Here is a 226,736-nt window from a genome sequence, read left to right as displayed (position 1 = left end):
CGCCGAAGCCCGGGTTGACGCTCATCAGCAGGATCACGTCCAGGCGGTCCATCACGTGGTCCAGGTGGTGCAGCGGCGTGGCGGGGTTGAACACCAGCCCGGCCTGGCAGCCGTTGTCGCGGATCAGCGCCAGCGAGCGGTCGATGTGGTCGCTGGCTTCCGGGTGGAACGTGATGATGTTGGCGCCGGCCTTGGCAAAGTCCGGGATGATGCGGTCCACCGGGCGCACCATCAGGTGCACGTCGATCGGGGCGGTCACGTGCGGGCGGATGGCCTCGCAGACCAGCGGGCCCACGGTCAGGTTGGGCACGTAGTGGTTGTCCATCACGTCGAAGTGGATCCAGTCGGCACCGGCCTCGGTGACGCGGCGCACTTCCTCGCCCAGGCGGGCGAAGTCGGCGGACAGGATGGACGGGGCGATGCGGTAGGTGGGCTGGCTCATGGCAGGGCTCTGGCGCGAAAGTGGGGCTCTGAAGGCGGCGGATGCGGGGTCGATCCGCGAGATTGGCGCGTATTTTACGCCGGTTGGCCCGCCCGGCGCCGACAACGCGCCCGCTTGCCGCTGCCCGGGGCTTGACGCACAATGCGACACACCCGGCCGCGCCCCCATGGGCGGGCGCCGGCCTGCCGACCATCCTCATCCGTCGAACAATGAGCGAGTACGCTTTTTCCGTGGCCGTGCGCACCCAGTACATGGCCGACCAGTCGGACCCCGACCGCGGGCGCTACGCGTTTGCCTACACCATCACCATCCACAACACCGGCGAGGTGGCCGCGCAGCTGATCTCGCGCCACTGGATCATCACGGACAGCGACAACGCCACGCAGGAAGTGGCGGGGCTGGGCGTGGTGGGCCACCAGCCGCTGCTCAAGCCAGGCGAGCACTTCGAGTATTCGAGCTGGGCGACGATCTCGACGCCGGTCGGGTCGATGAAGGGCGAGTACTTCTGCGTGGCCGAGGACGGGCACCGCTTCGAGGTGCCGATTCCGGAATTCGCGCTGGTGCTGCCGCGCATGCTCCATTGACGGCCCGGCCCGGCGCGGGCTGGCCGGGAACCTAGGCGTCCGGCGCCCGGTCGGTGTCCTGCGGGGCCTGGCCGGTGCGCGACGGGTGGTCTTCCGGGGCGCGCGTGGGCCGCGGATGCTTGCGCGCCGTGCCCATCGTCCAGACCACGATGAAGATCAGCAGCAACAGCGCCACGCCGGCCTCGGCGGCCAGCAGCAGGGTGGGGTGGTTTTCGAAGAACTGGCTCATCGCGATTTTGGGGGCGCCCGCGCCGGACGCGGCGGGCAGTCGACGGATCGGTTGAGATTGTAGGCATAGAACGAACGAGATGGCATATCAGTATTCCCTGCGTGCGCCTGGCGCGCGCCTGTCCGGCTGGCTGGGGCTGGCCGCCGCCACGCTGGGCGCGGCCCTGCTGGCTGGCTGCATGAGCGGCGGCCCGGTGCGGGTGCAGCCCGGCGGCACGGCCGGCACCACCCCGGCGCCTTCCACGTCGCCCGCGGCGGGCCGGCTGCAACCAGCCGCCTGGACCGAGATTGGCGGCTGGAGCCAGGACGACGTCCGCGCGGCCTGGCCGGCGCTGCAAGCCAGTTGCCAGGCGCTGAAGAAGAAGCCGGAGTGGAACCGCGTGTGCGCGGTGGGCCTGATGGTCGACGCCGGCGACCTCGTCGCCATGCGCACCTACTTTGAGACCCACTTCCAGCCGTACCGCGTGGTCAACACCGACGGCACCGACAGCGGCCTGATCACCGGCTACTACGAGCCGATCCTGCACGGTTCGCGCACGCGCCAGGGCCCGTACCAGGTGCCGCTGTACCGCCGTCCGCCGCAGTTGCGAGGCGCATTGCCGGCGCGCGGCGAGCTGCTGCAGATGCCGGCGATGCGCGGCAACGAGATCGTCTACGTGGACGACGCGGTGGAGGCAGCCTTCCTGCAGATCCAGGGCTCGGGCCGCATCCGGCTGCCCGACGGCACGATCATGCGCGTGGGCTTTGGCGGCACCAACGACCAGCCGTTCCGATCGTTCGGCAAATGGCTGCTCGACCGCGGCGAGATCACGCCGGCCCAGGCGACCATGCAGGGCATCAAGGCGTGGGCGCGCAACAACCCGGCGCGCGTGGAGGAAATGCTCAACGTGAATCCGCGCTTCGTGTTCTTCCGCGAACTGCCGCCCAACAACGACGGCCCGGTAGGCGCGCTGGGCGTGCCGCTGACCGCCGAACGCTCGATCGCCGTGGACCCCGCCACGATCCCGCTCGGCGTGCCCGTGTTCCTGTCGACCACGCGCCCGCTGTCCACCGAACCGATCCAGCGCCTGATGTTCGCCCAGGACACCGGCTCCGCCATCAAGGGCGGCGTGCGCGCCGACTTCTTCTGGGGCGCCGGCGACGCCGCCGGAGAGACGGCCGGCCGCATGAAGCAGGGCGGCCGCATGTGGGTGCTGATGCCGAGGAGTTGACGGCCGGCTGGTCTGTTTGTCTTGTCGGTTTGCTCCCCTCTCCCGCAGCGCGGGAGAGGGGCCGGGGGAGAGGGCCGGCGGTGCAATCCGCGCGGGTCGGCAAGCAGAGCCGCCATGCCCTCTCCCCCAACCCCTCTCCCACAGGTGGGAGAGGGGAGCGACGTCCGCGATCGCGCTACCCCCCCATACCCTCTCCCCCCGCAAGGTCTTTCCCCTTCCCGCGTCCTCCATTTGCGTTTCTCCAACGCGCCAGCGCCATTCCGTCACGCTGTGAGGTAACTGCCCGAACGAGTTCCGTGTGAACTCTGCGCGGCTTGACTGCCATCAATCCCCGGCCATCGCAATTTCACGATGATGGGCACATCCGACGTGCCAGAGCACGCCACCGCATTCCCCACTCTCGCTGAGCAGAGACATGAAGGCGACACCCAGGATGTTCCCCGCGCTGGCGGCCTTGCCGCTCCTCGTCTGGATGGCCCATGGCCACGCGGACACCGCCCCGCCGGCGCAGCCGGTGCCGGCGTTGAGCGCCGATGAATTCAACCATGCCCGACAGATCTACTTCGAGCGCTGCGCCGGTTGCCACGGCGTGCTGCGCAAGGGCGCCACGGGCAAGGCGCTGACGCCGGACATCACGCGGGCGCGCGGCACCGAATACCTGAAGACCTTCATCAAGTACGGCAGCCCGGCCGGCATGCCGAACTGGGGCACGTCGGGCGACCTGTCCGACGCCGAGGTGGACCTGATGGCCCGCTACGTCCAGCTGGAGCCGCCCACGCCGCCTGAATTCTCGCTGGCCGACATCGAGAAATCGCGCAAGGACATCGTGCCCGTGGCCAAGCGGCCCACGCGCAAGATGAATGGCTACAACCTCGACAACCTGTTCTCGGTGACGCTGCGCGATTCGGGCGAGGTGGCGCTGATCGACGGCGATTCCAAGCAGATCATCAACATCGTCAAGACCGGCTACGCGGTGCATATCTCGCGCATGTCGGCGTCCGGGCGCTACCTGTACGTGATCGGGCGCGACGCGCGGCTGAACCTGATCGACCTGTGGATGCCCAAGCCCGACAACGTGGCCGAGGTCAAGATCGGCCTGGAGGCGCGCTCGGTCGAGACGTCGAAGTACAAGGGCTACGAGGACCGTTACGCGGTGGCCGGCTCCTACTGGCCGCCGCAGTACGTGATCATGGAAGGCGACACGCTCAAGCCGCTCAAGGTGGTGTCCACGCGGGGCATGACCGTCGACAACGAGTACCACCCCGAGCCGCGCGTGGCGTCCATCGTGGCCAGCCACTTCCGGCCCGAGTTCGTCATCAATGCCAAGGAGACCGGCAAGATCCTGATGGTCGACTACTCGGACCTCAAGAACCTGAAGACCACGACCATCGACGCGGCCAAGTTCCTGCATGACGGCGGGTTCGATTCCACGGGCCGCTACTTCCTGGTGGCGGCCAATGCGTCGGACAAGATCGCCGTGGTCGACACCAAGGAAGACCGGCTGGCCGCGCTGGTGGACGTCGGCAAGACGCCGCATCCGGGCCGGGGCGCCAACTTCGTCCATCCGAAGTTCGGCCCGGTCTGGGCCACCAGCCACCTGGGCGACGAAACGGTCAGCCTGATCGGCACGGACCCGGTCCGGCACAAGGCCCACGCCTGGAAGGTGGTGCAGACGCTCAAGGGCCAGGGCGGCGGGTCGCTGTTCATCAAGACGCATCCGACGTCGCGCAACCTCTGGGTCGATACGCCGTTCCACCCCGATGCCAAGCTGAACCAGTCGGTGGCCGTGTTCGATACGCGCAAGCTGGACGCCGGCTTCGAGGTGCTGCCGATTGCCCAGTGGGCCAACCTCAAGGGCGACGGCGCCAAGCGCGTGGTGCAGGCCGAGTACAACAAGGCCGGCGACGAGGTCTGGTTCTCGGTCTGGGGCACCAAGGACCAGGAGTCCGCGCTGGTGGTGGTCGACGACCGGACGCGCAAGCTCAAGGCCGTCATCAAGGACCCGCGCCTGATCACCCCGACCGGCAAGTTCAACACCCATAACACCCAGCACGACGTCTATTGACGTCAGGGCGCGGCCGACGCTCCGGCGCCGGCCGCGCCGTCCCCCATCCCATCAGGAGAATCTCTATGCATCCCGCAACTGTGCTCGGCGCCATGGTCATGGCCGCCGTGCTGCCCGTCGCCGCCCACGCCAGCGCCGATCTGGCCAAGGCCAAGAACTGCATGGCGTGCCATGGCGTCGACAAGAAGCTGGTGGGCCCCGCGTTCAAGGACGTGGCCGCCAAGTACAAGGGCGACAAGGGCGCCGCCGCCAGGCTGTCGCAGAGCATCGTCAAGGGCAGCAGCGGCACCTGGGGCCCGATCCCGATGCCGCCCAACGCGATCAGCGAGGCCGATGCCAGCGCGCTGGCCAAGTGGGTGCTGGCCCTCTGATTGCCTGGCCCCTTGATCCCCTGACCCTCCCATCCCCACTGACCATGGCCCGGTATTTCGTGATGCCCCTGGCGCTGGCCGGCCTGCTCGCCACGGCGGGCGCGCCGGTGCAGGCCGCTGCGGCCGAGCCCCCGGCGGCGCGCCAGGCGCAGCTTGCCCGCTGGCTGCGCGACGACTGCGGCGCCTGCCACGGCATGACGCTGCAGGGCGGGCTTGGCTCGCCGCTGACGGCGCAGGCGCTGGCCGGCAAGCCGCGCGACGGGCTGGTGGCCACCGTGCTGCACGGCCGGCCAGGCACCGCAATGCCGCCATGGCAACCGTTCATGACGCAGGAAGAAGCGCAATGGCTGATCGATCGACTCCAGGCGGGCAAGCCGCCGCCCGTGACCCCCGCACCGTCTGGCAGCGCCTGGGCCGACTGACCCGGCGCGCGGCGGTGGCCGTGGGCGCGGCGTGGCTGGCCGCGGCCTGTACCGGGCTGCCGGAGGCGTCGGTGCGCGGCACCGGCGACCTTGGTGTCGTGATCGAGCGGGCCAGCGGCCGGGTGCAGATCGTGGAAACCACGGAGATGACGCGGCTCGGCGCCATCGACGGGCTGGGCGACCTGTCGCACGCGAGCGTGGTGTTCGCGCGCGACGGCCGCCATGCCTACGTGTTCGGGCGCGACGGCGGCCTGACGCGGCTGGACCTGCTGGCGCAGCGCATCACCCATCGCGTGAAGCAGGCCGGCAACAGCATCGGCGGCGCGGTGCTGCAGGACGGCAAGGTCGTGGCCGCGCAGAACTACGCGCCCGGCGGCATCAAGCTGTTCGATGCCGGGACGCTGGAGTTGCTGGCCGACATCCCGGCTATCGGGCGCGACGGCCGGCGCTCGAAGGTGGTCGGGCTGGCCGACCTGCCGGGCCAGCGGCTGGCCGCGAGCCTGTTCGAATCGGGCGAGATCTGGATCATCGACGCCACCAACCCGCGCCAGCCCGCGGTGACCCGGCTGCCGGCCGGCCGCGAGCCGTACGACGGACTGGTGACGCCCGACGGCCGCTGGTACCTGGCCGGCCTGTTCGGCGAGGACGGCCTGTCGCTGGTCGACCTGTGGCAGACGCCGCCCGCCGCGCGGCGCGTGCTGGCCGGCTACGGGCGCGGCCAGGCCCCGCTGCCGGTGTACAAGATGCCGCACCTGCGCGGCTGGGCGATGGCGCAGGGCCAGGCGTGGCTGCCGGCCATCGGCCGCCATGAACTGCTGGTGGCAGACCCCGCGCGCGACTGGCAGGAGCAGGCGCGCGTGGCCGTGGCCGGCCAGCCCGTGTTCGCGATGGCGCGGCCCGACGGGCGGCAGGTATGGGTCAACTTTGCGTTTCCGCGCAACGACACGGTGCAGGTCGTCGACACCGCCACGCGGCAGGTGGTCAGGACGATGACGCCGTGCCGGGGCGTGCTGCACATGGAATTCACGCCCAAGGGCGAGGCGCTGTGGCTGTCGTGCCGCGACGACAACCGCGTGGAGGTCTACGACACGGCCACGCTGCGGCGCATTGCCACGCTGCCGGCCGAGCAGCCCAGCGGCATCTTCTTCACGGCGCGCGCGCAGCGCTTCGGCATGTGACGGCCATGTTCGACGAGCAACGTTTCTACGACGGCATCCAGCGCGACTTTCCGATCGTGCCGCGCCCATACCAGCACGCCGGCGCGGCGCTGGACATGAACGAGCACGCGGTGCTGACCCGGCTGGCGCGCGATGTGGGCGCCGGGCGCGTGAGCCGCGTCGGCGCCGTGTTCGCCCCGAACGTGATCGGCGCCAGCACGCTGGCCGCGCTGTCCGTGCCGCTGGACGCGCTGGCCGACGCGGCCGCGCGCGTCAACGCCCATGTGGCGGTCAGCCACAACTACGCGCGCACCGGCCATCCGTACAACCTCTGGTTCGTGGCCGGCGCGCGCGACCGCGCCGCGCTGGACGCGGTGCTGGCCGGCATCGGCGAAGACCTGGGGCAGGCGCCGCTGGACCTGCCGATGGAGCGCGAGTACCACATCGACCTGGGCTTCCCGATGGCCGGCCCGTGCGCGACGCCGCGCGGCCGGCGCCAGCCGGCGCCCGCGCCCGTGGCGCTGGACGACGACGACTGGCGGCTGGTGGCCGCGCTGGAAGGCGGGCTGCCACTGACGCCGCAGCCGTTCCACGCGCTGGCGCGGCACAGCGGCGTGCCGCTGCATCGCGTGCTGGCGCGCATCGCGCAGTGGCAGGCCAGCGGGGTGATCCGCCGGTTCGGTGTGATCCTGCACCACCGGCGCTTTGGCTATCGCCACAACGCGATGTGCGTGTGGGACGTGCCCGACAACCGTGTCGATGCCATCGGCACGCGGCTGGCGCGCGTGGCGCCGGTGTCGCTGTGCTACCGCCGGGCGCGCCGGCTGCCGGCGTGGCCGTACAACCTGTTCGCGATGGTGCACGCGCGCAGCGAGGCGGAACTGCACGCGGCGCTGGACCACTTCGCGCGCCGCGCGGGCATGGCGGAGCTGCCGGGCCGGGTGCTGCGCAGCGGCACCTGCTTCAAGCAGTGCGGCACCCGCTATAGCTGGGAGGCGCCGCAGCCATGACCGCGCCCGACACCGCCCCGGCCGAGCTTGACCCGCTGGACCGGCGCATCGTCAACGCGCTGCAGCGCGGGCTGCCGCTGGTGCCACGGCCCTACGCCGAGGCCGCCGCCGCGCTGGGCATCGACGAAGCGACGCTGCTCGGCCGGCTGCAGGCGCTGCTGGCGCGCGGCGTGCTGACGCGCTTCGGGCCGCTGTTCCAGATCGAGCGGGCCGGCGGGCAGTTCGTGCTGTGCGCCTGCCACGCGCCGCCGGAACGCGAGGCGGCCGTCATCGCCGCGATCAATGCCTACCCCGAGGTGGCGCATCACTACGCGCGCACCCATCGGCTGAACCTGTGGTTCGTGCTGGCCGTGCCCGATGCCGCCGATGTGCCGGCGGTGCTCGCCCGCATCGCCGCCGACGCCGGCGTCGAGATCCTGCCGTTCCCGAAGCAACGCGAATTCTTCGTCAACCTCTTTCTGCCGGTGTAGCAGCCATGCCCGACGCCCCACCATCCCTCGACCCGATCGACCGGGCGCTGATCCAGGCCACGCAGGCCGGCCTGCCGCTGGTGCCGGCGCCGTGGCAGGCGCTGGGCGACGCGCTGGGCCTGGACGAAGCCGCCGTGCTGGCCCGGTTTGCAGCGCTGCGCGCGCGCGGCGTGCTGCGGCGCGTGGCGGCCGTGCCGAATCACTACGCGCTGGGCTACCGCGCCAACGGCATGACCGTGTGGGACGTGGACGACGCCCATGTGGCGGAACTGGGCGCGCGCATCGGCGCCTTGCCCGGCGTGAGCCACTGCTACCAGCGCCCGCGCCACCGGCCGGACTGGCCCTACAACCTGTTTGCGATGGTCCACGCGCGCACGCGCGACGAGGCGGCGCCGCAGATCGCCCGCATCCGCGCGCTGCTGGGCCCGGCCTGCCGCGCGCACGACGTGCTCTGGTCCACCCGCATCCTCAAGAAAACCGGCCTGCGCCTGCAGGCGCCAGGAGATTGATCCATGTTCAGAGTGTCCCGCTTCATGGAAGCGCTGCGCGATGGCGGACCCGTGCCGCCGCCACGCCGTGCCGCCGGCCCCGTCGTCATCTGGAACCTCGTGCGGCGCTGCAACCTCAACTGCAAGCACTGCTACTCGACGTCGGCCGATACCGACTTCAAGGGCGAGCTGTCGACGGCGGAGGCCATTGCCGTGCTCGACCAGCTCAAGGCGGCGCACGTGCCCGCGCTGATTCTGTCCGGCGGCGAGCCGCTGCTGCGGCCGGACCTGTACGAGCTTGCCGCGCACGCCAAGCGGCTGGGCTTCCACCTGTCGCTGTCGTCCAATGGCACGCTGCTCGACAACCGGCACGCGGCCCGGCTGCTGCTGGCCGGGTTTGACTACGTCGGCGTCAGCCTGGACGGCCTGCGCGCCACGCACGACCGCTTCCGGCGCTGTGCGGGCGCGTTCGACCAGGCGCTGGACGGGCTGCGCGTGGCGCGGCAGGCCGGGCTGCGCGTGGGCGTGCGGATGACGCTGACCGAGGCCAACGCCGACGAGCTGCCCGACGTGGTGGCGCTGACCGAGGCGGAAGGCATCGACAAGTTCTACCTGTCGCACTTCAACTACGCCGGCCGGGGCGGCAGCCACCGGGGCGACGACGCCCGCCATGCGCACACGCGCGTGGCGGTGGACTGGCTGTTCGACCATGTCTGGGAGCGCGCGAGGCGCTGCAGCGCCGGGGACTTCGTGACCGGCAACAACGATGCCGACGGCGTGAGCCTGCTGTACTGGATCGCGCGGCGGCAGCCCGAGCGGCTGGCCGACATGCGGCAGCGGCTGGTCAACTGGGGCGGCAACGCCACGGGCGTGGGCGTGGCCAATATCGACAACCTCGGCAATGTGCATCCGGACACGATGTGGTGGCACGTGTCGCTGGGCAACGTCCGGGAGCGGCCGTTCGCCGAGATCTGGGCCGACCGCAGCCACCCGCTGATGCGCGGGCTGAAGGCACGCCCCCGGCCGCTGGAGGGCCGCTGCGCCACGTGCGCCCATCGCGACATCTGCAATGGCAACACCCGCGTGCGCGCGCATGCGGTGAGCGGCAATCCGTGGGCCGAGGACCCGGGCTGCTACCTGTCCGATGCCGAGATCGCCGAGCCGATCGGCCGGGAGGCCATCGCATGAGACGGCGGCTGGCGGGGATGGTGGCGGCTTGGGTCGGCATTGTGGCGTCGATGCCGGCGTGGGCGGGCGGGCCGGCTGGGTCCGTTTCCGATGTGGCGACGGATTACGTCCAGCACTGCGCGGTGTGCCACGGTGCCGACCGGCTAGGCGGCATGGGGCCGGCGCTGCTGCCAGAGAGCCTGGAGCGGCTCAAGCCCGACGCGATGCGCGACCTGCTGCGCAACGGCCGCGCCGCGACGCAGATGCCCGGCTTTGCCGGCCAGTTGCCCGAGGCCACGCTGGACCGGCTGGCCGCGTGGCTGCGCACGGCGCCGGCGGTGGCGCCGCACTGGGAGGCGGCCGACATCCGCGCGTCGCGCGTGGTGCACCACGCGCCGGGCAGCCTGCCGGACCGGCCCGTGTACCAGGCCGATCCGTCCAACCTGTTCCTGGTCGTGGAATCGGGCAGCCATCACCTGAGCGTGCTCGATGGCGACGCGCTGGCGCCAATCCACCGCTTCCAGACCCGCTTCGCGCTGCACGGCGGGCCCAAGTTCAGCCGCGACGGCCGTTACGTCTTTGTGGCGAGCCGGGACGGGTGGGTCAGCAAGTACGACCTCTGGAACCTGGCGCTGGTGGCCGAGGTGCGGGTAGGGCTGAACACGCGCAACGTGGCCGTGAGCGACGACGGCCGCTGGGTGATGGCCGGCAACACGCTGCCGCGCACGCTGGTGCTGCTGCGCGCGGACGACCTGTCGCTGGCGCGCGTCTATCCGGTGGCCGGGGCGGACGGCCGGGCGTCGCGTGTGTCGGCGGTCTACGACGCGGCGCCGCGCCAGTCGTTCATCGCCGCGCTGCGCGACATCCCGGCGGTCTGGGAGATTCCGTACGCGACGCTGGAGCCGCGCGTGATCGCGCTGGACGACGTGCTCGACGACTTCTTCTTCGACCAGCCGTACCGCCATATCCTGGGCGCGTCGCGGGCCGGGGCGGGGCAGGTGATCGACCTCGACGCCGGGCGCAAGGTGGCCGACCTGGCGCTGACCGGCATGCCGCACCTGGGCAGCGGCATCACGTGGCGGCGTGGCGGGCGGGAGGTGATGGCGTCGCCCAATCTCAGGCAGGGTGCGCTGTCCGTGATCGACATGCAGACCTGGCAGACCGTGGCAACGATCCCGACCAACGGGCCGGGCTTCTTCCTGCGCAGCCACGAGGCCACGCCGTACGCCTGGACCGACGCGATGATGAGCCCGCGCCGCGACACGCTGCAGGTCATCGACAAGCAGACGCTGGCCGTGGTGGGCAGCGTCACGCCAAGCCCCGGGCGCACGGCCGCGCACGTGGAATTCACGCGCGACGGCCGCTACGCGCTGGTCAGCCTGATGGAGCCGGACGGCGCCATCGTGGTCTACGACGCGGCGACGCTGCGCGAGGTCAAGCGCCTGCCGATGGACCGGCCGGTCGGCAAGTACAACGTGTTCAACAAGACCACGCGGTCGTCGGGCACGAGCCATTGAATCGGACAACGACATGAAGCATTCGCGAAGCACTGGAAAGGTATGGCTGGTGGGCGTGGGTCCCGGAGACCCCGACCTCGTGACCGTCAAGGCCGCCCGGGCCCTGGCCCAGGCGCAGGTCTGGCTGATCGACGACCTGGTGCCCGAGGCGATGGCGTGCCACGCCAGCCCCGGCACGCAGATCATTCCGGTCGGCAAGCGCGGCGGGCGGTGCTCGGTCAGCCAGGCCAGCATCCACGCCCAGACGCTGGCCCACGCGCTGGCAGGCCGCTGCGTGGCCCGCGTGAAGGGCGGCGACCCGCTGATGTTCGGCCGGGGCGGCGAGGAAGCCGCGTTCCTGCGCGGGCACGGGCTGGAGGTGGAAGTGGTCAACGGCATCAGCAGCGGGCTGGCGGCGGCGCAGGCGCTGGGCATCGCGCTGACGCACCGGGCGCACTGCCACGGCGTGACCTTCGTCACCGCCCACACCCGCGGCGACGGCGAACCAGACTGGCACGCGCTGGCCGCCAGCGGCACGACGCTGGTCATCTACATGGGCATGCACCGCATCGCGGCAATCCAGGCGTCCTTGCTGGCGGCCGGCATGCGCGCCGACATGCCGGCCGGGGTGGTCATGCACGCAAGCTGCCCCGACCAGCGCTGCTGGACCGGCACCCTCGACACACTGACCGCCGCAGCCACCGCCGGTCTGGCCAGCCCATCGATCATCGTGGTGGGAGAGGTGGTGGGAAGGCAGGCCGGGGGCGCGTGGCTGGTCGAGGGTTCAGCAGACCAGGACGCCCGAGCCGACAGGACAAGCTGCGATGTAGTGGCCTGAATCGCTGTTTCCTGCTGGGTTTTGCTCCCCTCTCCCGCGAGCGGGAGAGGGGCTGGGGGTGAGGGCCGGCGGCTCAAATTGCGACGTGGATCGGCAAGCAGATCCTCCACGCCCTCTCCCCCGACCCCTCTCCCGCCTTGCGGGAGAGGGGAGAAAGCCTGCCGCAGCCACCGGCGTTACATCATCCCGCGATGTTTTTCGCTCCCCTCTCCCGCGAGCGGGAGAGGGGCTGGGGGTGAGGGCCGGCGGCTCAAAATTCGACGTGGATCGGCAAGCAGATCCTCCACGCCCTCTCCCCCGACCCCTCTCCCGCCTTGCGGGAGAGGGGAGAAAGCCTGCCGCAGCCGACGGCGTCATCAGCCTGCTCCATCCATCACTGCCCCACCAGCCGGCCCTCTGGCACTTCCCGTGCCCGGTTGCCGTCCAGCAGGCCCAACACCACCTGCAGTGCGAATGTCAGCGCGCCCACCAGGAACACCACGTCGCCAAAGGTGCGGACCCAGCGCAGCGTCTGCAGGATTGGCTGCTGGACGAACGCCTCGCTGCGGGCGTACCAGAGCCCTTCGCTGATGCTGGCCAGTGCCTGGATGATGCCCACCGGCAGCAGGCTGGTGCCGATCATCAGTGCCAGGCCGCCGTTCAGGCCCCAGAACGCGATCGACATCAGGCGCGGGCTCAGCCGGTAGGCTGGCCGCACGTAGCGCAGCACCAGCAGCGTGAAGCCGAGCGCCAGGAAGCCGTAGACGCCGAACAGTGCCGCGTGGGCGTGGACCGGCGTGGTGTTGAGCCCCTGCACGTAGTACAGCGAGATTGGCGGGTTGATCATGAAGCCGAACACGCCGGCGCCGAGCATGTTCCAGAACGCCACGGCCGTGAAGCACATCACCGGCCAGCGCAGGTTGTCCATCCACGGGGCACGAGTCTTGAGGCGCCAGTTTTCCCACGCTTCATGGCCCAGCACGATCAGCGGCATCACCTCCAGCGCCGAGAACGTGGCGCCGATGGCCATCACCGGGGTGGTGGTGCCGGCGAAGTACAGGTGGTGGAACGTGCCCGGAATGCCGCCGAGCATGAACAGCGACGCCGATGCCAGGCTGGCCGCCGTGGCCATCGGGCGCGACACCAGGCCCAGCGTGGAGAAGATGAAGGCCAGCGCGGTGGTGGCGAAGACCTCGAAGAAGCCCTCCACCCACAGGTGGACCACCCACCAGCGCCAGTACTCCATCACCGTCAGGCTGGTGCGCTCGCCGTAGAACAGGCCGGCGCCGTAGAACAGGCCGATGGCGACCACGGACGACGTCAGCAGCGCCAGCAGGTTCTTGTCGCCGCCGTCACGCGCCCGGAAGGCCGGGGCGATGCCGCGCAGCATCAGGACGAGCCAGATCACGATGCCGGCAAACTTGCCGATCTGCCACAGGCGTCCCAGGTCCACATACTCGTAGCCCTGGTGGCCCAGCCAGAAGTTCAGGTGGGCGGGCAGCTTCTGGGCGATGGCGAGGTAGTTGCCGGCGAACGAACCGACCACGACCACCACCAGCGCCCAGAACAGCACGTCGACGCCGAGCCGCTGGTACTTGGGGTCCTTGCCGCCGTTGATCAGCGGCGCCAGGAACAGCCCGGCCGCCAGGAATCCGGTGGCGATCCAGAACAGCGCGCTCTGGATGTGCCAGGTGCGCACCAGCGTGTACGGGAACCACTGCGACACGTCGATCCCGTAGAACTTCTGGCCTTCGACCGTGTAGTGGGCGGTAAAGCCGCCGATCAGCACCTGGAACGCGAACAGCGCCACCACCAGGAACACGTACTTGCCCAGCGCCCGTTGCGACGGCGTGAGCGCGAACGTCGACAGCGGGTCGCGCGCGGGCGGAGGCGGCAGCGGCGACTCCTGGCCGCGCAGGAACGCCCAGGCCCAGATCAGCAGCCCCACGCCGGCCAGCAGCACGACCACGCTGGCCACGGACCAGACCACGTTTTCGGCGGTGGGACGATTGTCGATCAGCGGCTCGTGCGGCCAGTTGTTGGTGTAGGTGGCGGTGTGGCCGGGGCGGTCGGTCGCGGCGGCCCAGGCGGTCCAGAAGAAGAAATGCGTGAGCTGCACGCGACGCTCGGCCGACGGCAGCGTGTTTTCCTTCATCGCAAAGCTCTCGCGGCTGCGGCGGAGCTCCGGGGCGTCGGCAAACAGCCGCTGGTAGTAGTCGGCCGTGATTTCCATGGCCTTGGCGCGGCGGGGCGACACGGTGAGCACGTTCTGGGCGTCCACCTGGTTGCCGCGATATTCGGCCTTCAGATGGGCGCGCAGCGCGGCCTGCTGGCCGGCGTCGAGCGCGGCGAAATCCTGGCCGTGGCGCTCGCGGGCGGCCAGGTCCAGCCAGGCGGTGAGCTCGCGGTGCAGCCAGTCGGCGGTCCAGTCGGGCGCCTGGTAGGCGCCGTGGCCCCAGATCGAGCCGAGCTGCATGCCGCCCACCGATTGCCAGGCGGTCTGGCCGTCGAGGATGTCATCGGCGGTGAACAGCGGGGTGCCGTCGGCGGCCACCACCTGTGCCGGGATCGGCGGCTGCTGCCGGTAGACCTCGGCACCGTAGTAGCCGAGCAGTGCGAACGTGACCGCCAGCACGGCGATCAGCGTGAACCATAGTTTCTTGTAGGGACCCATGATGAAAGCGCGGCAGGGCGCGTGATGAGGGTGTTGATGGTGTGGATGGGGTGCCGGGCGGCGCGGCTCAGTGGCCGCCTGCGGCCCCGCCGCGCACGGCGTTGTCGAACAGCACGTTGTTTTCCAGATGGATGTGTTCCATCAGGTCTTCGCGGAACGTGCGCAGGCCCAGGTAGAGCGCGCGCCAGGTGTTGCAGGCGGCGCGCGGCAGCGTGATGTCGCCGGTCAGTTCGGCCAGCCGCTCCAGCGCGACGCCGTGGTCGTCGTGCTCCATCCGCATGACCGTGATCGGCGCGCCGGCCATGGCGTTCATCCCGCGCGCGAGCATCGGGAACAGCACCTGTTCCTCCTTCTGCATATGGCTCAGCAGCTCCTGATGCATGACGCCCAGGTGATCGGCCAGGCCCACGGGGCAGTCGGGACGGTCGCCATGGACTTCCTCCACCCGGCGCGCCAGCCGGATCAACTCGGGCAACTGCTCGCGGTGGCGCTCGTGGAAGCGGGACAGGATGTGGGCGATCAGCGCGTCGGCGGGGGCGTCGCCCCAGTCCTGGCCGTCGGCCGGTGCCTCGGCCTGCAGCGCCTGGAGCCGCGCCTCGATGGCGGCGGCGTCCAGCCCCCTGGCGTGGGCGGCGTCGCGCAGCGTGTGGGCGCCGCCACAGCAGAAGTCGAGCTGGTAATCGTGGAAGATCTTTGTCGCACCGGGGATGCGGCGGGCCAGTTGGCCCAGGGACTGGTCTTGCATGCTCATGGTTTGCTCCTTCTCAATAGATGCAAGCGTTCCCTGTGCGATTCTCGTGCCCATCGCAAAACTTCAAAGATTCAACGATTTACGTTTCGGTCGGGTATTTGTGACCCCGGCCAGACGTGGTGAATCGAACCTGACGAGGGTGTTTTTAACCATGATCGGCGAGCTACTTCTGGCGGACCTGTGCGCGGACCTGCCGCAGGCCGTGCGGATGCAACGGCTGGTGGGCAGCCTGCGCGCGCATTTCCGCTGCGGCGCGGTGGCGCTGCTGCGGCTGGAGGAAGACCAGTTGCGGCCGGTGGCGGTGGACGGGCTGGTGCGCGACGCGCTGGGGCGCCGCTTTGCCGTGAGCCTGCATCCGCGGCTGGCGGCCATCCTGGCCCGGCGCGGCGTGACCTGCTTTCACCACGACAGCGCGCTGCCCGATCCGTACGACGGGCTGATCGATGCGCACGTGGGCGAGCCGCTGCCGGTGCACGACTGCATGGGCGTGAGCCTGGAGGCCGAGGGCCAGCCGTGGGGCGTGCTGACGCTCGACGCGCTGCAGGTGGGCACCTTTACCGATGCCGCGCAGGTGGACCTGCAGCGGCTGACGCCGCTGGTGGAGGCGGCCATCCGCCTGACGCGGCTGGAGGCCGAGATCCGGGCGCTGCGGCAGGGGCGCATCGACGCGCCGGCCGGCGAGGTGGGACGCGACGAGGGCGAGATCATCGGCCAGAGCCAGGCCATCGCCCATCTGCTGCACGAACTGCGCGTGGTGGCCGATTCGGAACTGCCGGTGCTGCTGCTGGGCGAGACCGGCGTGGGCAAGGAACTGTTTGCGCACCGGCTGCACCGGCTGTCGCGCCGGCGCAATCGGCCGCTGATCCACGTCAACTGCGCGGCGCTGCCCGAATCACTGGCCGAGAGCGAACTGTTCGGCCATGCGCGCGGTGCGTTCTCGGGCGCCACGGGCGAGCGGCCGGGGCGGTTCGAGGCTGCCGATGGCGGCACGCTGTTCCTGGATGAGGTGGGCGAACTGCCGCTGTCGATCCAGGCCAAGCTGCTGCGCACGCTGCAGAACGGCGAGATCCAGCGGCTGGGCAGCGACCGGCCGCGCCGCGTGGACGTGCGCGTGATCGCGGCGACCAACCGCCACCTGCGCGAGCACGTGCGCGACGGGGCGTTCCGGGCCGACCTCTATCACCGGCTGTCGGTCTATCCGATCCCGATCCCGCCGCTGCGCGAGCGCGACAACGACGTGCTGCTGCTGGCCGGCCACTTTCTGGAGCTGAATCGGGCCCGGCTGGGGCTGCGCAGCCTGCGGCTGTCCGCCGCCGCGCAGGACGCGCTGCGCCGCTATCCGTGGCCCGGCAACGTGCGCGAGCTGGAACACGTGATCAGCCGCGCGGCGCTCAAGCGCGTGAGCCGCGGGGCGGACCGCAACGACATCCTGACGCTCGATGCCGACCTGTTCGGCGACCTGTTCGATGTGTCGGACCTGTCGGACCCTGCCCAGCGCGGCGGCTGGGCGCCGTCCGGACCGGCCGAAGGGCCGCTGGCGCCCGTGGTGGTGCCGGAACTGACGCTGCGCCAGGCCGTGGATTCGTGCCAGCGCCGGTGCATCGAACAGGCGCTGCTGGCGCAGGACGGCAACTGGACGCAGGCCGCGCGGCAGCTTGGCGTGGATGCCAGCAACCTGCACAAGCTGGCGCGCCGGCTCGGGTTCAAGCGGGACGACCGACGGCGCGCGGCGGCCTTGCCGGCGCCAGCGCGCGCCGGGGGCCGGCGCTAGCGCGGGCGGTTGTCGACGATGCGGCGCGCCTTGCCCACCGAGCGCTCGACGCCGCCTTCGCCCAGGATCTCGATCCCGGCCGTCACGCCGATGTACGCCTTGATGTCGTGCGCCAGCTGCTCGCGCGCTTGGCCGGCCGCCGCCGGATCGGCACCGTGGGCGCATTCCACGCGCACGGTCAGCGTGTCCAGCGGGCCTTCCTTGCCCAGCACGCACTGGTAGTGCGGCGCCAGCCCGCTGTGCTTGAGGATCAGTTCTTCGATTTGGGACGGAAATACGTTGACGCCGCGCACGATCATCATGTCGTCGGTGCGGCCCGTGATCTTCTCCATGCGGCGGAACGCGGCGCGCGCGGTGCCGGGCAGCAGCCGCGTGAGGTCGCGCGTGCGGTAGCGCACCACCGGCATCGCTTCCTTGGTCAGCGACGTGAATACCAGTTCGCCGAATTCGCCGTCTGGCAGCACCTCGCCGGTGTCGGGGTCGATGATCTCGGGATAGAAATGGTCTTCCCAAATGGTCGGGCCGTCCTTGGTCTCGGCGCACTCGTTGGCCACGCCGGGGCCCATGACCTCGGACAGGCCGTAGATGTCGACGGCCGAGATGCCCATGCGCTTCTCGATGGCCAGCCGCATCTCGGGCGTCCACGGCTCGGCGCCGAAGATGCCGATGCGCAGTGACGTGGATGCCGGGTCGATGCCCTGGCGCTCCAGCTCGTCGGCAATCGCCAGCATGTAGCTGGGCGTCACCATGATGATCTCCGGCCTGAAGTCCTGGATGAGCTGCACCTGCCGCTCGGTCTGGCCGCCGCCGAACGGGATGGCGGTCAGCCCCGCCTTTTCCACGCCGTAGTGGGCGCCCAGCCCGCCCGTGAACAGGCCGTAGCCGTAGCTGATGTGGACCTTGTCGCCGCGGCGGGCGCCTGACGCCCGGATCGAGCGGGCCATGACCGTGGCCCAGGTGTCGATGTCCTGCAGCGTGTAGCCCACCACCGTGGGCTTGCCCGTGGTGCCCGACGAGGCGTGGATGCGGGCGATCCGGTCCTGCGGCACGGCGAACATGCCGAACGGGTAGTTGTCGCGCAGGTCCTGCTTGGTCGTGAACGGAAAGCGCGCCAGGTCGGCCAGCGACTGGACCTGGTCCGGATGCACGCCGGCCTGGTCGAACTTGCGCCGGTAGACGGGCGAATGGTCGTAGGCATGGCGCAGCGACCATTTCAGGCGCTCGAGCTGCAGGGTTTGCAGCGTCTGCCGGCTGGCGGTCTCGATCGGCTCCAGCAGCAGATCGGTCAGGGGCGTACTCATGCGTGTCTCCACGTTTCCGGGATGGTTGCGCTACGTTGGCGCGGGAACGGCGGGGTGCCGGGCGTCAGCCTTCGGCGGGCGGGATCACGTGCCCCTTGATCTGCGCCGACTTGCCGCGGAACATCGCCACCGGCTCGCCGGCGCGGTTGGTCACCTTGATGTCGTACACGCCGTGGCGGCCGGACAGGATCTGCTCCACGGCCTCGGCGGTCAGCACGTCGCCGCCCTGCACGGGCCGCAGGAATTCGATCGCGCAGCCCGACGCCACGGTGTTGATGTTGTGGCTGTTGCAGGCGAACGCGAAGGCCGAATCGGCCAGCGTGAACATCAGCCCGCCGTGGCAAATGGCGTGGCCGTTCAGGAATTCGGGCCGCACGGGCATCGACAGGCGCGCGTAGCCGGGCCGTACTTCCTCGATCACCATGCCCAGCCAGCGGCTACAAGCGTCGGATTCGTACATCGCGTGGGCGGTGGCCTGCGCCAGCGCCTGGGGATCTTGCGTCAAGCGGATCTCCTGGTTGCGGGGGACGGGATCAGGCGCCCTTGAAATGGGGCGCGCGCTTTTGCAGGAAGGCGTTCACGCCTTCCGAGTAATCGTGGGACTGGCCGAGATCGCGCTGCAGGTCGCGCTCCAGGTCTAGCTGGGCGTCGAACGTGTTGGTGGCGCTGGCGTGCATGGCGCGCTTGATGGCGGCCAGCGCGCGGGTGGGCTGGCCGGCCAGGTGCGTGGCGATCGCCATGGCCTGCTCGGGCAGCAGCGGGTCGTCCATCGCTTCCCAGATCAGGCCCCACTTCTCGGCCTCGTCGGCGCTGAGCTTGTCGCCGGTCATTGCCAGGCCAAGGGCCCGGGCCATGCCCAGGCGCTTGGGCAGCAGCCACGTGCCGCCGGAATCGGGCACGAGGCCGATCTTGACGAACGCCTGGATGAAGCTGGCGGAGCGGGCGGCCAGCACGATGTCGCACGCCAGCGCCAGGTTGGCGCCCGCGCCGGCGGCCGTGCCGTTGACGGCGGCAATCACGGGCAGCGGCAGCGCCTGGAGCCGGCGGACCAGCGGGTTAAACCAGGTATCGATCAGCTCGCCGAGGTCGGTGGCGTGGCCGGGCGTGAAATCGAGATCGGCAAGGTCCTGGCCCGCGCAGAAACCGCGGCCGGCGCCGGTCAGCAGCAGCGCGCGGGCCGCGCCGGCTTCGACGTGGTCCAGCGCCTGCACCAGCGCGCGGTGCATGTCGCGCGTGAAACTGTTGAGCTTGTCGGGGCGATTCAGCGTCACGACGGCCACGTCGCCCTGCCAGCGCAGCAGGATCGGGCCGGCTTCGAGCGTGGTGCGCACGGCGGCTTGCGCCGGGGTCGGGGGCATGGGGGTCTCCTGCGCCATGTTGGGTCTCCTGGTCCGGGGTGTGGATCGACTGCCACGCGGGGTGCTTCGCACATTGTAGATAGCGTGCGGCGCCCGTTAAATTAACCGACCAGTCGGTCGGCAAATAGTAGTGGGGAAGAGGGCGCGGCGCAAGAGGTGTCGGCCCGCCTTGACCGTGGCAGGGTGGCGGGCGAGTATCGACCCGCAGATCGGCCCGTCGCATCGCCGGGCCGATTCCATTCATCGCAAGGAGAAGACATGTCGTACGAGAACATCCTGGTGGAGACCCGCGGCCGGGTGGGGCTGGTGACGCTGAACCGGCCCAAGGCGCTCAACGCGCTCAACGACGCGCTGATGGACGAACTGGGCGCCGCGCTGACGGCGTTCGACCAGGACGACGGGATCGGCTGCATCGTCATCACCGGCAGCGAGCGGGCGTTCGCGGCGGGGGCCGATATCGGCATGATGGCCAGGTACTCTTATATGGATGTCTACAAGGGCGACTACATTACGCGCAACTGGGAGACCATCCGCCGCATCCGCAAGCCCGTGATTGCCGCGGTGGGCGGCTACGCGCTGGGCGGCGGCTGCGAACTGGCGATGATGTGCGACATCGTGATCGCGGCAGAAAGCGCAAAGTTCGGCCAGCCTGAGGTGAAGCTGGGCACCATGCCCGGCGCCGGCGGCACACAGCGGCTGCCGCGCGCGGTATCCAAGGCCAAGGCGATGGACCTGTGCCTGACCGCCCGGATGATGGACGCGGCCGAGGCCGAGCGGGCGGGACTGGTATCGCGCGTGGTGCCGGCGGACAAGCTGGTGGACGAAGCGGTCGCCGCGGCGGAGACCATCGCCGGCTATTCGCTGCCCGTGGTGATGATGATCAAGGAATCGGTCAACGCGGCCTATGAGACCACGCTGAACGAAGGCGTGCGATTCGAGCGTCGGCTGTTCCATTCCACCTTCGCCACCGAGGACCAGAAGGAGGGGATGGCTGCGTTTGTGGAGAAACGCGCACCCAACTTCACCCATCGGTAATAGTTGAGTCAGGGAATACCCGAGGATAGCGCGGGGGTATTATGCGGCCCGGCAAATGTTTGTCGGGCCGATTTTCCTTATCGATCAAGGGTTTGAATGAGGGCGCGAACATTCTCCGCCCCAGGTTCGTGACATACGTGTTGCAAAGCGCGCCGATCGGGCCTAATATTCGCCCCCTCGCAACACAAACCGCGCTGCAAACGCAGCAGCGACAAGGGTTGCGGGGTCGATGGGGGTTGGAGTTGGCGAGGTTTGCCAGCGCCGGCCGGCAGAAAAAAGTTCTGCGAAACCTGTTGACGAAACGTTGAATGCTCTGCATAATCTCGTTTCTCCGCTGCGACGAAATACGCAGCGACAGCGAACGGCGAAGCCGGCCCGCTGAAGTTCTTTAACAACCAAACAACCGATAAGTGTGGGCGCTTGATGGCGAACGCCGCCGGGGACTTCGGGTTCCTGGTGTTGCTTCAACAGTATCAAGTGCTCGCACAGTAAAACATGTTGGTTTGGCTCTTCGGGGTCAAGCCAGTCAGTTTTCTGAGAGTGAGCGACCGCTCGAAAGAGCGAGCCCTTCGGGGCACACAGAGATTGAACTGAAGAGTTTGATCCTGGCTCAGATTGAACGCTGGCGGCATGCCTTACACATGCAAGTCGAACGGCAGCGCGGACTTCGGTCTGGCGGCGAGTGGCGAACGGGTGAGTAATACATCGGAACGTACCCTGTTGTGGGGGATAACTAGTCGAAAGATTAGCTAATACCGCATACGACCTGAGGGTGAAAGCGGGGGACCGCAAGGCCTCGCGCAGCAGGAGCGGCCGATGTCTGATTAGCTAGTTGGTGGGGTAAAGGCTCACCAAGGCGACGATCAGTAGCTGGTCTGAGAGGACGATCAGCCACACTGGGACTGAGACACGGCCCAGACTCCTACGGGAGGCAGCAGTGGGGAATTTTGGACAATGGGGGCAACCCTGATCCAGCAATGCCGCGTGTGTGAAGAAGGCCTTCGGGTTGTAAAGCACTTTTGTCCGGAAAGAAAACGTTCTGGTTAATACCTGGGGCGGATGACGGTACCGGAAGAATAAGCACCGGCTAACTACGTGCCAGCAGCCGCGGTAATACGTAGGGTGCGAGCGTTAATCGGAATTACTGGGCGTAAAGCGTGCGCAGGCGGTTTTGTAAGACAGGCGTGAAATCCCCGGGCTTAACCTGGGAATTGCGCTTGTGACTGCAAGGCTAGAGTGCGTCAGAGGGGGGTAGAATTCCACGTGTAGCAGTGAAATGCGTAGAGATGTGGAGGAATACCGATGGCGAAGGCAGCCCCCTGGGACGTGACTGACGCTCATGCACGAAAGCGTGGGGAGCAAACAGGATTAGATACCCTGGTAGTCCACGCCCTAAACGATGTCAACTAGTTGTTGGGGATTCATTTTCTCAGTAACGTAGCTAACGCGTGAAGTTGACCGCCTGGGGAGTACGGTCGCAAGATTAAAACTCAAAGGAATTGACGGGGACCCGCACAAGCGGTGGATGATGTGGATTAATTCGATGCAACGCGAAAAACCTTACCTACCCTTGACATGCCACTAACGAAGCAGAGATGCATTAGGTGCCCGAAAGGGAAAGTGGACACAGGTGCTGCATGGCTGTCGTCAGCTCGTGTCGTGAGATGTTGGGTTAAGTCCCGCAACGAGCGCAACCCTTATCTTTAGTTGCTACGAAAGGGCACTCTAGAGAGACTGCCGGTGACAAACCGGAGGAAGGTGGGGATGACGTCAAGTCCTCATGGCCCTTATGGGTAGGGCTTCACACGTCATACAATGGTGCGTACAGAGGGTTGCCAACCCGCGAGGGGGAGCTAATCCCAGAAAACGCATCGTAGTCCGGATCGCAGTCTGCAACTCGACTGCGTGAAGCTGGAATCGCTAGTAATCGCGGATCAGCATGCCGCGGTGAATACGTTCCCGGGTCTTGTACACACCGCCCGTCACACCATGGGAGTGGGTTTTGCCAGAAGTAGTTAGCCTAACCGCAAGGAGGGCGATTACCACGGCAGGGTTCATGACTGGGGTGAAGTCGTAACAAGGTAGCCGTATCGGAAGGTGCGGCTGGATCACCTCCTTTCCAGAGGCTTGTGTTCACAAGTCAAGCGTCCACACTTATCGGTTTGTTTGAGTGTTACAGCCAAGGGTCTGTAGCTCAGGTGGTTAGAGCACCGTCTTGATAAGGCGGGGGTCGTAGGTTCAAGTCCTACCAGACCCACCAAGTTATCCGGGGGATTAGCTCAGCTGGGAGAGCACCTGCTTTGCAAGCAGGGGGTCGTCGGTTCGATCCCGTCATCCTCCACCACTTACCTTGGGGTAGTTGTCAAAGAGAAGCGCTCGGTTGCGAGTGTTTGTCTTTGGCTGTTGCCATCGAGCATGTTTGCTCGGCTGTTCTTTAACAATATGGGATGTAGTAAAGGTGTCGCGAGTGCGTTGATGAGGCGTGCTGCAGTACGCGATACCGGGTTGTGATTGTATCAACCAAAATGTATTTAAGTGATCGAAAGATGACTTGGAATACGGCACAAACGCGAGAACTCAGACCTGTAATGGATGTGGAGACACACTCGTTATAGGGTCAAGCGAACAAGTGCATGTGGTGGATGCCTTGGCGATCACAGGCGATGAAGGACGCGGTAGCCTGCGAAAAGCTTCGGGGAGCTGGCAAACGAGCTTTGATCCGGAGATGTCCGAATGGGGAAACCCGGCCCGTATGGGTCATCCCTTGCTGAATACATAGGCAAGGGAAGCGAACGCGGCGAACTGAAACATCTAAGTAGCTGCAGGAACAGAAATCAACCGAGATTCCCAAAGTAGTGGCGAACGAAATGGGAAGAGCCTTGTACTCTTTAGCAGCATTGTTAGCAGAACGGGATGGAAAGCCCGGCCATAGCAGGTGATAGCCCTGTATGCGAAAACAGCGTTGTGGAACTAGGTGTACGACAAGTAGGGCGGGACACGTGAAATCCTGTCTGAAGATGGGGGGACCATCCTCCAAGGCTAAATACTCGTGATCGACCGATAGTGAACCAGTACCGTGAGGGAAAGGCGAAAAGAACCCCGGGAGGGGAGTGAAATAGATCCTGAAACCGCATGCATACAAACAGTCGGAGCCTGGCAACGGGTGACGGCGTACCTTTTGTATAATGGGTCAGCGACTTACATTCAGTGGCAAGCTTAACCGATTAGGGAAGGCGTAGCGAAAGCGAGTCCGAACAGGGCGTTGAGTCGCTGGGTGTAGACCCGAAACCAGATGATCTATCCATGGCCAGGTTGAAGGTGCGGTAACACGTACTGGAGGACCGAACCCACTAACGTTGAAAAGTTAGGGGATGAGCTGTGGATAGGGGTGAAAGGCTAAACAAATCTGGAAATAGCTGGTTCTCTCCGAAAACTATTTAGGTAGTGCCTCGTGTCTCACCTTCGGGGGTAGAGCACTGTCATGGTTGGGGGGTCTATTGCTGATTACCCCGCCATAGCAAACTCCGAATACCGAAGAGTGCAATCACGGGAGACAGACATCGGGTGCTAACGTCCGGTGTCAAGAGGGAAACAACCCAGACCGCCAGCTAAGGTCCCCAAGATTGGCTAAGTGGGAAACGAAGTGGGAAGGCTAAAACAGTCAGGAGGTTGGCTTAGAAGCAGCCACCCTTTAAAGAAAGCGTAATAGCTCACTGATCGAGTCGTCCTGCGCGGAAGATGTAACGGGGCTAAGCCAGTCACCGAAGCTGCGGACGCGCGCAAGCGCGTGGTAGGAGAGCGTTCTGTAAGCCTGTGAAGGTGTCTTGTAAAGGATGCTGGAGGTATCAGAAGTGCGAATGCTGACATGAGTAGCGATAAAGGGGGTGAAAGGCCCCCTCGCCGTAAGCCCAAGGTTTCCTACGCAACGTTCATCGGCGTAGGGTGAGTCGGCCCCTAAGGCGAGGCAGAGATGCGTAGCTGATGGGAAGCAGGTTAATATTCCTGCACCGTCGTATGATGCGATGGGGGGACGGATCGCGGAAGGTTGTCCGGGTGTTGGAAGTCCCGGTCCCTGCATTGGAGAAGGCGCTTAGGCAAATCCGGGCGCGGAATTCAAGGATGCGGGGCGAGCGGCCTAGTGCTGCGAAGCAATTGGAAGTGGTTCCAAGAAAAGCCTCTAAGCTTCAGTCATACGAGACCGTACCGCAAACCGACACAGGTGGGCGAGATGAGTATTCTAAGGCGCTTGAGAGAACTCGGGAGAAGGAACTCGGCAAATTGGTACCGTAACTTCGGGATAAGGTACGCCCTGGTAGCTTGACTGGCCTGCGCCAGAAGGGTGAAGGGGTTGCAATAAAATGGTGGCTGCGACTGTTTAATAAAAACACAGCACTCTGCAAACACGAAAGTGGACGTATAGGGTGTGACGCCTGCCCGGTGCCGGAAGATTAAATGATGGGGTGCAAGCTCTTGATTGAAGTCCCGGTAAACGGCGGCCGTAACTATAACGGTCCTAAGGTAGCGAAATTCCTTGTCGGGTAAGTTCCGACCTGCACGAATGGCGTAACGATGGCCACACTGTCTCCTCCCGAGACTCAGCGAAGTTGAAGTGTTTGTGATGATGCAATCTCCCCGCGGCTAGACGGACAGACCCCATGAACCTTTACTGTAGCTTTGCATTGGACTTTGAACCGATCTGTGTAGGATAGGTGGGAGGCTTTGAAGCGTGGACGCTAGTTCACGTGGAGCCGTCCTTGAAATACCACCCTGGTTTGTTTGAGGTTCTAACCTTGGCCCGTGAATCCGGGTCGGGGACAGTGCATGGTAGGCAGTTTGACTGGGGCGGTCTCCTCCCAAAGTGTAACGGAGGAGTTCGAAGGTACGCTTGGTACGGTCGGACATCGTACCTAAAGTGCAATGGCAAAAGCGTGCTTAACTGCGAGACCGACAAGTCGAGCAGGTGCGAAAGCAGGACATAGTGATCCGGTGGTTCTGAATGGAAGGGCCATCGCTCAACGGATAAAAGGTACTCTGGGGATAACAGGCTGATACCGCCCAAGAGTTCATATCGACGGCGGTGTTTGGCACCTCGATGTCGGCTCATCTCATCCTGGGGCTGTAGCCGGTCCCAAGGGTATGGCTGTTCGCCATTTAAAGAGGTACGTGAGCTGGGTTTAAAACGTCGTGAGACAGTTTGGTCCCTATCTGCCGTGGGCGTTGGAATCTTGACGGGGGCTGCTCCTAGTACGAGAGGACCGGAGTGGACGTACCGCTGGTGTACCTGTTGTCTCGCCAGAGGCATCGCAGGGTAGCTATGTACGGAAGAGATAACCGCTGAAAGCATCTAAGCGGGAAACTCGCCTGAAGATGAGGATTCCCTGGAGGCTTGACCTCCTTGAAGGGTCGTTCGAGACCAGGACGTTGATAGGCTGGGTGTGGAAGCGCAGTAATGCGTTAAGCTAACCAGTACTAATTGCCCGTAAGGCTTGATCCTATAACCAGTGTGTTTTACCTGGTGTTCCGCTGTGCCACAGGCATACAGCACAACCCCATATCTTTACTACACCCAGATTCGCCCGCGCTGACCACACGTCAGCGCCGGCAACCCCTCATGCCTGGTGACCATAGCGAGTTGGAACCACCCCTTCCCATCCCGAACAGGACCGTGAAACGACTTTGCGCCGATGATAGTGCGGACTACCCGTGTGAAAGTAGGTCATCGCCAGGCTCTTATACCCAGAACCCCCAAGCCCAAAAGCTTGGGGGTTTTGCTTTGGCAGCGGCGGTTTTGCGATCCGTCATGTTGCCTGTTGTTTTCAGGGTACCGGAGCATTCCGGCGCCCCGAGGCATCTGATATGTTCTCGCTCAAGCGCTGAAAAATTCAGCACGAAGCAGTCTGCAAGACCAAAAGCCTCGGCGCCGAATAGCCAGGAACTTGGGATTTCGACGAACGGGTAAGTATCAGGGTCCGGGGGGTATCGTGGCCATGAAGTTTCGGCCAGCATTGGCTTGTTTGGTGAGCGTGGTCGCGCTTGCCGGTTGTGCATCCACGTCGGTCGTGTCGACCGATTCGTCCAAAATGGCTGCCGTTTCCGATGGAAACTGCGCGGCGTTCAAGGGGAAGGGCCTGTTGCAGGCCGCCGCATCCCCCATCCCGACTGATCCGCTCGAGCTGGCCAATCGCATCGCGAAGTCCGGCGCGGAGGCCGACGCCGGTGGCGATGGCGAAGCGGAAGCCGATCCGGCTTCGCTACCGCTGCTGTCGCACCTGCCGCTGTTCTCGGCAGGCTCGGGTCCGATGGTCCAGCCCTCCGGCTGGCACCCGTGGACCGTCAATCGCAACAAGCTGCCCACCCGCTATTCGCTGACCGAAGATGACCGGCGCCTGGTGCTTCATGCCCAGGCCGACGCTTCGGCATCCGGCCTCTATGTGCCGCTCGTCCAGCGCGATCCGGGCACGTTGCGATGGATGTGGAAGACCAGCGACGTCATCCGTGTCGCCGACAACGCCGTCAGCCATCGCGAAGACGCGCCGCTACGGATTTTCGTGGCGTTCGACGGAGATCGGACCACGTTGTCGCTGAAAGACCAGTTGATGTACGAGATGGCGCGCATCACGACGGGGCGGGAGATGCCCTATGCCACGCTGATGTACATCTGGGCCGGCAAGCGCCCGCCCGGTACTGTCCTGAACAATCCGCACACCGACCGCGTGCGCATGATCGTCGTCGATTCCGGCACGCGCCACACCAAGGAATGGCGTTGCCACGAGCGTGACCTGCGTGCCGACTACCGCAAGGCGTTTGGCGCCGATCCGGGCAAGGTGCTCGCGGTGGGGCTGATGACCGATACCGACAACACCAAGAGCCGCGCGGAAGCCTGGTACGGCGACATCGCCATCGACTGAGCGACGGGCGCCACGCAAGGGCGGCCAGCCGGCCGTCCCGTGATCAGGCTGGCGCCAGCCACTTCTCCACCAGCTTGACGAAGAACGTCGAGCCCACCGGCAGCAGTTCGTCGTTGAAGTCGTAGCTCGGGTTGTGCAGCATGCAGGGCCCCATGCCGTGGCCGGCCTCGCGGTGCCCGCCTTCGCCGTTGCCGATGAACAGGTAGCAGCCCGGCTTTTCCTGCAGCATGAACGAGAAATCCTCGGCGCCCATGGTCGGCTCGACGTTGCCGTCAACGTTCTCCGCGCCCACCAGCTCGCTTGCAATCTCCACCGCAAACGCCGCCTCGGCCGCGCTGTTGATGGTCGGCGGGTAGTTGCGGCGGAATTCGAAGTCGATGGTGCAATCGAACGCCTGCGCCACGGCCCGGGCAACCTCTTCCATGCGCCGCTCGATCAGGTCCAGCACCTCCACGGTGAACGTGCGCACGGTGCCGCCCAGCCAGGCTTCGTTCGGAACGATGTTCGTCGCGTCGCCGGCGTGGAACTGGGTGACCGAGATCACGGCCGTGTCGATCGGCCGCTTGTTGCGCGTGATGATGCCCTGCAGTGCCGACACGATCTGCGCGCCCGTGAACACCGGGTCGCAGCCATTGTGCGGCATCGCGGCGTGGGCGCCCTTGCCGCGCACGGTGATGCGGAATTCGTTGCTCGATGCCATCAGCGGGCCGGCCGTCGTGCCGAACGACCCCACCGGCATGCCGGGCCAGTTGTGCATGCCGAACACGGCGTCGCACGGAAACCGCTCGAACAGGCCGTCCTTGATCATCTCGCGCGCGCCGCCGCCGCCTTCCTCGGCCGGCTGGAAGATCAGGTGCACGGTGCCGTCGAAGTTGCGGTGCTCGGCCAGGTAACGCGCGGCGCCCAGCAGCATCGCGGTGTGGCCGTCGTGGCCGCACGCGTGCATCTTGCCGGCGTGCTGCGACCGATGGCCGAAGGTGTTGGCTTCCTGCAGCGGCAGCGCGTCCATGTCGGCGCGCAGGCCGATGGCCCGCTTGCTGCTGCCGTTGCGAATCACGCCGACCAGGCCGGTCGTGCCGAGTCCGCGATGGACCTCGATGCCCCACGATTCCAGGTTCTGCGCCACCACATCGGCGGTGCGCTGCTCCTCGAAACACAGTTCGGGATGCGCGTGGATGTCGCGTCGGATGGTGCGGATTTCGGCTTGCGCCTGCAGGATTTCGGGAATGAGCTTCATGATGCCGGTCCAGGCAAGTGGGGCGATTGGATACCCCGATCATACGACGGCTATCGCAGAAGCGCCAAAACAAGGCGTTCCGCGCACCCGGCCGCTCGCGCGCGTGCATTGCAGCATCGCGCGTGCACTGCCTGGCGGGTGGGTTTCCCCGCATGGCGGCGGGCCGGCACTGCTGGAACAGTTCATGCTTGAAGTGCCCGGCCGGTCGCGCGCCACGTTGCCCTGCACGGATGCCGCACCAAAATGCGGCCCGACGCAACGCTCCCGCGCGGCCGATCCTAAACGTCATTTCAAGTCCCACAGGGAGAATCGCGCGATGTCCCTTCGTCACGTCAAGAAGGCTGTCGGCAAGGCCGTCGGTATGGCCCTGCTGACCGGCGCCCTCGGCTTCGGCCTGGCCGCACAGGCCCAGGCGGCCGATCTGAAGATCGCCATGAGTTCGCCGCCGACCTCAATGGATCCGCATTTCTATAACCTCTTCTCGAACATCAACGTGTCCGAGCACGTGTTCGAATCGCTGATCAAGCTCGATCCGGACAGCAAGGTCGTGCCCGGCCTGGCCGAGTCCTGGAAGCTGGTGAACAACCTCACGTGGGAATTCAAGCTGCGCCGCGGCGTGAAGTGGCACGACGGCACCGAACTGACCACCGAGGACGTCGCCTGGTCGCTGGACCGCCCGGCCACCATTGTCAACAGCCCCGGCAAGTTCGACGTCTACACCAAGGCGATCATCAACAAGAAGATCATTGACAAGTACACGATCCAGCTCACCACCAACCAGCCGTACCCGTTGATGCTGAACGACCTGACGTCGGTGTTCATGGTCCAGAAGAAAGCCACGCAGGGCCTGTCCTCCGACGACTTCGCGCAGGGCAAGGGCATGATCGGCACCGGCCCGTTCAAGTTCGTCAGCTACGCGCGCGACGACCGGGTGGAACTGGTGCGCAACCCCGACTACTGGGGCGCCAAGCCGGCCTGGGACAAGGTGACGCTGCGCTTCATCCCGAACCCGGCCACGCGGCTGGCGGCGCTGCTGTCCGGCGACGTGCAGGCCATCGAGAACGTGCCGACGCCCGACCTGCCCAAGGTGCGCAACGACCCGAAGCTGTCGTTCTTCTCCAAGATCTCGCACCGCGTGATCTACCTGTACTTCGACGTCAAGCGCGACAAGTCGCCGTTCGTGACGACGAAGGAAGGCCAGCCGATGGACAAGAACCCGCTGAAGGACGCGCGCGTGCGCATCGCCATCAGCACGGCCATCAACCGCCAGGGCATCAAGGACCGGCTGATGGAAGGGCTGTCGGAGCCGACCAACAACCTCGTGCCACCCACGCTGTTCGGCCACAACCCGCAGCTCAAGACGCTCAAGTACGACCCGGAGGCGGCCAAGAAGATGCTGGCCGACGCGGGCTACCCCAACGGCTTCGGGCTGACGCTCCACACGCCGAACAACCGCTACGTCAACGATGAGAAGATTGCCCAGACCATCGCCCAGAACCTGACGCGGATCGGCATTAACACCAAGGTGGAAGGCATGCCGATGGCCACGTACTCGTCGAAGGCGATCAAGCGCGAGTGGTCGTTCGGCCTGGTCGGCTGGGGCGCCCAGACCGGCGAGGTCAGCTCGCCGCTGCGCGCGCTGGTGGCCTGCGAGGACGCCAAGAAGGGCTTCGGCACGACCAACTGGGGCGAGTACTGCAATCCGAAGATGGATGCGGTGCTGGAAAAGGCGCTGGCGACGGTGGACGACACCGAGCGCTCCAAGCTGCTGCAGGAGGCCACGGCCATCGTCGTGCTGGACGGCGGCATCATCCCGGTCCACCATCAGGTGACCACGTGGGCCACGCAGAAGGGCATCACGTACGTGCCGCGTACCGACGAGCGCACCTACGCGCACCTGTTCAAGCCGGCCCAGTAAGCAGGCGGGGCAGGGCGGGGCCGCCAGCCGGGTGCCGACGGCTCCGGTATGATCGCGGCCCCGGCGTCCACGCGGCGCCGGGGCGGTTTTCCCACGGTGTCCCCCGTGGGCCGCGAACCCGCTGGCGGTGCGTCACGCGCGTGCCAGCGAAAGGAAAAGCGTCTGGAACATGCTGGTCTTCATCATCCGGCGACTGATGCAGAGCGTGGTCGTGCTGCTGGTCATGTCGCTGCTCGTCTTTCTTGGCGTTTTTGCGATCGGGAACCCGATCGACATCCTGATCAGCCCGCAGGCCGACCAGGAGGACATCAAACGCACCATCGCCGCCCTCGGCCTGGACAAACCGCTATGGGAGCAGTACTGGATCTTCCTGCAGAACGCCCTGCACGGAAACCTGGGTATCTCGTTCGCCCATGGCACGCCGGCGCTGCGGCTTATTTTCGAACGCATGCCGGCCACGCTGGAGCTGGCGATCTGCGCCATCCTGCTGGCCATCGTGCTCGGCATCCCGCTGGGGCTGTGGGCCGGGCTGCGGCCCAACGGCGTGGCGGGCAAGACCATCATGACGGTGTCGATCCTGGGCTTCTCGCTGCCCACGTTCTGGGTCGGGCTGATGCTGATCATGGTCTTCGCGGTGCAGCTTGGCTGGCTGCCGTCGAACGGGCGCGGCGAGACGGTCCGCGTGCTCGGCGTGCCGCTGAGCTTCCTGACCGTGGACGGCATCCGCCACCTGATCCTGCCGGCCGTGACGCTGTCGCTGCTGAACATCGCCATGGTGATCCGGCTCACGCGCGCCGGCACCCAGGAGGCGATGCTGCAGGACTACGTGAAGTTCGCGCGCGCCAAGGGGCTGTCGAACACGCGCATCGTCGGCGTCCACGTTCTTAAGAATATTCTGATCCCGATCGTGACCGTGATCGCGCTCCAGTTCGGCTCGATCATCGCGTTCGCCATCGTCACGGAGTCGATCTTCGCCTGGCCCGGCATGGGCAAGCTGATCATCGACTCGATCCAGTTGCTGGACCGCCCCGTCATCGTCGCCTACCTGATGGTGATCGTGACGCTGTTCATCCTGATCAACCTGCTGGTGGACATTGTCTACAGCCTGCTTGATCCGCGCGTGCGCATCGCCGACAACAAGGGGTAAGCCATGAGCACTTCGACCCTCCCCGAGCCGGCACCGGCCCAGGCGCCCCGCGCCGTCAAGGAAGAGACCCCGCGGCGCCGCTTTGCGCGGCAGTTCTTTGCCAGCAAGCTGGCCGTGCTGGGGCTGGCCACGCTGGTGCTGATCGTGCTGATCGCGATCCTGGCGCCGTTCCTGGCCCCGCAGAACCCGTACGACCTGGCCACGCTGGACGTGCTCGACGCCCGGCTGGCCCCGGGCGAGCAGTCCGGCACCGGCATGACGTTCGTGATGGGGTCCGACGAGCAGGGCCGCGACATGCTGTCGGCCGTGATGTACGGTCTGCGCATCAGCGTCGGCGTGGGCGTGGTCAGCACCGTGATCGCGCTGCTGCTGGGCGCCACGCTCGGGCTGCTGGCCGGCTTCCTGGGGGGGGGCCGCACCGAGGCGTTCATCATGCGCGTGGCCGACCTGCAGCTCTCGTTCCCGCCGATCCTGCTGGCGCTGATCCTGCTGGCGTTCCTGCGGCCCGGCATCGGCAACATCGTGATCGCGCTGGTGGCCGTGCAGTGGGCGTACTACGCGCGCACCACGCGCAGCGCGGCGCTGGTGGAGCGGCGCAAGGAATACATTGAGGCCGCCACCTGCCTGGGCCTGCCGCCGCGCCGCATCATGTTCCGCCACCTGCTGCCGAACTGCCTGCCGCCGCTGATCGTGATCGCCGCGTTGCAGGTGGCGTCGGCCATCACGCTGGAGGCCACGCTGTCGTTCCTGGGGCTGGGCGTGCCCGTGACGGAGCCGTCGCTGGGCATGCTGATCGCCAACGGCCAGCAGTACATGCTGTCCGGCAAGTACTGGATCAGCTTCTTCCCCGGCATCGCGCTGGTCATCACGATCGTCGCGATGAACCTCGTGGCCGACCAGTTGCGCGACGTGCTGAACCCGCGCCTGCAGACCCAATAACCCGCCAGGAGCGCCAAGATGACACAGCCCACCCTGGTCGTGGAACACCTCAAGACGCAATTCTTCACGCGTGCCGGCGTGGCGCGGGCCGTCGACGACGTCTCGTTCTCGGTCGGCCGTGGCGAGATCATGGGCCTGGTCGGCGAATCGGGCTCGGGCAAGTCGATGACCGGCTATTCGATCATGGGACTGATCGATCCGCCGGGCAAGGTCGTGGACGGCCGCATCGCCCTGACCAGCCGCGACGGCGTGACGCGCGACCTGCGCGCGCTGACGCCGGCCCAGCAGCGCGACGTGCGCGGCAACCGCATCGCCATGATCTTCCAGGACCCGATGATGACGCTGAACCCCGTGCTGCGCATCGACACCCAGATGATCGAGGCGGTGCGCGCGCACGACAACGTCAGCAAGGCCGCCGCGCGCGAACGGGCCCGCAACGCGCTGGCCCGCGTGGGTATCCCGTCGCCGGACGAGCGGCTGCTGGCCTATCCGCACCAGTTCTCGGGCGGCATGCGGCAGCGCGTGGCCATCGCCATCGCGCTGCTGAACAAGCCCGACCTGATCATCGCCGACGAACCGACCACGGCGCTGGACGTCACCATCCAGGGCCAGATCCTCTACGAGATGCAGACGCTGTGCCGCGAATCGGGCACGGCCCTGATCTGGATCACGCACGACCTGTCCGTGGTGGCCGGCCTGGCCGACAAGGTCTGCGTGATGTACGCGGGCCGCATCGTCGAATCGGGCGATGTCCGCCAGGTGCTGGAGCGCCCGGCGCATCCCTATACGCACGGGCTGATCGGCTCGGCGCCGTCGCGCAACCCGCGCGGCACGCCGCTGCGGCAGATCCCGGGCATGACGCCGTCGCTGCTGAACCTGCCGGGCGGCTGCGCGTTTCGCAACCGCTGTCCCTACGCCACCGACGTCTGCAAGACCGATCCGCCGCTCGACGTCACGCCCGACGGCCGCCAGTTGCGCTGCTTCCACCCCGTGCACGCCCAGCAGGAGGCCGCATGAACACGCCCGTGATCGACAACCCGGCCGCCGCGCCGCTGTCCGCCGAAACGGCCACGCCGCCGGCGCCGCTGCTGGAATTGCGCGGCGTGTCCAAGCGCTTCGTCAAGACGCTGGACGTGGCGGCCAAGCTGGCCAACGTCTTCGGCGCGAAACAGAAGATGGAAGTGGTGCACGCCGTGGACAAGGTGGACCTGGCCATCCGCACCGGCGAGGTGGTGGGGCTGGTGGGCGAATCGGGCTGCGGCAAGTCCACGCTCGGCCGCATGGCCGTGGGCCTGCATACGCTGACCGAGGGCGAGCGGTTCTGGCGCGGCACCAACCTGGACCGCCTGCCGCCCGACAAGAAGCGCGAGAAGCAGCTTGGCATCCAGATGATCTTCCAGGACCCGTACGCGTCGCTGAACCCGCGCCTGCGCGTGCTGGACATCGTCGGCGAGGCGCCCGTGGTGCACGGCATGGTCGACAAGGGCGCCCAGCAGGCCTACGTCGAGGACATGCTGGTGCGCGTGGGCATGGACCCGACCGTGCTGCGGCGCTTTCCGCACCAGTTCTCGGGCGGCCAGCGGGCCCGCATCGGCATCGCGCGGGCGCTGGCGGTCAAGCCGGAATTCCTGGTCTGCGATGAATCGGTGGCCGCGCTGGACGTGTCGATCCAGGCCCAGGTGCTGAACCTGTTCATGCGCCTGCGCGAAGAACTGAACCTGACCTACCTGTTCATCAGCCACGACCTGGGCGTGGTCAAGCACATCAGCGACCGCGTGGTGATCATGTACCTGGGCCGCGTGGTGGAGTCCGCGCCCACCGACCAGGTGTTCGCGGCGCCCAACCATCCGTACACCCAGGCGCTGCTGGCCGAGGCGCCCAAGCTCGAAGTCGGCAAGAAAACCTACGTGGCGATCCGCGGCGAGATCCCGTCGCCGCTCCATCCACCCACGGGCTGCCACTTCCACCCGCGCTGCCCGCACGCGATGCCCCGCTGCACCACCGAACAGCCCGCGCTGAAGGAAATCGCCCCGCAGCGGTGGTCGGCTTGCCATCTGAATGACATGGGCTAGCGAGGGACAGATTGGTTTGCTCCCCTCTCCCACAACGTGGGAGAGGGGAGCAAACCAGCGGCGAAGCGCGAACCCAGCCCTACCGGATCACCACCCCCCGCGAGTTGATGATCGTCATTTCGACGAATTTCGAGCCCACGTGGTTGTCCGGGCCGAACTGGACGATGAAGCCGCCCAGGTCGACGTTGCGCATGCTTTCCAGCGCCATGACAAAGCGCTCGCGGGTCAGGTCCTTGCCGGCGCGGCGCAGGCCCTCGACGAACGCCTTGGCGGCGATGAAGCCTTCGATGCTGGCGTAGTCGAACGCGTTCTGCTTGCCGGCGGCCTGGAGCAGGCGCAGGTATTCGCGCACCACGGGCAGCGTGGCGTTGCCCGGGTGGGGCATCACCTGCGAGATGATCACGCCGCTGCCTTGCGGGCCCACCTCCTTGGCCAGCGCTTGCGTGCCGACGAACGACACGTTGTAGAACTGCCCGCTGTAGTTGCGGCGCAGCGCTTCCTTCACGAACGCGCCGGCCGTCCGGTAGGCGCTGATCAGCACCACGGCGTCGGGCTTGGCCTTCATGGCCTCCTGCATCGCGTCGCCAATCTCCACGGTGTTGCGGATCACGCTGGACTGCGCCACCAGCTTCACGCCGCTGTCGGCCGGCAGCGACTTGATCGCGTGCTCGATGCCGGCCAGCCCGGCCTTGCCGTAGCCATCATCGTTGTAGACGACGGCGATGCGCTTGAGCCCGGTGGTGCGGATCTGGCGCACGATGGCGGCCGTCTCCTCCTCGTAGCCGGCCCGCACGTGGAACACATAGCGGCTGTGCGGCTCGCGCAGCGTCTGGGCGCCCGTGAACGGCGCGAAGAACGGGATGCGTGCCTGGTTGACCAGCGGCAGCGCGGCCTGGCTGGTCGGCGTGCCCACGTAGCCGAATAGCGCAAAGACGTGGTCTTCCTCGATCAGCTTCTTCGTGTTCTTGATGGCCTCGTCGGGCTCGTAGGCGTCGTCCAGCACGCGGAGTTCGATCTTGCGGCCGAACACGCCGCCCTGGCTGTTCACGGCGTCGAAGTAAAGGCGGGCGCCGGCGTTCATCTGCTTGCCGAGCACCGCGGTGGGGCCGGACAGCGCGGCGGACTGGCCGAGCAGGATGGTGTCTGCGGTAACGCCGGACTCGCCGGCCGTGGTGTTCGCGGCAAAGGCGGCCCCGGTGGCGCCGCTGGCCGCGAGCGCGGCCGCCATCATCAGGCCGACCACGCGCCGGCGCTTGACCCCGTATGTGAAACCCATGTGAATCCCCGTCAAAAATCCGTCAAACGTTGTTGTTGCTTGTTGTTGCTACCCGCTGCTTTGTCGCAGCTTTCGGACCCCGCGCACCCCGTCCGGATCTTGTGCCGGTACGGGTGCCGGCCCGTGCCGGGCCGGACAGTGCGGGGCGGGCCCGGACTGCGCCGGCACATCATAATCGAATACAATCGGAGCCAAACAAATTCTCCCGGTCCGGAATGTTCGGCCGAGGCCACTGCGCCACAGTCGCCGTTGACAGGCGCGCCAGGCCATCCGCCCCACCATGCCCGCGCCGGGGCGCCCCCACCGTCTGACTGCCTGCCGAATTCCACCATGGCCACCCGCATCGTCCGTGCCGCCTGTCCCCATGATTGCCCCGATACCTGTGCGCTGCTCGTCACCGTCGAGGACGGCCGCGCCACCAAGGTTGCCGGCGACCCGGACCATCCCACCACCGGCGGCGTGCTCTGCACCAAGGTGTCGCGCTACACCGAGCGCACCTACCACCCTGACCGCGTGCTGACGCCGCTGCGCCGCGTGGGCCGCAAGGGCGAGGGCCGGTTCGAGCCGATCTCGTGGGACGTCGCGCTCGATGAGATTGCCACCCGCCTGACCGCCATCGCCGCCCGCAACCCGGAGGCCATCGTGCCGTACAGCTACGCGGGCACGATGGGGCTGGTGCAGGGCGAAAGCATGGCCGCGCGGTTCTTCCACAAGCTCGGCGCGTCGCTGCTTGATCGCACGATCTGTGCCAATGCCGGCGCCACGGCGCTGCGCTACACCTATGGCGCGAGCGTGGGGATGGACATCGAGCACGTGGTCGATGCGAAGCTGGTGATCATCTGGGGCGGCAACCCGATCGCGTCGAACCTGCATTTCTGGACGCGCGTGCAGGAGGCCAAGCGCCGCGGCGCCACGCTGGTGGCGATCGATCCGTACCGGTCGCTGACGGCCGAGAAATGCCATCGCCACATCGCGCCGATGCCCGGCACCGACGGCGCGCTGGCGCTGGCGATGATCCACGTGCTGATCCGCGACGGCCTGCTGGACCACGACTACATCGCCCGGCACACGGTGGGCTTCGACGCGTTGCGCGACCGGGCGATGGACTTTCCGCCGACCACGGCCGCCGGCATCTGCGGCGTGCCGGTGGAAGACATCGAGTGGCTGGCCGGCCTGTACGGCAGGATGGCCGTCACGGACCGCCAGCCGGTGGCCATCCGCCTGAACTACGGCATGCAGCGCGTGCGCGGCGGCGGCCAGGCCGTGCGCGCCGTGGCGTGCCTGCCGTCGCTGGTGGGCGCCTGGCGGCACGCGGCCGGCGGGCTGCAACTGTCGACGTCGGGCTTCTTCCCGGTGGACACCGCCGCGCTGCAGCGTCCGGACCTGCTGCCCGACTGGCCGCGCGTGCCGCGCACGGTCAACATGAGCACCATCGGCGACGCGCTGCTGGACGACGGCACGCAGGGCAACGGCCCGAAGATCGAGGCCGTGGTGGTCTACAACAGCAACCCGGTGGCCGTGGCGCCGGAATCGTCGAAGGTGGCCCAGGGGTTCGGGCGCGAAGACCTGTTCACCGTGGTGCTCGAACACTTCCGCACCGATACGGCCGACTACGCCGACATCGTGCTGCCGGCCACGACCCAGCTCGAACACGTGGACGTGCACAAGACCTACGGCCACGTCTACTTCATGGCCAACAACCAGGCCGTCGCCCCGCTGGGCCAGGCGCTGCCCAACACCGAGATCTTCCGCCGCCTGGCCGCGCGGATGGGCTTCACCGACCCGTGCTTTGCCGATAGCGACGAGACCATCGCCAGCCAGGCCATCCTGCGCGGCGACGCGCGCGCCGAGGGCATCAGCTGGGAGACGCTGAAGGACAAGGGCTGGCAGCGGCTCAACATCGGCGCCGCGCCGTTCGCCAACGGCGGCTTCCCGTCGGCGTCGGGCAAGTGCGAGTTCTATTCGGAAGCGATGGCCCGCGACGGGCTAGACCCCGTGCCGGCCTACGTGCCGCCGTACGAGACTCCGGCCTCGGCGCCGGAGCTGGCCGCCCGCTACCCGCTGTCGATGATCTCCCCGCCGGCGCGCAACTTCCTCAACAGCTCGTTCGTCAACGTGGACAGCCTGCGCGCCACCGAGGGCGAACCGCACCTGGACATCCACCCGGCGGACGCCGCCGCGCGCGGCATTGCCCATGGCGACATGGTGCGCGCCTACAACGACCGCGGCAGCATGCAGGCACGCGCCCGCGTGACCGACAAGGCCCGGCAGGGGCTGGTGGTGGGGCTGTCGATCTGGTGGAAGAAGCTGGCGCCGGACGGCAAGAACGCCAACGAGCTGACCAGCCAGCGCCTGACCGACCTGGGCCGCGCGCCGGTGTTCTATGACTGCCTCGTGGAAGTGGAGGCGGTGCGCACCGGGGCCCTGGCATCATGACGCGCTGGCCGGCCCTGCGGCGCCTGGCGGCGGTCCTTGCCGGACTGGCCGTGCTGGCGCTGGCGGCCGGCTGCGACACGGTCGGCTATTACTACCAGTCGATCGGCGGCCACCTGGGCGTGATGGCGTCGGCGCAGTCGCTGGACGACGCCATCGCCACCGCCAACGGCGCCAACGACGCCCGGCTGGCCCAGCGGCTGGAACTGGCCCGCCGCATCCGCGACTACGCCTCGCGTGAACTGAAGCTGCCGGACAACGGCAGCTACCGCCGCTACGCCAACCTGCACCGGCCCTACGTGGTCTGGAGCGTGTTCGCCACGCCCGAGCTGTCGATGGACCTGCGCAAGTGGTGCTTCCCCATCGTCGGCTGCATCACCTACCGCGGCTACTACAGCCAGGACGATGCCGAACAGTACGCGCAGGGCCTGCGCCGCAGCGGCTTCGAGACCTACGTGGCCGGCATCCCCGCCTACTCGACGCTCGGCTATTTCGACGACCCGCTGCTCAACACCTTCGTCTACCAGCCCGAGGGGGAACTGGCGCGGCTGGTCTTCCACGAACTGGCGCACCAGGTGGTCTACGTGCGCAACGACACGGCGTTCAACGAGTCGTTCGCCACGGCCGTCGAAGTGGCCGGCGTGGAGCGCTGGCTGGCCCAGGAGGGCTCGGCCGACGCGCGCGCCAGCTACCGGATCTACGACGGCCGCCGCCGCCAGTTCCGTACGATGCTGCTGGGCACCCGCGACAAGCTCGTCACGCTCTACAAGTCGCCGCTGGACGACGAGGCCAAGCGCCAAGGCAAGGCGCGGATCTTCGACGAACTGCGGCAGGAGTACGCGGCGCTGAAGACCGAATGGGGCGGCTACACCGGCTACGACCGCTGGTTCGACCAGCCGCTGACCAACGCCCACCTGGCCGCCGTGGCCACGTACCAGCAATGGGTGCCGGCGTTCACGGCGCTGCTGGCGCAGTCCGGCGACTGGACGCGCTTCTACGCCGCCGCGCGCCAGATCGGCGACCTGCCGCCCGCCCAGCGCGACGCCGCGCTGCGCCAGCTGGCCCCGCCGGCCACCGAGGTCACGCCGCTCACCGCGCGTGGCAGCGGCGGCGCCGGCGCCGATACGTCGAAACCCTGACACGGGAGTTTCCCGATGGTGACGCGCGGTACGCATGCGAAAATGGCGGCCATGTCTCACGCCCCCCGAAAAGCCGGCAGCCCGCCGCGCGCCGCCGAAGCTGCGTCCCTGAGCGACGATGGCCCCGCGCGTTCGCACATCGCCGAACGCCAGGAAGCGCGCCGCCGCCAGATCCTGGACACGGCCGCGCAGCTCTTCTACACCAAGGGCTACCCGGGCATGACGATGAACGACCTGTGCCGGGCGCTGGGCGTGACCAAGCCGGCGGTCTACTACTACTTCGCCGACAAGTACGAGATCTTCGACATCCTGTGCCGCGAATCGGCCCAGACCTGCCTGCCGGTGATCCGCGAGACCGCCAACCCGGCGCTGCCCGTGCGCGAGCGGCTGCACGCCTGCCTGCTGGAAATGGCACGCCGCTGCGTGCGCTGCCACGTGGCAGCCGCGCTGAGCTTTCGCGACAACCAGTACCTGAAGCCGGACACCGTGGACTGGCTCAACGCCATGGCGCGCGATTTCTACCGCGACCTGTACGGCCTGCTGGAGGAAGGGCGCGCCACCGGCGTGTTCGCGTTCGGCGACGCGCGCGTGACCGCGCATTCCATGGGCGGCGTGATCGGCTTCATGTACACCTGGCACGAGCCCGGCCGGATGGACGCCGAGGCGCTGGCCCAGGAACTGGCGCGCAACATGATGAAGCTGGTGCTGCCGCCGGCTTGACCGCGGCCAAGGTTGTGGCGATGGGCGCCGATTTTGTCAGGGTATTCCCTTGAAGCCGGCGCGGGGTGCCGCATAATCCACGATTTCGACGCTCCCGTTCGTGGAGGACTTCGTCTAACGGGTTGTCTTTACATGGGGCACGCGTTTAGCATTCCCCAAAAATCGAACGACCATTCAGAAATTCAGGAGACGGTATGGAAAAGCTGTGGCTGAAACACTATCCGGCAGGCGTACCGGCAGAGATCGACGCCAGTCAGTTCCGTTCGCTGGCCCAGTTGCTTGAGCACTCGTTCCGTACCTACGCCGACCGGCGCGCGTTCATCTGCATGGACCGCGCCATTACCTACGGCGAACTCGACCGCCTGTCGCGCCAGGTGGCGGCGTGGCTCCAATCGCGCGGCCTGCGTCCGGGCGCGCGCGTGGCCATCATGATGCCGAACGTGCTGCAGTACCCCGTGGTGCTGGCCGCCGTGCTGCGCGCCGGCTACGTGGTGGTCAACGTCAACCCGCTGTACACGCCGCGCGAGCTGGAGCACCAGCTCAAGGACAGCGGCGCCGAGGCGATCTTCATCCTGGAAAACTTTGCCGCCACGCTGCAGGCCGTGCTGGCGGCCACGCCGGTCAAGCATGTGGTGGTGGCCAGCATGGGCGACATGCTGGGCGGGCTGAAGGGCGCCATCGTCAATTTCGTGGTGCGTAACGTCAAGAAGATGGTGCCGGCGTGGGAGCTGCCCAACTGCGTGCGCTTCAACGACGTGCTGGCCGAATCGCGCGCCATGGAACTCAAGCCGGTGGATACCGGGCCGGACGACATCGCGTTCCTGCAATACACGGGCGGCACCACGGGCGTGTCCAAGGGCGCCACGCTGCTGCACCGGAACATCGTGGCCAACGTGCTGCAGTCCGAGGCGTGGATGCAGCCGGCGCTGGCCAAGGGCGCCCATATCGACCAGGTGGTGACGATCACGGCGCTGCCGCTGTACCACATCTTCGCGCTGACGGTCTGCTGCCTGCTGGGCATGCGTAGCGGCGGGCTGAGCATCCTGATCCCGAACCCGCGCGACATCCCGGGCTTCATCAAGGAACTGCAGAAGTACAAGTTCCACATGTTCCCGGCCGTGAACACGCTCTACAACGCGCTGCTGAACCACCCGGACTTCGGCAAGATCGACTGCTCGGGCCTGCGCGTGGCCAACGGCGGCGGCATGGCCGTGCAGGAAGCGGTGGCCAAGAACTGGCTGGCCAAGACCGGCTGCCCGATCATCGAGGGCTACGGCCTGTCGGAGACGTCGCCGTCGGCCACCTGCAACCCGACCGATACGGACACGTTCTCGGGCACGATCGGGCTGCCGCTGCCGTCCACCGAGGTGTCGATCCGCGACGACGACGGCAACGAACTGCCGCTGGGCCAGCCGGGCGAGATCTGCCTGCGCGGCCCGCAGGTGATGGCCGGCTACTGGAACCGCCCGGACGAGACCGCCAAGGTCATGACGCCGGACGGCTTCTTCAAGACCGGTGACATCGGCATCATGGACGAGCGCGGCTACACGAAGATCGTCGACCGCAAGAAGGACATGATCCTGGTCTCGGGCTTCAACGTGTATCCGAACGAGGTGGAAGGCGTAGTTGCCGAATGCCCGGGCGTGCTGGAAGTGGCCGCCGTGGGCGTGCCCGACCAGCACTCGGGCGAGGTGGTCAAGCTGTTCGTCGTGAAGAAGGACCCGGCGCTGTCCGAGGCCGACGTGATCGCGTACTGCAAGGACCGCCTGACCGGCTACAAGCGGCCGAAGTACGTGGAATTCCGCACCGAACTGCCGAAGACCAACGTCGGCAAGATCCTGCGCCGCGAACTGCGCGACAGCAGGAAGGCGGCCTGATCAGGGCTGCCTGACGCGCGCCTCTCTGCCGCACTGCGGCAGGGGCGCCGCCCCCTCCTCAACACTCGTTCGACGGCGCAAGCTGCGGCTGGGTGGTCCCGTCCGGATAGATCAGCCTGACGCACGCGCCCGGCTCCAGCCCCGGCGCGGCGGGGCCGTTGACTTCAGCCACCAGGCCGTCGGCCGTCCGGACCTTGTACTGGAACAGGTCCATCAGCAGCGGCGGCTGCGGCTTGCGGAAAAGCTGGGTCAGATCCACCGCGAAACCCACGCCCACCGCACCCCCGCCGCCACCGCCACCCCCCGCGGCCACGCCGCCCACGCTGCTGTAGCCACCGTAGCTGGACCCCTGCGGCACTTCCACGCGCGACACGAAGGTTTTCTCCGTCACCCGCCCCAGCTTGACCGTGGCGTTGATCGGCGTCACCTGTGGTGGCGTGGGCGTGCTGCTGCAGGCGGCCAGCAGGCAGGCGGCGGCCATGGCGGGACGAACGCGGGGAAGCATGGGTCGGGCGGGGCGGGCGGATTGGGTCATGGCGAGCTCAGGCTGGTTTTGAGGCGTCCCAGCAGTCGGAAGAGGGCGCGCCTGTCCGTTTCGGCAAGCCCGGCGAACAATTGTTCCACCCAGCCCTCGTGGGCGCTGGCCATGCGCGAGAAGGCCTCGCGGCCGGCCGGGGTCAGGCGGATCAGGTAGGCGCGGCGGTCGGTGGGCAGCGCCTCGCGCGTGACCAGGCCCTCTTGCTGGAGCTGGTCGGTGATGCCGGTGACGTTGCCGCCGGTCACCATCATGCGGCGCGACAGCTCACCCATCTTGAGACCCTCGGGATGGCGGTCGAGCTGGGACATCAGGTCAAAACGCGGCAGCGTCACCGCGAACTCCTGGCGCAGGCGCGAGCGGATGTCGCCCTCGATCAGCGTGGTGCAGGTCAGCAGGCGCAGCCAGAGCCGCAGCGCCTCGTGCTCCGATTCCCCGGCACTGGTTTCCAGGTCTACCGGGGCGCCCTCGGTGGCGGCGCTGCTGGCGGCGGAAGGATTGGGCATCGTGATCCGGGAAGCTCGAACATTTGATGCCTCAAGTATATGCGCTGCCGGGGCGGGCTGGCGCCCGGCCTAGTCGACCTTGGCGCCCGAGTCCTTGACCACCTTGGCCCACTTGGTGGTCTCGGCGCGGATCAGCGCGGCGAACTGCTCGGGCGTGTTGCCGCTGGGCTCGGCGCCCTGGGCCACCAGCCGCTCGCGCACGGCCGGCGTGCCGAGGCTCTTGGACACTTCCTGCTGGATGCGGTGGATGATCTCCGGCGGCGTGCCGGCCGGCGCCAGCAGGCCAAACCACGAACTGGCCTCGAAGCTGGGCAGGTTCGCGGCCTGGGCCACCGTGGGCACCCCCGGCAGCGCCGGCGACGGCTTGGCGCTGGTCACCGCCAGCGCCTTGAGCTTGCCGGACTTGATCAGCTGCATCGACGACGGCAGGTTGTCGAACATCACCTGCATCGTGCCGCCCGTCATGTCGGTCAGCGCCGGGCCACTGCCGCGGTACGGAAAATGGACCATGAACGTCTTGGTCTGGGTCTTGAACAGCTCGCCGGCCAGGTGGATCGACGTGCCGTTGCCGCTGGACGCCATGTTCAGCTTGCCCGGATTGGCGCGCGCGTAGGCGATCAGGTCGTTCACCGAGTTGATCTTGTTCTGCTGCGCGAACGCCGGGTTGACCACCAGCACGTTCGGCACGGCCGCCACCAGCGTGATCGGCGCGAAATCCTTGATCGGATCGAACGGCAGCTTGCCGTACAGCGACTGGTTGATGCCGTGCGTGCCGACCGTGCCCATCAGCAGCGTGTAGCCGTCCGGCGCCGCCTTGGCGACGATGTCCGAGCCGATGTTGCCGCCCGCGCCGGGTTTGTTGTCGACCACCACGTTCCAGCCGGGCAGCTTCGACAGCTCGGCCGATACGGCGCGCGCCATGATGTCGGTGGTGCCGCCGGCCGGGAACGGCACGACCAGCCGGATCGGCCGGGCGGGATAGGCGTCGCTGGCATGGACGGACGCCGCGGCCAGCGGCCCCAGAGCGATCGACAGGAACAGCGCGAGGGTGCGCCGGCGGGGTGCGTGCATGGCAAGGTCTCCAGGTATGGCGGCCGGGTGTTCCGGTCTGCAGGCCATTCTAGTTTGGCGGACGCCACTTCGCGGATGAGGTGAAACCCGTTGAGACATTCACCGCGCGCCATGAAAAAAAGGCGCCCGAAGGCGCCTTGGAAGATAAGGAACAATGTCGACGGCGCGAGGCGGTCAGAACTTGTGGCGGATACCGACGGCCACGCCGATCTGGCTGTTCTTGCCCTGCTGCAGGAAGTAGCCGTTGGCAAAGCTCACGGCCGAGGTGTCGAAGTTCAGGCCCGAGTTCTTCACGTAGCCGGCCGTCAGGTAGACGTCCGTGCGCTTCGAGAAGTTGTAGTCGGCCACGAAGCTGATCTGCCACGGGTTGGCCGGGTTGTTCGACGCCAGGCCCGAGGCCGCGCGCAGTTGGCTGATGTCGTCGTAGAAGTACGCCAGCGTCAGGCCCAGCGGCGGGGTGACCTGGTAGTTCAGGCCGGCCCAGTAGTAGTTGTCGCGCTGCAGTTCGGCACCGTCGGCGGCGGTCAGGCGGCCGTAGCGGGCGCCGATCATGCCCTTGAACGGGCCCACCGCGTAGCTGCCGGCCACGCCAATCTTGCGCGAGCGGCCTTGCTGGCCGATCACGACGGCCGGACGCCATTCGTCATAGGCCACGGTCAGGCCGAACGGACCGCTCATGTACAGCAGGCCGGCGCCGCCGCCCGCGTTGTTGTTGAAGTTGCCCGGCACTTCGCCGGCGCCCGCGCCTGCCAGCGGCACGGGGCCGATGGCGGCCACGCCGGTGCCGAAGCTCCAGTGCGCCTCGGCCGTCAGCGGGCCGGCCTTGGCCGTGTACTTGACCGTGTTGTCCGAACGGAAGTTGGTGCCAAGCTGCGCCACCACCGGTTCGTAGATCGTCGCGTAGCCGGTCGGCGAGAAGTTCGCGAACATGTCGAACATCGTCGTGTACTGGCGACCGAAGGTCAGGCGGCCCAGCGTGTTGCTCTGCAGGCCGACGTACGCCTGACGACCGAACAGGCGGCCGCCCTGCTGCGAGCGGCCGTCATCGAGGCCGAAACCGCTTTCCAGCACGAACAGCGCCGAATTGCCGCCGCCCAGGTCTTCGGTACCGCGCAGGCCCCAGCGCGAGCCGGACAGGCCGCCACCGGTCTGCAGGCCAACGCGGCTGCCGCCGCCCGGCAGCGATTGCGGGATGCCGCTGGCGTTCAGGCCGGCCGGCGTGGTGTTGACGCCCGGTGCCAGGTGGTTGTTGTATTCGATCGGCACGTCAACGACGCCGTACAGGGTCACGCTCGATTGCGCATTTGCAGCCGTGGCAAAAGCGCTCATCGCGGCAAGCGCGAGTAGCGATTTTTTCATGCTGGGTGATCTCCACTTAAGAATTATTAGTTGAAGCTATGCGGAAGGACCTCCTGTGAGCCCTCTTCATCCTTCCGTGCTTGACTTCCTGGGAAGCTGCCGACCACTCTAGCAAAAGCGCTCTTTTTTTGACCCTGTGGTAAACGTCTTGTCTGGTTTTCACAACTAAGGGTTATTGGGGACCCGGCCTTAGCGAAACCAAGCCGTGGCATGGCATGGCACAAACCTGCACAAAACGGCGCGGGTACAATGCGGGAAATCCCGGAACGGTGCCGAGACAACCCTCTACCCATCAGTGGGGCATCGCGCGTGCCGGCTCCGCAGACTCTCCATTGACACACGCATGGACACGCTGATCAGAGAATTCGACGTGGCGCTGCGCGCCATCGCCGGCGCCACGCGCGGCGGCCGGGACAACCCGGCGGACCGGCTCGCGCCCGACGCGGAGCAGATGAGCCCCGAGGAACGCCGGCACGTGGCCGGCCTCATGCGCATCAACCATGTCGGCGAGGTCTGCGCCCAGGCCCTGTACCAGGCGCAGAAGCTGGCCGCGCACAGCGCGCCGGTCCGCGCGCAGATGGACGCCGCCGCGCGCGAGGAAGAAGACCACCTGGCATGGTGCGCCGAGCGGCTGCGCGAACTGGGTTCGCGGCCGAGCCTGCTGAATCCGCTCTGGTACGCCGGCGCGTTCGCGATCGGCTTTGTTGCGGGCCGGGCCGGCGACCGCGTGAGCCTGGGCTTTGTCGCCGAGACCGAGCGCCAGGTCGAGCACCATCTGACCGGACACCTGGAACGCCTGCCCGCCGCCGATGGCCGCTCGCGCGCGATCCTCGAACAGATGCGCGACGACGAAGTCCGCCATGGCGATGCCGCGCGCGATGCCGGCGGCGTGCCGCTGCCCGGGCCGGTGCGCGCGCTGATGCGTGCCGCGTCCCGGGTGATGACCACCACGGCCTATCGCATCTGAGTACATTCGAGCCGGGCGGGCCGTCGCTGCCTGCCCCGCCTGTGGAAAACCGCCGCGAGCCCTTGGCCGGACGGGGCTGGCGGCAAAACGTTGTATCCTTCCCCACGGCGCGGAACGCAAATGTGTCCGCGCCGTCAGCAGTCCCTCCCGCGAGTCGTTCTCAGGTGGTTTCTCTGCTTTGCTCCCCAAGTGCTTCATTTCATTAAGGATTCACTGTTGCGGTGCGTGAAGTTGGCGCGCTAAGTCTTTGTTCTGATTAAAAAAACCCCCTTTTTTGCCCCATCTCGAGCCTTGACCGGCCAAAATGCTTCCTCTAAAGTGGGAAATAGTGTGAGGAAGTGTATTTTTGTGTGATAAACCGACCTCCGTCTGCGATCATTCGCGTCGGAACAATCGGTTGCGGTCAATGACGAATCGACCTGCCAAAGGCTGGAATAGCCGGCGGTTACCGGGGGAAAGAGCTTGTTTCAGGGAGCATCGGCGCTGTCGCTCGATGCCAAGGGCCGGATGTCCATTCCGGCCAGGCACCGCGAGGCGCTGCAATCGCAGGCCGAGGGCCGGGTGACGCTGACCAAGCACCCGGATGGCTGCCTGTTGCTCTTTCCCAGGCCCGAATGGGAGGTCTTTCGCGGCCGCATCGCGGCGCTGCCGATGGATGCGCATTGGTGGAAGCGCATCTTCCTGGGCAACGCCGCCGACGTGGAGATGGACGGCGCAGGCCGCGTGCTGATCGCACCGGAGCTGCGCAGTGCCGCCATGCTCGACAAGGAAGTGATGCTGCTCGGCATGGGCAGCCATTTCGAAGTCTGGGATGCCGCCACCTACGCCGCCAAGGAACAGGCGGCGATGGCGCAAGGCATGCCGGACGCATTGAAGAATTTCTCTTTCTGAAGAGGTCATGACCCCTACCGAAACGCCGGGGACCACCGCCCTGCGCCATCGCACCGTGTTGCTGGACGAGGCCGTCGACGCGCTCGTCTGGCGGCCCGACGGCGCCTACGTGGACGGCACCTTCGGAAGAGGCGGTCACAGCCGGGCCGTGCTGGCGCGGCTTGGGCCGGCCGGCAGCCTCGTCGCCTTCGACAAGGATCCGGCAGCAATCGCAGAAGCGGGCACCATCAAGGATGCCCGCTTCTCCATTGAGCACGCGAGCTTTGCGGACATGGGCACCCGGCTGGCCGGGCGACCCCGCGTGGCTGGCGTACTGCTCGACCTGGGAATCAGCTCGCCCCAGATCGACGAGGCGGCGAGGGGATTTTCCTTTCGTTTCGAGGGCCCGCTGGACATGCGCATGGACACCACGCGCGGCGTCACCGCCGCCGAGTGGCTCGCGCAGGCGGACGAGCAGGACATTGCCAGGGTGATACGAGACTATGGGGAAGAACGGTTTGCTGTACAGATTGCAAAGGCGATTGTTGCTCGCCGGCGCGAACCCGGCGATGGCGGACCAGTCGCCACTACTTCAGAGCTTGCCGCGCTCGTGGCGAAAACCGTCAAGACACGCGAGAAGGGTCAGGACCCTGCGACCCGCACCTTTCAAGCTCTACGGATTCACGTCAATCAAGAGCTTGAGGACCTCGAAAGAGGCCTGACGGCGGCGTACGAACTGCTGCAGGCCGGAGGCCGCCTCGTGGTGATCAGCTTTCACTCGCTGGAGGACCGCATCGTCAAGCGGTTCATGCAGGCGCATGCGCAACCGGGCCGCGACGCGGACCCGGCGCTGCGCCGCGCCCCGCTGCGCGCCGCCGACCTGCCCCAGCCGACCATGAAGCTGCTGGGCCGCTTCAAGCCCGGTGCCGAGGAAGTGGCCGCCAACCCGCGCGCCCGCTCCGCCGTGATGCGCGTGGCCGAAAAGCTCGGAGGCCAGCCGGCATGAACCGCCTGACCTTCTTCCTGCTGGCCGCGCTGATGCTGTGCGCGCTGTCGCTGGTCAGCGCCCAGCACCAGGCGCGCACGCTGTTCGTGGCGCTGGAGCGCGCGCAGGCCGAGGAGAAGCAGCTCGATATCGACTGGGCGCGGCTGCAGTACCAGCAAAGCTCGCTCAGCAAGAGCGCGCGGATTGCCGACGCGGCCCGCGCGCAGCTCAAGATGGCCCCGGCAATGGCCGGCCGCACCCAGTACCTGCAGGGCGTGGTGTTGCCCGATACCCCGCCGGATGCCCAGCAGCCGGCCGGAGGCGCCGCGAAATGAGCCTGGCCCGTCCGTCCCTGAACCGCGCCCGCACCGGCAACAAGCCGCGTGGCGACGCCGCGCGTCCGCGCACCGGCCAGTTTTCGGCCAGCCCGGTCCTGGGCCTGCGCCTGCCCATGTGGCGCTCCAAGTTCGTGGTGTTCCTGATGTTCGCCGCGTTCCTGGCGCTGGCCGGGCGCGCGATGTGGATCCAGGGCCCGGGCAACCAGTTCTACGAGGCCGAAGGCAAGAAGCGCTTCCAGCGCACGCTGGAACTGCCGGCCACGCGCGGCAAGATCCTGGACCGCAACGGCCTGGTGCTGGCCACCAGCCTGCCGGTCAAGGCCATCTGGGCCGTGCCCGAGGACGTGCCGAACGACCTGGAGCCGCAGCGCATGCGCCAGCTTGCCAAGCTGCTGGACATGTCCGAGAAGGAGTTGCGCACCAAGTTCAACGAGGACAAGAGCTTCGTCTACCTGAAGCGCCAGGTGCTGCCCGACGCCGCCGACAAGATCGCCGCGCTCAAGATCGACGGCGTGCACCAGACCCGCGAATACAAGCGCTTCTACCCGGAAGGGGAGGCGATGGCGCACATCGTCGGCTTCACCAACGTCGAGGACAAGGGCCAGGAAGGCGTGGAACTGGCGCGCGAGGGCGTGCTGGCCGGCAGCCCCGGCGCCCGGCAGGTCATCAAGGACCGCCTGGGCCGCGTGGTGGAAGACGTCGGCATTCTCAAGACGCCGCGCGACGGGCAGGACATGCAGCTGTCGATCGACGCCAAGATCCAGTACCTGGCCTACAACGAGGTCAAGGCCGTGGTCGAGCGCAACAAGGCCAAGGCCGCCAGCGCCGTGGTGCTGGACGCGCAGACCGGCGAGGTGCTGGCGCTGGCCAACTGGCCGACCTACAACCCGAATGACCGCAGCCGCCTGTCGGGCGAACAGCTGCGCAACCGCGTGCTGACCGACACCTTCGAGCCCGGCTCGATGATGAAGCCGATCACGGTGGGCCTGGCGCTGCAGCTGGGCCGCGTGACGCCGGCCACGACGATCCAGACGACCGGCAAGTTCACGTTCGAGGGCGCCACGATCTCGGACACCCACAACTACGGCGCGCTCACGGTGGGCGGCGTGATCCAGAAGTCGAGCAACATCGGCACGACCAAGATCGCGATGATGATGAAGCCGCAGGAAATGTGGGACATGTTCACCAGCGTGGGCCTGGGCCAGGCGCCGAAGATCGGCTTCCCGGGCGCCGTGGCTGGCCGCGTGCGGCCCTGGAAGAGCTGGCGCCCGATCGAGCAGGCCACGATGTCGTACGGCTACGGCCTGTCCGTGTCGCTGTTCCAGGTGGCGCACGCCTATACCATCTTCGCGCACGACGGCGAGCTGATCCCGGTGTCGATGTTCAAGACCAACGGCCCGGTCAGCGGCGAGCGCATCCTGTCGCCCCAGGTGGCGCGCGACGTGCGCGGCATGCTGGAAACCGTGACCGCCCCGGGCGGCACGGCGCCGGAAGCCCAGGTCATGGGCTATCGCGTGGGCGGCAAGACCGGTACCGCGTACAAGCACGTGGGCCGCGGCTACGACCGCAGCAAGTACCGCGCGTCGTTCATCGGCCTGGCGCCGATGTCCAACCCGCGCGTGATCGTGGCGGTCAGCGTGGACGAGCCGACCGCCGGCAGCCACTACGGCGGCGCGGTGGCCGGCCCGGTCTTCTCGGCGATCACCGGCGGCGCGCTGCGGTCGCTGAACGTGCAGCCCGATTCCCCGATCCGCCAGCTCATGGTCACCGACAAGGTGCAGGAAAGCGAACCGCCCTGGAGCGCCACGCCATGACGGCAACGCCGATGCTCCCGATCGAGGTGTCCACCCAGGCCAGCAACGCGCTGGCCTGGCTGCGTACGCACACCCCGGCCGGCGCGCGCCTGACCGGCGACACGCGCCGGCTGCGTCCGGGCGACGTGTTTTTCGCGTACGTGCTGGGCAACGCGCGGCTGTCGACCGACGGGCGTCCGCATATCGACAAGGCCATCGCCGCCGGCGCGTCGGCCGTGGTCTACGAGGCCGACGGCTTCGACTGGCCGCATGGCGACGCCGTGCCGCATCTGCCGGTGTCCCGGCTGCACTGGCTGGCTGGCCCGATCGCGGCCGGCTGGTACGGCATCGCCGGCCGCAACCTCGCCGTGACCGGCGTGACGGGCACCAACGGCAAGACGTCGTGCTCGCAGTGGCTGGCGCGGCTGCTGCAGGCCACCGGCACGCCGTGCGCGACCATCGGCACGCTGGGCACCGGCTTCCCGGACGCGCTGCAGCTCACCGGATTCACGACGCCCGACGCCGTCCAGCTCCAGGCCAGCCTGGCCGAGCTGCACGACGCCGGCGCGCGCGCCATCGCCATGGAGGTGTCGTCGCACGGGCTGGAGCAGGGCCGCGTGGCCGGCACCGGGTTTGCCGTGGCCGTGCTGACCAACCTGACGCAGGACCACCTGGACTACCACGGCTCGATGGCCGAGTACGAGGCGGCCAAGGCGCTGCTGTTCCAGTGGGACGGGCTGCGCGCGGCCGTGATCAACCGCGACGATGCGATGGGCACCCGGCTGCTGGCCGGCAACGCCGCCGCCGTCAGCGCGCCGCAGGTCATCGAATACGGCATCGACGGCAAGGCCGGCGCCACCACGGCCCGTGGCCAGTGGCTGCGGGCGACCGACGTGCGCGCCACGGCGTCGGGCACGGCGTTCCGCGTCGATGGCAGCTTCGGCAGCGCCGACGTGGCCACGCCGATGATCGGCACCTTCAACGTCAGCAACCTGCTGGCCGTGCTGGGTGCCGCGCTGGCCCACGGCGTGGCCTGGGATGCCGCGATTGCCGCGCTGCGCACGCTGGCGCCGGTCGACGGCCGGATGGAACTGTTCGGCGGCCACGACGCGCCGCTGGCCGTGGTCGACTACGCCCACACGCCCGACGCGCTGGCGCAGACGCTGGCCGCGCTGCGTCCGGTGGCCGACGCCCGCCAGGGCCGGCTCTGGTGCGTGTTCGGCTGCGGCGGCGACCGCGACGCCACCAAGCGCCCGCTGATGGGCGGCGTGGCCGAGCGGCTGGCCGACGAGGTGGTGCTGACCAGCGACAACCCGCGCAGCGAGGACCCGCTCGACATCCTCGAACAGATTGCCGATGGCATGCAGGACCGCAGCCGCGCGCGGCTGATCGAGGACCGCGCCGCCGCGATCCTGCAGGCGATCCGGCACGCCGCCCCGGCCGACGTGGTGCTCGTGGCCGGCAAGGGCCATGAAGCCACGCAGGAGATCCAGGGCCGCAAGCGGCCGTTCTCCGACCGCGAACATGTGCGCCTGACCCTGGGCACGCGGGGAGTATCGGCATGAATGGAACCCCGATGACGACTTTGCAGCAAGCCGCCGGCTGGATGGCCGGCGCGCGTATTTCAGGCGATGCCGCGCGTGCGTTCTCGCGCGTGCATACCGACAGCCGCACCGTGCAGCCCGGCGACCTGTTCGTGGCGCTCAAGGGCGAGCGCTTCGACGCGCACGACTTCCTGGCCGATGTGGTGGCGCGCGGCGCCGCCGCCGTGCTGGTGAGCCGCGAACCGGGCGTCGACGTGCCGGCGCTGGTGGTGCCCGACACGCGCATCGGCCTGGGCGAGCTGGCCGCCGGCTGGCGCCGCCAGTTCACGCCGCCCACGGTGGCCGTGACCGGCAGCAACGGCAAGACCACGGTCAAGGAGATGATCGCGGCCATCTTTGCGGCGGCCGTCGGCGAGGCCGACCGGCTGGCAACCGGCGGCAACCTGAACAACGACATCGGCCTGCCGCTGACCGTGCTGCGCCTGCGCGCGCACCACCGGCTGGCCGTGCTGGAACTGGGCATGAACCACCCGGGCGAGACGGTCTACCTGGCCGGCATCGCCCAGCCCACCGTGGCCGTGATCACCAACGCCCAGCGCGAGCACCAGGAGTTCATGGTCAGCGTGGAGGCGGTGGCGCACGAGCACGCCAGCGCCATCGCGGCCCTGCCGGCTGACGGCGTGGCCGTGTTTCCGGTGGATGCCGAGAGCGGCGGCGAGCACGCGGCGATCTGGCGCCAGGCGGCCGGCACGCGGCGCGTGCTGGCGTTCGGCACCGACGCGTCGGCCGACGTGCGGGCCAGCGTGTCGGTCCAGGCAGGCGTGCAAGTCATGCATGTGGTGGCGGAGGACATGGCGTTCGACCTGCGCCTGCCGCTGCTGGGCGCCCACAACGTGCGCAACGCGCTGGCCGCCACGGCCTGCGCGCTGGCCGCCGGCGTGGCGGTCGATGCCATCCAGCGCGGCATTGCCGGCTTCGCGGCCGTGAAGGGCCGGCTGCAGGTCAAGCACACGCCGGCCGGGACTGTGGTGATCGATGACACGTACAACGCGAATCCGGACTCGATGCGCGCCGCCATCGACGTGCTGGCCGGCTTTGCCGCGCCGCGCGTGCTGGTGATCGGCGACATGGGCGAGGTGGGCGACCAGGGCCCGGCATTCCATCGGGAAATCGGCGCCTATGCGCGCGAGCGCGGCATCGAGACGCTCTGGGCCACCGGCGAACTGGCCACGCACGCGGTGCAGGCGTACGGCGCCGCGGGCCGGCATTTCGCCACGGCGGATGCGCTAACGCAGGCGCTGCAGGCAGACGGGGAGGGCGTGGTGGCCGGTGCGGCCGCCGTGCTCGTGAAGGGATCGCGCTTCATGCGCATGGAACGGATGGTCGACGCGCTGGTCGCATCACCTTCCGCTCATTAAGAAAGAAAGACGATGTTATTGGCTCTGGCCCAGTGGCTGCAAAACGATTACAGCTTCCTGCGGGTCGTCAACTACCTGACCTTCCGCGCGGTGATGGCCAACCTCACCGCGCTGGTGATCGGCCTGGGCTTCGGGCCGTGGGTCATCCGCCGGCTGACCGAGCTGAAGATCGGCCAGGCCGTGCGCACCATCGGCCCGCAGACGCACCTGGTGAAGTCCGGCACGCCGACGATGGGCGGCGTGCTGGTGCTGATCTCGATCTGCGTGTCGACGCTGCTCTGGAGCGACTGGGGCAACCGCTTCATCTGGGTGGTGCTGCTGGTGACGATCGGCTACGGCGCCGTGGGCTGGGTGGATGACTACCGCAAGGTCGTGTATCGCGACCCGCGCGGCATGTCGAGCCGCGAGAAGTTCTTCTGGCAGACGCTGATCGGGCTGGTGGCCGCGGTCTACCTGGCGTTCTCGGTGTCCGAGGCCAGCAACGTGCGCGTCTGGAGCCTGTTCCTGGGCTGGATCGAAGGCGGCATGTTTGCCGACGTGCCGTACAAGATGAACCTGATCGTCCCGTTCTTCAAGGAGATCAGCTACCCGCTGGGCGTGACCGGCTTCATCGTGCTGACGTACCTGGTGATCGTCGGCTCCAGCAACGCGGTGAACCTGACCGACGGGCTGGACGGCCTGGTGATCATGCCCGTGGTGCTGGTGGGCGGCGCGCTGGGCGTGTTCGCGTACGTGATGGGCAATGCGGTCTACAGCAAGTACCTGCTGTTCCCGCACATCCCGGGCGCGGGCGAGCTGCTGATCTTCTGCTCGGCGATGGCCGGGGCGGGGCTGGCGTTCCTGTGGTTCAACGCCCACCCGGCGCGGGTGTTCATGGGCGACGTGGGCGCGCTGGCGCTGGGCGGCGCGCTGGGCACCATCGCCGTGATCGTGCGCCAGGAAATCGTGCTGTTCGTGATGGGCGGCATCTTCGTGGTGGAAACGCTGTCGGTGATGCTGCAGGTGACGTGGTTCAAGTTCACCAAGAAGCGGTTTGGCGAGGGCCGGCGGCTGTTCCGCATGGCGCCGCTGCACCACCATTTCGAGCTGGGCGGCTGGAAGGAAACCCAGGTCACCGTGCGGTTCTGGATCATCACCATGTTGCTGGTGCTGATCGGCTTGTCGACGCTGAAGCTGCGCTGAAGCGGCGCTGATGCGGCGGAAATCTCTCTCTACGGACTGAAAAGGCAGGAAATCGAAGTGTTCGGCGTGTTGCAGAAACCTCATGTGCTGGTACTTGGCCTCGGCGAATCGGGGCTGGCCATGGCACGCTGGTGCGGCCTGAACGGCTGCCGCGTGCGCGTGGCCGACACCCGCGAGGCGCCCGCCAACCTGGCCTTCCTGCAGGCCGAACTGCCGTCGGCCCAGTTCGTCGGCGGCCCGTTCGCGGATGCCCTGCTCGACGGCATCGGCCTGGTGGCGATCAGCCCGGGCCTGTCGCCGCTCGATCCCGCCACGCAGGCGCTGCTGGACGCCGCCCAGGCGCGCGGCATTCCGGTCTGGGGAGAGATCGAACTGTTCGCGCAGGCACTGGGCTACCTGGAAGCCACGTCCGGCTACGCGCCGAAGGTGCTGGCGATCACCGGCACCAACGGCAAGACCACCACCACCGCGCTGACCGGCCGCCTGATCGAGCGGGCGGGCAGGACCGTGGGCGTGGCCGGCAACATCAGCCCGTCGGCGCTGGACAAGCTCTCGGCATGCATTGCCAGCGCCACGCTGCCCGATGTCTGGGTGCTCGAACTGTCGAGCTTCCAGCTGGCCTACACATTCTCGTTGGCGCCGCACGCGGCGACTGTGCTGAACCTCACACAGGATCACCTGGACTGGCACGGCTCGATGGAGGCCTACGCGGCCGCCAAGGCGCGCATCTTCGGCCCGGCCGGCAAGGGCTGCGTGCAGGTGCTGAACCGCCAGGACCGCCTGACGATGGACATGGCCCGCCCGGGCACCGCGCTGGTCACCTTCGGCACGGACCTGCCCGAGACGGTGGGCAGCTACGGCGTGCTTCGCGACGGCGGCATGCCGTGGCTGATCCTGGCCGAGCCCGACCACGAGGCCGAAGCCGACCAGAAGCCGCGCCGCCGCAAGAAGGACGACACGCCCGAGGCCGCCCTGCCGGTGCGCCACAAGCGGCTGATGCCGGCCGATGCGCTGCACATCCGCGGCATGCACAACGCCACCAACGCCATGGCGGCGCTGGCGCTGTGCCGGGCGATCGACCTGCCGCTGAACGCGCTGCTGCACGGCCTGCGCGAGTATCGCGGCGAGCCGCACCGCGTGGAATGGGTGGCGACGATCGACGACGTCGAGTACTTCGACGACAGCAAGGGCACCAACGTCGGCGCCACGGTGGCGGCGCTGAACGGGCTGGACAAGCGCGTGGTGCTGATCGCCGGGGGCGAGGGCAAGGGCCAGGACTTCTCGCCGCTGGCCGCGCCCGTGGCCCAGTACGCGCGCGCCGTGGTGCTGATCGGCAAGGACGCCGGCGAGATCCGCGCGGCGCTGGCCGACACCGGCACGCAGATCGTTGACGCCGACTCGCTGGAAGCCGCCGTCGAGGCCGCCGCGCGGCTGGCCGAGGGCGGCGACGTGGTCCTGCTGTCGCCGGCGTGCGCCAGCCTGGACATGTTCCGCAACTACGTCCACCGCGCGCAGGTGTTCCGCGGCGCGGTGGAAGAACTGGCCCTGTCCCGGGGGATCATGCCATGAGCGACACGCAGGTCAAGCGCAGCGGATTCATCGGCGCCACCATCGGCAGCGCCTGGGGTGGCCTGCGCGACGCGGTGTCGGGCGTCAAGCCCACGCGCTCGCGGATGATGGAGTACGACCAGCCGCTGCTGTGGGTGGCGATCGTGCTGCTGACGTTCGGCCTGGTGATGGTCTACTCGGCGTCGATCGCGCTGCCGGACTCCCCGCGCTACGCCAACTACCGCGAGGCCCACTTCCTGGTGCGCCACGCGTTCGCGCTGTTCATCGGGCTGTCGATGGGGCTGGTGGCGTTCCAGATCCCGGTGAAGGTCTGGGACAAGTACGCACCCAAGCTGTTCATCGTCGCGCTGGTGCTGCTGGTGCTGGTGCTGGTGCCGTTCGTGGGCAAGGGCGTGAACGGCGCGCGGCGCTGGATTCCGCTGGGCATCATGAACTTCCAGCCGTCGGAGCTGATGAAGCTGGCCGTGGTGCTGTACGCGGCCAACTACACGGTGCGCAAGCAGGAATGGATGCAGACCGTCTCCAAGGGCTTCCTGCCGATGGGCGTGGCCGTGGTGGTGGTGGGCATGCTGCTGCTGCTGGAGCCGGACATGGGCGCGTTCCTGGTGATCGCGGCCGTGGCGATGGGCATCCTGTTCCTGGGCGGCATCAACGGCAAGCTGTTCGCGGGGCTGGTGGGCGTGGCGGTGGGGGCGTTCGGGCTGCTGATCACGGCGTCGCCGTGGCGCCGCGAGCGGATCTTCGCCTACCTGAACCCGTGGGAAGAAAGCAACGCGCTGGGCAAGGCGTACCAGCTCACGCACTCGCTGATCGCGTTCGGGCGCGGCGAATGGACCGGCGTGGGCCTGGGCGGCAGCATCGAGAAGCTGCACTACCTGCCCGAGGCGCATACCGACTTCATCCTGGCCGTGATCGGCGAGGAATTCGGCTTCGTCGGCGTGCTGGTCATGATCGTGCTGTTCTACTGGCTGGTGCGCCGCTGCTTCAACATCGGCCGCACGGCGCTGCAGCTCGACCGCACGTTCGCCGGGCTGGTGGCCAAGGGCATGGGCGTCTGGATCGGCTGGCAGACCTTCATCAACATGGGCGTGAACCTGGGCCTGCTGCCGACCAAGGGGCTGACGCTGCCGCTGGTGAGCTACGGCGGCTCGGGCATCCTGATGAACTGCGTGGCGCTGGCGATCGTGCTGCGGATCGACTACGAGAACCGGGTGCTGATGCGCGGAGGCAAGGTATGACCGACGCCCGCACCCTCCTCGTCATGGCGGGCGGCACCGGGGGCCACGTGTTCCCGGGGCTGGCCGTCGCGCACGCGCTGCGCGACGAGGGCTGGCGCGTGGTCTGGCTTGGCAACCGCACGGGCATGGAAGCCACGCTGGTGCCCAAGCACGACATTCCGATGGAATTCGTCCAGTTCGGCGGGCTGCGCGGCAAGGGCCTGCTGACCAAGTTCCTGCTGCCGCTGAACCTGCTGCGCGCCTTCTGGCAGAGCCTGGGCGCGCTGCGCCGGGTCAAGCCGGACGTGGTGCTGGGCATGGGCGGCTACATCACGTTCCCGGCCGGGATGATGGCGTCGCTGCTGGGCCGGCCGCTGGTGCTGCACGAGCAGAACTCCATCGCCGGCCTGACCAACAAGGTGCTGGCCAGGGTGGCGGACCGCGTGCTGTGCGCGTTCCCCGATGCGCTGCCGGACAGCGAGTGGACCGGCAACCCGGTGCGGGCCGAGCTGGCGTCGATTGCCGATCCGGCGTCGCGCTACGACGGCCGGACCGGGCCGCTGCGGATTCTCGTGGTGGGCGGCAGCCTGGGCGCCGCCGCGCTGAACGACGTCGTGCCGAAGGCGCTGGCGCTGCTGCCCGAGGCCAGCCGGCCGGTGGTGACGCACCAGGCCGGGGCAAAGCAGATCGACCAGCTTCGCGCGAACTACGCGGCAGCGGGCGTGGCCGGCGAGACCGTGCCATTCATCGACGACATGGCGGCGGCCTATGCCGACGCCGACCTGGTCATCTGCCGCGCGGGCGCGATGACGGTATCCGAGGTGGCGGCCGCCGGGGTGGCCGCGCTGTTCGTGCCGTTCCCGCACGCGGTGGACGACCATCAGACCACCAACGCCCAGTTCCTGTCGAAGCAGGGCGCGGCGTTGCTGGTGCAACAACATGCGTTGAACGCGGAGGGCCTGGCGCAGACGCTGGCCAGCCTGGACCGCGGGCAACTGAAGGACATGGCGCGCGCTGCGCGTCACCTGGCGAAGCCGGACGCCACGCGGCGCGTGGCCGAAATCTGCCGCCAGATGGCAAGGTAAATCGAATTCAATGAAGCATATCGTCAAGAACATCCACTTCGTAGGCATCGGCGGGGCCGGCATGAGCGGCATCGCCGAGGTCCTGCTGAACCTGGGCTACAAGGTCTCGGGCTCCGACATGGGCAGCAACGCCGCCACGCGGCGGCTGGCCTCGCTGGGCGCCCGCGTCTGCCACGGCCATGACGCGGCCAACGTGGACGGTGCCAATGCCGTGGTGGTGTCCACCGCGGTGACCAACGACAACCCCGAGGTGCTGGCCGCCCGCGCGCGCCGCATCCCCGTGGTGCCGCGCGCCGTGATGCTGGCCGAACTGATGCGGCTCAAGCAGGGCGTCGCCATTGCCGGCACGCACGGCAAGACCACCACGACCAGCCTGGTGGCGTCGGTGCTGGCCGAGGGCGGGCTGGACCCGACCTTCGTGATCGGCGGCCGGCTGAATTCGGCTGGCGCCAACGCCCGGCTGGGCACCGGCGACTTCATCGTGGCCGAGGCCGACGAGTCGGACGCGTCGTTCCTGAACCTGTTCCCGGTGATGGAGGTCATCACCAACATCGACGCCGACCACATGGACACCTACGGGCACGACTTCGCCCGGCTCAAGCAGGCGTTCGTGGAGTTCACCCAGCGCCTGCCGTTCTACGGCATTGCCGTGCTGTGCGTCGATGATCCGAACGTGCGCGAGATCATGCCGTTCGTCTCCAAGCCCGTGGTGCGCTACGGCTTTGCCGAGGACGCCCAGATCCGCGCGATCGATGCGCGTGCCGTGGACGGCCAGATGCATTTCACGGTGCTGCGCCAGTTGAACGGCCACGCCGAGCCGCCGCTGGACGTGGTGCTGAACCTGCCCGGCCTGCACAACGTGCAGAACGCGCTGGCCGCCATTGCCATCGCGACCGAGCTGGAAGTGCCGGACGCCGCCATCGTCAAAGCGCTGCGCGAATTCCACGGCGTGGGCCGCCGCTTCCAGCGCTACGGCGAGGTGGCCACGCCCGACGGCGCCGGCACCTTCACGCTGGTGGACGACTACGGCCACCACCCGGTGGAGATGGCCGCGACGCTGGCCGCCGCGCGCGGCGCGTTTCCGGACCGCCGGCTGGTGCTGGCGTTCCAGCCGCACCGCTTCACGCGGACGCGCGACTGTTTCGAGGATTTCGTGAAGGTGCTGGGCACCGTGGACGCGCTGCTGCTGGCCGAGGTCTACGCGGCCGGCGAGGCGCCGATCGTGGCCGCCGACGGCCGCGCGCTGACCCGCGCGCTGCGCGTGGCCAACAAGGTGGAACCCGTTTTCGTGGAGCAGATCGAGGACATGCCCCAGTCGATCATGAATGCCGTGCGGCCTGGCGATGTGGTCGTGACGATGGGTGCCGGCACGATCGGCGCCGTCCCGGGACAACTGGTGTCGCACCAGGCAGGAGGCCAGCAATGAGCTTCGTCGCCCATCCCAATATCGATCCGAAGTCGCTGGGCAAGGTTGGCGTGCTGCTGGGCGGCAAGTCGGCCGAGCGCGAGATCTCGCTGATGTCTGGCAACGGCGTGCTGGCGGCGCTGAAGGCGCGCGGCGTGGACGCGCACGGCTTCGACCCGGCGCTGCAGTCCGTGGCGGAGCTGGCCGCGGCAAGGTTCGACCGCGTGTTCATCGCGCTGCACGGCCGCTACGGCGAGGACGGCACGATGCAGGGCCTGCTGGAGCAGCTTGGCCTGCCCTACACGGGCAGCGGCGTGCTGGCATCGGCCATGGCCATGGACAAGCAGGCCACCAAGCGGCTCTGGATGACGCACGGGCTGGCCACGCCGCGCTTTGCCATGCTGCATGCGGATACCGATTTCGACGCCGTGGTGCGTGACCTGGGCCTGCCGCTGATCGTCAAGCCGGCGCGCGAGGGGTCGTCGATCGGCCTGACCAAGGTGACCGAGGCCGGCCAGATGCGCGACGCGTTCGCGCGCGCCGCCGGGCTGGACGCGGACGTGATTGCCGAGGAATTCATCGACGGCGACGAGCTGACCTGCCCCGTGGTGGGCGAGGGCGCCACGGCCGAGGCGCTGCCTGTCATCAAGATTGTGGCGCCCGAGTCGAACTACGACTATCAAAATAAGTACTTTACTGACGATACCCAATACCTGTGCCCCTCGACGCTGCCCGACGCGCTGGAGCGTGAAGTCCGCGCGCTGGCCGTGGAGGCGTTCCGCGTGCTGGGTTGCCGAGGCTGGGCCCGCGCCGACGTGATGCTGACGCGCGCCGGCAAGCCGTACCTGCTCGAAATGAACACCTCGCCCGGCATGACCGGCCATTCGCTCGTGCCAATGGCGGCGCGCGCGCAGGGCATCAGCTACGAGGATTTCGTGATGCAGGTGCTGGCCGCCGCGACGCTGGACCTGCATCCGAACGAGCACTGGAAACCCGAGTAATCCGACCAACCCGCCTCAACGCGACCCGAACCGGCTGACCGCCCGACCTACGACCATGTGGCACAACGCGCGCCTGCTCAACCTGATCGCCTCAGCGCTCTATGCGCTGGTGGCGCTCATGGCGCTTGGCGCCGGCCTGCTGTGGCTGGCGCAGCGGCCCGTTTTCGCCATCACGCACGTGGAGCTGACTTCCACGGACGGCAGCCAGCTGCGCCACGTGAACGCGCCGAGCGTGCGGGCCAACGCGCTGAACAAGCTGTCGGGCAATTTCTTCACGCTCGACCTGAACGCCGCGCGCCAGGCGTTCGAATCGGTGCCATGGGTGCGCCATGCCAGCGTGCGGCGCGAATGGCCGAACGGGCTGGCCGTGCAGGTGGAAGAGCACGAGGCGCTGGGCACCTGGGGCGGCACGGACAGCGGGCGGCTGATCAACACCTATGGCGAGGTGTTCGTCGCCAACACGGCCGAGGCCGAGGAAGACGCCCAGTTGCTGGCGCTGGACGGCCCGCCGGACAGCGAGGAAGACGTGGTCGCCAAGCTGGAAACGATGCGCGAGTGGTTCAGGCCGATCCAGGCCGAGCCGCTGGCGGTGGCGCTGTCCGGCCGCTATGCGTGGCGGGCACGGCTGTCGAACGGGATGGTGATCGAATTCGGCCGCGAGCAGAACGACGAGGACCGCGGTGCCATGGAGGCGCGGGTCAAGCGCTTCGTGGCGTCGTGGCCGCAGCTGACGCAGCAGTGGGGCAAGCAGATCGAATACGCCGACCTGCGCTACCCCAACGGTTTTGCGATCCGCACGGCGAACGTGCGTTTCCTGACCGAGGACCAGGCGAAGGCCGCGGCCAAGGCGGCGGCCAAGGAAGCAACGAAGGCGGCGGCAACGGGTGCCGCCCAGGCGGCTTCGGCCGGCCACTCCAACAACAATCCGACGCGACTCAAGAGTAAGAACGCGGAGAAAACTCGATGAGCAAGGAATACAAGGACCTTCTGGTCGGTCTCGACATCGGCACCTCGAAGGTGGCGGCCGTGGTGGCGGAACTGCGCCCCGACGGCAGCTACGAGGTCATCGGGATGGGCCAGTCAGAGTCCAAGGGTTTGAAGAAGGGGGTCGTGGTCAACATCGAGGCCACCGTGCAGTCCATCCAGCGCGCGCTGGAGGAGGCCGAGCTGATGGCCGACTGCAAGATCGCCGAGGTGTTCACGGGCATCGCCGGCAGCCATATCCGCAGCTTCAACTCCAGCGGCATGGTGGCGATCAAGGACAAGGAGGTCACGCAGACGGACGTGGCCCGCGTGATCGAGACGGCCAAGGCGGTCAACATCCCGACCGACCAGCAGATCCTGCACATCCTGACGCAGGAATTCATCATCGACGGCCAGGAAGACGTGCGCGAGCCCATCGGCATGAGCGGCATCCGGCTGGAGGTGAAGGTGCACATCGTGACCGGCGCGGTCAGCGCGGCGCAGAACATCGTCAAGTGCGTGCGCCGCTGCGGGCTGGAGGTGCACGACCTGATCCTGCAGCCGCTGGCGTCGAGCCTGGCCGTGCTGACCGAGGACGAGAAGGAACTGGGCGTGGTGCTGGTGGACATTGGCGGCGGCACCACCGACATCGCCATCTTCAGCGAAGGCGCGATCCGCCACACGGCCGTGATCCCCATCGCCGGCGACCAGATCACCAACGACATTGCCATGGCGCTGCGCACCCCGACGCCCGACGCCGAGGACATCAAGATGCAGTACGGCATTGCCAAGCAGGCGATTGCCGACCCGGAAGACATGATCGAGGTGCCCGGCGTGGGCGACCGCGGCACGCGCACGCTGAGCCGCCAGGCGCTGGCCGCCGTGATCGAGCCGCGCATCGAGGAGCTGTACTCGCTGGTGCACCAGGTGGTGCGCGAATCCGGCTACGAGGAGCTGCTGTCGTCGGGCGTGGTGATCACGGGCGGCACGGCGATGATGCCGGGCATGGTCGAGCTGGGCGAGGACATCTTCCTGAAGCCGGTGCGCGTGGGCGTGCCCGAGTATCGCGGCAACCTGCACGAGGTGGTGAAGAGCCCGCGCTATTCCACCGTGATGGGCCTGCTGCAGGAAGGCTGCGTGCAGCGGATGCGCGGCCGCAAGGTGGCGGTGCAGAGCGGACAGGTCAAGCAGGTGTGGACACGCATGAAGGAATGGTTTGTTGGCAACTTCTGAGCCGCAAGCGTGTCAGGAAATTCTTAAGTGCAACGTGCCTGTTGCAGTCAGCGGATCGGCGCGTGACACGTTGAGCAGGATCAGGCAGTTTTTCAGCAGTATTGGCGAGTAGTTCTTTGATGGTTTCTTGTTCAGGAACCAAGGGTTGCGGCGGGGAGGCCGCAGCGTTTGGGGACTGATTTTTCTCGGAGGCAGTGATGGACTTTGACATGATCGAAACGGAGATTCAGGACGGCACCATCATCAAGGTGGTGGGCGTGGGCGGCGCGGGCGGCAATGCCGTGCAGCACATGATCAGCCGTGGTGTGCAGGGCGTGGAATTCATCTGCATGAATACCGATGCCCAGGCGCTCAAGCGTTCCACGGCGTCGCGCGTCCTGCAGCTCGGCAACACCGGCCTGGGCGCCGGTGCCAAGCCCGAAGTGGGCCGCAACTGCGCCGAATCGGCGCGCGAGCAGATTGCCGACGCGCTGCGCGGCGCCCACATGGTCTTCATCACTGCCGGCATGGGCGGCGGTACCGGTACCGGTGCCGCGCCGATCGTGGCGCAGGTGGCCAAGGAAATGGGCATCCTGACCGTGGGCGTGGTCAGCAAGCCGTTCGACTTCGAAGGCGCACGCCGCGCCAAGGTGGCCGAACATGGCTCGGGCGAGCTGGAAGCGTCGGTGGACTCGCTGATCGTTGTGCTCAACGAGAAGCTGTTCGAGGTGATGGGCGACGACGCCGAGATGGACAAGTGCTTCCAGTGCGCCGACGACGTGCTGCACAACGCCGTGGCCGGCATCGCCGAGATCATCAATGTCGACGGTCTGGTGAACGTCGACTTCGAGGACGTGAAGACGGTGATGGGCGAGCAGGGCAAGGCCATGATGGGCACGGCGACCGTGTCCGGCGTGGACCGCGCCCGCCTGGCCGCCGAGCAGGCCGTGGCGAGCCCGCTGCTGGAAGGCGTGGACCTGTCCGGCGCGCGCGGCGTGCTGGTCAACATCACGGCCAGCCGCTCGCTGAAGCTGTCGGAAACCAAGGAAGTCATGAACACGATCCGCAGCTACGCCGCGGAAGACGCGACCGTGATCTTCGGTACGGTGTACGACGACTCGATGGGCGACGCGCTGCGCGTGACCGTGGTGGCGACGGGCCTGGGCCGTTCGGCCAAGAAGCAGCAGCCGATGACGCTGCTGAAGACCGGCACGGACAACATCCCGGTGCAGATGATGGCCGGCCTGACCGCCGCGCCGGCACATGCCTCGCCTGACTACAGCAACCTGGACACCCCGGCGGTGTGGCGCAGCTCGCGTGAGTCGGCATCGGCCCACGTCGCGGCGCTGCAGGAAAAGGGCGTGGACACGTACGACATCCCGGCCTTCCTGCGCAAGCAGGCAGACTGAGTTGGGCTCCGGCGGGGCGGCGGCTGCGGCCGTGCGCCTGGCAGGTTGTCCGAAGTCCGTCACGCATCGCCTGGGCGCTCCCTATCCGCCCGGCGATAGCCTGGACTGACGTCGCCCGTCAGCGCGCACGGCGAATAGCCGCCGCGCCATGCCGCATGTCGTCCGTCGCATCCCGTTGCCGGGCAGGCAGGCCATCGGCCGCCTCCCCGGACTGGTTTCCCGCCCTCCCGGCGGCGGGATGTCTCCGCCCGCGCGGCGCGTTCCCGTAACGCGCCGCGCGGCGTTTCGACCGTACAAGGTATGCCCGCTGCACACGCATGGCCGCACGGCCTGTCGCGACCCCATTCCGCGACGGCATTCGGTCTATGATGCAGGCAGGTTTCTCCCCCCTGAAGGACAATTCCCATGATCGCCGTTGGCCAGCGCGTCCCCGACGCCACGTTGTACGAGTTCTTCGAGACCGAGACCGGCGGCTGCGCGCTCGGTCCCAATGCGTTTCCGGTGGCCCAACTGGTCAAGGGCAAGAAGATCGTGGTGTTCGGGCTGCCCGGCGCGTTTACGCCGACCTGCTCGGCCAAGCATGTGCCCGGTTTCGTCCAGTTGAACGATGACCTGCGCGCCGCCGGCGTGGACGAAGTGTGGTGCCACTCGGTCAACGACGCATTCGTGATGGGCGCCTGGGGCCGCGAGCAGAATGCCGGCGGCAAGGTCCGCATGATGGCCGATGGCGCCGGCGAATGGGCGCGCGCGCTGGGCCTGGACCAGGACCTGAGCCAGCGCGGCCTTGGCGTGCGCGCCAAGCGCTACGCGATGGTGATCGACGACGGCGTGGTGACCCACCTGTCGGTCGAGGCGCCGGGCGAGTTCAAGGTCAGCAGCGCCGAAGCCGTGCTTCAGGCGTTGCGTGGCTGACACGAACCGTGTCAGGAAAAGTGATTTATTAGGCTTTTCATTAACATTGCATAACACCCGGACACAAAGTGGTGCAGCGCAATACACTGACTGGTGGTAGCATCGCGTTATTGGAAATTTTGCCTAATAGCTTTTAATAATAGTTGAGGCCGTCATGCTCAAACAGCGCACTATCAAATCCGTGGTGAAGACGGTCGGCATCGGTTTGCACTCGGGTCGCAAGGTGACGCTGTCGCTGAGGCCGGCCCCCGCCGATGCCGGCATCGTGTTCACGCGCGTCGACCTGCCCGAGCCGGTGGAGATTCCGGTGGCCGCCAGCGCCATTGGCGACACGCGGCTCGCCTCGGTCCTGCAGAAGAACGGCGCGCGCGTGTCGACGGTCGAGCATCTGATGTCGGCCTGCGCCGGCCTGGGCATCGACAACCTCTATGTGGACGTCGACGCCGAGGAAATCCCGATCATGGATGGCAGCGCGGCATCGTTCGTGTTCCTGCTGCAGTCGGCCGGGATCGAGGAACAGCCGGCCGCCAAGCGGTTCATCCGCGTCAAGAAAGCCGTGGAAGTGCGCGAGGGCGACAAACTGGCGCGGCTGGAGCCGTTCTTCGGCTTCAAGCTGGCGTTCACGATCGATTTCCGGCATCCGGCCGTCGACAAGACCGGCCAGACGTTCTCGATCGACTTTGCCGATACCAGCTACGTCCGCGAGATTGCCCGTGCCCGCACGTTCGGCTTTGCCCACGAGGTGGAGGCGCTGCGCGAGATGGGCCTGGCCCGCGGCGGCAGCCTGGACAACGCGATCGTGCTCGACGAGCACCGCATGCTGAACAACGAGGAACTGCGCTACGGCGACGAGTTCGTGCGCCACAAGATCCTCGACGCGATCGGTGACCTGTACGTGGTTGGCCATCCGCTGATTGGCGCGTACATCGCCAACAAGTCGGGCCACGGCCTGAACAACCAGCTCCTGCGCGCGCTGCTGGCCGACCAGGAAGCCTACGAGATCGTGACCTTCGACAAGGTCGAGGAAGCGCCGGTGGCCTTCCTGCCGCAGGCCCAGCCGGCCTTCGCCTGATCTGCCCCTGGCGCCTGCGCCAGATCAAAACCCCCGTTCGCAAGAGCGGGGGTTTTTGTTTGGGGCATGACTTACGCGGCCACGGGCACCGGCGGCTTGGGGCCGGCTACGGCCAGTACGATCCCCAGGGCGACGCCGAGCAGCGCGGCAAACAGGATCTGGGAGTCGGGCGGCAGCAGGAACGTCAGGGTGTGGGCCGGAATCCAGAACAGCGGGATGGTCTTCTTGATGACGAAGCCCCACTGGGTCTGCCAGTCGAGCGCCTTGAGGTGGTCCGCAACGGCGATCGGCCGGCACAGCGCCCGCAGGCCGCCCCGATGGCGGGCGATATGCATGTCGGTGACCTTGTGCGCGGTCATCATCACCGGCGAGAACGTCAGGTTCATCAGCGTGCTGATGACCAGCGCGCCGGCCAGTTTCAGCGCCGTGAACTCGCCGGCCATGGCCGCGACCACCCCGTCCAGGCCCAGGTACTCCGCAAAGTAGGGCGCGCCGACGGCGAAGACCTTGAACGCCATGCTGATGAACAGGCCAAGAATCCCCCAGACGACGATCCTGGGCACGATGCCGAAGTCCCGCGCCGGATAGTGGCCGGTCCGTATGCGCTGCCCGATGACCTCGCCCAGCGTGGCCAGGAAACCGAACTTGAAGAACGCCATCACCATGCCGTGCTCCGCATTGACGGTCTTGTAGGCCGCCAGCCAGTCGGGGAACACCGCGAACGGCACCAGCACCAGGCAGAGCAGCGCGGCCAGCGCAAGGTCCTGAGGTTTCATCGCCGGGCGCCGGTCACTTCAGGTAGCGCTCGGTGAGCGCGCACCAGTAGGCGGCGGCTGGCACCAGGCACTTGTCGTTGAAGTCGTAGCCGGGGTTGTGGACCATGCAGTAGCCGGGCTGGTCGCCGCTGCCGATGATCATGTAGCTGCCGTTGGGGTGGGCTTCCAGCATGAAGGCGAAGTCCTCGCTGCCGGGCAGTTGCGGGGCGTCGGTGTGCACCTTGTCGGCGCCGAACAGCTCGCGCGCCACCTGGGCCGCGAACTCGGTGGCCTCGCCGCCGTTGACCAGTACCGGGCTGCCGTTGACGTGCGTGACCTCGGCGGTGGCGCCGAAGCTCTGCGCCTGCAGTTGCGCAACTTCGCCAATCCGCTTGAGCAGCAGCGTCCGGACGTCGGGATGCAGCGAGCGGACACTGAGTTTCATCAGCGCCTTGCTGTTGATGATGTTGGGCGCCTCGCCCGACTGGATGCTGCCGATGGTGATTACCGCCGCCTCGAACGGCGAGACATTGCGCGAAACAATGCTCTGCAGCGCCGTGCCGATATGGCACGCAACCAGCGTGGCATCGATTGCCTTCTCGGGGATCGCGCCGTGGCCGCCGACGCCCTGGATTTCGATGTGCAGCGTGTCCGACGACGCCATGAACGCGCCCGGCCGGAAGTAGAACTCGCACTCCTTGAAGCCGGGCATGTTGTGCATGGCGAAGATCGCATCGCACGGGAACCGCTCGAACAGGCCGTCGTTGACCATGACCTTGCCGCCGTACAGCAATTCCTCGGCCGGCTGGAAGATCAGGTTCAGCGTGCCGTCGAAATTGCGCGTCCTGGCCAGGTACTCGGCGGCGCAGAGCAGGATGGCGGTGTGGCCGTCGTGGCCGCAGCCGTGGAATTTGCCGGGCACCGTGCTGCTCCATGCCTTGTGGCTGGCCTCCATGATCGGCAGCGCGTCCATGTCGGCGCGGATGCCCAGCCGCTTGCCGCCGCTGCCGACCTTCAGGGTGCCCACCACCCCGGTCTTGGCCAGGCCGCGGTGCACGTCGTAGCCCCAGCCTTCGAGCAGCCGGGCCACCAGGTCGCTGGTGCGGGTTTCCTCGAACCCGATTTCCGGGTGCTGGTGGATCTCGTGCCGGATCTGGACGAACTTGTCCTCGGTCTCGGCGATGGCATTCAGCATGCGTTGGTACATGGCGCTTCTCCTTTGATCGGTGCAAAGGGCCGTGAGCACGACCGAATCCATTCTATGGGCCGGGAAGACGCATCAAATTGCCCGGCGTCATGGTTTGGCCGACGACGGGCGAGAGGGAAGGATCAGCGGGGGGAGGCGGGTTCAGCGGTGGCGCGCCAGCAACGCGCGGACGGCGTCCTTGAGCGGCGAGTCGTCGAGGTCGCGCGCGAGCGCGTCCATGCTTTGCAGGCCGGCCGGCGGCAGATTCTGCGTGCGCGGCTTGCGCTCGACCGGCCCGGTGTCCCAGTCCGCGCGGCCCACCTCGGGCTGCACGCGCACCCGGATCGCCGTCACCTGCGAGCCGCGTTGCTGCAGCCGGGCGAGCAGGGTGGGCACCACCTGCCGGACCCGCGCGGCGGCCGCACCGTGGGCTGCCAGCAACAGCAGCGTCTGCTCGGCCTGCGGCCCGCGGTTGTCGGTCTTGACGCCGGCCACCGCGATGCCGCCGCGCAAGGCGGGCGGCAGCAGCGCAAAGACCTCCGCTTCCAGCGACGCCAGTTCCCGCGCCGTCCGCATCAGGGACGACACAGGCCCGGACTTGGCCAGCCAGTCGTTCAGCGGCTTGGCATTGGGCGTCTGGAGGGCGTGGTGGGTGAACATGCGCATGCGCGCATTCTATCGCGCAATCCCGGCCGGACACGGGCCGAAATGCGCGGCCGCCCGCCCGGCCGCGTGTGCGCGATGTGCCACTGAGAGGGCGCCGTGCCGGCCCGCCGGAACATTGCGGTGGCCGCGCCAGTCCCAACCTGCTGGACGGGTCGCCGACGCGTTCGCGCCCGGCTGTCGGTCCGTGCAGAATCTGCGCCTGCCACAGGCCCGGTCAGGACTTCGGCACATGATAAACTCGGCGTTTTGCGCCAATCTACCCATTGCCCGCGCGGATCTGGCCGGACGTACGCCGGACTGCGGGGCAGGTGAAAGCACTCGATGATCACGGGCCTTCTCAAGAAAGTCTTCGGCAGCCGCAACGAACGGCTGATCAAACAATATCGCCGCACGGTCGCGCAAATCAACGCGCTCGAGCCGAAGTACGAGGCGCTTTCGGACGACGAACTGCGCGGCATGACGGAGACGTTCCGCCAGCGCCATGCCGGCGGCGAGTCGCTCGATTCCCTGCTGCCCGAGGCGTTCGCGGTCTGCCGCGAGGCCAGCAAGCGCGTCATGAAGATGCGCCACTTCGACGTGCAGATGATCGGCGGCATGGTGCTGAACGACAACAAGATTGCCGAAATGCGCACCGGCGAGGGCAAGACCCTGACCGCCACGCTGGCCGTGTACCTGAATGCGCTGACGGGCAAGGGCGTGCACGTGGTGACCGTCAACGACTACCTGGCCCAGCGCGACGCCGAGTGGATGGGGCGCCTCTACAACTTCCTGGGCCTGTCGGTGGGCGTGAACCTGTCGCAGATGCCGCATGACCAGAAGCAGGTGGCCTACAACGCGGACATCACGTACGGCACCAACAACGAGTTCGGCTTCGACTACCTGCGCGACAACATGGTCTACGACCCGTCGCAGCGCGTGCAGCGCCCGCTGCACTACGCGATCGTCGACGAGGTGGACTCGATCCTGATCGACGAGGCGCGCACGCCGCTGATCATCTCGGGCCAGGCCGAGAACCAGACCGACCTCTACCAGCGCATGAACGGCATTCCGAAGCTGCTGGAGCGCCAGGTCGGCGAGGAAAAGGCCGACGGCACCGGCGTGGAGAAGCCCGGCGACTACTACGTGGACGAGAAGGGCCACCAGGTCTACCTGACCGAAGCCGGCCACGAGAAGGCCGAGCAGATCCTGGCCGCCCAGGGCCTGATCGGCGAGGGCGAGTCGCTCTACGCGCCGCAGAACATCACGCTGATGCACCACCTGTACGCCGCGCTGCGCGCGCACAGCCTGTTCCACCGCGACCAGCACTACGTGGTGCAGAACGACGAGGTGGTCATCGTCGACGAATTCACGGGCCGCCTGATGACGGGCCGCCGCTGGTCCGACGGCCTGCACCAGGCCGTGGAAGCCAAGGAAGGCGTGTCGATCCAGCAGGAAAACCAGACGCTGGCGACGATCACGTTCCAGAACTACTTCCGGATGTACGAGAAGCTGGCCGGCATGACCGGCACGGCCGATACCGAGGCGTACGAGTTCCAGGAAATCTACGGCCTCGAAGTGGTCGTCATCCCGACCAACCGCCAGGCCCAGCGCAAGGATTTCCAGGACCAGATCTACAAGACGTCCAAGGAACGCTACGACGCCGTGGTGCGCGACATCCGCGACTGCTACGAGCGCGGCCAGCCGGTGCTGGTGGGCACGACGTCGATCGAGACCTCCGAGTACCTGTCGGACCTGCTGAACAAGGAAAAGCTGCCGCACCAGGTGCTGAACGCCAAGCAGCACGAGCGCGAGGCCGAGATCGTGGCGCAGGCCGGGCGGCCCAAGATGATCACGATCGCGACCAACATGGCCGGCCGCGGTACCGACATCGTGCTGGGCGGCAACGTCGAGAAGCAGGCCGGCTTCATCGAGGCCGACGCGAGCCTGTCCGACGCCGAGAAGGCGTCGAAGATCGAACAGCTCAAGGGCGAATGGCAGTCGCTGCACGAGCAGGTCAAGGCGTCGGGCGGCCTGCACATCGTCGGCACCGAGCGCCATGAGTCGCGCCGGATCGACAACCAGCTGCGTGGCCGTGCCGGCCGCCAGGGCGACCCCGGTTCGTCGCGCTTCTACCTGTCGCTGGACGACCAGTTGCTGCGGATCTTCGCCGGCGACCGCGTCCGCGCGATCATGGAGCGGCTGAAGATGCCCGAGGGCGAGCCGATCGAGGCCGGCATCGTCACGCGCTCTATCGAATCGGCGCAGCGCAAGGTGGAAGGCCGCAACTTCGACATCCGCAAGCAACTGCTGCAGTACGACGACGTTGCCAACGACCAGCGCAAGGAAATCTACAAGCTGCGCAACGACGTGCTGGAAGCGCGGGACGTGGGCGACATGGTGGCCAACCTGCGCGAGAGCGTGCTGATCGAGCTGTTCCGCGACCATGTGCCGGCCGAGACGATGGAAGAGCAGTGGGACATCGCCGGACTGGAACAGCGCCTGCGCGAGGACTGGAACCTGGACGTGCCGCTGGCCAAGACCATCGAGGGCGCGCAGAGCATCGAGGACGACGAACTGCTGAACCTGGTGCTGGGCGCCGCGCGCGACAGGTACGACGCCAAGGTGGCCCAGGTGGGCCGCGAGTCGTTCGCCGGCTTCGAGCGCTCGGTCATGCTGCAGAGCATCGACACGCACTGGCGCGAGCACCTGGCCGCGCTGGACCACCTGCGCCAGGGCATCCACCTGCGCGGCTACGCCCAGAAGGACCCGAAGCAGGAATACAAGCGCGAGTCGTTCGAACTGTTCGCCCGCCTGCTGGACGTGATCAAGAGCGAGGTCACGCGCGTGGTGTTCAACGTGATGATCCAGTCGCCGGAGCAACTGGAGCAGGCGTCCGAGGAGATCGAGGAAGGCCTGTCGCACCTGGAGAACGTCCAGTACAAGCACGACGAATTCGCCGAAGGCCGCGAGCCGGTGGAACAGTCGCCGGTGCGCAGCGGTGCCTCGGCGGCGGCCATGGCGGCCATGGGTGGCGACGTCGCGCTGGCCGGCATGCCGAAGGTGGGCCGCAACGACCCCTGCCCGTGCGGATCGGGCAAGAAGTTCAAGCAGTGCCACGGCAAGCTGAGCTGAGCCCGCCGCACGCCCCGCAGTGATAGAGAGACATGCCCGCTTGAGTCCGTGCTCAAGCGGGCATGTTCGTCAGAAGCATCGAAGATTTTGAGGAAACGCACATGCCCGTGAACTTGCCCCTGCCGCTGGCAGAGAACCTGAAATCCGTCGCTGGTGTCGAGCTCGGCTGGGCCGAGGGCGGCATCCGCAAGGCCAATCGCAAGGACGTGCTGGTGGTGAAGCTGACCGAAGGCAGCACGGTCGCGGGCGTGTTCACGCGCAACCGCTTCTGCGCCGCGCCGGTGCAGGTGTGCCGCGAGCATCTGGCCGCGGGCGCCGGCATCCGCGCGCTGGTGGTCAATACGGGCAACGCCAACGCCGGTACCGGCGAGCCGGGCCTGGCCGCCGCGCGCGCCACGTGCAACGCCGTGGCCAGCCTGTTCGCGATTGGCGCGAACCAGGTGCTGCCGTTCTCGACCGGCGTGATCCTGGAACAACTGCCGCTGGACCGCCTGACCGCCGCGCTGACGCCGGCCATCGCCAACCTGCGCACCGACAACTGGCTGGCCGCCGCCGAGGCGATCATGACCACCGACACGCAGCCCAAGGCGGCGTCGCGCACGGTCCAGATCGACGGCAAGACCGTGACGATGTCCGGCATCAGCAAGGGCGCCGGCATGATCCGCCCGAACATGGCGACGATGCTGGGCTTCATCGCCATGGACGCAGCCGTGCCGCAGCCGGTGCTGCAGCAGCTGGTGACGCACGCGGCCGACCACTCGTTCAACAGCATCACCATTGACGGCGATACGTCGACCAATGACTCGTTCGTGCTGATCGCGTCCGGCCAGGCCGGCGTGACCGTGGACCGCACCGACGGCCCGGCTTTCCAGGCGCTGCGCGACGCCGTGACGTCGCTGGCCCAGGAACTGGCCCAGATGATCGTGCGCGACGGCGAGGGCGCCACCAAGCTGATGACGATCCGCGTGGAAGGCGGCAAGGACGTGGCCGAGTGCCGCCAGATCGCCTATGCCGTGGCCCATTCGCCGCTGGTCAAGACCGCGTTCTACGCGTCGGACCCCAACCTGGGCCGTATCCTGGCCGCCGTGGGCTATGCCGGCGTGGATGACCTGGATGTGGCCGGCGTGAACCTCTGGCTCGACGACGTGCTGGTGGCCCGCAACGGCGGCCGCAACCCCGAGTACCGCGAGGAAGACGGCCAGCGCGTGATGAAGCAGGCCGAGATCACGGTGCGCATCGCGCTGGGCCGCGGTCAGGCCGAGGCCACGGTGTGGACCTGCGACCTGTCCCGCGACTACGTGTCGATCAACGCCGACTACCGTTCCTAAGCCGACCCTTTTCGTTTTCGCCCTGGAAGAAGCGCCCCATGTCTGACCTCGCCGCCCGCCTCGATGGCTTCCTCGCCCGCCTTGAACAATGGCTGCCGCCCGAACTGACCGATGCGGACTGGCAGGAGGCGGTGGCGTTTCGCTGGCGCAAGCGGCAGAGCCTGTTCGGCAACATCGGCTACCTGCAGGCCATCCGCCAGCTGCCGCCGATCCATCTGGACGACCTCAAGAACATCGACCGCCAGAAAGACGCCATCGTGGCCAACACGCGCCAGTTCGTGAACCGCCTGCCGGCCAACAACGTGCTGCTGACCGGCGCGCGCGGCACCGGCAAGTCGTCGCTGATCAAGGCGTGCCTGAACGAGTACGTGCAGCACGGCCTGCGGCTGGTGGAGGTGGACAAGGACGACCTGGGCGACCTGGGCGACATCGTCGAGAAGCTGGCGTCGCGTCCCGAGCGTTTTGTGATCTTCTGCGACGACCTGTCGTTCGAGGAGGGCGAGTCGGGCTACAAGTCGCTGAAGTCGGCGCTGGACGGCTCGGTGGCCGCGCAGTCGGACAACGTGCTGATCTACGCCACGTCGAACCGCCGCCACCTGTTGCCCGAATACATGAAGGACAACGAGACCTACCAGCACACGGCCGATGGCGAGATCCATCCGGGCGAGGTTGTGGAGGAGAAAATCTCGCTGTCCGAGCGGTTCGGGCTCTGGCTGTCGTTCTATCCCCCGAAGCAGGACGAGTACCTGGCCATCGTCGGCCACTGGCTGTCGCACTTTGGCTGCACGCCGGCCGACATCGAGGCGGCCCGTGGCGACGCGCTGGTCTGGGCGCTGGAGCGCGGCTCGCGCTCGGGGCGCGTGGCGTGGCAGTTTGCGCGCGACTGGGGTGGCAAGCACGGCAAGCCGTTCGTGGCGGACAAGGCGTAAGCGGGCATGACGGGACACGCCGAAACCGTGACGACGCCCGACGGGCAGACGCGCAAGGTCACCGAGGTGGCCGTGGGCGTGATGATCCAGCCCGACGGCCGCTTCCTGCTGGCGCAGCGGCCGGCCGGCAAGCCGTACGAAGGCTACTGGGAATTCCCGGGCGGCAAGCTGGAACCCGGCGAGACCGTGGAGGCCGCGCTGGCGCGCGAGTTGCACGAGGAACTGGGGCTCGACATCGTGCGCAGCGAGCGCTGGCACACCCTGGAACACGATTATCCGCACGCCTATGTGCGGCTGTATTTCTGCAAGATCACCGACTGGCGCGGCGAGCCGGTTGGCCGGGAGGGGCAGGCGTTTGCCTGGCAGGCCGTGCCCGTGGACGTTGGGCCGTTACTGCCGGCCACCATCCCGGTGGTCGACTGGCTGGCGGAAGAGTCCCGCCACCGCTGACTACGCAGATAATTCATGCCCGGCCACAAGCCGGGCATTTTCGTTAACCATCCACAAGACGAATCAGGAGGCTTCATGCAACGTGTCGATCGTATCGATGACGCGGTCTCGCTGCCCGAACTGACACTGCGCGGCATCATCCTCGGTGCGCTGATCACCGTGGTGTTCACCGCGTCCAACATCTACCTGGGCCTGAAGGTGGGGCTGACGTTCTCGTCGGCCATCCCGGCCGCCGTGATATCGATGGCCGTGCTGCGGCTGTTTCCGCACGCCAACATCCTTGAAAACAACATGGTGCAGACGCAGGCTTCGGCCGCGGGCACGCTGTCTTCAATCATCTTCATCCTGCCCGGGCTGGTCATGCTGGGCCACTGGCAGGGCTTTCCGTTCTGGCAGACGCTGGCCATCTGCGCGGCCGGCGGCATGCTGGGCGTGATCTTCAGCATCCCGCTGCGCCTCGCCATGGTGGTGCAGAGCGACCTGCCGTATCCCGAAGGCGTGGCCGCCGCTGAAATCCTGCGCGTGGGCAGCGCCAGCCAGGCCGCGGGCGGCCGGCAGCAGGGCACCGGGCTGGCGGACCTGATGGCCGGCGGCGTGGCGGCGGGGCTGTTCAGCTTTGCGGCGGGCGGGTTGCGCGTGCTGGCCGAGGGCGCCAATGCGTGGCTGGCGGCGGGCGCGTCGGTCGTCCGGCTGTCGATGGGGTTCTCGCTGGCGCTGGTGGGTGCCGGCTACCTGGTCGGCATCGTCGGCGGGCCGGCGATGCTGCTGGGGCTGGTGCTGACGTGGGGCGTGGCGGTGCCGTGGCTGACGGCCATCACGCCGATGCCGGCCGGCGCCACGCTGCAGAGCTTTGGCACGTCGATCTGGAGCACGCAGGCGCGCTTTATCGGCGCCGGGACGATCGGCATCGCGGCGATCTGGACGCTCGGCACGCTGTTCAAGCCGATGGTGGAGGGCGTGCGCGCGTCGATGGGCGCGCTGCGCGGCGGCGCGGCGGCCAACGGCGGGCAGGTGCCGCGCACGCAGCGCGACATGCCGGCGGTGTGGATCGGCATCGTGACGCTGGTGCTGCTGGCGGTGCTGGCCGTCACGTTCGGCTACTTCCTTGCCCCCGCGCCGCTGGACCGCGCCGCGATGTGGAAGCTGGTGGCCTGCGCGGTGCTGTTCGCGTTCGTGTTCGGATTCCTGGTGGCGGCGGCCTGCGGCTACATGGCCGGCCTGGTCGGCTCGTCGGCCAGCCCGATCTCGGGCATCGGCATCATCGCGGTCATCCTGGTGTCGCTGCTGATCCTGGGCCTGGGCACGCTGGACGGGCTGCTGGACACGCCCGAGGGCGGCAAGTTCGCGATTGCGCTGGCCATCTTCACCACCTCGGCCGTGGTGGCCGTGGCGTCGATCTCGAACGACAACCTGCAGGACCTGAAGACCGGCTGGCTGGTGGGTGCCACGCCGTGGCGCCAGCAGGTGGCGCTGTTGATCGGCTGCGCCGTGGGGGCCGCCGTGATCCCGCCCGTGCTGGAGCTGCTGTACCACGCGTACGGCTTCGCGGGCGCGCTGCCGCGGGCGGACATGGACCCGAACGCCGCGCTGGCCGCGCCGCAGGCCACGCTGATGACGGCCATCGCCACCGGCATTTTCACGCATCAGCTCAACTGGACGATGATCCTGATCGGGGTGGGGCTGGGCGTGGTGCTGATCGCCATCGACGAAATGCTGCGGCGGCGCGGCGGCACGGCGCGGCTGCCCGTGCTGGCCGTGGGCATCGGCATCTACCTGCCGCCGACGATCAGTTCGGCGCTGGTGGTGGGCGCGGTGCTGGCCTGGGCGCTGAACCGCGCGCAGCGGCGCCGGGCAGAGGCGCGCGGCGACGATGTGCAGGCCGCGCTGGCGCACGCCGAGCGGCGCGGCACGCTGCTGGCGTCGGGGCTGATCGTCGGCGAGAGCCTGGTGGGCGTGGCGCTGGCGGCCATGATCGGGCTGTCCGGCAAGGAAGCCCCGCTGGCGCTGGTGGGCGAAGGGTTTGCCGTCACGGCGCAGTGGCTCGGGCTGGCGGCGTTCGTGCTGGTCTGCGCGGGGTTCTGGCGGCGGGTGATGGTGGCGCGCTGAGCGTCGCGCCGGCTGCCACGCAGGTGGCGGCCGGCCAGGGCGGCCCGGCGGTCAGTCGTCCGGATCCTCGGGCAGCTCGGGCGACGAATCGCCGGGCTTGCCGCCGATCACGTATTTTTCGGACGCCCATGCGCCCAGGTCGATCTGCTTGCAGCGATCGGAGCAGAACGGGCGGAACTTGTTTTCCGGCACCCAGGCAACATCCTTGCCGCAGGTGGGACATTTGACGACGGCTGGCATCGTGGTGAACTTCAGAAATTGCAGAGCTTGAGCAGGAACGGGATGTCCGCATCGACGGAGCGCGGCCGCATGTCGCCGTCCTGCTGGGTAAAGCGCACCCAGAGCATGTACTTGTTGGCGCTCATTTCCGGGATGAAGGCCAGCAGCGACTCGTCCAGGTAGACCTGCATCAACTGGTAGCTGCGGCCGGACAGCATCTGCTGATAGCTGCCGCCCGTGGCGATGACCTTGCCGCTCTGGCCCGACTCGCGCAGCAGGCGCAGCACGATGGTGGCGCCCATGCGCAGCGACGCCAGCGGGCGCGCCCACTTCAGGATATCGGCGCGGCGGTCCTCGGCGGGACGGTGTTGCCACGCGAAATAGGCGGGCAGGTCGAACTCGCAGGTGCCGCCCGGAATGATCGCGCGGCTGCGGATGCTGGTGAGCCACTCGTTGTCGGTCAGCAACTGGCCGGCCTTGCCCACGGTCTGGTTCAGCGCCGCGATGCCCTGTTCGATCTCGGAAATGACGCTGACCAGCGCGTCCTGGTCGATCTGCGGGTTGGCCCGCAGCGGCGCCAGAGCCTGGCGCTGGCGCTCCAGTTCCTTGATCAGGTCAGTCTTGAGGTCGGCGCGGCCGGCCACGTCGATGATCTCGAAGATCGTCGTGATGGCAACGTGGTGCTGCAGCGGATGTTCCTGCCCAAGGAAATAATCCAGCCGATCGAACAGGTCTTCCAGGCGCAGGAGCGTCCTGATGCGTTCGTTGAAAGGATATTCGTACAGGATCAAGTCGGTATCCGTGCTGCGCGCCGAATGGCGGTGGTTTCAGTCGAGGGCGCCCGCAGGCCAGCCGGTGCCGCCGCGCACGCTTGAGGGAGGTCCGAGGCGGCGCAAAGGCCGTCAGCCGTCACTTGGCGCGCCATCTCCGGCATGTTTCAGCGCATTCTATGCGAGTCGGCGCCCGAGGACAAATCGAATGTTCCCAAGGTGGCCCGTAACAAACGTGGCCGGGCTACGCGCTGGCCGACAGCGACCGGTACAGCGTGTCGAGCCGCGCCACCTGCGGTGCCAGGGCCTCGGGCGGGCCGTCGTTGTCGACCACGTCGTCGGCCACGGCCAACCGCGCCGCGCGCGTGGCCTGCCGGTTCATGATGGCCTGTACCTGTTCGCGCGTGAACCCGTTGCGGGCCATGACGCGCGCCACCTGCGTCTCTTCCTGGCAGTCCACCACCAGCACGCGGCCCACCCGCGCGCGCCACGTGCCCGATTCCACCAGCAGCGGCACCACGTAGATCAGGTACGGATGCTGGCCGGCCGCCCGGATCGCGGCGGCGCGCGACGCGGTGAGCTGGCGGATCAGCGGATGGGTGATGGCTTCGAGCCGGGCCTTGGCGGATGGGTCCGAGAACACCAGCGCGCGCATGGCGTCGCGGTCCATCGCGCCGTCGGCGCGCAGGCAGCGCGGGCCAAAGGCTTCCACCAGCGGCGCGATGGCCAGGCCGCCGGGCGCGGTGATCTCGTGGGCGAGCAGGTCGGTATCGATCAGCGCGGCGCCGCGGGCGGCAAACAGGTCCGCGACGCGCGTCTTGCCGGAGCCGATGCCGCCGGTCAGGCCGATTTCCAGCATGGAGCGAAATCCTTCGGTGGGGATGGCGCCAACGATACCAGCTTTGCGGGCGCCGGCTGGCCGCTACAGGCCGGCCAGCAGGTCCAGCGGCAGCAGGTCGCGCCCGAGGAACAGTACGACCAGCCCCGCGCCGGCAATGTACGGCCCGTACGGGAACGGCGTCTCCCGGCCCTTGCGCTGGACCAGCAGCATCAGCCCGCCAATCACGGCGCCGACGATGGACGACGTCAGGATCAGCGCCGGCAGCGCCTGCCAGCCAAACCACGCGCCCAGCGCCGCCATCAGCTTGAAGTCGCCGTGACCCATGCCGTCGTGGCCACGGACCAGCGCGTAGACGAGGTTGACCAGCCAGAGCACCAGGTAGCCGGCCGCCGCGCCGATCACGGCGTCCGCCAGCGGCGCGAAGTAGCCCTGCAGGTTCAGCAGCAGGCCCAGCCACAGCAGCGGCAGCGTGATCTGGTCCGGCAGCAGCATCGTGTCGGCATCGATCATGAACAGCGCCACCACGGCCCAGACCATGACGATGGCCGCCAGCGCCTGCACCGACGGCCCGAAGTGCCAGGCCGCCAGCGCGGTGAGGACGCCCGTCACCGCCTCCACCAGCGGATAGCGGACGCTGATCGGCGCCTTGCACGCCGAGCACTTGCCGCGCAGGAACAGCCAGCTCACGACCGGCACGTTCTCCCATGCCGCGATCTTGTGCCCGCAATGCGGGCAGGCCGAGCGCGGCACCATCAGGTTGTACCGGTCGGGGTGCGGCAGCGGCTCGCCGCGCACCTCCGCGATGTAGTTGGCTTCCTCGCGATCCATCATCCGGGGCAGGCGATGGATCACCACGTTGAGAAAACTCCCAACCAGCAGGCCGAGCAGGCCGGCCACCGCGATCAGGAAGACCGGCGGCCAGGCCGCCAGCGATGCCAGCGTGGCGACGCCACCCGGGCCAAATGCAGCTTGCATTGCGTTACACCTGTCGTTGCGCCGTCCTCAGACCACCTGGCCCAGCTTGAAGATCGGCAGGTACATGGCCACGACCATGCCACCGATCAGCACCCCGAGGATGACGATGATCAGCGGCTCGATCAGGCTGGAGATGGCCGCCACGGCGTCGTCCACCTCGCGCTCGTAGAACTCGGCCACCTTCAGCAGCATGTTGTCCAGCGCGCCCGATTCCTCGCCGATCTGCGTCATCTGCAGCACCATGTTGTCGAACACGTGCGTGGCCTGCATGGCGTTGGTCAGGCTGGTACCGATCCGCACGGCCTGCTCGATCTCGCGCGTGGCATCGTAGTAAATCCAGTTGCCAGCCGCGCCCGCCACCGATTCCATCGACTCCACCAGCGGCGTGCCGGCCGCGAACATCGTGGCCAGCGTGCGGGTCCAGCGGGCCACCACGGCCTTGCGGAACAGGCTGCCGAAGATCGGCATCTTGAGCAGCGCCTTGTCGTGCCAGCGCTGCACCTTTTCCGATGTCTTGCGCGCCCGGAAGTAGCCGATGATCGACAGGATCGGCCCCCCGACGATCAGGTACCAGTACTCGACGAAGAAGTCCGAGATGCCGATCACCACCTGGGTCGGGGCGGGCAGGGCGGCGCCAAAGCTGGAGAACACGCCCTTGAACGCCGGAATCACGAACAGCATCAGCACCACGGTCACCGCGAACGCCACGGTCAGCACGGCGATCGGGTAGATCATCGCGGACTTGATCTGGCTTTTCAGCGCGATGCTCTTTTCCATGTACAGCGACAGCCGCTCCAGCAGCGCATCGAGGATACCGCCCTGTTCGCCGGCGTCGATGAGGTTGCAGTAGAGCGTGTCGAAGTACCGGGGTTGCCGGCGGAACGCCTGCGCCATGCTGCTGCCGGACTCGATGTCGAAGCGGATGTCGTTCAGCAGCTGCGTGAAATTCGGGTTGGCATGGCCGCGCGCGATGATGTCGATCGACTGCAGCAGCGGAATGCCCGCCTTGAGCATCGTCGAGAGCTGGCGCGTGAAGTACGCGATGTCCTTCTCGGTGATCTTCTTGCCGCGCGCCGCCTTGCGCTTCTTCATCTTGACGACGGTCAGCCCCTGCTTGCGCAGGGTGGCGGTCACCTCGGCCTGGCTCTCGGCCCGCTGCTCGCCCTTGAAGCCCTTGCCCTTGCGGTCCTTGGCTTCCCATTCGAAGATGTACTGCGTGGGCGCCTTTCGCCCTGTCTTGGCCCGCGACGGCGCTGCCGTCCGGGCGCCCGCCGCTGGTGCGCGCGTCGCCATGATATGACCCCCGATGTCTTGCTATTGCTATTGTTTTGCGGCGCCGCACTGGGTGCGTGCGCCATGTGCGCGGCCTGCCCAACGCAAGGACTGCCCGGCCGCGCGCCCGGCTGTCCCGTTCCAACCCGTCAGTTGTTCGTGGTTGCCAGCACTTCCTCCAGCGACGTGATGCCCTGCTTGACCTTCTGCAGCCCGGCGTCGCGCAACGATAGCACGCCCTCTTTGCGCGCCTGCTCGGCGATCTGCAGCGCCGTGCCGTGCGCCAGGATGATCTGCTGCATCGCCTCGGAAATCGGCATGACCTGGTAAATGCCGCAGCGCCCCTTGTAGCCGCTGCCGTTGCAGCGCTCGCAGCCCACCGGGTGGTAGGGTTTCCAGGAGCCGTCGATATCGGCCTCGGTAAAGCCCGCGTCCAGCAGCACCTGCGGCGCCAGGTCGCCCTCGCGCTTGCACGAGCAGAGCCGGCGCGCCAGCCGCTGGGCGGTAATCATCAGCACCGACGACGCGATGTTGAACGGCGCCACGCCCATGTTCATCAGGCGGGTCAGCGTGGTCGGGGCGTCGTTGGTGTGCAGCGTGGACAGCACCAGGTGGCCGGTCTGCGCGGCCTTGATCGAGATGTCGGCGGTTTCCAGGTCCCGGATTTCGCCAACCATGATGATGTCCGGATCCTGCCGCAGGAACGACTTCAGCGCGGCGGCAAACGTCAGCCCGGCCTTGTCGTTGACGTTCACCTGGTTGATGCCGGGCAACTGGATTTCGGCCGGGTCCTCGGCCGTGGAGATATTGATGTCGCCCTGGTTCAGCATGTTCAGGAACGTGTAGAGCGACACGGTCTTGCCGCTGCCCGTGGGGCCCGTGACCAGCACCATCCCGTAGGGGCGCTTGATCACTTCCATCAGCAGTTCCTTCTGCCTGGGCTCGTAGCCAAGCTGGTCGATGTCGAGCTTGTCGGTCGACGAATCCAGAATCCGCATCACAATCTTCTCGCCGAACAGCGTCGGCAGCGTCGAGACGCGGAAGTCGATGGCCTTGTCGGTCGTCTCCTTGCCGTCCTTGTCCTTCGGCACGGCAATCAGCAGCTTCATCCGGCCGTCCTGCGGCACGCGCTTTTCCGAGATGTCCAGCCGCGACAGCACCTTGATGCGGGTGGCGATCTTGTCGCGGATGTCCAGCGGGGGGCGCGCCACTTCCTGTAGCACGCCGTCCACGCGGAAGCGGATGCGGTAGAAGAACTCGAACGGTTCGAAATGCAGGTCTGAGGCGCCGCGGTTGAATGCCTCGGTCAGCAGCTTCTGCAAGAACCGCACGACCGGCGCGTCGTCGATCTCGTTGCCCGGCCCCTTGCGGGCGGCGGCCGCGGCCGATGGATCGTATTCGATCATCTTCTGCGCGGTGGGTGTGACCGGCGAGATGTTCTTCATGGTGCCCAGCGCCTCGCCGGCCGCCCGCACGTGCTTCATCAGCTTGTCGTGCTCCACCACGACCGTTTCCACGGGCAGGTTCAGCTTCTGGCGGATGGCCTCGACGCCGGCCTGGTTGGCCGGGTCTGACATCGCCACGATCACCCGGTTCTCGCGCCGGCCCAGCGGCAGCAGCCGGTGGGCGTGGAATTCCCGGTTGCCGGCCAGCGCCGGTGGCACGCGGTTGAGGTTGTACTGGGACAGGTCCAGCAGCGGCAACTGGTACTTGTCTGCCGCGAAGATCGCCACGTCGTGCGCGGACATCGTGCCGCTGCCGATGATCTCGTCGATCAGCTGCGTTTTCTTCTCCCGTGCCGACTGCTCCAGCTGGGCGAGCAGCGCGGGCGCGATCCGCCGGCTCTGGGCAAGCGCAAGACCTAGTGTCATGGCGAAATACGGTGCAAGGGGCGCAGGCTGCCGAAGGCTGGTGGGAAAACGGCGGGCGGCGCGGTTGACTGCGGCGGGACGGCACAGGCCGGAGCTCCCGGATCGGGGCAGTTTGCCGCCGGGGTCACTTTTTGTAAAGCCAGCCCGCGCGCGCGTTGGCGTTTGCGCGACACGGCTGCAACCCTACTTGCGCGGGGGAGGGGAATGGCGTGGGAACGGGCGTGCGCGACGGCGGCCGGAAAGCAAAAAAGCCGCACGTGACTGTGCGGCTTTCTGCTGATACTGGCGATGTCCGGCGGTGCCGTGCATCGAAATCTGGTCGGGGTGAGAGGATTCGAACCTCCGGCCTCTACGTCCCGAACGTAGCGCTCTACCAGGCTAAGCTACACCCCGATTTCTGTTGCTTTCTTTGCCGTGCCGACGGTGCGTTGTCAGCAGCAAAGAACAAAATTTTAGCGGCGTTTCCTGAGGTTGGCAAGCGCCTTTCTCAAGAAAATCGACCGATCGCCGTCAGCTCTGGCGCTGGAGCGAGAACGCGCACAGTTCGATCAGCGTGTTCTTGAGCGGCGAATCGGGGAATTGCATCGCGGCGCGCTCGGCGGCCTCGGCCTCGTGGCGGGCGGCGGCGAACGTCACCTCCAGCGCGCCGCTGGCGTGGATGGCCGAGAACACGGCATCGAAGTGCTCGGTGCCGCCCTGCACGATGGCGTCGCGCGCCAGTTCGCGCTGCTCGGCCGTGCCGTGCTCCAGCAGGTGCAGCAGCGGCAGGGTGGGCTTGCCTTCGCGCAGGTCGTCGCCGGCGTTCTTGCCCATCTGCTCGGCGCTGGCCGTGTAGTCGAGCATGTCGTCGATGAGCTGGAACGCGGTGCCGATGCGCCGGCCGTACTCGGCGGCGGCTTCCTCCATCGCGGCGTCCGCGCCGGCCAGCACGGCGCCCAGCTGGGCCGATGCCTCGAACAGCTTGGCGGTCTTGTAGCGGATGACCTGCAGGTAGCGCTCGACGGTGACGTCCGGGTCGTGCATGTTCAGCAGCTGCAGCACCTCGCCCTCGGCAATCACGTTCGTGGCATTGGAGAGAATCTCCATGATGCGCATGCTGCCGGCGTCCACCATCATCTGGAAGGCGCGCGAGTACAGGAAGTCGCCCACCAGCACGCTGGCGGCGTTGCCGAACACGGCGTTGGCCGTCTGGCGGCCGCGGCGCAGTTCCGATTCGTCGACCACGTCGTCGTGCAGCAGCGTGGCGGTGTGGATGAATTCGACCACGGCGGCCAGCTCGTGGTGGCGGTGGCCCTCGTAGCCGAACGCGCGGGCCGACAGCAGCAGGATCACCGGGCGCAGGCGCTTGCCGCCCGCGCTGATGATGTATTCGCCGATCTGCTCGACCAGCGGGACTTCCGACGACAGGCGCCGGCGGATGACGGCGTCAACGGCGCGCATGTCGGCAGCGACCGGGGCAAGCAAGGCAGTGGCGGAAGACTGGGACAAGATGAGATCACCGTTTCGGGAGGGTAGGAGGAGCCCATTGCTAGACCCCTCCCCCCTAAGAACCGTACGTGCGAGTTTCCCCGCATACGGCTCAAGCCTCTACAAAATGTATGAGTTATTCAAACACCGGCTTCACTGCGACTCTTCCGTAGTGATGAACCTGGACATGGCAGTCGGGATGTACCAGTACACGATTGCTTAGAGCGTCGGACCCACCTACTACTCTGGGTTCGATGTGATGGTCATGCCACCCGGTCTCTTTGCTTATCGCGCTGTGACACACCGCGCACAAGCCTCGCTGGTCGACATACAGCTTGATCCACTGTTTCCGGTGAGACATGTTTTCCAACATGCGGTCCCGGCGTAGATTTTCGCCATACATTTCCTGCGCTGGATCGAAGGGGTTGAACTCCCCTCGAATCTTCTTGTGCCTTCTAATGGGCGTGCTGGCAAGCGAGTACAACTCCTGCCAACGCCGTTCCCCATCATCTTCCACAAACTCGGTCCCGAACACCCAGTTCCGATCGCCAAACGACGCGAAGTACTTCTTCCGCACCCATTCGGCATTCTTTCCTCGGTGCCGCCGTTTCGCCCACCAGAGCAGAGCGCGGAAGATACTGCGCTCCATTTTGTTGAACGACTCTTTCGCCACAACTGGACTGTGATACTGTGCCCAGCCTCTCAGCATCGGGTTCAGCAGGCGGATAAGATTCTCCTGCTTTGCCGTCTTATTGGCGCTGATGACCTCCTTCACCTTGCGGTAGAACGCTTGCGCGTTTTTCTTGCTCGGTTTGATGAGCAGCGTTCCCGAGTACTTCCGGAAATTCCACCCGAGGAAGTCGAAACCCTCGGCTATGCTGACGATCCGCGTTTTCTCCGTGGACAGCGAAAGCCCCCTTGTTGCTAGGAACTGTTCCACCCACGGCTTCACTTCGTTTTCTAGGACTTCCGGCGTGTAGCCGGTGATCACGAAGTCATCCGCATACCGTACGACATTCACTTTCAACTTCTTAGTATTGGTTACTCCCAGCTTTGCCCGTAGGGACTCGACCAGTTGTTGTTCCAACCCATTCAGTGCCACGTTAGCCAAGGTCGGGGAAATGATGCCCCCCTGTGGTGTTCCAGCGTCGGTCGCCTGAAACTGGCCTTGAAATACCACGCCAGCTTTCAACCACTTCCGCAGGATTGCTTTGTCCATAGGGACATTGCGTTCCAGCCAGTCGTGGCTGATATGGTCGAAACACCCTTTGATATCCGCTTCTAGGATCCATTGGGCCGAAGCCTTTCTGGATAAGTTGACGAATAGCTGGGACATGGCATCCGCCGTGGATCGATTGATCCGGAACCCATAGGAGTTCGGATCGCTCGTCCCTTCGGACACTGGTTCCAGCGCCAGCAGATACAACGCCTGCATGGCTCTGTCCAACATGGTCGGAATACCCAGAGGGCGTTCCTTCCCGTTGGCTTTGGGGATAAAGACCCGCCGTAATGGCATGGGCCGATACCCCCGGCGCTTCAACCGCCCAATGGCTTCCCATCGGGCTTCAGGCGATTTCCACTTTTCGCGGTCGACTCCTGCCGTCCGCGCACCTTGGTTCATCGCCACTCGCCTTACCGCCGATGCTTTGGCGGAAAACGAGCGGGTCAGGGATCGTTGCAGGGCTTTCACCCGGCGCCAATCCCCTTCCTGTGTTGCCTTCGCAATTCGAATCTGCATTGCCCGAACATTCCGATCAACGCGGCGCCAATTGATGTCGCCCCATCGTTGCGGGATGCCGGAGGGCGCAGATTCATCCTCTCGGATCAATGCTTCCATGCTGCTCTCCTATCTTGAGGACTTCCCCAAACAGCAGAGACAACATGCCCCCTTGGGGGCATGTCACCCCCCAAGGGAAGAAAATTAAACAAGCGAGTTCAGTCAGCCGCCTTGCGACGAAAGACCAGTTGGAAGTCTGCTCGCTTTCGCGTGGGATGATGTTTCAATCCCTATCCGGACCATTACAGCCTGGCGTTCGCTTTCTCCAACCTCCCATACCCGCACAGCCAACAGCGTTCCTTACGGTTCGCCTGCCTGAGTCAAACTGCACTCCGGCAGCCATACGGGCTTACCACGTTCCCTGCGCATTACACGACTGGGTTAGGGCCTGCCTCTCCGCCGGTGGTCATACTAGCGACGTGTCCCGAGTTTTGAGCGGGGCATCCGACCACGTACCTTTTGGTTAGTGCCTATCAGCAGCTTTGGCACCGCAATCCTTACGACGTTTATCAGCAGTTCACTGCGTTACCCATACCAGCCAGCCCGCACCTCGACCCCTTTGCTGCTTGGAGCCTTTACATCCCCGCCTCACGGCATGGACGCACCCTTACGGGGGCAGCGTTGTCAGAAGAGCTTCACACCCCACCGTTACCAGTGACGCATGTCTCCCTAGGCTACTGCTAGTCGCATAGCAGGTTCTCTATCGAGGCACCCTCGCGGGTGTATTCGACCGAACCATAACGCGCAGAGCTATACGCTCCGGGAAACCTCACTTCATTACTTCAGTGCCTCCGTGCTGGCAGGCGCTTGACAACAGACGGGCTCTTACGAGCGCATGGCCTGTGTCCCAAAGAACGTAGCGCCGACCCTATTGGGTCGGCTTAAATGCTATGTAGCGAACACGCAGCGAAACTGCCGCTGCATGTCCACCCGCACCCTCCGGGGAGAGCGCGTACTGCAAAGACACCTGCCCAAAGGCAAGCGTCCCCGCCTTTGGGCAATGGCTGGAAATCCATCCAGCAAATAGCAAGCTGCGATTTAGCCGATACGCTGGCCTTGCCGCAACACATGGACTCGCTCCAACCTTGCGGCTGGGCTTGTCAAAGCAAGAAATGGTTGAGATTGGACGGTTCAGGCCGAGGCTTTCCCCTTGTCTCAACGAAAGGTCGATGCTCCTTACGTTGGAGCTACCCGGACACGAGTGTGCGTGTCGCACCAAAACCGGTGGATTATATGCGATGCGCATGTACCATGGCCGAAGCCTGCATCGCGGTGGAAGGGAATGTCAGGAGGGCGCGCCGCGCCGTGCCGCACCTATAATGCCGCCGTGGACAAGCCCCAAGCCTCACGACGGCATGTCCGCCGCACCGCCTGGTGGGTGGCGTTTGCTGCCCTGGCCGGGTTCCTGCTGGCCGACCTGACCTGACGCCTCGCGCGCTCCACGAAGTGCGCCGCCCGCCGCAGCCATCGCCCGGCGGGCTATCTCGTTGTTTTCTTTGCGCTTTTCCGTAAACCGGTCTATAATCGCCGGTTACTTCGGTTGCGTTTCACGCGCAAACCGTCTGCGGCGCACGAAACGGCGCCGGCTCCGGGGCTCCCCGGGGCAGCATTCATCGTTTCAATCAACATCGAGAGGTTCGACAATGTACGCGGTCGTAAAAACCGGCGGCAAGCAATACAAGGTTGCTGCTGGCGAAAAACTGAAAGTAGAACAGATACCGGCTGACATTGGCGCAGAAATCACGCTGGACCAGGTGCTCGCAGTGGGCGCTGGCGACCAAATCAAGTTTGGTACGCCGCTGGTGAGCGGGGCTTCCGTCAAGGCTACCGTTATCGCCCAGGGTCGTCACGACAAGGTGAAGATCTTCAAGATGCGCCGTCGCAAGCACTACCAGAAGCGTCAGGGCCATCGTCAGAATTACACCGAACTGCGTATCGAAGCCATCGTGGCCTGAGCTCCGGCTCGGACACCCGTTTCATCGCACTAGGTCAACTGGAGTTAAGACATGGCACAGAAAAAAGGCGGCGGTTCCACGCGGAACGGCCGTGATTCGGAATCGAAGCGTCTGGGCGTGAAGGTGTACGGTGGCCAGGCCATCAACGCCGGCGGCATCATCGTCCGTCAACGCGGCACCCGCGTGCACGCTGGTGACAACGTCGGCGTGGGCAAGGATCACACCCTGTTCGCGCTGGTGGACGGCCACGTGCAGTTCGCCGTCAAGGGCCCTGCCAAGAAGCAGCAAGTCAGCGTCGTTCCGGCGGCCTGATACAGCCTTTGCAGCACGAAAGGCCCCGCAGCACATGCGGGGCTTTTTCTTTTGTGGCGCGATAGAATGGCGCCAGCCTCGCTGGCCGGCGTCCGCCGCCGCACCCACCTCGGATATCCAACATGAAGTTCATTGACGAAGCCCGTATCGAAGCGATCGCCGGCAATGGCGGCAACGGGAGCGCTTCGTTCCGGCGCGAGAAATTTGTGCCCTTCGGTGGCCCCGACGGCGGTGACGGCGGCCGTGGCGGCAGCGTGTTCGCGCAGGCCGACCGCAATATCAATACGCTGATCGACTACCGCTACGCCAAGAAGCACGTGGCCCGCAACGGCGAGAACGGCCGTGGCTCGGACTGCTACGGCGCCGCTGGAGAGGACGTCACGCTGCGCATGCCCGTGGGCACGCTGATTACCGACATGGACACCGGCGAGGTCATCGCCGACCTGACCGAGCATGGTCAGCGCGTGTGCCTGGCCGAGGGCGGCATGGGCGGCTGGGGCAACCTGCACTTCAAGTCGAGCACCAACCGGGCGCCGCGCCAGCAGGTCGACGGCAAGCCCGGCGAGCGCCGCATGCTCAAGCTGGAGCTCAAGGTGCTGGCCGACGTGGGCCTGCTCGGCATGCCGAACGCCGGCAAGTCGACGTTCATCACGCAGGTGTCGAATGCCCGCCCCAAGGTGGCGGACTACCCGTTCACGACGCTGCACCCGAACCTGGGCGTGGTGCGCGTGGACCACGAGCAGTCGTTCGTGGTGGCGGACATCCCCGGCCTGATCGAGGGTGCCGCCGAAGGCGCCGGCCTGGGTCACCAGTTCCTGCGCCACCTGCAGCGCACCGGCCTGCTGCTCCATATCGTCGACATCGCGCCGTTCGACGAGAACGTCGACCCGGTGGCGGAGGCCAAGGCCATCGTCGGCGAGCTGAAGAAGTACGACGAAACCCTGTTCGACAAGCCGCGCTGGCTGGTGCTGAACAAGGTGGACATGGTGCCCGACGAGGAGCGCGCGGCCCGCGTGAAGGACTTCATCAAGCGCTTCAAGTGGAAGGGGCCGGTGTTCCATATCTCGGCACTGACCGGCGAAGGCTGCCGCGAACTGATCTACGCGATCAAGGACCACCTGGCCGCGATCAAGGCCGAGGAAGCCGCCGCGCTGGCCGAACCGGACATCCGGCTCGACGACCGCCTGCACAACGTCGACCGGGGCGGCGAACAGGCGTAAGCTGCCCGGCTCCCCTACAACAACCACGGCTCGGAGACAGGAACCCCGCCATGCAATCGGTCATCGCGCAGGCTAAACGTATCGTCGTCAAAGTGGGCTCCAGCCTGGTCACCAACGACGGCAAAGGGCTGGACCACGACGCCATCGCGCGCTGGGCGGCCCAGATCGCCAAGCTGCGCGGCACGGGCAAGGAGGTGGTGCTGGTCAGCTCGGGCGCCATCGCCGAGGGCATGCAGCGGCTGGGCTGGGCGCGCCGGCCGAAGGAAATCCACGAACTCCAGGCCGCGGCGGCGGTGGGCCAGATGGGCCTGGCGCAGGTCTACGAGAGCCAGTTCGGCCGCTACGGCATCCGCACCGCGCAGGTGCTGCTGACCCACGCCGACCTGGCCGACCGCGAGCGCTACCTCAATGCGCGCTCCACGCTGCTGACGCTGCTGTCGCTGGGCGTGGTGCCGATCATCAACGAGAACGACACCGTGGTCACCGACGAAATCAAGTTCGGCGACAACGACACGCTGGGTGCCCTGGTCACGAACCTGATCGAAGGCGACGCGCTGGTGATCCTGACCGACCAGCGCGGCCTGTACACGGCGGATCCGCGCAAGGACCCAAACGCCGAGTTCGTGCACGAGGCGCTGGCCGGTACGCCCGAGCTGGAGGCGATGGCGGGCGGCGCGGGCACGTCCATCGGCCGAGGTGGCATGCTGACCAAGATCCTGGCGGCCAAGCGGGCGGCCAAGTCCGGCGCGCACACGACGATCGCGTCGGGCCGCGAGGCCGACGTGCTGGGCCGGCTGGCCGCCGGCGAGGCCATCGGCACCCAGTTGCTGGCGCCCACCGGGCGGCTCACGGCCCGCAAGCAATGGATGGCCGACCACCTGCAACTGCGCGGCCGCGTGGTGATCGATGCCGGCGCGGTGGAAAAGCTGACGGGCGGCGGCAAGTCGCTGCTGCCGATCGGCGTGACCGAGGTGCAGGGCGAATTCGCGCGCGGCGAGGTGGTGGCCTGCGTCGATACCGCCGGGCGCGAGGTCGCGCGCGGCATCACCAACTATTCGAGCGCGGAGGCGCGGCTCATCGCCCGCAAGCCGTCGTCGGAAATCGAATCGGTGCTGGGCCACCTGAACGAGCCCGAGCTGATTCACCGCGACAACCTCGTACTGGTCTGATACCAGCCCGCGCAAGAAAAAACGGCGAGTCCCGCAGGGGGCTCGCCGTTTTGCGTTGGGCGCCAGGATCGGATCAGCGGCTCGGCGCGTACGCCTTCAGGTCGCGGATGATCTGTTCCGGCTTGCCCGCCACGGTGCGGCCTTCGCAGAAGTAATCGGTCGCCAGCGTCGCCGCGTAGGCGTTGCGGGCGCGGTTCTGCATCCGGATCCACATGTCGCGCGACTCGCCCAGGTTCGGCACCCAGGCCGTGGCGCCCTTGGGCAGCGTGGCGTAGATGCGACGCTCGAAGGCGTCGCAGCGCAGGCCCTCATAGCTGACGTTGCGGCCGCCGCCGGCGCTGGTGATGACCACCGTGTAGCGCACCACGCGGTCGACGCCGACCGAGATCGACTTCGGATCCACGGCAAAGCGGAAGTCCGACGAATCGTTGACCGAGAACGGAATCAGGTCCTCGTCGCGCGGCAGGGCGGGCAGGGCCGCCTCGGCCTCCTTGAACGGCCGGTCCTCGAACGGGTTCAGGAAGCCGCTGTCGGCCGCCTTTTCCTCTTCCTCGGGCAAGCCCTTGGCCGTGGTCTTGCAGCCGGCAAGCGCCAGGCACGCCGCTGCCAGCAACAGGCCGGAGCACAGGCTCCGGCCGCTGAAACTAGTCATCCATGACTCCGGTTGGTGGTCGCCGGCGAATCCGGCGTAAGAGAAGATTCCTGCGCACTGGCCGCGCCGCCGCTGGCCACGGGCCCGGCCGAGGCGGTGGCCTCGATGGCCGGCATGCCCGCCGCCTGCCTGGCCGGCCGCGCGCCGTCGCCGTGCCGGGCGTGCCCGACGTGGTGGTGCCCGTAGGGGCTCAGTGGCACGCGGGCGCGGTTCAGGAAGCGCGACAGCTCGGTCAGCGCCAACTGGTAGACCTCGCGCTTGAACTCGATGACGGCGTCGAGCGGCACCCAGTATTCGCTCCAGCGCCAGGCGTCGAATTCGGGATGGTCCGATGCGCGCAGGTGGATGTCGCAGTCGCGGCAAACCATGCGCAGCAGGAACCAGATCTGCTTCTGGCCCTTGTAATGGCCGCGGATCTCGCGGCGGATGAACTTGTCCGGCACCTCATAACGCAGCCAGTCGCGCGTGCGACCGACAATCCTGACATGCTCCGGAAGCAGGCCGACTTCTTCTTGCAGCTCCCGATACATGGCCTGTTCCGGCGTCTCGCCGTACTTGATGCCACCTTGCGGAAACTGCCAGGAGTGTTCGCCGATTCGCTTGCCCCAGAAAACCTCGTTACGTGCGTTGATGAGGATGATGCCGACGTTCGGGCGAAAGCCTTCACGATCGAGCATGACTGCACCTCGAATCCTTTAGAATTACGTCGATTATAAGGGATGCGCGCGCAACGGCCTGACCCCGGGAATGCTGGTTTTCCCGAGCAGATGGGCAGTTTCAGGCGCGTCTCCCCGGAACCGGAAGCCCTTTGCCGCCGTCCGGCGGCGCGGCCGCCGACGGCCCGCCACGACCCGCATCACGAGAAACCAACGGATGAAAGCCTCGCATTTCTTCATTTCCACCCTCAAGGAAGCCCCCGCCGACGCGGAAATCGTGTCGCACAAACTGATGATGCGGGCCGGCATGATCCGCAAGCTGGGCGCCGGCATCTACAGCTACATGCCGGTGGGCCTGCGCGTGATCCGCAAGGTGGAGAACATCGTTCGCGAGGAAATGAACCGCGCCGGCGCCGTGGAACTGCTGATGCCGGTGGTCCAGCCGGCCGAGCTGTGGCAGGAAACCGGCCGCTGGGACAAGATGGGCCCGGAACTGCTGCGCCTGAAAGACCGCCACGAGCGCGACTTTGCCGTCCAGCCGACGTCCGAGGAAGTGGTCACGGACATCGCCCGGTCCGAAATCCGCAGCTACAAGCAGCTTCCGGTCAATTTCTACCAGATCCAGACCAAGTTCCGCGACGAGCGACGGCCCCGCTTCGGCATCATGCGCGGCCGCGAGTTCACGATGAAGGACGCCTACTCGTTCGACCGTGACGTGGACGGCCTGAAGGTGTCGTACCAGAGCATGTACGACGCCTACGTGCGCATCTTCCAGCGGTTCGGCCTGCAGTTCCGCGCCGTGGCGGCCGACAACGGCGCCATCGGCGGGTCCGGCTCGCACGAATTCCACGTGATCGCGGAGACTGGCGAGGACGCCATCGTCTACTGCCCGACGTCCGACTACGCCGCGAACATGGAAGCCGCCGAGGCCCTGCCGCTGGCCGCCGCGCGCCCGGCGCCGGCCGAGGACCTGACGAAGACGTCGACGCCCGGCAAGGCCAAGTGCGAGCACGTGGCCGAATTCCTAGGCATGCCGCTGGCCCGGACGGTCAAGTCGATCGTGCTGGCCACCGACGGCGACGCCGGCGTGCAGATCTGGCTGCTGCTGATCCGCGGCGACCACGAACTGAACGAGGTCAAGGCGTCGAAGGTGCCCGGCCTGGCCGAATTCCGATTCGCCACCGAGACCGAGATCGTCGACACGTTCGGCTCGCCCCCGGGCTACCTGGGCCCCATCGGCACGAAGAAGCCGGTCAAGGTGGTGGCGGACCGTACTGTCGCCAACATGGCCGATTTCTGCTGCGGCGCCAACGAGCGCGACTACCACTACACCGGCGTGAACTGGGGCCGCGACCTGCCCGAGCCGGTGGTGGCCGACCTGCGCAATGTCGTGGCCGGCGATGCCTCGCCGGACGGCAAGGGCACGCTGGAAATCTGCCGCGGCATCGAGGTGGGCCACGTGTTCATGCTCGGCACCCGCTATTCGGAGTCGATGAACGCCGTGTTCCTGGACGAAAACGGCAAGACCCAGCCGATGCAGATGGGCTGCTATGGCATCGGCGTCACGCGCATCCTGGGCGCCGCCATCGAGCAGAACTATGACGAGCGCGGCATCATCTGGCCGGCGGCGATTGCGCCGTTCGCCGTGGTGGTCTGCCCGGTCGGCTACGACCGCAACGAGGCCGTGAAGGCCGAGGCCGACCGCATCCATGCCGAACTGCTGGCCGCTGGCGTGGACGTGATCCTGGACGACCGTGGCGAGCGCCCGGGCGTGATGTTTGCCGACTGGGAACTGATTGGCGTGCCGCACCGCGTGGTGGTGGGCGACCGCGGCCTGAAGGAAGGCAAGGTCGAGTACCAGGGCCGCCGCGACGCCCAGGCCACCCCGGTGGCCGTGGCCGACGTGGTGGCGCACGTGCGCGGCCTGCTGGCAAGCTGACCGCCGCCCCGAGCCCACGCGCCATGCCCGCCCAGCTTCTCCCCATCCGCCGCCCCCTGGCTGCCCTGGCCGCCGGCCTGCTGTGTGCCGTGCTGGCCACGGCGGCGCATGCCGGCGCGCAGAAGGAAGAGGCGCTGGCCGATTCCGTGCGCGGCGCGCTGGCGGCGGCCATCGCCGACAACCGGCCGGTCCGGCCGGTGTTTGCGTCGGGCGCCGAGCGGCTCGGCTACCTGAAATGGCTGGGCGAGATGTCGCGCCGGCTTGAAGCGCGGTTGCCTGACCCGCAGACGCGCGTGGAACTGATCGAAACCGTCTATTACGAAGCCAAGCGCGCCGGGCTGGAACCGTCGCTGGTGCTGGGCCTGGTGCAGGTGGAAAGCGGCTTCCGCAAGTACGCGATCAGCTCGGCCGATGCGCGCGGGCTGATGCAGGTGATGCCGTTCTGGGTGCGCACCATCGGCGACGGCGACACGCGCAAGCTGTTCCACCTGCAGAGCAACCTGCGGTACGGCTGCACGATCCTGCGCCACTACCTCGATCGCGAGAACGGCGACCTGTACCTGGCGCTGGGCCGCTACAACGGCAGCCGGGGCCGGGCCGAGTACCCGAACGCGGTGCTGGGCGCCTGGAAGCGCTGGCAGTATTCCGAGGCCACGGTGACGATTGCGGGCGATCCGGACGGCGCCGTGCCGGCCGCCACCGCGCCGGCGCGCCGCACGCTGCCGCCGGAGTCTCCGGCGCGCAACCCGTTTTCGCCGCAGCGGCTGACCAATCCGTCATGACCCGAGAATCCCGCGCGGGCTATCGCGCGACGTCCCCCGAGCTGGAGCAATGGCTGGCGCGGCATATCGAACAGGGTTTCGATGCCGAGGCGCTGGTGCTGTCGATGCTGCGCTCGGGCTACGACGCCACGTTTGCCCGCGATACCGTCAACGCGGCCCTGGGCCATCGGGCCCCGGCGCGGCAGGCCCCGGCGCCCGCGCCGCCCGGACCGCGCGGCGTGCCCCAGCCGCCGGCGGCCGCCCCGGCCGAGACCCAGGCACCCACCGGCCGCAACGCGTTCCACCACGACGGCCGCGACGTGCCGATCCTGTTCGCGCTGGAAGCGCCGCGCATCCTGCTGCTGCAGAACCTGCTGGACGGCACCGAGTGCGACGCGCTGATCTCGCTGGCGCGCGACCGCCTGCACCGCTCGCCGGTGGTCAATCCCGATACCGGCGACGAGAACCTGATCGACGCCCGCACGAGCATGGGCGCAATGTTCCAGGTGGGCGAGCACGCGCTGATCCAGCGCATCGAGGCGCGCATCGCGGCTATCACGGGTTTGCCGGTCGACCACGGCGAAGGGCTGCAGATCCTGAACTACAAGCCTGGCGGCGAATACCAGCCGCATTTCGACTTCTTCAATCCGAACCGCGCCGGCGAGGCGCGCCAGCTCCGCGTGGGCGGCCAGCGCGTGGCAACGCTGGTGATCTACCTGAACAGCCCGCCCTCGGGCGGCGCCACGGCGTTCCCGAAGCTGGGCCTTGAAGTGGCGCCGGTCAAGGGCAACGCGGTGTTCTTCCGCTACAAGCAGGCCGATGGCACGCTGGACGAGCGCACCCTGCACGCCGGGCTGCCCGTGGAATCGGGCGAGAAGTGGATCGCCACCAAGTGGCTGCGCGAGCATCCCTACCGCAGCCAGGTCTGATCGAACCCTTGAATAGCCGGCCCCGTCACCCGGTGTCTCCCTCCGGACGGCGGGCCCGTATCGGCGCTTTTCCTCCCAACTGTACCGGTACTGTATCGTGACGTGTCCCTAGACTGAGTGCCTGTTCCAGTCTTCGGAGTTCGCCATGGCCCTGTCCGCCACGCCCCAACTTGCCGCCAGCACCAGCGTGCTGCTGGCGTACAGCGCCTTCCTGCTGGTGTCGTCGATCACGCCCGGCCCGAACAATACGATGCTGCTGGCGTCGGGTGTCAATTTCGGCCTGCGCCGTACCGTGCCGCACCTGCTCGGCATCTCGATCGGGATGGTGGTGATGATCACGGTGGTCGGCCTCGGCCTCGGCTCGGTCTTCACGGCCCTGCCGTGGACGTGGAACGTGCTGCGCGTGGCCGCCACGGCCTACCTGGTCTGGCTGGCGTGGAAGCTGGCCACGGCCGGCGGCCTGCAGGACCGCGAGGTGAGCCGGCCGATGACATTCCTGCGCGCGGCCGCGTTCCAGTGGGTCAATCCGAAGGCGTGGGTGATGGCGGTGGGGGCGTGCAGCGCCTATGTGCTGCATCCGAACATCTGGGTCAACGCGGCGCTGATGGCCGTGTTGTGCGGGATGGTGAACCTGCCGAGCATCACCACCTGGGCGGTGTTCGGCGCCGGCCTGCGCCGCTGGCTGGCCAATCCGCGCGTGCTGCGCGCGTTCAACGTGACGATGGCGCTGCTGCTGCTGGCATCGCTCTGGCCGATCCTGGGCGCGGCCCCGCACGGCGGCTGAGCCGGGCAGGGCAGTGGTGGCGGGCGCCCGGAGCCGGGCGCCGGCGCCGCGTCAGACCAGCGCGCGGATGGCGCCGAGATTGCGCCAGTAGCCCTTGACGTCCATGCCGCAGCCAAAGACGTAGCGGTCCGGCACCTGGAAGCCGCAGAAGTCCGGGTGCATCGGCTTGGCCTTGGTCAGCGTCTTTTCGCACAGCACGGCGGCGTGGAATTCCTTGGCGCCCATGTCCATGATGCGCTCGCGGATGGCCGCCATGGTCTCGCCTTCGTCCAGGATGTCGTCCAGCACCAGCACCACGCGGTCCTTGACCGATTCGCGCGGCGCCACGCGCCATTGCATCTCGCCGCCCACGGTCTTGTTGTTGTAGCGCGAGAGGTGGATGTAGTCGAATTCCAGCGGGAACTGCAGCTTGGGCAGCAGCATGCCCGTGAACACCACGGCGCCACCCATCACGGAAAGCACCAGCGGAAAGGCGTCGCCCATGCTCGCCGTGATGTCGCTGGCCATGCGGTCCAGCGAGTCCTGCACCTCCTGGGCGCTGACGATTTCCTCGGAGCTGGCCCAGAGTTCGCGGGCCTGTTCGGCGGTCATCATGATCGGTGTGTCCTGTTACGTGTCTTTTTTGCGGAAAGGGGCGGGAGCCGGCGGATCAGCGGTTGAAGAGGCCCTTCATGCCGCCCTTCATGCCGCCCATCTGGCGCATCATCTTCATCATGCCGCCGCCCTTCAGCTTCTTCATCATGCCCTGCATCTGGTCGAACTGGTTCAGCAGGCGGTTCACCTCCTGCACCGGCACGCCGGCGCCGGCCGCGATGCGGCGCTTGCGGCTGGCCTTGATCAGCTCCGGCTTGGCGCGCTCGGCGGGGGTCATGCTGTTGATGATGCCCTCCATGCGGCGCACCTGCTTTTCGGCCTGGTCCATGTTGGCGCCCTGCGCCTGCTGCGCGAACTGGGCCGGCAGCTTGTCGACCAGGCTGCCCAGGCCGCCCATCTTCTTCATCTGGCCGATCTGGGCCTTGAAGTCTTCCAGGTCGAAGCCGCCGGTCTTCTTGATCTTCTTGGCCAGCTTCTCGGCCGCTTCCATGTCCACGCCGCGCTGGGCTTCCTCCACCAGCGCGAGGATGTCGCCCATGCCCAGGATACGCTGGGCCATGCGGTCGGGATAGAACGGCTCCAGGCCGTCCAGCTTCTCGCCCACGCCCACGAACTTGATCGGGCGGCCCGTGATGTGGCGCACGGACAACGCGGCGCCGCCGCGCGCGTCGCCATCGAGCTTGGTCAGCACCACGCCGGTCAGCGGCAGGGCGTCGTTGAACGCCTTGGCGGTGTTGACGGCGTCCTGGCCCAGCATGGCGTCGACCACGAACAGCGTCTCGGCGGGCTTGATCTCGGCGTGCAGCGCGGCAATCTCCTGCATCATCGCCTCGTCGATACCCAGCCGGCCGGCCGTGTCGACGATCAGCACGTCGTGGTAATGCTTGCGCGCCCAGTCCAGCGCGGCCCGGGCGATGTCCACGGGCTTCTGGTCCGGCTGCGACGGGAAGAAGTCCGCGCCCACCTGCTCGGACACGGTCTTGAGCTGCGCGATGGCCGCGGGACGGTACACGTCGCACGACACGGTCAGCACCTTCTTCTTGCGGTTTTCCTTGAGCCACTTGGCCAGCTTGCCCGACGTGGTGGTCTTGCCCGCGCCCTGCAGGCCGGCCATCAGGATCACGGCGGGCGGCTGGACGTTCAGGTTCAGCTCATTGACCTTGGCGTCGGCCACGGCGTCGTCGCCGCCGATGATGGCGGTCAGCTCGCGCTGCACCACGCCCACCAGCGCCTGGCCCGGCGTCAGGCTCGTGACGACTTCCTCGCCAAGCGCCTTTTCCTTGACGCGTGCGACAAATTCGCGCACCACGGGCAGCGCCACGTCGGCTTCGAGCATGGCAAGGCGCACTTCGCGCAGCATCTCGGCGGTGTTGGCCTCGGTCAGTCGGGCCTCGCCGCGCATGGTCTTGACGACCCGCGCCAGGCGTTGTGTGAGGTTATCCAGCATGGCAGAAAAGGGAGAGGATTCGGCTTGGAATGCGGGGGCGCAGCCGGCATGTCGGGGGCGTTGTGGCGGGAATCCATCGCCAGAACCACCCGTGATGGCACTAAGGTAAACTGCGCAAATGGCCATTGTACTGTATGCCTTGACGGCAATTCTCTACTGCGGCCTGGCCTTCCACGGCTGGGCGACGCGCAACCCGCAACTGGCGGCCGCCGGCGGGGCAGCGGTCGGGCCGCAGGGGCGCGCCGCGGCAATGGCCGTGCTGGTGCCCGCGCCGGTGCCGGGCGACGCGGCCGCCGGGCAGCCGGCCTGGTGGCACGCGGCGGTGCTGGCCGCGCTGGTCAGCCACGGCGTGCTGCTGCACGAGACCATCTTCCCGTCTGACCACATGATGTTCGGCTTTGCCTTCGCGCTGTCGGCCATGCTGTGGCTGGGCGTGGGCATCTACTGGATCGAAAGCTTCTTCTTCTCTCTGGCCGGCCTGGGGCTGATCGTGTTCCCGGTGGCGATGCTGGCCAGCCTGATGCCGCTGGCGTTTCCGGGCGCGCAGATCCTGGGCTATGCCGCGCGGCCGCTGTTCAAGCTCCACTTCGTGATTGCCAACGTGGCCTACGGGCTGTTCACGCTGGCCGCGTTCCACGCCTTCCTGATGCTGCTGGCCGAGCGCCGGCTGCACGGCTTCAACCGGCCGGCCGCGGGCGAGCCGGCGTCCGGGCAGTGGCTGGGCCGCTGGCTGGACCTGCTGCCGCCGCTGCTGACGCTGGAAAAGCTGCTGTTCCGGCTGATCGCGGCCGGCTTTGTGCTGCTGACGCTGACCATCGCGTCGGGCTTCCTGTTCTCGGAGCAACTGTTCGCCCGCGCGTTCCGGGTGGACCACAAGACCGTGTTCGCCATCATCTCCTGGGTGATGTTCGGCGGCATCCTGGTCGGCCGGCGCTTCCGGGGCTGGCGCGGGCGGACGGCGCTGCGCTGGGTCATCGCGTCGTTCGCCATCCTGCTGCTGGCCTATGTCGGCAGCCGCTTCGTCATCGAGGTGGTGCTGCACCGGATCACCTGACCGGGCGCGCCGTCTTCTCTCGTACCGTTCCAATCCATGGCAAGAATCTTACTCCTGCTGGCTGTCGTGCTGGGCATCCTGTGGTGGCTGCGCGCGCGCGCCAGCGCGCAGAGAGGTGACGAGCAGGCCCAGGCGCAGGCGCGGCGCGAGGCCGCCCGGGCGGACGGCGCGGACGGGTCGTCCGAGCCGATGGTCCAGTGCGCGCAATGCGGCGTGCACCTGCCGGGCAGCGACGCCATTGCCTGGCACGGCCTGCACTACTGCCGCCGCAGCCATCTGCCCGATTCCGCCGGCGAGGGCGGCGCATGACGCGGCGGCCGTCGGCCTGGGCCAGGCTGAGCGGCTGGCACCTGCTTGCCGCGCTCTGGCGCCAGCCCGAGCCGCCCGACTTCCACTGGCGCCTGCTGCGCTACTTCTGCTGGACCCGCGCCGCCGTGGCGCTGCTGCTGCTGGGCTATGCCTGGCTGCCGCTGGAGCGCGGCAGCAGCGCCGTGTCGATGGTCGGCATCGCCACCAGCGCCCGCACCGCGGCGGCCATCCCCCGTGGTGGTGCCGTATCTCTGCATCGCGCTGGCCACGCTGCTCGGCACACTGTGGCGGCGCCACTTCCACCTGCGCGTGCGCGCCCAGGTCATCGTCGATCTGCTGCTGCTCGCCGCCATCTACCTGGTGCTCGGCGGCGCCGGCAGCCACGGCGAAGGGCTGGCGATGATCTTCCTGCTGCCCGCGCTGGAGGCCGGCGCGCTGACCAGCCTGCTGTTCGCGCTGTTCACGGCGGCCGTGTCGGCGATGCTGGTGATGTTCAACCCCTTCGCCCAGACGCTGCTGGCCCGCCAGGCCGACGCCAACTTGCTGGGATCGGGGCTGTTCGGGCTGGTCTTCATGATCGCCGCGCTGGTCATGTACACGCTGGCCAACCGCCAGATCGCCCAGGAGCAGCTGGCGCTGGCCCGCGAGCAGGAACTGCGGCTGCAGCAGCTTGTGAACCGGCTGATGGTCAACGACATGCAGGACGGCGTGATGCTGGTGCGCGCCAACGGTGCCGTGGTGGCGGCCAACCCGGCCGCGTTCGTGCTGCTGGGCGTGCAGCCGCACGAGCGGATCAAGCAGGGGCAGGTGCGCGCCGGCGAGCGCGAGAACGTGCTGTTCGACCTGCGCCGCATCCCGCGGCTGCAGCCGCTGATGGAAATGCTGCGCGACTGGATTCATCGCAAGGACGACGTGCCGCGCATCCTGCAGTTGCTGCCGCTGCCATCGCGCCCGTCGGCCAGCCGCGCGCCGATGCTGCACACGCGGCTGCGGCTGCGCTTTGTGCTGCCGGGGCTGGCCGGGCTGCGGGCCACGCTGGGCGGTGTGTCCACGCTGGGCGGCGACACGGCCGGCCTGCACGACATGTCGCCCGAGGGCGCGGCGCGGCTGCGGCTGGCCATCGCCCAGAACGAGGCCATGGCGTGGAGCCCCGAGGACGAGACGCTGCTGCGCAGCGAGATGCGCGACACGGTGCTGGTGCATATCGAAAGCTGGGAACGCATCGCCGAGCAGGTGCAGCAGGAAAAACTGGCCGCGATGGGCCGGCTGGTGGCCAGCGTGGCGCACCAGATCCGCAACCCGCTGGCCGCGATCAGCCAGGCCAACGAACTGCTGGCCGATTCGGGCGGCGGCGAGGGCAACATCGACGCGCGGCTGCTGCGGATCATCAGCGACAACGTGCGGCGGCTGGACCAGGTGGTGTCCGACGTGCTGCAGCTATCGCGCCGGCCCCGGACCGACCAGAGCGCCGTGGACCTGGCGCAGGCGCTGCCCGAGATCGTCGACCGCTGGCGGCTGGAAATGCGCGCGCGCGCCGGCACCCGCGCCGAGGTCAACGCCAATGCGATCCGCGTGACGGTGGACCTGCAGGGGCCGGTGATCTTCGACGTGGCGCAGTTGCAGCAGGTGCTGGGCAATCTGCTGGACAACGCCTGGCGCTACTGCAGCCGGCTGCCCGGCGCAATCCGCATGCTGGCCCACGCGCTGGACCAGCACCATGCGGAGCTGATCGTCTGGAACGACGGCGCCGAAGTGGCGCGCGACCAGCAGCGCAGCCTGTTCGAGCCGTTTTTCACCAGCAATCCGCAGGGCACGGGGCTGGGCCTGTTCATGGCGCGCGAGCTGTGCGGGGCCAATGACGCGCAGGTGCGCTACGGCGCCATCGTGCTGGACGCGCTGCTGGAGCACACCGGCACGCTGGCCGGCGGGGCGCGCGATACACTGCCGGCCAAGGCGTTCGTGCTGACGATGCGCCTGCAGGCGCCGGACGTGGTCGACGCGGCCATCGCCTCCCACCCCGTTACCGCTACCGCCACTGCCGCCCCCGCACGCACGCCGCCGCGCACCGCACAACAATAACCGGACACCCACACCGCCATGCCAGCCCGACCGCCCGCTCCCGATCCGATCCTCGTCATCGACGACGAGGCTGACCTGCGCGAGCTGCTGGACATCTCGCTGCGCCGCATGGGCCATGACGTGGTGATGGCCGGCTCGCTGGCCGAGGCGCGGCTGCGGCTGGCCGAGCGCCGCTACAGCCTGGTGCTGACCGACATGCGGCTGGGCGACGGGCTGGGCATCGACATCGTGCGGCAGCTGTCGGCGTCGCCCGAACGCACGCCGGTGGCGGTGATCACGGCCTATGGCAGCGCCGACAACGCCGTGGACGCGCTCAAGGCCGGCGCGTTCGACTACATCGCCAAGCCGGTGTCGCTGGACCAGCTGCGCACGCTGATCCTGAACGCGCTGGGGCGCCAGCAGCGCGCGCCGGTGGAGGGCGGGCAGGGCGCGGAGGCGTCGGAGCTGGCCGATCGCGCGGCGGGGCTGCTGCCGGGCGTGTCGGCGGCCATCAACGAGGTGCGGCGATCGCTGTCGCGGCTGGCGCGCAGCATGGCGCCGGTGGTGATCAGCGGCGAATCGGGCAGCGGCAAGGAGCGCGCGGCGCGTGCCATCCACGCCATCAGCGCGCGCTCGGCGCATCCGTTCGTCGCCGTGAACTGCGGCGCGATTCCCGAGACGCTGATGGAGGCCGAGTTCTTCGGCCACGTGAAGGGCGCCTTCACGGGCGCCGACGCCGAGCGCGGCGGCTTCTTCCAGGCCGCCCATGGCGGCACGCTGATGCTGGACGAGGTGGCCGACCTGCCGCTGGCGATGCAGGTCAAGCTGCTGCGCGCGCTGCAGGAACGCCGCGTGCGCAAGATCGGCGCCAGCAAGGAAGACAGCGTGGACGTGCGCGTGATGTGCGCCAGCCACAAGGACCTGGCCGCGATGGTGGCGGCTGGATCGTTCCGGCAGGATCTCTATTACCGGCTCAACGTGCTGGAACTGCGCATGCCGACGCTGCGCGAGCGCGTGGAGGACGTGCCGGTGCTGGCCCACGCCATCCTGGAACACCTGGCCACGCGCTACGGCGACGCGCATCCGAAGCGGCTGTCGCGCGCGGCGCTGGAGCGGCTGACCGCCTACCCGTTCCCCGGCAACGTGCGGGAACTGGAAAACCTGCTCGAACGCGCCTATGCGTTCGCCGAATCGGAAGAAATCGCCGTGGCCGACCTGGGGCCGCTGGACGCTGGCATGGAACGCGCGACGCTCTGGCAGGCCGGTGCGCCGGCGCCGATGCTGGCGCCCGCGCCGGCTCAGGCCGGCTATCACGCCTGGGGCGCCTCGGCCGGCTGGCCTGGGTCGACGGGCATGGCCGCGCCGGCCGCGCCGCCGCCCGAACTGGTGCCGGACCCGGCGCCGGGCGCCGCCGTGGCGCCCGACCCGCTGGCCACGGCGCTGGAAGACCTCGCGTTTCCGATCGACCTGCCCGCGCGGCTCGAAGCCGTGGAGCGCGAGCTGATCCTGCGCGCGTTGCGGCAGACCGGCTTCAACCGCACGGCCGCCGCGCCGCTGCTGGGGCTCAATTTCCGGCAGTTGCGCTACCGCATCCAGCAGCTCGGCATCCGCGACGAGCGCGAGGGCCGCGAGGGGCAGGCCGCCACCGACGACGGCGAGCCGCTGCCCGAAGGCGAGGGACGCGATGCCTGACACGGCCGGCGCGCCCGACGCCTTCCTGCCCGACGCCGACGGCTGGGTGCCGGCCGCGCGCCGCGTGCCGTCGCCGAACCACGACGCACGCCCGGACGGCGAGCCGGTGGACGTGGTGGTCATCCACAACATCAGCCTGCCGCCCGGCCAGTTCGGCACGGGCGACATCGAGGCGTTCTTCCAGAACCGGCTCGACGTGGCGCGGCATCCGTTCTTCGAGACGATCCGCGACGTGCGCGTGTCGGCGCACTTCCTGATCGCCCGCGATGGCGAACTGGTGCAGTTCGTGCCATGCCGGCTGCGGGCGTGGCATGCGGGTCAGTCCGACTACTGCGGCCGGCCGCGCTGCAACGACTTCTCGATCGGCATCGAGATCGAAGGCGCCGATGACCAGCCGTTCACGCTGGCCCAGTACGACACGGCCGCCGCGCTGGTGGCGGGGCTGCGGGTGGCCTATCCGATCCGGGGCGTGGCCGGGCACAGCGACATCGCGCCGGGGCGCAAGACCGATCCGGGGCCCCATTTCGACTGGGACCGTTTTGCCAGGCTGGCCGGACTGCCTGGCAGCCTGCTGCCCTACCGGCACCCCGGCGACGACCCCGACTAGGGATTTATCCCGGTGTTGCACAAACGCCGCACGCACCGTTTGCACCCGGAGTGATGCCGGAAGACCTTACGTGGCGCAGGGTGTCATCACGGTGAAAAATTGCGGTGCAGCGGCCCGCGCGCCGCATCATTCCGGCGCATTCGCCGCTACAATCGCGCCCCCGGCCGGACGCTGTCCGCCCGATTCCGGGGCGCCTATCGGTGATCCATTCCCAATAAAAATTATTTCCGGATTGTGTGCGCCGCCGAACGTGACGGCGCCAAGCCTTGAGGCAGCGCGCTTTGCGGGAATGTGGCGCCGCCGCACCCGCCGGCGTGGACGCCGCCACGCACTTGTCAAGACTGGTCATTCGCTTTCGTTTCACTATACTTAGGCCCAGTTTTGATCGGCACCACAATATCTAGTGGTGCTGCCGGGGAACCGGCCCGGAAGTGCAGCAGGCGCCGCCGCAGGATGCGACGTCTGGGCCAGGCAAGGCCACCGGGCCGGCGTAGTACCGAAAGTCCCTAGCAAAATGTCCGTACGAGCAGTTTGGTTCGCATTTGGCAGCACCGGAATCAAGTGTCTTAGACAGCGCATTTTGCTAGGGACTTTGTCGTCTCAGTCGAAGAACTACAGCACTCATTACAGGGTTAAAACCGGAGTTACCTCATGCAAACGGCCCAAAACGAACAACAAACCACTGGCGTAACCGGCGCCACCGGCATTGGTGGCGCGGCAGCCGGCTCGCAGCAGGGCGCAGCCGCCGCAGGCGTTTCGTATCAGGACTACAAGCTGATCCGCCGCAATGGCGCCGTGGTGTCGTTCGAGCCGAACAAGATCGCCGTGGCCATGACCAAGGCATTCCTGGCCGTGAACGGCGGACAGGGCGCGGCCTCGGCGCGCGTGCGCGAGATCGTGGAGCAACTGACCCAGGACGTGGTGCGCGCGCTGCTGCGCAGCCGCCCGAACGGCGGCACGTTCCATATCGAGGACGTGCAGGACCACGTGGAACTGGCGCTGATGCGCTCGGGCGAGCATGAGGTGGCCCGTGCCTACGTGCTGTACCGCGAGAAGCGCACCCAGGAGCGCGCGCAGGCCAACGCGCAGGCCGTGGCCCGCGTGCAGGAATCCGGCGTGTCGTTCAACGTGACCGACAACGGCGCCTCGCGCCCGCTGGACCTGGTGGCGCTGCACGCGCTGATCGACAACGCCTGCAGCGGCCTGGGCAGCGCCGTGAGCGCCGAGCCGATCCTGAAGGAAACGCTCAAGAACCTGTACGACGGCGTGCCGATGACGCAGGTCTACGATTCGGCCATCCTGGCCGCGCGGACCCTGATCGAGAAGGACCCGGCCTACAGCCAGGTGACCGCCCGCATCCTGCTGCACACGATCCGCAAGGAGATCCTGGGCGCCGAGGTGACGCAGGCCGAGATGTCGGCCAAGTACGCCGAGTACTTCCCGAAGTTCATCGCGCGCGGCATCGAGGCCGAGCTGCTGGACGAGAAGCTGGCCACCTATGACCTGGCCCGCCTGGGCGCCGCGCTGGACGCGTCGCGCGACTTCCAGTTCAACTACCTGGGCCTGCAGACGCTGTACGACCGCTACTTCCTGCACGTGGACGAGCAGCGCATCGAGATGCCGCAGGCGTTCTTCATGCGCGTGGCCATGGGCCTGGCGCTGGAGGAAAAGGACCGCGAGGCCCGCGCCATCGAGTTCTACCAGCTCCTGTCGTCGTTCGACTTCATGTCGTCCACGCCGACGCTGTTCAACTCGGGCACGCGCCGCTCGCAGCTCTCGTCGTGCTACCTGACCACGGTCTCGGACGACCTGGAAGGCATCTACGAGGCGCTCAAGGAAAACGCGCTGCTGTCGAAGTTTGCCGGCGGCCTGGGCAACGACTGGACCAACGTGCGCGCGCTGGGCTCCCACATCAAGGGCACCAACGGCAAAAGCCAGGGCGTGGTGCCGTTCCTGAAGGTGGTCAACGACACGGCCGTGGCCGTGAACCAGGGCGGCAAGCGCAAGGGCGCGGTCTGCGCGTACCTGGAGACGTGGCACCTGGACATCGAGGAATTCCTGGAGCTGCGCAAGAACACCGGCGACGACCGCCGCCGCACCCACGACATGAACACGGCCAACTGGATCCCGGACCTGTTCATGAAGCGCGTGATGGAAAACGGCGAATGGACGCTGTTCTCGCCGTCCACCTGCCCGGACCTGCATGACAAGGTGGGCAAGGCCTTCGAGCAGGCGTACCTGGGCTACGAGGCCAAGGCCGCCAGCGGCGAGCTGAAGCTGTTCAAGAAGGTGCCGGCCATGCAGCTCTGGCGCAAGATGCTGGGCATGCTGTTCGAGACCGGCCACCCGTGGATCACGTTCAAGGACCCGTGCAACATCCGCAGCCCGCAGCAGCACGTGGGCGTGGTGCACAGCTCGAACCTGTGCACGGAAATCACGCTGAACACGAACGACAGCGAAATCGCCGTGTGCAACCTGGGTTCCGTGAACCTGGTGGCGCACCTGAAGCAGCAGGCCGACGGCACGCACGTGCTGGACCACGCCAAGCTGCAGAAGACCATCCGCACGGCGATGCGCATGCTCGACAACGTGATCGACATCAACTACTACGCGGTGGACAAGGCGCGCAATTCGAACCTGCGCCACCGCCCGGTGGGCATGGGCATCATGGGCTTCCAGGACTGCCTGCACGTGCTGCGCACGCCGTACGCCAGCGACGCCGCCGTGAAGTTTGCCGACACGTCGATGGAAGCGGTCTGCTACTACGCCTACCAGGCGTCGACCGAACTGGCCGAGGAACGCGGCCGCTACAGCTCGTACGAGGGCTCGCTGTGGGATCGCGGCATCCTGCCGCAGGACTCGCTGAAGCTGCTGGCCGACGAGCGCGGCGGCTACCTGGACGTGGACCTGTCGTCGACGATGGACTGGGACAGCCTGCGCGCCCGCATCAAGCAGCACGGCATGCGCAACTCGAACTGCATCGCGATCGCCCCGACCGCCACGATCTCGAACATCATCGGCGTGTCCGCCTGCATCGAGCCGACGTTCCAGAACCTGTACGTGAAGTCGAACCTGTCGGGCGAGTTCACGGTGGTGAACGACTACCTGGTGCGCGACCTGAAGGCGCGCGGCCTGTGGGACGAGGTGATGGTTGCCGACCTGAAGTACTTTGACGGCTCGCTGGCCCGCATCGACCGCATCCCGCAAGACCTGCGCGACATCTACGCCACGGCGTTCGAGGTGGAGCCGACCTGGCTGGTGGAGGCCGCGAGCCGCCGCCAGAAGTGGATCGACCAGGCCCAGTCGCTGAACATCTACATGGCCGGCGCATCGGGCAAGAAGCTGGACGACACGTACAAGCTGGCCTGGCTGCGTGGGCTGAAGACGACGTACTACCTGCGCACGATGGCCGCCACGCACGTGGAGAAGTCCACGGTCACGCGCGGTTCGCTGAACGCGGTGTCGTCGGGCGCCACCGGCGGCTCGGCCATCGACGCGGCAGCCGCGTCGGCCCCGGCCATGCCGGAAGCCGAAGGCGCGGTCTGCACGATGCGCCCGGGCGACCCCGGCTTCGACGAGTGCGAGGCCTGCCAGTAACACATTGCATCCCCCCTCGGACTGCTCCCCGTTCCCGCCATGCGGGCGCGGGGCCGGGGGAGAGGGCCGGCGCATCGCTCGCCGACGCGCGGTGCCTGAGCCGCCCCTAATCGAATCTTGGAGAACACAACATGCTGAGCTGGGACGACGACGTTCAAGCCACCCCGCAGGCCCAGCCTGCCCTGCAACCCGCCATCCCGCCCGCGCCGGCCGCCACGGCTGACCAGATGGGCGTGCTGCCGCTGGCCGCCACGGCCCCGGCCGGCATCCTCGGCAACAACCCGAACGCCGCCGCCGCCCAGAGCACGCGCCGCGTGAACGCCGCCGACAAGCGCGTGATCAACGGCGCCACCGACGTGAACCAGCTGGTGCCGTTCAAGTACAAGTGGGCGTGGGAAAAGTACCTGGCCGGCTGCGCCAACCACTGGATGCCGCAGGAAATCAACATGTCGCGCGACATTGCCCTGTGGAAGGACCCGAACGGGCTGACCGAGGACGAGCGCCGCATCATCAAGCGCAACCTGGGTTTCTTCGTGACGGCCGACTCGCTGGCCGCCAACAACATCGTGCTGGGCACCTACCGCCAGATCACGGCGCCCGAATGCCGCCAGTACCTGCTGCGCCAGGCGTTCGAGGAAGCCATCCACACGCACGCCTACCAGTACATCGTTGAGTCGCTGGGCCTGAACGAGGCCGAGATCTTCAACGCGTACCACGAGGTGCAGTCGATCCGAGACAAGGACGAGTTCCTGATCCCGTTCATCGACACCCTGACCGACCCGTCGTTCAAGACCGGCACGCCCGAGAACGACCAGAAGCTGCTGAAGAGCCTGATCGTCTTCGCCTGCATCATGGAAGGGCTGTTCTTCTACGTCGGCTTCACGCAGATCCTGGCGATGGGCCGCCAGAACAAGATGACGGGCGCGGCCGAGCAGTACCAGTACATCCTGCGCGACGAGTCGCTGCACTGCAACTTCGGCATCGACCTGATCAACCAGATCAAGCTGGAAAACCCGCACCTGTGGACGGCCGAGTTCAAGGCCGAGATCACCGAGCTGTTCAAGAAGGCCGTGGACTTGGAATACCGCTACGCCGAGGACACCATGCCGCGCGGCGTGCTGGGCCTGAACGCGCCGATGTTCAAGAGCTACCTGCGGTTCATCTGCAACCGCCGCTGCCAGCAGATCGGCCTGGACCAGCTGTTCCCGAACGAGGAAAACCCGTTCCCGTGGATGAGCGAGATGATCGACCTGAAGAAGGAACGCAACTTCTTCGAAACGCGCGTGATCGAGTACCAGACCGGCGGCGCGCTGTCGTGGGACTGATCGGTCACCTGATCGAACCACGCGCTACGCGATGGAAGGGTCGGCTGCAGCGTAACAACGACAAGCATTGAACAGTCCAGGGCAGCCGGGACGGGTGTAACGGACATCGGGCGGGGAGCCCGGTGTCCGTTTTTCTTTTTGGGGCGGGAATGTGTGGAGGGGGGGTTAAACCGTGCGTCTGCACGGTTTTTTGTTGAAAAGTGGGTAACCGTCCCATAAACCGTGCAATCAAACGGTTTTTATGGTTTTATCGCGCGGAAGCCAATAAAACCATGCGATCAACTAGTTTTTTTCGGTTCCCGGTGCTATCTTGGTTGAAACTAGTCGATCGCACAGTCTGGCGCACCCCATCATGCAATACACCCTCCAGCAAGCCTCGGATATCGGCGGCGTGATTCGCGCCGCGCGCAAGACGGCCAACCTGCGCCAGGACGACGCCGCCGGCGCCGTGGGCGTCAGCGAATCGTTCATGGTCAAGGCCGAGCGGGGCGCGGAAACCGTCCAGTGGGGCAAGTTGTTCCAGATCCTGCAGGGCTTTGGCGTGCGGGTGACCGTCGACATCCCGGACACCGATCTCGACGCGCTTGCCGAACAAATGGCCCGCGCCGAACGCAGGGCCGACGCCCGCCGGCAGCGCGCCCGGACCCGCGACGGCGACCCGCAGGCGCCAGCGTCCTCGACGGGAGAGATCGAATGACCGGGCGCGAACTGCTGGCATCGATCGACGGCAGCGTCGTCGGCACCCTGCGCGAGGACGGCAATCTCTGGAGTTTCGAGTACGCGCCATGGTGGATGGCCGACGCGTCCGCGTTCATGCTGAGCCCCCACCTGCCGATGCAGGCCGGTCCGCAGGCCGACGGCGCCACCGAGCGCGCGGTCCAGTGGTATTTCGACAATCTGCTGCCGGAAGAGGGCGCCCGGGCATTGCTGGCCCGCGACGCCGGGCTGCGCGACATCCACGACGCCTTCGCGCTGCTGGAATACTACGGACGCGAATCGGCGGGATCGCTGACGCTGCGCCGGCCGGACGACGTCGCGCCGCCCGACCACACGCTGCGGCCGCTCACCGACGCCGAACTCGATACGCGCATCCGCAACCTGCCGACCGTCCCGCTGACGCACGATGCACCCAAGAAGATGTCCCTGGCAGGCGCGCAGCACAAGCTGGCCGTGGTCCTGCGGGACGGCCAGTTGTTCGAGCCCAGCGGGCAGGCCGTGTCGACCCACATTCTCAAGCCCGACCATCCTCAGACGGACAACTATCCGTATTCGGTGATCAACGAGTGGTTCATCATGCGGCTGGCGGGCCGGGTGGGACTGGATGTTCCCGAGGTCGAGCGTCGCTACGTGCCGGCGCCCGTGTACCTGATCCGCCGTTTCGACCGGGCCGTGTCCAATGGCGTGACGACGCGCCTGCACGCCATCGACGGCTGCCAGTTGCTGAACCTGTCGCCGGCCATGAAGTACTCGGCATGGTCGCTGGTGTCGCTGGCCCGGCTGGCCAACGCGTGCCGGGCGCCCGCCGCGGCGCGGCTGCGGATCTACCGCTGGCTGCTGTTCTGCATCCTGGTCGGCAATGGCGATTCGCACCTCAAGAACCTGAGCTTCCTGGTGGATCGCCAGGGCATCTCGCTGGCGCCGCACTACGACCTGTTGTCCGAGAGCGCCTACGAAACCCGCGCCTACAGCCCGCGCGAGCGCTGGCCGGACCTGGTCGAATTCACCAGCCCCATCGCGGGCGAGCGGCGCTATGCCGGGTTCACGCGCACGTTGCTGGTCGATGCCGGCCAGTCGCTGGGCCTGACGCGCCCCACGGCCACGCGCCAGGTGGACGACATGCTGCGGATGATCCCGGCGCACGCCGATGCGCTGCTGGCCGAGACCCTGGACGAGAACGACCGGCTAGGCGCCGCGCGGCCCGAACTCCGCGCCACGTTCGCGGGTGAAGCGCGGCTGCTGCGCACCATCCGCCATGTGGTGATCGACGAAACCGTGGCGCGCCTGCTGGCCTGAGCGCGCCACACCGGCCGGCTCAATCCGCCGTCGCTCCCGACCGCTTCACCACCGACGCCCACTTGCGGATCTCGCTGTCCACGAACTTGCCGGTATCCGCCGGCGTCATCGGCATCGGTTCCGAGCCGCGGTCGGTGATGAACTTGCGCAGCTCCGGCGATTGCAGTGCCTTCACCGTTTCCGCGTTGAGCTGGCTGACGATGGCGGGCGGCGTGCCGGCCGGGGCCATCATCACGGCCCAGCCCAAGGCCTCGAAGCCCGGTACCCCCTGCTCGCGCACGGTGGGCACCGACTGTAGCTGCGGCACCCGCTGCGCCGTGGTCACGGCCAGCGGCACGGCCTTGCCGGACTGGATCAGCGGCATGGCGGCCGTCACGGAATCCACCATCAGCGGCACCTGGTTACCCAGGAAATCGGCCTGCGCCGGGCCGCTGCCCTTGTAGGGGATATGGACGATGAAGGTGCCGGTCTGCGCCTTGAGCATCTCGGCCGACAGGTGCTGCGTGCCGCCGATGCCGGCGCTGGCGTAGCTGTACTTGCCCGGCGCCGCCTTGGCCTTGGCGATCAGGTCGCGCAGCGAGCCGAAGCCCGACTGCGGCGTGGCCAGGAACACCAGCGGCACCGAGAACACGCCCGAGACCGGCGCGAAATCCTGGCGCGGATCGTAGTTGACCTTCTTGTAGAGCGTCTGGTTGATCGCCATCGCACTGCCGGCCATGACCAGCGTGTAGCCGTCGGCGGGCGCCTTGGCGGCGACTTCCATGCCGATGTTGCCGCCGGCCCCGGCGCGGTTCTCGACGACGATCGACTGGCCTAGCTGTTTGCCGAGTTTTTCGGCCAGCGCGCGGGCAAAGATGTCGGTGGCCTGGCCCGGCGGGAAGGGCACGATCAGCTTGATCGGCCGCTCGGGCCAGGCTGCGTGGGCGGTGCCGACGGCGGCGAGCAGCAGCGTGGCCAGCGTCAGGCCGGCGTGGGGGCGCAAGAACTTCAAGGGGGTCTCCTCAACTGTTTGGCGAAATGGCGACGTCTTTGTGCGTGGCGTCGTTCCCCGCGATTCTACGCGCGCCATTTTCAGAATCGGCTCAAAGACGGTGGGACGCCGAGTCCCTACGATCGACTGCGGACATCAACGAAGGAGAGCATTCCGATGCGAGCGGTCGTACTGCAACAGATGGGCGAAGCCCCACGCTTCATGAGCTTCCGTGACCCCGAACCCCGTGCCGGCGAAGTGCTGGTGCGCGTGTGCGCCGCCGTGATCCGGCCGGCGGACCTGGCCATTGCGCGCGGCCTGCACGCGTGCATGCCGCTGGAACTGCCCTATGTCTGCGGCAGCGATGGCGTGGGCTACCTGGCGGACGGCCAGCGCGTCTACTTCCGCGCCGAGCGCAGCCCGTTCGGCGCAATGGCCGAGTTCGTGCCGGCGCACTGGACGGTGCCGGTGCCGGACGAGGTGGAGTCGGCCGCCGCGGCCGCGCTGGTCGGGCCGGCCGTGCAGGCGTGGCTGCCGCTGGCGGTGCGGGCCGATCTGGCGCCGGGCGAGACCGTGCTGATCCTGGGCGCGGCGGGGCTGGCGGCGCGCCTGGCCGTGCAGGCCGCACGGCTGCAGGGCGCGGCGCGCGTGATCGTGGTGGGCCACCGCATCGACCTGGCCCACGTGACCGGCGCCGATGCGATGGTCGACCTGGCGCAGCCGCCCGCCACCCTGCAGCAGGCGTTCGCGGGCTTCGCGCTGGAAGGCATCGACGTGGTCGTGGATTTCCTGTGGGGCGAGGTGCTTGAGCTGCTGCTGGCGGCGCTGGTGCAGGCGGGCGGCCCGCCGGCGTCGGCGCGCGACCACGGCACTCGGATCGTGACGGTTGCCGACCGTCGCATGGCGCCGAGCGTGCTGATGGCGCCGTCGGCCCTGCGGGATTCCCGCGCCGTGGTGATGGGCTGCGGCCCCGCCAGCTATCCGCTCCCGGAAGACCTGAGGCTGCTGGTGGAGGACGTGCTGGGCTGCATGCGCGAGGGCCACCTGTCGGTCGACGCCGAGCAGATGGCCATGCAGGAGGTGGCCGCGGCGTGGCGGCGCGTGGGCGAGACCGGCCAGCGCGTCGTGCTGACGCTGGAGTGAGCGCGGGCCGGGGTCGGGCGGGGCGGTGAGGCCGGGGTTGGGACCGGGGACGGCCGGGGTCAGGCGGCCTTGCGCGGCGCGTCGGTGATGGCCGACTCGGTCTTGCGCTCGCCGCCCAGGGCGTCGGTCAGGTCGGTCAGCAGGCCGGCCAGTTCACCGGCCATCAGCGCGAAGTCGGCGTCGAAGCGCTCGTCCTCGTCGTGCAGCGTGGCGTCGGCCTGTTCCTTGATCACGTCCAGCGGATTCACGCGCTTGACGGCCAGGGCGTCGGTCAGCACGAAGGACACGCGGTCGTTCCACGTCATCGCCAGGCGCGTGCAGCGCTTGCCGGCGGCGATGTGGCGGCGCAGGTCCTCCGGGTCGAGCGGATGGCGGACGTAGCGCACGGTGGCCTTGCTCTCGCTGCTCGACTGCAGCTCGATCTCCTGGTCGACCGTGAAGCCAGCCGGGGCGGTATCGGTGGCCAGCCATTCGGTCATGGCGGCCACCGGCGACAGGTTGACCTGCAGGCCGACCACTGGCAGCGGGTCCAGCGCCTTGAACAGCATGCCGCGTACCTCGTCCGCCTTGGCGGTGCCGGCCGCGTCGATGGCAAGCCAGCCGTTCACGGGATCGATCCAGACGCGCGTGTCGCGGCGGATGCTGAAGGCGCGGGGCAGCAGTTCCTCGGTGACCTGCTCCTTCAGTTCCTTGAGCTGCTTGCGGCCGGGCTTGAAGCCCTGCTGCTCCTCGATCTCGGCGGCACGGGCCTTGGTGACCTGGTTGACCACGGTGGCGGGCAGCAGCTTCTTCTCGGTGCGCAGCACCAGCAGCATCTGGCGGTTCACGCAGTGCACGAGCTGGCCGTTGTCGCGCGGCGATGCCCAGCCCTGGGTTTGCATCTCAAGGCTGGTGCCGGGGTAGAACGCATGCTTGGCCAGGCTGGCCTCGACGTCTTCGGCGGAAAGCGTCCACGGGGCGGAGAAACGATGAATCTGGAGATTCTTGAACCACATGAGAATTCGGCCTCGCGTACGGTTGGAATTGGCAAGGCACGCATTCTAACGGCTCGGGCGGCAGGTGGGCGGCCAAGAAAAAATGGCGTCGCGGATGCGGCATCGGAATGCCGCACCCGGGACGCCATGTGGCGGTGGCCGGCGCGGTGGCCGGCCCGGCCGTCAGATGTCGAGCTTCGAGATCTTCGTGCCTTCCAGGCTCAGGCCGGCCATCACGCCGGCGTTGGTCATGGCAAAGCCGATGATCGGCTGCTGGGCCGTGTTGGTATCGATCTGGCCATTCGCGCCGATCGTGGCCAGGGCCACCGTGGCGTCGGCGCCGACCTGCCAGCCGCTGCTGCGCACGAACTTGTCGTAGGCTTCCTGCGTCATGAACATCAGCACGAAGGCCTTGGACTGGGCGCCGATCTGCCAGCCGATGGAGCCGGAAATGGCACGGTAGTAGCCACGGTTGGCGCCGCCCGAACGCAGCACGCCGTCGCCATACTCGCCCCCGACGATAAAGCCGGCGGACAGCAGTTTCGGGAAAATCAGGATGCCCTTGGCTTTGGCGCCAAGGTCGCGCGCACCGCTGGCCGTCGCATACAGACGGTTCAGCGTATCGGTGGCGCCAGTATCGATCTCGCGACGCTTGGACGCGCTATCGCCAGAGTCCTTGGGACCGGTCACGCTGCAGCCCGTCAGCGACAGCGCGCCCAAAGAAAGACCAGTAAGGCCGACAAGCCCAGCACTGCCGGCGGACAGGAAGGTTCGACGTTTCATTATTTCCTCCAGGAGGGGGTCATGTGTTGCAACCGCCTCTACAGCATAGGCGGACAAGCCACATCCGCAAATGCGATTTTGTCTGACAAGGGGGGGAGGGGGCTCTGACATGACATAGTCATACTTTCTTGCAAAATCAGGGAACCGCGACAGGAACCCCGCTTGCCAAGCCCGGTCTTTGGTGCATGCCAACGCCAACCGCCCCCATGACGATCTCCACCCGCTCCAACATTTCTGGTATATCTTCCGCCGCCCCGACCCTCGCGCATGCTGCGTCGCAGCGTCCCCGTCAATGGTTGCGCCTCGGTGCCGCCGTAACGCCGCTGGCGGCCCTGTTGCTGGCGGCCTGCGGGTCGGCCCCGACCGTCGAGTCGCCCGAAGCCAAGCAGGAAGTGGCCCAGATGAATTCAGGTTGGCAGGCCGAGCGCGCCAAGTACATGGATTGCGTCCAGGACAAGGCCAGCGACGGCGCCAAGGGCAAGGGCACGTCCAAGGACGTGGCCGCCGGTGCCATCGACGCGTGCAAGGATCAACTGAAGGTCATGCACGACGCCTTCCAGTCGTACCTTTCCGCCCAGATGAGCAGCGCCCACGGCCAGAACAGCGCCCGCCAGGCGGCCGACCGCGTGACCACCGACACGCGCGAAAAGGCACGTACCTATCTGACGCGCTATGTCGAGGTCGAGCGCTACAAGGCCGGCCAGCGCTGACCCCTCGGATCCCGCTGATCCCCTGATCCATTACAGCATCGCCAGCGGCTGCGCGTGGCGCGGCGGCGGGAACAGCGCGTCCAGTTCGTCCAGTTGCTCGGGAGTCAGCGTGATTTCCAGCGCCCGGACGTTCTCGCGCAGCCGGTCCCGCTGGCTGGTCTTCGGGATGGCGATGATGTCGTCGGTCCGCAGCAGCCACGCCAGCGCGGCCTGGGCCGGCGTCATGCCGTGCCGCTCGGCAAAGCGCCGCAGGCCGGCGTTGCGTAACAGCCGGGCCTGCTCGATGGGCGAGTAGGCCATCACCGGCACGTTGCGTTCGCGCAACCATGGCAGCAGGTCGAACTCGATGCCGCGCCGGCTCAGGTTGTAGAGCAACTGGTTGACGGCCACGGCGTCGCCGCCGGGCACGTCGCAAAAGGCTTCCATATCGTCGAGGTCGAGGTTGCTGACGCCGAAATACCGGATCTTTCCGGCGGCCTGCAGCGCCTGGAACGCCTCGATCGTCTCCTCGAACGGTACGTCGCCGCGCCAGTGCAGCAGGTACAGGTCCAGCCGGTCGGTGCCCAGCCGGCGTAGGCTGCGCTCGCACGCGGCCACGGCGCCCTTGCGGCTGGCGTTGTGCGGATAGACCTTGCTGACCAGGAACGCCTCGTCGCGACGGCCGGCCAGCGCCTCGCCGATCAGCGATTCCGACAAGCCCTCGCCATACATCTCGGCCGTGTCCACCAGCCGCAGGCCCAGGTCCAGGCCCATCCGGAGCGTGGCGATCTCCTCGGCGCGCGTGCCGCGGTCGTCGCCCATGTTCCAGGTGCCCATGCCCAGCGCGGGAACGCGCTCGCCGCCGGGTAGCGTGACTTGCTTCATGCGATGCCTCCGGTATCGGGAAATCCGCCCTCCACACTAGTTAACATCGCTGCGCGGCACAAGCACGCCGCCCGCACGGCACTTTTGACCGGGGCGATGGAATGGCCGGCGCCCCGGCCGCCCGCTCAACGGTGCTGGTGCCGGTACTCCTGCGTCCGGCCGCCATAGCCGTAGGCCGCCGCGCGCGCGTCGATGACGTGGATATACGAGACCTCGTTCACGTCGCCAATCAGCTCGGATAGCGCCGCGAACGCCTGCCGCAGGTAGTCGGCTTTCTCGGCCTTGGTGTTCGTCTCGTCGGTCACGCTGATGTCGAGTTGGAACGCGTTGCGACCCGTCTCACGCGCCGACAGCGGCTGGCCGCCGATGAACCACTGCTCGCGCGGGATGAACGTCACGGTCGTGGCGATGACCGGCGCTTCCTTGCCCAGCACGCGCTGGGTCAGTTCGCCCACCGTGGCAACGGCGCGGCGCATCAGGTCGGTATCGGGCTGGCCGGAAATCTGCAGGGAAACGTGGGGCATGACGGGCTCCTTTCGGGTGGATGGATGCGCGTTGCCGCTGCGCCCGTTGGCGGGCTCTGGCGGCTGCGGTAACGCTAGCGTAGGCGTCTCCTTGCCATCGGAAAAGAGGGAATATACGATTACATGTATCGGATAATCCGAAACATCGGAAAGGCAGGCGGCGATCATGCGTGGATTCGAGACAGACCAGCTCCGGACGTTCGTGGCGGTGGCGGAAAGCGGCAGCCTGTCGGCGGCGGCGCCGCGCCTGTTCCTGTCGCAATCGTCGGTCAGCGAGCAGTTGCGCAAGCTGGAGGCGCGCGCCGGCGTGCCGCTGCTGACGCGCGGCAAGCGGGGCGCCGCGCTGACGCCGGCGGGGGCGCGGCTGCTGGACTACGCGCGGCGCATCCTGTCGCTGAACGAGCAGGCCATGGCCGAACTGCGCGGCCAGACGCTGGATGGTGAGCTGAGGCTGGCCGTGACCGACTACTTCCGCCCCGGCGAAATTGCCGGCATGCTGCGCCGGCTGCGCGACCGCTATCCCTATCTGAAACTGCACGTCACGGTCATGAAGAGCGCCGCCATCGAGGCGGCGGCCGACTTGGACACGTTCGACATCGGCCTGAGCATGCGGCTGATCGGCGCGCGCGGCCCGGAGGCGCGGCGCGAGGGCGCGGCGCGCGGCGGCACGGTGCTGCGGCGCGAGGCGCTGGCGTGGGTGGCGGCGCCCGAGATTGCGCAGGCGCCGCAGCCCACGCTGCCGCTGGTGCTGCTGCCCGACTCGTGCTCGCTGCACCAGTTCGTGGTGCAGTTGCTGATGCGCCGCCGGCGCGAGTTCGACATCGCCCATTCGGCGTCGGGGGTGGCCGGGCTGCATCTGGCGCTGGCGGCCGGGCTCGGTGTGTCGTGCCTGAACACGTCGGCCATCGGGCCCGGCGTGATGCCGGTGGACGCCGCCGACGCGAGCGGCTGGAAGCTGCCGGCGCTGCCGTCGGCCGAGTTCTATCTACTGGCCCCGCGGCGCGGGGAGGGCGAGTTCATCGAACAGGCCAGGCAGGCGCTGGCCGAGCAGTTCGGCTGAAGCGGCGACGCCCAACAAAAAGGCCCGCATGGAGCGGGCCGTCTGCCAGTGCCTGGGCAAGCCGGGTGCGGTGGCTTACTCGGACGTCATGTTGGCGTTCTTGGCGATGCGGCCCAGCCGTCCCCGCTCGGTCTTGATGAAGGTCACAAAGCTCTCGACCGAACCGCCGGCCGGCTCGATACCGTTCTGGATCAGCCGGTCGCGGATCTCGGGATTCAGCATCCCGGCCGTCAACTCGGCATTGAGCTTCTTGATGATCGCCGGGTCGGTGCCCTTGGGCGCGAAGATGCCGGCCCAATGGCCAATGCGCACCTCGGGCAGACCCTGCTCGGCCGTGGTCGGGATGCTCGGCGCCGCCGGCATCTTCTTGTCCCAGGTGGCGCCCAGCGCCTTGAGCTTGCCCGCCTTGATCTGGGGCAACACCACGATCGACGCCTCCGACGTTGCCGCCACCTGTCCGCCAATCACGGCGGTAATGCTTTCCGACCCGCTCTTGTAGGGCACCACGGTGAGCTGGGCACCCTTTTCCTTAAGCATTTCTTCGACGAAGTGCGGCGTGCTGCCGCTGCCGGCCGTGGCAAAGGGCACGCCACCCTGCTTCTTCGAGTACTCGACCAGTTCCTTGACGTTGTTCACCGGCAGCGACGGCGACGCCACGATCACCGACGGGCTGACCGCGATCAGGCCCACCGGCACGAGGTCGTCCGGCTGGTACGGCATCTTGGTGCGGATCAGGCTGTTGGTGACGGTGCCCACGGCGCCCACCAGGAACGTGTAGCCGTCGGGCTTGCTCTTGGCCACGTAGTCGGCGCCGACGATGCCGCCGGCACCGGGACGGTTCTCGATCACCACCGGCTGGCCGATGCGCTTGCTCACCGCCTCGGCGCCGGCCCGCGCCACGAGGTCGTTGGCGCCGCCGGCCGTGAACGGCACGACGAACTTGATCACGTGGTTGGGCCAGGCATCGGCGGCGTGGGCGGTGGTGGCCACCAGCGAGGCGGCGGCAAGCGCCAGGGCCAGGGTGCGGCGGCGCGGGGAAAAGCGCAGGGGGGAATGCATGATCGGTCTCCAGTCTTTGTCGTAGCCCATTCGGGGCTTTCGATCTTACCGATCGAACCTGTCAGTTGGCTGTAGGACGGCGTGGCTTGCGGCCGACCTGCCGGGGGACGGCGGGGGCGGGAAAGTCGGGACGGAGGCGCGGCCGGGTGGGCAGGGAAAGGAAGCGGGCAGCGGGGCGGCAGCGGCCCCGCTCCCGCGCGGCGTCACGGCTGGCGCACCCAGGTCTGGGTCCGGCCAATCAGGCTGATGCCGATGAAGCCGCGCACGTTGAGCTTCTTGCCGTCGTCGGCCATCGACATCTTGCACTTGTAGAGCTTGCCGGTCTCCGGGTCCAGGATCTCGCCACCGGTCCACTCGTTGTCGCCCGTCTTGCGCAGCCCGGTCAGCAGCGTCATGCCGATGATGGGCTGGTCCTTGCGCGCGTCGGTGCATTTGTCGCACACCTTGGGCGGACCTTCGGACGGCACCAGGCTCTTCACGAGCTTGCCGCTGTACACGCCGTCCTTCTCCGAGATCTCGATCACGCCGCGCGGCTTGCCGGTGGCGTCGTCGATCGTGTGCCAGGTGCCGGCCGGCGTCGACTGCGCCATGGCGAAGGTGCTGGCGGTGAACGCCGCGGCAAACAGCGCGGCGCGGGCGGTGGTGCGAAGCAGGGCGCGGGGGGCGGTCATGCGCATGAAAGTCTCCAGGTTCAGTGTTTCCGCGACGGCGGATTCGCCAGGTCGCGGCGCGGGTGGTGTCGGCTGTACGGCGGCGGACGCCTCTGCAGGTCTGACGTGCAAGCCGTACAAGGCGAGCAGGATATCCGCACGCGGCCCGGATGGTTGCACGGGCCGGTGCTGCACCGATGCCCACCGGTCGGCGTCTTTGCCGCGCGACGCCAATCTACTGGCGCCGCCCGGACACCGCAACGGCCAACATCCGTTTGCGTACGCACCAGAGCGTAGCGCAAGGGCGGCGCGCATCGCCCGCCAGCCGGCGCCTGGCGTGGATTTTGTCCTGCAGCAACACGCCCGCGCGGGGCCGACCCGAGGCATTCCTCTAGCCGGCTAAAACGGTGGCGTTGCGGTGGCGTCGCGGCGCCGCCGGAGGTGGTCGGCATGTCGGCGCGCGCGTCCGCCGATGCATTGGTGAGAACCCGAATGTCATCGCAAGACACGGTCGACGAAGCGTGCGATGCGCGTGGTGGGTCGACGGGCGATCCGGTGCGCGCGGCGCGTGCGTCGACACATCGTTGTGCATGCCATCGATGTCCAAACGCGGATGCAAACACGTGTCGCAGCGACCGACCGTTGCGTGCGCGCATCACTCTTTCGTCGTACTCGCGCAACTGTCGTGTCGATGCACGCGCGGTCAGTCGACGCGATGCGCGGTGGCATCGCGCGCGTGCCGATCGGTGGTCGATGCGGAAGCGCGTCGGACACGTTGGGGCGCCGATGGACGCGCGTGCCGCAGCCACGCGCAGCGACGCGGCAGCGCATCGCGCGCGTGATCGTACGCAGGCCGGAAAGCCACTGTTCATGCGGCTTTCGAGACAGCGCGCGGGTATGCGGATGGTGGTGGCGAGCGGGTGCGATGCGGTACCCGAGCGGTCGTCCGACGGTGCGTGCGCGACGTGCGCGCGCACCGCGCGAGACAGTGTGCGACGCCGTCGATCGCGGTCGAAACTCACGCGCTTCGGAACTTCGATCGACGCGTGAGAGTCGTCATCAGAGAAGGTGTCGATGGTGTCGTCATCGAAGCGCGCGCGTGAAGTAGATCGATTCGATCTTGCGCGCAAGTTTTTTTGCACTTTTTTCTTAACATCATCGAACAAACGAATTATGATTCGCCTTGACAAGAGTCTCACTTCATTGCATCGACGTGATTCGACGAAGCGGGCGTCGCAAGAAGGCAAGCAAGAAGCAACGATGACGCGACGCTTCGGCGCAGTGAATGCGGGTAGCCAGGGAGCACCAGAACTTTGACGCAGACCGGGCCGATCAGGCTTCTTACAACGCGTGCAGTCTCCTGTAGCCCAGTGACGGGATGGGCGAGCTACCCCCGTAGGATTGCCGTCTGCAGTGCGCGAGGCCAAGCCCGTGCTGCAGGCAAGCTGACCGATATCTCCTCTTATCCGGCAGCGCGTCGCCACGATGGACGGCGCGGGCCAATCGAATATTCCAGGGCACGGCATGCCCCGGAGATCCGCCTGGACGCTGGCGTTGCAGCCCGCGCGCGGATCTTGCGCTGCCGTGAAGACACCGTGCCGCGCCATGCGGGTCGCGGCCGGTGCCCTGTCACCGAATTCATTAGCGTGCGGTTGACGAAGTGTCGTGCGCCGATGAATCGCTCGCTCGGTTGGGGCCAGGCAGGAACGCGCCTCGGGCCGGTCGGGTCGTCCATTTAGGTCATTCGATATTTCACGTTAGTGAAGGAGTTATCCATGGCAACTGCTGCAAAGAAAAAGCCGGCGGCCAAGAAGGCTGCCAAGCCCGCCGCCAAGAAGGCCGCTGTGAAGAAGGTCGCCGCCAAGAAGGCAGCGCCGGCCGCCAAGAAGGCTGCAACCAAGAAGGTCGCAACCAAGAAGGTCGCCGCCAAGAAGCCGGCAGCCAAGAAGGCCGCTGTGAAGAAGGTTGCAGCCAAGAAGGTCGCCACCAAGAAGGTAGCCGCCAAGAAGGCAGCACCGGCCAAGAAGGCCGCGGTGAAGAAGGTTGCCGCCAAGAAGGTTGCAACCAAGAAGGTCGCCGCCAAGAAGGCAGCACCGGCCAAGAAGGCCGCAGTGAAGAAGGTTGCCGCCAAGAAGGCCGCACCGGCCAAGAAGGCTGCTGCCAAGAAGGCTGCGCCGGCCAAGAAGGCTGCTGCTGCGAAGAAGCCGGCCGCCAAGAAGGCCGCTGCCAAGAAGCCGGCTGCCAAGAAGGCTGCCAAGCCTGCCGCGGCCCCTGCCGTTGCTCCCGCTGCTGCTGCACCGGCCAAGACCACGCTGAACCCGGCCGCGGCCTGGCCGTTCCCGACGGGCAACCGTCCGTAATCGCCTCGCCTCGTGCGAGCGGTCACCACAGGGAATCGCCAGAGCACGCATCGCGTGCCACATTGACCGGATACGCGGTATCCGGTCAGCAAGACAGCAAGTCTTGCCAACCCGCCGATGGCCTCCGTGCCCGGCGGGTTTTTTCATGCCCGCGCGCTGGCGACTCCCCAAAAGCAAAACGCCGCGGCCCGAAGGCACGCGGCGTTGCAGCATGGCAGCCGTGTAATGTTGTCAGTGCGAGACGCGCGTCACGCCGCCCGACGACAGCAGCCGCACCCGGTCGCCGGGGCGGAACACCTCGTCGGCCTCCTGGGTGATGGCGCGCAGGTCGCCGTCTTCGAGCTGCACCGTGATCTCCAGGCCGCGCCGTTGGGTGATGCGGTTCTCGGCCGCGCTGCCGGCAATGCCGCCCAGCACCGCGCCAAGCAGGCCCGCCGCCACCGATCCGCCACCGCTGCCGATGGTGCTGCCCGCCGCCACGCCGCCCAGCGCGCCGCCGGCGATGGTACCGGCGCCCGTGGTACCGCCCTGGATCATGACCTCGCGCACGCCCTGCACCACGCCGTAGCGCACCGTCTGCTCGCGGTTGGCCTGGCCGGGCGCGTAGACGCTGCCGGAGTTCGAGTAATTGGCGCAGCCGCCGACCAGTGCTGCCGCGGCCAGTACCGCCGCGCCGCCGAATCGAAGTATCTGATGCATGGCAACTCCCGTCTGTTGGCCGCGCCGTTCGTCCTCACCCGGTGCGCGCGGTGCACCGTTCCATCTTACGCGTATTGGTAGCCGAATGCCGACGCGAACCGGCTGGCGATCTCGTCGTGCGAAATCCAGTGATTCTGGGGGCCCTGCTGGGCGATCTTGAGCGCGCCCATCAGCGACGCCAGCCGGCCCGTGGTTTCCCAGTCCATGCCCTGCTCGATGCCGTGCAGCAGGCCGCCCCGGAAGGCGTCGCCGCAGCCGGTGGGGTCCACCACGCGCTCGGCCTGCACGGCCGGGATGGCGTACTGCTGGCCGTCGGCGAAGATCGTGGCGCCGCGTTCGCCGTGCGTCACGATGAACGCGCGGACCTTGGCGGCCACCTCGGCACTGGTCCACGCGGTGCGCGACAGCATGACCTGCGCTTCGTAGCCATTGACCGTCACGTAACTGGCGAGTTCAACGAACCGGCGCAGGTCCTCGCCGTTGAACAGCGGCATGGCCTGGCCCAGGTCGAAGATGAACGGGATGCCGGCCTCGGCGAACTGCCGCGCATGGTGCAGCATGCCCTCGCGGCTGTCCGGTGCGACGATGCCCAGCGCCGGGCGCGTGCCGGCCGCCAGCACGTCCTGCACGGCATTGAGCTGCGACTGGCCCATGGCGCCCGGGTGGAAAGCCGTGATCTGGTTGTTGTCGAGGTCGGTCGTGATCATCGCCTGCGCGGTGAACGTGTCCGGCAGCGTACGGATATGCCCGGTGCCGATACCCAGATCGCGCAGATGCTGCAGGTACGGTCCGGCGTCCTGGCCCACCGTCGCCATCACCACCGGTTCGCCGCCCAGCATCTTCAGCGTGTAGGCGATGTTGCCGGCGCAGCCGCCGAACTCGCGCCGCATGCCGGGCACCAGGAACGAGACGTTCAGCATCTGGATCTGGTCCGGAAGGATGTGTTCACGGAACCGTCCGTCGAACGTCATGATGGTGTCGTAGGCGACGGAGCCGCAGATCAGGCTGGACATCTTTTCTCCAAGCGTTCCGGCCCAGGGATGACGGGCAGAAACAGATACGTTAAATAATTCCGCCCGTGCATGACGGGCGGAGGCGCTTCGCAAATCGTGTGCTACCGCACAGATTATTTCAGGGCGGCCAGCGCGGCGTCGTAATCAGGCTCCTGCTTGATCTCGGGCACGAGCTGGCTGTACTTGACGGCGTCGTTCTCGTCCACGACCACCACGGCACGTGCGCACACGCCGGCCAGCGGGCCCGACTTGATGTCCACGCCGTAGGCGTTCTTGAAATCGGCGCCGCGCATGGTCGACAGCGTCACCACGTTGGCCAGGCCCTCGGCCGTGCAGAAGCGGCCCATCGCGAACGGCAGGTCGGCCGAGATCGTCAGCACCACGGTGTTGTCGAGGCTGCTGGCGGCCTCGTTGAACTTGCGTGCCGACGCCTGGCACACGGGCGTGTCCAGGCTGGGCACGATGTTCAGGACCTTGCGCTTGCCGGCGAAGTCGGCCAGCGTCACGTCCTTGAGGTCCTTGCCGACCAGCGAGAAGGCCGGGGCCTTGTCGCCAGCCTGGGGAAACTTGCCGCCAACTTCGATGGCGTTGCCGCCGAGGGTCACGTTGCTCATGGTTGCTCCTGTCAGGAAGGTACGGCCCGCCGGTCCGGTGCATTGCCGGCCGGCGTGGCGGGGGGCGATGAATTCAGGGATAGAAGATCAGCACGCGGTAGTTCGCCGCGGCCTGCTGCGTCCGGAATCGTACCCGAACCGGCAGCTCGCTGCCCGCGCGCAGGCCCGAGGTGGCAAAGCCGCGCTGGGCCGGCTCCAGGTACTCGCCCGGCTGCAGCACGCGGCGCAGCAGCAACTGGTCCTGCAGGTCGGTCATCACGAGTTCGATGGCGGGCAGGGCCGTGGTGGCGCGGCCCTGGTTGCGCAGCGTGACGGCCAACTGGTAGACGTCGGCGCCTTCGTCCTGCTTCTGCAACTGCGAACTGTCGATGCGCAGCGCCTCCAGGTCGCGCCACGGCGGCACGGCGCAGCCGAACGGCGCGCAGGCCGCTTCGAGTACCGGCCGCAGCACCGGCACGCTGCCGGCAATCTGGCTGCGCGCCAAAAAGATGCCCTGGACCAGGATACCCAGCCCCAGCACCACGGCCGCCGCGCGGATCCACGTGCGCTGGCTGCCGGGCACCGTCACCTTGGGGCGCGGCGCGCGCGCCTGTTCGCGCTCGCGGGTGTGGCGCAGGAAATCGGGCGCGAAGACCGGGCCGGCGCTGGCTGCCGGTTCGTCCCGGCGCAGCCAGCGGCGCGTGGTGGTCTCGCGCGCCACGCTGCTGGGCGTGTCGTCGCGCGGCGTCACGCCGAGGTCGTGTTCGATGACGTCGCGAGCCTGCGCGGCCCAGGCTTCCGCCTCGGGGTCGGCCGGGTCCGCGCTGCGCAGGAAGCCGCTGGCGCTGGGCACCGGGTCGGCCGGCGTGGCGGGTTCGGGCGGCAGTTCCGCGACAGGATCGGGTGCAACGACGCCGGGTTCGGCCGCTTCCACCGGGGCCGGCACTTCGGGTTCCGGTGTGCCGTGGTCGGCGGGGTGGGAGGTCGGGCCTTCGGACGGCCGCAGTGGTGGCCAGCTTGCCTTGGCGCTATAGGCGCCGTACGGCGGCAGGCCCGAGGGGCGCGTCGATGCAAACGCTGCGGCGGGATCGAGCGACGAGTGCGGCGCCGGCGCGGCGGCTGTCGGCGCCGGCGCGGCGGCTGTCGGCGCCGGGCGGGGCGGGGCGTCGTCGAACGCGGCATGGTCGAGCGTCGGCCAAGGGACGGGCGGCTCGGTCAGCGGCGTTTCGGCGGGTTCGGGCGATGGGTCGGCTTCCGGGGCGGTTTGCGGTGCGGCCTCGTCCGGCAGCACGGCGTCGGTCTCGGCAGCCTCGTCGAAATGCGCGGCGGCCTCTTCAGGTACCGCATCGGCCACCGCGCCCGCCTCGGCGGGTTCGGGTTCAGGTGACCGTTCAGGCGCCACTTCCGGGGGCACTTCCGGCGCCACGCCGACCACTTCCTCGGCTTCCGCCTCGGACATCATCGTCGTCGGCGAATCCAGCGCCGGCACCTCGTAACCTGGATCGAAGCCGGGATCGAACGGCGCGTCGGCCTCGCGGGCGCGCGCCGCCGCCTGCGCCTGCTCGGCGTGGGCCAGCGCGGCGGCCATCGACACGGACGAGGAGGGCGGCGCGGCCGCCGGCGTACCGGCGGGGACGCTGCTGGCAGCCCCAGCGGCGCCGCTACCGCCCGGCGTGGGCACCTCGATCAGGTGCTCGCGCGCATCAAAGACGGTGTCGCACTGGCCGCAGCGGACCAGGCCCTTGCGCAGCCGCAACTGGTCCGCCACCAGCCGGAACGCGGTGCGGCAGGCCGGACAGCGCGTGACGAGCTTGGCAGCGGCCATGGTCGGGAATCAGGATTGGTTGGCGGATGCCGCGGCCGGGCGCGTGCCATGCAGGCACACCCAGCCTTCCTCGCTGCGCCAGACCGACATGGCGATCCACGGCGCGTAGGCCGCCGCCACCTCGTCGGCCTGCCGTTCGAGCACGCCGGACAGGATCAGCCGGCCGCCCGGACGCACGCGCGCGGTCAGCATCGCGGCCATCAGCTTGAGCGGGTTGGAAAGGATGTTGGCCACCACCAGGTCATGGGTGGCCTCGGACACCGCCTCGGGCAGCGCGAAGGTCGCCGCCACGCGGTTGCGCTCGGCGTTGTAGCGCGATGCCTCCACGGCGTTCGGATCGATGTCGATGCCGACCGTGTCGCCGGCGCCGAGCTTCTTGGCCACGATGGCCAGGATGCCCGAGCCGCAGCCGTAGTCCAGCACCGTCTCGCCGGCCCGCACGTTCTGTTCGAGCCACTGCATGCACAGCCGCGTGGTCGGATGGCTGCCCGTGCCGAAAGCCAGGCCCGGATCAAGCTCCAGGATCACGGCGTCGGGGTCGGGCGCATCGTGCCACGACGGCACCACCCAGATGCGCTCGCCCACGCGGATCGGCTCGAACTGCGACTGGGTCAGCCGCACCCAGTCCTGGTCGGCCACCGGGCGCAGCGTGTAGTCGGGCACCGGGTCGATGCCCAGCGTGTTGGCGGCGGCCGTCACCACCAGCGCGGGATCGGTCTCGTCGTCGAACAGCGCCACCACGCGCGACCGATTCCACGCCAGCCGCGTCGGCTCCAGCCCGGGCTCTCCGAACAGCGGCTGCTCGTCAGGCGTGTCGGCGTCGGCGTCTTCCACCGATACCGACAGCGCGCCGAGGTCGAACAGTGCATCGGACCAGGCTTCGGCCTGATCCTGCGCAATTTCGATCACACATTCCTGGAAAGCCACGGGGTTCCTTTGCTGCAAGCCGGCCGCTGGGCCCCGCCTCAGGCTTTCTCGCCGTGAGCGTTGGCCTTCTGGGCCAGGCGGTGTTCAAGATAATGGATGCTGGTGCCGCCTTCCACGAAGTTGGCGTCGAGCATCAGGTCGCGGTGCAGCGGCACGTTGGTCAGGATGCCGTCCACCACCATCTCCGACAGCGCGATGCGCATGCGGGCGATGGCCTGGCCGCGCGTGGCGCCGTACGTGATGATCTTGCCGATCATCGAGTCGTAGTTGGGCGGCACGAAGTAGCCATCATACGCGTGCGAGTCCACGCGGACACCGGGGCCGCCGGGCATGTGCCAGGCGGTGATGCGGCCCGGCGACGGCGTGAACTTGAACGGGTCCTCGGCGTTGATGCGGCACTCGATGGCGTGGCCGCGCAGTTCCACATCCTTCTGGCGGAAGCGCAGCTTCTCGCCAAAGGCGATGCGGATCTGCTCCTGCACGATGTCGATGCCGGTGATCATCTCGGTCACCGGATGCTCCACCTGCACGCGGGTGTTCATCTCGATGAAGTAGAACTCGTTGTTCTCGTACAGGAACTCGAACGTGCCGGCGCCCCGGTAGCCGATCTTCTTGCATGCATCGGCGCAGCGGTCGCCGATACGCTCGATCAGGCGGCGCGGAATGTGCGGCGCGGGCGCTTCCTCGATCACCTTCTGGTGGCGGCGCTGCATCGAGCAGTCGCGCTCGCCCAGCCAGATGGCCTGCTTGTGCTGGTCGGCCAGGATCTGGATTTCCACATGGCGCGGGTTCTCAAGGAACTTCTCCATGTAGACCTCGGGATTGCCGAAGGCACGGCCCGCTTCCTCGCGCGTCATGTTGACGGCGTTGATCAGCGCGGCCTCGGTGTGCACCACGCGCATGCCGCGGCCACCACCACCGCCGGCGGCCTTGATGATCACGGGATAGCCCACGCGGCGCGCGGTGGCCAGGATTTCCTTGGGGTCGTCGGGCAGTGCGCCGTCCGAGCCCGGCACGCACGGCACGCCGGACTTGATCATCGCCTGCTTGGCCGACACCTTGTCGCCCATCAGGCGGATGCTGTCGGACGTCGGGCCGATGAACACGAAGCCGGATTTCTCCACGCGCTCGGCAAAGTCGGCGTTCTCCGACAGGAAGCCGTAGCCCGGGTGGATGGCCTGGGCGTCGGTGACTTCGGCGGCCGAGATGATGGCCGGCATGTTCAGGTACGACAGCGGCGAGGGGGCCGGGCCGATGCAGACGGCTTCGTCGGCCAGCTTCACGTACTTGGCTTCCTTGTCGGCCTCCGAGTACACCACCACGGTCTTGATGCCCAGCTCGCGGCAGGCGCGCTGGATGCGAAGGGCGATCTCGCCGCGGTTCGCGATCAGAATTTTTTCAAACATGGTCTCTCTCTGCGAGAACAGGGGCGGGCCCGCGCACGCCGGAATGGCGCGCCGGGCCAACGCTTGGCGGCAGGGCCACGGGCCGCTGTGCCGCGTCAGCCGGCGGCTGGCTTCAGCCGATCACGAACAGCGGCTGGCCGTACTCCACGGCCTGGCCGTTTTCGACGAGGATTTCCTTGATCACGCCGGCCTTGTCGCACTCGATCTCGTTGAGCAGCTTCATGGCTTCGATGATGCAGACGGTCTGGCCTTCCTTGACGGTGTCGCCCACGTTCACGAACGGGGCGGCGCCCGGCGACGGGGCGCGGTAGAACGTGCCGACCATCGGCGACGTGACGATGTGGCCGGCCGGCAGTTGCGGGGCGGCGTCGGCGGGGGCGGCAGCCGGCGCGGCGGCGGCCGGTGCGGCGCCAGCCATGGGCAGGGCCTGGAGCTGGGGCATGGCAACCGGGGCGGCCACGACCTGCGGGGGTTGCTTGACGATGCGAACCTTGCCGTCGCCCTCGGTCACTTCGAGCTCCGAAATGCCGGATTCGGCCACCAGGTCGATCAGCGTCTTCAGCTTGCGCAGGTCCATCTTCTTATCCTCCAGAATCGGGTTGTCCGGTCACCTTCGGGTCAGGGAAGGGGACGGCGGCGGTCAGTCATTGATGTTGGCCCGCCTCGCCAGGCGCGACAGGCCGCGGTTGTCTCGGTTGCCTACCAGGAAGGGCTAGCTGCCCGGGGCGTCCTGCTCCTGCGCCAGCGCGTAGTCCAGGGCCAGCAGGTAACCCCGCCAGCCCAGCCCGCAGATCACCCCGATCGCCTGATCGGAGAAATACGAGTGATGGCGGAACGGCTCGCGGCGATGCACGTTGGACAGGTGCACCTCGACGAACGGAATCGCCACGCCGGCCAGGGCGTCCCGCAGGGCCACGCTGGTATGCGTGAACGCCGCGGGATTGATGATCACGAAGTCCACCCCCTCGGTACGGGCGGCCTGGACGCGATCCACGAGGGCGCCCTCGTGGTTGGACTGGAAGGTCTGCAGGTCGACCCCGGCCGCGGCGGCATGTTTGGCCAGCGCGGCGTCGATATCGGCCAGCGTGGTATGCCCATACACCTGCGGCTCGCGGGTCCCGAGCAAATTGAGGTTCGGACCATGCAGAACCAGCACTTTGCGATAGCGGGCGGCGCGGCTGACGGTGGGGGTAGACGACACGGCGACTCGACCAGTTCAACGAAATTGCGCGGAGATTACCGTAGCTTAGAGGGATTTGTCTAGCACGCGATACAAGGCCGAAGTCGCCTCCAAGGCATATGAGACGCGCCTCACGCAGTACAGATCACATTTTCCGAAAACCATCGGATCTGGCGGTCCTTCCATCGTCACTTCTGCGTCATTTGGGGGCAGAAGCGCGCAGTTACGGGAAATTTCCCTCGGAGCCGGCAACCCGGCCCGTCAGGCGCCCGGCAATTCCTTGCGCAGTTCGTCGGCGTGGACACGGCCCATCTTGCGGTACTTCACGTCGCCGTCAGGCGTGATGACCACCGTGTAGGGCAGCCCGCCCTGGGCATTGCCGAAACTCTTGGCCAGTTCGGTGCCGGCGAACCCGGCCACGGCCAGCGGATACTTCACGGGGACTTTCTTGAGGAATTCCTGGATGTTGCTGGCCGAATCGATTCCGATGCCGATGAATTCGACATTGCGCTGCGCGTACTCGCCGTGCAGCGCGGTCAGCTCCGGCATTTCCTCGACGCAGGGGCCGCACCACGGCGCCCAGAAGTTCACGACCAGCGTCTTGCCGCGATACCTGGACAGGTCCAGCTCCGCGCCGCTTGGGTCGGGCATCCTGGCTTGGAACAGCGATTCGACGGCTTGGTCCGATGCCGGCTTGGGCGCCATGGCAAAGTGGGCGGCCACGGCGCCGGCCACGGCGGCCAGCAGGGCGACGACGATCCAGAGGACCAGGGACGAGCGGCGGGCCGGCTTGGCGTCGGGGGTGGAAGCGGTCATGTTCGAGGCGGAAGAAGACAGTTCTATATAGATAGGGGTGGCGGCTGGTCGGGCGCGCCTGCCGCCTCGTCCATCAGCTCGCGGACGGCGTCGATGTCGGCCCGGGCCACACGGCCGCTGGCGTCGGCGCGCGCCGCGCCCCGTTCGTCGACGGCATCATACAGCGCGATGTGGACCCCCACCGGGGCGCCCAGCATCTCGCGCACCTCGCCGGCCAGCAGGCGCGCCTCGCGGCCGGCCGGCCACTGGCCGCGCCACAGGAAGCTGAGCGTCTCCACGTCGCCCCGGCCCGCGAAGTGCCGGCTCTCGCTGGTCTCGAAATCCACGCCGGCGTTGATCAGGTGCAGTGCCACGTCCTTGGGGCTGTCGCAGAAGCACTGGATATAGACGTCGGAATGCTCGGTGGCCGTGCCGTTGAGCACGGCGCCGACCAGATAGGGGCGGAAGCCGGCCAGATCGTCCATGGCCAGCACGGCCAGTTGCCGCAGCAGGGCCAGGATGCGCGGCTGGTGCTCGCCCTGGAACAGCGCCTGGTAGGCGCGCACTTCTTCCTCGATCAGTTCGTTGTCGGGCAGCCATTCGCCGGCCACGCGGACGTCGCCCAGCAACTGGCGGGCGGCCTTGCGCTTGGCGGTGGCGTAGTCGGCGCCGTCTTCGGCAATCATGCGCGCCGCGGCCTGGGCAATTTCCTCGCGCAGGCGGGCGGGGTCGGAGGGGGTACGTCGGGACATGGGTCGATGATACCCGCACGGCCGGGGCCCGGCATGCGGCACAGGCGCGCGGCGGGGCCGGGCGCCGCGCCGGGAGCGGGTCGGGAACCGGACGCATGCGGGTACAATCAGACCCTTCACTTCTGCGCCGCCGGCCCGTCCGCGCGGCCCAACGCATTCCCACGCATTCCCGAAGCTCCCATGCATATTCACATCCTTGGCATCTGCGGTACGTTCATGGGGGGCCTCGCGGTCCTGGCGCGGCAGGCGGGCCACCGGGTCACCGGCTGCGACGCCAACGTCTACCCGCCGATGAGCACCCAGCTGGAAGCCCAGGGCATCGACCTGATCGAGGGCTTCGACCCGCAGCAGCTATCGCTGAACCCCGACCTGTACGTGATCGGCAACGTGGTGTCGCGCGGCAATCCGCTGATGGAAGCCATCCTGGACCGCAACCTGCCGTACGTGTCCGGCCCGCAATGGCTGGGCGAGCACGTGCTGAACGGCAAGTGGACGCTGGCCGTGGCCGGCACGCATGGCAAGACCACCACCACGTCGATGCTGGCCTGGGTGCTGCAGGACGCCGGCTACAACCCCGGCTTCCTGGTCGGCGGCGTGCCGCAGAACTTTGGCATCTCGGCGCGGCTGACAGAATCGGACTTCTTTGTCATCGAGGCCGACGAATACGACACCGCGTTCTTCGACAAGCGCAGCAAGTTCGTGCACTACCGCCCGCGCACGGCCATTCTGAACAACCTTGAATACGATCACGCCGACATCTTCCCCGATCTGGCCGCGATCGAGACCCAATTCCATCATCTGGTGCGCACGGTGCCCGGCCAGGGCCGGCTCGTCGTGAACGGGCTGGAGCCCGCGCTGGCGCGCGTGCTGGAACGCGGTTGCTGGAGCGAGGTGGAGCAGTTCGGCATGGGCGACTGGCGCGAAGGCGACGCCCGCACCGAGGCGCCGGCCGGCAAGGACGCGTTCGACGTGTACTTCCAGGAGGCGCTGCAGGGCACCGTGGTCTGGGACCTGCAGGGCACGCACAACCGCATGAACGCGATTGCCGCCATCGCGGCCGCCCGCCACGTGGGCGTGCCGCCGGCGCAGGCCATCGAGTCGCTGGGCCGCTTTGCCAACGTCAAGCGCCGCATGGAAGTGCGCGGTGTGGCCAGCGGCGTCACGGTCTACGACGATTTCGCGCACCATCCGACGGCCATCCAGACCACGCTCGACGGCCTGCGCCGCCGCGTGGGCGACGCCCGCATCCTCGCCGTGCTGGAGCCGCGCTCAAACACGATGAAGCTGGGCGTGATGGCGGCCCAACTGCCGGCCAGCCTGGAAGCGGCCGATCTGGTGTTCGGCTACGGCGCACCGTCCGGCAAGGACGCGCTGGGCTGGAACCTGGGCGACGCGCTGGCGCCCATCGGCGACAAGGCCGCCGCGTTCCAGGACCTGGGCGAACTGGTGCAGGCCGTGACCGCCGCCGCCCGCCCCGGCGACCACGTGCTGGTGATGAGCAACGGCGGCTTCGGCGGCATCCACCAGAAGCTGCTGGACGCCATCGGCGCCAAGGGCTGACGGCCCGCCGGCCACTTTCACACAGGGAATCCCATGCTGCTGTACCTGCACGGCTTCCGTTCCTCGCCGCAGTCGATGAAGTCGCGGCTCGTGCAGGAACGGATGCGCGCCTGGGGGCTGGAGAAGTATTTCGCCTGCCCGGTGCTCAATGTGTCGCCGTCCCAGGCGATTGCCCAGGCCGAGGCGGTCATCCGGGGCGCCCGGGCCGGCGGCGAGACCGACATCGCCGTCGTCGGCTCGTCGCTGGGTGGCTTCTACGCGCGCTGGCTGGCCGAGCGCCACGGCTGCCGCGCCGTGCTGCTGAATCCGGCCATCCATCCCTGGACCGACCTTGAGAAATATCTTGGCGAGCAGCCGCTGTACCACGGCGGCGGCTCGGTCGAGGTCAAGCGCGAACATCTGGACGAACTGCTGGCGCTGCGCGTGGATACCATCACGCGCCCGGAGCGCTATTTCCTGCTGGCGACCACCGGCGACGAGGTGCTGGACTACCGCGAGATGGTCGCGGCGTGCCCCGGCGCCCAGATCCGCGTGATCGAGGGCAGCGACCACGGCATCAGCGAATTTGACGCCTACGTCGACGAAGTGCTTGCCTTCTGCGGCTATCGGCCCGACGGACGCCAGCCAGCCCGCCCGGCATGACGGCGGCGGTTCCCGGCCAGAATGGCCCGAGCGGCCTGCGTGCCGCGTGGCACGCCCACCTGCCGTACGACGCCGCCATCCCGCTGAACCAGCGCCGCTGGATTGCCGGGGAGGGCTCGCTGACGGCCCGGCTGATGTCGGCGTCCAGCCGGTTCCGCGTGACGCGGATCAACCAGTCGCCACAGCCGCCGTTTGCCGATGAATGGCGCGCGCTGGGCCTGATCCGGCCCGTGCCGGCCATCACCCGCGAAGTGCTGCTGATCTGCGACGACGTGCCCGCGGTCTTTGCGCACACGATTGTCGATCCGTACCGCGCGCGGCGCGACTGGCCGTTTCTGCGCGGGCTGGGCAACCGGCCGCTGGGCGGCGCGCTGTTCGTCGATCCGCGCGTGCGGCGCGAGCCGTTCCAGTTCGCGCGGCTGACCGTCCATCACCCGCTGCGCCAGGCGCTGCAGCGGGTGCTGCCGGCGTTTGCATCGGTGCCGATGCTGCCCGCGCGGCGCTCGGTGTTCCGGCGCGGCGGCGGCGCCATGCTTGTGACCGAGGTCTTCCTGCCAGACCTGCTCACGCGGGCTGCGCCGCCCAACATCGGCGCCGGTGGCACCCGGCTGCCCCGCCGGATCGACACCCACCACAAGGAAGCGAGACCCGCATGAAACTGGAAGGACGGGTCGCCATCGAGCGCGCGATCCGCGATGTCGCCGAGGCCGCCGGGCCCGGCGGCGGCATGTCGCTCTGATTCCCCGCCCCTGGGATGCCCGCCGGCGCCAACGCTGGGTGCGGTATCATCCCGGGTCGAATATCCGCCCGGACGGGCCGGCTCGACCGCGCGCTTGTGCGCGCACCGTGGCGGCGTGTCCCGGCCCTTTCCGAAAGTACCGATCCATGCAGTTGCTGTTCGAAGAAGGCGGCGAAATCCGCGCCGGCACCGTCCTTGCCCAACAGGGCGAGGCCTACCAGGTGGAATTGCCCGCGGGCAAGCGCACCAAGGTCAAGGCAAAGGACGTGCTGCTGCAGTTTGCCCAGCCGTCGGCCAGTGAAATGGTGCGGCAGACCGGCGAGCTGACCGCCGAGATCGACCTCGACTTCCTCTGGGAATGCGCGCCGGCCGAGGAATTCGGCTTTGCCGACCTGGCTGCCGAATACTACGGGGCCGATGCCGGCGCAGTGCAGCAGGCTGCACTTGCGATGGCGCTGCATGGCAATCCCGTCTATTTCCGCCGCAAGGGCCGCGGCCGCTACCTGCGCGCGCCCGAAGACCAGCTCAAGGCCGCCCTGGCCGCCGTGGAGCGCAAGAAGCAGCAGTTGCTGGTGCAGGCCGAGTACGAGGCCCAGCTCAAGGCGCACCAGTTGCCCGACGCGTTCCGCGGCAAGGTGCTGCAACTGCTGTTCAAGCCCGACAAGAACAGTCTCGAATTCAAGGCCATGGGTGCCGCGTGCACGGCGCTGGGCATGACGCCGATGCGCCTGATGGTGGCCGTGGGCGGCGTGGAAAGCCCGCGCGCGCTGCACGAGGCCAAGTTCCTGGCCGACTGCTTCCCGAAGGGCACCGGCTTCCCGGACGTGGCCGTGCCGGACCCGTCGGGCAGCCTGCCCGTGGCCGACGTGGAGGCGTTCTCGATCGACGACGTCACGACGACCGAGATCGACGATGCGCTGTCGGTGACGCGCCTGGCCGACGGCAAGCTGCGCGTGGGCATCCACATCGCCGCGCCGGGGCTGGGCTTCACGCGCGGCGAGTCGCTCGACGCCATTGCCCGCCAGCGCCTGTCCACGGTCTATTTCCCCGGCGACAAGATCACGATGCTGCCCGACAGCGTGGTGGAACGCTACACGCTGCAGGAAGGCCGCACCTGCCCGGCGCTGTCGCTGTACGTGACGGTGGACCCGGACACGCCGGACGGCCTGGCCATCGTCGGCAGCGAGACGCGCGCCGAACTGGTGCCGATTGCCGCCAACCTGCGCCACAACCTGCTGGAGGACGTGGTCACCGAGGCCGCGCTGGCCAGCGGCACCGGCGACTACCCGTTCCGCGAGCAGCTTGGCGAGCTGTTCCGGCTGGCCAACCACCTGCACGACGAGCGCCAGAAGGCGCGTCTGGCCAGCGGCCTGCGCCCGGAGGCGCACAACCGCGCGGACTTCAACTTCTATATCGATTCGGTGGACGGCGGCGGCGAGCGCGTGCGGATCGAGCAGCGCCGGCGCGGATCGCCGCTGGACAAGATCGTGGCCGAGCTGATGATCCTGGCCAACAGCACGTGGGGCAAGCTGCTGGCCGACCACGGCGTGCCGGGCATCTACCGCACCCAGAAGGCGTGGGGCATGCACCGCACGCGCATGCAGACCTATCCGGCGCCGCACGAGGGGCTGGGCGTGGCGCAGTATGCGTGGAGCACGTCGCCACTGCGCCGCTACGTTGACCTGGTCAACCAGTGGCAGATCCTGGCGGTGGCCCAGCATGGCGTGACCGCCAAGCTGGTGGCGCCGTTCAAGCCCAAGGACGCCGACCTGCTGGCCGCCGTGGCGGACTTCGAAGGCACCTACGCGGCCTATGCCGACCACCAGTCGACCATGGAGCGCTACTGGTGCCTGCGCTGGATCGCGCAGGAAAACCGCGGCAAGCTGATGGCCACGGTGCTCAAGGACGGCGCGGTGCGCTTTGCCGAGATCCCGCTGGTGACGCGGGTGCCGGAACTGGCGCAGGCCGTGCGCGGCACGCAGGTGCTGCTGGAGATTGCGTCGACCGACGAGATCTCGCTGGAAGTGTCGTGCCGCGTGCTGGAGATCTTTGCCGGCGAGGGCGAACTGCCGGAAGAGGAACTGGAAGGCGACACCGAGGACGAGATGGCGGAGGTTTCCGCCGAGGCAGCCGCCGAGGCGGCGGCCGAGGATGCCGCCGAAGCCGCAGCGGAAGGTGGCACGGAAGGTGGCACCGAAGGCGCCGCCGAGGCCCCGGCCGAAACGGCCCCGGACGATGCGTCGGCGCCACGCGACACCGGCGCCAACCCCCCCGCCTGAGTCCTTCGGTAAACCGGGCGGCTCCCGTACAATCGAAGTCCGTTCCGGCCATCCCCCTGCAGGGGGGGGATGGCCGGTTTGCCGAACGATTGCCCTCCCACGCCGACCGCCTGGTCCCTGACCCATCGTGAACGCCGTTCTTCCCGCTTTCCGCCCCTCGCATCCGCGCGACTGGTGGCGATCCAGCAGCACGCTGGCCAAGGCGCTGGCCGTGTCGGTCGCCATCCATGCGGCGCTGCTGATGGTGCGCATTGCCGCGCCGGAAGTGTTCGAGATCAAGCGGTCCGATCCCCAGCTCGACGTGGTGCTGGTCAACGCGAAATCGGCCGAAAAGCCGCGCAACCCGACCGTGCTGGCCCAGGCCAACCTGGACGGCGGCGGCGACCATGACGCCCAGCGCGCCACCACGCCGCTGCCGGCGCAGACCGAATCGAAGGACGGCGACCTCGTGCGCCTGACCCAGCGCCGCATCGAGCAGCTGGAAGAAGAGCAGCGCCGCCTGATGACGCAGGCCCGCGAGGCGGCGCCGGCCGTGCGCAGCCAGCCCATGAAGCCGGGCGAGCAGCGCCTGGACACCCCGCTGCGCGGCCAGGACGACCGCACGTCGACCGACGAGATGGCCAAGCTGGAGGCCGAGATCGGCCGCAATCTCGAACACTACGCCAAGCGCCCCAAGCGCATGCAGCTTACGGCCACCAGCGCGCAGGGCGTGGAGTACGCGCAGTATTACGACCGCCTGCGCCGCCGGATCGAGGCGCGCGGCACGAGCGATTTTCCGCAGAAGAACGGCAAGCCGCTCTATGGGCAACTGATCCTGGTGATCAACGTGAACCGCCAGGGCAAGCTCGGCTATAACCGCGACGGCTACAACATCGACGCGATCGACGTGGCCAAGAGCTCGGGCGACCCGGCGCTGGACCGCCAGGCCGTGGCGATTGTCCGCGCGGCGGCGCCGTTCGGGCCGTTCACGGCCGAGATGCAGTCGAAGCAGGACATCCTCGAAGTCATTTCCACTTTCAAGTTCACCCGCAGCGGGCTCGACGTCCGCCTGCAAGGACGCTGATGACCGCAGAACAGTCTTCCCCCGCCGACCGCTACGTCGTGGTCGGCAACCCCGTCTCGCACAGCCGCTCGCCGGCCATCCACGCCGCGTTTGCGCGCCAGACCGGCGAGGCCGTGCAGTACGACCGCCTGGAGGCGCCGCTGGACGGCTTTGCCGACACCGTGCGCCGCTTTCTGGCCGAGGGCGGCCACGGCTGCAACGTGACCACGCCGTTCAAGCTGGAAGCCTACGACCTGTCCGACCGCCTGACGCCGCGCGCCGAGGCCGCCGGCGCGGTCAACACGATGTGGATCGAGGACGGGCTGATCCATGGCGACAACACCGACGGCGTCGGGCTGGTGCGCGACATCCAGGACAACCTCGACGTGCTGCTGGAAGACAAGCGCATCCTGGTGCTGGGCGCCGGCGGCGCGGCGATGGGCGCGATGCTGCCGCTGATCGAATGTCGGCCGGCCCGCATCGTGGTGGCCAACCGCACGGCGCAGAAGGCCAGCGACATGGTCGAGGCGTTCGTCGAGGCGGCCGACCAGTACGGCGTGGAGCTGTGGGCCGGCGGGCTGGACGCGCTGGGCGCGCTGTCCGAGGAAGAAGGCTGCGACGTGGTCATCAATGCATCGGCCAGCAGCCTGCAGGGCGAGCTGCCGCCGGTGCCCGAGCACCTGCTGGGCGAAGGCGTGCTGGCCTACGACATGATGTACGGCGCCCGGCCGACCGTGTTCCTGGCCTACGCGGCCAGGTGCGGCGCGCGCACGGCCGATGGCCTGGGCATGCTCGTGGAGCAGGCCGCCGAGGCGTTCTACAACTGGCGCGGCGTGCGTCCGGGGACCACCCCGGTGCTGGCCGAGCTGCGCGCCGCGCTGCAGGCGGAAGCCGCGCGCTAACCGCCCGTCATCTGCCTTGGCTCGCCAGCGCACCGCCGCCGCACGCGCGCCCGCCAGAGCGTCGGGCGCGGCCAATCCGCTGCGCTGGATCGGCTATCTGGGCGAATGCCTGATCGTCGGCGTGCTGGCGCTGCAGGTGTACTTCTTCCTGCAGATCGCGGCCTGGCAGTACCTGGACCCGTCGTCCACGTCGTTCATGCGCGCCGAGCGCTGGCGGCTGTGCGGGCTGAATGTCTGGAGCTGCTCGGTGGACCGCAAGTGGGTGGGCTATGGCGAGATGTCGCGCAACATCAAGCGCGCGGTGATCGCCAGCGAGGACGCCGACTTCGTGAACCACCCGGGCTACGAGCTGGATGCCATGCTGGACGCCTGGGAGCGCAACAAGAAGCGCGGACACATCGTGCGCGGCGGGTCGACGATCACCCAGCAGCTTGCCAAGAACCTGTTCCTGTCCTCGGAGCAATACTACGTGCGCAAGGGCCAGGAGCTGGCCATCACGTGGATGCTCGAATTCTGGCTGGACAAGCAGCGCATCTTCGAGATCTACCTGAACTCGGTGGAGTGGGGCGAGGGCGTGTTCGGCGTGGAGGCCGCCGCGCAGCACTACTTCCACACGTCGGCGTCCCGGCTGACCGTCGGCCAGGCCGCCCGGCTGGCTGCCGCGCTGCCGGCGCCCAAGTGCTTCGACAAGAAGGAGTACTGCGCCAACGTCCGCGTGAACTTCCGCACCAAGGCATCGATCATCGCCCGTCGCATGGGCGCGGCAACGCTGCCGGATTGAGGGGAGCCAGGGCCAGCCTGCTAGCTCAGCCAGCCCTTCCGGCGGAAATACACCAGCGGAATCGCCGCCGATACCGCCATCAGCGCGATGGCCCACGGGTAGCCGATGGCCCAGTCCAGTTCCGGCATCAGCTTGAAGTTCATGCCGTAGATGCTGGCGATCAGCGTGGGCGGCATCAGCGCCACCGACACCACCGAGAACAGCTTGATGATCTTGTTCTGGTTGATGTTGATGAAACCGACCGTGGCGTCCATCAGGAAGTTGATCTTGTCGAACAGGAACGCGGTGTGGTTCTCGATCGAGTCGATGTCGCGCAGGATCTGGCGCGCCTCGTCCTGCTGCTCGGCCGACAGCAGCTGGCTGCGCATCAGGAACGACACGGCGCGGCGCGTATCCATGACGTTGCGGCGGATGCGGCCGTTCAGGTCTTCCTCGCGGGCAATGGTTTCCAGCACGTCGGCGGCGGCGGCATCGGTCACGTTCTCGGCCAGCACGCGGCGGCTGGCTTCCTCCAGGCGCTCGTAGATTTCCTCGATCGAATCGGCCGAGTACTCGGCGTCGGTCGCGTAGAGGTCCATCAGCACGTCCTTGGCGTTGCGCACGGACCCCGGACGCATCCGGGCGCGCAGCCGCACCAGGCGGAACACGGGCAGGTCTTCGTCGTGGATCGAGAACAGGACGTCGCGCGTGAGCACGAAGGCCACGCGCACGTTGCGCGACGCCTCGTCCTCGTCGAGCAGGAAGTCGGTGCGGATGTGGATATTCTCGTCCTCGCCCTCGAAGTAGCGCGCCGACGCCTCCAGGTCGCCCAGGTCCTCCAGCTCGGGCAGGACCACGTTGTAGGCTTCCTTGATCCACGCCAGCTCCTCGTCGTCGGGGCTGACCACGTCGATCCAGATGGGCTTGTGCTGCAGCAGCTCGTTGCGCTCGTCGACCTGCTCCTGGGCAAGCCGGCCTTTCTGCAGGACGAACAGGTTGATCATCCCTGGGATTCCTTGTGACTGATTGCGCGGGTCGGAGACGTGCGCAGGCAAGGCTTGGCCAGCAAGGCGACCATGAGGCGGCCGGCAAGCGTGATCGCGCTGCCGGCGGGCGCGGGACCGCGTCCGGGGGCAAGGCGATGACGTTTGCCTGTTGCCTGTATCTGGCTGGCAAGCCGGGGGAGGGAAGATCCGGTGCGCGACGCGGCGGTCAGCAAGACGCACCGCGCGGGAATCGGAAGGACACACTCACCCGCAGGTGTCTGCGGGCAAGCACGGCGACGAGCAGGGCGATGGCCCCGCGCGGATCGGCGTTACGCAGCCCGCAGTGACATGGCATCCGGCGATGACGCGGCACGGCCGCGGCAGCCCGAACACCCGATGCTACTGCCCACGTAGTTTCTCCGGGATTCTGATGGCCGCGAGTGTAATCCAACGGGAGGGGGCTTGTTAAGTGAAATCTCTGGTGTTGCTCAGAGGCGCCGGCGCAGCAGCGGCGCCAGCATGACCGACGACAGCGCCGCGAACATCAGCACGATGGCCGCGTAGTCCTGCCAGTGCGGCGTCTCGCCCAGCAGCCACATGCCCGAGAACACGCCCACCACCGGAATGAACATGATCGACAGGCTCGACACCACCGGCGGCAGGCTGCGCGCCAGCGCGAACCAGACCAGGTGGCAGTAGGCAAAGACCACCACGGCGTTGTAGCCGATGGCGGCCCATTCCACGGCCGTCGGCATGCGCCAGCCGGTCTCGAACAGCGCCGAGCCGATGGCCAGGAACGGCAGCGTGACGGCCAGCATCCAGAACGTCAGCGCGCCGATGGATACGTCGATGGGCGTGCGTTTCATCAACTGGGTGCCAAAGCCCCAGCCGGCCGCCGCCACCAGCATCAGCACGGTGCCGGCCGGGCTGCCGGTCAGCGCGGCGATCTCGCCGGACAGCAGCAGCACCGTGCCGGCCAGCGCGCAGCCGATGCCGATCCAGGCCGACAGCGCAATCCGCTCGCGGAAGATCACCAGCCCCCAGATCACGGCCCAGATCGGCATGGTGTAGCCCAGGATGGCCGCGCGGCCCGACGACAGCAGCTTGACCGCGCAGATCGCGAACAGGTGCCAGATGACCATGTTAGGGATGGCCAGCCGCACCACGGTGCCCCACGCCTGGCGCGGCACGCGCAGCGATTCGCCGCGCACCTTGAGCGCCAGCCCCAGCGCCACGAGCCCGCCGGCCATGCACAGCAGCCGGAACCCCATGGCCGGGAAATGCGCCACGCCAAGCTTCATGATCGGCCAGTTCAGGCCCCAGGCAAGGGTCAGGATGACGAGCAGGAGCACGCCGCGGCGGTCGAGTTGCATGGATCGGCGGAATGGCGACGTGGCGGTCGCTCTTTTTAAGCGGAAGCTCCAGACAATAGCATGCCAGCAGGTAGAATGCCGCCGACGCCACCATGGCGCGCCGCGCGACGCCCGTCGCGCCCTGCCGGCGGCCAACCGCCCGGCCGCCGCGCGCGTTATGCTGTGCATACTGTCGAACCCGGGCGGGACGCCAGCCCCGCCCGACTTCTCCGAGCCTCCCATGACCTTTACCGAGCTGCTGTCCAGCGCCTGGCAGCGAAACGATTCCCTGCTGTGCGTCGGGCTCGATCCGGACCCGGCCAAGCTGCCGCTGTCGATGACCGGCACGGGCGGGGCGATCTTCTCGTTCTGCCGTGAAATCGTCGACGCCACCGCCGACCTGGTCTGCGCCTTCAAGCCGCAGATTGCCTATTTCCATTCCCAGCGCGCCGAGGACCAGCTAGAACAGCTGATCGAATACATCCACGACGCCCACCCGGGGATCCCCGTGATCCTGGACGCCAAGCGCGGCGACATCGGCTCCACGGCCGAGCACTACGCGATCGAGGCGTTCGACCGCTACAAGGCCGACGCGGTGACCGTCAGCCCGTACATGGGTTTCGATTCGATGTCGCCGTACCTGGCGCATCCGGGCAAGGGCGTGATCGTGCTGTGCCGCACGTCGAACCCGGGCGGCTCGGACGTGCAGTTCCTGCAGGTCGACGGCAAGCCGCTGTACCAGGTGGTGGCCGAGGCCGCGCGCGAACGCTGGAATACGAACGGCCAGATGGGCCTGGTGGTGGGCGCCACGTTCCCGAACGAGATTGCCCGGGTGCGCCAGATCGTCGGCGACATGCCGCTGCTGATCCCGGGCATCGGCGCCCAGGGCGGCGACATCGAGGCAACGGTGAAGGCCGGCCGCACGGCCGACGGCACCGGCATGATGATCAACTCGTCGCGCGCCATCCTGTACGCCAGCCGCGACAAGAACTTCGCCGCCGCCGCCCGCAACGTGGCGCTGCAGACGCGCGAGACGATCAACCGGTTCCGGCACGGCTGAGCCCGGTTGGCGCTGGTGGGCTCCCCTCTCCCGCGTGCGGGAGAGGGGCTGGGGGAGAGGGCCGGCGGCTCAAATTGCGACTTGTCGGCAAGCAGATGCTCAACGCCCTCTCCCCCGACCCCTCTCCCGCCGTGCGGGAGAGGGGAGCCAACTGTCAGACCGTCAACCCCCGCCTTACGCCTCGTTCCGAATCAGCTCGATCAGTCCGCGCATCGCGTGCTCGGCCGCCTGGCGGCGGATCTGGGCGCGGTCGCCCTTGAAGCGCTGGGTTTCGGTGCGGGTGGTGATGCGGTTGCTCCAGCCAAAGCAGACCATGCCGACCGGCTTGTCAGGGGTGCCGCCGGTGGGGCCGGCCACGCCGGTGATCGACAGCGACACCTGGGCGCGGCTGTTCAGCAGGGCGCCCTCGGCCATGGCGTGGGCCACTTCCTCGCTGACCGCGCCGTGGTCGCGGATCAGCTTCGCGGGCACGCCGATCATGGTCGTCTTGGCCTCGTTCGAATAGGTCACGAAGCCGCGCTCGAACCAGCCCGACGACCCCGAGATATCGGTGATGGCCGCCGCCACGAGCCCGCCCGTGCAGGATTCCGCGGTGGCGAGCATGAGCGAGCGTTCCGCGAGGGCGGCTCCGGCCTGGATGGCTAGCTGGTCAAGCAGGCGGCTGACGGACATGGCGGCGATTCCCCGAATCCTGGTGCAGAAAGGGCGCGGCGCTCAGAACGAGCGCCACAGGGCGAACACGAGCAGCGTGTAGAACGCCGCGAAGATATCGTCGAACATCACGCCGAAGGCGCCCGTGAAGCCGGGGCCCTTGAGCGTGCGGTCGTAGTAGCGGATCGGCGCCGGCTTGGCGATGTCGAACAGCCGGAACCACAGGAAGGCCGCGAACTGGCCCCAGAACCCGGTGGGCGTGACGAAGACGAGCACCAGCCAGAACGCCACGATCTCGTCCCAGACCATGCTGCCGTGGTCGTAGACGCCCATGTCGCGCGCGGTGCGCAGGCAGGCCCAGATGCCGAGCACGAAGCCCCCGGCGATGATCCACAGCCACGTGGTCGGCTCGATCCACATCGAGATCACGACGAACGACAGCCAGCCGTAGAGCGTGCCGACCGTGCCGGGGCTGACCGGCGACAGGCCGGAGCCAAAGCCAAGCGCCAGCAGCCGGGCCGGATGGCCAAGCATGAAGCGCGCGGTGGGGCGCGTGATGCGGGACGTCTGGCCGGCCTCCAGCGTGACGGGCTCGGCAGGATGGGCGGGGTCGCGCGGCGCGGCCCCGGGGGGATAGGCGGACATCAAGAACCTGGCTCGACTTTTCTAGTGATATATGGCGCGCAAGCGCACGGCTCTCCCTGTTGCGCGCATGCCCGGCATCATGACACGGCTTGGCGGCGGTGTGTCACGGCGCGGTGAAATGATCGAACGACGCGCCCGCGTACGTGTACGGGTCGCCATGGCGGTCGACCAGCCGCAGCCCGGCCTCCGGAGTGATCGATCCGGCACGTGTAAGCGGCAGGCCCAGTTGCTGGCCGATGGCGGCGATGGCCTCGCGCTGACCCACCGGGGCGGTGAAGCACAGTTCGTAGTCGTCGCCGCCGGCCAGCACGCAGTCGCGCTGGCAGCCGATCGGCTGCGCGCCCAGGATGGCCGAGCGGGGCAGGGCGTCGACGTCGACGATGGCACCGACCGACGAGCGGGCGAGGATGTGGCCCAGGTCGCCGATCAGGCCGTCGGAAATGTCCAGCGCCGCGTGCGCCACGCCGCGCAGCGCCATGCCCAGCGCCACGCGCGGCGTCGGGGTGTCCATGCGCGGCCGCACCTCGGTGAAATCGGGCTCGGGCAGCAGCCATTCGCCGCGGCAGTCGCCCAGTGCCAGCCGGGCGTCGCCGAGCGTGCCCGAGATCCAGATGTCGTCGCCCGGCCGGGCGGCGTCGCGGCGCAGCGCCTGGCGTAGCGGTACGTCGCCGAACACGGTGATGGAGAGCGTCAGGGGGCCCTTGGTGGTGTCGCCGCCGATCAGCTCGCAGCCGTGGTCGTCGGCCAGGGCCAGCAGGCCGCCGGCAAAGGCTTCCAGCCAGGCGGGATCGGCCTCCGGCAGCGCCAGCGCCAGCGTGAACGCGCGCGGCTCGGCGCCCATCGCGGCCAGGTCCGACAGGTTCACGGCCAGCGCCTTGTGGCCCAGCGCGCGCGGCGGGACATCGGGAAAGAAATGGCGGCCGCTGACCAGCATGTCGGTGCTGATGGCCAGCTGGTGGCCCGGGCGCGGGTCGATCAGCGCGCAGTCATCGCCCACGCCGAGCGCCGCCTTGTGCACCGGGCGCGTGAAGAAGCGGCGAATCAGGTCGAATTCGGAAAGGGAGACGGCGCTGGGATCTGGCATGAAGGTGGGGGGCATACCGGCTGGTCAAGCCCAGCGGCATGCGGCATATTGTACCGAAACGCAAAGGTGCCCCGCGCAAAACGCCCATTGTGAAATAGTTTTTCACAATATAAAATGCGCCATTTCCAAGGCAGCAGCCTAAGCGCCTGTGAAAGCGGAGACAGCGGGTTCGTGGAGCCGGCCCGTGCTCATTCCCAGCGTTATTCATGCGGCTCCACTGATCGGAAGATGCGCAGATGACAAGCCCTCAGCAGTCCCCGTCCCAAGACGATCTGAAACAGCAGCAGCGTGAGGCGCTGCGCAAGGCCGCACTCGAATACCACGAGTTTCCGACCCCCGGCAAGATTTCCGTCACCCCCACCAAGCCGCTGTCGAACCAGCGCGACCTGGCCCTGGCCTACTCGCCGGGCGTGGCCGCCGCGTGCGAGGAAATCGTCGCCGACCAGGCCAATTCCTTCCGCTATACCGCCCGTGGCAACCTGGTGGCCGTGATCACCAACGGTACCGCCGTGCTGGGCCTGGGCGACATTGGCGCCGCGGCGTCGAAGCCGGTCATGGAAGGCAAGGGCGGGCTGTTCAAGAAGTTTGCCGGCATCGACGTCTTCGACATCGAGATCGACGAGAAGGACCCCGAGAAGCTGGTGGACATCATCGCGTCGCTGGAGCCCACGTTCGGCGGCATCAACCTTGAAGACATCAAGGCGCCGGAGTGCTTCTACGTGGAGCGCAAGCTGCGCGAGCGGATGAAGATTCCCGTCTTCCACGACGACCAGCACGGCACCGCCATCGTGGTGGGCGCGGCGGTCATCAACGGGCTGAAGGTCGTCGGCAAGGACATCTCCAAGGTGAAGCTGGTGGCCTCGGGCGCCGGCGCGGCCGCGCTGGCCTGCCTGGACCTGCTGGTCGACATGGGCCTGCCGATCGAGAACATCTGGGTGACGGACCTGGCCGGCGTGGTCTACGAGGGCCGCACCGAGCTGATGGACCCGGAAAAGGCGCGCTTCTCGCAGAAGACCGACAAGCGCAAGCTGGCCGAGGTCATGGACGGCGCCGACATCTTCCTGGGCCTGTCCGCCGCCGGCGTGCTGAAGCCGGAAATGGTGCAGAAGATGGCCGACAAGCCGCTGGTGCTGGCGCTGGCCAACCCGAACCCGGAAATCATGCCGGAACTGGCCAAGGAAGTGCGTCCGGACGCCGTGATCGCCACGGGCCGCACCGACTATCCGAACCAGGTCAACAACGTCCTCTGCTTCCCGTTCATCTTCCGTGGCGCGCTGGACTGCGGCGCGACGACGATCACGCGCGAGATGGAGATTGCCGCGGCCAACGCCGTGGCAGAGCTGGCCCGCCAGGAACAGAGCGACATCGTGGCCACGGCCTATGGCATCCAGGACCTGTCGTTCGGCCCCGAATACCTGATCCCGAAGCCGTTCGACCCGCGCCTGATCGTCAAGATCGCGCCGGCCGTGGCCGAGGCGGCGGCCAAGAGCGGCGTGGCCGCGCGGCCGATCGAGGACATGGACGCGTATCGCCTGCAACTGCAGCAGTTCGTCTACCACTCGGGCACGCTGATGAAGCCGATCTACGCGGCCGCGCGCAAGGTGGAGATGGAAAAGAAGCGCATCGTCTTTGCCGAGGGCGAAGAGGAACGCGTGCTGCGCGCCGTGCAGGTGATCGTCGACGAGAAGCTGGCCAACCCGATCCTGATCGGCCGTCCGGCCGTGCTGTCGCACCGGATCGAGCGCTTTGGCCTGCGCCTGCGCATGGGCGTGGACTTCACGGTCGTCAATCCCGAGCATGACGAGCGCTTCCGCGACTATTCGGACACGTACTACCGCATGATGGCCCGCGAGGGCGTCACCCAGCAGTACGCCAAGCTGGAAATGCGCCGCCGCACCACGCTGATCGGCGCGATGCTGGTCAAGAAGGGCGAGGCCGACGGCATGATCTGCGGCACGGTCAGCACCACGGCGGCCCACCTGCGCTATATCGACCAGGTGCTGGGCGGCACGAACAAGGTGTACGCCGCGATGAACGGTCTGGTGCTGCCGGGCCGCCAGATCTTCCTGGTGGACACGCACGTGAACGTCGACCCGACCGCCGAGGAACTGGCCGAGATCACGATCATGGCGGCCGAGGAACTGAAGCGCTTTGGCATCGAGCCGAAGGTGGGGCTGCTGTCGCATTCGAACTTCGGCACGTCCGAGGCACCGTCGGCCCGCAAGATGCGCGATACGCTGCAGATCCTGCGCGACCGCGCGCCGGACCTGGAAGTGGATGGCGAAATGCACGGCGACAGCGCGCTGGACGAGAAGCTGCGCGATTCGCTGGTGCCGGACGGCTCGCTCAAGGGCGAAGCCAACCTGCTGGTCTGCCCGAACATCGACGCGGCCAATATCTCGTACAACCTGCTCAAGGTGGCGGCCGGCAACAACGTGGCCATCGGCCCGATCCTGCTGGGCGTGAAGGCGCCGGTGCATATCCTGACGCCGTCGGCCACCGTGCGCCGTATCGTCAACATGACCGCGCTGGTCGTGGTGGACGCCGCCGCCAAGGGTTGATCGCCGTAAAAGCCCGCGGGCCGGCGCCGGCCCGCCGGGCCATCGTCCGCATGTGATGCAGAAGCCGGGTCCGCCCGGCTTTTTTCATGTCCGCGCCCGGCGCCCCTTGCGAGGTTAGTATGCGCACACATATCAATAACATATTGAAACAATTGAAGAAATTCCGCCTGCCACGGCGCGGGGATTGATTAATGATGGACTTGCGCGTAACCTTACGCCTTTGAATGCGGACGCTCGCCTGGGCGTGCCGGAGCCGTCGCAGGCCTTTCTGCGTGGCGCCGGAATGACCCGCCATCAACCTTCGCCAACGATTCATTCACCATCGTGGGTTCCCGGAATTCGCAAAGCCAGTCGCAGCGGCAGTCAAGTCGGCAGTCCCTGAGCCTGGTACGGAGCCTGGGCCACGTGTTGGCCGGCGCGGCGCTGACGATGGCGCTGTCCCTGGCGCCGCAGGGTGCGATGGCAAGGCAGTCGCCCGACCCGGCCGGGATGGTGGGAACCATCGCGGCCCCGCAGTTGCCCAACGAGGCGCAGCAGACGCTGGAGCTGATACAGGCCGGCGGGCCGTTCCCGTATGACAAGGATGGTTCGCGGTTCGGCAACTACGAACGCATCCTGCCGCAGCAGCCTCGTGGGTATTACCGCGAATACACCGTCAAGAACAGCAAGAGCCGGAATCGGGGAGCCAGGCGGATCGTGTGCGGTGGTGACCAACGCGCCGCCAACGACTGCTATTACACGGAAGACCACTACAACAGTTTCAAACGGATAACCAAATGATGACTGACATTTTCGGACTGGGCGACGCCCTTGCCGCCCGCGAGGAGCGCGGCGCCGGAGATGGCTGGCAAAGGGCTCACCATCACGCCCAGAACCTATATGACAACGTGCTGATGATGCCCCGCCAGGATCTGACGCACCGACTTCCGCCCGCCTGTGCGCCAGTCATGGTCACGTGGGCTGACGACGGCACCAACGAGGGAGCCATGAATCTGTTCAAGACGGTGCGTCCCAACATCGTCCAGTCGATCCGCGCGTTCCGGGTGCCCGAGCTGTCCCAGGCCGCCGCCGCGCTGAACCAGCATTTCCTGTACGCCAACTGCGCCGATTGCGCGAGCAAGGCGGAAATCCTGGAGCGGATTGCCACGGAATTCACGTTCCCGAAGCATTTCGGCAAGAATTTCGACGCCCTGTCCGACTGCCTGACCGACATGATCCACAAGTCGGGCCCGCAGCCCGGTTTCGTGATCGTGCTGGAAGGTCTGCCGATCGCGCAGAAGTTCGACAAGGAAGCGCGCGAGGTGCTGCTCGACGTGTTCCGTGACGCCGCCGAGTTCTGGAGCGAGCGCAAGGTGCAGTTCCGGGTGTTCTACTCGTTCGCCTGAGCGCCGCGCCGGCTCCGCGCTGGCATGATGAAAAAAAGCCCGCTGCTGCCAGCGGGCTTTTTGTTTGGGCGAACGCCGTGGCGCGGGCGTTCAGGCCGGCGGCGGGACCTGCCCGTTCGGCGTGAGCCGGTCGATCAGTTCCGGCAGGCCCTCGCTGAGGCTCGCGGCCACGTCGTCGGATGACATGCCGGTGGTTTCCGCCAGCGACTGCAGCGCGCCGGTGTCGCCCAGCGCCGACGACAGGTCGGCCGGGCTGACCGCCTCATTGGCGCCGGTGCCGATCCAGGAATCCACCTGATGGCCCAGCCCGGCCTGGCCCAGGATGTCGCGCAACGCGCCGATGCCGCCGGCCGCCGCGCCCATCGCCTGTGCCGATCCGCCGGCTTCGCCCTGACCGCCCAGCAGGCCGCCCAGCAGCGATCCGAGGTCGAGACCGCCCGGCGCCGGCGCGCTGCCGCCGCCCAGCATGCCACCGAGCATCCCGCCCAGGCCACCCAGACCCCCGAGTCCGCCCAGCCCGCCACCCGCCGCGCCCGCGTCGGCGGGGTCGGCCGGCGCCACGCTGCCGTCGGCGCCCTGGTGCTTGTTGCGCATGGCCAGCATCGCCAGCAGGCCAAGGGCCATGATCAGCTTCGGATTGACGCCGCCGGACTGGCCCGGCTGGCCGCCCCGCTGGCCCAGCACGCCACCCAGCACGCTATCGAGTAGTCCCATCTCAGACTCCTTATCAAAATCCGCCAAGGATGGCGTTCAGCGTTGCCAGGCATGCCAGCCCGGCGGTTTCCGTGCGCAGGATGCGCGGCCCCAGCGTCACGCCGATGAAACCGGCGCGGCGCGCGGCGTCTTCCTCGTCGGCGGACAAGCCGCCTTCGGGCCCGATCAGCAGCGTGACGCCCGTGGCACGCCATGCGTCACGGTGCGTCGCGGCCAGGTCCGCCAGCGACCCGGACGCGCGCGGCGACAGCAGCAGCCGGGCGCCCGGGGCCGGTGCGCTGGCCAGCCACGCTTCCAAGGTAGCGACCGGCGCCACGGCCGGCAAGCGATTGCGTCCGCATTGTTCGCACGCGGCCTGCACCAGCGCCTGCCAGTGCGCCTGGCGCTTGGCCGCGCGGTCGCCAGACAGCCGCACGACCGAGCGGCTGGCCTGCAGCGGCTGGATCGCCGTGACTCCCAGTTCCACGGCTTTCTCGATCAGCCAGTCCATCTTGTCGCCGCCGGCCAGCCCCTGGGCCAGCGTGACGGTGAATGGCGTTTCGGCCTCGGCGGCGTCATGGGCGCCCACGCGGGCCAGCGCGTGCCGCTTGCCGATCTCGGCCAGCGTGGCGGCGTGGCTGCCGCCCTGGCCGTTGAACAGCGTGATGGCGTCGCCGGTGGCCAGGCGCAGCACCTGCACGTGGCGGACGACGGGTTCGGGCAACGGCAGCACGGCATCGGCGACGAGCGCCGTATCGACAAAGAATCTCGGTGGCATCAAGCGTTGGGGGTGGCGTCGGGGGATGCGGCCAGCCGCGTGGCGAAGCCCCATCGGTATCCATCGGGGTCCTCGACCATGCAGTAGCGGTCGCCCCAGAACTGGTCGGCTGGCGGCGCGATGCTGGTGGCGCCGGCAGCGATGGCGCGCGCGTACAGCGCGTCCACGTCGTCGCAGTAGACGTAGAACGTCTGGGGCGCTTCCACGCCCATGGAGCGGGGCGTGCGGGCCGTGCTGCCCCAGGCGCCCTCGGGCGCGAACATGATGACGAGCTGGCCCCGGTAATGCATTTCGGCATGGGTGGGCACGCCGTTTTCGTCGACCACGTGGCCGGCTTCGAAGCCGAAGGCCCGCTGGTAGAAATCGATGGCGGCGCGTCCGCTGGCGACCGTGAGATAGGGCGTCAGCCAGGGCGTATTGGGCGGTCTGGACATGAGGGTCTCCCGGATGGCACAAGCGCCCGGCCGCACGGCGCGGCGGGGCGTCCGTGCATGTTACGCGGGACGGCCAGCGCTGTCGAAGATCGCCTGGAGGTGGCGCGGGTGATCGAACAGCGCCGGATGCAGCTCGGCGCGGTAAGCGCGCAGGGCGCCGTCGAGCTGCCACTGGCGCAGCCGGTCGGCAATGCGCGCGGGCGGATGGGTGGCGATGTCGAGCGCGTCGCTGGCCAGTGCGATGCCCCACAGCGCGCCATACGCGGGGATGAACGTGGTCAGCGGCGCCACGTGCCGGAACACCTGGCGCAGCCGGGCCAGCAGCAGGCGGCTGGCATCGGGCCGGTGCCACGGCGGTCCGAGATGCATCGAGATCGCCCCGCCCGGTGTCAGGCAGCGGCGCGCGGTCTGCATGCCGTGCGGGGAGAAGAGGGCGGCGGCGGGGCTGCCGTCGTCGGCCTCGGTCAGGTCGTAGACAATCAGGTCGAACTGGCGCCCGGCCCGCGCAAAGGCTTCCATCAGCCCCAGGCCGTCGCCGATGGCGATGTGCAGGCGCGCATCGCCGGGCTCGTCGAGCGCGCCCCGGTGGATGCCGGCCAGCCACGTGCGCGCCAACCGCACGACTTCGGCGTCCAGTTCGGCCACCACGACTTCCCGCATCGTGGGAATCCGTAGCAGTTCGAAGGCCGAGCCGCCGTCGCCGCCGCCCACGACCAGCGCGCTACGTGGCGAACCGTGCACTGCCGCCATCGGCACCGTCATCAGTTCGTGCTGGATGAAGGCGTCGGCTTCGGTGCTCATCACGCGGCCATCCAGCCGGAAAATCCGGCCAAAGCGCGCGTTCTCGCCAATTTCCACCTGCTGGTGGGGCGTGCGCGAGGCCGCCAGCACGGCGATCTCGCCCAGCGTGGTGCCCACGCCGGGCGCCAGCCATTCGGTCCACGTCTGAGACCCCCTTCGGGACGTGTCCGGACGCCCGGAAATGCCGCCTGCTTCTGCTAAAATTGCGGTTTTCCCGCCGTCAGGTTCCCGCATGTCTGCCCTCGCCCATCCCGCCACCAGTCCTTTCGCCAACCAACCCGTCAAGCTGATGGCCGATGCCATCCGCGTGCTCGCCATGGACGCCGTCCAGCAGGCCAACTCCGGCCACCCCGGCGCGCCGATGGGGATGGCGGACATCGCCGTGGCACTGTGGGGACGGCACCTGAAGCATAACCCGGTCAATCCGCAGTGGGCCGACCGCGACCGCTTCGTGCTGTCTAACGGCCACGGATCGATGCTGATTTATGCCCTGCTGCACCTGACCGGCTACGACCTGCCCGTGGAAGAGCTGCGCAACTTCCGCCAACTGCACAGCAAGACGGCGGGCCACCCCGAGTACGGCATTACGCCGGGCGTGGAAACCACGACCGGCCCGCTGGGCCAGGGCATCACCAACGCGGTGGGCATGGCGCTGGCGGAACGCCTGCTGGCCGAGGAATTCAACCGCCCGGGCTTCGACATCGTCAACCACCACACGTACGTGTTCATGGGCGACGGCTGCCTGATGGAAGGCATCAGCCACGAGGCCTGCTCGCTGGCCGGCACGCTCAAGCTGAACAAGCTGATCGCGTTCTGGGACGACAACGGCATCTCGATCGACGGCGACGTGGTGCACTGGTTTGCCGACGACACGCCCAAGCGCTTCGAGGCCTATGGCTGGAACGTGATCCGCGCCGTGGACGGCCATGACGTGGTGGCCGTGGACAACGCCATCGCCCAGGCCAAGGCCAGCGACAAGCCGACGCTGATCTGCTGCCGCACGATCATCGGCAAGGGCGCGCCGAACAAGGCCGGCGGCCACGACGTGCACGGCGCCCCGCTGGGCGGCGCCGAAGTGCTGGCCACGCGCGAGGCGCTGGGCTGGGCGCACGCCCCGTTCGAGCTGCCCGAGGACGTCTACGCGGCCTGGAACGCCAAGACCACCGGCGCGGCGCTGGAAAAGGCCTGGGACGCACTGTTCGACGGCTACGCCGAACTGCATCCGAACGAGGCCGGCGAATTCAAGCGCCGCATGCGAGGCGAACTGCCGGCCGCGTTCGACGCCGCCGTGGACGCCTTCATCGCCAAGTGCGAGGAAAAGGCCGAGACCATCGCCACGCGCAAGGCCAGCCAGAACACGATCGAGGCGTTCGCGCCGGTGCTGCCCGAATTCCTGGGCGGCTCGGCCGACCTGACCGGCTCGAACCTGACCAACTGGTCGGGCACGCAGCCGGTGCGCGTGGACGCCTGGGGCAACCACATCAACTACGGCGTGCGCGAGTTCGGCATGAGCGCCATCATGAACGGCATCGCGCTGCATGGCGGCTACGTGCCCTACGGCGCCACGTTCCTGACGTTCTCGGACTACAGCCGCAACGCGCTGCGCATGGCCGCGCTGATGAAGATCCGCTCGCTGTTCGTGTTCACGCACGATTCGATCGGCCTGGGCGAGGACGGCCCGACGCACCAGTCGATCGAGCATGTGGCCAGCCTGCGCCTGATCCCGAACATGGACGTCTGGCGTACCGCCGACACCACCGAGACCGCCGTGGCCTGGGCCCAGGCGATCCGCCGCGAGAACGGCCCGAGCTGCCTGATCTTCAGCCGCCAGAACCTGCCGTTCCAGCAGCGCGACGACGCGACGCGCGCCAACATCGCCCGCGGCGGCTACGTGCTGCGCGACGCCAGGAACCCGCGCACCAAGCGTCCGGACGCCGTGATTCTGGCCACGGGCTCGGAAGTGGGCCTGGCCGTGGGCGCGGCCGACGCGCTGGCCGCCGATGGCGTGTACGTGCGCGTGGTCTCGGTGCCGGCCACGACCGTGTTCGACAAGCAGGACGCCGCCTACAAGGCCAGCGTGCTGCCGGCCGGCGTGCCGCGCGTGGCCGTGGAAGCCGGCGTGACGGACTTCTGGTGGAAATACCAGGTGCAGGCCGTCGTCGGCATCGACACCTTCGGCGAGTCGGCCCCGGCCGGCGTGCTGTTCAAGCATTTCGGCTTCACCGTGGAAAACGTGGCGGACACCGTCCGCGCCACGCTGGCCCAGTAAATCTCGCCCGCGCGGTTGGCCGGTGCGATGCGCCGGCAACCGGCGCGCGCTACCGGCTTCATCGATTGCACTCTAGGAGATAGACATGACCATCAAGATCGGCATCAACGGCTTCGGCCGCATCGGACGCATGGTGTTCCGCGCCGCCGTGGCGAACTTCAAGGACGTGGAAGTCGTCGCCATCAACGACCTGCTCGAACCGGACTACCTGGCCTACATGCTCCAGTACGACTCGGTGCATGGCCGCTTCGACGGCGAAGTGTCGGTGGACGGCAACACGCTGGTCGTGAACGGCAAGAAGATCCGCCTGACCGCCGTCAAGGATCCGGCGGAGCTGAAGTGGGGCGAGGCTGGCGTGGACGTGGTGATCGAGTCGACCGGCATCTTCCTGACCAAGGAAGGCGCGCAGAAGCACATCGACGCGGGCGCCAAGAAGGTGATCATGTCGGCCCCGTCGAAGGACGACACCCCGATGTTCGTGTACGGCGTGAACCACGACTCGTACAAGGGCGAGGCGATCATCTCGAACGCCAGCTGCACCACGAACTGCCTGGCCCCGGTGGCCAAAGTGCTGAACGACAAGTGGGGCATCAAGCGCGGCCTGATGACGACCGTGCACGCCGCCACGGCGACGCAGAAGACCGTCGACGGCCCGTCGAACAAGGACTGGCGCGGTGGCCGCGGCATCCTGGAAAACATCATCCCGTCGTCGACCGGCGCCGCCAAGGCCGTGGGCGTGGTGATTCCGCAGTTGAACAAGAAGCTGACCGGCATGTCGTTCCGCGTGCCGACCTCGGACGTGTCGGTGGTCGACCTGACCGTCGAGCTGGAAAAGCCGGCCAAGTACGAGGAAATCTGCGCCGAGATGAAGGCCCAGAGCCAGGGCGCGCTGAAGGGCGTGCTGGGCTACACGGAAGACAAGGTCGTGGCCACGGACTTCCGCGGCGATGCGCGCACCTCGATTTTCGACGCCGAAGCCGGTATCGCGCTGGACGGCACGTTTATCAAGGTCGTGAGCTGGTACGACAACGAGTGGGGTTATTCGAACAAGTGCCTGGAAATGGCACGCGTCGTGGCCAAGTAATCGGTCGGATCGACCCCGCTTCACGGAAAACGCGCCTTCGGGCGCGTTTTTTTGTGGGCGCTGGCGGCTGGGAGCTATTAAAAAAGCCGAAAATTCTTAAGAATATGCGTCTGCGCAAGGCAGGAATCGGCCCACATCGATCAATATGGCGGGCCGTCGGCGCGTGATGCCGTGGTTTTTTGACATTATCTGTCCCGAAGTCGTCAAAAATCCGCTTATCTGCATTTGAAGTAGTGCGAGAAATGCTGAATTTGCTTTCCGCTGCCGATTTTTTCTCTTACACTCGGAAGAATCTGTTGAAATCTGATGTGCAGCCAGTGAAAGTGGTGGGCCGTCGACGCGTGAGACTTTCCAACCGGGCCTGATCATGGTGAACGTGGATACCAAGCTGCTGGTGATTTTCACCGAGCTGCTGAGCAAGCGAAACGCCACTTATGTGGCCGAGAAAATGCACATGACGGCGCCTGCCGTCTCGCACTCGCTTGGCCGCCTGCGCGAAATCTTCGACGACCCTCTTTTTATCCGTGTGCCGCACGGCCTGACGCCGACGCCCCGCGCGCTCGAACTCGGCCCGAAGATCCGCGACATGCTGGACCTCTGGTCGTCGATCAACGAGGGCGACGCCGACAATTTCGATCCGGCCGTCGCCACCGGCACGCTGAGCATCGGCTTTGCGGCCGAGCTGGGCGATACGGTCTTCAACCGCTTCGTGCTGCGTATCAAGCAACTGGCGCCCGACCTGCATATCCGGCTGGTGGAGTCGCATTCGTGGGAAAGTGACGTGGCGTCGATGCGCGCCAACGAACTCGACCTGGCATTTTCGCCATTTCCCACGCGCCACCCGGAAATCGTCGAGGAAATGGTCACGTCGCTGAACCTCTGGGTTTGCGCACGCAAGAACCATCCGGTCCTGAAGAACGATTGCACGCTGGAACAGTATCTCGACTGCAGCCATATCTTCATGGCGCACTCGGGCGGCACGGGCCGGCCGGCCACGGCGCTGATCCCGCTGGACTACGCGCTGCAGCAGCGCGGCCTCAAGCGCAATGCCACGCTGACCGTCCATTCCTGGCGCGCCCAGGCCGAACTGGCCGCCCAGACCGACATGATCTTCACCGTCAGCGCGCTGACCAAGGACATGGCGTGCGAGACCTACGGCCTCAAGGCGTTCCCGCTGCCGGCCGAGCTCAACACGACGCTGGGCCTGAACATGTTCTGGCACCGCAGCCGCAATACCCATCCGATGCTGGTCTGGGCCCGCAACCTGTTCCGCCAGGTCGTCGGCGAGTTCGTGGGGCTGCCGCCGGCTTCCACCGTGCGCAACCTGCGCGTGGTGACCGAAGCCGCGCCGGACGACCTGCCGCAGGAGTAACCCGCCGGCGGACGGCCTGGACCATGAAAAAACCGGCGCCGAGGCGCCGGTTTTTCTTTGTCTGCAGGGCTCGGCGTGGCATAGGGCCAGTGCCGGCGCGGCTTATCGTTTGGGTCGGTGGGGACAGTCGTTCTTGGTGCAGTTGCCGTACAGCGACAACGCATGTTCCTGCAAGGCGAAGCCGCGCTCGCGCGCGATGCTCTGCTGGCGCTGCTCGATGTCGCCGTCGAAGAATTCCTCGACGCGACCGCAGTCCAGGCACACCAGGTGGTCGTGGTGCTTGCCTTCGTTGAGTTCGAAGATGGCCTTGCCCGATTCGAAGTTGTTGCGGGACAGCAGGCCCGCCTGCTCGAACTGGGTCAGGACGCGATAGACCGTGGCGAGGCCGATATCCATATGCTCGTTGAGCAGGATCCGGTAGACGTCTTCCGCGCTGAGATGGCGCTGTTCGCTGGTCTGGAAGATTTCAAGAATCTTCAGGCGGGGGACGGTCGCCTTGAGGCCGATGTTTTTGAGGTCCGCCGGACTCGGCATGGGCGTGACTCCCTAGAGTACAATGTCTGGATAGTTGAATCATAAGGGTTTTGGCGACAAAAGTCGCCCCGGTGCCATGGCGCCCGGACGCCGCCCGCAGGGTGGCGTACCCGCGATGCGCCTGGCCGTGCCGGACGCCGCCGCTCTCGCGCGGTGCGCCGGTTCCGGCACAGAACCATTCCCGTCTGGAAGCGAGATACATGCGTTCATTCCGTTCGTCCGCCATGCGCCCGGCGCTGGTTTCATCCCTGCTGGCCGCCGCGCTGCTGGCCGGTGCCTGCTCGGCCTACGACAGCACGTCGCGCAAGGTGGCAGAAGCCATCACGCCTTATCGCATCAACATCGTCCAGGGCAACTTCGTCTCGCGCGAGGCGGCGGCGCAACTGCGCGAAGGCATGACGCGCGACCAGGTGCGCTTCCTGCTGGGCACGCCGCTGCTGCAGGACGTGTTCCACGGCAACCGCTGGGACTACTACTTCTCGTTCCGCCGGGGCGCCACGCCGGTGGTCCAGTCGCGCAAGTTCACGGTGTTCTTCGATGGCGACACGCTGACCAAGTGGCAGGGTGACGACCTGCCGTCGGAATACGAACTGATCGCCGAAATCGACGGCATGAAGGCCGCCCAGCGCAACCAGAAGATCGGTGTCGGGTCGTCGTCCTCTTCGTCCGCCCCGGCCGCATCCGCCGCCCAGGCGGCCCCGGCCGCACCGGCGACCCCGGCTGCCGATGCGGCGGTGGGCACGCCGCCGGCGTCCGAGCCGGCCGCGCAGGCCCCGGCCACCAGCGCCGCCCAGGACAAACCGGCCAGCTGACCGGCCACGGCCGCCGGCCCGTTCCGGTCGGCATCTCATCGCACCCCGCGCCCGGCAGATCCGCCGGGCGTCCGTCTCCCCGATACCCATCATGAAAATCGCCATCGCAGGGGCTTCCGGCCGCATGGGCCGCATGCTGATCGAAACCGTGCTGAACACCGACGGCGTGACGCTGGCCGGGGCGCTCGAACATGCCGCGTCGCCCGCGCTGGGCCAGGACGCCGGGCTGTTCCTGGGCCGCAACACCGGACTGCCGATCACGGCCGACATCGACGCCGTCATGGCCGCCGCCGACTGCCTGATCGACTTCACGCGCCCGGAAGGCACGCTCGTGCACCTGGAGGCGGCCCGCCGGCTGGGCAAGAAGATCGTCGTCGGCACCACGGGCTTCGACGCGGCGGGCAAGCAGGCGCTGGCCGACGCCGCCAAGTCCATCGGCGTGGTGTTCGCGTCGAACTTCAGCGTGGGCGTGAATGCCACGTTCAAGCTGCTCGACGTGGCCGCCCGGCTGCTGTCCACCGGCTACGACATCGAGGTCATCGAGGCGCACCATCGCCACAAGGTCGATGCCCCGTCCGGCACCGCGCTGACGATGGGTGAAGTGATTGCCAATGCACTCGGTCGCAACCTTGACGACTGCGCCGTCTATGCCCGCGAAGGCCACACGGGCCCGCGCGACGCCAACAGCATCGGCTTTGCCACGGTGCGCGGCGGCGACATCGTCGGCGATCACACCGTGATGTTCGCCGGCATCGGCGAGCGGATCGAGATCAGCCACAAGTCGTCGAGCCGCCAGTCGTATGCCGATGGTGCCGTGCGTGCCGCCCGCTTCCTCGCGGACAAGCCGGCCGGCATGTTCGACATGCAGGACGTGCTGGGCCTGAAGTAATCCGTCCGGCGCGCCGCCTCGGGGCGGCCAGGCGCCGGCTTTCCGCAGACTTGCAGCGCCCCGTGGCGGCCCGGATTCGGGGCCGGCCACGGTTATAATCGCTGCTTTCGCATTCCGATCCCCCCGGCCGCCCGGCGCGCCCGTTGCCGCGCGAGCCCGTTGTCCAGACCCGTCGTCCCGACCATGCAAGACAAATATCTTCCGTCCGCCGTAGAACAAGCCGCCCAGCAGCATTGGCAAGCCATCGATGCCTACCGGGTATCGGAGCACGCGGTCGGACCGGACGGCAAGGAAAAAGCCAAGTTCTACGCCTGCTCGATGCTGCCGTACCCGTCGGGCAAGCTGCACATGGGCCACGTGCGCAACTACACGATCAACGACGTGATGGCGCGCTACCTGCGCATGAACGGCCGCAACGTGCTGATGCCGATGGGCTGGGACGCGTTCGGCATGCCCGCCGAGAACGCCGCGCTGAACAACAAGGTGGCGCCGGCCGCCTGGACCTACGACAACATCGCTTACATGAAGAAGCAGATGCAGTCGATGGGCCTGGCGATCGACTGGTCGCGCGAGGTGGCCACGTGCAGCCCCGACTACTACCGCTGGAACCAGTGGCTGTTCCTGAAGATGCTGGAGCGCGGCATTGCCTACCGCAAGACCGGCACCGTGAACTGGGACCCGGTGGACCAGACCGTGCTGGCCAACGAGCAGGTGATCGACGGCCGCGGCTGGCGATCGGGCGCCGTGGTGGAAAAGCGCGAGATCCCGATGTACTACCTGCGCATCACCGACTACGCGCAGGAACTTCTGGGCGACCTGGACGGCCTGGGCTGGCCCGAGCGCGTCAAGATCATGCAGCAGAACTGGATCGGCCGCAGCGAGGGCGTGCGCTTTGCGTTCCCGCATGACATCCGCGACGCCGCCGGCCAGCCGATCCAGGACGGCAAGCTCCACGTGTTCACCACGCGCGCCGACACGATCATGGGCGTGACGTTCTGCGCCGTGGCCGCCGAGCACCCGCTGGCCACGCACGCCGCCGCCACCAACCCCGAACTGGCCGCCTTCATCGACGAATGCAAGCACGGCTCGGTCATGGAAGCCGACATGGCGACCATGGAGAAGAAGGGCATGCCCACCGGCCTTCAGGTCACGCACCCGCTGACCGGCGAGCAGGTGGACGTCTGGGTGGGCAACTACGTGCTGATGAGCTACGGCGACGGCGCGGTCATGGGCGTGCCGGCGCACGACGAGCGCGACTTCGCGTTTGCCAACAAGTACGGCCTGCCGATCCGCCAGGTCATCGACGTCAAGGGCCAGCCGTATTCGACCGACGCCTGGCAGGAGTGGTACGGCGACAAGGAGCAGGGCGTCTGCATCGACAGCGGCAAGTACGACGGCCTGGCCTACAAGGCGGCCGTGGACGCCATCGCCGCGGACCTGGCCGCCAAGGGCCTGGGCGAGAAGAAGGTGACCTGGCGCCTGCGCGACTGGGGCATCTCGCGCCAGCGCTACTGGGGCACGCCGATCCCGCTGATCCACTGCGACGCCTGCGGCGTGGTGCCGGTGCCCGAGCAGGACCTGCCCGTGGTGCTGCCCGAAGACCTGGTGCCGGACGGCACGGGCAACCCGCTGAACAAGGACGCACGCTTCCTGCAATGCACTTGCCCGTCGTGCGGCAAGCCGGCGCGCCGCGAGACCGACACGATGGACACGTTCATCGACTCGTGCTGGTACTACATGCGCTACACGTGCCCGGACGCCGCCACGATGGTCGATGCCCGCAACGACTACTGGATGCCGATGGACCAGTACATCGGCGGCATCGAGCACGCAATCCTGCACCTGCTGTACGCGCGCTTCTGGACCAAGGTCATGCGCGACCTGGGCCTGGTCAAGTTCGACGAGCCGTTCACCAACCTGCTGACGCAGGGCATGGTGCTCAACGAGACGTACTTCCGCGAGGACGCCAGCGGCAAGAAGACCTGGTACAACCCGGCCGAGGTCGACGTGCAGACCGACGAGCGCGGCCGCCCGTCCGGCGCCACGCTGCAGGCCGACGGCCAGCCAGTGGTGATCGGCGGGGTCGAGAAGATGTCGAAGTCCAAGAACAACGGCATCGACCCGCAGGCCCTGATCGACCAGTACGGCGCCGACACCGCGCGCCTGTTCGTGATGTTCGCCGCGCCGCCCGAGCAGCAGCTTGAATGGAGCGGATCGGGCGTGGAAGGCGCGTCGCGCTTCCTGCGCCGCGTGTGGAACTATGGCTACGCCAACGCCGCGGCAATCCGCGACGGCGCGGGCAGCCAGCCGGCCGCCGCCGATGCCGACCTGCGCCGCGAGTTGCATACGGTGCTCAAGCAGGCCAACTACGACTACGAGCGGATCCAGTACAACACCGTCGTGTCGGCCACGATGAAGATGCTGAATGCGCTGGAAGACGCCAAGGGCGCGTCGCCGGCCGCGCGCCGCGAGGGCTTCAGCATCCTGCTGCGCGTGCTGTACCCGGTGGTGCCGCACATCGCCCACGGCCTGTGGGCCGAGCTGGGCTACGCGGCCGAGGCCGGCGACATCCTCGACGCCGCCTGGCCGCAGGTGGACGAGACCGCGCTGGTGCGCAGCGAGATCGAACTGGTGCTGCAGGTCAACGGCAAGGTCCGGGGCAGCCTGACGGTGCCGGCCGACGCCGACCGCGCCGCCATCGAGGCCGCGGCCGCCGGCAGCGACATCGTGGCGAAGTTTGCCAACGGCGGCGCGCCCAAGAAGATCGTGGTCGTGCCGGGCCGGCTCGTCAACGTGGTGCTCTGAGACCCCTTAACCAGGAAGACATGGCAATGGATCGACCGGACATGGGACGCCGCGGATTTCTCGCCCTCGGTGCGGCGACGGTGGCGGCCGGCCTGCTGGCCGGTTGCGGCTTTCACATGCGCGGCAGCGCGGACTTCGCGTTCAAGAAGCTCTACATCGGGCTGCCGGCCAATTCGCTGATGGGCGCGGACCTGCGCCGCAACATCCGCAACGGCTCCGACACGCTGATCGTCGAGGACCAGGCGCAGGCCGACGCGCTGCTGGACGTGCTGCAGGACGCGCAGTACCGCTCGATCCTGTCGATCACGGCCCAGGGCGTGGTGCGCGAATACCGGCTGACGCAGCGCTTCACCTTCCGGCTGCGCGACGCGGCCGGCAAGGAACTGATTGCGCCGTCCACGCTGCTGCTGACGCGCGACCTGACCTACAACGAAGCCAACACGCTGGCCAAGACGTACGAAGAGCAGCAGCTCTACCGCGACATGCAGAAGGACATCGTGCAGCAACTGATGCGCCGGCTGGCCGCGGTCAAGACGATCTGAGGCGGCCAGGGCCGGGATGCAGCTCAAGCTCGACGGACTTGAAGGCCACCTGAAGCAGGCCCAGGCCAGGGGCCTGGCGCCGCTCTACGTGGTGCATGGCGACGAGCACCTGCTGGTGCTGGAGGCGGTGGACCGCCTGCGCCGCGCCGCGCGCGAGGCCGGCTACACCGAGCGCGAGGTGCTGGTGGCCGAACGCGGGTTCCACTGGAGCCAGCTCACCGAGGCCCAGCAGTCGATGTCGCTGTTCGGCGACCGCAAGATCGTGGAACTGCGCGTGCCGTCGGGCAAGCCCGGCAAGGACGGCGGCGAGGCGCTGCGGGCCGTGGCGGCCCAGCCGTCGCCCGACGTGGTGATGCTGGTGACGCTGCCGCGGCTGGACTTCGCCGCGTCCAAGTCGGCCTGGTTCCAGGCGCTGGAATCGGCCGGCATGTCGATCAAGGTCGACGCGGTGGACCGCACGCGGCTGCCGGCCTGGGTGGGCGACCGGCTGGCGCTGCAGCAGCAGCGGGTGGAGCCGGGCGAGGCCGGCCGGCGTGCGCTGCAGTTCATCGCCGACAAGGTGGAAGGCAACCTGCTGGCCGCGCACCAGGAAATCCAGAAACTCGGCCTGTTGTACCCGCCGGGCGTGCTGACCTTCGATGCAGTGCACGACGCGGTGCTGAACGTGGCCCGCTACGACGTCTTCAAGCTGTCCGAGGCCATGCTGGGCGGCGACGTGCCGCGCCTGACCCGGATGCTCGAAGGGCTGCGCGGCGAGGGCGAGGCCACGGTGCTGGTGCTGTGGGCGCTGACCGAGGAAATTCGCGTATTATCCAAGGTCCGGCAAGGGCTGGCGGCCGGCAAGCCGGCGGGCGTGCTGATGCGCGAGCTGCGCGTCTGGGGCCCGCGCGAACGGCTGGTGCCGCAGGCCGCGCAGCGGCTGTCGATGCCGCAACTGGAGGCCGCGCTGGCCATGGCCGCGCGGCTGGACCGGCAGGTCAAGGGCCTGTCGGACCTGCCAGGCGCGGGTGGCGCGGCGGGCAGCCTGCCGGCCGAACCATGGGACGGGCTGCTGCAACTGGCGCTGCGGATCGCGCGGCCAGCCTGACGCGCCGGCCACGCCAGCCAAACCGAACACAGCCGGCAGCCGCGCCGGCGCCTCGACATCGCGGCACCCACAGCAGACCGGGCACGGCCCGGACACCATCGTGACCGAGTTCGATCTCCACGCTTACATGTCCCGCGTCGGCCAGCAGGCCCGCGCGGCGTCGCGCGCCATGGCGCGGGCCTCCACGGCCGACAAGAACCGCGCGCTGCTGACGATTGCCGCCGCCATCCGCCGCGACGCCGGCAAGCTCAAGGCCATCAACGCGCGCGACGTGGAGCGCGCCCGCGCCAACGGCCAGGACGCCGCGTTCGTGGACCGCCTGACGCTGTCCGACAAGGCGATCGACACGATGGCCGCCGGGCTGGAGCAGATTGCCGCGCTGCCGGACCCGATCGGCGAGATCAGCAACATGAAGTTTCGCCCCACCGGCATCCAGGTGGGCCAGATGCGCGTGCCGCTGGGCGTGATCGGCATCATCTACGAGTCGCGCCCGAACGTGACGATCGACGCCGCGGCGCTGTGCCTGAAGTCGGGCAACGCCACGATCCTGCGCGGCGGGTCCGAAGCCATCGAATCGAACACGGCGCTGGCCGCGCTGGTGGCCGAGGGGCTGGCCAGCGCCGGGCTGCCGGCCGAGGCCGTGCAGGTCATCGAGACCACCGACCGCGCCGCCGTGGGCCGGCTGATCACGATGACCGAGTACGTGGACGTGATCGTGCCGCGCGGTGGCAAGAGCCTGATCGCGCGCCTGATCGAGGAAGGCCGCGTGCCGATGATCAAGCACCTGGACGGCATCTGCCACGTCTACGTCGACGACGATGCCGACGTGGAAAAGGCCGTGCGCGTCTGCGACAACGCCAAGACCCAGCGCTACGCGCCGTGCAACACGATGGAGACGCTGCTGGTGTCCCGCCGGATCGCCCCGGCCGTGCTGCCGCCGCTGTGCCGCATCTACCAGGACAAGGGCGTGGAACTGCGCGTCTGCGCCGATACCCGTGCCACGCTGGAAGCGGCCGGGTTCACGAACCTGGTGGACGCCACCGAGCAGGACTGGCACACCGAATACCTGGCGCCGGTGCTGGCCATCCGCACCGTGGACGGCCTGGACGCCGCCATCGCCCACATCAACACCTACGGCTCGGCCCACACCGACTCGATCATCACCGAGAACTACAGCACCGGCATGCGCTTCCTGCGCGAGGTGGATTCGGCCAGCGTGATGATCAACGCGTCCACGCGCTTTGCCGACGGCTTCGAGTACGGCCTGGGCGCCGAGATCGGCATTTCGAACGACAAGCTGCACGCCCGCGGCCCGGTGGGGCTGGAAGGGCTGACGTCGCTGAAGTACGTGGTCTTCGGCCACGGCGAAGTGCGCACCTGATCAACGGCGGGGAACGTAGATGCTCTGGGTCAAAGCCTTCCATATCCTGTTCGTCGTGTCGTGGTTCGCGGGGCTGTTCTACCTGCCGCGCATCTTCGTCAACCTGGCGATGGAGACCGAGCCGGCCGCCGTGCAGCGGCTGCTGCTGATGGCGCGCAAGCTGTTCCGCTTCATGACCATGCTGGCCGTGCCGGCCGTGGTGTTCGGGCTGTGGCTCTACCTGGGCTACGGCATCGGGCGCGGCACGGGGCAGGGCTGGATGCATGCCAAGCTGGCGCTGGTGCTGGTGCTGATCGGCTATCACCACGGCTGCGGCGTGCTGCTGCGCAAGTTCGAGCGTGGCGCCAATGCCCGGTCGCACACGTTCTACCGCTGGTTCAACGAGCTGCCGGTGCTGGTGTTGCTGGCCATCGTGATTCTGGTTGTCGTAAAGCCGTTCTAATCTGTCGGATCCCAACTGTTTTCGATGAGGTCGTGATGAGCAAGCAGGTCGAGTATTTCCTGGCGCCCCAGTCACCGTTCGTCTACCTGGGCCACGCCCGCTTCATGGAGATCGCCAACCGCCACCAGGCGCAGGTGCTGCTGAAGCCGGCAGACCTGGGCCGCGTGTTCTCGGTGTCCGGCGGGCTGCCGCTGGCCCAGCGTCCGCCGCAGCGCCAGGCGTACCGGCTGGTGGAACTGGAGCGCTGGAGCCGGTTCCTGGACATCCCGCTGAACCTGCATCCGACGTTCTTCCCGGTGTCCGGCGATGCCGCCGCGCGGCTGATCATCGCGGCACAGCTGGCCCATGGCACGGCGCGCGCGCTGGCGCTGACCGGCGCCATCACGCGCGCGGTCTGGGCCGAGCAGCGCAACATTGCCGACGCGGCCACGCTGGCGCAGATCGCCGACGAGAACGGGCTGGACGGCGCCGGCCTGCTGAAGGCCAGCGAGGCGCAGGCCGTGCAGGCGGCCTACGCCCAGAATACCCAGGATGCGATCTCGGCCAACGTGTTCGGCGCGCCGTGGTTCATCCATGACGGCCAGCCGTACTGGGGCCAGGACCGGCTCGATTTCCTGGACCGCGCGCTCGCGGCAGGCTGATCGGCACCCGGACCCACGCTTGACCCGTCCGCCGTCGCGGACGTTTTTGTTTTCAGGAATCCCTCGCCATGACCCAAGCCTTCTTTGCTCCCTGCCCGCGTGGCCTCGAATCGGCACTGGCCGAGGAGCTGCGCGAGATCGCGCAGTATCCGGCCGTGGCGGCCGCGGCACCGTTCGAGGTGCACCGCGAGTTGCCGGGCGGCGTGAGCTTCTCGGGCGGCATGTCGGCCGCCTATGCGGTCAACCTGCATTCGCGCATCGCCAGCCGCGTGCTGCTGCGCGTGGCGCAGCGCGGCTACCGGCACGAGGACGACATCTACACGCTGGCGCGGCAGCAGCGCTGGGAGCAGTGGTTCTCGCCCGACGAGAGCCTGCGGATCGATATCACGTCGCACAAGTCGCCGCTGCGCAGCCTGAATTTCACGGCGCTGCGGGTCAAGGACGGTGTCTGCGACGCGATGCGCGAGCGGCTGGGCGCGCGGCCCAGCGTCGACACGGTCAGCCCCGACGTCCGCATCTACGCGCACCTGAGCGAGACCGACTGCACGCTCTACCTGGACACCACCGGCGAGCCGCTGTTCAAGCGCGGCTGGCGCATGGAGAAGGGCGAGGCGCCGCTCAAGGAAAACCTGGCGGCGGGCATCCTGCGGCTGGCTGGCTGGACGCCGGGCAACACCAGCCGGCCGTTCTTCGACCCGATGTGCGGCAGCGGCACGTTCCTGGTGGAAGCGGCGCAGGTGGCGCTGGGCATCGCGCCGGGCGTAGGTCGCACGTTCGCGTTCGAATGGCTCAAGGGCGCCGACACGAAGGCCTGGCAGGCGCTGCGCGCCGACGCCCAGCGCGCCTGCGAATCGGCCGCGAGCCGTAGCGCCGCGTTGCAGATCGCCGGTTCGGACATCTCGACGGACATGCTGTCGATGGCCGATGCCAACTGGCAGCGCGCCGGGCTGCCCGGGGACGCGCAGCTCAAGCAGGTGGACGCACGCTTCGTGCAGCCACCGTTTGCCGAGGCCGGCCTGCTGATGATGAATCCGCCCTACGGCGAGCGGATCGCGGTGCGCGGCAGCCGCCGCGACGCGCCGATGGACGCTCCCCGCGACGAAGCCGAGGAGGCCGCCGCCAACCAGTTCGCCAGCGCGTTTGCCACGACGCTGAAGCAGCATTTTGCCGGCTGGCAGGCCTGGGTGTTCACGGGCGACCTGGGCTTTCCCAAGCGCCTGCGCCTCAAGGAATCGCGCCGCACGCCGCTGTTCAACGGCAATATCGAATGCCGGCTGTTCCGGTTCGACATGGTGCGCGGGGGCAATCGGGAGGCAGGCAGGAAGGAGTGAGGCCGGCGAGAGGCCCAAAGCTCCGAAGCTCCGAAGCTCCGAAGCTCCGAAGCTCCGAAGCTCCGAAGCTCAAGCCAGCTTGTTCCGCCCAGTCATGGCGTCGGCGTTGCGCGAGAATTCCGACAGGAAGCTCTGCAGGCTGACCACCGGCTCCTGCAGCATGTGGCGCGGCAGGTCGAACAGCGCGTAGAAGTATTCCTCGTTGCCCTCGCAGCGTTCGGCGGGCAGGCAGTACTGTTCCCAGTCGACGCAGGCCGGCGTGTACATGCCGTTGCCGGGCCAGAAGAACGGCACGATGCGGCCCTCGCGCAGCCCCTCGATCAGCGCGGCCGGGGCCTCGTAGGCTTCGGCCGATTCCACCTGGCTCATCAGCCCGGCGCGGGTCTCGATGACCATCAGCGTGGCGTGGCCCTGCGCGGTCAGCAGCAGCATACCCACCGGGTTGGGGAACAGGTAGAACTCGACAAAGCCGTAGCGCGCCGCCGTCTGGCGCACGCGGTCGGCCATGACCGGGTCCGACAGGAACGCGTACGAATGGCGGGTCAGCAGGTCGCGCAGCGTGCGCGAGATGGCCGCGAAGTACTGCTGCTGCAGCGCGTCGATCTCGTCGTTCAGGCGCGCCACCATGTTGGGGTCGTGCTTCTTCACGTAGCGGTCGATCAGCCCGTGGTTGAAGCCCTGCACGGCGATGTTCTCGTCGGCCGTGCCGGTCAGCAGGATGGTCTTGCACGGCAGGTCTTCCAGCGCCTGGCAGAACTCCAGGCCGTCCATCTGCGGCATCGAGTAATCCACCACGATCACGCCCGGCTGCAGAAAGCGGTGGACGTCATGGATCTGGCGGTGGATGCGGTCGACGTCCAGCTGCACCGTGCGGCGCTCGGACAGGAAGGTCAGGTCGTCGTGCGTCACGCGCACGGGCAGGAAGGCGGGGTGCCGCGTGGCATAGGCATCGCGAATCCACGCCAGCGCGTCGCGCGGATCGGTGAAACTGACCACCGCGCGCGATGCATCCATCTGGAAAGCCAGGCTGTCGATAAACGATTTGCTATCGTCCACCAGCACCGTCAGGACGGGGTGATGGAAAACCGACAGGTTCCGGTCATGCGCGGGGAAGGTCATGGTGCGATCGAATCTGGCCGCTGCCGCAGGGGAAAAAGAACGGGGCAAGCCAGTATAGCGCCTGAGCCTGCGCGCGCAACCCGACGGCCAAAAAGGACGCGGCCAGCGTTGGTTGCTGGCCGCAGTCGTTCGATTTCGTTGATGACAGGTCTGCGCGTTGCTTTATTCACGCGGCCAGAATGGCACCGTGACGGTCGCGAAGATTAACGGCAGATTAGTCGACGGCCTTGAACATGTCTTCCACCACCTTCTTGGCGTCGCCGAACACCATCATGGTCTTGTCCATGTAGAACAGCTCGTTGTCCAGGCCCGCGTAGCCGGCCGCCATCGAGCGCTTGTTCACGATGATGGTCTTGGCCTTGTACGCCTCCAGGATCGGCATGCCGGCGATGGGGGATTTCGGATCGGTCTTGGCGGCCGGGTTGACCACGTCGTTGGCGCCCAGCACCAGCACCACGTCGGCCTGCCCGAATTCGCTGTTGATGTCCTCCATCTCGAAGACCTGGTCGTACGGCACCTCGGCCTCGGCCAGCAGCACGTTCATGTGCCCCGGCATGCGGCCCGCCACGGGGTGGATCGCGTACTTCACGGTCACGCCGTGCTCGGTGAGCTTCTCCGTCAACTCCTTCAGCGCATGCTGCGCGCGGGCCACGGCCAGGCCGTAGCCGGGCACGATGATGACCGTCTCGGCGTTGCTCATCACGAACGCGGCGTCGTCGGCTGAGCCGGACTTCACGTTGCGCTGCGCCTGCTCTCCGGCGGCCGCGCCGGCCGAGGCGTCGGCGCCAAAGCCGCCCAGGATCACGTTGAAGAACGACCGGTTCATCGCCTTGCACATGATGTACGACAGGATGGCACCCGACGACCCCACGAGCGAGCCGGCGATGATCAGCATGGGATTGTTCAGCGAGAAGCCGATGCCCGCCGCCGCCCAGCCCGAGTACGAGTTCAGCATCGACACCACCACGGGCATGTCGGCGCCGCCGATCGGGATGATGATCAGCACGCCCAGCACGAACGCGATGGCCAGCATGATCAGGAACGGCAGCCACGCCTGCGACAGGAAGAAGATGATGCCGAAGCCGATCATGGCGATGGCCAGCAGCAGGTTCAGCCAGTGCTGGCCGGCAAACACCACCGGGGCGCCCTGGAACAGCCGGAACTTGTAGCGGCCGGACAGCTTGCCGAACGCGATGACCGAGCCGGAGAACGTGATGGCCCCGACAAAGCACCCGATGAACAGTTCGATGCGGTTGCCCACCGGAATCGCGTGCGACCCGGCCGGCGTGATGCCGAACGCCGCCGGCTCCGCCACGGCCGCCACGGCGATGAACACCGCCGCCAGGCCGATCAGCGAGTGCATGGCCGCCACCAGCTCGGGCATCTTGGTCATCTCGACCTTGCGCGCCACGTAGGCGCCAATGCCGCCGCCCACCACCAGCGCGCCGAAGATCAGCGCCAGCCCGGTGCCGACCGACGACTGCGCCGCGCCCACCGCCAGGAACTCGTTCTTGAGCTTGACGATCAGCACCAGCGTGGTCACCACGGCCACCGCCATGCCGATCATGCCGAACGCATTGCCCTTGCGGGCCGATGCCGGGTGCGACAGGCCCTTGAGCGCCTGGATGAAGCAGACCGACGCCACCAGGTACAGCAGCGTCACGAGGTTCATGCTGATGGCTTCCATCACGCACCCTCCCTGGCGGCTTCAGCGCCGGCCTTGGCGCGCGGCTCCTTCTTCTTGAACATCTCCAGCATGCGCTGGGTCACCAGGAAGCCCCCGAACACGTTCACCGCGGCCAGCGCCACGGCCAGCGTGCCCATCACGCGGCCCACGCCGCCTTCGGTCAGGCCGGCCGCCAGCATGGCGCCGACGATGATGATGGCCGAGATCGCATTGGTCACGGCCATCAGCGGGGTGTGCAGTGCGGGCGTGACCGTCCACACCACGTGGTACCCCACGTAGATTGCCAGCACGAAGATGATCAGGTTGATCACCGTGTGGTTCACCATCTCCATCGACTTCTCCTCCGTTGCTTTTGAATACTTGCGCTGCGGTGCGCCCGGCTGTCCAGGGAACTGCAAGTTTCAGCACTGCGGGATCGGGCACGCCGGGATGCGGCCGCCGTGGCGCGGCCGGCTCGGGCCGCGTCACGGACACTGTTGGGGCGGGATGTCAGGCGGCCTGCTGCCTGACGACCTGGCCGTCCTTGCACATCAGGCAGGCGGCGACGATGTCGTCTTCCAGGTTCAGCGTGTAGCGGCCGTCCTTGTCGACGATCAGCTTCAGGAAGTCCAGCACGTTGCGCGCGTAGAGTGCCGACGCATCGGCGGCCACCATGCTGGCCAGATTGGTGTGACCGATCAGCGTCACGCCATGGCGTTCCACCACCTCGTCGGCCACGGTCAGCGGGCAGTTGCCGCCCTGCGCGGCGGCCAGGTCGACCACGACCGAGCCGGGTTTCATCTGCTTGACGGTGTCCTCGGCCAGCAGCACGGGGGCCCGGCGGCCCGGGATCAGCGCGGTGGTGATGACGATGTCGGCCTGGATGGCGCGCTGGTGCACGAGTTCGGCCTGGCGGCGCATCCAGTCGGGCGGCATCGGGCGGGCGTAGCCCCCCACGCCCTGGGCAATCTCGCGCTCTTCGTCGGTCACGAACGGCACGTCCAGGAACTTGGCGCCCAGCGATTCGATCTGCTCCTTCACGGCCGGGCGCACGTCTGACGCCTCGATCACGGCGCCCAGCCGCTTGGCCGTGGCGATGGCCTGCAGCCCGGCCACGCCGGCGCCCAGGATCAGCACGCGCGCCGCCTTGACGGTGCCGGCGGCGGTCATCAGCATCGGCATGAAGCGCTGGTAATGGTGGGCGGCCACCAGCACGGCCTTGTAGCCGGCGATGTTGGCCTGCGACGACAGCACGTCCATGCTCTGCGCGCGCGTGGTGCGCGGCGCGGCTTCCAGCGCGAACGCGGTGATCGCGGCGCTGGCCATGCGGGCGTTGTTCTCGATATCGAACGGGTTGAGCATGCCCACCAGCACCGCGCCGGGCCTGAACTGGGCGCGTTCGGCGTCGTCGGGGGCGCGGACCTTGAGGACGAGTTCGGCACCCAGCGCGTCGGCCGGGCCGCCGATACGGGCGCCGGCCGCCTCGAATGCCGCATCGGGAATGCTGGCGCGTACCCCTGCGCCCGCCTGCACCGTAACCTGATGGCCCTGGGCGACATACTTCTTGACGGTCTCCGGGGTGGCGGCGACACGCGTCTCACCTGCCCGCGTCTCGAGCGGGATACCGATATGCATCGTCAATTTCTCCTGTCTGGCGTCGTTCGTAGTCGTGGTCGGGCCAACGTCCTCGCCCGTTGGTGCAATGCAAAAGACTGCACCAATTTTTGCGCAGCTTACCCGAAACTTACGTTCGATGGTGACCGGGCGGTCAGTGTTTTGTGCAGGGGGCGCGACTTATTTTTGCGGCTCATGAAATGGCGCTTTTGATGCACATCGAATTGACGCCGCCAGTCGTCTTTATCGGAAGGCTTCAGCGGGGCGGCCAATCTTGATGCCGATTTGACGGCCGGCTGCGTATCGTGGCGCCAACGTCTCATTCGAGGCGTCCTTTTTCACGATTCCCACTCATGATCGCAACCCGCCTGATGACCTCGGCGCCGGCCACGCTGGCCGCCGCCATCCTGCGTGCCGCACCGTTTTCCCAAGCCTTCGCCCAGCAGGCGCCCGCCGATGCGGCCGACGCCGCCGCGCCCGCGTCGCCGCACAGCTTCACCGCCAACGTGTCCGTGGTGTCCGACTACCGCTACCGGGGCATCAGCCAGACCAACCTGCGGCCGGCCGTGCAGGGCGGCTTCGATTACGCCCACGCCAGCGGCTTCTATCTGGGCAACTGGAATTCCAGCATCAGCTGGCTGGGCGATGCCGACGCATCGGTCTCGGCGCCGGTCGAGATGGACTTCTACGGCGGCTTCCGCAACGCGTTCCGGCTCGGCGGGCAGGACATCAGCTACGACGTCGGCGTGCTGGAGTACTACTACCCGGGCGGCTACACGGCCACGCGCCCGTACACGACCGAAATCTATGCCGGCGTGGGCTGGGGCCCGCTGTCGCTGAAGTACTCGCACGCGCTGACCAACCTGTTCGGGTTTGCCGACAGCCGCAACAGCTACTACGTCGACCTGACCGCCAACGTGCCGCTGAACGTCTGGGGCCTGACGCTGAACGCCCACGTCGGCTACCAGGGCGTGCGGCACTTTGGCGACGCGTCCTACACCGACTGGAAGATCGGCGTGACAAAGGACCTGGGCAACGGGTTCGCGCTGGCCGTGGCCTATCTCGACACCAATGCCAGCCGCACCGCGTACACCAACACGCGCGGACGCTACCTGGGCAAGGCCACCGCGTTTGCGTCGATCACCAAGACGTTCTGACCCGCGCCGGCCGGCCATTTTGATGCGTTGTTGATGCCCGCCGGCCCAAACGCTGCATCAAATTGACGCCGGTCTCCCTAGCATGAACCCATCTCCAACAGACGACCCGCCCCGCGCGGGTCCGCGCTTCATGCGACAGTCATCGAGTCTCGCCGTGGCGTTTGCCTCGGTCCCGCGGCGCCGCGCCGTGCCCCAGGAGGCATGGATCCGCCTGCGCCTGGCCGTGTCTTCCGCGCAGGTGTTCGCGCTGCGCCAGACGCTGCATCGGGCTATCGGGGGCATGGCGCGCATCTACGTGGTCGAGGTCGACCATCGCCATGGCGAGACCACGCTGCATGTGGAGGTGGAACGCGCCGAGCGCGACGCCGCCATGCACGCGATCATGCAGGCGCTGCCGGCGGCCCAGTTCGGCGTGGCGTCGATCCTCGGGGACGACCATGGCACGCACTGACGCCCGGCGCGGCGCCATCGCGGACGGGCTCTGGCTGCCGATGGTGACGCCGCTGCGCGACGACCAGATCGACCTCGACGCCGCGCAGCGGCTGGCGGCCCACTACGCCGCCGCCGGCGTGGACGGCCTGATCGTGCTCGGCACGACGGGCGAGGGCGGCCTGCTGACCGATGCCGAGCGCTTCATGCTGGCCGCCGCCGTGTGCGAGGCGGCCGGGGGCCGGCTGCCGGTGATGGCCGGCGTCGGCGGCGTGGCCACGCACGCGGTGTGCGAGCAGGTACGCCGCCTGGACCGCCTGCCGCTGGCCGGATTTCTGGTGCCGCCGCCGTACTACCTGCGCGTGTCCGACGAAGGCATCGCCTGGCACCTGCGCAGCGTGGCCGCGCGCACCGGCAAGCCGCTGATGCTCTACAACGTGCCGCGCCGCACCGGCTGCACGATCTCGCCCGATCTGGCGTGGCGGCTGGCCGCCCATCCCCAGATCGTCGCGATCAAGGAGTGCGAGCCGTCGGGCCTGCGCACGCTGGCGCTGCAGGACCGCATCGACGTGTTCTGTGGCGACGACGCGTCGATGCTCGACCACCTGCTGCGGGGTGGGCAGGGCATCGTGCCGGCGGCGGCCCATGTGCGGCCGGACCTGTTCGTGCGCCTGCTGCACGATGCGCGCGGCGGGCGCGAGGCGGCGGCCCGCGCGCTGTTCGAGCAGTTGTCGCCGCTGATTGCGCTGATGTTTGCAGAGCCCAATCCCGCGCCGGTCAAGGCCGCGCTGCAGCGGATCGGTCTGACCACGGCCGAGGTGCGCCGGCCGCTGATGCCGGCGTCGCAGGCCCTGGTCGCCCAGATCGACGCGGTACTGGCCCAGTTGCCGCCAATGGTCGACGCCGCGGCCGCCTGAGCCCGTCCGGCCATGCACGTTCCGACGGCAACCGGTAGAATGCCGGATTGCTTAAAAAATGTGCATCATGTCACGTGAATGGAATGCCAGCGTCACGGTTGCGGCCGTGATCGAACGGGGCGGCCGCTTCCTGCTGGTGGAAGAAGAAACGGCGGACGGCCTGCGCTTCAACCAGCCGGCCGGCCACCTGGAACCGGGCGAGAGCCTGGTGCGCGCCGTGATCCGCGAAACGCTCGAAGAGACGGCCCACACGTTCGAGCCGCGCGCGCTGATCGGCTGCTACATGAGCCGGGGCCGCTCGTCGCGCGACGGCGGCGACACCACCTACATCCGCTTTGCCTTCACTGGCGACCTGGGCGCGCTCGACGCCGGCCGGCAGCTCGATACCGGCATCGTCCGCACGGTCTGGATGACCGCCGAGGAAATCCGCGCGTGCGCCAGCCAGCACCGCTCGCCGCTGGTGATGGTCGTCGTCGACGACTACCTGGCCGGCAAGCGCTTTGCGCTCGATGTGCTGCATGCGCATCCCACGGCCATCGCCACCCCGGCCGCCACGGCCACGGGCGCGGCGCCGGAGGTGGCATCGTGAGCGGCAAGCGGGTAGTGGTGGGCATGTCGGGGGGCGTCGATTCGTCGGTCACGGCATGGCTGCTCAAGCAGCAGGGCTACGAGGTCATCGGCCTGTTCATGAAGAACTGGGAGGATGACGACGACAGCGAGTACTGCTCCACGCGGCAGGACTGGCTGGACGTGGCGTCCGTGGCCGACGTGATCGGCGTGGACGTGGAGGCCGTGAACTTTGCCGCCGAATACAAGGACCGCGTGTTCGCAGATTTCCTGCGCGAGTACTCGGCCGGCCGCACGCCGAACCCCGACGTGCTGTGCAACGCCGAGATCAAGTTCAAGGCGTTCCTGGACCACGCGATGTCGCTGGGCGCCGACCTGATCGCCACGGGCCACTACGCGCGCGTGCGCCAGGCCGCCAGCGGCAGGTTCGAGCTGCTGAAGGCGTTCGACCACACCAAGGACCAGAGCTACTTCCTGCACCGGCTGAACCAGGCGCAGTTGTCGCGCACCGTGTTCCCGCTGGGCGAAATGCCGAAGACCCGCGTGCGCGAGATTGCCGCCGAGATCGGCCTGCCGAACGCGCGCAAGAAGGATTCGACCGGCATCTGCTTCATCGGCGAACGGCCGTTCCGGGACTTCCTGAACCGCTACCTGCCGACCAGACCGGGCCCGATGCTGACCGACGAAGGCAAGGTCGTCGGCGAACACATCGGCCTGGCGTTCTACACGCTGGGCCAGCGCAAGGGCATCGGCCTGGGCGGCAGCCGGGATGGCAACGGCGATGCGTGGTACGTGGCGCGCAAGGACATGGCGGCCAACACGCTGTACGTGGTGCAGGGGCACGACCATCCGTGGCTGCTCCAGCCGGAGCTGGATGCCGCGGACCTGTCCTGGGTGGCCGGCGAGCCGCCCGCCGCCGGCGCGACGATGGCCGCCAAGACCCGCTATCGCCAGAGCGATGCGGCGTGCACGGTGGTGAAGGCGGAGGGCGATGCGCTGCGGCTGTCGTTCCCCGAGGCGCAATGGGCCGTGACGCCCGGGCAGTCGGCCGTGCTGTACGACGGCGAGATATGCCTGGGCGGGGGCATAATCCAGTAGCTGCGATGGAAAAAAGGGGCCAGACGGCCCCTTTTTTCATGGTGCGGCGGGGCGGTCAGCCCTGCGGCGGCGCGGTGTCGATGAACGACTGGCGCTTTTCGATCTTGTCCTGGAACGCGACAAGGTTCTCGTACTGGTCGCGCCAGGCGATGTCCGGGAAGCGGAAATCGAGGTAGGCCAGCGCGCAGCCCACGGCCACGTCGGCCAGCGTGTAGTGGATGCCGGTGCACCACGGCTTGTCGGCCAGGCCCTTCGACATGGCGGCCAGGGCGGCGTCGATCTTGCCGCGCTGGCGGGCCACCCAGCTTTCGCTGCGTTCGGACGGCTCGCGCTGCGTGACTTCCAGCCGCACCAGCAGCGCGGCGTCCAGCAGGCCGTCGGCCAGCGCTTCCCAGCAGCGCACTTCCAGGCGTTCACGGCCGCCCTGCGGGATCAGGCGGCTGACGGGCGACAGGGTATCGGCATATTCCGCGATCACGCGGGAATCGAAGACCGCGCCGCCGTCTTCCATGATCAGGCACGGGACCTTGCCGAGCGGATTGAACTGACCGATGGTGGTGTCGGGCGACCAGACGTTTTCCTCGATCATCTGGTAGTCGATCTTCTTCTCGGCCAGCACCACACGCACCTTGCGCGCGTACGGGCTGGTGTGGGACGCATACAGCTTCATGTTCTCCCCTTGAGCTTGTTATGAAGTGCATCGGCGCTCGTGGCACGGTGGCGCTGGCAGGCGCGTCGGCGTGCCCGATGGACTTCATAACAGGCTAACGGATGAGCGAGCGCGAGTATACATGCGGAGTGCCGGGATTGCGGCGCCAATGCGGGCTTGCGCACGCTGCCCAACGCCGGCGCGCCGCGAGCGCGCACGGGGCCGGGGGCGATGGTAAAATCCCGCGTTGCGCGTTCGGCGGCCGTCTTGCATCGGCTGCCTGTCGGCTTCTGCACGGCAGTGCCGGGCGGCGCATCCGCCGCTTTTCCGCGCCCCCGCACAAGCCCCCCCGAATCCTCTTTTCTCCGGTTGCCAGCATGTCCACGTCGTCCCTTTCGCCGCTCACCGCCCTGTCTCCCATCGATGGCCGTTATGCCGCCAAGGCCGACGCGCTGCGCGAGTGGCTGTCGGAAGCGGCCTTCATGCGCAACCGCGTCAAGGTCGAGGTCAACTGGCTGATCGCGCTGGCCCAGGCCGGCCTGCCCGACGTGCCGAAGTTCTCGGCCGATTCCGAAGCCCGCCTGCAGGCCCTGGTCGACAACTTCACCGAGGCCGATGCCGCCCGCATCAAGGAGATCGAGGCGGTCACGAACCACGACGTGAAGGCCGTGGAGTACTGGCTCAAGGAGCAGGTCAAGGGCAACGCCGAGCTGGAAGCGGCAAGCGAGTTCATCCACTTCGCCTGCACGTCGGAAGACATCAACAACACGTCGCACGGCATGATGCTCAAGGGCGCCCGCGACGGCGTGATCGTGCCGGCACTGCAGCGCGTGCACGGCCGCCTGGTGGAACTGGCCAAGCTCAACGCCACCCAGCCGATGCTGTCGCGCACCCACGGCCAGCCGGCCAGCCCGACCACGCTGGGCAAGGAAGTCGCCAATGTGGCGGCCCGTCTGGCCCGTGCCATCGAGCGCGTGCAGCGCGTGGAACTGCTGGGCAAGATGAACGGCGCGGTGGGCAACTACAACGCGCACCTGTCGGCCTACCCGTCGTTCGACTGGGAGTCGTTCTCGAAGCAGGTGATCGAGCAGCGCCTGGGCCTGACGTTCAACCCGTACACGATCCAGATCGAGCCGCATGACTACATGGCCGAACTGTTCGACGCCATCGCCCGTGCCAACACGATCCTGCTGGACCTGAACCGCGACGTCTGGGGCTACATCGCGCTGGGCTACTTCAAGCAGAAGACCAAGGCCGGCGAAATTGGCTCTTCGACGATGCCGCACAAGGTCAACCCGATCGACTTCGAGAACTCCGAGGGCAACGTGGGCCTGGCCAACGCCGTGCTGCGCCACCTGTCGGAAAAGCTGCCCGTCTCGCGCTGGCAGCGCGACCTGACCGATTCCACCGTGCTGCGCAACATGGGCGTGGCATTCGGCTACAGCCTGCTGGCCTATGAGGCCTGCCTGCGCGGCCTGGGCAAGCTGGAAACCAATCCGGAACGCCTGGACGAAGACCTGGACAACTGCTGGGAAGTGCTGGCCGAGCCGGTGCAGACCGTGATGCGCCGCTTCGGCGTGCCCAACCCGTACGAGCAGCTCAAGGAGCTGACGCGCGGCAAGGGTATCTCGCGCGAGGCGCTGCAGACGTTCGTCCAGGGCCTGGCGATTCCCGACGATGCCAAGCAGCTGCTGCTGGCGATGACGCCGGCCAGCTACATCGGCAAGGCCGTGGAACTGGCCAACCGCATCTGACGCCGTCTTGCCGCGCCACGGTTGCCGTGGCGGCCAGACAACAGGGCTGACCTTCGGGTCGGCCCTTTTCGTTTGCGCGGGCTGGCCTGGCATCGCGTGGGTTCCCGGGCGCAGGGTGCGACACGTCACCACATCAAATCATTTGAATAACTTCATGAACTTCGACCCTTCCCAGCCGCTGCCGCTCACTCAATAATGCGAGAATTGCTGGCGCGTGAGGGACCGGTCCGGGACGAGACCGCGCTGCGACGCCAGCAGACCGCATCAACAACAAGGATCGAAGGGATTCACCGAGATGGGCTACCAAGGAACCGGGCCGGGGGGCCAGGCGCAGTACACCGCCACCGCCATCGGGCTGCACTGGCTGATTGCATTCGGCATCTTCGCGGCGTTCGGCCTGGGCCTGTACATGACCAGCATCCCGGGGCTGACGCCGACCAAGCTCAAGCTGTTCTCGTGGCACAAGTGGCTGGGCGTGACGATCTTCGCCGTGGCCGTGCTGCGCGTGATCTGGCGCGCCACCCACGCCGCGCCGCCCGTGGCGCCTGGCACGCCGGCCTGGCAGGCCCGCGCCGCCGCCGCCGCGCACCATCTGCTCTATCTGCTGATCCTGATCGTGCCGATCACCGGCTACCTCTACAGCTCGGCCGCCGGCGTGCCGGTGGTGTACCTGGGCCTGTGGAAGCTGCCGGCGCTGATCGACGCCAGCGACACGCTCAAGCCCATCCTGAAGCAGGTGCATATCTGGCTGAACTACAGCATGGCGGCCATCGTCGTGGTGCACGCGGCCGCGGCCGTCAAGCACCAGATCGTGGACCGCGATGGCACGCTGGGCCGCATGATCCCGTTCCTGCGCTGAGCGGCAGCGCACCGTTTTCCTGCTTTCCGCCTGACCAACCGGCCGCGATGGCCAGCCACCACTGGAGTCTCAGATGAAACGCATGACCCGTCCCGGCACGATGATCGTGGCGGCCACCCTGGCAGCTACCGCGCTGGCCGCCAACCTTGCCTGGGCGCAGATCGACGCCGCCAAGAGCACGGTCACGGCCACCGCCAAGCAGATCGGCGTGCCGATGGAAGGCAAGTTCAGGAAGTTCGACGCCACGCTGGACTTCGATCCGGCCAAGCTGGCCACGTCGTCGGCCAAGGTCGAGATCGACGTGTCGTCGTTCGAGATCGGCGACGCCGAGACCACCAAGGAGGTCAAGGGCCGCGACTGGTTCGACGCCGCCAAGTATCCGAAGGCGGTGTTCCAGTCGACCAGCATCAAGGCCGGCGCGGCCGGCAAGTACGAAGTGGCCGGCAAGCTGACCATCAAGGGCAAGACCGTGGACGTGACCGTCCCGGCCACGTACCGCCAGGACGGCGCCGCCCAGGTGTTCGACGGCGTGCTGCCCATCAAGCGCACCACGTTCAACATCGGCGATGGCGAATGGAAGGATACTTCCGTCGTGGCCGACGACGTCCAGATCAAGTTCCACCTCGTGACCCCGGCGAAGAAGGGCTGAGGCGGGCACTGTCCCGCTCGACGCTCCTTGGCCGTTATTCCTGACCTTCCTCTCCAACTTTTTGACGGGAGACTCAACATGAAGATGCGCACCCTGATCGCCGCCGCCGCGGCTGCCTCCGCCACGTTCGCCGCCGGCGCCGCCATGGCGACCGCCACGACCTACAACATCGACCCGACCCACACGTACCCGAGCTTCGAGGCCGACCACATGGGCGGCCTGTCCAAGTGGCGCGGCAAGTTCGACAAGTCCAGCGGCGTGGTGACGCTGGACCGCGCTGGCAAGGCCGGCACGGTCGACATCAAGATCGACGCCGCGTCGATCGACTTCGGCAACGGCAAGCTCAACGAGCACGCCAAGGGCCCGGAAATGTTCGACGTGCAGGCGTTCCCGGATGCCACGTACAAGGGCAAGTTCTCGAAGTTCAAGGGCGACGTGCCGACCGAAGTGGACGGCGTGCTGACGCTGAAGGGCGTGTCGAAGCCGGTGAAGCTGGAGATCAAGGAATTCAAGTGCATGCAGCACCCGATGCTCAAGCGTGAAGCCTGCGGCGCCGACGCCGTGGCCCACTTCAACCGCGCCGACTTCGGCATCGACTACGGCGTGAAGTACGGCTTCAAGCAGGACGTGAGCCTGGCCATCCAGGTGGAAGCGGTCAAGGCCGATTGATCATGCCGCGACGCATCCGCCGCCGGCGGATGCCGTCATGGAGAAATGTTATTTCTCCAATACAAAGTAGAAAAATGAGCCAACTATCCTGTTGGCTCATTTTTTTTGCGCTTTGCATACCCCACTTCATGCAGCAGGTGCACTGTTGTGCGGTGAAGAATTGCCACAGTACAATGGGTCGCCGCAGTCCCACCCTCTGGGGCGGCGTCGCTCCGTCCCCGAAACACCCCTGGCGGCGCGCGCCCCGCAACTGGTCACGCGCATCGATATGAGCATTGGCTGCATTCCCTGACAGGTAGTTTCGCCGCAAGACCCTTGCCTTGAGCTGTACCCGGCCGACGCCTGCTGGCGCCGTGTCCCGCAGCGTTTCTCGGATTTCCCTGGCGCGATACCGTGTACTCCAAAACGCAAATCGATCCGGTAGTTAGCTTCCGCAACTCGCAGGGCGAGCAGGTGCGGGGCACGATCATCAATCTCCAGCGCAAGTCGCTGGTGATGGAAATCTACAATCCCTACTCGATTGTCCAGGTCAGCGAAGTATTGAGCGAGCTGAGCGTGCGGATGGGCGCGAAGAACGCCTACCTGGGCAAGGCCGTGGTCATGAGCCTGGTGAACACCGGCCTGACCGCGGTGGTGTCGCTGACACTGATCGACGAGTGGCGCGAACTGACAGACGTCAACGATGCACCGAAATCGGTCGCGCGTGAGGCCGAGCTGTTCGTCCAGGACTGGGACACCCGCTTCAACATCCGGCGCGACTACCAGATCGTGGTCAACGAGATGCGGGCGTTCCTGTCCGAAGTCTCGCGCTGGGTGGAACAGGTGGACCTGACCGAATCGCTGCCCAAGAAGGAAGGCCGGCTGCGCGAGGACGTGTTCTACGAACTGGCCACGCCGCTGATGGGCAAGGTGAAGACTTACCTCGACTGGCTGGAGGACGAGGCCAAGCGGGTGGACCAGGAACTGGCGCCCGTGCACCGTACCTACGCCCAGGCGGCGCTGCACCCGCTGCTGCTGCGCGCGCCGTTCGTCTACCGCACGTTCACCAAGCCGCTCGGCTACGCGGGCGACTACGAGATGGTGAACCAGATCCTGAGCGATCCGCAGCAGGGTCCCACCACCTACTTCCAGATCGTCAATACCGCCTTCCTGAAGGCGGCGGTGGCCACGGCCCACCGCAACCGGATCGACCTGCTGGTCGACTTCCTGACCCGGCAGGCCGAACGCGCGCGGGCCGAGGGGCGGCCGTTCCGGGTGCTCAACGTGGGCTGCGGCCCGGCGTTCGAGATCCAGCGCTTTGTCCGTGAATACCCGAATCCCGAGCTGCTGTCGTTCCAGCTGATCGACTTCAGCGAGGAAACGCTGGAATACACCCGCGCCTCCGTGGAGCGCTCGGCGGCGGGCGCCGGCCGCAAGGTGTCGGTGGAGATGGTGCACCAGTCCGTGCACGACCTGCTCAAGCGCCGCATTGCGATGGACGACCCGAGCCTGCGCGAATTCGACGCCGTCTACTGCGCCGGGCTGTTCGACTACCTGTCCGATAAGGTCTGCGCGCGGCTGCTGCAGTATTTTGCGTCGCGCTCGCGGCCGGGCGGCCAGTTGCTGGTCACCAACGTCCACTCCGACAACCCCGAGAAGTTCGGGATGGAACACCTGCTGGAGTGGTATCTGATCTACCGAGACGAGGCAGGGATGACCTCGGTCTTGCCGGAGAACTCGCATGCCCACCGACTTTATGTCGATGAAACCGGCGTCAATGTCTTCGCCGAAGCCACTGTCAGCTGACGTGGCCGACGTGGCGGACGCCGAAGAGGCGGCGCCGGCGGCCAGGCCCGTCAGCTCGAACCAGCTCTACGCCGGCTACCAGTCCGAACTGGCCGACTTCCGCCTGGCGTTCAGCCGGGGCGGGGCGTACACGGCCATCGCGCTGGTGATGCTGGGCGTGGGGCTCGACTACGGCCAGTATCCGCACCTGCAGGTGCCGTTCGCCATCGCCCGCGTGCTGGTGTCGCTGCTGATCGCCGGCGTGGTGGTGGCGCTGTACAGCCAGGCCGGCCGCCGCTTTGCGCCGTGGCTGACCATGACGTGGCTGCTGCTGCCGCAGATCATGATCGCCTGGATGATCTCGCGCACCGAAGGGGTGGAATCGCCGTACTACGTCGGCCTGAACCTGGCGATCTTCGCGTCGGGCATCGCGCTGCCGTTCGGGCTATGGCAGAACCTGGTGTTCGGCATCCTGTCGTACGTGCTCTACGCCGCGGCCTGCCTGCTGCACCCCGGCGGTATCGAGCCGATGGGCACGTTTATCGTCAACTCGCTGTTCCTGCTGTTCGCGGCGGCGGCCAGCGGCGTGTACACGTTCTTCAACGAACGGGCGCGCTTCATGCTGTTCCGGCTCAAGGCCGAGGTGGCGGACAAGAATACCGAGCTGGAAGTCATCAACCGCAAGCTCGTCGACATCAAGGGCCAGATGCTCCAGCAGGAAAAGATGGCGGCCATCGGTACGCTGGCGGCCGGCCTGCTGCACGAGGTGAACAACCCCGTGAACTTCTGCCTGATGGCCATCGAGGTGGCCATGGAGGAGCCGGCGGCCAAGTCCGAGCCGATGCTGGAAGAGTGCCTGGTCGATGCCAAGCAGGGCATGCAGCGCATCCAGCATATCGTGTCCGACCTGAAGACCTTTGCCTACCGCAAGCCCGGGGCCGAGGTGGAAGGCACGCCGTTCCTGTTCGAGAAGGCGCTGGATTCGTCGCAGCGCCTGACCGCGCACGAATTGCGCGGCGTCAAGATGACGCGCGAGATGCCCGACGACACGCTGGTGATGGGCGACGAAGCCGCCATTATCGGCGTGCTGATCAACCTGTTCTCGAACGCCGCATTGGCGATGCGCAAGGCCGGCACCAAGGAGCCGGCCATCCATACCACGGTGCGCTGGCAGGAAAAGCGCCTGCACGTGACGGTCAAGGACAACGGCCCGGGCATCGCGCCCGAGCACCTGGCACGCGTGTTCGAGCCGTTCTTCACGACGCGGGAAGTGGGGCAGGGGCTGGGCCTGGGGCTGTCGATCAGCTATGCGGTGATCGAGCGCCACGGCGGGGTGCTGTTCGCCGAAAGCGAGGTCGGCCAGTGGGCCGCCTTCAGTTTCGACCTCCCGCGGGCGGAGTAAGGCAGTGACGATGGACACCACGCAGACGCGGCCCACCATTCTCTACGTCGACGACGAGGAGATGGCCTGCAAGTATTTCGCGCGCGCGGTCGGTAGCGAGTACGAGGTGTTGTCGGCCACCGGCGCCGACGAGGCCGTCGGCATCCTGCGCGCGCACCACGCGCGCATCTCGGTGCTGGTGACCGATTTCCGCATGCCCGGCCGCGACGGCGGCGACCTGCTACGGCAGGTGGCGCAGGAATTCCCCCAGATCGTGCGCATCCTGGTCACGGCCTATGCCGACAAGGACATGCTGCTGGAGACCGTGAACACCGGCGAGGTGTTCCGGATCCTGGAAAAGCCCATCGGCGTGGCCGACGTGCGGGACATCCTGCGCCTGGCCGGCGAGCGCTACCGCGAACGCGCGGTGCGCCAGCAGCGGCTGATGGCCATCGACGAGACGCTGGCGTTCCTGGCGCATGAACTGAACACGCCGCTCGCGGCGATCGCCAATTTCGCGCTCGGCATCGAGTCGCGCGTGGGCGGCGAATACAGCGAGGCGCGGCAGGCCGAGATCGGGCGGGCAGCCAGTGCCATGCATGACAACGCCCAGTATTGCCTGGCGGTGCTGTCGTCGTTCCTGCAGTCGGTGCGCAGCAGCGCCGGCGGGGCGGTGCCGGCGCGCGGTGTCGGACAGGAGGTCAGCGCGGGGGCGCTCGTCGCATCCCTGCTGGATACCTATCCTTTTGCCGATAACCAGCGTAGCTGGGTGCACGTGGAGATGGAGGGCGACTTCCCCGTGCCCACGCTGCCGAACTGCGTGGCGCTGGTGCTGTCGTCGGTCATGAGCAATGCGCTGCGCGCTCTGGCCGATGTGAGTGCCCCCTCGCTACGTTTTGTGGTGGTGGCTGGCGACCGGCCCGAGATCCGCATCGCCGACAACGGGCCCGGCATCCCGCCCGAGGTCATGGGCCGGCTGCTGGTGGATCCGGTGACCACGCATGCGTCGGCGGGCGGCAGTGGCATGGGCATGATTTTCTGCAACCGGGTGATGCAGTCCTTCGGTGGCGGCATCCGGATTGCGTCGGCCTCGGGCGCCGGCACGACCGTTACCCTCGATTTCCCCAATTTCAAGAATCGTATGCACAGGAGTGATCGATGAGCGAACCGAATACTACGCAGGCACCCCCGGCGATTCTGTTCGTCGACGACGAAGCGACTGCGGTCAAGTATTTCCAGCGGGCCATCGGCCAGCTTGCGCCGGTGGTGACCGGCCAGTCCGTGGAGGAGGGCAAGACGCTGCTCGACGCCCACGCCGACAGCCTGGCCGTGCTGGTGTCCGACCAGCGCATGCCCGGCGAGTACGGCAACGAACTGCTGCGCTACGCGCGCGAGCGCTATCCGCATATCGTGCGGATCCTGACCACGGCCTATTCGGAACTGGACCAGACCGTCGAGGCCGTGAACCAGGGCCAGATCCATCGCTATATCAAGAAGCCGTGGGACATCACCGCGCTGCGCATGGAGCTGAAGCAGGCGCTGGAACTGTCCGGACTGCGCAAGGAACGTGACCAGCTGGTGCGCGAGAAGCTGATGGTGCTGCAGAAGCAGACCGTCGCCACGCGGGTCGGAATGATCCACGCGCTGTGCGCCAGCCTGATCGGCCCGGGCCGCTTCCAGCCGGTGGAAACCTACCTGTCCGGCACGTCGCTGGCCGGCGCCAGGAACGCCGAGCCGGACTGGCAGCGCCTGGACTACGCAGACCTGGTAGGCGCCGAAAGCAAACGCAGCGGATCGTTCGGCCACGCCGTCAGCAACAAGCTGGCCGCCCTGCGCACCGCTAACCGCGGCGCGGGCGACGTGGCCGCCGTGCTGGCGGAATCGCTGGGCGCCAGCGTGCGCCGCGACGGCGACGTGGTCACCTGGACCTCGCCCGCCACGCTCAACGAGTTCGTCTCCCGGCCGGTAGCCGAAGAGGTATCGCCCGAGCACGCCGGCTGGCTGGCCGCCTTGCTGTGGCTCGAAGAAGCAGGCGGCGCCCTGCAACTCGTACGCGAAGGCGACGCCATCTCGGCCCGCACCACCCCCCGCACCGAATCGTTCTCGGCCGACCGGCTGGCGGTGTGGATCGAGGAGTTGACGGAGGCGTAGGGCGGTCCGGCTGTTGTTGCAGCGTTGAAGTCCCGCGCTTGCTCACCTTGACCATCAGGTTCAGGAACTGATGCCAAGGGCGCGGCACCCAAAGAAAAAGGCACCCGCAGGTGCCTTTTTTCATGCCGCGCGACGGAGTCCGTCAGGCTTGTGCCCCGTAGTTCGGGTCGTTGCGGTCCGTCACGTCGGCCTTCTTTTCGCCCTTGACCAGGTCCTCGCGCTTCACGCCGAGCCACATGGCCAGCGCTGCGGCCACGAACACCGACGAGTAGATGCCGAACAGGATACCAACCGTCAGCGCCAGCGCGAAGTAGTGCAGCGTCGGGCCGCCGAAGAAGAACATCGACAGCACCATCATTTCGGTCGAGCCATGGGTGATGATCGTGCGCGACATCGTGCTGGTGATGGCGTGGTCGATCACCTCGCGCGTGCTCATCTTGCGGTACTTGCGGAAGGCCTCGCGGATCCGGTCGAAGATCACCACCGACTCGTTCACCGAGTAGCCCAGCACGGCCAGGATGGCCGCCAGCACCGACAGCGAGAACTCCCACTGGAAGAACGCGAAGAAGCCCAGGATGATCACCACGTCGTGCAGGTTGGCGATGATGCCGGCCACTGCAAATTTCCACTCGAAGCGGAACGACAGGTAGATCACGATGCCGGCCACCACGCACAGCAGCGCCAGCAGGCCGTCGGTGGCCAGCTCCTTGCCGACCTGCGGGCCGACGAACTCCACGCGCTGGAGCTTCACGTCGGGCGCGGCGGCGGTCAGCGCGCCCATCACCTGTTCGCTCTGCTGGGCCGACGTGACGGGCTTGCCGTCCGGACCCTTCTGCAGCGGCAGGCGGATCATCACGTCGCGCGAGGTGCCAAAGTTCTGCACCTGTACGTCGGTGTAGCCCAGCTTGCCCACCTGGCCCCGGATTTTCTCCAGGTCGGCGGCCTGCTGGTAGTTGACCTCCATCACCGTGCCGCCGGTGAATTCGATCGACAGGTGCAGGCCCTTTTGCCAGAGGAAGAAGACAGCGGCGGCAAACGTCAGGAAGGAGACCACGTTGAAGATCAACGCGTGCTTCATGAACGGAATGTCGCGCTTGATGCGGAAGAATTCCATGATGTTGTCCTGATGTGTCCTGGCTTACTTGGCCACCGGCGCGTCGGCGTCCGGCTTCCAGATCTGGCCGATGGCCAGGCTCTGGAGCTTCTTCTTGCGGCCGTACCAGAGGTTGACCAGGCCGCGGTTGAAGAACACCGCCGAGAACATCGACGTCAGAATGCCCAGGCAGTGCACCACGGCAAAGCCGCGCACCGGGCCCGAGCCGAAGGCCAGCAGCGCCAGGCCGGCGATCAGCGTGGTCACGTTGGAGTCCAGGATGGTGGCCCAGGCGCGGTCGAAGCCGATGGCGATGGCCATCTGCGGCGACGCGCCCGCGCGCAGTTCCTCGCGGATCCGCTCGTTGATCAGCACGTTGGCGTCGATGGCCATGCCCAGTACCAGCGCGATGGCCGCGATGCCGGGCAGCGTCAGCGTGGCCTGCAGCATCGACAGCACCGCAATCAGCAGCAGCAGGTTGATGCCCAGCGCGGCCACCGAGAACAGCCCGAACAGCATGTAGTACAGCACCATGAAGACGGCGATGGCGGCAAAACCGTAGGCCACCGAGTCAAAGCCCTTCCTGATGTTGTCGGCGCCCAGCGACGGGCCGATGGTCCGTTCCTCGATGATCTCCATCGGGGCGGCCAGCGAGCCGGCGCGCAGCAGCAGCGCCAGGTCGTTCGCGGCCTCGGTCGAGTACGAGCCGGTGATCTGGAAGCTGGAGCCGAGTTCGGACTGGATCGTCGCCACGGTCAGCACTTCGCCCTTGCCCTTTTCGAACAGGACGATGCCCATCGGCTTGCCGATGTTCTCGCGCGACACGTCGCGCAGCACGCGGCCGCCCTGGGCGTCGAGCTTGATGTTGACGGACGGACGCTGGTTTTGGTCGAAGCCGGCCGACGCGCTCTCGATGCGGTCGCCCGTGAAGATCACCTGCTTGCGCAGGATCACCGGCGCGCCATTGCCCTGGGTGAACAGTTCGTCGCCAAACGGCACCGGATCGCCCGGACGCGGGTTGCGCGGCGCGTCCGGATCGGCCAGGCGCGCTTCCAGCGTGGCGGTGCGGCCGATGATGTCCTTGGCCTTGGCGGTGTCCTGCACGCCCGGGAGCTGCACGACAATGCGGTCGGCGCCCTGCTGCTGGATCACCGGCTCGGCCACGCCCAGCTCGTTCACGCGGTTGTGCAGCGTGGTGATGTTCTGCTTGACCGCCGCGTCCTGCACGGCCTTGCGGGCCGCTTCGGTGAACACGCCCACGACGTTGTTGCCGTCGATCGAGAACGCCAGTTCGCGCAGGTTGTCGGCCAGGATGCCGCGCGCGCGGTTGGCGTCGTCGGCGTTGCTGAAGCGCACGGTCAGGCGGTCGCCGTCGCGGTCGATGCCGCCGTGGCGCACGTTCTTGTCGCGCAGCAGCGTGCGCGTGTCGCCGGACAGGCTGTCCAGCTTCTTGTCGACGGCGCCCTTCATGTCCACCTGGAGCAGGAAGTGCACGCCACCGCGCAGGTCCAGGCCCAGGTACATCGGCAGCGCGTGCAGCGACGTCAGCCACCGGGGCGAGCCCGACAGCAGGTTCAGCGCCACCACGTAGGTCGGGTCGTTGGCGTCGGGGTTCAGCGCGCGGGTCAGCGCGTCCTTGGCCTTCAATTGCTCGTCCGTGGTGCGGAAGCGGGCCTTGACCGAGCCCGACTGGCCGGCGACGTCAAAGAACACGCCGTCGGGCTGCAGCTGGTGCTGGGCCAGGATGTCCTCCACCTGCTTCTGCATGGAGAGGTCCACCTTGACCGTCGCCTTGGCGGACGATACCTGGACAGCAGGGGCCTCGCCGAAGAAATTCGGCAGGGTGTAGATGATGCCGATGGCCAGGGCCACCAGGATCACGATGTATTTCCAAAGCGGATAGCGATTCATCTTTGGCCAGTCATTGCGGTTGGCATGCCGACAAGCCGCGCAAAACGCGCGCCGGTTCGGCGGACCGGTTGGCAAACAGCCGCCTGGCAGCCCCGACACGGGTCCGGGAGGACCCGCCGGGCTGGTTCAGGCGGCTGCGCAGGGCAGGGTCGGCGTAGCGACGGGGCGCCACTCGACGTGTGCCGGATCAGGAGGAGGAGACCGTCCCGATCAGAGCGACTTCAGCGAGCCCTTGGGCAGTACGTTGGTCACGGCGTTCTTCTGCACGGTGATTTCCATGCCTTCGGCCACTTCCAGCGTCACGTAATTCTCGTTGACCTTCGTGACACGACCCAGGATGCCGCCGGCGGTGACGACTTCGTCGTTCTTGGCCAGCGCTTCCAGCATTGCCTTCGCTTCCTTCTGGCGCTTCATCTGCGGGCGGATCATGATGAACCACAGCACCGCGAACATCAGGATGATCGGCAGGAAGCTCATGAGGCCACCGGCCGCGCCGCCGGCACCGGCGGTCTGCGCAAAAGCGTTCGAAATCAGCACGTTACTTCTCCGTCACAAAGGTCAATCAGGGAATCGGGCATTCTATCACCCGGTTGTTGTCCCGCCTTGGCATTCTAGGGCGAATTACGGGTTTGTTCGGGTGCTTTGCAAGTACTTTGCAGACGAAGCAGAAGCGCCCCGCGCAACCCCGGCGCGGGCAGTGATTCGACAGGCTGCGGGCCAAAAGTTCGCGCTGCCTGTCTGATCCTTAAAACAATGTCATCTGGTGCCGCGCGCCCGGTCTTCGGCAAACCGGCGGCGGAACGCCTCGAAGCGATGTTCTTCGATGGCGGTGCGCATTTCGCGCATCAATTCCAGGTAGTAATAGAGGTTGTGGATGGTGTTCAACCGCGCGCCCAGGATTTCGCCCACCCGGTGCAGGTGGTGCAGGTAGGCGCGCGAGAAATTGCGGCAGGTGTAGCAGCCGCACTGCTCGTCCAGCGGGCGCGGATCGTTGCGGTGCGCGGCGTTGCGGATCTTCACGTCGCCAAAGCGGGTGAACAGCCAGCCGTTGCGCGCGTTGCGCGTGGGCATCACGCAGTCGAACATGTCCACGCCGTGCGCCACGCCGGCCACCAGGTCTTCCGGCGTGCCCACGCCCATCAGGTAGTGCGGCTTGTGGGCCGGCAGGCGCGGGCCCACGTGCTCCAGCACCCGCATCATGTCGGCCTTGGGTTCGCCGACCGACAGCCCGCCGATGGCGTAGCCATGGAAGTCCAGCTCCGACAGCCCGGCCAGCGACTCGTCGCGCAGGTCCTCGAACATGCCGCCCTGGACGATGCCGAACAGCGCGTTGGGATTGGCCAGCCGGTCGAATTCGTCGCGCGAGCGCTTGGCCCAGCGCAGGCTCATCCGCATGGACCGGGCCGCCTCGTCGTGCGTGGCGGGGCGGCCGTCGATCTCGTACGGCGTGCATTCGTCGAACTGCATGACGATGTCCGAGTTCAGCGTGCGCTGGATCTGCATCGAGATCTCGGGCGACAGGAACAGCTTGTCGCCATTCACCGGCGACGCGAACGTGACGCCTTCCTCGGTGATCTTGCGCAGTTCTCCGAGCGAAAACACCTGAAAGCCGCCCGAATCGGTCAGGATGGGCTTGTCCCAGCCGACGAACTTGTGCAGGCCCTGGTGCGTCTCGACCACGTCCAGGCCGGGGCGCAGCCACAGGTGGAACGTGTTGCCCAGGATGATCTGGGCGCCAATCTCGTTCAGCTCCAGCGGCGACATCGCCTTGACCGACCCGTAGGTGCCCACGGGCATGAAAATTGGCGTTTCCACGACGCCATGGTTCAGCGTGACGCGGCCGCGGCGCGCGTTGCCATCGGTGGTCAGCAGTTCGAAGTTCAGCATGATTCGGTTCTCGGATGCGGTCAGTCGCGGCGGGTCAGCAGCATGGCGTCGCCGTAGCTGAAGAAGCGGTAGCGCTGTGCCACGGCGTGGCGGTAGGCGGCGCGGATGGCTTCCACGCCGGCCAGCGCCGACACCAGCATCAGCAGCGTCGACTTCGGCAGGTGGAAGTTGGTGATCAGCGCGTCCACCGCGCGGAAGCGGTAGCCGGGGGTGATGAAGATGTCGGTGTCGCCGTGGCCCGCGTGCAGCGTGCCGTCCGGGGCCGCGGCCGATTCCAGCGCGCGCAGCGACGTGGTGCCCACGGCGATGACCCGGCCGCCGCGCGCGCGGGTTTCGCGCACGGCATCGGCCAGTTCGGGGGTGATCCTGTACCACTCCGAATGCATCTTGTGCTCGGCCAGGTTCTCGGTGCGCACCGGCTGGAACGTGCCGGCGCCCACGTGCAGCGTCAGGAACGCGCGGCGGATGCCGGCGGCGTCCAGCCGCGCGAACAGCGCGTCGTCGAAATGCAGGCCGGCCGTGGGCGCGGCCACGGCGCCGGGGTTGCGCGCGTAGACGGTCTGGTAGCGCGTCTCGTCGTAGGCGTCGGGGTCGTGCGTGATGTACGGCGGCAGCGGCAGCCGGCCGTAGCGCTCGATCAGGTCCAGCGCCGGCTCGGGAAAGTGCAGCGTGAAGAACTGGTCGACGCGCGGCCCCACCGTGACCGCGAAGGCGTCATCGGCCAGCAGGAGCTGGCTGCCTTCGGCGGGCGTCTTCGAGGCCCGCACCTGGGCCAGCACCGTGTGGGTGTCCACCACGCGCTCGACCAGCACCTCCACGCGGCCGCCGCTGGGCTTCTGGCCGAAAAAGCGCGCCTTGATCACGCGCGTGTCGTTGAAGACGAGCAGGTCTTCCGGGCGCAGGTAGTCCAGGATGTCGCTGAACGCGCGGTCCACCAGCCGCACGGCGTCGGCGGTATCGGCGGGCGCTGTCCGTTCCACCACCAGCAGGCGGCTGGCGCTGCGGTCGGGCAGGGCGGACTGCGCGATCAGTTCGGGCGGCAGCGGGAAATCGAAATCGGACAGGGTCAGCATGGGTTCAGCGGGCAAGGCAGCGCCGTACCGAAGGCAATAGGGGGCTGGGCGGCAGTCCTTGCGCGGTGCCGCCGCAGTGATCGGTACGGCATGGGTACAATCGGCGAATCCGACATTGTAAGGCTTGGGCGGCCGGCTTCGCCCGCGCCCCGCTTGTGACTTTCATATTTCCGCGCTGATGCCAGGCACCGCCACCGACCCCCTAGACGACCCCGCGCCCGCCGCCGCCAAGCCGGCCCGGCCCGCCGCAGGACAGGCCGGCAAGCCGGGCACCGGGGCGGCGGACAAGGCCAAGCCGTCATCCGCCATGGCCCGGCTGGCCAAGCTGGGCCTGCGGCGCCCGGTTGACCTGGTGCTGCACCTGCCGCTGCGTTACGAGGACGAAACCACGCTGGAGCCGATCCGCGACGCCATCCGCCGCGCCGGCATGGGCCTGGCCGCGCAGGTCGAGGGCGAGGTGGTGTCGAACGAGGTCACGTTCCGCCCGCGCCGCCAGCTTGTGGTGAAGATTGCCGACGACACCGGCGAGCTGACGCTGCGGTTTCTGAATTTCTATGGCAGCCAGACCAAGCAGATGGCCGAAGGCATGCGGCTGCGCGTGCGTGGCGAGGTGCGCGGCGGGTTCTTCGGCGCCGAGATGGTCCATCCGACCGTGCGCCCCGTGACCCCCGACGAGCCGCTGCCCGACCGCCTGACCCCGGTCTATCCCGCCACCGCCGGCATCTCGCAGGCGTACCTGCGCAAGGCCATCGGCGGGGCGATGTCGCGCACGCCGATGCCGGAGACGCTGCCCCAGGCGGTGCTGCGCGGCCCGCTGGCATCGCTGAAGCTGGCGCCGCTGCCCGATTGCCTGCGCCTGCTGCACAACCCGCCGCCGCAGGAAAGCGAGGCGGCGCTGGCCGACCGCTCGCATCCGGCCTGGGTGCGCATCAAGTTCGACGAACTGCTGGCGCAGCAGATCTCGCTGCGCCGCTCGCAGGCCGCGCGGCGCGAGAAGAATGCCCCATCGATGCTGCGCCGGGACGATGGCCTGCTGACGCGCTTCCTGGCGGCGCTGCCGTTCCGGCTCACCGGCGCGCAGGCGCGCGTGGTGGAGGAGATCGCGGCGGACATGGCGCGCCCCCATCCGATGCACCGGCTGCTGCAGGGCGACGTGGGCAGCGGCAAGACCATCGTCGCCGCGCTGGCCGCGTGCCAGGCCATCGACGCCGGCTACCAGGCCGCGTTGATGGCGCCCACGGAAATTTTGGCCGAGCAGCACTTCCGCAAGCTGTCGGCGTGGCTGGAGCCGCTGGGCGTGCCCGTGGCCTGGCTGGCCGGCAGCCTCAAGGCCAAGCTCCGGCGCGAGGCCGTGGCGCGCGCTGAATCGGGCGAGGCGCGGCTCGTGATCGGCACCCACGCGCTGATCCAGGACGGCGTGAAGTTTGCCAACCTGGGGCTGGCCGTGGTCGACGAGCAGCACCGCTTCGGCGTGGCCCAGCGGCTGGCGCTGCGCGGCAAGGCCGGCGAGCCCGGCGCGCCGGGGCCGGTCGACGAGAAGGTGCCGCACCAGTTGATGATGTCGGCCACGCCGATCCCGCGCACGCTGGCCATGACCTACTACGCGGACCTGGACGTGTCCGTGATCGACGAATTGCCGCCGGGCCGCACGCCAATCGTCACGCGGCTGGTCAACGATGCGCGGCGCGACGAGGTCATCGAGCGCGTCCACCACGCCGCGGCCGAGGGCCGCCAGGTCTACTGGGTCTGCCCGCTGATCGAGGAAAGCGAGGCGCTGCAGCTTCAGACCGCGCAGGAAACGTACGAAACGCTGATGGCCGCGCTGCCGGACCTGCGCGTGGGGCTGGTCCACGGCCGCCTGCCGCCGGCCGAGAAGGCGGCCGTGATGGACGACTTCAGCGCCAACCGGCTGCACGTGCTGGTGGCGACGACCGTGATCGAGGTGGGCGTGGACGTACCCAACGCCTCGCTGATGGTGATCGAGCATGCCGAGCGCTTCGGGCTGGCGCAGCTGCACCAGTTGCGCGGCCGGGTGGGGCGGGGCAGCGCCGAATCGGTCTGCCTGCTGATGTATCAGGCGCCGCTGTCACCCAACGCGCGTGAACGGCTGGCGACGATGCGCGAGACCACCGACGGGTTCGAGATCGCCCGGCGCGACCTGCAGATCCGCGGGCCGGGCGAATTCCTGGGTGCGCGGCAGTCTGGCGAGGCGATGCTGCGCTTTGCCGATCTGGAGACCGACGCGTGGCTGGTGGACTATGCGCAGGCGGCCGCCGAAATGATGCTGGCGCAGTTCCCGGAGGCCGTGGAGGCCCATCTGTCGCGCTGGCTGGGCGGACGCGAGCACTTCCTGAAGGCGTAGGTTGCGCCCGCTCCCTATCTGATCAGTCCGAAAAAGTGGCGCAAGACTGACATTGCTTCTGCGATCTGACAGACGGCGGATTCGAAGTTAAAATCTATCGCCTAACCAGATTTGATTAATCATGACGCTCACCGAACTCAAGTACATCGTTGCCGTAGCGCGCGAGCGCCATTTCGGCCGGGCGGCCGAGGCGTGCTTCGTATCGCAGCCGACGCTGTCGGTCGCCATCAAGAAGCTGGAAGACGAGCTGACCGTGCAGATTTTCGAGCGCGGCACCTCGGAGGTATCGGTGACCGCCATCGGCGAGCAGATCGTCGCCCAGGCCCAGCGCGTGCTGGAGCAGACCATGGCGATTCGTGAAATCGCCAAGCAGGGCAAGGACCCGCTGGCCGGCCCGCTGCGCGTGGGCGTGATCTACACGATCGGGCCGTACCTGCTGCCGGCGCTGGTCAAGCAGATGATCGACACCGTCCCGCAGATGCCGCTGATGCTGCAGGAAAACTATACGAACAAGCTGATCGAGCTGCTCAAGCAGGGCGAGATCGACTGCGCGATCATGGCCGAGCCGTTTCCCGATTCGGGCCTGACCGTCCGGCCGCTCTACGACGAGCCGTTCGTAGTAGCCGTGCCGCGCGGCCACAAGCTGGCCGAGCAGGCCATGGTCGATCCGGACGAACTCAAGCAGCAGACCATGCTGCTGCTGGGCAGCGGCCACTGCTTCCGCGACCACGTGCTCGGCGTCTGCCCGGAGCTGTCGCGGTTCTCGCAGGCCGCGGACGGCATCCAGAAGACCTTCGAGGGCTCGTCGCTCGAAACCATCCGCCACATGGTGGCCAGCGGCGTCGGTATTACCGTGCTGCCGCGCACGTCGGTGCCGGACCTGAAGCCGCGCAACGACATGCTGTCGTACGTGCCGTTTGCCGATCCGGTGCCCGATCGCCGCGTGGTGCTGGCTTGGCGCAAGAGCTTCACCCGGCTGCCCGCCATGGAGGCGCTGGCCAATGCCGTGGCCGCCTGCGACCTGCCGGGCGTGCGCAAGATCGGCGACGCGGAACCCGTCGAGGCCGTGGCCGCCTGATACGCGCCAGGCTTCGCACATGCGAGAACGGCAGGGGCGACCCTGCCGTTTTGCCGTCCGCGGCCCCTGCACCAAAACCCTGTTCACGACCCGGACATAGTCCCGGACTATCCCATAGTTAAAAAGTATCAAATAGTCACATTCATAGCCGATGACTACACTTCGTCCATCGGTTGCACGCATGCCAGGCGGACATGACGGCAGCCCCCATGGACTCAGGAGAATCATCATGGCAATGCTCGGGCTGTTCGTCAGCGAATTCCGGCAACTGCGCGCGCAGGCGGGCAAGGCAGGCGATACCGCGCGGCTGCGCCGCAAGGTGGTCCGCAAGGAAATCGGCATGGCCGTCGTGGCGCTGGGCGCGATGGTCATGTTCATGGACGCGGCCCGCGGGCTGTCCGTCCTTGTGACTTGAACCTGATACGATAATGGCCGCTGTTCGTCCGCCATGCGCGGGCGGTCGATCCTCGTGGCCTGACCAAGAATGGAGCTGAGAAAAATGGCAAAGAAGAATGAGATGAGCGTGAACATCGGTATTTCGGACAAGGACCGCAAGAAGATCGCGGAAGGCCTGAGCAAGCTGCTGGCCGACACCTACACCCTCTATCTCAAGACCCACAACTTCCACTGGAACGTGACGGGTCCCATGTTCAACACGCTGCATACGATGTTCGAGACCCAGTACACCGAACTGGCGCTGGCTGTGGACTCGATCGCCGAGCGGATTCGCGCGCTGGGCTACCCGGCACCGGGCACCTATCGCGAATTCGCCAAGCTGTCGTCGATCGCCGAGGAAGAGGGTGTGCCCGAGGCCACGGACATGATCCGCAAGCTCGTGGAAGGCCAGGAAGCCGTGGTGCGCACCGCGCGCTCGCTGTTCCCGGTCATCGACGCAGCCGGCGACGAGCCGTCGGCCGACCTGCTGACCCAGCGCATGCAGACGCACGAGAAGACCGCGTGGATGCTGCGCTCGCTGCTGGCCTGATCCCCGTCATGCCCGTCACCGGTTGAACCGGTACAACGCGCCTCGGACCCGTGCCGAGGCGCGTTTTTGCTTGGTATTTCCTGAAGTCCGCCTCCGCCATGTCCCATCCGTCCGCCGCTCCCCACCATCCAGGCCGCCTCGCGCTCTACGCGCGGCTGGTACGCATCGACAAGCCGATCGGCACGCTGCTGCTGCTGTGGCCCACGCTCTGGGCGCTGTGGATGGCAGCGGAAGGCCCGCCGACGTGGCAGATCTTCTGCATTTTCTTTGCCGGCACGTTCCTGATGCGCTCGGCCGGCTGCGCCATCAACGACTGGGCGGACCGCGACTTCGACCGCCACGTCAAGCGCACCCGCGAGCGGCCGCTGACCGCCGGGCTGATCGCCAGTTGGGAGGCGCTGGCCGTGGCGGCCGTGCTGGCACTGGTGGCGTTCGCGCTGATCCTGCCGCTGAACGGGCTGACCAAGTGGCTGGCCGTGGTGGCGGCGGTGCTGGCCGGCACGTATCCGTTCTTCAAGCGCTTCTTTGCGATCCCGCAGGCGTACCTGGGCATCGCGTTCGGGTTTGGCATCCCGATGGCGTTTGCCGCCATCCAGGCGCAGGTGCCGTTCGTGGCGTGGCTGATGCTGCTGGCCAACGTGTTCTGGGCCGTGGCGTACGACACCGCCTACGCGATGGTCGACCGCGACGACGACCTGCTGCTGGGCATGAAGACGTCGGCCATCACGTTCGGCCGTTTCGACGTGGCCGCGATCATGATCTGCTACGCGGCATTCCTGGGGCTGATGGCCTGGGCGGGCGCGCTGCTGGACCTGGGCTGGCCCTACTACGCCGGCCTGGCCGCGGCAGCCGCGATGGCCGGCTACCACTACACGCTGATCCGCAACCGCGACCGCATGCAATGCTTCGCCGCATTCCGCCACAACAACTGGCTCGGCGCGTGCGTGTTTGGGGGCACGCTGGCGGCGTATCTGGTGAAGTAGGGCAGGGTCGCGTTTGTTTGCTCCCCTATCCCGCAAGGCGGGAGAGGGGAAAAACCTGCGGGCTTCAGACTACGCCCCCAACCTTCAATCCTTCCCAAACTCCGCGCCCATTTCCTTGCCCCGCGCCGCGGCGGCATGCATGGCCTTGACGAAGGCTTCGGCGATGCCGCCGGCGTCCATGGCGGTCAGGGCGGCGTAGGTGGTGCCGCCCTTCGAGGTCACGCGCTCGCGCAGCAGTGACACCGGCTCGGGCGATTCGGCGGCCAGCGCGGCGGCGCCGCGGAATGTCTCGACGGCCAGCTTGCGGCCCTGCTCGGCCGACAGCCCCAGCTCCCTGGCCGCGCGCTCCATCGCTTCGACGAAATAGAACACGTAGGCCGGGCCGCTGCCGGAGATGGCCGTGACGGCGTCGATCTGGTCGTCGCCATCGACCCAGACGCACTGGCCCACGGCCTCGGCCACCGCCGTGGCGATGGCCCGGTCGCGCTCGGCCAGGCCCGGCGCGGCGGCCAGCCCGGTCATGCCCATGCCGGCCAGCGCCGGGGTGTTGGGCATGGCGCGCACCAGCCGGCTGCGGCCGAGCCAGCGGGCCATGTCCTGCAGCCGGATGCCGGCCGCCACGCTGATGACGAGGTTGTCGGCCAGCAGCGGCACCAGCGGCGCGATGGCGTCGCGGAAATGCTGCGGCTTGACGGCCAGCACGATCACGTCGCTGGCGCCAAAGGTGGCGTCGGGCGCCGCCATGGCCTGCACGCCGGTCTGGGCCAGGCGCTGGCGCACGTCGGCGGACGGGTCGACCACGCGGATCGCGCCGGCGGGCACGCCACGGGCCACCAGGCCGCCGATCAGGGCGGCGGCCATGTTGCCGCCGCCAAGGAAGCCGAAGGTAAGGGAATCGAGCATGAAGTTTCCTGGTAGGCCGGTGCGAAGCGTGTCGACCGGCGTGGTGCGTGGTGCGGTGTCGGGGGGCTGGCGGCGTGCTACTGCCGCGCGCCGAAGATGGCGGTGCCGATGCGCACCAGCGTGGCGCCTTCGGCAATGGCCGCGTCCATGTCGGCGGACATGCCCATCGACAGCGTGTCCACGTTTAGCCCGGATTGGCGCAGTTGGTCAAGCAGCCCGCGCAGCGCGGCAAACGGCTGGCGCTGGGCGGCGGGGTCCGACGCCGGCGCCGGGATGGCCATCAGCCCGCGCAGGCGCAGGTTCGGCAGTTGGGCGATAGCCTGCGCCAGTGCGGGCACCTCGGCCGGCGCCACGCCGCTCTTGGTGTCCTCGTCGCTGATATTGACCTGGATGCAGACCTGCAGCGGCGGCAGCCCGGCCGGCCGCTGGGCCGACAGCCGCTCGGCAATCCGCAGCCGGTCGATCGCATGTACCCAATCGAACTGCTCGGCCACCGGGCGCGTCTTGTTGCTCTGCAGGGGGCCGATGAAATGCCACTGGAGCTGGCCGCGCAGGTCGTCCAGCGCGGCAATCTTTTCCACCCCTTCCTGGACGTAATTCTCGCCAAATGCCCGCTGCCCGGCCGCCACCGCCTCGCGCACCCGGGCCGCCGAAACAGTCTTGGAAACCGCCAGCAGCATGACGTCGGAGGGCGCCCTGCCGGCTTGTTGTGCGGCCGCCGCGATGTCATGGTTCACGGCTTGCAAGTTGGCGGCGATTACAGACATAATCCAGCGGAATAATTCCAAGAAGTACAAACAGAAGTACAACAATAAACCGGTAAAGGCCCGGCAAACGGTGTACCGCCAGGGCCTGTTCAGGGTGGGGTCATTATAGATGGACATCGCACAGCTTCTGGCCTTCGCGGTCAAGAACAAGGCTTCCGATCTTCACCTCTCGGCAGACATGCCGCCGATGGTGCGTATTCACGGGGACATGCGCCGCATCAACGTCGCGGCCATGACGCACAAGGACGTCCACGCCATGGTGTACGACATCATGAGCGACGTGCAGCGCAAATCCTACGAAGAGCGGCTGGAGGTCGATTTCTCTTTCGAGATCGCCGGGCTGTCCCGCTTCCGGGTCAACGCCTACAACACCCAGCGCGGCGCCGCGGCCGTGTTCCGGACGATTCCCTCCAAGGTACTGACGCTCGACGACCTGCACGCGCCGGCCGTGTTTGCCGACCTGTGCATGAAGCCGCGCGGGCTGGTGCTGGTGACCGGGCCCACGGGCTCGGGCAAGTCGACCACGCTGGCGGCGATGGTGGACCACCGCAACGACAACGACATGGGCCACATCCTCACGGTGGAGGACCCGATCGAATTCGTCCACAACTCCAAGAAAAGCCTGATCAACCAGCGCGAGCTCGGGCCGCACACGCACTCGTTCGCCAACGCGCTGCGCTCGGCGCTGCGCGAGGATCCGGACGTGATCCTGGTGGGCGAACTGCGCGACCTGGAAACCATCCGCCTGGCGCTGACCGCCGCGGAAACGGGCCACCTTGTCTTTGCCACGCTGCACACCAGCTCGGCGGCCAAGACCATCGACCGGGTCGTGGACGTGTTTCCGCCCGAGGAAAAGGACATGGTCCGCACGATGCTGTCCGAATCGCTGGAAGCGGTCATCTCGCAGACGCTGCTCAAGACGCGCGACGGCAACGGCCGGACCGCCGCGCACGAGATCATGATCGCCACGCCGGCCATCAGGCACCTGATCCGCGAGAACAAGATCGCCCAGATGTACTCGATGATGCAGACGTCCAGCGGCCTGGGCATGCAGACGCTGGACCAGTGCCTGAGCGACCTGATCAAGCGCGGCATGATCAACTACAACGACGCGCGGGCGATTGCCAAGAATCCTGACGCCTTCATGGGATAAGGAGCCAGCATGCTAGACCGCGAAAGCGCATCGAAGTACATCAACGACCTGCTGGAGCTGATGGTGAACAACCGCGGCTCGGACCTGTTCATCACGTCGGAATTCCCGCCCGCGATCAAGGTGGACGGCAAGATCACGCCGGTGTCGCAGCAGCCGCTGAACCCGACGCAGGCCCTGGGGCTGGTGCGATCGATCATGAACGAGCGCCAGGTGAAGGAGTTCGACGACACGCGCGAGTGCAACTTCGCCATCACGGCGCCCAACGCCGGGCGGTTCCGCGTATCGGCGTTCATCCAGCAGGGCCGGGCCGGCATGGTGGTGCGGACGATCAACACGCGCATCCCGTCGGTGGAGGACCTGGACCTGCCGCCGTCGCTGCATGACATCGTCATGTCCAAGCGCGGCCTGGTGATCGTCACCGGCGCCACGGGGTCGGGCAAGTCGACGTCGCTGGCGGCGATGCTGGACCACCGCAACGCGCACTCGTACGGCCACATCATCACGATCGAGGACCCGATCGAGTACGTGCACGCGCACCAGAACTGCATCGTCACGCAGCGCGAGGTGGGCATCGACACTGAGTCATGGCACATCGCGCTCAAGAACACGCTGCGCCAGGCGCCCGACGTGATCCTGATCGGCGAAATCCGCGACCGCGAGACCATGGAGTACGCGATGCAGTACGCCGAGACGGGCCACCTGTGCCTGGCCACGCTGCACGCGAACAACGCCAACCAGGCCATCGACCGGATCGTCAACTTCTTCCCCGAGGAAAAGCGCCAGCAGTTGCTGATCGACCTGTCGCTGAACCTGAAGGCGATGATCTCGCAGCGGCTGCTGCCGCGCGCCGGCCGCAAGGGCCGCGTGCCGGCCGTGGAGATCATGATCGGCACGCCGCTGGTGGCCGACCTGATCTTCAAGGGCGAGATCCACGAGCTCAAGGAAGTCATCAAGAAATCGCGCGAGCAGGGCATGATCTCGTTCGACCAGGCGCTGTTCGAGCTGTACGAGGCCGACAAGATCACGTACGAGGACGCGCTCAAGAACGCCGACTCGCTGAACGACCTGCGCCTGATGATCAAGCTGCACAGCACGCGGCACCGCGACGCGGACCTGGGCGCCGGCACCGAGCACCTGAACGTGATCTGACGCGCCGGGAGCCGGGCGCGGTATCCTTGCGCCCATCCCCACCAGGAGACCGACGATGCAAAACGTCTACCAGTTCGAAGCCAGCTCGCTGGCGGGCCAGCCGGTGCCGCTGGCCGACTTCCGCGGCAAGGTGCTGCTGATCGTCAACACGGCGAGCGAGTGCGGGTTCACGCCGCAGTACGCGGGGCTGCAGGCGCTGCAGGACGCCTACCAGACGCGCGGTTTCGACGTGCTGGGCTTTCCGTGCAACCAGTTCGGCAAGCAGGAGCCTGGCGATGCCGAGCAGATCGGCGCGTTCTGCGAGTCGCGCTTCCACGTCACGTTCCCGATGTTCGCCAAGATCGACGTGAACGGCGCCGACGCCCACCCGCTCTACAAGTGGCTGACCTCCGAGAAGCCGGGCCTGCTGGGGACCCAGGCGATCAAGTGGAATTTCACCAAGTTCCTACTGCGCCGCGACGGCACGATCTTCAAGCGCTACGCGCCGACGACCAAGCCCGACGAAATCCGCGCCGACATCGAGACGCTGCTGAGCGACCCGGGCGCCTGAGCGCCTCAGCCCTGTATCGCCGCCACCGCCACGGTCAGCCGTGGCAATCGTTGCTGACCGCCCGCAGGAAGCCGTTGAGCGAGCGGTCGGACGTTTCCTGGAAGTGCTCGGCCAGCATGGTGAGCTGGCGGCAGCGGTCGAGCCGGAAGCTGCGGTAGTCCTCGCGCGCCGTGCACCACGCCGCCACGAGCCAGACATTGCCCCAGAAGAACAGTCCCAGCGGCTGCACCACGCGCACGGTGTCGCGCTGCTGCGCGTCGCGGTAATCGATCTGCAGCAGCCGCTGCGCGCCGATGGCCGTGTGGACGATGTCGAACGCGTCGCGCACGGCCGGCTGGTTCACGTACTCGGGCGCAAAGATCCGGCTCTGCTGGGCGGCCAGCCGGCGCTGCGGCGGCAGCGCGCCCATCAGCTTTTCCAGCGACGGCTCGGCCGCGGCGGCCAGCGCGCCGCCGCCCCACGCCTTGAGCAGGCGCAGGCCGGCCACCATCGCCTCTACCTCCAGCGACGTGAACATCAGCGGCGGCACGTCGTAGTCGGGCCGCAGCCGATAGCCGATGCCGGCCTCGCCCTCGACGGGCACGCCGGACAGCGACAGCGCCTGGATATCGCGATAGACCGTCCGCTCGGAAACGCCCAGCCGCTGGGCCAGCAGCGCCGCCGTGGTCAGGCGGCGGCCCCGCAGGACCTGCACGATCTGGAAGAGGCGGTCGGCGCGTCGGCTCATGGCGGATGGCGGGTCAGTAGGCGGCGGCGGTCTCGGCCGGCTGCGCTTGCGGCATCGTGGCCGGCTCGTGCAGGCCGATCCGGTTGCCTTCGCTGTCGGTGATGTGGGCGTAGCGGCCCATGTTGTCGGGTAGCTGCACCGGCCCGCGCACGGTCCGGCCGCCGGCGTAGGCCACGCGGGCCAGCATGTCGTCCAGCTGCGGCGCGTTCAGGTACGGCACCGGCCCGTAGAACGCGCTGGAGCGGTACTGGTCGCCGCGCACCAGCGCGCCGCCATCGACATGGGTGAACACCGCAAGCTCCTCGTCGCCAAGGGTCTCGCGGCGCAGCGGATGCTCGAACACCGCCTCGTAGAACTGGATCGCGCGCTGCATGTCGGTCACCGGAATTTCGAGCCAGTTGACCAGGGCATTGGATGGTTGGGCCATGGTGGCGCTCCTCATCGTCGTTGGGGAGACCGGATGATGCGCGGCGCCTCCTGACAGCGTGCTGTCAGGAGCCTGTCAGGGGCCTCAGCGCGGCATCCAGGCGGCCATCACGGGGACCAGGATGGCGGTCAGCACGCCGTTCAGGCCCATGCCCAGCGCCGAGAACGCGCCGGCCTCCTGGCTGACCTGGAACGCCCGCGCCGTGCCGATGCCGTGCGCCGCCACCCCGGTGGCAAAGCCGCGCACCGTGTAGTCGCGCACGCGCAGCAGATTCAGCAGCCCGGTGGCGCTGACCGCGCCGATGATGCCGGTGGCCATCACCAGCACGGCCGTCAGCGACGGCAGCCCGCCGATCTTTTCGGACACGCCCATCGCGATCGGGATCGTCACCGACTTCGGCGCCAGCGAGCGAACCACCTCCGGCGACGCGCCCAGCAGGTAGGCGATGCCGACCGCCGACACCACCGCCGCCACCGACCCCGCCAGCAGCCCCACCAGCAGCGGCAGCACGTTGCTGCGCAGCTTCGGTAGCTGGGTGTACAGCGGCACCGCCAGCGCCACGGTAGCCGGCCCGAGCAGGAAGTGGACGAACTGGGCGCCGTCGAAATAGGTCTTGTACGGCGTGCCCGTGACGGTCAGCACGGTGACGAGGATGGCCACCGAGATCATGACCGGATTGGCCAGCGGCGAGAACTTCGCCCGCTCGTAGATGCGGAACGCGAATACGTAGGCGATCAGCGTGGCCGTAAGCCCGATCAGCGGGCTGGCGGCCAGGTACACCCAGATCTCATTGAGACGCGGCGACATCATGGCTGCGCTCCCGCGTCGGCCGGGGCTTCCCGGGGCGGCTTGCGCATCAGCGCCCGCGTGACCAGCGCCGTGACGGCGATGGCGATCCACGTGGAGAGCACCAGTGCGATGACGATCGGCATCCACTCGCTGCCAATGCGGTTGGCATGGACCATGATGCCCACCCCGGCCGGCACGAACAGCAGCGACAGGTGCTTGAGCAGCTCGCTGGCCGACCCCTGGATCACGGGCAGCAGCCGGTTGTCGAAGACGAGCCAGCCAAACAGGAGCAGCATGCCGATCACCGGACCGGGCACGGGCAGGCGCAGCGCGTAGCTGATCACCTCGCCCACGGTCTGGAAGACCAGCAGGATCGCGAAAGTCTGAAGCATGGGGGCAGCTTGGGAACCGAAGTGCCGACATGGTACTCCCGTACAAGCCGCGTGCAAGGGTGTCGGCAGCCCCGGATTAGCTCCTCACTTCCGCCAGCGGCAGAGGGGTTTGGGATGAGGGCCGGCGTGCCGGGATGCCGCGGCGGCTGGTTGAACCGCCTTGCCCTCTCCCCCGGCCCCTCTCCCACAATGCGGGAGAGGGGAGACAACATCGGGACTACTTCACCCCACCGCCACGCCGGCCATCATCCGGTCCACCAGTTCCACCCAGTGCATCACCGGCGTTTCCGTGCCGCTCTGCAGGTGCGTGATGCAGCCGATGTTGGCCGTGACGATGGAATCGGGCGACGTGGCCTGGAGCTTGTCGAGCTTGTCGTCGCGCAGCCGGTATGACAGCTCCGGCTGCAGCACGGAGTACGTGCCCGCCGATCCGCAGCACAGGTGGCTGTCGGCGCAGAGCCGCACGTCCACGCCCAGGCGGGTCAGCAGCGCCTCCACCTTGCCGCGGATCTGCTGGCCGTGCTGGAGCGTGCAGGGCGGATGCCACGCCACGCGGCGGCCGTCGCGCGGCACGGCGCCGGCCAGCCGGTGCAGGTCGTCGGCAAAGTCGGGCAGCAGTTCGGACAGGTCGCGCGTCAGTGCCGACACCCGGGCCGCCTTCTCCGCGTAGCGCGGGTCGTTGCGCAGCAGGTGGCCGTAATCCTTGACCATCGCGCCGCAGCCGGACGCGGTCATGACGATGGCCTCCGCGCCGGCCTCGATATGCGGCCACCATGCGTCGATGTTGGCGCGCATGTTGTCCAGCCCGCCGGCATGATCGCTCGTGTGGAAGCGGATGGCGCCACAGCAGCCGGCCTGGGGCGCCACCACCAGTTGCACGCCCAGCTTGTCGAGCACCCGGGCCGTGGCGGCATTGATGTTGGGCGACATGGCGGGCTGCACACAACCGTCGAGCAACAACATCTTGCGCGGATGCTCGGTGCGCGGCCACGTGCCGGGCGGGGTGGGATGGGCCGGCACCTTGTTGCGCAGCGCCTGCGGCAGCAGCGGGCGCACCACCTGGCCGAGCTTCAGCGCCGGGCCAAACAGCGCCGGCCGCGTCAGCCCCTCGCGCAGCAGCCATCGGGCAATGCGCTGGCCCGCCGGGCGCTGCACGCCCTGTTCGGCCAGCCGGTTGTCAACGAGCTGCCGGCCGATGTCGACCAGCCGCCCGTACGTCACGCCCGACGGGCAGGTGGATTCGCAGTTGCGGCAGGTCAGGCAGCGGTCCAGGTGCACGCGCGTGCTTTCCGTCACCGGGTTGCCTTCCAGCACCTGTTTCATCAGGTAGATGCGCCCGCGCGGGCCGTCCAGCTCGTCGCCCAGCAACTGGTACGTGGGGCAGGTGGCCGTGCAGAAGCCGCAGTGCACGCATTTGCCGACGATGGACTTCGCCTCTTCGCCCTCGGGGGTATTGCGCAGGAATTCGGCCAGGGTGGTTTGCATGGTGGGGGATCGTGATGTTGGCGCGGGGCGCGATCAGAGGCCGGGGTAGAGGCGCTGCGGGTTGAAAATGCCCGCCGGGTCGAAGCTGGCCTTGAGCCGCTTGTGGATGGCGGCCAGCGGCGCGGCCAGCGGCGTGAAGACGCCCACGGCCTTGTCGCCGTTGCGGAACAGCGTGGCGTGGCCGCCGGCGGCCTGGGCGATGGCGCGCACGTGGTCGGCCGATGCCGCGCTGGCATCCGGCGCCAGCCACCAGCGCTGGCCGCCGCCCCATTCCACCAGCGTGCCGCCGGGCAGGTCCAGCGGCGGCGTCACCGTCGGCACGGCAATGCGCCACAGCGCGTGGCCGGCCTCGCGCGCCGGCGTGAAGAACGGGTGGGTCTGCTCGCGCAGCGCCGCCCAGAGCTGGGCGCCGTGGCTGGCATCCACCGTCTCGCCGCCCAGGCTCTCGCGCGCGGCGCGCACGGCCGCCGTGGCGCCGGACAGCCGCACGTGCAGCACCCCGTCATGCCACGCCGACGCCGCAATCGGTAGCGGCTTGCCGCCCCACTTGTTGAGCTGGTCGATGGCTTCCGCCTGCGCCATGCCAAAGCGCAGCGTGGCGTCGTCGAACGGCACCGGCAGCACCTTCAGCGACACCTCGGTGATCAGCCCCAGCGTGCCCAGCGACCCGGCCAGCAGCCGCGACACGTCGTAGCCGGCCACGTTCTTCATCACCTGCCCGCCGAAGTTCAGGATCTCGCCCTGGCCGTCCATCAACTGGGCGCCGAGCACGAAATCGCGCAGCGCCCCCACTGCCTGGCGGCGCGGCCCGGACAGCCCCGCCGCCACCGCGCCGCCCAGCGTGGCGCTGCTGCCCTGGCCCGGCGCGGCAAAGTGCGGCGGCTCGAAGGCCAGCATCTGCCGATGACCGGCCAGCGTGTCCTCGATCTCGGCCAGCGGCGTGCCGCAGCGCGCCGTGATCACCAGTTCGGCCGGATCGTAGTCGACGATGCCGCGGTAGGCACGCGTGTCCAGCACCGTGCCGGACAGGGCCTGGCCGTAGAAATCCTTGCTGCCGCCGCCGCGCAGGCGCAGCGGCGTGCGGCTGTCGCGGGCCTGGCGGATCGCATCGCGGAAGGCGTCGAGAGTGGCTTGCATGGGGACGTGGTTATCGTTGTCGGAATGGGGGGCGGGGCGTCACCGGTCGGGCGGCCGGGCGCCCGGTGCGTTGTCGATCGCGCCTTCGAGCTTCGAGTCGGACTGGTACTCGGGCAGCTCGGTGCCGCAGTGCTTGCAGAAGCGGGCGCCGGGCTCGTGTCCCTCGGTCAGGCAGTGCTCGCAACTGCGCGTGGTCAGTGGCCGCTTGATGATGCTGGCGGCCAGCTCGGCGCCGACGATGCCGGTCGGGAAGGCGATGATCCCGTAGCCCAGCAGGATCGTCAGCGACGTGATGAACTGGCCCACGGGCGTGCGCGGCACGATGTCGCCAAAGCCCGTGGTGGTCAGCGTCACGATGGCCCAGTACATGCTGAGCGGAATGCTCGTGAAGCCGTTCTCGGGGCCTTCCACCACGTACATCACGGTGCCCAGGATCACGGTGATGATGAACACGGTGCCCAGGAACACGAAGATCTTGCGGCGGCTGTTGGACAGCGCCCGGGCCAGGATCTCGGCTTCCTCGAAGTAGACGGTCAGCTTCAGGATCCGGAACACGCGCAGCAGCCGCAGCAGCCGCACGTCGATCAGGAACGCCAGCTCCGGCACGAAGAACGACGCCCAGGTGGGCATGATCGAGATGAAGTCGATGATGCCGTAGAAGCTCAGCGCGTAGCGCAGCGGGCGCCGTACCACGGCCAGCCGCATGCAGTACTCGGCCGTGAACAGCAGCGTGAACATCCATTCCAGCACCGTGAACAGCGTGCCAAAGCGCGCGTGGATGGACGGCGTGCTGTCCAGCATCACCACCAGCACGCTGGCGACGATGGCCACCAGCAGCACTTCGTCGAACAGGCGCCCCTGGCGCGTGTCGGCTTCGAAGATGATCGTGTACCAGCGCTGGCGCCAGCCGGATTCGGGCTGGCCCAGGCGTTGGCGGTTCAGGGCGTTGAGGTTGCGGTTCGGCATATCGGACGGTCGGATTTCGGAAAAGGCGGCGCGCCGATCCCGTTGCCACGCGCCGGTCAGAAGCGCGGCAGGTCCGGGTGCGGCAGCAGGCCGCGCCTGACGTGCATCTTGCCGTATTCGGCGCAGCGCGCGAGCGTGGGGATGGCCTTGTCCGGGTTGAGCAGCCGCGCGGGGTCGAAGGCCGCCTTCACGCCGAAGAACGCCTCGCATTCCTCGCGCGAGAACTGCACGCACATCGAGTTCAGCTTTTCCACCCCCACGCCGTGCTCGCCGGTCACGGTGCCGCCCAGCTCCACGCAGGTCTCAAGGATGTCGGAGCCGAACAGCTCGGCGCGGTGCCACTCGTCCACGTCGCCGCCATCGAACAGGATCAGGGGATGCATGTTGCCATCGCCGGCGTGGAACACGTTGATGCATCGCAAGCCGTACTTGTGCTCCATCTGCTCGATGCGCTTGAGCAGCGTGCCGATGTGCTTGCGCGGGATCGTGCCGTCCATGCAGTAGTAGTCGGGCGAGATCCGGCCCGCCGCCGGGAACGCGTTCTTGCGGCCGCTCCAGAAGCGCAGCCGCTCGGCCTCGTTCTGCGACACGGTGATCCGCGTGGCGCCCGACGCGCGCAGCACCTCGCTCATCCGGCCGATCTCCTCGGCCACTTCCTCTGGCGTGCCGTCGGACTCGCAGAGCAGGATGGCGGCTGCGTCCAGGTCGTAGCCGGCCTTGACGAATTCCTCCACGGCGGCCGTGGCGGGGCGGTCCATCATCTCCAGGCCGGCCGGGATGATGCCGGCCGCGATCACGTCGGCCACGGCGTTGCCGCCTTTTTCCACATCGTCGAAGCTGGCCATGATGACCTGCGCAAGCTGGGGCTTGGGCACCAGCCGCACGGTGACCTCGGTGACCACGGCCAGCATGCCCTCGGAGCCGATCACGGTGGCCAGCAGGTCCAGCCCGGGCGAATCCGGCGCCTCCGAGCCGAACACCACGACGTCGCCCTCCATCGTCACGGCGCGCACGCGCAGCACGTTGTGGACGGTCAGGCCGTACTTCAGGCAGTGGACGCCGCCCGAGTTCTCGGCCACGTTGCCGCCGATGGAGCAGGCGATCTGCGACGACGGATCGGGCGCGTAATAGAGATTGTGCGGCGCGGCGGCCTCGGAGATTGCCAGGTTGCGCACGCCGGGCTGGACCACGGCCGTGCGCGCGTACGGATCGACCGACACGATGCGCTTGAACTTGGCCAGCGACAGCACCAGCCCGCCGGCAATCGGCATGGCGCCGCCAGACAGGCTCGTGCCCGACCCGCGCGGCACCACGGGCACGCCCAGTTCGTGGCACAGCCGCAGCACGGCGCAGACCTGGTCCTCGGTGTCGGGCAGCACCACGGCGTCGGGCACCTGGCGGTAGGCGGCCAGGCCATCGCACTCGTAGGGAATGGTGTCCTCGGCCTTCCACAGCACGGCGGACGCGGGCAGGATGGCCGCAAGCCGGGCCAGCAGCGTGGCGCGGCGCGACTCGGCGGATACTTCCGCGACGGGGTGGGCGTCTTGCGGGGCGTTCATGGCAGCAACTCCTGTGACGGACAGGGCGCCGCGCACGGGATTGACACGCGAAGCGCCAGTGCACGGCCGGGACGGCAGACTATAGCGCAGGCCCCTCGCCAGGCGGGCCCCGGCGCACGTGAATTCGGCATGGCAACCCGATCAAAATGGTTCATGCTGGCCGCCGCGGGCCGGGGGACGATTCCAGCGTAGTGGCTCGGACGCTACCAGTCCAGCCCGAGCAGCCAGTCGATGAAGTAGCGCGCCTCGGGCATCAGCGGCGCCTGTTCGCGCTCCACGATGTAATAGCCGTGCGGCGACACCGACTCGATATCCAGCAGCTTGACCATCTGGCCCGCCGCCAGCCACTGCCGCGCCATGCGCTGCCGCACCAGCCCCACGCCCTGGTTCGAGACGATCGCTTCCAGCATCAGCCCGATGTCGTTGAACTGGGCGCCGGTCTGCGGCTCGGGCCAGTCCAGCCCGGCGGTCTCGAACCACGGCCGCCATGGCTCCAGCGGGCTGCGCAGCAGCGTCAGGTTGTGCAGGTCCTCGGGCTTGGTCACCGCGAAGCCGTTCACCCGTTCGTAGTATTCCCGCCCGCAGGCCGGAAACACCTGCTCCACCAGCAGCCGCGTGGTCTTCAGGTCCGGGTAGCGGCCCGTGCCGTAGCGGATCTCGATGTCGGTGTCCTCGGCCTTGACGTCCAGGAACGGCACCGCCAGGTGCAGCTCCAGGTCGATATGCGGGTACAGCGCGCTGAATTCGGGCAGGCGCGGCACCAGGTGCTGGCGGCCGAACGTGGGCGGGATGGCCACCCGCAGCCGCGTGCGCAGCTTGTTGTACTCGGGCCGGGCCAGTTCGTTGAGCGACTTCAGCGCGTCCTGCACGTTGCGCTGGTAGCGCGTGCCGGCGGCGGTCAGCCGCAGCGCGGCGTTGGAACGCACGAACAGGTCCTCGCCCCACAGCTCCTCAAGGTTCTTGATCCGGTGCGACACCGCGCTGGGCGTGACCGACAGCTCCTCGGCCGCGCGGGCAAAGCTGCCCAGCCGCGCCGCCGATTCGAACGCGATCAGCAGGTGCAGCGGCGGCACACGTTGGAAAACCGATGCCATGGCCGTGGCTCAGCGCGTGGCGCTGAAGATCTTGCCCGGGTTCAGGATGTGGTTCGGATCGAGCGCGTCCTTGATCGCCCGCATCAGGTCCAGCGCGTCCTCGCCATGCTCCTGCACGAGGAAGCCCATCTTGTGCAGCCCCACGCCGTGCTCGCCGGTGCAGGTGCCGCCCATCGACAGCGCCCGTTCGACGATGCGGCGGTTGATCGCCTCGGCCTCGGCCATTTCCTCGGGCCGGGCCGTGTCCACCAGGATCGCCACGTGGAAATTGCCGTCGCCGACGTGGCCGACGATGGGGCAGGGCAGCGACGACGCGTTCAGGTCGCGCTCGGTCTCGGTCACGCAGTCGGCCAGGCGCGAGATCGGCACGCAGACGTCGGTGGTTACCGCGCGGCAGCCCGGCTTGAGCTGCAGCATGGCGAAGTAGGCCGTGTGGCGCGCGTTCCAGAGCCGCGAGCGGTCTTCGGGGCGGGTGGCCCATTCGAAGCCCTGGCCGCCGTGCTCGGCGACGATTTCCTGCACGGTCTCGGCCTGCTCGCGCACGCCGGCCTCGGTGCCGTGGAATTCGAAGAACAGGTGCGGGGTTTCGGGCAGCGTCAGGTTGTCGTGCCGGTTGATCGCGCGGATGGCCAGCGCATCGACAAACTCCACGCGGGCCACCGGCACGCCCAGCTGGATGGTCTGGATGGTCGCGCGCACGGCGTCGCCCATGCTTGGGAACGCGCAGACGGCCGCCGAGATGGCCTCCGGCTGCGGATACAGGCGCACGGTGACCTCGGTGATGATGCCCAGCGTGCCCTCGCTGCCGATGAACAGGCGCGTCAGGTCGTAGCCGGCCGACGACTTGCGCGCCTGGGTGCCGGTGCGGATCACGCGGCCGTCGGCCGTCACCACGGTCAGCGCCAGCACGTTCTCGCGCATGGTGCCGTAGCGCACGGCGTTGGTGCCCGATGCCCGGGTGGCGCACATGCCGCCCAGCGACGCATCGGCGCCCGGATCGATCGGGAAGAACAGCCCGGTGTCCTTGATCTCCTGGTTGAGCTGCTTGCGCGTCACGCCGGGCTGGACCGTGACGGTCAGGTCCTCGGGGTGCACGGCCAGCACGCGGTTCATCTGGGACAGGTCCAGGCTGACGCCGCCGGCCACGGCCAGCAGGTGGCCTTCCAGCGACGACCCGGCGCCGTAGGGAATCAGCGGCACGCCGTGGGCGTTGCACAGCCGCGCCACGTCGGCCACTTCCTCGGTGGTCTGGGCAAAGACCACGGCGTCAGGCAGCGCGGGCGGAAACGGCGACTCGTCGCGGCCGTGATGGTCGCGCACGCCGGCCGAGGTGGAGAACCGCTCGGCAAAGCGGGCCGACAGGGCGTCGGCCAGCGCGGACGGGAACGGACGGCGCGCCAGGGCGGCGGCAGGTGTGGGGTGGTTCATGCGGGTCTCCGGGCGGGCCGTATGGCGCTGTATGCAGTCGAATGCCGCTATTCTACGACCGGCCTACGCCGCGCGCGCCCCCGGATCGGTGGGCTTTTGCCGTCACCGGGCCGATAAACGGCCAGCCCGGGCCGGAAGCAGGCCATAATTGCGCCGCTTGACCGGGCCGCTCGGCCCCGGACACACCCTCATTGACCAAGGAGACCGGCATGGGCAACCGCCTGTCCAAGATTGCCACGCGCACCGGCGACGCCGGCACCACCGGCCTGGGCGACGGCAGCCGCGTGGGCAAGAACAGCCTGCGCATCGCCGCCATCGGCGACGTCGACGAGCTGAATTCCCATCTCGGCCTGCTGCTGACCGAGCCGGGCCTGCCCGACGACGTGCGCGACGCGCTGCTCCATATCCAGCACGACCTGTTCGACCTGGGCGGCGAGCTGTCGATCCCCGGCTACACGCTGCTCCAGCCGCCCCAGGTGGCCCAGCTCGACGCCTGGCTGGACCACTACAACGCCAGCCTGCCGCGGCTGGCCGAATTCATCCTGCCCGGCGGCAGCCGCGCTGCCGCCCAGGCCCACGTCTGCCGCACCGTGGCGCGCCGCGCCGAGCGCTCGCTGGTGGAGCTGGGCGCCGCCGAAGCGCTCAACGAGGCGCCGCGCCAGTACCTGAACCGGCTCTCGGACCTGCTGTTCGTGCTGGCCCGCGTGCTGAACCGCGCCGGCGGCGGCAGCGACGTGCTCTGGCAGCGCACCCGGCATCCCGAAAAGTAATTTATACGTAACATTCATCCGAGGGCGGGCGCAGACGGCCAAAAACCGAGAAATTTACTCGGCATTGCCGATTTCGCCCTTGAAATGGCCCGGGACGGCCACATTTCGCCCTCAGTCGAGTATGCAAGCCCCTGATGAGAGACAGGGCGAATAAGGAGAGAACACTATGGGTAAGATCATCGGTATCGACCTCGGTACCACCAATAGCTGCGTGTCGGTGCTGGAAGGCAACACGCCGAAGGTCATCGAGAACTCGGAAGGCGCCCGCACGACGCCGTCGATCATCGCCTACATGGAAGACGGCGAGATCCTGGTGGGCGCGCCCGCCAAGCGCCAGGCCGTCACGAACCCGCGCAACACGCTGTACGCCGTGAAGCGCCTGATCGGCCGCAAGTTCGAGGAAAAGGAAGTCCAGAAGGACATCGGCCTGATGCCGTACGCCATCGTCAAGGCCGACAACGGCGACGCATGGGTGGGTGTGCGCGACCAGAAGCTGGCCCCGCCGCAGGTGTCCGCCGAAGTGCTGCGCAAGATGAAGAAGACCGCCGAGGACTACCTGGGCGAGCCGGTGACCGAGGCCGTGATCACGGTGCCGGCGTACTTCAACGATTCCCAGCGCCAGGCCACCAAGGACGCCGGCCGCATCGCCGGCCTGGACGTCAAGCGCATCATCAACGAGCCGACCGCGGCCGCGCTGGCGTTCGGCATGGACAAGAACGAGAAGGGCGACCGCAAGATCGCCGTCTATGACCTGGGCGGCGGCACGTTCGACATCTCGATCATCGAGATCGCCGACGTGGACGGCGAGAAGCAGTTCGAGGTGCTGTCGACCAACGGCGACACGTTCCTGGGCGGCGAGGACTTCGACCAGCGGATCATCGACTACATCATCGGCGAGTTCAAGAAGGAACAGGGCGTCGACCTGTCGAAGGACGTGCTGGCCCTGCAGCGCCTGAAGGAAGCCGCCGAGAAGGCCAAGATCGAGCTGTCGAGCTCGCAGCAGACCGAGATCAACCTGCCGTACATCACGGCCGACGCCTCGGGCCCGAAGCACCTGAACCTGAAGATCACGCGCGCCAAGCTCGAAGCGCTGGTGGAAGACCTGATCTCGCGCACGATCGACCCGTGCCGCACCGCGATCAAGGACGCCGGCGTCAAGGTCAGCGACATCGACGACGTGATCCTGGTGGGCGGCATGACCCGCATGCCCAAGGTGCAGGAGCAGGTGCGCGAGTTCTTCGGCAAGGAAGCCCGCAAGGACGTGAACCCGGACGAAGCCGTGGCCGTGGGTGCCGCCATCCAGGGCTCGGTGCTGTCGGGCGACCGTACCGACGTGCTGCTGCTGGACGTGACGCCGCTGTCGCTGGGCATCGAGACGCTGGGCGGCGTGATGACCAAGATGATCAGCAAGAACACGACCATCCCGACCAAGCATGCCCAGGTGTTCTCCACCGCCGACGACAACCAGCCGGCCGTGACGATCAAGGTGTTCCAGGGCGAGCGCGAGATGGCCAGCGGCAACAAGCTGCTGGGCGAGTTCAACCTGGAAGGCATTCCGCCGTCGCCGCGCGGCACGCCGCAGATCGAGGTCTCGTTCGACATCGACGCGAACGGCATCCTGCACGTGGGCGCCAAGGACAAGGCCACCGGCAAGGAAAACCGCATCACGATCAAGGCGAACTCGGGCCTGTCGGAAGACGAGATCCAGCGCATGGTCAAGGACGCCGAGGCCAACGCCGAGGAAGACAAGAAGGCCCGCGAGCTGGCTGACGCCCGCAACCAGGCCGACGCGCTGATCCACTCGACCCGCAAGGCCGTGACCGAGCATGGCGACAAGCTGGAGGCCGGCGAGAAGGAAAAGATCGAAACGGCGATCAAGGAACTGGAAGACGCCGCACGCGGCGGCGACAAGGCCGAGATCGACGCCAAGGTGGCGGCGCTGTCCGAAGCCAGCCAGAAGCTGGGCGAGAAGGTCTACGCCGAGATGCAGGCCAAGGCTGGCGAAGCCGGCGCCGCGGGCGCGGCCGGTGGCGCGGGCGCGCAGCAGCAGGCCCAGCCGCAGGACGACAACGTCGTGGATGCCGAATTCAAGGAAGTGAACGACAAGAAGTAAGCGGGACGGGGGCGGCGGCGCCAGGTGATGCCGGCGCCGTCGCCCGCCCCCCACGCCGGGCGACGGTGGTCTGACTTGCGGTGCAAACCACGGTCGGACACCGCGCTCGGCTTTTTTGCTTATCGCGCGGCGGGGTTTTCCAGACCCGCCGGGCCAATCAGGTATGAGCCACCATGGCAAAACGTGACTACTACGAAGTGCTCGGGGTAGGCAAGAACGCGAGCGACGACGAGATCAAGAAGGCTTATCGCAAGCTCGCGATGAAATTCCATCCGGACCGCAATCCGGACAACAAGGAAGCCGAGGAAAAATTCAAGGAGGTCAAGGAAGCCTACGAGATGCTTTCCGACCCCGAGAAGAAGGCGGCCTACGACCAGTATGGCCACGCCGGCGTGGACCCGAACATGGCCGGCGGATTCGGTGCCGGCGGGTTTGGCGGCGGTGGCTTTGCCGAGGCATTCGGCGACATCTTTGGCGACATCTTCGGCCAGGCGGCCGCCGGTGGCCGCCGGGGCAACGGCCCGCAGGCGTATCGCGGCGCCGACCTGCGCTACAGCATGGAAATCTCGCTGGAGCAGGCCGCGCACGGCCACGAGGCGCAGATCCGCGTGCCGCACTGGGACGACTGCGACCACTGCCACGGCAAGGGCGCCGAGCCGGGGTCGTCGGTGGAAACCTGCCCGACCTGCAACGGCATCGGCCAGGTGCGCGTGTCGCAGGGCTTCTTCACGATGCAGCAGACCTGCCCGAAGTGCCACGGCAGCGGCAAGTTCATCCCCAAGCCGTGCACCAAGTGCCACGGCCAAGGCAAGCTGAAGTCGCAGAAGACGCTGGAGGTCAAGATCCCGGCCGGGATCGACGAAGGCATGCGCATCCGCTCGTCGGGCAACGGCGAGCCGGGCATCAACGGCGGGCCGCCGGGCGACCTCTACGTCGAAGTGCACATCAAGCCGCACGAGGTGTTCGAGCGCGACGGCGACGACCTGCACTGCCAGATGCCGATCTCGTTCGCCACGGCGGCGCTGGGCGGCGAGCTGGAAGTGCCGACGCTGGGCGGCAAGGCCAGCTTCCCGGTGCCCGAGGGCACGCAGGCCGGCAAGACGTTCCGGCTGCGCGGCAAGGGCATCAAGGGCGTGCGCTCGGGCTATCCTGGCGACCTCTACGTCCATGTGCTCGTGGAGACGCCGGTCAAGCTGACCGACGCCCAGAAGGAACTGCTGCGCCAGTTCGACCGCTCGGTTCACGAAGGCGGCTCGCGCCACAGCCCGCAGGAGCAATCCTGGCTGGACAAGGTGAAGAGCTTCTTCAGCTGATCCGGCGGCGGCTGGAAACTGAAACCGGCTACGTGCGCAACGTGGCCGGTTTTTTTATGTATGGTTGGTGCAGGATGGCCCGCACGCCGCCGCACAACCCACCACGCCCGCGCCTTGTCCGACTTTTCCGATCCTTTCGTCCTTCTCGATGACGCCCACGCGCCCGGCGTGGCCGCGTCGCGCCTGTACACCGGCTTCGCGCGCCAGGACGTGCTGGCGGCCGGCACCGACCCCGCCACGCTGGACGCGCTGCTGGCGCAGGGCTGGCAGGCCGGCCTGCACGTCGCGCTGTTCGCGCCCTACGAGTACGGTGGCCATCTGGTCGACGCGCCGGTGCACGTCGACACGGCGCTGCCGTTCCACGATGGCGCGCTGCGGCTGATGTGGTTCCGGTCGCTGGCGCGGCTCGACGCCGGCGCGGTGGCGGCCTGGCTGGACGCGCGCCGCCAGCCCGGCCCGGCCGGCGTGCTCGGCGTGGCCGGCAACTTGTCGCGCCAGCAGTACGCCGACGCCATCGCGCGCATCCACGCCTATATCGCGGCCGGCGACACCTACCAGGTCAACTTCACGCAGCGGCTGCGCTTCCAGGCGTTCGGCGACCCGGTGGCGTTCTACGCGGCGCTGCGCGCGGCCCAGCCGGTGCCGTTCGGCGCGCTGGCCCGGCTGCCCGGCGATGGCTGGGTGCTGTCGCTGTCGCCGGAACTGTTCGTCGCGCACGATGGCGACGGGCATCTGGTGGCCCGGCCGATGAAGGGCACGGCCCCGCGCACCGGCTATGCCGACGCCGACGCCCGGTCGGCAAGGGTGCTGGCCGCCGATCCGAAGAACCGGGCCGAGAACGTGATGATCGTCGACCTGCTCCGCAACGACCTCGGGCGGCTGGCCGTGCCGGGCAGCGTCCAGGTGCCGGCGCGCTTCATCGTCGAACCGTTCGGCCGGGTGCTGCAGATGACGTCGACGGTCACCGCCACCGCGCGGCCGGCCACGTCGTTCGGGGCGACCATGCAGGCGCTGTTTCCGTGCGGGTCGATCACCGGCGCGCCGAAGCGGCGGACCATGCAGATCATCGCCGAACTGGAGCCGTCGCCGCGCGGGCTCTACACCGGCGCCATCGGCTGGCTCGACGCCCCGCGCGATGCGCAGACGCTGGGCGCGTTCGGGCTGTCCGTCGCCATCCGCACGCTGGTGCTGGGGCCGGTGGCCGACGACGGCCTGCGGCGCGGCGAAATGGGCGTGGGCGGCGGCATCGTCCACGACAGCGTGGCCGACGACGAATTCGCCGAGTGCGGCTGGAAGGCGCGCTTCCTGACGGCCCACGATCCGGGCTTCACGCTGTTCGAGACCATGCACGCGCGCGACGGGGTGGTCCGGCACCGCGAGCGGCACCTGGCCCGCATCGCGGGCTCGTGCCACGCGTTCGGCTTCGCCATCGACCTGCCCGCCGTGCGCGCGGCGCTGCAGGCCGAAGCCGGCCGGCTTGGCGATGGCGACTGGCGCCTGCGGATGGCAATCGACAAGCAGGGCGGGGTCACGTTCGCCAGCGGCGCGCTGGCCCCGCTGCCATCGGGCGAGGTGGTCGTCGAACTGGGGGACACGCCGCTGCCGGTGGCAGATCCGCTGCGGCGCCACAAGCACAGCGCACGCGCCACCTTCGACCAGGGCTGGCAGGCCGCCGAGCAGGCCGGCGCATTCGACCGCCTGTTCTTCAACACACGCGGCGAACTGCTGGAAGGCGGGCGCTCGTCGGTGTTCGTCAAGGTCGACGGGCAATGGCTGACCCCGCCGCTGTCGGCCGATATCCTGCCCGGCGTGATGCGGGCCGCGGTGATCGAGGAAGGAGATGCGGCAATTGACGGCCCGGTGAAAGAGGCGCCGGTGACACGGGACATTGTGTTGCGCGCCGAGTCGGTAGCCATCGGCAATGCACTGCGCGGCGTGATGCGGGCGAGGGTGCGACGCCAGCGGGATTGACGAGGCCGTAGTCCCGCGGGGTTTTCTCCCCTCTCCCGCGCGCGGGAGAGAGGTCGCGGGAGAGGGCCAGCGGCTCAACCTGCGAGACGCCCGTGGTCGTTCAAGCGCCGGCCCTCACCCCCAGCCCCTCTCCCGCAGGAGGGAGAGGGGAGCCAAACCAAGCTACGGCATTACGTTTGGGCCCGGCTTACTCCACGCGCGGGGGAGATGGGAGCAACGCCCCCGGCATTGCCCGTGCCGTAGCCCACGGTTTTCTCCCCTCTCCCGCGCGCGGGAGAGGGGTCGGGGGAGAGGGCCAGCGGGTCAAGCCGCGAGACGCCCGTCTGGTCGTTCAAGCGCCGGCCCTCACCCCCAGCCCCTCTCCCGCAGGCGGGAGAGGGGAGCCAAACCAAGCTACGGCATTACGTTTGCGCGCGGCTTGCTTCACGCGCGGGGGAGAGGGGAGCCAAACCAAGCGAGCCATCACGGCTGGCCGGAGCCGTCGCTCAAGCCGAAAACGTATGTTCTTCCGCCGGGAAGCTGCTGTCCTTCACGGCGGTCACGTAGGCCCGGACGGCGGCCTCGATCGAGGTCTGGCCTTCCATGAAGTTGCGGACGAACTTGGCCTTGCGGCCGGGGTAGATGTTCAGCATGTCCTGCAGCACCAGCACCTGGCCCGAGCAGTCCACGCCGGCGCCGATGCCGATGGTGGGCACCTTCAGCAGCGCGGTGACTTCGCCGGCCAGCTTGGCGGGGACGGCTTCCATCAGGATGACCTGCGCGCCGGCCGCTTCCAGGGCTTGCGCGTCGCGCTTCAGTTGCGCGGCGCCGGCCTCGGTCTTGCCCTGCACCTTGAAGCCGCCGAACGCGTGCACGGACTGCGGCGTCAGGCCGATGTGGGCGCAGACCGGGATGCTGCGCTCGACCAGGAACTTCACGACGGGCGCCAGCCATTCGCCGCCTTCGAGCTTGACCATCTGCGCGCCGGCGCGCATCAGCGTGGCGGCGCTCTCGAACGCCTTCTCGGGCGTGGGATAGGTGCCGAACGGCAGGTCCGTCACCAGCAGCGCGGTCTGGTTGCCGCGCGCCACGCATTCGGTGTGGTAGGCCATGTGCTCCAGCGTGACGGGCAGCGTGGTCTGCTGGCCCTGCATCACGTTGCCCAGCGAATCGCCGACCAGGATCATCTCCACGCCGCAGTAGTCGAGCAGCGCGGCGAAGCTGGAGTCGTAGGCGGTCAGCATGGCGATCTTGTCGCCCGCGTCGCGCATGGCCTGCAGCCGGGGGATCGTGACGGTCTTGCGGGAGGGATCGAGGAGGTAACTCATGGCGGTGCCCGTAGGAGTGGCGGCCGTGGAGCGCCGGATACGCCCCGGCGGCGGCCGTTGTCGTTATCGTGTCGTGCTGCCGGGGGCCTTAGGCGCGTCTTTGCAGCGGCGGGTGGAGCAGACTCAGGGCGCGGCGAGATTCAGGAAAGCCTTGCGGCCCCGCATGGTCTCGATGCGCGACAGTAGTGTACGGAAATCGCCGTCGTTGTCCACCGGATTGAAATGCGCGGTATCGACGATCAGCACCGGCGCGTCGTCGTAGCGGTGGAACAGCTCGCCATAGGCGTCGTGCAGGCGCTGCAGGTACGACTCGTCGATGGCGGTTTCGCCCGGCAGCCCGCGCCGCAGGATGCGCTCGCGCAGCAGCGATGGCGTGGCCTGCAGCAGGATCACCAGGTCCACGCGCTGCGCGGGCAGCGCCAGCCGGGCGGCCAGCGCGTCGTAGAGCGCGAGTTCGTCGGGCTCCAGCGTCAGCGCGGCGTAGAGCCGGTCGCGCGGCGCCACGAAGTTGGTAATCATCCGATGGCCGGCCAGCATCGCCGCCTGCCACTGCTGCAACTGCGTGGCACGCTGGTTCAGGCACGCCAGCTGCATCGGCAGCGCGTAGCGCGCCGGTTCACGGTAGAAGCGTTCCAGGAAGGGATTGTGGCGGGCGCCGTCGGGCAGTTCGCCGGCCCGCAGGTATTGCGCCAGCCGCTGCGCCAGCGCCGATTTGCCGGAGCCGACGGGGCCTTCGATGACGATGCGGCGCAGGTGGTCGAGCATGGCCGGGATGCTCCGTCGCGCTCAGGTCGGCGCGTTGCCTTCCTGCAAGCGGGTGCACTTGCATGAGGAAAGCTTCTCGATGCGCTGGCCCTGCACGCCGGGCAGGTAGCCGGCCGCGCGGCCGTGGCCGGGAATCTCCAGCGCCGGGTCCAGTTCCAGCAGCGGCACCAGCACGAACGCGCGCTCGGTGATGCGCGGGTGCGGCACGGTCAGCGTCTCGGTGTTGATGGCATCGGCGCCGAACAGCAGCAGGTCCAGGTCCAGCGTGCGTGGGGCGTTCTGGAACGGCCGCTCGCGGCCGAACTGGTCTTCGATGTGGTGGCAGATGCGCAGCAGCTGCGGCGCGGTAAACGACGTCTCGATCTTCACCACGGCGTTGAAGTAGTCGTCGCCCGTCGCGTCGACCGGCGCGGTGCGATAGAACGAAGACCGGGCCACGACCGTGATGCCGACCTGCTGGGCCAGGCACACGATCGCGTCCTTCAATGCCTGGCGCGCATCGCCAAGATTGGCGCCGATGCCGATGAAGGCGAGCGTCATGTTATTCCTCCGGCTGGGCGCGGCGGGGGTCCGGCTCGGACTGACCTCCATCGGTCCGGTCGGCGGCATCCGCCTCGCTGCGGGAAGACACTTTATCCGATTTCCGCGGACCGCGCCGGCGGCGCCGCTTGCGTGCCGGGGCGTCGCCCTCGGGGCCGCCGGCGAACTCCGTGCCGCCTTCGTCGCCGGCGTCCGCGCCACCTTCGGCACCTTCATGGGCGGCATCGCCGCCGCGTGCGCCGCCCTTGCCGGACTTGCCGCGCGCGGGCCGTACGGCGTCGATCAGCGTCTCGCGTTCCTCGGGATGGGCGTTCTGGAAGTCCGTCCACCACTGGCCCAGCTCGGCCGGCTGTTCGCCCGCCTGGCAGCGCAGTTGCAGGAAGTCGTAGCCCGCGCGGAAGCGCGGCGATTCCAGCAGCCGGTAAGGCATGCGGCCCACGCGCTTTTCAAAGCGCGGCTGCATGCCCCAGATGTCGCGCATATCGGTGACAAAGCGGCGCTGGATGGCCAACTGGCCGGTCTGCTTTTCCAGCACCATGTCCATGGCCGTGTTCAGCGCGGCGATCGGGTGCTCGCCGCCTTCGCGCAGCTTGGTCCAGCGCTGCAGCACGTGGTGCCACAGCAGCGACGCGAACAGGAAGCCCGGCGATACCGGCTTGCCGGCCTGCACGCGGCGGTCGGTGTTGTCGAGCGCAAGCTGCACGAAGCGCTGGCCCATCGGCTGCTCGATCGCCACGTCCAGCAGCGGCAGCAGGCCCTTGTGCAGGCCGGCCTTGCGCAGTTCCTGCAGCGACGCCCAGGCGTGGCCGGACATCAGCAGCTTCAGCATCTCGTCGAACAGCCGCGCGCTGGGCACGTTGTGGATCAGCGGCGCCAGCTCGCCGATCGGCAGGCGCGTGGCCTCGTCGATGCCAAAGCCGGTCTTGGCCGCAAAGCGCACCACGCGCAGCATGCGCACCGGGTCTTCGCGGTAGCGGGTGACGGGGTCGCCGATCATCCGCAGCGTCTTCGCGCGGATGTCTTCCATGCCGTGATGATAGTCATGCACGGTCTGGGCGGCCGGATCGTAGTACATCGCGTTGATCGTGAAGTCGCGGCGCTCGGCGTCCTCGGCCTGCGAGCCCCAGACGTTGTCGCGCAGCACGCGGCCGCTGGCGTCGATCGCATGCGTCTTGCTGTCCAGCTCCGCGCGCTTCAGGCGGCGGCCCTCGGGCAGCGTCTCGCTGGCCACGGCGTCGACCAGCGCGCGGAACGTGGAGACTTCGATGATTTCCTGCTCGCGGCCGCCGTAGAACGTCACGTGGACGATCTGGAACCGCCGGCCGATGATGCGCGAGCGGCGGAACAGGGCCTGCACCTGCTCCGGCGTGGCGTTGGTGGCCACGTCGAAGTCCTTCGGCTTGATGCCTAGCAGCAGGTCGCGCACGGCGCCGCCCACGATGAAGGCCTGGTAGCCGGCCTGCTGGAGCGTGGACGTCACCTTGACGGCGTTGCGCGAGATCAGGGACGGATCGATGCGGTGTTCGTCGACGCCGACGATGTTCGGCATGTGGGCGCGGCCGGTGCGGCGCTGTTTCGGCCCCGGCTTGCCGAGCAGCCGGGTGATGAGCTTCTTGATCACGTCAGAACAGGTCCATGATGCGCCAGCCGGCGGCGGCCGCGTGGTTGCGCAGGCGGTCGTCGGGGTTGGCGGCGATCGGCTCGCTGACTTTTTCGAGCAGCGGCAGGTCGTTGGCCGAATCGCTGTAGAACGTGGTGGTGCCAAAGTCGTCCCACTTCGCGCCCAGGCTCTTGAGCCAGCTTTCCACGCGGGTGATCTTGCCCTCGCGGAAGCTCGGCACGCCCATGACCTCGCCGGTGAAGGCGCTCTCGGGCTTGCCGTCGACGGTCTCCGGGTCGGTGGCGATCAGGTGCTTGATGCCGAATGCCTGCGCGATGGGGGCGGTGACGAAGCTGTTGGTGGCGGTGACCACGGCGCACAGGTCGCCGGCTTCCAGGTGCTTGTACACCAGCGCCTTGGCCTGCGGCGTGATGACGGGCTCGATGACCTCGTGCATGAAGCGCACGCGCCACTGGTCCAGGCGGTCGCGCGGGTTGGCCGCCAGCGGGGCCAGCGCGAAGCGCAGGAATTCCTGGATATTGAGCGTCCCAGCCTTGTATTGGCTGTAGAACTCGTCGTTCTTGCGACGATACGATTCCTCGTCGACGACGCCCATGCGGACCAGGAAGCGGCCCCATTCGTGGTCGCTATCGGTCGGGATCAGGGTGTGGTCGAGGTCAAACAGTGCCAGATTCATGGGGCGCGATTTTACATTAAGGTGCCGCGGGCGGTCGGCCTGGCCCGGGCGGGGGTGGGGCGGCGCGTGGCCGGCCCCGCGGATGGGGGGCGGGGCGGCTACTCCCGGAATTCGGCGAACATTTCGCGCAGCAGCGGCAGCGTCACGGCCCGCTTGCGCTCCAGCGCATACATGTCCAGCGCGTCCAGCAGGGCCATCAGGCTCGGCATGTCGCGGTAGTGGCGCGTGACCAGCCAGTGCGGGATTTCGGGCGATAGCTGCAACCCGCGTTCCCTGGCGGCCTGCACCAGCGCGGCCATCTTGTCCTCGTCGGACAGCGGCTGGAGCTGGTAGACAAGCCCCCAGCCCAGCCGTGTGCGCAGGTCTTCACGTACCGGCATCGCGCGTGGCGCCAGGCCGCCCGCCACGATCAGCGCGCACCGCACATGGGCGCGCACTTCGTTGTACAGCGAAAACACGGCGATCTGGCGCGCCTCATCCAGCAGCTCCACGTTGTCGACCGTGTAGACCTGGCAGGCCGGATCGAAGATGAAGTCGGCCAGCGCGTGGTGCGGGCTCAGGTAGCGGCAGTTCAGTCCCGCGTGGATGGCGCCGTCGCAGACCGCGTGCAGCAGGTGCGTGCGGCCCGAGCCCATGTCGCCCCACAGGTAGACCAGCCGGTCGTTGGCCTGCTCGCGTGCCACCTGGCCGGGCAGTTCCTTCAGCCGCTGCACGGGCTCGCGGTTGGCAGCCACGAAAAAATTCTCGAACGTCGAAGGGGGCGGGCTGCCCAGTTCGAGAGATAGCTGCTTGTGACTTTGACGCGGTGACATGACGAATCCGTAACTTGCGCGATGCGGGTGCGCTAGCAGGCCGATGCGCCCGCCTACTGGTCGCCGGGAGCCTGTATCCGTTAAAATCGCGATTTTACTGGAGTCGCGCCCGCGCCCCGCGTCCGATTGTCCCCAACGGTCCGGGAAGCGCGTCAAAAAGCGGCGGATTCCACACTTCACCCTCCTCAAAGACAAGCAGGTTCTCATGAGCGCATCCCCGACCGCCGGCCAGGCAGGCCTTTCCTACCGCGATGCCGGTGTTGACATCGATGCCGGCGACGCCCTGGTCGACCGCATCAAGCCGTTTGCCAAGCGCACCATGCGCGAAGGCGTGATGGCGGGCATCGGCGGTTTCGGCGCCCTGTTCGAGCTGTCGAAGAAGTTCCAGGAGCCGGTGCTGGTCTCCGGCACGGACGGCGTGGGCACCAAGCTCAAGCTGGCGTTCCAGTTGAACCGCCACGACACCGTGGGCCAGGACCTCGTGGCGATGAGCGTGAACGACATCCTGGTGCAGGGTGCCGAGCCGCTGTTCTTCCTCGACTACTTCGCCTGCGGCAAGCTGGACGTGGACACCGCCGCGACGGTCATCCAGGGCATCGCCCACGGCTGCGAACTGGCCGGCTGCGCGCTGATCGGCGGCGAGACCGCCGAGATGCCGTCGATGTACCCGGACGGCGAGTACGACCTGGCCGGTTTTGCGGTCGGCGCGGTGGAAAAGAAGAAGATCATCGACGGCACGACGATCCGCCCGGGCGACGTGGTGCTGGGCCTGGCCTCGTCGGGTGCGCACTCGAACGGTTACTCGCTGGTGCGCAAGATCATCGAGGTGGCCAAGCCGGACCTGAATGCCGATTTCCACGGCCAGCGCCTGCAGGACGCCATCATGGCGCCCACGCGCATCTACGTGAAGCCGCTGCTGTCGCTGATCGAGACGCTGCCGGTCAAGGGCATGGCCCACATTACCGGCGGCGGCCTGACCGAGAACGTGCCGCGCGTGCTGGCCGACAACCTGACAGCCGTGATCCAGAAGGACGCCTGGACGCTGCCGCCGCTGTTCCAGTGGCTGCAGGCCCAGGGCAACGTGGCCGACGCCGAAATGCACCGCGTGTTCAACTGCGGCATCGGCATGGTGGTGATCGTCGCCAAGGAAGACGCCGAACGCGCCATCCGCCACCTGCAGGCCGCCGGCGAAGCCGTGTGGCAGATCGGTGAGATCCAGGAACGCGCCGAAGGCCAGGCCCAGACGGTGGTGGTGTAACGCCCCACCGGTGTAGTGCTCCCCTCGCCGCATGGCGGGAGAGGGGAGAAACCTCCCTCCCCGGCGTTCCTACGCCGCCCCCAGCTCCCGCAACGCTTCCCCCGTTACCCGGCAGATCCGCCAGTCCGGCATCACGTCGGCGCCCATGGCGCGGTAGAAGTCGATCGACGGCTGGTTCCAGTCCAGCACCGACCATTCGAAGCGGCCGCAGTCGCGCGCCACGGCCAGTGCCGCCAGATGCTTGAGCAGCGCCTTGCCGAGCCCGTGGCCGCGCCAGGCCGGTTCCACGAACAGGTCTTCCAGGTAGAGCCCCGGCTTGGCCAGAAAGGTCGAGAAATTGTGGAAGAACAGCGCAAAGCCCACGGCGCGCGGGGCGCCATCCTGGTCGACTTCCACGAGTACCGCTTCCGCATGGGGCCGGGCGCCAAACAGCGCGGCTTCGATCTTCTGCGGCGTGGCTTCCACCAGATGGGTCAGCTTTTCGTATTCGGCCAGGTCGGAGATCAGGCGGAACAGCGTGGCGCTGTCGGCAGGCATGGCGGGGCGGATCGAGAACGGGGTCATGGCGGGGCGTGCCGAGCGTCGGCGCTTGAAAAAGTGAACGCCGATTATCGTCCAGCTCTGGCGCGATCACCAGCCCGCGGCGCGGGCCACCTGGGCGACGTAGTCGGGCGCCAGCGCATCGACGGACACGCGCTCGGGCGTGCTGCGCAGCCACGTCAACTGGCGTTTGCAAAGCTGGCGCGTGGCGGCGATGCCGCGCTCGCGCATGGTGGCGAAGTCGCAGTCGCCATCCAGATACTCCCAGACCTGCCGATACCCGACGCACCGCATCGACGGCAGCCCCAGGTGCAGGTCGCCGCGCGCGCGCAGGGCCTTGACCTCGTCCAGCAGGCCGCCTTCGAGCATGGCGTCGAAGCGGGCGGCGATGCGCGCGTGCAGCACGGCGCGGTCCGATGGCTCCAGCGCGATCACCCGGTAGCGCGCGTCGGCGGCGCCGGCGAACGTGCGGGCATCGGCCTGGCGGGCCAGCAGCGCCGACATCGGCTGGCCGCTCAGGCGGAAGATTTCGAGCGCGCGCTGGATGCGCTGCGCATCGTTCGGCGCCAGGCGGGCGGCGGTCACCGGGTCCACCTCGGCCAGCATCGCATGCAGCGCCGGCCAGCCGCGCGCGGCCGCCAGCGCGTCCAGTTCGGCGCGCAGGGCCGGGTCGGCCTGCGGCAGGTCGTTCAGCCCCTGCGTCAGCGCCTTGTAGTAGAGCATCGTGCCGCCCACGATCAGCGGCGTGCGCCCGCGCGCGCGAATATCGTCCACCAGCCGCTCGGCATCGGTCACGAACTGCGCGGCCGAGTAGCTGTCGAGCGGGTCGATGATGTCGATCAGGTGGTGCGGCACGCTGGCCAGTTCGTCGGGCGTCGGCTTGGCCGTGCCGATATCCATGCCGCGATAGACCAGCGCCGAATCGAGGCTGATGATCTCCACGGGCCGGCGCGCGGCCAGGGCCAGCGCCGCCGCGGTCTTGCCCGAGGCGGTGGGACCCAGCAGGCAGACGACGGGCGGGTGAGTGGAAGACTGCGCGGACATCTTGCAGGCAGGTTACTGGCCGCGCAGGAACAGGCGGTCGAGTTCGGTCACGGTCAACTGGACCCAGGTGGGACGGCCGTGGTTGCACTGGTCGGCGCGCTCGGTCTGCTCCATCTGGCGCAGCAGCGCGTTCATTTCCTCG

Annotated in this window: 203 protein-coding genes, 3 tRNA genes, 3 rRNA genes and 1 pseudogene (2 of these 210 running past the window's edge); 123 read left to right on the top strand and 87 right to left on the bottom strand. The window is 67.7% G+C overall.

Going from position 1 to position 226,736, the window contains the following annotated elements; translation table 11 throughout:
* Positions 1-442, bottom strand: the 5' portion of a protein-coding gene (gene rpe, locus EPAKOI_RS14420; RefSeq protein WP_124683156.1) for a ribulose-phosphate 3-epimerase. It extends 260 nt beyond the left edge of the window; only the first 442 of its 702 coding nucleotides appear in the window; it begins with the start codon at positions 440-442; its stop codon lies beyond the left edge, outside the window.
* A gap of 209 nt (positions 443-651) precedes the next feature.
* Here rpe and apaG point away from each other — a divergent pair, with 209 nt between their 5' ends.
* Positions 652-1,026: a Co2+/Mg2+ efflux protein ApaG gene (gene apaG / locus EPAKOI_RS14415; RefSeq protein ID WP_124683157.1), complete on the top strand. Its 375-nt coding sequence runs from the start codon at positions 652-654 to the stop codon at positions 1,024-1,026.
* A 31-nt stretch (positions 1,027-1,057) separates the two neighbouring features.
* On the opposite strand, the gene EPAKOI_RS14410 is transcribed toward apaG, so the two are convergent.
* A complete protein-coding gene (locus EPAKOI_RS14410; RefSeq protein ID WP_124683158.1) occupies positions 1,058-1,255 on the bottom strand; it encodes a hypothetical protein in 198 nt (65 codons plus the stop codon).
* Between the two features lie 79 nt (positions 1,256-1,334).
* Between EPAKOI_RS14410 and EPAKOI_RS14405 the strand changes: the two genes are divergently transcribed.
* From EPAKOI_RS14405 to cobA, 11 genes are all read left to right on the top strand, one after another.
* Positions 1,335-2,465 (top strand): murein transglycosylase A, encoded by a 1,131-nt coding sequence (locus tag EPAKOI_RS14405; protein ID WP_423192477.1) that lies wholly within the window; start codon positions 1,335-1,337, stop codon positions 2,463-2,465.
* A 433-nt stretch (positions 2,466-2,898) separates the two neighbouring features.
* Positions 2,899-4,530, top strand: a complete 1,632-nt coding sequence (locus EPAKOI_RS14400; protein WP_423193524.1) for a cytochrome D1 domain-containing protein — start codon at positions 2,899-2,901, stop codon at positions 4,528-4,530.
* A gap of 65 nt (positions 4,531-4,595) precedes the next feature.
* Complete coding sequence (locus tag EPAKOI_RS14395; protein WP_423192476.1) at positions 4,596-4,901, top strand: c-type cytochrome; 306 nt, start codon at positions 4,596-4,598, stop codon at positions 4,899-4,901.
* 44 nt (positions 4,902-4,945) lie between these two features.
* Positions 4,946-5,323 (top strand): c-type cytochrome, encoded by a 378-nt coding sequence (locus tag EPAKOI_RS14390; RefSeq protein ID WP_124683162.1) that lies wholly within the window; start codon positions 4,946-4,948, stop codon positions 5,321-5,323.
* Positions 5,320-6,501, top strand: coding sequence for a cytochrome D1 domain-containing protein (locus EPAKOI_RS14385; protein WP_423193523.1), 1,182 nt, complete (start codon positions 5,320-5,322; stop codon positions 6,499-6,501). The genes EPAKOI_RS14390 and EPAKOI_RS14385 overlap by 4 nt, the downstream gene beginning before the upstream one ends.
* A 5-nt stretch (positions 6,502-6,506) precedes the next feature.
* Positions 6,507-7,490 (top strand): Lrp/AsnC family transcriptional regulator, encoded by a 984-nt coding sequence (locus tag EPAKOI_RS14380; RefSeq protein WP_423192475.1) that lies wholly within the window; start codon positions 6,507-6,509, stop codon positions 7,488-7,490.
* Entirely contained in the window at positions 7,487-7,960 is a 474-nt protein-coding gene (locus EPAKOI_RS14375) for an Lrp/AsnC family transcriptional regulator (RefSeq protein ID WP_313840046.1), read from the top strand. Before EPAKOI_RS14380 ends, EPAKOI_RS14375 begins: the two co-directional genes overlap by 4 nt.
* Before the next feature lie 5 nt (positions 7,961-7,965).
* Entirely contained in the window at positions 7,966-8,469 is a 504-nt protein-coding gene (locus EPAKOI_RS14370) for an AsnC family transcriptional regulator (protein WP_313840045.1), read from the top strand.
* 3 nt (positions 8,470-8,472) lie between these two features.
* Positions 8,473-9,636 carry a heme d1 biosynthesis radical SAM protein NirJ gene (nirJ, locus tag EPAKOI_RS14365; protein ID WP_423192474.1) on the top strand — a complete coding sequence of 388 codons (1,164 nt, stop codon included), beginning with the start codon at positions 8,473-8,475 and terminating at the stop codon, positions 9,634-9,636.
* Positions 9,637-9,686: 50 nt separating this feature from the next.
* Positions 9,687-11,132 carry a cytochrome D1 domain-containing protein gene (locus EPAKOI_RS14360; RefSeq protein ID WP_423193522.1) on the top strand — a complete coding sequence of 482 codons (1,446 nt, stop codon included), beginning with the start codon at positions 9,687-9,689 and terminating at the stop codon, positions 11,130-11,132.
* 13 nt (positions 11,133-11,145) lie between these two features.
* Positions 11,146-11,949 (top strand): uroporphyrinogen-III C-methyltransferase, encoded by an 804-nt coding sequence (gene cobA, locus EPAKOI_RS14355; RefSeq protein WP_423192473.1) that lies wholly within the window; start codon positions 11,146-11,148, stop codon positions 11,947-11,949.
* 373 nt (positions 11,950-12,322) lie between these two features.
* Here the strand turns inward: cobA and EPAKOI_RS14350 are convergent, their stop codons facing one another.
* Positions 12,323-14,602 carry a nitric-oxide reductase large subunit gene (locus tag EPAKOI_RS14350; protein ID WP_423192472.1) on the bottom strand — a complete coding sequence of 760 codons (2,280 nt, stop codon included), beginning with the start codon at positions 14,600-14,602 and terminating at the stop codon, positions 12,323-12,325.
* A gap of 67 nt (positions 14,603-14,669) precedes the next feature.
* Entirely contained in the window at positions 14,670-15,353 is a 684-nt protein-coding gene (gene ytfE / locus EPAKOI_RS14345; protein WP_423192471.1) for an iron-sulfur cluster repair protein YtfE, read from the bottom strand.
* Positions 15,354-15,504: 151 nt separating this feature from the next.
* Here ytfE and norR point away from each other — a divergent pair, with 151 nt between their 5' ends.
* Positions 15,505-17,124, top strand: coding sequence for a nitric oxide reductase transcriptional regulator NorR (gene norR, locus EPAKOI_RS14340; RefSeq protein ID WP_423192470.1), 1,620 nt, complete (start codon positions 15,505-15,507; stop codon positions 17,122-17,124).
* On the opposite strand, the gene paaK is transcribed toward norR, so the two are convergent.
* From paaK to paaG, 3 genes are all read right to left on the bottom strand, one after another.
* Positions 17,121-18,425 (bottom strand): phenylacetate--CoA ligase PaaK, encoded by a 1,305-nt coding sequence (paaK, locus tag EPAKOI_RS14335; protein WP_423192469.1) that lies wholly within the window; start codon positions 18,423-18,425, stop codon positions 17,121-17,123. The genes norR and paaK overlap by 4 nt on opposite strands.
* A gap of 64 nt (positions 18,426-18,489) precedes the next feature.
* Positions 18,490-18,930: a hydroxyphenylacetyl-CoA thioesterase PaaI gene (paaI, locus tag EPAKOI_RS14330; protein WP_423192468.1), complete on the bottom strand. Its 441-nt coding sequence runs from the start codon at positions 18,928-18,930 to the stop codon at positions 18,490-18,492.
* A 28-nt stretch (positions 18,931-18,958) separates the two neighbouring features.
* The gene (gene paaG, locus EPAKOI_RS14325) at positions 18,959-19,801 is read right to left on the bottom strand and encodes a 2-(1,2-epoxy-1,2-dihydrophenyl)acetyl-CoA isomerase PaaG (RefSeq protein WP_313840038.1); all 843 of its coding nucleotides are present in this window, start codon (positions 19,799-19,801) and stop codon (positions 18,959-18,961) included.
* A 240-nt stretch (positions 19,802-20,041) separates the two neighbouring features.
* On the opposite strand from paaG, the gene EPAKOI_RS14320 reads away from it, so the two are divergent.
* The 7 genes from EPAKOI_RS14320 to EPAKOI_RS14290 all read left to right on the top strand — a co-directional run bounded on the left by EPAKOI_RS14320 (position 20,042) and on the right by EPAKOI_RS14290 (position 27,726).
* Positions 20,042-20,818: an enoyl-CoA hydratase gene (locus EPAKOI_RS14320; protein WP_124683175.1), complete on the top strand. Its 777-nt coding sequence runs from the start codon at positions 20,042-20,044 to the stop codon at positions 20,816-20,818.
* Positions 20,819-21,405: 587 nt separating this feature from the next.
* Positions 21,406-22,937: ribosomal RNA gene (locus tag EPAKOI_RS14315) — 16S ribosomal RNA — on the top strand.
* Positions 22,938-23,001: 64 nt separating this feature from the next.
* Positions 23,002-23,078 (top strand) — tRNA-Ile (locus tag EPAKOI_RS14310).
* Positions 23,079-23,086: 8 nt separating this feature from the next.
* Positions 23,087-23,162 (top strand) — tRNA-Ala (locus EPAKOI_RS14305).
* 271 nt (positions 23,163-23,433) lie between these two features.
* Positions 23,434-26,312 (top strand): 23S ribosomal RNA (locus EPAKOI_RS14300).
* A 120-nt stretch (positions 26,313-26,432) separates the two neighbouring features.
* Positions 26,433-26,546, top strand: a 5S ribosomal RNA gene (gene rrf / locus EPAKOI_RS14295).
* Together the 16S, 23S and 5S rRNA genes with 2 tRNA genes alongside form the textbook arrangement of a ribosomal RNA operon.
* A gap of 253 nt (positions 26,547-26,799) precedes the next feature.
* Positions 26,800-27,726: a DUF3047 domain-containing protein gene (locus EPAKOI_RS14290; RefSeq protein WP_423192467.1), complete on the top strand. Its 927-nt coding sequence runs from the start codon at positions 26,800-26,802 to the stop codon at positions 27,724-27,726.
* 43 nt (positions 27,727-27,769) lie between these two features.
* Here the strand turns inward: EPAKOI_RS14290 and EPAKOI_RS14285 are convergent, their stop codons facing one another.
* A complete protein-coding gene (locus EPAKOI_RS14285; protein WP_423192466.1) occupies positions 27,770-28,963 on the bottom strand; it encodes a M20 aminoacylase family protein in 1,194 nt (397 codons plus the stop codon).
* 316 nt (positions 28,964-29,279) lie between these two features.
* Between EPAKOI_RS14285 and EPAKOI_RS14280 the strand changes: the two genes are divergently transcribed.
* The 5 genes from EPAKOI_RS14280 to EPAKOI_RS14260 all read left to right on the top strand — a co-directional run bounded on the left by EPAKOI_RS14280 (position 29,280) and on the right by EPAKOI_RS14260 (position 35,039).
* Positions 29,280-30,881, top strand: a complete 1,602-nt coding sequence (locus tag EPAKOI_RS14280; RefSeq protein ID WP_124683177.1) for an ABC transporter substrate-binding protein — start codon at positions 29,280-29,282, stop codon at positions 30,879-30,881.
* Positions 30,882-31,050: 169 nt separating this feature from the next.
* Positions 31,051-32,028, top strand: a complete 978-nt coding sequence (locus tag EPAKOI_RS14275) for an ABC transporter permease (protein WP_313835369.1) — start codon at positions 31,051-31,053, stop codon at positions 32,026-32,028.
* Positions 32,029-32,031: 3 nt separating this feature from the next.
* Positions 32,032-32,967: an ABC transporter permease gene (locus tag EPAKOI_RS14270; RefSeq protein WP_423192465.1), complete on the top strand. Its 936-nt coding sequence runs from the start codon at positions 32,032-32,034 to the stop codon at positions 32,965-32,967.
* A gap of 18 nt (positions 32,968-32,985) precedes the next feature.
* Complete coding sequence (locus EPAKOI_RS14265) at positions 32,986-33,984, top strand: ABC transporter ATP-binding protein (RefSeq protein WP_423192464.1); 999 nt, start codon at positions 32,986-32,988, stop codon at positions 33,982-33,984.
* Complete coding sequence (locus tag EPAKOI_RS14260) at positions 33,981-35,039, top strand: ABC transporter ATP-binding protein (RefSeq protein WP_423192463.1); 1,059 nt, start codon at positions 33,981-33,983, stop codon at positions 35,037-35,039. Before EPAKOI_RS14265 ends, EPAKOI_RS14260 begins: the two co-directional genes overlap by 4 nt.
* Before the next feature lie 79 nt (positions 35,040-35,118).
* On the opposite strand, the gene EPAKOI_RS14255 is transcribed toward EPAKOI_RS14260, so the two are convergent.
* Positions 35,119-36,315, bottom strand: a complete 1,197-nt coding sequence (locus tag EPAKOI_RS14255) for an ABC transporter substrate-binding protein (protein ID WP_124683182.1) — start codon at positions 36,313-36,315, stop codon at positions 35,119-35,121.
* 330 nt (positions 36,316-36,645) lie between these two features.
* On the opposite strand from EPAKOI_RS14255, the gene EPAKOI_RS14250 reads away from it, so the two are divergent.
* The 4 genes from EPAKOI_RS14250 to EPAKOI_RS14235 all read left to right on the top strand — a co-directional run bounded on the left by EPAKOI_RS14250 (position 36,646) and on the right by EPAKOI_RS14235 (position 42,484).
* Positions 36,646-38,751, top strand: coding sequence for a molybdopterin-containing oxidoreductase family protein (locus EPAKOI_RS14250; RefSeq protein WP_423192462.1), 2,106 nt, complete (start codon positions 36,646-36,648; stop codon positions 38,749-38,751).
* Positions 38,748-39,887 (top strand): aminopeptidase, encoded by a 1,140-nt coding sequence (locus EPAKOI_RS14245; RefSeq protein WP_423192461.1) that lies wholly within the window; start codon positions 38,748-38,750, stop codon positions 39,885-39,887. The genes EPAKOI_RS14250 and EPAKOI_RS14245 overlap by 4 nt, the downstream gene beginning before the upstream one ends.
* A gap of 51 nt (positions 39,888-39,938) precedes the next feature.
* Positions 39,939-40,607, top strand: coding sequence for a TetR/AcrR family transcriptional regulator (locus tag EPAKOI_RS14240; RefSeq protein WP_216643972.1), 669 nt, complete (start codon positions 39,939-39,941; stop codon positions 40,605-40,607).
* 194 nt (positions 40,608-40,801) lie between these two features.
* The gene (locus EPAKOI_RS14235) at positions 40,802-42,484 is read left to right on the top strand and encodes a long-chain fatty acid--CoA ligase (RefSeq protein ID WP_124683186.1); all 1,683 of its coding nucleotides are present in this window, start codon (positions 40,802-40,804) and stop codon (positions 42,482-42,484) included.
* Between the two features lie 58 nt (positions 42,485-42,542).
* Here the strand turns inward: EPAKOI_RS14235 and EPAKOI_RS14230 are convergent, their stop codons facing one another.
* The 4 genes from EPAKOI_RS14230 to EPAKOI_RS14215 all read right to left on the bottom strand — a co-directional run bounded on the left by EPAKOI_RS14230 (position 42,543) and on the right by EPAKOI_RS14215 (position 45,955).
* Positions 42,543-42,989, bottom strand: a complete 447-nt coding sequence (locus EPAKOI_RS14230) for a hypothetical protein (protein ID WP_423192460.1) — start codon at positions 42,987-42,989, stop codon at positions 42,543-42,545.
* 26 nt (positions 42,990-43,015) lie between these two features.
* Entirely contained in the window at positions 43,016-43,525 is a 510-nt protein-coding gene (locus EPAKOI_RS14225; protein WP_124683188.1) for a MarR family winged helix-turn-helix transcriptional regulator, read from the bottom strand.
* Positions 43,526-43,594: 69 nt separating this feature from the next.
* A complete protein-coding gene (locus EPAKOI_RS14220) occupies positions 43,595-44,596 on the bottom strand; it encodes a Bug family tripartite tricarboxylate transporter substrate binding protein (RefSeq protein ID WP_124683189.1) in 1,002 nt (333 codons plus the stop codon).
* Between the two features lie 174 nt (positions 44,597-44,770).
* A complete protein-coding gene (locus tag EPAKOI_RS14215) occupies positions 44,771-45,955 on the bottom strand; it encodes a porin (RefSeq protein ID WP_124683190.1) in 1,185 nt (394 codons plus the stop codon).
* A gap of 343 nt (positions 45,956-46,298) precedes the next feature.
* Here EPAKOI_RS14215 and coq7 point away from each other — a divergent pair, with 343 nt between their 5' ends.
* The 18 genes from coq7 to lpxC all read left to right on the top strand — a co-directional run bounded on the left by coq7 (position 46,299) and on the right by lpxC (position 66,897).
* Positions 46,299-46,922 carry a 2-polyprenyl-3-methyl-6-methoxy-1,4-benzoquinone monooxygenase gene (gene coq7, locus EPAKOI_RS14210; protein ID WP_313835362.1) on the top strand — a complete coding sequence of 208 codons (624 nt, stop codon included), beginning with the start codon at positions 46,299-46,301 and terminating at the stop codon, positions 46,920-46,922.
* A 462-nt stretch (positions 46,923-47,384) separates the two neighbouring features.
* A complete protein-coding gene (gene mraZ, locus EPAKOI_RS14205; RefSeq protein WP_124683192.1) occupies positions 47,385-47,813 on the top strand; it encodes a division/cell wall cluster transcriptional repressor MraZ in 429 nt (142 codons plus the stop codon).
* 7 nt (positions 47,814-47,820) lie between these two features.
* On the top strand, positions 47,821-48,798 hold the full coding sequence (rsmH, locus tag EPAKOI_RS14200) for a 16S rRNA (cytosine(1402)-N(4))-methyltransferase RsmH (protein ID WP_124683193.1): 978 nt from the start codon (positions 47,821-47,823) through the stop codon (positions 48,796-48,798).
* Positions 48,795-49,112: a cell division protein FtsL gene (gene ftsL, locus EPAKOI_RS14195; RefSeq protein WP_124683194.1), complete on the top strand. Its 318-nt coding sequence runs from the start codon at positions 48,795-48,797 to the stop codon at positions 49,110-49,112. Before rsmH ends, ftsL begins: the two co-directional genes overlap by 4 nt.
* Positions 49,109-50,929 (top strand): peptidoglycan D,D-transpeptidase FtsI family protein, encoded by a 1,821-nt coding sequence (locus tag EPAKOI_RS14190; RefSeq protein WP_423192459.1) that lies wholly within the window; start codon positions 49,109-49,111, stop codon positions 50,927-50,929. The genes ftsL and EPAKOI_RS14190 overlap by 4 nt, the downstream gene beginning before the upstream one ends.
* Positions 50,926-52,473: a UDP-N-acetylmuramoyl-L-alanyl-D-glutamate--2,6-diaminopimelate ligase gene (locus tag EPAKOI_RS14185; protein ID WP_423192458.1), complete on the top strand. Its 1,548-nt coding sequence runs from the start codon at positions 50,926-50,928 to the stop codon at positions 52,471-52,473. Before EPAKOI_RS14190 ends, EPAKOI_RS14185 begins: the two co-directional genes overlap by 4 nt.
* Positions 52,470-53,870: a UDP-N-acetylmuramoyl-tripeptide--D-alanyl-D-alanine ligase gene (locus EPAKOI_RS14180; protein WP_423192457.1), complete on the top strand. Its 1,401-nt coding sequence runs from the start codon at positions 52,470-52,472 to the stop codon at positions 53,868-53,870. The genes EPAKOI_RS14185 and EPAKOI_RS14180 overlap by 4 nt, the downstream gene beginning before the upstream one ends.
* 12 nt (positions 53,871-53,882) lie before the next feature.
* The gene (mraY, locus tag EPAKOI_RS14175; protein WP_124683198.1) at positions 53,883-55,052 is read left to right on the top strand and encodes a phospho-N-acetylmuramoyl-pentapeptide-transferase; all 1,170 of its coding nucleotides are present in this window, start codon (positions 53,883-53,885) and stop codon (positions 55,050-55,052) included.
* Positions 55,053-55,109: 57 nt separating this feature from the next.
* A complete protein-coding gene (gene murD / locus EPAKOI_RS14170) occupies positions 55,110-56,621 on the top strand; it encodes a UDP-N-acetylmuramoyl-L-alanine--D-glutamate ligase (protein ID WP_423192456.1) in 1,512 nt (503 codons plus the stop codon).
* A complete protein-coding gene (gene ftsW / locus EPAKOI_RS14165; RefSeq protein ID WP_124683200.1) occupies positions 56,618-57,859 on the top strand; it encodes a putative lipid II flippase FtsW in 1,242 nt (413 codons plus the stop codon). The genes murD and ftsW overlap by 4 nt, the downstream gene beginning before the upstream one ends.
* Complete coding sequence (gene murG / locus EPAKOI_RS14160) at positions 57,856-58,923, top strand: undecaprenyldiphospho-muramoylpentapeptide beta-N-acetylglucosaminyltransferase (protein ID WP_423192455.1); 1,068 nt, start codon at positions 57,856-57,858, stop codon at positions 58,921-58,923. The genes ftsW and murG overlap by 4 nt, the downstream gene beginning before the upstream one ends.
* Positions 58,924-58,933: 10 nt before the next feature.
* The gene (gene murC / locus EPAKOI_RS14155; protein WP_423192454.1) at positions 58,934-60,349 is read left to right on the top strand and encodes a UDP-N-acetylmuramate--L-alanine ligase; all 1,416 of its coding nucleotides are present in this window, start codon (positions 58,934-58,936) and stop codon (positions 60,347-60,349) included.
* Positions 60,346-61,329, top strand: coding sequence for a D-alanine--D-alanine ligase (locus EPAKOI_RS14150; protein WP_313835358.1), 984 nt, complete (start codon positions 60,346-60,348; stop codon positions 61,327-61,329). Before murC ends, EPAKOI_RS14150 begins: the two co-directional genes overlap by 4 nt.
* A 55-nt stretch (positions 61,330-61,384) precedes the next feature.
* The gene (locus EPAKOI_RS14145) at positions 61,385-62,296 is read left to right on the top strand and encodes a cell division protein FtsQ/DivIB (protein WP_124683204.1); all 912 of its coding nucleotides are present in this window, start codon (positions 61,385-61,387) and stop codon (positions 62,294-62,296) included.
* Positions 62,293-63,525 (top strand): cell division protein FtsA, encoded by a 1,233-nt coding sequence (gene ftsA / locus EPAKOI_RS14140; protein WP_061955279.1) that lies wholly within the window; start codon positions 62,293-62,295, stop codon positions 63,523-63,525. Before EPAKOI_RS14145 ends, ftsA begins: the two co-directional genes overlap by 4 nt.
* Positions 63,526-63,722: 197 nt before the next feature.
* On the top strand, positions 63,723-64,913 hold the full coding sequence (gene ftsZ / locus EPAKOI_RS14135; RefSeq protein WP_124683205.1) for a cell division protein FtsZ: 1,191 nt from the start codon (positions 63,723-63,725) through the stop codon (positions 64,911-64,913).
* A gap of 405 nt (positions 64,914-65,318) precedes the next feature.
* A complete protein-coding gene (locus EPAKOI_RS14130) occupies positions 65,319-65,825 on the top strand; it encodes a peroxiredoxin (protein WP_423192453.1) in 507 nt (168 codons plus the stop codon).
* 154 nt (positions 65,826-65,979) lie between these two features.
* Entirely contained in the window at positions 65,980-66,897 is a 918-nt protein-coding gene (gene lpxC / locus EPAKOI_RS14125) for a UDP-3-O-acyl-N-acetylglucosamine deacetylase (RefSeq protein WP_313835356.1), read from the top strand.
* A 71-nt stretch (positions 66,898-66,968) separates the two neighbouring features.
* Here lpxC and EPAKOI_RS14120 read toward each other — a convergent pair whose 3' ends face one another.
* The 3 genes from EPAKOI_RS14120 to EPAKOI_RS14110 form a co-directional block, all read right to left on the bottom strand.
* Positions 66,969-67,673, bottom strand: a complete 705-nt coding sequence (locus tag EPAKOI_RS14120) for a hypothetical protein (protein ID WP_423192452.1) — start codon at positions 67,671-67,673, stop codon at positions 66,969-66,971.
* A gap of 13 nt (positions 67,674-67,686) precedes the next feature.
* Positions 67,687-68,859 (bottom strand): M20 aminoacylase family protein, encoded by a 1,173-nt coding sequence (locus tag EPAKOI_RS14115; RefSeq protein ID WP_124683209.1) that lies wholly within the window; start codon positions 68,857-68,859, stop codon positions 67,687-67,689.
* A 141-nt stretch (positions 68,860-69,000) separates the two neighbouring features.
* Entirely contained in the window at positions 69,001-69,504 is a 504-nt protein-coding gene (locus tag EPAKOI_RS14110) for a DciA family protein (protein ID WP_124683210.1), read from the bottom strand.
* A gap of 321 nt (positions 69,505-69,825) precedes the next feature.
* On the opposite strand from EPAKOI_RS14110, the gene secA reads away from it, so the two are divergent.
* The 5 genes from secA to EPAKOI_RS14085 all read left to right on the top strand — a co-directional run bounded on the left by secA (position 69,826) and on the right by EPAKOI_RS14085 (position 77,428).
* The gene (gene secA / locus EPAKOI_RS14105) at positions 69,826-72,615 is read left to right on the top strand and encodes a preprotein translocase subunit SecA (RefSeq protein ID WP_423192451.1); all 2,790 of its coding nucleotides are present in this window, start codon (positions 69,826-69,828) and stop codon (positions 72,613-72,615) included.
* A gap of 101 nt (positions 72,616-72,716) precedes the next feature.
* Positions 72,717-73,943 (top strand): bifunctional glutamate N-acetyltransferase/amino-acid acetyltransferase ArgJ, encoded by a 1,227-nt coding sequence (gene argJ, locus EPAKOI_RS14100; RefSeq protein ID WP_423192450.1) that lies wholly within the window; start codon positions 72,717-72,719, stop codon positions 73,941-73,943.
* Between the two features lie 38 nt (positions 73,944-73,981).
* Positions 73,982-74,872: an ATP-binding protein gene (locus EPAKOI_RS14095; protein ID WP_124683213.1), complete on the top strand. Its 891-nt coding sequence runs from the start codon at positions 73,982-73,984 to the stop codon at positions 74,870-74,872.
* Between the two features lie 6 nt (positions 74,873-74,878).
* The gene (locus tag EPAKOI_RS14090; protein WP_124683214.1) at positions 74,879-75,322 is read left to right on the top strand and encodes an NUDIX domain-containing protein; all 444 of its coding nucleotides are present in this window, start codon (positions 74,879-74,881) and stop codon (positions 75,320-75,322) included.
* A gap of 75 nt (positions 75,323-75,397) precedes the next feature.
* Positions 75,398-77,428: an OPT family oligopeptide transporter gene (locus EPAKOI_RS14085; protein WP_423192449.1), complete on the top strand. Its 2,031-nt coding sequence runs from the start codon at positions 75,398-75,400 to the stop codon at positions 77,426-77,428.
* Positions 77,429-77,479: 51 nt separating this feature from the next.
* Here EPAKOI_RS14085 and EPAKOI_RS14080 read toward each other — a convergent pair whose 3' ends face one another.
* From EPAKOI_RS14080 to ltrA, 9 genes are all read right to left on the bottom strand, one after another.
* Positions 77,480-77,668: a DNA gyrase inhibitor YacG gene (locus tag EPAKOI_RS14080; protein ID WP_313835350.1), complete on the bottom strand. Its 189-nt coding sequence runs from the start codon at positions 77,666-77,668 to the stop codon at positions 77,480-77,482.
* An 11-nt stretch (positions 77,669-77,679) separates the two neighbouring features.
* The gene (gene zapD, locus EPAKOI_RS14075; protein WP_124683217.1) at positions 77,680-78,438 is read right to left on the bottom strand and encodes a cell division protein ZapD; all 759 of its coding nucleotides are present in this window, start codon (positions 78,436-78,438) and stop codon (positions 77,680-77,682) included.
* Between the two features lie 223 nt (positions 78,439-78,661).
* Positions 78,662-79,276 carry a dephospho-CoA kinase gene (coaE, locus tag EPAKOI_RS14070; RefSeq protein ID WP_423192448.1) on the bottom strand — a complete coding sequence of 205 codons (615 nt, stop codon included), beginning with the start codon at positions 79,274-79,276 and terminating at the stop codon, positions 78,662-78,664.
* A gap of 63 nt (positions 79,277-79,339) precedes the next feature.
* Positions 79,340-80,233: a prepilin peptidase gene (locus tag EPAKOI_RS14065; RefSeq protein WP_124683219.1), complete on the bottom strand. Its 894-nt coding sequence runs from the start codon at positions 80,231-80,233 to the stop codon at positions 79,340-79,342.
* Positions 80,234-80,260: 27 nt separating this feature from the next.
* Positions 80,261-81,526 (bottom strand): type II secretion system F family protein, encoded by a 1,266-nt coding sequence (locus EPAKOI_RS14060; protein ID WP_124683220.1) that lies wholly within the window; start codon positions 81,524-81,526, stop codon positions 80,261-80,263.
* 128 nt (positions 81,527-81,654) lie between these two features.
* A complete protein-coding gene (gene pilB, locus EPAKOI_RS14055) occupies positions 81,655-83,376 on the bottom strand; it encodes a type IV-A pilus assembly ATPase PilB (protein ID WP_124683221.1) in 1,722 nt (573 codons plus the stop codon).
* Between the two features lie 316 nt (positions 83,377-83,692).
* Positions 83,693-83,769: transfer RNA gene (locus tag EPAKOI_RS14050), tRNA-Pro, on the bottom strand.
* Positions 83,770-83,886: 117 nt separating this feature from the next.
* Positions 83,887-84,816 (bottom strand): octaprenyl diphosphate synthase, encoded by a 930-nt coding sequence (ispB, locus tag EPAKOI_RS14045; protein ID WP_153947425.1) that lies wholly within the window; start codon positions 84,814-84,816, stop codon positions 83,887-83,889.
* 163 nt (positions 84,817-84,979) lie between these two features.
* The gene (gene ltrA, locus EPAKOI_RS14040; RefSeq protein WP_423192447.1) at positions 84,980-86,680 is read right to left on the bottom strand and encodes a group II intron reverse transcriptase/maturase; all 1,701 of its coding nucleotides are present in this window, start codon (positions 86,678-86,680) and stop codon (positions 84,980-84,982) included.
* 1,222 nt (positions 86,681-87,902) lie between these two features.
* Between ltrA and EPAKOI_RS14035 the strand changes: the two genes are divergently transcribed.
* From EPAKOI_RS14035 to proB, 5 genes are all read left to right on the top strand, one after another.
* A complete protein-coding gene (locus tag EPAKOI_RS14035; RefSeq protein WP_423192446.1) occupies positions 87,903-88,046 on the top strand; it encodes a hypothetical protein in 144 nt (47 codons plus the stop codon).
* Positions 88,047-88,263: 217 nt separating this feature from the next.
* Positions 88,264-88,575 carry a 50S ribosomal protein L21 gene (gene rplU / locus EPAKOI_RS14030; RefSeq protein ID WP_008647259.1) on the top strand — a complete coding sequence of 104 codons (312 nt, stop codon included), beginning with the start codon at positions 88,264-88,266 and terminating at the stop codon, positions 88,573-88,575.
* A 51-nt stretch (positions 88,576-88,626) separates the two neighbouring features.
* A complete protein-coding gene (gene rpmA / locus EPAKOI_RS14025) occupies positions 88,627-88,887 on the top strand; it encodes a 50S ribosomal protein L27 (RefSeq protein WP_124683223.1) in 261 nt (86 codons plus the stop codon).
* Positions 88,888-89,009: 122 nt separating this feature from the next.
* Positions 89,010-90,107, top strand: coding sequence for a GTPase ObgE (gene obgE / locus EPAKOI_RS14020; protein WP_124683224.1), 1,098 nt, complete (start codon positions 89,010-89,012; stop codon positions 90,105-90,107).
* Between the two features lie 50 nt (positions 90,108-90,157).
* The gene (gene proB, locus EPAKOI_RS14015) at positions 90,158-91,276 is read left to right on the top strand and encodes a glutamate 5-kinase (protein ID WP_124683225.1); all 1,119 of its coding nucleotides are present in this window, start codon (positions 90,158-90,160) and stop codon (positions 91,274-91,276) included.
* 73 nt (positions 91,277-91,349) lie between these two features.
* Here the strand turns inward: proB and EPAKOI_RS14010 are convergent, their stop codons facing one another.
* The gene (locus EPAKOI_RS14010; protein ID WP_124683226.1) at positions 91,350-91,928 is read right to left on the bottom strand and encodes a CNP1-like family protein; all 579 of its coding nucleotides are present in this window, start codon (positions 91,926-91,928) and stop codon (positions 91,350-91,352) included.
* On the bottom strand, positions 91,925-92,605 hold the full coding sequence (locus tag EPAKOI_RS14005; protein WP_253699996.1) for an RNA pyrophosphohydrolase: 681 nt from the start codon (positions 92,603-92,605) through the stop codon (positions 91,925-91,927). The genes EPAKOI_RS14010 and EPAKOI_RS14005 overlap by 4 nt, the downstream gene beginning before the upstream one ends.
* 196 nt (positions 92,606-92,801) lie before the next feature.
* On the opposite strand from EPAKOI_RS14005, the gene EPAKOI_RS14000 reads away from it, so the two are divergent.
* The 4 genes from EPAKOI_RS14000 (at position 92,802) to EPAKOI_RS13985 (ending at position 96,997) form a co-directional block, all read left to right on the top strand.
* Entirely contained in the window at positions 92,802-94,523 is a 1,722-nt protein-coding gene (locus EPAKOI_RS14000; protein ID WP_124683227.1) for a proline--tRNA ligase, read from the top strand.
* A 23-nt stretch (positions 94,524-94,546) separates the two neighbouring features.
* Positions 94,547-95,305, top strand: coding sequence for a lytic transglycosylase domain-containing protein (locus EPAKOI_RS13995; RefSeq protein WP_124683228.1), 759 nt, complete (start codon positions 94,547-94,549; stop codon positions 95,303-95,305).
* Entirely contained in the window at positions 95,302-96,213 is a 912-nt protein-coding gene (locus EPAKOI_RS13990) for a 2OG-Fe(II) oxygenase (RefSeq protein WP_423192445.1), read from the top strand. The genes EPAKOI_RS13995 and EPAKOI_RS13990 overlap by 4 nt, the downstream gene beginning before the upstream one ends.
* 145 nt (positions 96,214-96,358) lie before the next feature.
* Positions 96,359-96,997: a LysE family translocator gene (locus EPAKOI_RS13985; RefSeq protein ID WP_124683230.1), complete on the top strand. Its 639-nt coding sequence runs from the start codon at positions 96,359-96,361 to the stop codon at positions 96,995-96,997.
* A 51-nt stretch (positions 96,998-97,048) separates the two neighbouring features.
* Here EPAKOI_RS13985 and EPAKOI_RS13980 read toward each other — a convergent pair whose 3' ends face one another.
* Complete coding sequence (locus EPAKOI_RS13980; RefSeq protein WP_124683231.1) at positions 97,049-97,591, bottom strand: hypoxanthine-guanine phosphoribosyltransferase; 543 nt, start codon at positions 97,589-97,591, stop codon at positions 97,049-97,051.
* A gap of 55 nt (positions 97,592-97,646) precedes the next feature.
* Positions 97,647-99,038 carry a signal recognition particle protein gene (gene ffh, locus EPAKOI_RS13975; RefSeq protein WP_124683232.1) on the bottom strand — a complete coding sequence of 464 codons (1,392 nt, stop codon included), beginning with the start codon at positions 99,036-99,038 and terminating at the stop codon, positions 97,647-97,649.
* A 118-nt stretch (positions 99,039-99,156) separates the two neighbouring features.
* On the opposite strand from ffh, the gene EPAKOI_RS13970 reads away from it, so the two are divergent.
* The 9 genes and pseudogenes from EPAKOI_RS13970 to EPAKOI_RS13930 all read left to right on the top strand — a co-directional run bounded on the left by EPAKOI_RS13970 (position 99,157) and on the right by EPAKOI_RS13930 (position 111,693).
* On the top strand, positions 99,157-100,092 hold the full coding sequence (locus EPAKOI_RS13970; RefSeq protein WP_423192444.1) for a cytochrome C assembly family protein: 936 nt from the start codon (positions 99,157-99,159) through the stop codon (positions 100,090-100,092).
* A 36-nt stretch (positions 100,093-100,128) separates the two neighbouring features.
* Entirely contained in the window at positions 100,129-100,401 is a 273-nt protein-coding gene (locus EPAKOI_RS13965; protein WP_423192443.1) for a PP0621 family protein, read from the top strand.
* A pseudogene (locus EPAKOI_RS13960) lies at positions 100,398-102,480 on the top strand (histidine kinase dimerization/phospho-acceptor domain-containing protein). The gene EPAKOI_RS13965 and the pseudogene EPAKOI_RS13960 overlap by 4 nt, the downstream one beginning before the upstream one ends.
* Positions 102,481-102,498: 18 nt before the next feature.
* Positions 102,499-104,151: a sigma-54-dependent transcriptional regulator gene (locus EPAKOI_RS13955; protein WP_423192442.1), complete on the top strand. Its 1,653-nt coding sequence runs from the start codon at positions 102,499-102,501 to the stop codon at positions 104,149-104,151.
* Complete coding sequence (ampD, locus tag EPAKOI_RS13950) at positions 104,144-104,758, top strand: 1,6-anhydro-N-acetylmuramyl-L-alanine amidase AmpD (RefSeq protein ID WP_423192441.1); 615 nt, start codon at positions 104,144-104,146, stop codon at positions 104,756-104,758. Before EPAKOI_RS13955 ends, ampD begins: the two co-directional genes overlap by 8 nt.
* 651 nt (positions 104,759-105,409) lie before the next feature.
* Positions 105,410-108,355, top strand: a complete 2,946-nt coding sequence (locus EPAKOI_RS13945) for a ribonucleoside-diphosphate reductase subunit alpha (protein ID WP_124683238.1) — start codon at positions 105,410-105,412, stop codon at positions 108,353-108,355.
* 131 nt (positions 108,356-108,486) lie between these two features.
* Positions 108,487-109,680, top strand: coding sequence for a ribonucleotide-diphosphate reductase subunit beta (locus tag EPAKOI_RS13940; RefSeq protein WP_423192440.1), 1,194 nt, complete (start codon positions 108,487-108,489; stop codon positions 109,678-109,680).
* Positions 109,681-110,032: 352 nt separating this feature from the next.
* Positions 110,033-110,377 carry a helix-turn-helix domain-containing protein gene (locus EPAKOI_RS13935; RefSeq protein WP_423192439.1) on the top strand — a complete coding sequence of 115 codons (345 nt, stop codon included), beginning with the start codon at positions 110,033-110,035 and terminating at the stop codon, positions 110,375-110,377.
* Positions 110,374-111,693: a HipA domain-containing protein gene (locus tag EPAKOI_RS13930; protein WP_423192438.1), complete on the top strand. Its 1,320-nt coding sequence runs from the start codon at positions 110,374-110,376 to the stop codon at positions 111,691-111,693. The genes EPAKOI_RS13935 and EPAKOI_RS13930 overlap by 4 nt, the downstream gene beginning before the upstream one ends.
* 19 nt (positions 111,694-111,712) lie before the next feature.
* Here the strand turns inward: EPAKOI_RS13930 and EPAKOI_RS13925 are convergent, their stop codons facing one another.
* Positions 111,713-112,684: a tripartite tricarboxylate transporter substrate binding protein gene (locus EPAKOI_RS13925; protein WP_423192437.1), complete on the bottom strand. Its 972-nt coding sequence runs from the start codon at positions 112,682-112,684 to the stop codon at positions 111,713-111,715.
* Positions 112,685-112,840: 156 nt separating this feature from the next.
* On the opposite strand from EPAKOI_RS13925, the gene EPAKOI_RS13920 reads away from it, so the two are divergent.
* On the top strand, positions 112,841-113,806 hold the full coding sequence (locus EPAKOI_RS13920) for a zinc-binding alcohol dehydrogenase family protein (RefSeq protein ID WP_423192436.1): 966 nt from the start codon (positions 112,841-112,843) through the stop codon (positions 113,804-113,806).
* Between the two features lie 59 nt (positions 113,807-113,865).
* Here EPAKOI_RS13920 and EPAKOI_RS13915 read toward each other — a convergent pair whose 3' ends face one another.
* Both EPAKOI_RS13915 and EPAKOI_RS13910 read right to left on the bottom strand, forming a co-directional pair.
* Positions 113,866-114,801, bottom strand: coding sequence for a recombination-associated protein RdgC (locus EPAKOI_RS13915; protein WP_124683243.1), 936 nt, complete (start codon positions 114,799-114,801; stop codon positions 113,866-113,868).
* A 162-nt stretch (positions 114,802-114,963) separates the two neighbouring features.
* On the bottom strand, positions 114,964-115,563 hold the full coding sequence (locus tag EPAKOI_RS13910; RefSeq protein ID WP_124683244.1) for a BPSL1445 family SYLF domain-containing lipoprotein: 600 nt from the start codon (positions 115,561-115,563) through the stop codon (positions 114,964-114,966).
* Between the two features lie 296 nt (positions 115,564-115,859).
* Between EPAKOI_RS13910 and EPAKOI_RS13905 the strand changes: the two genes are divergently transcribed.
* Positions 115,860-116,273: a hypothetical protein gene (locus EPAKOI_RS13905; protein WP_313835334.1), complete on the top strand. Its 414-nt coding sequence runs from the start codon at positions 115,860-115,862 to the stop codon at positions 116,271-116,273.
* 30 nt (positions 116,274-116,303) lie between these two features.
* Here the strand turns inward: EPAKOI_RS13905 and EPAKOI_RS13900 are convergent, their stop codons facing one another.
* Complete coding sequence (locus EPAKOI_RS13900; protein ID WP_124683245.1) at positions 116,304-117,137, bottom strand: aldo/keto reductase; 834 nt, start codon at positions 117,135-117,137, stop codon at positions 116,304-116,306.
* 125 nt (positions 117,138-117,262) lie between these two features.
* The gene (locus EPAKOI_RS13895) at positions 117,263-117,661 is read right to left on the bottom strand and encodes a tautomerase family protein (protein ID WP_124683246.1); all 399 of its coding nucleotides are present in this window, start codon (positions 117,659-117,661) and stop codon (positions 117,263-117,265) included.
* 166 nt (positions 117,662-117,827) lie between these two features.
* Between EPAKOI_RS13895 and EPAKOI_RS13890 the strand changes: the two genes are divergently transcribed.
* A complete protein-coding gene (locus EPAKOI_RS13890; protein WP_423192435.1) occupies positions 117,828-118,721 on the top strand; it encodes a LysR family transcriptional regulator in 894 nt (297 codons plus the stop codon).
* A 75-nt stretch (positions 118,722-118,796) separates the two neighbouring features.
* Here EPAKOI_RS13890 and EPAKOI_RS13885 read toward each other — a convergent pair whose 3' ends face one another.
* On the bottom strand, positions 118,797-119,768 hold the full coding sequence (locus EPAKOI_RS13885) for a Bug family tripartite tricarboxylate transporter substrate binding protein (protein ID WP_423193521.1): 972 nt from the start codon (positions 119,766-119,768) through the stop codon (positions 118,797-118,799).
* 215 nt (positions 119,769-119,983) lie between these two features.
* On the bottom strand, positions 119,984-120,457 hold the full coding sequence (locus tag EPAKOI_RS13880) for a DUF2147 domain-containing protein (protein ID WP_423192434.1): 474 nt from the start codon (positions 120,455-120,457) through the stop codon (positions 119,984-119,986).
* Between the two features lie 1,748 nt (positions 120,458-122,205).
* Here EPAKOI_RS13880 and EPAKOI_RS13875 point away from each other — a divergent pair.
* Entirely contained in the window at positions 122,206-122,790 is a 585-nt protein-coding gene (locus tag EPAKOI_RS13875) for a histone H1-like DNA-binding protein (RefSeq protein ID WP_423192433.1), read from the top strand.
* A 231-nt stretch (positions 122,791-123,021) separates the two neighbouring features.
* Here the strand turns inward: EPAKOI_RS13875 and EPAKOI_RS13870 are convergent, their stop codons facing one another.
* The 10 genes from EPAKOI_RS13870 to EPAKOI_RS13825 all read right to left on the bottom strand — a co-directional run bounded on the left by EPAKOI_RS13870 (position 123,022) and on the right by EPAKOI_RS13825 (position 131,980).
* Entirely contained in the window at positions 123,022-123,489 is a 468-nt protein-coding gene (locus tag EPAKOI_RS13870) for a hypothetical protein (protein ID WP_124683250.1), read from the bottom strand.
* Positions 123,490-123,554: 65 nt separating this feature from the next.
* Positions 123,555-124,502 carry a carbohydrate kinase family protein gene (locus EPAKOI_RS13865; RefSeq protein ID WP_423192432.1) on the bottom strand — a complete coding sequence of 316 codons (948 nt, stop codon included), beginning with the start codon at positions 124,500-124,502 and terminating at the stop codon, positions 123,555-123,557.
* A gap of 113 nt (positions 124,503-124,615) precedes the next feature.
* Entirely contained in the window at positions 124,616-125,116 is a 501-nt protein-coding gene (gene tpx / locus EPAKOI_RS13860) for a thiol peroxidase (protein ID WP_124683252.1), read from the bottom strand.
* A gap of 73 nt (positions 125,117-125,189) precedes the next feature.
* The gene (locus EPAKOI_RS13855) at positions 125,190-126,920 is read right to left on the bottom strand and encodes a DUF3426 domain-containing protein (RefSeq protein ID WP_423192431.1); all 1,731 of its coding nucleotides are present in this window, start codon (positions 126,918-126,920) and stop codon (positions 125,190-125,192) included.
* A 9-nt stretch (positions 126,921-126,929) separates the two neighbouring features.
* The gene (gene prmA / locus EPAKOI_RS13850) at positions 126,930-127,847 is read right to left on the bottom strand and encodes a 50S ribosomal protein L11 methyltransferase (RefSeq protein ID WP_423192430.1); all 918 of its coding nucleotides are present in this window, start codon (positions 127,845-127,847) and stop codon (positions 126,930-126,932) included.
* Positions 127,848-127,885: 38 nt separating this feature from the next.
* Complete coding sequence (gene accC / locus EPAKOI_RS13845; protein WP_423192429.1) at positions 127,886-129,253, bottom strand: acetyl-CoA carboxylase biotin carboxylase subunit; 1,368 nt, start codon at positions 129,251-129,253, stop codon at positions 127,886-127,888.
* Positions 129,254-129,365: 112 nt separating this feature from the next.
* Positions 129,366-129,830 carry an acetyl-CoA carboxylase biotin carboxyl carrier protein gene (gene accB, locus EPAKOI_RS13840; RefSeq protein WP_313835330.1) on the bottom strand — a complete coding sequence of 155 codons (465 nt, stop codon included), beginning with the start codon at positions 129,828-129,830 and terminating at the stop codon, positions 129,366-129,368.
* Positions 129,831-129,965: 135 nt separating this feature from the next.
* On the bottom strand, positions 129,966-130,454 hold the full coding sequence (gene aroQ, locus EPAKOI_RS13835; RefSeq protein WP_124683257.1) for a type II 3-dehydroquinate dehydratase: 489 nt from the start codon (positions 130,452-130,454) through the stop codon (positions 129,966-129,968).
* A 240-nt stretch (positions 130,455-130,694) separates the two neighbouring features.
* The gene (locus tag EPAKOI_RS13830) at positions 130,695-131,249 is read right to left on the bottom strand and encodes a TlpA family protein disulfide reductase (RefSeq protein ID WP_423192428.1); all 555 of its coding nucleotides are present in this window, start codon (positions 131,247-131,249) and stop codon (positions 130,695-130,697) included.
* A 23-nt stretch (positions 131,250-131,272) separates the two neighbouring features.
* Positions 131,273-131,980 carry a UDP-N-acetylmuramate--alanine ligase gene (locus tag EPAKOI_RS13825; protein ID WP_423192427.1) on the bottom strand — a complete coding sequence of 236 codons (708 nt, stop codon included), beginning with the start codon at positions 131,978-131,980 and terminating at the stop codon, positions 131,273-131,275.
* Between the two features lie 180 nt (positions 131,981-132,160).
* On the opposite strand from EPAKOI_RS13825, the gene mpl reads away from it, so the two are divergent.
* The 7 genes from mpl (at position 132,161) to mtgA (ending at position 139,925) form a co-directional block, all read left to right on the top strand.
* Entirely contained in the window at positions 132,161-133,540 is a 1,380-nt protein-coding gene (gene mpl / locus EPAKOI_RS13820; RefSeq protein ID WP_124683260.1) for a UDP-N-acetylmuramate:L-alanyl-gamma-D-glutamyl-meso-diaminopimelate ligase, read from the top strand.
* 33 nt (positions 133,541-133,573) lie between these two features.
* A complete protein-coding gene (locus tag EPAKOI_RS13815; RefSeq protein WP_423192426.1) occupies positions 133,574-134,182 on the top strand; it encodes a YqiA/YcfP family alpha/beta fold hydrolase in 609 nt (202 codons plus the stop codon).
* A complete protein-coding gene (locus EPAKOI_RS13810) occupies positions 134,179-134,838 on the top strand; it encodes a chorismate--pyruvate lyase family protein (protein WP_423192425.1) in 660 nt (219 codons plus the stop codon). Before EPAKOI_RS13815 ends, EPAKOI_RS13810 begins: the two co-directional genes overlap by 4 nt.
* Before the next feature lie 229 nt (positions 134,839-135,067).
* Positions 135,068-137,200, top strand: coding sequence for a ribonuclease catalytic domain-containing protein (locus tag EPAKOI_RS13805; RefSeq protein WP_423192424.1), 2,133 nt, complete (start codon positions 135,068-135,070; stop codon positions 137,198-137,200).
* A gap of 127 nt (positions 137,201-137,327) precedes the next feature.
* Positions 137,328-138,263: an energy transducer TonB family protein gene (locus tag EPAKOI_RS13800; protein ID WP_124683264.1), complete on the top strand. Its 936-nt coding sequence runs from the start codon at positions 137,328-137,330 to the stop codon at positions 138,261-138,263.
* Positions 138,263-139,144 (top strand): shikimate dehydrogenase, encoded by an 882-nt coding sequence (gene aroE, locus EPAKOI_RS13795; RefSeq protein ID WP_423192423.1) that lies wholly within the window; start codon positions 138,263-138,265, stop codon positions 139,142-139,144. The genes EPAKOI_RS13800 and aroE overlap by 1 nt, the downstream gene beginning before the upstream one ends.
* A gap of 79 nt (positions 139,145-139,223) precedes the next feature.
* On the top strand, positions 139,224-139,925 hold the full coding sequence (gene mtgA, locus EPAKOI_RS13790; RefSeq protein ID WP_124685034.1) for a monofunctional biosynthetic peptidoglycan transglycosylase: 702 nt from the start codon (positions 139,224-139,226) through the stop codon (positions 139,923-139,925).
* 20 nt (positions 139,926-139,945) lie between these two features.
* Here mtgA and corA read toward each other — a convergent pair whose 3' ends face one another.
* Both corA and EPAKOI_RS13780 read right to left on the bottom strand, forming a co-directional pair.
* Positions 139,946-140,908, bottom strand: coding sequence for a magnesium/cobalt transporter CorA (gene corA, locus EPAKOI_RS13785; RefSeq protein ID WP_124683266.1), 963 nt, complete (start codon positions 140,906-140,908; stop codon positions 139,946-139,948).
* 470 nt (positions 140,909-141,378) lie between these two features.
* Positions 141,379-142,263, bottom strand: a complete 885-nt coding sequence (locus EPAKOI_RS13780; protein WP_313835325.1) for a DMT family transporter — start codon at positions 142,261-142,263, stop codon at positions 141,379-141,381.
* Between the two features lie 220 nt (positions 142,264-142,483).
* On the opposite strand from EPAKOI_RS13780, the gene pyrF reads away from it, so the two are divergent.
* Entirely contained in the window at positions 142,484-143,302 is an 819-nt protein-coding gene (gene pyrF, locus EPAKOI_RS13775; RefSeq protein ID WP_124683268.1) for an orotidine-5'-phosphate decarboxylase, read from the top strand.
* A 174-nt stretch (positions 143,303-143,476) separates the two neighbouring features.
* Here pyrF and EPAKOI_RS13770 read toward each other — a convergent pair whose 3' ends face one another.
* The 3 genes from EPAKOI_RS13770 to thiL form a co-directional block, all read right to left on the bottom strand.
* Entirely contained in the window at positions 143,477-143,974 is a 498-nt protein-coding gene (locus EPAKOI_RS13770) for a CinA family protein (protein WP_124683269.1), read from the bottom strand.
* Between the two features lie 42 nt (positions 143,975-144,016).
* Positions 144,017-144,598, bottom strand: coding sequence for a phosphatidylglycerophosphatase A family protein (locus EPAKOI_RS13765; protein ID WP_124683270.1), 582 nt, complete (start codon positions 144,596-144,598; stop codon positions 144,017-144,019).
* Between the two features lie 103 nt (positions 144,599-144,701).
* Positions 144,702-145,682, bottom strand: coding sequence for a thiamine-phosphate kinase (gene thiL / locus EPAKOI_RS13760; RefSeq protein ID WP_423192422.1), 981 nt, complete (start codon positions 145,680-145,682; stop codon positions 144,702-144,704).
* Positions 145,683-145,918: 236 nt separating this feature from the next.
* Between thiL and EPAKOI_RS13755 the strand changes: the two genes are divergently transcribed.
* The 3 genes from EPAKOI_RS13755 (at position 145,919) to EPAKOI_RS13745 (ending at position 149,628) form a co-directional block, all read left to right on the top strand.
* Positions 145,919-148,243: an NADP-dependent malic enzyme gene (locus EPAKOI_RS13755; protein WP_124683271.1), complete on the top strand. Its 2,325-nt coding sequence runs from the start codon at positions 145,919-145,921 to the stop codon at positions 148,241-148,243.
* 429 nt (positions 148,244-148,672) lie between these two features.
* Positions 148,673-149,023, top strand: a complete 351-nt coding sequence (locus tag EPAKOI_RS13750) for a ribonuclease domain-containing protein (protein WP_423192421.1) — start codon at positions 148,673-148,675, stop codon at positions 149,021-149,023.
* Positions 149,020-149,628 (top strand): barstar family protein, encoded by a 609-nt coding sequence (locus EPAKOI_RS13745; protein ID WP_313835324.1) that lies wholly within the window; start codon positions 149,020-149,022, stop codon positions 149,626-149,628. The genes EPAKOI_RS13750 and EPAKOI_RS13745 overlap by 4 nt, the downstream gene beginning before the upstream one ends.
* Before the next feature lie 90 nt (positions 149,629-149,718).
* On the opposite strand, the gene EPAKOI_RS13740 is transcribed toward EPAKOI_RS13745, so the two are convergent.
* Genes EPAKOI_RS13740 through EPAKOI_RS13725 form a run of 4 tightly spaced genes read right to left on the bottom strand, consistent with a single transcriptional unit; the run spans position 149,719 to position 152,451 of the window.
* The gene (locus EPAKOI_RS13740; RefSeq protein ID WP_423192420.1) at positions 149,719-150,342 is read right to left on the bottom strand and encodes a YidB family protein; all 624 of its coding nucleotides are present in this window, start codon (positions 150,340-150,342) and stop codon (positions 149,719-149,721) included.
* A 13-nt stretch (positions 150,343-150,355) separates the two neighbouring features.
* A complete protein-coding gene (locus EPAKOI_RS13735; RefSeq protein WP_423192419.1) occupies positions 150,356-151,099 on the bottom strand; it encodes a 16S rRNA (uracil(1498)-N(3))-methyltransferase in 744 nt (247 codons plus the stop codon).
* Positions 151,099-151,533 (bottom strand): VOC family protein, encoded by a 435-nt coding sequence (locus tag EPAKOI_RS13730; RefSeq protein ID WP_124683276.1) that lies wholly within the window; start codon positions 151,531-151,533, stop codon positions 151,099-151,101. The genes EPAKOI_RS13735 and EPAKOI_RS13730 overlap by 1 nt, the downstream gene beginning before the upstream one ends.
* A gap of 60 nt (positions 151,534-151,593) precedes the next feature.
* Entirely contained in the window at positions 151,594-152,451 is an 858-nt protein-coding gene (locus tag EPAKOI_RS13725) for a spermidine synthase (protein ID WP_313835320.1), read from the bottom strand.
* A gap of 64 nt (positions 152,452-152,515) precedes the next feature.
* On the opposite strand from EPAKOI_RS13725, the gene tkt reads away from it, so the two are divergent.
* The 3 genes from tkt (at position 152,516) to EPAKOI_RS13710 (ending at position 157,059) form a co-directional block, all read left to right on the top strand.
* Positions 152,516-154,603, top strand: coding sequence for a transketolase (tkt, locus tag EPAKOI_RS13720; RefSeq protein ID WP_423192418.1), 2,088 nt, complete (start codon positions 152,516-152,518; stop codon positions 154,601-154,603).
* Positions 154,604-154,688: 85 nt separating this feature from the next.
* The gene (gene gap / locus EPAKOI_RS13715; RefSeq protein ID WP_124683279.1) at positions 154,689-155,687 is read left to right on the top strand and encodes a type I glyceraldehyde-3-phosphate dehydrogenase; all 999 of its coding nucleotides are present in this window, start codon (positions 154,689-154,691) and stop codon (positions 155,685-155,687) included.
* A 367-nt stretch (positions 155,688-156,054) separates the two neighbouring features.
* Positions 156,055-157,059 (top strand): LysR family transcriptional regulator, encoded by a 1,005-nt coding sequence (locus tag EPAKOI_RS13710; protein WP_313835318.1) that lies wholly within the window; start codon positions 156,055-156,057, stop codon positions 157,057-157,059.
* A 102-nt stretch (positions 157,060-157,161) separates the two neighbouring features.
* Here EPAKOI_RS13710 and fur read toward each other — a convergent pair whose 3' ends face one another.
* Positions 157,162-157,593 (bottom strand): ferric iron uptake transcriptional regulator, encoded by a 432-nt coding sequence (gene fur, locus EPAKOI_RS13705; RefSeq protein ID WP_066732268.1) that lies wholly within the window; start codon positions 157,591-157,593, stop codon positions 157,162-157,164.
* 200 nt (positions 157,594-157,793) lie between these two features.
* Between fur and EPAKOI_RS13700 the strand changes: the two genes are divergently transcribed.
* From EPAKOI_RS13700 to EPAKOI_RS13660, 9 genes are all read left to right on the top strand, one after another.
* A complete protein-coding gene (locus EPAKOI_RS13700; protein ID WP_423192417.1) occupies positions 157,794-158,405 on the top strand; it encodes an outer membrane protein assembly factor BamE in 612 nt (203 codons plus the stop codon).
* Between the two features lie 91 nt (positions 158,406-158,496).
* Positions 158,497-159,294, top strand: a complete 798-nt coding sequence (gene dapB, locus EPAKOI_RS13695; RefSeq protein ID WP_313835317.1) for a 4-hydroxy-tetrahydrodipicolinate reductase — start codon at positions 158,497-158,499, stop codon at positions 159,292-159,294.
* Between the two features lie 183 nt (positions 159,295-159,477).
* Positions 159,478-162,099 (top strand): leucine--tRNA ligase, encoded by a 2,622-nt coding sequence (leuS, locus tag EPAKOI_RS13690; RefSeq protein ID WP_423192416.1) that lies wholly within the window; start codon positions 159,478-159,480, stop codon positions 162,097-162,099.
* A 26-nt stretch (positions 162,100-162,125) separates the two neighbouring features.
* Positions 162,126-162,641 carry an LPS assembly lipoprotein LptE gene (gene lptE / locus EPAKOI_RS13685; RefSeq protein WP_124685036.1) on the top strand — a complete coding sequence of 172 codons (516 nt, stop codon included), beginning with the start codon at positions 162,126-162,128 and terminating at the stop codon, positions 162,639-162,641.
* Between the two features lie 16 nt (positions 162,642-162,657).
* A complete protein-coding gene (gene holA, locus EPAKOI_RS13680) occupies positions 162,658-163,728 on the top strand; it encodes a DNA polymerase III subunit delta (protein ID WP_423192415.1) in 1,071 nt (356 codons plus the stop codon).
* 127 nt (positions 163,729-163,855) lie between these two features.
* Positions 163,856-165,109, top strand: a complete 1,254-nt coding sequence (locus EPAKOI_RS13675; RefSeq protein WP_423193520.1) for a glutamate-5-semialdehyde dehydrogenase — start codon at positions 163,856-163,858, stop codon at positions 165,107-165,109.
* Positions 165,110-165,128: 19 nt separating this feature from the next.
* The gene (locus EPAKOI_RS13670) at positions 165,129-165,551 is read left to right on the top strand and encodes a CopD family protein (RefSeq protein WP_313835313.1); all 423 of its coding nucleotides are present in this window, start codon (positions 165,129-165,131) and stop codon (positions 165,549-165,551) included.
* A gap of 35 nt (positions 165,552-165,586) precedes the next feature.
* Positions 165,587-166,192, top strand: a complete 606-nt coding sequence (locus EPAKOI_RS13665) for a 2-hydroxychromene-2-carboxylate isomerase (RefSeq protein ID WP_124683287.1) — start codon at positions 165,587-165,589, stop codon at positions 166,190-166,192.
* 68 nt (positions 166,193-166,260) lie between these two features.
* Positions 166,261-167,523 (top strand): THUMP domain-containing class I SAM-dependent RNA methyltransferase, encoded by a 1,263-nt coding sequence (locus EPAKOI_RS13660; RefSeq protein WP_423192414.1) that lies wholly within the window; start codon positions 166,261-166,263, stop codon positions 167,521-167,523.
* Positions 167,524-167,592: 69 nt separating this feature from the next.
* On the opposite strand, the gene EPAKOI_RS13655 is transcribed toward EPAKOI_RS13660, so the two are convergent.
* The 4 genes from EPAKOI_RS13655 to EPAKOI_RS13640 all read right to left on the bottom strand — a co-directional run bounded on the left by EPAKOI_RS13655 (position 167,593) and on the right by EPAKOI_RS13640 (position 171,943).
* Positions 167,593-168,642 carry a response regulator gene (locus EPAKOI_RS13655; RefSeq protein WP_124683289.1) on the bottom strand — a complete coding sequence of 350 codons (1,050 nt, stop codon included), beginning with the start codon at positions 168,640-168,642 and terminating at the stop codon, positions 167,593-167,595.
* A 214-nt stretch (positions 168,643-168,856) separates the two neighbouring features.
* Positions 168,857-170,329: an NAD(P)(+) transhydrogenase (Re/Si-specific) subunit beta gene (locus tag EPAKOI_RS13650; protein ID WP_409558969.1), complete on the bottom strand. Its 1,473-nt coding sequence runs from the start codon at positions 170,327-170,329 to the stop codon at positions 168,857-168,859.
* Entirely contained in the window at positions 170,329-170,661 is a 333-nt protein-coding gene (locus tag EPAKOI_RS13645; RefSeq protein ID WP_124683291.1) for an NAD(P) transhydrogenase subunit alpha, read from the bottom strand. Before EPAKOI_RS13645 ends, EPAKOI_RS13650 begins: the two co-directional genes overlap by 1 nt.
* Before the next feature lie 157 nt (positions 170,662-170,818).
* A complete protein-coding gene (locus EPAKOI_RS13640) occupies positions 170,819-171,943 on the bottom strand; it encodes a Re/Si-specific NAD(P)(+) transhydrogenase subunit alpha (protein ID WP_124683292.1) in 1,125 nt (374 codons plus the stop codon).
* A 332-nt stretch (positions 171,944-172,275) separates the two neighbouring features.
* Between EPAKOI_RS13640 and EPAKOI_RS13635 the strand changes: the two genes are divergently transcribed.
* The 5 genes from EPAKOI_RS13635 to mnmA all read left to right on the top strand — a co-directional run bounded on the left by EPAKOI_RS13635 (position 172,276) and on the right by mnmA (position 176,090).
* Positions 172,276-173,079 (top strand): TorF family putative porin, encoded by an 804-nt coding sequence (locus EPAKOI_RS13635; RefSeq protein ID WP_423192413.1) that lies wholly within the window; start codon positions 172,276-172,278, stop codon positions 173,077-173,079.
* A 187-nt stretch (positions 173,080-173,266) separates the two neighbouring features.
* On the top strand, positions 173,267-173,530 hold the full coding sequence (locus EPAKOI_RS13630; protein WP_253699999.1) for a hypothetical protein: 264 nt from the start codon (positions 173,267-173,269) through the stop codon (positions 173,528-173,530).
* Complete coding sequence (gene dapA / locus EPAKOI_RS13625; protein WP_423192412.1) at positions 173,517-174,425, top strand: 4-hydroxy-tetrahydrodipicolinate synthase; 909 nt, start codon at positions 173,517-173,519, stop codon at positions 174,423-174,425. The genes EPAKOI_RS13630 and dapA overlap by 14 nt, the downstream gene beginning before the upstream one ends.
* 58 nt (positions 174,426-174,483) lie before the next feature.
* Positions 174,484-175,014, top strand: coding sequence for an NUDIX hydrolase (locus EPAKOI_RS13620; protein ID WP_124683296.1), 531 nt, complete (start codon positions 174,484-174,486; stop codon positions 175,012-175,014).
* Positions 175,011-176,090, top strand: a complete 1,080-nt coding sequence (gene mnmA / locus EPAKOI_RS13615) for a tRNA 2-thiouridine(34) synthase MnmA (protein ID WP_423192411.1) — start codon at positions 175,011-175,013, stop codon at positions 176,088-176,090. The genes EPAKOI_RS13620 and mnmA overlap by 4 nt, the downstream gene beginning before the upstream one ends.
* A gap of 55 nt (positions 176,091-176,145) precedes the next feature.
* Here mnmA and EPAKOI_RS13610 read toward each other — a convergent pair whose 3' ends face one another.
* Complete coding sequence (locus EPAKOI_RS13610) at positions 176,146-176,760, bottom strand: glutathione S-transferase C-terminal domain-containing protein (protein ID WP_124683298.1); 615 nt, start codon at positions 176,758-176,760, stop codon at positions 176,146-176,148.
* Positions 176,761-177,116: 356 nt separating this feature from the next.
* On the opposite strand from EPAKOI_RS13610, the gene purB reads away from it, so the two are divergent.
* The 8 genes from purB to EPAKOI_RS13570 all read left to right on the top strand — a co-directional run bounded on the left by purB (position 177,117) and on the right by EPAKOI_RS13570 (position 185,966).
* Positions 177,117-178,493: an adenylosuccinate lyase gene (gene purB / locus EPAKOI_RS13605; protein ID WP_423192410.1), complete on the top strand. Its 1,377-nt coding sequence runs from the start codon at positions 177,117-177,119 to the stop codon at positions 178,491-178,493.
* Positions 178,494-178,788: 295 nt separating this feature from the next.
* Positions 178,789-179,352, top strand: coding sequence for a cytochrome b (locus tag EPAKOI_RS13600; RefSeq protein ID WP_124683300.1), 564 nt, complete (start codon positions 178,789-178,791; stop codon positions 179,350-179,352).
* A gap of 73 nt (positions 179,353-179,425) precedes the next feature.
* Complete coding sequence (locus tag EPAKOI_RS13595; protein WP_313835304.1) at positions 179,426-180,001, top strand: YceI family protein; 576 nt, start codon at positions 179,426-179,428, stop codon at positions 179,999-180,001.
* 78 nt (positions 180,002-180,079) lie between these two features.
* The gene (locus EPAKOI_RS13590) at positions 180,080-180,670 is read left to right on the top strand and encodes a YceI family protein (RefSeq protein ID WP_124683302.1); all 591 of its coding nucleotides are present in this window, start codon (positions 180,080-180,082) and stop codon (positions 180,668-180,670) included.
* Between the two features lie 393 nt (positions 180,671-181,063).
* Positions 181,064-182,455 carry a class I SAM-dependent methyltransferase gene (locus tag EPAKOI_RS13585; RefSeq protein ID WP_124683303.1) on the top strand — a complete coding sequence of 464 codons (1,392 nt, stop codon included), beginning with the start codon at positions 181,064-181,066 and terminating at the stop codon, positions 182,453-182,455.
* Positions 182,427-183,836 (top strand): sensor histidine kinase, encoded by a 1,410-nt coding sequence (locus EPAKOI_RS13580; RefSeq protein WP_253700000.1) that lies wholly within the window; start codon positions 182,427-182,429, stop codon positions 183,834-183,836. The genes EPAKOI_RS13585 and EPAKOI_RS13580 overlap by 29 nt, the downstream gene beginning before the upstream one ends.
* A 10-nt stretch (positions 183,837-183,846) precedes the next feature.
* Positions 183,847-184,977, top strand: a complete 1,131-nt coding sequence (locus tag EPAKOI_RS13575; protein ID WP_313835394.1) for a hybrid sensor histidine kinase/response regulator — start codon at positions 183,847-183,849, stop codon at positions 184,975-184,977.
* Positions 184,974-185,966: a response regulator gene (locus EPAKOI_RS13570; RefSeq protein ID WP_423192409.1), complete on the top strand. Its 993-nt coding sequence runs from the start codon at positions 184,974-184,976 to the stop codon at positions 185,964-185,966. Before EPAKOI_RS13575 ends, EPAKOI_RS13570 begins: the two co-directional genes overlap by 4 nt.
* A 142-nt stretch (positions 185,967-186,108) precedes the next feature.
* On the opposite strand, the gene secF is transcribed toward EPAKOI_RS13570, so the two are convergent.
* From secF to queA, 5 genes are all read right to left on the bottom strand, one after another.
* Entirely contained in the window at positions 186,109-187,080 is a 972-nt protein-coding gene (secF, locus tag EPAKOI_RS13565) for a protein translocase subunit SecF (RefSeq protein ID WP_313835302.1), read from the bottom strand.
* Between the two features lie 24 nt (positions 187,081-187,104).
* Entirely contained in the window at positions 187,105-188,970 is a 1,866-nt protein-coding gene (secD, locus tag EPAKOI_RS13560; protein WP_124683307.1) for a protein translocase subunit SecD, read from the bottom strand.
* A 210-nt stretch (positions 188,971-189,180) separates the two neighbouring features.
* Entirely contained in the window at positions 189,181-189,507 is a 327-nt protein-coding gene (gene yajC, locus EPAKOI_RS13555; protein WP_124683308.1) for a preprotein translocase subunit YajC, read from the bottom strand.
* Between the two features lie 219 nt (positions 189,508-189,726).
* Positions 189,727-190,857 carry a tRNA guanosine(34) transglycosylase Tgt gene (gene tgt, locus EPAKOI_RS13550; protein WP_313835301.1) on the bottom strand — a complete coding sequence of 377 codons (1,131 nt, stop codon included), beginning with the start codon at positions 190,855-190,857 and terminating at the stop codon, positions 189,727-189,729.
* Positions 190,858-190,877: 20 nt separating this feature from the next.
* Positions 190,878-191,930, bottom strand: coding sequence for a tRNA preQ1(34) S-adenosylmethionine ribosyltransferase-isomerase QueA (queA, locus tag EPAKOI_RS13545; protein ID WP_124683310.1), 1,053 nt, complete (start codon positions 191,928-191,930; stop codon positions 190,878-190,880).
* A gap of 178 nt (positions 191,931-192,108) precedes the next feature.
* On the opposite strand from queA, the gene recG reads away from it, so the two are divergent.
* The 5 genes from recG to ubiA all read left to right on the top strand — a co-directional run bounded on the left by recG (position 192,109) and on the right by ubiA (position 197,338).
* On the top strand, positions 192,109-194,292 hold the full coding sequence (recG, locus tag EPAKOI_RS13540) for an ATP-dependent DNA helicase RecG (RefSeq protein ID WP_423192408.1): 2,184 nt from the start codon (positions 192,109-192,111) through the stop codon (positions 194,290-194,292).
* Between the two features lie 121 nt (positions 194,293-194,413).
* A complete protein-coding gene (locus EPAKOI_RS13535; protein WP_313835298.1) occupies positions 194,414-195,370 on the top strand; it encodes a LysR substrate-binding domain-containing protein in 957 nt (318 codons plus the stop codon).
* 229 nt (positions 195,371-195,599) lie between these two features.
* The gene (locus EPAKOI_RS13530; protein ID WP_124683313.1) at positions 195,600-195,785 is read left to right on the top strand and encodes a hypothetical protein; all 186 of its coding nucleotides are present in this window, start codon (positions 195,600-195,602) and stop codon (positions 195,783-195,785) included.
* Between the two features lie 84 nt (positions 195,786-195,869).
* A complete protein-coding gene (locus tag EPAKOI_RS13525; RefSeq protein WP_124683314.1) occupies positions 195,870-196,355 on the top strand; it encodes a Dps family protein in 486 nt (161 codons plus the stop codon).
* A 98-nt stretch (positions 196,356-196,453) separates the two neighbouring features.
* On the top strand, positions 196,454-197,338 hold the full coding sequence (ubiA, locus tag EPAKOI_RS13520; protein ID WP_124683315.1) for a 4-hydroxybenzoate octaprenyltransferase: 885 nt from the start codon (positions 196,454-196,456) through the stop codon (positions 197,336-197,338).
* Positions 197,339-197,422: 84 nt separating this feature from the next.
* Here ubiA and proC read toward each other — a convergent pair whose 3' ends face one another.
* Both proC and EPAKOI_RS13510 read right to left on the bottom strand, forming a co-directional pair.
* Positions 197,423-198,241, bottom strand: coding sequence for a pyrroline-5-carboxylate reductase (gene proC / locus EPAKOI_RS13515; protein WP_423192407.1), 819 nt, complete (start codon positions 198,239-198,241; stop codon positions 197,423-197,425).
* 77 nt (positions 198,242-198,318) lie between these two features.
* Entirely contained in the window at positions 198,319-199,008 is a 690-nt protein-coding gene (locus EPAKOI_RS13510; RefSeq protein WP_124683317.1) for a YggS family pyridoxal phosphate-dependent enzyme, read from the bottom strand.
* A 109-nt stretch (positions 199,009-199,117) separates the two neighbouring features.
* Between EPAKOI_RS13510 and EPAKOI_RS13505 the strand changes: the two genes are divergently transcribed.
* Genes EPAKOI_RS13505 through EPAKOI_RS13495 form a run of 3 tightly spaced genes read left to right on the top strand, consistent with a single transcriptional unit; the run spans position 199,118 to position 201,860 of the window.
* Positions 199,118-200,161: a type IV pilus twitching motility protein PilT gene (locus EPAKOI_RS13505; protein ID WP_124683318.1), complete on the top strand. Its 1,044-nt coding sequence runs from the start codon at positions 199,118-199,120 to the stop codon at positions 200,159-200,161.
* Between the two features lie 9 nt (positions 200,162-200,170).
* Positions 200,171-201,310, top strand: coding sequence for a PilT/PilU family type 4a pilus ATPase (locus EPAKOI_RS13500; protein WP_124683319.1), 1,140 nt, complete (start codon positions 200,171-200,173; stop codon positions 201,308-201,310).
* A 55-nt stretch (positions 201,311-201,365) separates the two neighbouring features.
* Positions 201,366-201,860, top strand: coding sequence for a glutathione peroxidase (locus tag EPAKOI_RS13495; RefSeq protein ID WP_124683320.1), 495 nt, complete (start codon positions 201,366-201,368; stop codon positions 201,858-201,860).
* A gap of 34 nt (positions 201,861-201,894) precedes the next feature.
* Here the strand turns inward: EPAKOI_RS13495 and EPAKOI_RS13490 are convergent, their stop codons facing one another.
* The 10 genes from EPAKOI_RS13490 to EPAKOI_RS13445 all read right to left on the bottom strand — a co-directional run bounded on the left by EPAKOI_RS13490 (position 201,895) and on the right by EPAKOI_RS13445 (position 211,864).
* A complete protein-coding gene (locus EPAKOI_RS13490; RefSeq protein ID WP_313835294.1) occupies positions 201,895-202,587 on the bottom strand; it encodes a YafY family protein in 693 nt (230 codons plus the stop codon).
* A gap of 13 nt (positions 202,588-202,600) precedes the next feature.
* Entirely contained in the window at positions 202,601-203,014 is a 414-nt protein-coding gene (locus tag EPAKOI_RS13485) for a VOC family protein (RefSeq protein ID WP_124683322.1), read from the bottom strand.
* An 84-nt stretch (positions 203,015-203,098) separates the two neighbouring features.
* Complete coding sequence (locus tag EPAKOI_RS13480) at positions 203,099-203,824, bottom strand: LrgB family protein (protein WP_124683323.1); 726 nt, start codon at positions 203,822-203,824, stop codon at positions 203,099-203,101.
* Positions 203,821-204,195: a CidA/LrgA family protein gene (locus EPAKOI_RS13475; protein WP_124683324.1), complete on the bottom strand. Its 375-nt coding sequence runs from the start codon at positions 204,193-204,195 to the stop codon at positions 203,821-203,823. The genes EPAKOI_RS13480 and EPAKOI_RS13475 overlap by 4 nt, the downstream gene beginning before the upstream one ends.
* A 222-nt stretch (positions 204,196-204,417) precedes the next feature.
* Positions 204,418-205,680 (bottom strand): glycolate oxidase subunit GlcF, encoded by a 1,263-nt coding sequence (gene glcF / locus EPAKOI_RS13470; RefSeq protein WP_423192406.1) that lies wholly within the window; start codon positions 205,678-205,680, stop codon positions 204,418-204,420.
* Between the two features lie 33 nt (positions 205,681-205,713).
* Positions 205,714-206,817, bottom strand: a complete 1,104-nt coding sequence (gene glcE, locus EPAKOI_RS13465; protein ID WP_313835292.1) for a glycolate oxidase subunit GlcE — start codon at positions 206,815-206,817, stop codon at positions 205,714-205,716.
* 39 nt (positions 206,818-206,856) lie between these two features.
* Positions 206,857-207,783, bottom strand: coding sequence for an ion transporter (locus EPAKOI_RS13460; RefSeq protein ID WP_423192405.1), 927 nt, complete (start codon positions 207,781-207,783; stop codon positions 206,857-206,859).
* A 56-nt stretch (positions 207,784-207,839) separates the two neighbouring features.
* Positions 207,840-209,342, bottom strand: a complete 1,503-nt coding sequence (locus EPAKOI_RS13455) for an FAD-linked oxidase C-terminal domain-containing protein (protein ID WP_313835291.1) — start codon at positions 209,340-209,342, stop codon at positions 207,840-207,842.
* Between the two features lie 203 nt (positions 209,343-209,545).
* Positions 209,546-210,436: a LysR substrate-binding domain-containing protein gene (locus tag EPAKOI_RS13450; protein ID WP_124683329.1), complete on the bottom strand. Its 891-nt coding sequence runs from the start codon at positions 210,434-210,436 to the stop codon at positions 209,546-209,548.
* 9 nt (positions 210,437-210,445) lie between these two features.
* The gene (locus tag EPAKOI_RS13445; protein WP_423192404.1) at positions 210,446-211,864 is read right to left on the bottom strand and encodes an FAD-binding oxidoreductase; all 1,419 of its coding nucleotides are present in this window, start codon (positions 211,862-211,864) and stop codon (positions 210,446-210,448) included.
* Positions 211,865-212,073: 209 nt separating this feature from the next.
* Here EPAKOI_RS13445 and EPAKOI_RS13440 point away from each other — a divergent pair, with 209 nt between their 5' ends.
* The 4 genes from EPAKOI_RS13440 to EPAKOI_RS13425 all read left to right on the top strand — a co-directional run bounded on the left by EPAKOI_RS13440 (position 212,074) and on the right by EPAKOI_RS13425 (position 218,031).
* Positions 212,074-212,634 (top strand): cob(I)yrinic acid a,c-diamide adenosyltransferase, encoded by a 561-nt coding sequence (locus tag EPAKOI_RS13440; RefSeq protein ID WP_124685038.1) that lies wholly within the window; start codon positions 212,074-212,076, stop codon positions 212,632-212,634.
* Positions 212,635-212,800: 166 nt separating this feature from the next.
* A complete protein-coding gene (dnaK, locus tag EPAKOI_RS13435) occupies positions 212,801-214,747 on the top strand; it encodes a molecular chaperone DnaK (protein ID WP_124683331.1) in 1,947 nt (648 codons plus the stop codon).
* Between the two features lie 173 nt (positions 214,748-214,920).
* Positions 214,921-216,060 carry a molecular chaperone DnaJ gene (gene dnaJ, locus EPAKOI_RS13430; RefSeq protein WP_124683332.1) on the top strand — a complete coding sequence of 380 codons (1,140 nt, stop codon included), beginning with the start codon at positions 214,921-214,923 and terminating at the stop codon, positions 216,058-216,060.
* Positions 216,061-216,120: 60 nt separating this feature from the next.
* Complete coding sequence (locus EPAKOI_RS13425) at positions 216,121-218,031, top strand: chorismate-binding protein (RefSeq protein WP_423192403.1); 1,911 nt, start codon at positions 216,121-216,123, stop codon at positions 218,029-218,031.
* A 485-nt stretch (positions 218,032-218,516) separates the two neighbouring features.
* On the opposite strand, the gene panB is transcribed toward EPAKOI_RS13425, so the two are convergent.
* The 6 genes from panB to hda form a co-directional block, all read right to left on the bottom strand.
* Positions 218,517-219,338: a 3-methyl-2-oxobutanoate hydroxymethyltransferase gene (gene panB / locus EPAKOI_RS13420; protein WP_423192402.1), complete on the bottom strand. Its 822-nt coding sequence runs from the start codon at positions 219,336-219,338 to the stop codon at positions 218,517-218,519.
* Positions 219,339-219,461: 123 nt separating this feature from the next.
* Positions 219,462-220,103: a deoxynucleoside kinase gene (locus EPAKOI_RS13415; RefSeq protein WP_124683335.1), complete on the bottom strand. Its 642-nt coding sequence runs from the start codon at positions 220,101-220,103 to the stop codon at positions 219,462-219,464.
* 21 nt (positions 220,104-220,124) lie between these two features.
* The gene (gene folK / locus EPAKOI_RS13410; protein ID WP_124683336.1) at positions 220,125-220,643 is read right to left on the bottom strand and encodes a 2-amino-4-hydroxy-6-hydroxymethyldihydropteridine diphosphokinase; all 519 of its coding nucleotides are present in this window, start codon (positions 220,641-220,643) and stop codon (positions 220,125-220,127) included.
* Position 220,644: 1 nt separating this feature from the next.
* A complete protein-coding gene (gene pcnB, locus EPAKOI_RS13405) occupies positions 220,645-222,264 on the bottom strand; it encodes a polynucleotide adenylyltransferase PcnB (RefSeq protein ID WP_423192401.1) in 1,620 nt (539 codons plus the stop codon).
* Position 222,265: 1 nt separating this feature from the next.
* Complete coding sequence (locus EPAKOI_RS13400) at positions 222,266-222,940, bottom strand: HAD family hydrolase (RefSeq protein WP_124683338.1); 675 nt, start codon at positions 222,938-222,940, stop codon at positions 222,266-222,268.
* Between the two features lie 98 nt (positions 222,941-223,038).
* Positions 223,039-223,752, bottom strand: coding sequence for a DnaA regulatory inactivator Hda (gene hda, locus EPAKOI_RS13395; RefSeq protein WP_124683339.1), 714 nt, complete (start codon positions 223,750-223,752; stop codon positions 223,039-223,041).
* Between the two features lie 205 nt (positions 223,753-223,957).
* Here hda and purM point away from each other — a divergent pair, with 205 nt between their 5' ends.
* Positions 223,958-225,010 carry a phosphoribosylformylglycinamidine cyclo-ligase gene (gene purM, locus EPAKOI_RS13390; RefSeq protein ID WP_313835284.1) on the top strand — a complete coding sequence of 351 codons (1,053 nt, stop codon included), beginning with the start codon at positions 223,958-223,960 and terminating at the stop codon, positions 225,008-225,010.
* A 69-nt stretch (positions 225,011-225,079) separates the two neighbouring features.
* Here the strand turns inward: purM and EPAKOI_RS13385 are convergent, their stop codons facing one another.
* The 3 genes from EPAKOI_RS13385 to mutL all read right to left on the bottom strand — a co-directional run.
* Positions 225,080-225,574, bottom strand: a complete 495-nt coding sequence (locus EPAKOI_RS13385; RefSeq protein WP_423192400.1) for a GNAT family N-acetyltransferase — start codon at positions 225,572-225,574, stop codon at positions 225,080-225,082.
* Positions 225,575-225,640: 66 nt separating this feature from the next.
* Positions 225,641-226,594: a tRNA (adenosine(37)-N6)-dimethylallyltransferase MiaA gene (miaA, locus tag EPAKOI_RS13380; RefSeq protein ID WP_423192399.1), complete on the bottom strand. Its 954-nt coding sequence runs from the start codon at positions 226,592-226,594 to the stop codon at positions 225,641-225,643.
* A 12-nt stretch (positions 226,595-226,606) separates the two neighbouring features.
* Positions 226,607-226,736, bottom strand: partial view of a DNA mismatch repair endonuclease MutL gene (gene mutL / locus EPAKOI_RS13375; protein WP_423192398.1) — the end only. The gene runs 1,847 nt beyond the window's last position; 130 of the gene's 1,977 nt are visible here — the last part of the coding sequence; its start codon lies beyond the right edge, outside the window — the gene reads right to left on this strand; it ends in the stop codon at positions 226,607-226,609.

The organism is Cupriavidus sp. H18C2 (genome assembly GCF_049393795.1).
In the GTDB taxonomy this organism is placed as follows: Bacteria; Pseudomonadota; Gammaproteobacteria; order Burkholderiales; family Burkholderiaceae; genus Cupriavidus; species Cupriavidus pauculus_C.
Note: the sequence above shows the minus strand (reverse complement) of the source record. Positions and strands in the feature narration are given on the sequence as shown.

Coding starts and splice junctions, on each gene's coding strand:
- proB (WP_124683225.1), top strand. CDS start 90,158: ATGCAATCGGTCATCGCGCAGGCTAAACGTATCGTCGTCAAAGTGGGC.
- EPAKOI_RS13855 (WP_423192431.1), bottom strand. CDS start 126,920: ATGGCCGCTGCCAAGCTCGTCACGCGCTGTCCGGCCTGCCGCACCGCG.
- purM (WP_313835284.1), top strand. CDS start 223,958: ATGAGCGCATCCCCGACCGCCGGCCAGGCAGGCCTTTCCTACCGCGAT.
- EPAKOI_RS13670 (WP_313835313.1), top strand. CDS start 165,129: ATGCTCTGGGTCAAAGCCTTCCATATCCTGTTCGTCGTGTCGTGGTTC.
- EPAKOI_RS13570 (WP_423192409.1), top strand. CDS start 184,974: ATGAGCGAACCGAATACTACGCAGGCACCCCCGGCGATTCTGTTCGTC.
- EPAKOI_RS13910 (WP_124683244.1), bottom strand. CDS start 115,563: ATGAAACGTCGAACCTTCCTGTCCGCCGGCAGTGCTGGGCTTGTCGGC.
- EPAKOI_RS13700 (WP_423192417.1), top strand. CDS start 157,794: ATGCGTTCATTCCGTTCGTCCGCCATGCGCCCGGCGCTGGTTTCATCC.
- queA (WP_124683310.1), bottom strand. CDS start 191,930: ATGCTGACCCTGTCCGATTTCGATTTCCCGCTGCCGCCCGAACTGATC.
- EPAKOI_RS14260 (WP_423192463.1), top strand. CDS start 33,981: ATGAACACGCCCGTGATCGACAACCCGGCCGCCGCGCCGCTGTCCGCC.
- tpx (WP_124683252.1), bottom strand. CDS start 125,116: ATGAGCAACGTGACCCTCGGCGGCAACGCCATCGAAGTTGGCGGCAAG.
- EPAKOI_RS14220 (WP_124683189.1), bottom strand. CDS start 44,596: ATGCACGCACCCCGCCGGCGCACCCTCGCGCTGTTCCTGTCGATCGCT.
- EPAKOI_RS13870 (WP_124683250.1), bottom strand. CDS start 123,489: ATGCATCAGATACTTCGATTCGGCGGCGCGGCGGTACTGGCCGCGGCA.
- ftsL (WP_124683194.1), top strand. CDS start 48,795: ATGAACCGCCTGACCTTCTTCCTGCTGGCCGCGCTGATGCTGTGCGCG.
- accC (WP_423192429.1), bottom strand. CDS start 129,253: ATGTTTGAAAAAATTCTGATCGCGAACCGCGGCGAGATCGCCCTTCGC.
- EPAKOI_RS13595 (WP_313835304.1), top strand. CDS start 179,426: ATGAAACGCATGACCCGTCCCGGCACGATGATCGTGGCGGCCACCCTG.
- EPAKOI_RS14130 (WP_423192453.1), top strand. CDS start 65,319: ATGATCGCCGTTGGCCAGCGCGTCCCCGACGCCACGTTGTACGAGTTC.
- miaA (WP_423192399.1), bottom strand. CDS start 226,594: ATGTCCGCGCAGTCTTCCACTCACCCGCCCGTCGTCTGCCTGCTGGGT.
- ubiA (WP_124683315.1), top strand. CDS start 196,454: ATGTCCCATCCGTCCGCCGCTCCCCACCATCCAGGCCGCCTCGCGCTC.
- EPAKOI_RS14110 (WP_124683210.1), bottom strand. CDS start 69,504: ATGCGCATGTTCACCCACCACGCCCTCCAGACGCCCAATGCCAAGCCG.
- EPAKOI_RS14265 (WP_423192464.1), top strand. CDS start 32,986: ATGACACAGCCCACCCTGGTCGTGGAACACCTCAAGACGCAATTCTTC.
- EPAKOI_RS13765 (WP_124683270.1), bottom strand. CDS start 144,598: ATGTCCGCCTATCCCCCCGGGGCCGCGCCGCGCGACCCCGCCCATCCT.
- EPAKOI_RS13770 (WP_124683269.1), bottom strand. CDS start 143,974: ATGTCCGTCAGCCGCCTGCTTGACCAGCTAGCCATCCAGGCCGGAGCC.
- rsmH (WP_124683193.1), top strand. CDS start 47,821: ATGACCCCTACCGAAACGCCGGGGACCACCGCCCTGCGCCATCGCACC.
- rpmA (WP_124683223.1), top strand. CDS start 88,627: ATGGCACAGAAAAAAGGCGGCGGTTCCACGCGGAACGGCCGTGATTCG.
- argJ (WP_423192450.1), top strand. CDS start 72,717: ATGCCCGTGAACTTGCCCCTGCCGCTGGCAGAGAACCTGAAATCCGTC.
- EPAKOI_RS14275 (WP_313835369.1), top strand. CDS start 31,051: ATGCTGGTCTTCATCATCCGGCGACTGATGCAGAGCGTGGTCGTGCTG.
- EPAKOI_RS14225 (WP_124683188.1), bottom strand. CDS start 43,525: ATGCCCAATCCTTCCGCCGCCAGCAGCGCCGCCACCGAGGGCGCCCCG.
- EPAKOI_RS14010 (WP_124683226.1), bottom strand. CDS start 91,928: ATGACTAGTTTCAGCGGCCGGAGCCTGTGCTCCGGCCTGTTGCTGGCA.
- EPAKOI_RS13920 (WP_423192436.1), top strand. CDS start 112,841: ATGCGAGCGGTCGTACTGCAACAGATGGGCGAAGCCCCACGCTTCATG.
- ispB (WP_153947425.1), bottom strand. CDS start 84,816: ATGCGCGCCGTTGACGCCGTCATCCGCCGGCGCCTGTCGTCGGAAGTC.
- leuS (WP_423192416.1), top strand. CDS start 159,478: ATGCAAGACAAATATCTTCCGTCCGCCGTAGAACAAGCCGCCCAGCAG.
- EPAKOI_RS14405 (WP_423192477.1), top strand. CDS start 1,335: ATGGCATATCAGTATTCCCTGCGTGCGCCTGGCGCGCGCCTGTCCGGC.
- EPAKOI_RS14320 (WP_124683175.1), top strand. CDS start 20,042: ATGTCGTACGAGAACATCCTGGTGGAGACCCGCGGCCGGGTGGGGCTG.
- EPAKOI_RS13510 (WP_124683317.1), bottom strand. CDS start 199,008: ATGTCTGTAATCGCCGCCAACTTGCAAGCCGTGAACCATGACATCGCG.
- EPAKOI_RS14080 (WP_313835350.1), bottom strand. CDS start 77,668: ATGCCAGCCGTCGTCAAATGTCCCACCTGCGGCAAGGATGTTGCCTGG.
- EPAKOI_RS13660 (WP_423192414.1), top strand. CDS start 166,261: ATGACCCAAGCCTTCTTTGCTCCCTGCCCGCGTGGCCTCGAATCGGCA.
- mraY (WP_124683198.1), top strand. CDS start 53,883: ATGTTATTGGCTCTGGCCCAGTGGCTGCAAAACGATTACAGCTTCCTG.
- fur (WP_066732268.1), bottom strand. CDS start 157,593: ATGCCGAGTCCGGCGGACCTCAAAAACATCGGCCTCAAGGCGACCGTC.
- EPAKOI_RS14280 (WP_124683177.1), top strand. CDS start 29,280: ATGTCCCTTCGTCACGTCAAGAAGGCTGTCGGCAAGGCCGTCGGTATG.
- ytfE (WP_423192471.1), bottom strand. CDS start 15,353: ATGAGCATGCAAGACCAGTCCCTGGGCCAACTGGCCCGCCGCATCCCC.
- EPAKOI_RS13455 (WP_313835291.1), bottom strand. CDS start 209,342: ATGAACGCCCCGCAAGACGCCCACCCCGTCGCGGAAGTATCCGCCGAG.
- dnaJ (WP_124683332.1), top strand. CDS start 214,921: ATGGCAAAACGTGACTACTACGAAGTGCTCGGGGTAGGCAAGAACGCG.
- EPAKOI_RS13425 (WP_423192403.1), top strand. CDS start 216,121: ATGGTTGGTGCAGGATGGCCCGCACGCCGCCGCACAACCCACCACGCC.
- EPAKOI_RS14250 (WP_423192462.1), top strand. CDS start 36,646: ATGGCCACCCGCATCGTCCGTGCCGCCTGTCCCCATGATTGCCCCGAT.
- EPAKOI_RS13635 (WP_423192413.1), top strand. CDS start 172,276: ATGATCGCAACCCGCCTGATGACCTCGGCGCCGGCCACGCTGGCCGCC.
- dnaK (WP_124683331.1), top strand. CDS start 212,801: ATGGGTAAGATCATCGGTATCGACCTCGGTACCACCAATAGCTGCGTG.
- EPAKOI_RS13755 (WP_124683271.1), top strand. CDS start 145,919: ATGACAAGCCCTCAGCAGTCCCCGTCCCAAGACGATCTGAAACAGCAG.
- EPAKOI_RS13505 (WP_124683318.1), top strand. CDS start 199,118: ATGGACATCGCACAGCTTCTGGCCTTCGCGGTCAAGAACAAGGCTTCC.
- EPAKOI_RS14150 (WP_313835358.1), top strand. CDS start 60,346: ATGAGCTTCGTCGCCCATCCCAATATCGATCCGAAGTCGCTGGGCAAG.
- EPAKOI_RS13460 (WP_423192405.1), bottom strand. CDS start 207,783: ATGCCGAACCGCAACCTCAACGCCCTGAACCGCCAACGCCTGGGCCAG.
- EPAKOI_RS14190 (WP_423192459.1), top strand. CDS start 49,109: ATGAGCCTGGCCCGTCCGTCCCTGAACCGCGCCCGCACCGGCAACAAG.
- EPAKOI_RS13945 (WP_124683238.1), top strand. CDS start 105,410: ATGCAAACGGCCCAAAACGAACAACAAACCACTGGCGTAACCGGCGCC.
- EPAKOI_RS13825 (WP_423192427.1), bottom strand. CDS start 131,980: ATGTCCCGACGTACCCCCTCCGACCCCGCCCGCCTGCGCGAGGAAATT.
- EPAKOI_RS13500 (WP_124683319.1), top strand. CDS start 200,171: ATGCTAGACCGCGAAAGCGCATCGAAGTACATCAACGACCTGCTGGAG.
- EPAKOI_RS13535 (WP_313835298.1), top strand. CDS start 194,414: ATGACGCTCACCGAACTCAAGTACATCGTTGCCGTAGCGCGCGAGCGC.
- mpl (WP_124683260.1), top strand. CDS start 132,161: ATGCATATTCACATCCTTGGCATCTGCGGTACGTTCATGGGGGGCCTC.
- EPAKOI_RS13940 (WP_423192440.1), top strand. CDS start 108,487: ATGCTGAGCTGGGACGACGACGTTCAAGCCACCCCGCAGGCCCAGCCT.
- EPAKOI_RS13880 (WP_423192434.1), bottom strand. CDS start 120,457: ATGCGCATGACCGCCCCCCGCGCCCTGCTTCGCACCACCGCCCGCGCC.
- EPAKOI_RS13810 (WP_423192425.1), top strand. CDS start 134,179: ATGACGGCGGCGGTTCCCGGCCAGAATGGCCCGAGCGGCCTGCGTGCC.
- ftsA (WP_061955279.1), top strand. CDS start 62,293: ATGAGCAAGGAATACAAGGACCTTCTGGTCGGTCTCGACATCGGCACC.
- tgt (WP_313835301.1), bottom strand. CDS start 190,857: ATGCTGAACTTCGAACTGCTGACCACCGATGGCAACGCGCGCCGCGGC.
- EPAKOI_RS13610 (WP_124683298.1), bottom strand. CDS start 176,760: ATGAAGCTGTATGCGTCCCACACCAGCCCGTACGCGCGCAAGGTGCGT.
- dapB (WP_313835317.1), top strand. CDS start 158,497: ATGAAAATCGCCATCGCAGGGGCTTCCGGCCGCATGGGCCGCATGCTG.
- EPAKOI_RS13400 (WP_124683338.1), bottom strand. CDS start 222,940: ATGAATCTGGCACTGTTTGACCTCGACCACACCCTGATCCCGACCGAT.
- secD (WP_124683307.1), bottom strand. CDS start 188,970: ATGAATCGCTATCCGCTTTGGAAATACATCGTGATCCTGGTGGCCCTG.
- EPAKOI_RS13735 (WP_423192419.1), bottom strand. CDS start 151,099: ATGCCACCGAGATTCTTTGTCGATACGGCGCTCGTCGCCGATGCCGTG.
- EPAKOI_RS13985 (WP_124683230.1), top strand. CDS start 96,359: ATGGCCCTGTCCGCCACGCCCCAACTTGCCGCCAGCACCAGCGTGCTG.
- murC (WP_423192454.1), top strand. CDS start 58,934: ATGAAGCATATCGTCAAGAACATCCACTTCGTAGGCATCGGCGGGGCC.
- EPAKOI_RS14120 (WP_423192452.1), bottom strand. CDS start 67,673: ATGAAACCTCAGGACCTTGCGCTGGCCGCGCTGCTCTGCCTGGTGCTG.
- hda (WP_124683339.1), bottom strand. CDS start 223,752: ATGTCACCGCGTCAAAGTCACAAGCAGCTATCTCTCGAACTGGGCAGC.
- EPAKOI_RS14230 (WP_423192460.1), bottom strand. CDS start 42,989: ATGCTTCCCCGCGTTCGTCCCGCCATGGCCGCCGCCTGCCTGCTGGCC.
- EPAKOI_RS14090 (WP_124683214.1), top strand. CDS start 74,879: ATGACGGGACACGCCGAAACCGTGACGACGCCCGACGGGCAGACGCGC.
- EPAKOI_RS14060 (WP_124683220.1), bottom strand. CDS start 81,526: ATGGCGACGCGCGCACCAGCGGCGGGCGCCCGGACGGCAGCGCCGTCG.
- ampD (WP_423192441.1), top strand. CDS start 104,144: ATGCCTGACACGGCCGGCGCGCCCGACGCCTTCCTGCCCGACGCCGAC.
- EPAKOI_RS14410 (WP_124683158.1), bottom strand. CDS start 1,255: ATGAGCCAGTTCTTCGAAAACCACCCCACCCTGCTGCTGGCCGCCGAG.
- apaG (WP_124683157.1), top strand. CDS start 652: ATGAGCGAGTACGCTTTTTCCGTGGCCGTGCGCACCCAGTACATGGCC.
- EPAKOI_RS13480 (WP_124683323.1), bottom strand. CDS start 203,824: ATGATGTCGCCGCGTCTCAATGAGATCTGGGTGTACCTGGCCGCCAGC.
- holA (WP_423192415.1), top strand. CDS start 162,658: ATGCAGCTCAAGCTCGACGGACTTGAAGGCCACCTGAAGCAGGCCCAG.
- EPAKOI_RS13780 (WP_313835325.1), bottom strand. CDS start 142,263: ATGCAACTCGACCGCCGCGGCGTGCTCCTGCTCGTCATCCTGACCCTT.
- EPAKOI_RS13590 (WP_124683302.1), top strand. CDS start 180,080: ATGAAGATGCGCACCCTGATCGCCGCCGCCGCGGCTGCCTCCGCCACG.
- EPAKOI_RS13575 (WP_313835394.1), top strand. CDS start 183,847: ATGGACACCACGCAGACGCGGCCCACCATTCTCTACGTCGACGACGAG.
- EPAKOI_RS14360 (WP_423193522.1), top strand. CDS start 9,687: ATGCCGGCGTGGGCGGGCGGGCCGGCTGGGTCCGTTTCCGATGTGGCG.
- EPAKOI_RS13955 (WP_423192442.1), top strand. CDS start 102,499: ATGCCAGCCCGACCGCCCGCTCCCGATCCGATCCTCGTCATCGACGAC.
- EPAKOI_RS14370 (WP_313840045.1), top strand. CDS start 7,966: ATGCCCGACGCCCCACCATCCCTCGACCCGATCGACCGGGCGCTGATC.
- EPAKOI_RS13865 (WP_423192432.1), bottom strand. CDS start 124,502: ATGTCCAGCCTGATCTGCGGCTCCGTCGCCTACGACACCATCATGACG.
- EPAKOI_RS13750 (WP_423192421.1), top strand. CDS start 148,673: ATGGCGCTGTCCCTGGCGCCGCAGGGTGCGATGGCAAGGCAGTCGCCC.
- EPAKOI_RS13900 (WP_124683245.1), bottom strand. CDS start 117,137: ATGAAGCAAGTCACGCTACCCGGCGGCGAGCGCGTTCCCGCGCTGGGC.
- dapA (WP_423192412.1), top strand. CDS start 173,517: ATGGCACGCACTGACGCCCGGCGCGGCGCCATCGCGGACGGGCTCTGG.
- EPAKOI_RS14390 (WP_124683162.1), top strand. CDS start 4,946: ATGGCCCGGTATTTCGTGATGCCCCTGGCGCTGGCCGGCCTGCTCGCC.
- paaK (WP_423192469.1), bottom strand. CDS start 18,425: ATGAGTACGCCCCTGACCGATCTGCTGCTGGAGCCGATCGAGACCGCC.
- EPAKOI_RS14395 (WP_423192476.1), top strand. CDS start 4,596: ATGCATCCCGCAACTGTGCTCGGCGCCATGGTCATGGCCGCCGTGCTG.
- EPAKOI_RS13640 (WP_124683292.1), bottom strand. CDS start 171,943: ATGCATATCGGTATCCCGCTCGAGACGCGGGCAGGTGAGACGCGTGTC.
- lpxC (WP_313835356.1), top strand. CDS start 65,980: ATGCTCAAACAGCGCACTATCAAATCCGTGGTGAAGACGGTCGGCATC.
- EPAKOI_RS13970 (WP_423192444.1), top strand. CDS start 99,157: ATGGCCATTGTACTGTATGCCTTGACGGCAATTCTCTACTGCGGCCTG.
- thiL (WP_423192422.1), bottom strand. CDS start 145,682: ATGCCAGATCCCAGCGCCGTCTCCCTTTCCGAATTCGACCTGATTCGC.
- EPAKOI_RS14240 (WP_216643972.1), top strand. CDS start 39,939: ATGTCTCACGCCCCCCGAAAAGCCGGCAGCCCGCCGCGCGCCGCCGAA.
- pyrF (WP_124683268.1), top strand. CDS start 142,484: ATGACCTTTACCGAGCTGCTGTCCAGCGCCTGGCAGCGAAACGATTCC.
- EPAKOI_RS14145 (WP_124683204.1), top strand. CDS start 61,385: ATGTGGCACAACGCGCGCCTGCTCAACCTGATCGCCTCAGCGCTCTAT.
- EPAKOI_RS14350 (WP_423192472.1), bottom strand. CDS start 14,602: ATGGGTCCCTACAAGAAACTATGGTTCACGCTGATCGCCGTGCTGGCG.
- tkt (WP_423192418.1), top strand. CDS start 152,516: ATGCCGCCTGCTTCTGCTAAAATTGCGGTTTTCCCGCCGTCAGGTTCC.
- EPAKOI_RS13965 (WP_423192443.1), top strand. CDS start 100,129: ATGGCAAGAATCTTACTCCTGCTGGCTGTCGTGCTGGGCATCCTGTGG.
- EPAKOI_RS13805 (WP_423192424.1), top strand. CDS start 135,068: ATGCAGTTGCTGTTCGAAGAAGGCGGCGAAATCCGCGCCGGCACCGTC.
- purB (WP_423192410.1), top strand. CDS start 177,117: ATGTCCACGTCGTCCCTTTCGCCGCTCACCGCCCTGTCTCCCATCGAT.
- coaE (WP_423192448.1), bottom strand. CDS start 79,276: ATGCTGGAAATCGGCCTGACCGGCGGCATCGGCTCCGGCAAGACGCGC.
- EPAKOI_RS14095 (WP_124683213.1), top strand. CDS start 73,982: ATGTCTGACCTCGCCGCCCGCCTCGATGGCTTCCTCGCCCGCCTTGAA.
- panB (WP_423192402.1), bottom strand. CDS start 219,338: ATGAGTTACCTCCTCGATCCCTCCCGCAAGACCGTCACGATCCCCCGG.
- obgE (WP_124683224.1), top strand. CDS start 89,010: ATGAAGTTCATTGACGAAGCCCGTATCGAAGCGATCGCCGGCAATGGC.
- EPAKOI_RS14400 (WP_423193524.1), top strand. CDS start 2,899: ATGTTCCCCGCGCTGGCGGCCTTGCCGCTCCTCGTCTGGATGGCCCAT.
- EPAKOI_RS13530 (WP_124683313.1), top strand. CDS start 195,600: ATGGCAATGCTCGGGCTGTTCGTCAGCGAATTCCGGCAACTGCGCGCG.
- EPAKOI_RS13580 (WP_253700000.1), top strand. CDS start 182,427: ATGTCTTCGCCGAAGCCACTGTCAGCTGACGTGGCCGACGTGGCGGAC.
- EPAKOI_RS13890 (WP_423192435.1), top strand. CDS start 117,828: ATGCGTGGATTCGAGACAGACCAGCTCCGGACGTTCGTGGCGGTGGCG.
- EPAKOI_RS13915 (WP_124683243.1), bottom strand. CDS start 114,801: ATGTGGTTCAAGAATCTCCAGATTCATCGTTTCTCCGCCCCGTGGACG.
- EPAKOI_RS13995 (WP_124683228.1), top strand. CDS start 94,547: ATGCCCGCCCAGCTTCTCCCCATCCGCCGCCCCCTGGCTGCCCTGGCC.
- EPAKOI_RS13930 (WP_423192438.1), top strand. CDS start 110,374: ATGACCGGGCGCGAACTGCTGGCATCGATCGACGGCAGCGTCGTCGGC.
- norR (WP_423192470.1), top strand. CDS start 15,505: ATGATCGGCGAGCTACTTCTGGCGGACCTGTGCGCGGACCTGCCGCAG.
- EPAKOI_RS13450 (WP_124683329.1), bottom strand. CDS start 210,436: ATGGCATCGGTTTTCCAACGTGTGCCGCCGCTGCACCTGCTGATCGCG.
- glcF (WP_423192406.1), bottom strand. CDS start 205,680: ATGCAAACCACCCTGGCCGAATTCCTGCGCAATACCCCCGAGGGCGAA.
- EPAKOI_RS13745 (WP_313835324.1), top strand. CDS start 149,020: ATGATGACTGACATTTTCGGACTGGGCGACGCCCTTGCCGCCCGCGAG.
- EPAKOI_RS13650 (WP_409558969.1), bottom strand. CDS start 170,329: ATGGAAGCCATCAGCATGAACCTCGTGACGCTGCTGTACCTGGTGGCG.
- EPAKOI_RS13655 (WP_124683289.1), bottom strand. CDS start 168,642: ATGACCTTCCCCGCGCATGACCGGAACCTGTCGGTTTTCCATCACCCC.
- lptE (WP_124685036.1), top strand. CDS start 162,126: ATGGATCGACCGGACATGGGACGCCGCGGATTTCTCGCCCTCGGTGCG.
- EPAKOI_RS13490 (WP_313835294.1), bottom strand. CDS start 202,587: ATGAGCCGACGCGCCGACCGCCTCTTCCAGATCGTGCAGGTCCTGCGG.
- aroE (WP_423192423.1), top strand. CDS start 138,263: ATGACCGCAGAACAGTCTTCCCCCGCCGACCGCTACGTCGTGGTCGGC.
- EPAKOI_RS13475 (WP_124683324.1), bottom strand. CDS start 204,195: ATGCTTCAGACTTTCGCGATCCTGCTGGTCTTCCAGACCGTGGGCGAG.
- EPAKOI_RS14270 (WP_423192465.1), top strand. CDS start 32,032: ATGAGCACTTCGACCCTCCCCGAGCCGGCACCGGCCCAGGCGCCCCGC.
- EPAKOI_RS14180 (WP_423192457.1), top strand. CDS start 52,470: ATGAATGGAACCCCGATGACGACTTTGCAGCAAGCCGCCGGCTGGATG.
- EPAKOI_RS13385 (WP_423192400.1), bottom strand. CDS start 225,574: ATGACCCCGTTCTCGATCCGCCCCGCCATGCCTGCCGACAGCGCCACG.
- pilB (WP_124683221.1), bottom strand. CDS start 83,376: ATGACACTAGGTCTTGCGCTTGCCCAGAGCCGGCGGATCGCGCCCGCG.
- EPAKOI_RS13600 (WP_124683300.1), top strand. CDS start 178,789: ATGGGCTACCAAGGAACCGGGCCGGGGGGCCAGGCGCAGTACACCGCC.
- EPAKOI_RS13445 (WP_423192404.1), bottom strand. CDS start 211,864: ATGAACCACCCCACACCTGCCGCCGCCCTGGCGCGCCGTCCGTTCCCG.
- EPAKOI_RS14185 (WP_423192458.1), top strand. CDS start 50,926: ATGACGGCAACGCCGATGCTCCCGATCGAGGTGTCCACCCAGGCCAGC.
- recG (WP_423192408.1), top strand. CDS start 192,109: ATGCCAGGCACCGCCACCGACCCCCTAGACGACCCCGCGCCCGCCGCC.
- nirJ (WP_423192474.1), top strand. CDS start 8,473: ATGTTCAGAGTGTCCCGCTTCATGGAAGCGCTGCGCGATGGCGGACCC.
- EPAKOI_RS13740 (WP_423192420.1), bottom strand. CDS start 150,342: ATGGGACTACTCGATAGCGTGCTGGGTGGCGTGCTGGGCCAGCGGGGC.
- corA (WP_124683266.1), bottom strand. CDS start 140,908: ATGATCAACCTGTTCGTCCTGCAGAAAGGCCGGCTTGCCCAGGAGCAG.
- EPAKOI_RS13620 (WP_124683296.1), top strand. CDS start 174,484: ATGTGCATCATGTCACGTGAATGGAATGCCAGCGTCACGGTTGCGGCC.
- EPAKOI_RS13415 (WP_124683335.1), bottom strand. CDS start 220,103: ATGCTCGACCACCTGCGCCGCATCGTCATCGAAGGCCCCGTCGGCTCC.
- EPAKOI_RS14380 (WP_423192475.1), top strand. CDS start 6,507: ATGTTCGACGAGCAACGTTTCTACGACGGCATCCAGCGCGACTTTCCG.
- EPAKOI_RS14085 (WP_423192449.1), top strand. CDS start 75,398: ATGCAACGTGTCGATCGTATCGATGACGCGGTCTCGCTGCCCGAACTG.
- EPAKOI_RS14375 (WP_313840046.1), top strand. CDS start 7,487: ATGACCGCGCCCGACACCGCCCCGGCCGAGCTTGACCCGCTGGACCGG.
- proC (WP_423192407.1), bottom strand. CDS start 198,241: ATGCTCGATTCCCTTACCTTCGGCTTCCTTGGCGGCGGCAACATGGCC.
- EPAKOI_RS14215 (WP_124683190.1), bottom strand. CDS start 45,955: ATGAAAAAATCGCTACTCGCGCTTGCCGCGATGAGCGCTTTTGCCACG.
- ffh (WP_124683232.1), bottom strand. CDS start 99,038: ATGCTGGATAACCTCACACAACGCCTGGCGCGGGTCGTCAAGACCATG.
- EPAKOI_RS13990 (WP_423192445.1), top strand. CDS start 95,302: ATGACCCGAGAATCCCGCGCGGGCTATCGCGCGACGTCCCCCGAGCTG.
- EPAKOI_RS13710 (WP_313835318.1), top strand. CDS start 156,055: ATGGTGAACGTGGATACCAAGCTGCTGGTGATTTTCACCGAGCTGCTG.
- ftsW (WP_124683200.1), top strand. CDS start 56,618: ATGAGCGACACGCAGGTCAAGCGCAGCGGATTCATCGGCGCCACCATC.
- EPAKOI_RS13485 (WP_124683322.1), bottom strand. CDS start 203,014: ATGGCCCAACCATCCAATGCCCTGGTCAACTGGCTCGAAATTCCGGTG.
- glcE (WP_313835292.1), bottom strand. CDS start 206,817: ATGCAAGCCACTCTCGACGCCTTCCGCGATGCGATCCGCCAGGCCCGC.
- EPAKOI_RS13525 (WP_124683314.1), top strand. CDS start 195,870: ATGGCAAAGAAGAATGAGATGAGCGTGAACATCGGTATTTCGGACAAG.
- paaG (WP_313840038.1), bottom strand. CDS start 19,801: ATGGCGCAGGAGACCCCCATGCCCCCGACCCCGGCGCAAGCCGCCGTG.
- EPAKOI_RS14005 (WP_253699996.1), bottom strand. CDS start 92,605: ATGCTCGATCGTGAAGGCTTTCGCCCGAACGTCGGCATCATCCTCATC.
- EPAKOI_RS13935 (WP_423192439.1), top strand. CDS start 110,033: ATGCAATACACCCTCCAGCAAGCCTCGGATATCGGCGGCGTGATTCGC.
- EPAKOI_RS14255 (WP_124683182.1), bottom strand. CDS start 36,315: ATGGGTTTCACATACGGGGTCAAGCGCCGGCGCGTGGTCGGCCTGATG.
- ftsZ (WP_124683205.1), top strand. CDS start 63,723: ATGGACTTTGACATGATCGAAACGGAGATTCAGGACGGCACCATCATC.
- EPAKOI_RS13815 (WP_423192426.1), top strand. CDS start 133,574: ATGCTGCTGTACCTGCACGGCTTCCGTTCCTCGCCGCAGTCGATGAAG.
- EPAKOI_RS14115 (WP_124683209.1), bottom strand. CDS start 68,859: ATGTACCAACGCATGCTGAATGCCATCGCCGAGACCGAGGACAAGTTC.
- EPAKOI_RS13440 (WP_124685038.1), top strand. CDS start 212,074: ATGGGCAACCGCCTGTCCAAGATTGCCACGCGCACCGGCGACGCCGGC.
- EPAKOI_RS13830 (WP_423192428.1), bottom strand. CDS start 131,249: ATGACCGCTTCCACCCCCGACGCCAAGCCGGCCCGCCGCTCGTCCCTG.
- EPAKOI_RS13875 (WP_423192433.1), top strand. CDS start 122,206: ATGGCAACTGCTGCAAAGAAAAAGCCGGCGGCCAAGAAGGCTGCCAAG.
- coq7 (WP_313835362.1), top strand. CDS start 46,299: ATGGACACGCTGATCAGAGAATTCGACGTGGCGCTGCGCGCCATCGCC.
- accB (WP_313835330.1), bottom strand. CDS start 129,830: ATGGACCTGCGCAAGCTGAAGACGCTGATCGACCTGGTGGCCGAATCC.
- EPAKOI_RS13645 (WP_124683291.1), bottom strand. CDS start 170,661: ATGGAGATGGTGAACCACACGGTGATCAACCTGATCATCTTCGTGCTG.
- EPAKOI_RS13895 (WP_124683246.1), bottom strand. CDS start 117,661: ATGCCCCACGTTTCCCTGCAGATTTCCGGCCAGCCCGATACCGACCTG.
- EPAKOI_RS13980 (WP_124683231.1), bottom strand. CDS start 97,591: ATGATGACCGCCGAACAGGCCCGCGAACTCTGGGCCAGCTCCGAGGAA.
- EPAKOI_RS14065 (WP_124683219.1), bottom strand. CDS start 80,233: ATGCAAGCTGCATTTGGCCCGGGTGGCGTCGCCACGCTGGCATCGCTG.
- EPAKOI_RS14000 (WP_124683227.1), top strand. CDS start 92,802: ATGAAAGCCTCGCATTTCTTCATTTCCACCCTCAAGGAAGCCCCCGCC.
- secF (WP_313835302.1), bottom strand. CDS start 187,080: ATGGAATTCTTCCGCATCAAGCGCGACATTCCGTTCATGAAGCACGCG.
- rplU (WP_008647259.1), top strand. CDS start 88,264: ATGTACGCGGTCGTAAAAACCGGCGGCAAGCAATACAAGGTTGCTGCT.
- EPAKOI_RS13675 (WP_423193520.1), top strand. CDS start 163,856: ATGTCCCGCGTCGGCCAGCAGGCCCGCGCGGCGTCGCGCGCCATGGCG.
- EPAKOI_RS13665 (WP_124683287.1), top strand. CDS start 165,587: ATGAGCAAGCAGGTCGAGTATTTCCTGGCGCCCCAGTCACCGTTCGTC.
- EPAKOI_RS14035 (WP_423192446.1), top strand. CDS start 87,903: ATGTCAGGAGGGCGCGCCGCGCCGTGCCGCACCTATAATGCCGCCGTG.
- folK (WP_124683336.1), bottom strand. CDS start 220,643: ATGACGCTCGCCTTCATCGGCATCGGCGCCAATCTTGGCGATGCGCGC.
- ltrA (WP_423192447.1), bottom strand. CDS start 86,680: ATGGAAGCATTGATCCGAGAGGATGAATCTGCGCCCTCCGGCATCCCG.
- EPAKOI_RS13730 (WP_124683276.1), bottom strand. CDS start 151,533: ATGTCCAGACCGCCCAATACGCCCTGGCTGACGCCCTATCTCACGGTC.
- EPAKOI_RS14285 (WP_423192466.1), bottom strand. CDS start 28,963: ATGAAGCTCATTCCCGAAATCCTGCAGGCGCAAGCCGAAATCCGCACC.
- murG (WP_423192455.1), top strand. CDS start 57,856: ATGACCGACGCCCGCACCCTCCTCGTCATGGCGGGCGGCACCGGGGGC.
- EPAKOI_RS14245 (WP_423192461.1), top strand. CDS start 38,748: ATGACGCGCTGGCCGGCCCTGCGGCGCCTGGCGGCGGTCCTTGCCGGA.
- gap (WP_124683279.1), top strand. CDS start 154,689: ATGACCATCAAGATCGGCATCAACGGCTTCGGCCGCATCGGACGCATG.
- secA (WP_423192451.1), top strand. CDS start 69,826: ATGATCACGGGCCTTCTCAAGAAAGTCTTCGGCAGCCGCAACGAACGG.
- EPAKOI_RS14235 (WP_124683186.1), top strand. CDS start 40,802: ATGGAAAAGCTGTGGCTGAAACACTATCCGGCAGGCGTACCGGCAGAG.
- cobA (WP_423192473.1), top strand. CDS start 11,146: ATGAAGCATTCGCGAAGCACTGGAAAGGTATGGCTGGTGGGCGTGGGT.
- EPAKOI_RS13495 (WP_124683320.1), top strand. CDS start 201,366: ATGCAAAACGTCTACCAGTTCGAAGCCAGCTCGCTGGCGGGCCAGCCG.